The organism is Cupriavidus cauae (genome assembly GCF_026210475.1).
GTDB classification, from domain to species: Bacteria; Pseudomonadota; Gammaproteobacteria; order Burkholderiales; family Burkholderiaceae; genus Cupriavidus; species Cupriavidus cauae.
In genome coordinates this window covers 1,814,354-2,042,704 of the sequence record NZ_CP080293.1, presented here as the reverse complement: position 1 = coordinate 2,042,704, position 228,351 = coordinate 1,814,354, and the positions used below count along the sequence as shown (strand labels likewise).

Sequence of the window (228,351 nt, the reverse complement as noted above, 5' to 3'; positions counted from 1 at the left end):
CACCACCGCCACCACCGCCGCCGCACGCTGCGCCGGACAGCGCAACGGCAGCGGCCTGCGCATCCATCTGGCCAGGCCGAACGAGCGCCGCCACAGTGCCCGCGCCAGCGCGGCGGCCAGGCCGGAAATCATCGTGATGTGCAGTCCCGAGATGCTGACCAGATGGCCGATGCCGGTGCGCGTGAACCAGCGCCACTGCTCGGCGGCAATATTGCTTTGGTCGCCGATCGCCAGCGCCACCAGCACGCCGGCGAACGGCGCATCAGCCGGCATCGCCGCCAGCATTCGCGCCCGCATCCGCGCGCGCCAGCGTGCAATGCGCCAGGCGGGCCGCAGGCCCACCGGCGATGCCGGGTGGGCGGCGAGCACGTAGCCGGTCGCGCCGATGCCTCGCTGCAGCAGCCAGTATTCGTAGTCGAAGCCATGCGGATTGGCGAGGCCGTGCGGCCGCTTCAGCCGCACGGTCAGCGCCAGCCGCGTGCCGGGCAGCAGAGCGGGCGGCGCCTGTTGCCAGCCGAGCGACAGCAGCGCCGGCAAGCCCGCCGGCCGCTTGCCGTCGACGCTCAGGTTGAACCGCAGGCCCTCGCCGTTGCCGGTCGGCAAGCTGGACACCACGCCGGTCAGCGACAGCGTCACGCCTTCGAGCTCGGCGGCGAGCCGTTGGGCCAGCCGGCGCTCGGCGCGCCACGCCGCCCATGCCGCGCCAACGATCAGCGCCGCGAGCACGGTCACCAGTACGGTCGCCAGCCAGCGGGCATGGAAGACAAGGGAGGAAGAACGCGGGCGCGCCGGTACCGCTCGGCGGTGTCGTCCGGCAAGCGGGGACAGCACGAGCACCACGCCGAACGAAGCCAGCCCCGCGGTCATGCTGGTGCTCGCGGAGGGCAGCGCCGGCAGCTGCTGCACCAGCCAGCAACCCGCCACGAAGGCGCACAGGGTCAGGCGCATCGCGGCGCCGGCAACGCAGGAACTACAGGAACAGCAGGGACAGCAACGAACGCCGGGCCCGATACGCCCGCAGCATGTCCATCTGCCGCCGGGCAAATCGTAGAAACCGCAGAAAGCCTAAGGTCCGCAAGTACCGCAGACATGCCCGCCCTCGCTCGAGGATCACGATGCCTGCGTTTATACCGCCGGGCGGCGGCGCGAAACGTGTCAGTCCGTCACGGCGGAGGACGGCGCCATCGTCGCGGCAAAGGCGGCCAGCCGGGGCAGCGCCTCGACCGCATTGCGCCAGGTCGCCTGGGCCAGGGTTGGGGCATCGATGCCGCGCAGTTCGGTCAGCACCCGCGCGACGCCCGCGACCTCGGCCGGCGTGTTGCGCACCTTGCGCTGTTCGCCGAACTGGTCGTCGGTCAGCCATGCCGGCGCGATATCGGGCGCGTCGGTTTCCAGCACCAGCGCGTCCAGCGGCAACTCCACCGCCAGCCGCCGGATCTGCCGCGCGCGGCTGAAGGTCACGTTGCCGCCGAAGCCGAGCTTGAAGCCCTGCTCGACGAAGCGCTGCGCCTGCTGCGCGCTGCCGTTGAAGGCGTGCGCGATCCCGCGCCGCACGCCGACGCGCCGCAGTTGCGCGGCGACCTGGTCCTGCGACTTGCGGACATGCAGCAGCACCGGCAGATCGAACTCGCGCGCGATCTTCAGCTGCTCGACGTAGAGCCAGGTCTGGTGCTGCGCATCGAGCCCCGGCACGAAGAAGTCCAGGCCGATCTCGCCGATGCCGACGAAGCGGGGATCGGGCAGCGCGGCCTCTACCTCGCGCCGCAGCGCGTCGAGGTCCGGCTGCCCCGCTCCGGGCGTGCACAGCGGATGGATGCCGAGCGCGTAGACGCAGGCCGGATGGCGATGCGCCAGCGCGCGCACGGCGGCGAAGTTCGACACCGCCACCGCGGGCAGCACGATGCCGGCGACGCCGGCCGCGGCCGCGGCCGCCACCACCGCGTCGCGGTCGTCATCGAACTCGGCCGCGTCGAGGTGGCAATGGGTGTCGATCCACATCGGGGCAAGCTCCGGCGCGCCGCGGATCAGCGTTCGCGATGCAGATGGCCGTCGCGCAGCCGCAGCACGCGGTCGCAGCGGTTCGCCAGATCGAGATCGTGCGTGACGATCACGAAGCTGGTGCCCAGCGTGCGCGACAGCTCCAGCATCAGGTCGTAGACGCCGCCGGCGGTGTGGTCGTCGAGGTTGCCGGTCGGCTCGTCGGCCAGCACGCACGCCGGCTGCCCCACCAGCGCGCGCGCGATCGCCACGCGCTGCCGCTCGCCGCCGGACAGCTCGCCGGGACGGTGCTTCGCGCGCTCGCCGAGGCCGACGCGCGCCAGCATCGCTTGCGCGGCCTCGCGCGCCTCTCCCTGGCGCAGGCCGCGGATGCGCATCGGCATCGCGACGTTGTCCAGCGCGGTGAACTCCGGCAGCAGATGGTGGAACTGGTAGACGAAGCCGAGCGAGCGGTTGCGCACCAGGTTGCGCTCGGTCTCGCGCAGGTCGGTGAAGGGCTTGCCGAGCAGCGCGACGCTGCCCGAATCGGGATTGTCGAGCCCGCCCAGCACATGCAGCAGCGTGCTTTTGCCCGAGCCGGAGGCGCCGACGACGGCGACCTTCTCGCCGGCATCGATGCGCAGATCGACGCCGCGCAGCACCTCGACGTCGAGCCCGCCCTGGCGGAAACGCTTGCACAGCCCCTGCGCGGTCAGGATCGGTTGCGCGGCGGCGGTAGCGCCCGCCGGCGTGGCCTCGGGCGCGGCGGTGCGGTTCAGCATGGCCTCATTCATAGCGCAGCGCCTCCGCGGGGTTCACGCGGGCGGCACGCCAGCTGGGATAGAGCGTGGCCAGGATGGCCAGCACGAAGGAAATGGTGCCGATGGTGGCGATGTCGTTCACGCGCGGGTCCGAGGGCAATTCGCTGATGAAGTAGATGTCGCGGGGCAGGAACTGGACCTGCAGGATCCGCTCGATGAAGGGCACGATCACGTCGATATTGGTCGCGATCAGCGTGCCGCCGAGCACGCCGAGCACGGTGCCGATAAAGCCGATGGCCACGCCCTGCACGATGAAGATGCGCATGATCGAGCCGGGCTGCGCGCCCATGGTGCGCAGGATCGCGATATCGGCCTGCTTGTCGGTCACCGTCATCACCAGCGTCGACACCAGGTTGAAGGCCGCCACCGCGATGATCAGCGTCAGGATGATGAACATCATCCGTTTCTCGGTCTGCACCGCGGCGAACCAGTTGCGGTTCTGCTTGGACCAGTCGCGCAGATAGAGCTCGCCGGACAGCGTGCCGGCGAGCGCGTCGGCGACCTGCGGGGCGCGCTGCATGTCGGACAGCTTCAGCCGCAGGCCGTTGGGACCGTCGAGCCGGAACAGCGTCTGCGCGTCCTGGATGTCGATCAGCGCCAGCGCGCTGTCGAACTCGTAATGGCCCGACGAGAACACGCCGACCACGGTGAACTGCTTGAGCCGTGGCAGCACGCCCGCCGGCGTGATGGTGCCCTGCGGCGCCACCAGCGTGACCTTGTCGCCCACGCGCACACCCATCGCCGCGGCCAGCTCGCCGCCGAGCACGATGCCGAAGCCGCCGGGCTGCAGCTCGGTCAGGCTGCCGGCCTTGAACTGCTTGCCGATGTCCGAGACCTTGGGCTCCTCGGCCGGATCGACGCCGCGCAGCAGTACGCCGCGCACGGTGTCGTCGCGCGTCAGCATCGCCTGCGCGGCGACATAGGGCGCGGCGCCGACTACCTCCTTGTTGCGCATCGCCTCGGCGGCGGTGCGGCGCCAGTCGGGCAGCGTGGATGGGCCGATCACCTCGATATGCGCCAGCACCGACAGCATGCGGTCGCGTACCTCCTTCTGGAAGCCGTTCATCACCGACAGCACGACGATCAGCGCGGCCACGCCGAGGGCGATGCCGAGCATCGAGATCATCGAGATGAAGGAGATGAAGGTATTGCGGCTGGCGCGTTTGCTGGCGCGGGTATAGCGCCAGCCGATCTGCCACTCGTAGGGAAAGTTCAAGACGGTTCCTGTGTTCGTTGCCAACGCGCGATGGCGCCCGTGAGGCCGGATCGATGGCCCGGCCGGGCCGCAATCGCGCCCCCGGGCGCGTGCTGATCGGGCGTAAATCCGGCGCAAGTCCGGCGCCAGTTCGGCGCAAATCCGGCGCGAATTCATCCGAATCGGGTGAATCGGGACGCGCCGGCCACCCGCGAGTTTACAATCTCGCCAACCATGACGACGCACCTGACCCTGATTGTGCCCTTTTCGGTCCCGCCCGGCGCGGATACCGAGGGCCTGGACGAACCGAACGGCGCCGGCGGCGGCATTGCCGGCGCCCTGCTGCGCCAGTTGGAGTTGCCGGCGCTGGGAAAGTTGCTGACGCGCGCCGGCACGACTGCGCGCGAGCGCCACGGCGCCGGCTACGATCCGATCGCGCTGCGCTCGCTCGCCCATGAGCGCTGGCTGGCCGCGCGCGCCGGCCTGGACACCGCGCGCGTGCCCACCGCGCCCTACATGCGGCTGGCCGACCATGGCGGCGCCGACGCCGCTCACGACCTGCGGTCCGGCATCGACCCGCAGTCCTGGGTCTGCCTGCAGCCGGTCCACATCCATGCCGCGCGCGATCACCTGGTGCTGATGGACCCGGCGCTGCTGACGCTGGACGCCGCCGAATCGGCCGCGCTGCGCGAGGCCATCGCGCCGCTGTTGAGCGATTCGGGCATCGCGCTGGATGCGCCGCACCCCGGCCGCTGGTATCTGCCCGAAGCCGTGTTCGGCCCGCTGGACGCGACCCCGCCGCTGCGCGCGGCCGGCCGCAATATCGACGTCTGGATGCAGTCCGGCCCGCGCGAGCGCGACTGGCGCCGGCTGCAGAACGAGATCCAGATGACCTGGTTCGACCATCCGGTCAACCAGGCGCGCGAGGCCCGCGGCGCGCTGCCCGTCAACTCGGTCTGGCTGCATGGCGGCGGCGCGCTGCGGCCGGTGCCGCGGCTGGCCGATACGGTGCTGGCCGACGATCCGCTGCTGCGTGGGCTCGCGCTGGCCGGCGGCGCGGAATGCCTGCCCTTGCCGCCTTCGCTGGCATCGCTCGAATCGCGCGCATCGCTTAAGGCCGAGGGCAGCGCCATGGCGCTGCTCGATGCCTGCGCCTCGGCCTATCTCGCCGAGGACTGGGGCAGCTGGATCGAACGGCTGCATGCGCTCGAGGCCGACTGGTTCGCGCCGGCGCTGGCCGCGCTCGAGTCGGGCCGGCTGCAGGCGCTGACGCTGGTGCTCGGCGGCGACGACCATCACGCCGAATTCACCGTGCGCCGCGGCGACCTGCGCAAGTTCTGGCGCGGCCTGGGCATGCGCGGCGACTGGCGCGCGCTGCTGTCCGATCTCGCGCTGGCCGCATGAGGGCGACCATGCCAACGCCGCTTCGTCCGCCTCATCCACTTGCCGCGCCGCGCCCGCTTCGTCTGTCGCACCCGCTTCGTCTGTCGCACCCGCTTCGTCTGTCGCACCCGCTTCGTCTGTCGCACCCGCTTGGTCTGTCGCACCCGCTTGGTCTGTCGCATCCGCTTCGTCTGCCGCGTCTGCTTCCCCTGCTGCGGCCGCTGCGTCTGCTTCGTCCGCTGCGGCTGCTTCGCCCGCTTTGCCGCCGCCCCGGCCCCTGCTCCGCTATCGTTCCGACCCCATGACCCGCATTGCGATCCGCCCCCACCAGCCCGACCACGCCAGCGCCCTCGCGGCGCTGGGCCTGCATCCGACGCTGGCGCGCATCCTGTCGGCGCGCGGCGTCACCCATGCGCGCGAGCTGGCCACCGACCTGCCCGAACTGATGGCCCCGCAGGCGATGAAGGGCATCGACCGCGCCGCGGTCTATCTGGCCGACGCGATCGCCGCGCGCCGCCGGCTGCTGATCGTCGCCGATTACGACTGCGACGGCGCCACCGCCTGCGCGGTGGGCGTGCGCGGCCTGCGCATGCTGGGCGCCCAGGTCGACTACATCGTGCCGAACCGTTTCGAATACGGCTACGGCCTGACGCCGGAGATCGTCGCGCTGGCGGCGCAGCGCAACCCGGACGTGATCGTCACCGTCGACAACGGCATCGCGAGCGTCGATGGCGTGGCCGCGGCCAATGCGCGCGGCATCGACGTGGTCGTCACCGACCACCATCTGCCGGGCGACCAGCTGCCCGACGCGGCGGTGATCGTCAATCCGAACCAGCCGGGCTGCGGCTTTCCCAGCAAGAACCTGGCGGGCGTCGGCGTGATGTTCTACGTGCTGCTGGCGCTGCGCGCGGAATTGCGCCAGCGCGGCGTGTTCACGCCGGCCAATCAGCCGCGCCTCGACACACTGCTCGACCTGGTCGCGCTGGGCACCGTGGCCGACGTGGTCAAGCTCGACACCAACAACCGCATCCTGGTCGCGCAGGGGCTCAAGCGCATGCGTGCGGGCCGCATGCATGCGGGCGTCGCCGCGCTGTTCCGCGCGGCCGGACGCGAGGCCAGCCGCGCCACCACCTTCGACCTGGGCTTCGGCCTGGGACCGCGGCTGAACGCCGCCGGACGGCTCGCCGACATGTCGCTCGGCATCGAATGCCTGCTCAGCGACGACGCCGAGCGCGCGTGGGAGATCGCGCAGCAGCTCGACGCGATGAACCGCGAGCGGCGCGATATCGAGGCCGGCATGCAGCAGGAGGCGCTGCAGATCCTCGAGCGTCCGCTCGACGGGCTCGACCCGTCGTCGCGCTTTACCGTCAGCGTGTTCAACGACACGTGGCACCAGGGCGTGATCGGCATCGTCGCGTCGCGGCTCAAGGAGAAGTTCCATCGCCCGACCATCACCTTCGCGCCGGGCGACGAGGCCACCATCAAGGGCTCGGGCCGCTCGATTCCGGGCTTTCATCTGCGCGACGCGCTCGATCTGGTGTCCAAGCGCCATCCCGGCCTGCTGGTCAAGTTCGGCGGCCATGCGATGGCGGCCGGCCTGACGCTGCGCGCTGGCGATTTCGAGCGCTTCATGGATGCGTTCGAGGGCATCGGCCGCGAATGGCTGACCGACGACCACCTCGCCCGCGTGATCGAGACCGACGGCGAGATCGAGGACCACTGCTTCGATCCGGCCTTCGTCTCGCTGCTGGAGCAGCAGGTATGGGGCCAGGGCTTTCCGCCGCCGACCTTCTGCGGGGAGTTCGACGTGCTGCGCCAGACCGTGCTCAAGGGCAAGCACCTGAAGCTGCAGCTCGGACGCGGCAAGCGCCAGTTCGACGCGATCTGGTTCAACCACGCCGACACGCTGGGCGCCAGCGCGATGGTGGCCTACCGGCTCGACAACAACACGTTCAACGGCGTCACGCGCGTGCAGATGGTGATCGAGCACGCGCAGTAGGGACAGGCTCTGCCAGCCGATAGTTCGCCCCGTGAAAGCAGGGGCAAATCGGCTGCCGAAGGACGCTGGGTCCCGCATGCGCGGAGACGACGCCGATGCGAAGGCAGGACCCGGCCTTACCCCCGCGCCGGCAGCATCGTGGCCGGATCGACCGGCTTGCCGTTGCCGCGCACCTCGAAGTGCAGCTCGCTGGCCGCAGCCCCCATGCGGCCCACCACCTGGCCCGCGTCGACGTGGGCGCCTTCCTTGACCATCGGCTGATCGAGATTGCCGTAGACGGTCAGCCAGTCGTCGTTGTGCTTGACGATCACCAGCGTGCCGTAGCCGCGCAGCGCGCCGACGTGGATCGCCCAGCCGGCCGCGGCGGCACGTACGGTGCCATTGGCCGGCACCGCGATGCGCAGGCCTTTGCTGGACGGTGGCGAATAGCCGTGCGTGACCGTGCCGTCGGCCGGCCATTGCAGCGCGATGCGGCTGGACGGCGGCCGGCTCGACGGCGTGGCCGCGCGCGGGGTGTCCTCGACCGTGGCCGGGCCGCTGGGGTTGCTGGCGGCGGCGGCCGCGGCGCCGGCCGGTGGCCGCACCCGGATCAGCTGGCCGACCTCGATGCGATCGGCGCTCGGCAACGCGTTCCAGCGCACCAGGTCGCGCACCGAGCGGCGGTGGCGGCGCGCGATCGAATACAGCGTGTCGCCGGAGCGCACCCGGTAGAAGCCGTCCGGCGCGGGGCCGCCCTCGCCCACCGTGCCGCAGCCGGCCAGCGTCGCCAGCATCGTGGCGGCCAGCGCGGCAATGGCGCGCCGGCGGCCGATGGCCGGGGCGGTCGGTGCGGTCGCGGTCGGGAGGGTCGAAATGGCTGGCATCGTCATGGCTGCGTCGGGAATCTGGGCCCGCCGCCATGTCGCCCTGGCGGGCCGGAGCGGCGGAATGAACGGCGGACGGTACGGCGGAATGGAAACGGAGGCGGCGCCAGCGATGTAACGGTTGACGCACCCGCAACTGTAGACCATCGGTCACGGCCACAGTTCGACGCGCCGCCCGGAATCGCCCGGCGGTGACCCGTGCAGAACCCGAGCCGCCGCGGCCCCGGCATCGCCAAAGCGTGGCCGTCCGCGCGGCGCATTATCCGTCATTACCCGGGGAATGCCGTCCCGTTCCGCTATAATTCACGGTTTTCAAAGCGCAAGAACACCATGGAAGCAGAACGCCTCAACGCCATCTCCGGCGCCATCTCCGATCTCCGTTCCCGGACGGAAGATCTACGGGGGTATCTTTGACTACGACGTCAAGGTAGGACGTCTGGCCGAAGTCAACGGCGAACTGGAGGACCCCGAGGTCTGGAACAACCCGAAGCGGGCCCAGGACCTCGGCAAGGAAAAGAAGATGCTCGAAGGCGTGGTCCAGGTACTGGGCAAGCTGACCGAGGATCTGGAAAGCGCGCAGGAGCTGTTCGAGCTCGCGCGTGAAGAGGGCGACGACGACACGCTGGTGTCGATCGAAGAGGACGTCAAGGGCTTCGAGGCGGCGGTCGCCGACATGGAGTTCCGCCGCATGTTCTCCGGCCAGCTCGATCAGGCCAATGCCTTCATCGACATCCAGGCCGGCGCCGGCGGTACCGAGGCGTGCGACTGGGCCTCGATGCTGCTGCGCCAGTACCTGAAGTACTGCGAGCGCAAGGGCTTCAAGGCCGAGGTGCTGGAAGAATCCGAGGGCGATGTCGCCGGCATCAAGAGCGCCACGATCAAGGTCGAGGGCGAATACGCGTTCGGCTATCTGCGCACCGAGACCGGCGTGCACCGCCTGGTGCGCAAGTCGCCGTTCGACTCGTCGGGCGGCCGGCATACGTCGTTCTCGTCGGTGTTCGTCTATCCGGAGGTCGACGACTCGTTCGAGGTCGAGATCAATCCGGCGGACCTGCGCGTCGATACCTATCGCGCCTCGGGCGCGGGCGGCCAGCACATCAACAAGACCGATTCGGCCGTGCGGATCACGCATATCCCGACCGGCATCGTCGTGCAGTGCCAGAACGACCGCTCGCAGCACCGCAACCGTGCCGAGGCGATGTCGATGCTGAAGTCGCGCCTGTACGAGCACGAGATGCGCAAGCGCCAGGCCGAGGCCGACAAGCTCGAATCGACCAAGACCGATGTGGGCTGGGGCCACCAGATCCGCTCGTATGTGCTGGACCAGAGCCGCATCAAGGACCTGCGCACCAACGTCGAAATGTCCAACACGCAGAAGGTGCTGGACGGCGACCTGGACACCTTCATCGAGGCGAGCCTGAAACAGGGCCTGTAAGCGCAGGCCGAGCGTTGCAGCACCAGCAGGACCGGCGCCCGCTCGCGCCACCCATCCCGCGGCGCGGCCGTGCCGCGGGGTCCGACCTCTCTCCGCCAGGGCGATATCCATGACCACAGCCGCATCGACTGACGCATCGACCGCCGCATCGACCGACGCATCCCATCTGATCATCGTCACCGGCGCCTCGCGCGGGCTGGGCGCGGCGCTGGTGCGCGCGCTGATGGTCCCGGGCAACCGGCTGGTGTGCGTGGCGCGCAGCCGCAATACGGACCTGGAGCAGGCCGCGCAGGCCAGCGGCGTGCCCATCGCCTGGCACCTGCAGGACCTGTCGAAGCCCGCGCAGGCGGCGAGCTGGCTGGCGAGCGTGCTCGACAGCGTCGACGCCCCCGCCAGCGCGACGCTGGTGCTGAACGCAGGCGTGATCGAGCCGATCGCGCCGATTGCCGAGCTGCAGGAGGCCACGCTGGTGCCGCACCTGATGACCAACCTCGTGTCCCCGATGACGCTGACCGCGGCCTTCCTGGCGCGCAGCGAGCGCTTCGGCTGCCCGCGCAAGGTGCTGGCGATCTCGTCCGGCGCCGCGCGCCGGCCGGTCGAGGGCTGGAGCGCCTACTGCGCCGGCAAGGCCGCGCTCGACATGTTCGTGCGCTCGGTCAATGCCGAGTACGCGTCGGTGCCGGCCGAGCGCGGCGTGCGCGCAGTGGCGCTGGCCCCGGGCGTGGTCGATACCGGCATGCAGGCCGCGATCCGCGAGGCCGACTTCGCGCAGGTCGAACGCTTCCGCTCGCTGAAGGCCAACGCGCAGCTGACCAGCCCCGACGAGGCCGCCGCCCGCATCGCCACCTATCTGCAGCGCGCCGACTTCGGCAGCACCGAACTCGACGATATCCGCAATACCTGACTTTCCCGCGCGGCCCCGTGCCCCGCCCTTTGACGACATCATGACCGAACCCACCCGCGCGCCTGCCGAGCAGGCCCCCGCCGTCGACGAAAACAAGATCATTGCCGAGCGGCGCGAGAAGCTGCAGGCGCTGCGTCAGCAAGGCGTCGCCTTCCCCAACGACTTCCGTCCGACCCATCAGGCCGCCAGCCTGCACGCGCAATACGGCGACGCCGACCAGGCCGCGCTCGAGGCCAATCCGGTCGAGGTCGCGGTAGCCGGCCGCATGATGCTCAAGCGGGTAATGGGCAAGGCCAGTTTCGCCACGGTGCAGGACGGCAGCGGCCAGATCCAGTTCTACATCACGCGCGACAAGGTCGGCGAAGAGGTCTACGCCAACTTCAAGCACTGGGACCTGGGCGACATCGTCAGCGCGCGCGGGCTGCTGTTCCGCACCAACAAGGGCGAACTGTCGGTGCAGGTGCAGGAGCTGCGCCTGCTGTCGAAGTCGCTGCGGCCGCTGCCGGACAAGTTCCACGGCCTGGCCGACCAGGAGATGAAGTACCGCCAGCGCTATGTCGACCTGATCGTCTCGCCGGAGACGCGCGCGACCTTCCGCGCCCGCACGGAAGCGATCTCGTCGCTGCGCCGTCATATGGCCGAGGCCGGCTTCATGGAAGTCGAGACGCCGATGCTGCATCCGATTCCCGGCGGCGCCGCGGCCAAGCCCTTCATCACGCACCACAACGCGCTGGACATGCAGATGTTCCTGCGCATCGCGCCCGAGCTCTATCTGAAGCGGCTGATCGTCGGCGGCTTCGAGCGCGTGTTCGAGATCAACCGCAACTTCCGCAACGAGGGGGTCAGCCCGCGCCACAACCCCGAGTTCACGATGATGGAGTTCTACGCGGCCTATACCGATTACCGGTGGCTGATGGACTTCACCGAGGACCTGATCCGCAAGGCGGCGATCGACGCGCGCGGCAGCGCGACGCTGACCTATCAGGGACGCGAGCTGGATCTGTCGAAGCCCTTCCACCGGCTGACCATCACGCAGGCGATCCAGAAGTACGCGCCGCAATACACCGATGCGCAGCTGGCCGATGCCGACTTCCTGCGCGCGGAGCTGAAGAAGTTCGGCGTCAACACCGGCGCGCCGCAATTCCTCAACGCGGGCCTGGGCACGCTGCAACTGGTGCTGTTCGAGGAGACCGCCGAGAGCCAGCTGTGGGAGCCGACCTTCATCGTCGACTATCCGGTCGAGGTGTCGCCGCTGGCGCGCGCCTCCGATACGGTGCCCGGCATCACCGAGCGCTTCGAGCTGTTCATCACCGGCCGCGAGATCGCCAACGGCTTCTCCGAGCTCAACGACGCCGAGGACCAGGCCGAGCGCTTCCGCAAGCAGGTCGAGCAGAAGGACGCGGGCGACGAGGAGGCGATGTATTTCGACGCGGACTACATCCGCGCGCTGGAATACGGCATGCCCCCGACGGGCGGCTGCGGCATCGGCATCGACCGGCTGGTGATGCTGCTGACCGACAGCCCGAACATCCGCGACGTCATCCTGTTCCCGCACCTGCGGCGGGAAGACTGAGCCGTGCCGCGCCGATGGGCGCGGGCTCGAGCCATGAAAAAGCGCGCTCCAGGAGCGCGCTTTTTTTGTCCGCACCGCCGGCCGATGGCACAGACCATGATCCGGCCGGGCCGGCCCGACGTTCGTACCGCTGCTGCACTACTGCATGACCGCCCTGCCGCCCTACTGGGCTTCCTCGATCCACGCGGCCTGGATGGCCTCGAGGATCTTTTCGCCGGACCGCTCGGGCAGGTCGTCGAAGCCGTCCAGCTCCAGCACCCAGCGGCGCAGGTCGGTGAAGCGCACCGTCAGCGGATCGACATCGGGGTACTTGTCGTACAGCGCTGCCGCGATGTCAAAGGTATCCGTCCATTTCATCAGGGGTTCTCCAAGGTCTTCGTTCGCCATGGAATCGCCATGCCGCCGGGGCAGGCAACACGGGCCTCAGTGGCCTTCCTTGGCGTGGTTGATGGTGTATTTGGGAATCTCGATGGTCAGGTCTTCGTCGGCGACGATGGCCTGGCAGGACAGCCGGGAATTCGGCTCGAGGCCCCAGGCCTTGTCGAGCAGGTCTTCCTCTTTCTCTTCGGCTTCGTTCAGCGAATCGAAGCCCTCGCGCACCACCACGTGGCAGGTGGTGCAGGCGCAGGACTTCTCGCAGGCATGCTCGATCTCGATGTCATGCTCGAGCAGCACGTCGCAGATGCTGGTGCCCTTCCTGGCTTCGATCACGGCGCCCTCGGGGCAGTATTCGGCGTGGGGCAGTACGACAATCTGTGGCATATGGGGTCCTGATATTGGGGATGGCGGGCGACGCGGCAGGTGAAATGGAGCGCCTCAGCCGAGCTCCTGCACCTTGCGGCCGGCCAGCGCTTGCTTGATCGAGCGGTCCATGCGGCGGGCCGCGAACTCGTCGGTGCCCCGCGACAGCGCTTCGATGGCCGCCTTGATCGCCAGATGGTCGTCGCCGGCGGCGGTCTCGCGCACGCTCGTCATCAGGGCTTCGACCTCGGCGCGCTCGTCGTCCGACAGCAGGTCGCCGTCGGCCTGCAGCGCGCTGCGCGTGGCCTCGAGCAGCCGCTCGGCCTCGACACGCTCCTCGGCGAGCGCGCGGCTCTTCATGTCGTGCTCGGCCTCGCGGAAGCTGTCCTGCAGCATCCGCGCGATATCGTCGTCGCCGAGGCCGTACGAGGGCTTGACGGCGATCGAGGCCTCCACGCCCGACTGCGTCTCGCGCGCCGACACCGACAGCAGACCGTCGGCGTCGACCTGGTAGGTCACGCGGATACGGGCCGCGCCGGCCACCATCGGCGGAATGCCGCGCAGCTCGAAGCGCGCCAGCGAACGGCAGTCGCTGGCCAGTTCGCGCTCGCCCTGCAGCACGTGGATCGCCATCGCGGTCTGGCCGTCCTTGAAGGTGGTGAACTCCTGCGCGCGCGCGACCGGGATCGTACTGTTGCGCGGAATGATCTTCTCGACCAGGCCGCCCATCGTTTCGACGCCCAGCGACAGCGGAATCACGTCGAGCAGCAGCCAGTCATCGCCCGGCGCGTTGTTGCCCGCGAGCAGATTGGCCTGCATCGCCGCGCCCAGCGCGACCACCTTGTCCGGATCGAGATTGGTCAGCGGCGGCTGGCCGAAGAAATCGGCGACCGCCTTGCGGATCGACGGCATGCGCGTGGCGCCGCCGACCAGCACCACGCCCTTGACCTCGTCGGGCGCCACGCCGGCATCGCGCAGCGCCTTGCGCACCGGCGCCAGCGTCTTCTGCACCAGATGCGCGGTCATCTCGCGGAACTGCTCGGCGGTGAGCGGCAGATGGACGATCTCGCCGGTGGTCAGCACCGCGTCGATCACCGTGCTGTCGGCTTCCGACAGCGCTTCCTTGGCGGCGCGCGCGCGCACCATCAGCAGGCGGGTGTCCTCGGCCGACAGCGGCTGCAGGCCGGCCTGCTCGACGATCCAGCAGACCAGCCGCTGGTCGAAGTCGTCGCCGCCCAGCGCGGAATCGCCGCCGGTCGCCATCACCTCGAAGACGCCCTTGGTCAGCTTCAGCACCGAGATGTCGAAGGTGCCGCCGCCGAGGTCGTAGACCGCGTAGATGCCTTCCGAGGCGTTGTCGAGCCCGTAGGCGATCGCCGCCGCGGTCGGCTCGTTCAGCAGGCGCAGCACTTCGAGGCCGGCCAGGCGCGCCGCGTCCTTGGTCGCCTGGCGCTGCGCGTCGTCGAAATAGGCGGGCACGGTGATCACCGCGCCGACCAGGTCGTCGCCCAGCGCATCCTCGGCGCGCTGGCGCAGCGTGGCCAGGATCTCGGCCGAGACCTCGACCGGGCTCTTGATGCCGGCGACGGTCTTGATCTGCAGCATGCCGGGCGCGTCGACGAAGTCGTACGGGCTGTGCTCGATATGCGCGACGTCGTGCAGGCCACGGCCCATGAAGCGCTTGACCGAGACGATGGTGTTCTTGGGATCGCGCACCGCCTCTTCCTGGGCGCGGAAGCCGATCTGCGCGGTCTGGTTCGGCAGATAGCGCACCACCGACGGCAGCAGCGTACGGCCGCTCTCGTCGGCTAGCACCTCGGGAATGCTGTTGCGAACGGCCGCCACCAGCGAGTTGGTGGTGCCGAGGTCGATACCGACCGCAAGCCGTCGCTGGTGGGGTGCCGGCGACATGCCGGGTTCGGAAATCTGAAGCAGTGCCATGTCAATCTTCTGTTGTCGGGGCGAGCGGCGCGATGGCCGGGCGAAGGTCCTGGGCGCGCGCCGCCGGATTACCCGCTTTTGCCGGGGCGCCATTGTGTCATGGCCCCCGCGATGGTGCCTGCCGCGCTAGCTTTCGAGGCGGTCGATCGCCTCGCTCGCGTCGTGCTCGATCTTCTCGACGAACATCAGCTGGCGCGCCGCGGCGGCCGCGGCCTCGTCGTCGCCGGCATCGAGCAGGCCGCCGAGCGCGCTCTGGCGTTCGCGCTTCTCCTGGCGCAGCGAGCGCAGCAGCGCGTCCAGCGCCGCGGCGTCGCGCTGCTGTACCGCGTCCTGCAGCGCCTCGCGCCACTCCATCTGCTGCATCAGGAAGTCGGGCGCCATGGCCGTATTGTTCTCGGCCTGGATATCGATGCCGCGCAGCGACAGCAGATAGATCGCGCGCTTGAGCGGCTGGCGCAAGGTCCGGTAGGCCTCGTTCGCATGCGCGGCCCATTGCATCGCGACGCGCCGCTCGGCGTCGCCGGCATGGGCGAAGCGGTCCGGATGGGCCTGCGATTGCACCGTGCGGTAGGCGGCGTCGAGCGCGGCCTCGTCGACGGTGAAGCGGGCCGGCAGCCCGAACAGGGCGAAGTAATCGTCTTTCAAGGTAGTCCTGCTGGAAGGCTATGGCGGAGGCGGCGGTGCCTCGTCCGTGAGGCGCCACCGCCGTGCCCGGCCCTCTCCCGCCAGCGGGAGAGGCACACGCTCAGGCCGCCGGCCTTAAACGCGGAACGATTCGCCGCACCCGCACTCGTCCTTGACGTTCGGGTTGTTGAAGCGGAAGCCTTCGTTCAACCCTTCGCGGGCGAAGTCGAGCTCGGTGCCGTCGATGTACGGCAGGCTCTTGGGATCGACCACCACCTTGACGCCGTGCGACTCGAACACCTGGTCCTCCGGCTGCAGCTCGTCGACATACTCGAGCTTGTACGCCAGGCCGGAACAGCCGGTCGTCTTGACGCCGAGCCGCAGGCCGATGCCCTTGCCCCGGCGGTCCAGATAGCGCGAAACGTGCTTCGCGGCTTTTTCGGTCAATGTGATCATCGCTACCACTTCCCTTCGATCGCTCAGGCGGCCTGTTGCGTCGGGGCGCCCGCGTGCTTCTTCTTGTAGTCCTCGACCGCGGCCTTGATCGCGTCCTCGGCCAGGATCGAGCAGTGGATCTTGACCGGCGGCAGCGCCAGTTCCTCCGCGATCTGGGTGTTCTTGATCTCCAGCGCCTGGTCCACGGTCTTGCCCTTGACCCACTCGGTCACCAGCGACGACGAGGCGATCGCCGAGCCGCAACCGTAGGTCTTGAACTTCGCGTCTTCGATCACGCCCTGCTCGTTGACCTTGATCTGCAGCTTCATCACGTCGCCGCAAGCGGGCGCACCCACCATGCCGGTGCCGACGGCGTCGTCGTTCTTGTCGAACGAACCGACGTTACGGGGGTTTTCGTAGTGGTCGAGTACCTTGTTGGAGTAAGACATGTTGGCTACCTCTGTGACGTATCTTTTATGGGGTCGGTTGGACAGCGTTCAATGCGCCGCCCATTGAATCGAATTCAGGTCCACGCCGTCCTTGTACATCTCCCACAGCGGGGACAGGTCGCGCAGCTTGCCGATCTTGCTCTTCAACAGTTCGACCGTGTAATCGATCTCCTGTTCGGTGGTGAAGCGACCGACGGTGAAGCGGATCGAGCTGTGCGCCAGTTCGTCGTTGCGGCCCAGCGCGCGCAGCACGTAGGACGGCTCCAGCGAGGCCGAGGTGCAGGCGGAGCCCGACGACACCGCGACATCCTTGATCGCCATGATCAGCGACTCGCCTTCGACGAAGTTGAAGCTGACGTTCAGGTTGTGCGGCACGCGGCGCTCGAAATCGCCGTTCAGATAGACCTCTTCCATGCCCGACAGGCCGTTCCACAGGCGGTCGCGCAGCATGCGGATGCGCTCGTTCTCGGTCGCCATTTCCTCGCGGGCGATGCGGAAGGCCTCGCCCATGCCGACGATCTGGTGCGTCGCCAGCGTGCCCGAACGCATGCCGCGCTCGTGGCCGCCGCCGTGCATCTGCGCCTCGATGCGCACGCGCGGCTTGCGGCGGACGTACAGCGCGCCGATGCCCTTCGGGCCATAGGTCTTGTGCGCCGAGAACGACATCAGGTCGACCTTCAGCTTCGACAGGTCGATCGCGACCTTGCCGGTGGCCTGCGCGGCGTCGCAATGGAAGATGATGCCCTTCTCGCGGCAGATCTCGCCGATCTGCTCGATGTCCTGGATCACGCCGATCTCGTTGTTGACCAGCATCACCGAGACCAGGATGGTGTCCGGGCGCAGCGCCTGCTTGAACACCTCGATGTCGATCAGGCCGTTTTCCTGCACGTCCAGGTAGGTGACCTCGAAACCCTGGCGCTCCAGTTCGCGCGTGGTGTCGAGCACGGCCTTGTGCTCGGTCTTGACCGTGATGATGTGCTTGCCCTTGCCCGAGTAGAATTTGGCCGCGCCCTTGATGGCGAGGTTGTCGGACTCGGTCGCGCCGGAAGTCCAGACGATCTCGCGCGGATCGGCGCCGACCAGCGCGGCCACCTGCTCGCGCGCTTCCTCGACGGCCTTCTCGGCTTCCCAGCCGTAGGCGTGACTGCGCGACGCGGGATTGCCGAACTGCTCGCGCAGATACGGAATCATCTTGTCCGCCACGCGCGGGTCCACCGGCGTGGTGGCCGAATAATCCATGTAGATCGGGAAATGTGGGGTGCTCATCGTTGTCACTGCCTTGTTTTGACTGCCTGGTGGGACACTGTGCGTCGCCTGGCTGGAGTCCCGCTCAGGACTGCGCCAGGCTGAAAACCGAATTCACCATCTTGGGCCGGGCGGGCTTGTCCGCCTTTTCCGCCGCGCCGGGCTGCGCCGTCCGCGCCGCCGGGGCGCTCTGGCGGACACCGCCCTCCTCGCGCATGTCGCGCAGCACGCCGGGCTGGCGGGCGCGCTGCTGTTCGACCAGATCCTTCAGCGAGACCGAGTCCAGATACTCGACCATCTTCTGGTTCAGGGTCGCCCACAGTTCGTGGGTCATGCAGCGGCCGGTATTCTCGTCGCCATTGCAATTGCCCTTGCCGCCGCACTGGGTGGCATCGAGCGGCTCGTCCACCGCGATGATGATGTCGGCCACCGTCACGTCCTCGGACTTGCGCGCCAGGCTGTATCCGCCGCCCGGGCCGCGCACGCTCTCGACGATCTGATGCCGGCGCAGCTTGGCGAACAGCTGTTCCAGATAGGACAGGGAGATCTTCTGGCGCTGGCTGATGCCGGCCAGCGTCACCGGACCCTGGTCCTGGCGCATGGCCAGGTCGATCATGGCGGTGACCGCGAAGCGGCCTTTGGTCGTCAATCTCATGATTGCGGGGGTAATACCTGATGAATTTCGTCAAGTATAAATTTCCCGACTAAATCGGTCAACTACCCCATGTCACTTCTTCGGCAGATCCCCTGGTGATGGCAAGGGCATTGCCGCAGTCGGGGACGGTTAGGCTCGGCCTGCCTCCGCGTCAGCCGGCGCCTGCCGCGGCGGCACGATCAGCGACAGCGGATGGCGCAGGATGCGCCCCCGCACCGCGGCGCTCAGCGCACGCCGGTCGACCCGGCGCAGATTGCGCGAGCGCAGTGCCATGTAAAAGGCCAGCGCGAAGCTGACGGCGACGTTCAACAGGCCCATCAGCGCGATGCCGGCCACCGCGAGCCACAGCGCCGGCATCCGCAGCGCATCGAGGCCCAGCACGCCGATCGCGGTACCGACCGAGCCTGTCGACAGCGTTACGTGGCGCACCTCCATATGCGGACCGAAGAAGCTCAGGATCTCGGGCCCCAGCCCGAGCAGAAAGCCCAGCGACACATTTCCCGCGATGCCGGACAGGTTGCGCTTCCAGAAGTCGGCCAGCCGCATGGCGCCCCGCTCGCCCAGCACATAGCGCAGCCGTCGATGGTAGGCGAGCACGTCGTGCACGCGGTGCAGCGCGAACCAGTTGTCCGCCCACCCGGCAATCAGGCTCGACAGCCACAGCAGCACGCCGGTGAAGATCGCGTACAGCGGCGTCGGACCCAGGATCGAGAACGATTCGATGGTGGCGATCGCCTTGGCCGGGGTGATCAGGTTGACCGACAGCAGCTTGCCGGCCAGCCACTGGATCGCCAGCGCCACCGGAAACACCACCGCCAGATTGCCCACGATGGCCGCCGCGTTCGAGCGGATCATCGCGACGGTATCGTCGACGAACGCCTCCCTGCCCTCCGGCCGCCCCACCGCATCGAGCCGATGCGCCAGGGCCGGACCGGTCATCGCCGGCTGCTTGGTTGCCAGCGTGAAATGCGCGAAATGGATCGCCAGGAAGCTGCCGGCATAGTTCAGCGACGCCAGCAGCCCCTCGATGAACTTGTCCAGGTGCAGGCCATAGATCAGGAACTTCAAATAGACCGTGGCCACGGTGATCAGCCCACCGCCGGCCGCGGCCCGCACCAGTTCGCCGTACTCCTTGCGGTCGCGCGTGATGTAGTGCTCGCCGGTCTCGGCCGAGCGCTCGACCACCTTGCGCGCCAGATGCGAGAACGATTCCGCGGCCAGATGCTTGACGCTGCGGCGCGCCTGCGTCGAACGGATCAGTTCGCCGGCCAGCTGCGCGACCTTGCCGCGGCGCGCGGGGTCGGCCCAGGCGGCGAGCAGCATGTCGATACGGGCCAGCCGCACCTTCATCCGCTCGATCTGGAACACCACTTCGACGGAGACGCCGTTCTCCTCGAGATCCGCGTAGACATGGCGCGCGGCGTCGTGGCAGCCGTCGAGCAGCGCACGGCAGTAGTTCAGGCGGTGCAGGAAGACATCGCTGTCGCGCACCAGCCCTTCCTCGCACAGCGCCGCCACGGCAGGGCCGAGCCGGAAGAACGGCGTGTCGTCGACCCGGCTCGGCAGCCGCGCGCGGATCGCCTGGCTGAGCCCGGTGGCGCGCACCTGGCTGGCCAGCACCTGGATGCTGCTGGCCAGCGTGCGCTCGAGATGGTCCCAGTAGCGGGCGGGCAGGGTCTGGCGTGCGGCGGCGGCTTGGCCATCGCGCGTGCCTTCGACCGGGCCTTCGCCTGCGCCTGTGCCTGCAATCCCCACTGCGTCTGCGCCTTCAGCCGCCGCTTCACCCGCGCCTTCACCCGCGCCTTCACCCGCGCCTTCACCCGCGCCGTCAGCCGCCCCTTCATCCACCCCTTCACCCGCGCCGTCAGCCGGGCCTTCGCCGGCGGCCTCGTCCGGCGCAAACATCAGCAGCGCGCCGAGCCGTTCGAGCAGCTCCGCATCGAGCGCCGCCACCCAGTCGGCGTCGCGCTCGCCGACGAACAGCAGCGCGAACAGATCGGCCATGTCGCCGCGGTTCGGCGGCGGCGACAGGAAGCGCGCCTGCAGGCGGTCCATCATCTCGCCCCAGAAGCCCGGATGCGAGGCCACGCCGGTGTCGCAGAAGAGACCGGTGGGATCGTTGTCACGCAGGATCGTGCGGACGGTGCGGGCAAAGCGGGCCGCGAGCTCCGGATTGCGCTCGAGCACCTGCAGCAGATAGCGCAGCCGGACGTGCTCGGGCCAGACGTCGTCGCCCGAGGTCGGCCCGGCGGCCGGGGCAGCGCCCGCGGCCGGCCAGCCATCGCGGCGCAGCCAATAGCCCAATTCGATGAGCCAGCCGTTGCGCTCGGCCAGCGTGCCGTCGGGATTGGCCGCGGACAGGATGGCGTCCAGCTGCAGGCTGGCATTGCGCGACTCGCGCCATTTGCGAAGCAGGGTTCGGAACATCGGGAAGTAACGGAAAGACTGGCGCGAATCGGGTCGGACGCACGCCGGTGATCAGGCAGGCAGACGGGCCGCGGCGCGGCCCCCGCGGTCATTGTCGCTGGCGCAGCATTGCGACGATGCCCTCGCAGGCGTCCTCGACGTAATCGAGCACGCGCTCGAAGCCGTCGCCTTCGCCGTAGTAGGGATCGGGCACCTCGTCGGCATCGTGCCGGGTGGCGAAGTGCATCAGCAGCTTGACCTTGTGGCGATGCTCGGGCGGGCACAGGGCCTGCAGCCGCGCGAGATTGTCGCGGTCCATCGCCAGCACCAGGTCGAAGCGGGCGAAGTCCTCGACCGCGGCCAGCCGCGCCCGCTGCCCGGCGAGGTCATAGCCGCGCGCCAGCGCATGCTGCTGCGCGCGGCGGTCGGGCGCATGGCCCAGGTGATAGCTGTGGGTGCCGGCCGAATCGACCTCGACGGCGTCGGCCAGGCCGGCCTGGGCGAGTTTGGCGCGCAGCACGCCTTCCGCGGTCGGCGACCGGCAAATATTGCCCATGCAGCACATCAGAATGGCAAAGCGTTTCATCGTTTCAAAGTCTCAGGCCGGCAGCGCCCCGCCCTCGCCCGCCGCGCCGAACACCTGCTGCTTGAGCTTGCTCAGTTGGTCGCGGACCTGCGCGGCTTGCTCGAACTCCAGGTTCTTGGCATGGTCGAGCATCTTCTTCTCGAGGCGCTTGATTTCCTTGGCGACCTGCTTCTCGCTCATGTCCTCGTAGCGGGCGCGCTCCTCGGCGGCCATCAGCTCGGCCTTGACCTCGTTCGGATCGTAGACGCCGTCGATGATGTCCTTGATCCGCTTGACCACGCCCCGCGGCGTGATGCCGTTGGCGGTATTGAAGGCGATCTGCTTGTTGCGGCGGCGCTCCGTCTCGTCGATGGCCTTGCGCATCGAATCGGTGATGCGGTCGGCGTACAGGATCGCGGTGCCGTTGACGTTGCGCGCGGCGCGGCCGATGGTCTGGATCAGCGAGCGCTCGGCACGCAGGAAGCCTTCCTTGTCGGCATCGAGGATCGCCACCAGCGAGACCTCGGGGATATCCAGGCCCTCGCGCAGCAGGTTGATGCCGACCAGCACGTCGAAGGCGCCCAGGCGCAGGTCGCGGATGTTCTCGACCCGTTCCACCGTGTCGATGTCCGAATGCAGGTAGCGGACCTTGATGCCGTTCTCGGACAGGAATTCGGTCAGCTGCTCGGCCATCCGCTTGGTCAGCGTGGTCACCAGCACGCGTTCGCCCGCCTGGATCCGCAAATGGATTTCCGACAGCAGATCGTCGACCTGCGAGACGGCGGGACGCACGGTGATGATCGGATCGACCAGGCCCGTGGGCCGCACAACCTGCTCGACCACCTGGCCCGCATGGGCCCGCTCGTAGTCGGCCGGCGTGGCGGTGACGAATATCGCCTGCCGCATCTTGCGCTCGAACTCCTCGAACTTCAGCGGCCGGTTGTCCATCGCGGACGGCAGCCGGAAGCCGTATTCGACCAGCGTGGTCTTGCGCGAGCGGTCGCCGTTGTACATCGCGTTGAGCTGGCCGATCAGCACGTGCGATTCGTCCAGGAACATCAGCGCGTCGGGCGGCAGATAGTCGACCAGCGTCGGCGGCGGGTCGCCGGGACGGGCGCCCGACAGATGGCGCGAATAGTTCTCGATGCCCTTGCAGAAGCCCAGCTCGGCCAGCATTTCGAGGTCGAAGCGCGTGCGCTGCTCCAGCCGCTGCGCCTCGACCAGCTTGTTTTCCTTGTAGAAGAAATCGAGCCGCTCGCGCAGCTCCGCCTTGATCGCCTCGATGGCGCGCAGCACCGTCTCGCGCGGCGTCACGTAGTGGCTCGACGGATAGACCGTGAAGCGCGGAATCTTCTGCCGCACCTTGCCGGTCAGCGGATCGAAGTACTGCAGCGACTCGATCTCGTCGTCGAACAGCTCCACCCGCACCGCCACCTCGGCGTGTTCGGCCGGGAAGATGTCGACGGTGTCGCCGCGCACGCGGAAGGTGCCGCGCTGGAAATCGGTGTCGTTGCGGGTGTACTGCATCGCGATCAGCCGCCCGATCACGTCGCGCTGGCTGATGCGGTCGCCGGCCCGCAGAGTCAGAATCATCTGATGGTATTCGTTCGGGTTGCCGATACCATAGATCGCTGACACCGTCGCCACGATGATCGTGTCGCGCCGCTCCAGCAGGCTCTTGGTCGCCGACAGCCGCATCTGCTCGATATGCTCGTTGATCGACGAGTCCTTCTCGATGAACAGATCGCGTTGCGGGACGTAGGCTTCCGGCTGGTAGTAGTCGTAGTAGCTGACGAAGTACTCGACCGCGTTGCGCGGAAAGAACTCGCGGAATTCGGAGTAGAGCTGGGCGGCCAGCGTCTTGTTTGGGGCAAAGACGATGGCCGGCCGCCCCATCCGGGCGATCACATTGGCCATCGTGAAGGTCTTGCCCGAGCCCGTCACGCCGAGCAGCGTCTGGTAGGACAGGCCGTCCTCGATGCCTTCGACCAACTGGCGGATCGCCTCGGGCTGGTCGCCAGCCGGCGGATAGGGCTGATACAGCTGAAACGGCGAACCGGGGAAGCTGACGAATTTGTCCTCGTCCAGGGTGTGCGCGGCATCCGCGAGAGGCACGGCGAGATTCGACATAGACAGGCAGAAAACCTTTGGAATACGGGCGGATACGCTAGAATCTCGGGGTTGCGCGGTCCGTTTCAAGGCGGACCCACCGCACGCCCCCAGCGCAGTCCGAGCATTCTACGCCTTCCCGTTTTGTTACATAGCTGACCACGAGAATCCCAAATGAGTTTGTTTTCTGCCGTCGAGATGGCCCCGCGCGATCCCATCCTGGGCCTGAATGAAGCGTTCAACGCCGACACCCGTGCCAACAAGGTCAATCTGGGCGTGGGCGTGTACTTCACCGACGAAGGGAAGATTCCGCTGCTGCGCGCGGTGCAGGAAGCCGAGAAGGCACGCCTGACGACGGCCACCCCGCGTGGCTACCTGCCGATCGAGGGCATCGCGGCCTACGACCAGGCAGTGCAGACGCTGCTGTTCGGCAAGAACTCGCCGCTGATCACGGAAGGCCGTGTGGTGACGGCTCAAGCACTCGGCGGCACCGGCGCGCTGAAGATCGGCGCCGACTTCCTGAAGCGCCTGTATCCGGACGCCAAGGTCGCGATCAGCGATCCGAGCTGGGAAAACCACCGCGCGCTGTTCGAAGCCGCCGGTTTCCAGGTGGTCAACTATGCCTATTACGACGCCCCCAGCCACGGCCTGAATTTCGCCGGCATGGTGGAGTCGCTGAAGTCGTATCCGGCCAACACGATCGTCGTGCTGCACGCCTGCTGCCACAATCCGACCGGCGTCGACCTGTCGGCCGAGCAATGGCAACAGGTGGTCGGCCTGATCAAGGAACGGAACCTGATCCCCTTCCTCGACATGGCCTACCAGGGCTTCGCCGACGGCATCGACCAGGACGGCGCCGCGGTGCGGCTGTTCGCCGAGTCGGGCCTGCCCTTCTTCGTCTCGAGCTCGTTCTCGAAGAGCTTCTCGCTGTATGGCGAGCGTGTCGGCGCGCTGTCGATCGTGACGACCGGCAAGGAAGAGGCGCAGCGCGTGATGTCGCAGGTCAAGCGCGTAATCCGCACCAACTACTCGAACCCGCCGACGCATGGCGGCACCGTGGTCGCGACCGTGCTGAACAGCCCGGAACTGCGCGCGATGTGGGAGGAAGAACTGGCCGAAATGCGCGACCGCATCAAGCAGATGCGCCACGCGCTGGTCGACAAGCTGGCCGCCAAGGGCGTGTCGCGCGACTTCTCCTTCGTCAAGGCGCAGCGCGGCATGTTCTCGTACTCGGGCCTGACCACCGAACAGGTCGAGCGCCTGAAGTCGGAACACGGGATCTATGCGGTCGGCACCGGCCGCATCTGCGTGGCGGCGCTCAATAGCCGCAATATCGACGCCGTGGTCGACGCGATCGCCGCGGTGCTGTAAGCCTCGGGACCACTCCTGACGCCAGCGGGCCCATCGTCGATGGGCCCGCGTGCTTTCTGCTGGCCGTTTCAAACTCTCCCACCCGTTCCAATCGGCCCGGCCGCTCCAGCAGCGCCCGCCTCCGGCCGCTTGCGCCTCCCCGCTTATCGGCGCGCTTTTGTGCGCCGCACAGCACCCACATCGCCCACCCTGTCGGTGTAGTCCAACACCGCGCCAGAATTACAGCCATTGTCCTATTGAGTTCCACTCACGCCGGCATACCTTTAGGTATATGCTGCGTTGCAAGATTGTGCGTACGGTCGTTCGCAAACCAACGAGTTGAGCGCATAATCCGCCACAGCAAAACCCGAAATCGAAAGGCAGGTGTGCGGCAATGCTTTACCAACTGCATGAATTTCAGCGCTCGATCCTGAACCCGCTGACCGCGTGGGCCCAGGCGACGGCCAAGACGTTTACCAACCCCCTGAGCCCGCTGTCGCTGGTGCCGGGGGCCACCCGGCTGGCCGCGGGCTACGAGCTGCTGTACCGGCTCGGCAAGGAATACGAGAAGCCCGCCTTCGACATCAAGTCCGTGCGCTCCAACGGCCGCGATATTCCGATCGTCGAACAGACGATCATGGAAAAGCCGTTCTGCAAGCTGATCCGCTTCAAGCGCTACGCGGACGATCCCGACACGATCAAGCTGCTGAAGGACGAACCGTCGGTGCTGGTCTGCGCGCCGCTGTCCGGCCACCACGCGACGCTGCTGCGCGACACGGTGCGCACGCTGCTGCAGGACCACAAGGTCTATGTGACCGACTGGGTCGACGCGCGCATGGTGCCGGTCGAGGACGGCCCCTTCCACCTGGCCGACTACATCCGCTACATCCAGGAATTCATCCGCCATCTCGGCGCCGAGGACCTGCATGTCGTGTCGGTCTGCCAGCCGACCGTGCCGGTGCTGGCCGCGATCTCGCTGATGGCCTCCGCCGGCGAGAAGACGCCCAAGACGATGACGATGATGGGCGGTCCGATCGACGCGCGCAAAAGCCCGACCGCGGTCAATTCGCTGGCGACCAACAAGTCGTACGAGTGGTTCGAGAACAATGTCATCTACACGGTGCCGGCCAACTATCCCGGCCACGGCCGGCGCGTCTATCCCGGCTTCCTGCAGCATGCCGGCTTCGTCGCGATGAACCCGGACCGCCATCTGTCCTCGCATTACGACTACTACCTCAGCCTGATCGAGGGCGATGCCGACGATGCCGAGGCGCATGTGCGCTTCTACGACGAATACAACGCCGTGCTGGACATGGCGGCCGAGTACTACCTCGACACCATCCGCGAAGTCTTCCAGGAGTTCCGGCTGGCCAACGGCACCTGGGAGATCCAGGGCGAGCCGGTGCGGCCGCAGGACATCAAGCACACCGCGCTGATGACGATCGAAGGCGAGCTCGACGACATCTCGGGCGCGGGCCAGACCGCCGCCGCGCACGACCTGTGCGCGGGCATTCCGAAGACCCGCAAGCAACATCTGACCGCGCCCAGGTGCGGGCACTACGGCATCTTCTCCGGCCGGCGCTGGCGCGAAACGATCTATCCGGAACTGCGCGATTTCATTCGCAAGTACCGCTGAGCCGAACTGAGCCGAACTGAGCCGAACTGAGCCGAACTGAGCCGAACCGAGCTGAGCCGAACTGAGCCGGGCCGAGCCGACCGAGCCCGACCCAGCCGACCGAGCCCGACTCGGCCGACCGAGGCGAAGACAGATCGTCAAGAGCTCACCAGCCGATCGCCAATGAGAAACGGGACCGCAACGCGGTCCCGTTTCTCATTGCCCTTTCCCGGCCCCTAGCGCCGCGCCAGATACGCCAGCAGCATGTCCGTATGCAGCTGCGCGAAGCGCTCGTGCTCGTCCTGCGAGGCCACGTCGCGGCCGATCACCGCGCTGATGGTGTAGCGGTTCGACAGCACGTAATAGCCGAGCGCCGAGATCGTCAGATAGAGCTGCGGCACATCGACGCCGTCGCGGAACACGCCCTGCCGCTGGCCGCGGCGAACGATCTCGGCCAGCACGTCGACCACCGGATTGACGAGGTCGTGCAGCTGCGTGGATTTCTTCAGGTGCCGCGCCTCGTGCAGATTCTCGCTGTTGACCAGGCGGATGAACTCGGGATGCTGGTAGTACCAGTCCCAGACGAAGCGGGCCAGCTTGCGGACCGCGGCGACCGGGTCCTCGTCGCCGATCTGCAGGCGCTCCTCCGCGGCGCGGAACTGCGCATACTGGCGTTCGAGCACCGCGAGAAACAGGCCCTCCTTGCTCCCGTAGTAGTAATACAGCATGCGCTCGTTGGTCTCGGCGCGGCGGGCAATCTGGTCGACGCGTGCGCCGGCCAGGCCGCCCTTGGCGAACTCCTCGGTGGCCGCATCCATGATGCGACGACGGGTTCCTTCGGGATCGCGTTTCGTCTTGGTGGCGTTCGACATGCGTGGTCGGCTCGATTTTGTGGATGATGGCATGGCGCACCTGCCCCACTGGCGCGGGCGCTCCGGGTTGATCAGCTTCGGCGCCATGGCAAAGGGCGCATCTTCATGGTTTCTGCGGCGCGGCGAAATCGGGGATAATCCTTGCCGCGTCAGCCGCACCGTACGGCTGCACCTTGTGTTACCCCGCATCGTTCCCCTGCTTTCGTGACCGCTTCCGCCGCCGATACCGCTTCCGCTTCCCCCGCCGCTGCTTCCCTGGACGTCGGTCTGGCGGCCCGCGCCGACCGCCTGGAAGCCCTGCTGCCCCAGACGCAATGCACCAAGTGCGGCTTTCAGGGATGCCGTCCTTATGCCGAGGCCATGGCGCGCGGGGAGGCCGACTGCAATCGCTGCCCGCCCGGCGGTGCCGAAGGTATCCGGCGGCTGGCGGCCGAGCTCGGTGTCGCGCCGTTGCCGCTCGATCCGAGTCATGGCACCGAACAGCCGCGCGCGGTCGCGCGGATCGACGAGACGCTGTGCATCGGCTGCACGCTGTGCATTCAGGCCTGCCCGGTCGACGCGATCGTCGGCGCCGCCAAGCAGATGCACACCGTGCTGCCGGACTGGTGCACCGGCTGCGACCTGTGCGTGGCGCCCTGCCCGGTCGACTGCATCGCGATGATCCCGGTCACCGGCGAGCGCACCGGCTGGGACGCCTGGTCGCAGCCGCAGGCCGACGCCGCCCGTGCCCGCTACCTGTCGCGCAAGCAGCGGCTGGTGCGCGAGCGCGAGGAGAACGAAGCGCGCCTGGCGGCCAAGGCCGCCGCCAAGCTCGAAGCGCTGCGCCAGGAAGCGGCGTCGTCCGAGGCCGAGCGCCAGGCGCAGGAGCGCAAGAAGGCCATCATCCAGGCGGCGATCGAACGGGCGCGCCAGAAGCGGCAGGCCGCCCAGCCGCTCAACGCCGCACCGGCCGATCCGGTTGACCGCCCCGAGCCGGCGCCGGCCGCCGGGCCCGAGCCTTCCGACCATTCCGGCGATTCCGGCCATTCCGACCATCCCGTCCCCTCCGACACCAAGCGACCACAATGAACGCCGCCAAGTGCCGCGCGCTGTTTGAAACGCTCAGAGAAACCAACCCGTCGCCCACCACCGAACTCGAGTACAGCTCGCCGTTCGAACTGCTGATCGCCGTGCTGCTGTCGGCGCAGGCCACCGATGTCGGCGTCAACAAGGCCACCCGCAGGCTGTTCGCGATCGCCAACACGCCGCAGAAGATCCTGGCCCTGGGCGAGTCGGGGCTGATCGAATACATCAAGACCATCGGCCTGTACAAGACCAAGGCGAAGCACGTGATGGAGACCTGCCGGATCCTCGCGGAGCGCTACGGCGGCAAGGTGCCGGCCGATCGCGAGGCGCTGGAAGCGCTGCCGGGCGTCGGCCGCAAGACCGCCAACGTGGTGCTGAACACCGCCTTCGGCCATCCGACCGTCGCGGTCGACACGCACATCTTCCGCGTCAGCAACCGCACCGGACTGGCGCCCGGCAAGACCGTGCAGGCCGTCGAGATGAAGCTGCTGGAGGTCGTGCCCGACGAGTTCCTGCACGACGCGCACCACTGGCTGATCCTGCACGGCCGCTACGTCTGCAAGGCGCGCAAGCCCGAATGCTGGCATTGCGCGATCGAGACGCTGTGCGAGTACCCGGACAAGACGCTGCCGCCGCGCCTGTGACCACGCGAGCAGCCAGCGCGGTGACCTGATCATCCGTCGACCGGTCACCCGGTCACCCGGTCAACCGGTCCGGTCACCGGTCATCCTTTCACCCGATCAGACGATCCGGCAGGCCTCGTCGAAGCTCAGGCGCGGGTTGCGCGGGAACAGCTTGTCGGCGTCGCCATAGCCGAGGTTGATCAGGAAGTTGACCGACCATTTGCCGTCGGGGAAGAACGCCGCATTGACCTTGGCGGGGTCGAAGCCGCCCATCGGCCCGCAGTCGAGGCCGAGCGCGCGCGCCGCCAGGATCAGATAGGCACCTTGCAGCGAGCTGTTGACCAGCGCGTCGCGGGCGATCTTCTCCGGCTGGCCGACATACCAGGAACGGGCATCGGCGTGCGGGAACAGCCTGGGCAGCTGCTCGTGGAAGGCGGTATCGAAGGCGACGATCGCGGTCACCGGGGCCGAACGGGTCTTGTCGACATTGCCCGGCGACACGCATTCGACCAGCTTCGCCTTCTGCGCCGCGGTCTTGACGAACACGATGCGGGCCGGCGAGCTGTTGGCCGCGGTCGGGCCGAACTTCATCGCCTCGTACAGCTGATGCAGCACGGCATCGTCGATCTGCCGGTCCTGCCAGGCGCTATGCGTACGGGCCTCGGTGAACAGTTGGGCGATGGCGGCCTGGTCGAGCGATTTCATGCGGATTCCTCAGGGAAGTACGGGAAAGGGCGCATTCTACCGACGCGTTCCACCCGTTCCACGCCAAGGATTTCAGCAAGCCGTTCAATTTTGTTGTACAGGCGCGGGCGCCGTGCCCTTGCGGGTCAGCCACAGCACGCCGGCCAGGATCAGGCCGCCGCCGACGGCCTGGGTCAGGCCGATCTGCTCGCCCAGCAGCAGCGCGGCCAGCAGCACCGTGACCACCGGTTCGAGCGTGGACAGCATCGAGGCCTGGGCCGCGCCGAGCCGCTGCAGGCCGGCGAAGAAGGTCAGGATGGCCAGCACCGTCGACAGCAGCGCGATCGCCGCCAACGCCAGCCAGCCGCCGGCATCGGCCGGAAACTGCGGCGGCATGCCGGCCGCGGCCCGGGCCAGCGCGGCGCCGACATAGACGACCGCGGCCGCCGTGCAGACCACCGTGGTGGTCGCCACGGGGTGCACGCCGGGCGTCAGCCGCGCGCCGACGATGATGTAGACCGAATAGATCAGTGCCGACGCCAGGCCCAGGCCGATGCCGAGCGCGCTGCCCTCGCCGCCGCCGACCGTCAGGCCCGCGCCGACCGAGCACAGCACCAGCGCGGTCACCGCCGCGCCCGTCAGCTTCTCCTTCAGGAACAGCGCGGCCATCACGGTGACGAAGACCGGATACAAATAGAGCAGCAGCGCGACCAGGCTGGCCTGCGCATGGTTCAGCGCGCTGAAAAAGCAGAACGACTGGCCGACATAGCCGATGCCGCCCATCGCCGCGAGCGCCAGTACGCGCGGCCACGGCGGCAGCGCGATCCGCTGCCAGCGCATCACCGCCGCCAGCGCGATCGCAGCCAGCACGAAGCGCACCGACAGCAGGCCATAGACGTCGGCGCCGGCGTCATAGGCGAAGCGGGCGAAGATCGCCATCGCGCCGAAGGCGCTGGCCGAGATCGCGATCAGCAGCACACCGGCCAGCTTGTCGCCGGCGTGCCGCAGCAGGGTCGATGGGCGGGGGGTAGCGGTCATGGAGGAGCCGGGCCCTATGGCGAGGTCTACGGAAGGTCCAACTTCAGGTCGAACGGGGCCGACACGGATCGAACTCGGGTCGAACTCGGGTCGAACTCGGGTCGATCACGGGTCGAAGGCAGGACGAACTCGAGTCGAACGCGGGTAAAGCGCCGGGTCGAACGGCACGCCGGACGATCCCGCATTCTAGTCGGCATGCGGCCCCTGCGGCACAGTCTCAGTGGCACCCAACGCGGGGCAGCGCCGGCAAGCCCGCGGGCCGTCGTTTACAATCCGCCCCATCATGTTCAATCCCTCCCGTGAAGAAGTTCGCCGGTTCTTTTGCGAAGCCTGGCGCAAGCAAGGCGCCAACGAAGTGCTGACGCCGCTCGAGGCGATCGCCGTCGACTGGATCCGCGCCCACCCCGAATACCACGACCAGCTCGCCGACGCCGACGCGGCCATCGCCGAGGAATTCACGCCCGAGCGCGGGCAGACCAACCCCTTCCTGCATCTGGCCATGCATCTGTCGATCGCCGAGCAGGTGTCGGTCGACCAGCCGCGCGGCATCCGCCAGGCGTTCGAACAGCTGGCGCGCCGGCTTGATTCGCCGCACGAGGCCCATCATCAGATGATGGAATGCCTCGGCGAGATGCTGTGGCAATCGCAACGCAGCGGGCTGCCGCCGGACGGCGAGCACTACATCGCCTGCGTCCAGCGCCGCGCGCGCGGCTGATTTCCGCCGGACCGCCGGCCGACCGGCCGGTACAAATCGTCACAGCTAGTCCGGCCGGCCACGTGCTAGGCTTTGGCGCGTTGCCATTCCGGGCCGTGCCATGCGTCATATCCGGCACACCCCTCCAATATTTCCCATGATGCCGATGCTCCGAAGCCCGTCCGCGGCTCGTCGTCCGCGCCTGCTCGCGCCCGCCGCCGCCGTTTCCCTTGCCCTCGCCGCCCTGTGCGCGCCGTCCGCCCACGCCGCGATCGCGCTGCTGCAGCCGCCGCGCGTGCTGGACGGCGCGCAGCCGCTGCGGCTGACGCTGCTGGTGACCGCCGACACCGCCAACCGCAGCTATCTGGTGCCCGATACGCTGGAAGTGGTCGCCTCGCCGGAAATGCTGGCGCCGGTGCGGATCACGATGCGCCGGATCACGCCGGGGCCGGCCACGGTGCGCCTGCGCCGCGGGGAAAATCGCACCATTCAGTACCAGGGCGAGATCCCGTCGACGCTGCGCGGCCAGATCCGCCTCGATCCGGTCGGCCTCGACGCCGCGCCGGTGCTGGTGACGCTGAACCAGTCGGGCATCGCGCCCCCGGCCACCGCCGCGGCGCCGTCCGCCGGTACGCCTGCGGCGACGACCGCGGCCGTGCCGGCCGACCACGACGATCAGCAGGCGGATATCGCGGCGACGCCGGTCGAGACGGTGGTCCAGCCGAAGGGACCGGGCCAGCCGGTCTACGACCAGCCGATCCTGTCGGGCGGCAGCCGGCTGACCTTCAACGATCCGATGTACTTCGCCGTCGGCGCGCACGGCGGCGCCAATGCCAAGTTCCAGTTCAGCTTCAAGTACCGGATCTTCGAGGGCCGCGATCCCAACTCGCGCTACTGGCTCGACAATCTGTACGTCGGCTACACGCAGTTCTCGCTGTGGGATCTGTCGGAGGAATCCAAGCCGTTCCACGACACCAACTACCGGCCCAGCATCTTCTATTACCTGTCCGATACCGGCGTGCGCAATCGCTGGATCAGCCGGCTGTCGGTGGCGACCGGCCTCGAACACGAATCGAACGGCCGCGACGGCGACCAGTCGCGCAGCATCAATACGCTGTTCCTGAAGCCGACCTTCCACTTCGGCGAGACGAACGACTGGCACTGGACCGTGACGCCCAAGCTCTACTACTACCTGGAGAAGAGCGACAACAGCGATATCGCGCGCTACCGGGGCTATATGGATCTGCGGGTCGCCTACGGCAAACCCGATTCTTGGGAGCTGGCGGCGACGGTGCGCAAGGGCACCCGCCAGTGGTACGGCAGCGTGGACGCGCAGTTCACCTACCCGATGGGCAGGCTGATCCCGGGCACGGCCGGCTACCTGATGGCCGGCTACTTCGTCGGCTATGGCGAGAGCCTGCTCGACTACAACCGCAAGACGCCGTGGCAGTTCCGCATCGGTTATTCGCTGAACCGCTGAGGGGCCGAGCCCCCGCGCCTGCCGAGTCGCCGGGCGCGCGAGCGTCGAGCCGCCGGGAAAGGCGACCGTCGAGCCTCCAGGCGCGCCCGGCCGCCGAGCCGCGGCGGCGGCTACCGGGCCGTCACCCGGCGAGCGGCTTGCCGCTGGCCTTCAGCCGCGCATTGGCAACCGCCGCGGCGAACTGCCCGATGCCATGCCAGCCGGTGGCGCGGCCGAGCTTCTTGCCGCGGTGGAAGAACATGAACACCGGGATGCCGTACAGCCCGAAGCGCCGTCCCAGCGCCGGATAGGTGTAGACGTCGGCATGCAGCCAGTGCAGATCGAGCTGGCGCAGCGGGTCCGGATTGGCCAGCATGGCCTTCTTGGCCATTTCGCAGTTGTAGCAGTCCTCGCCCCAGAAGAACACGCAGACCAGCTTGTCGCCGGCGGCGGCGAGCGCGTCGTCGATGGTGTCATGATCGACCGCGCGCATGCCGAAGGCCTCGAACGCGCGGTGATCCGTATGGGGCGCCGGCGCTGCGCCGAACGGGTAAGGCATCGCATTTCTCCACAAACGAGAACGCCCGGTGCCGAAACGGCGCCGGGCGTGGCTGCGCATCGGAGGCAGGCCGGTCTGCCCGCCGACCCTTACTTCGGCGCAGCCACCGTCACCAATGCGGGCCGCAGGACCCGGTCCGCGATCAGATAGCCGCGTTGCAGCACGGCCACCACCGTATTCGGTTCCTGCTCCGAAGGCACCATCGAAATCGCCTGGTGCCGATGCGGGTCGAACTTCTCGCCGACCGGATTCAGTTCGACCATGCGGCCCTTCTCGAAGGCGCTGGCCAGCTGCTTGGCGGTCAGTTCGACCCCCTCGCGCAGCTTGGCGATATCGCCCGACCCATCGGCCAGCGCGGCCTGCAGGCTGTCCATCACCGGCAGCAGATGCTCGGCGAAGCTCTCGATGGCGAACTTGTGGGCCTTTGCCACGTCCTCCTGCGCCCGGCGCCGGATGTTTTCGGCCTCGGCGACGGCACGCAGATACAGATCGTAGTTCTCGCGTGCCTTGGCTTCCTGCTCGGCCAGCTGTGCGGCGAGCTGGGTGGCCACGTCATCCGCGGCTGCGGCGGGCTCGGTCGTCTGGTTCGGCGTTGCCGGTTGCGCGGCTTGCGCTTCGGCGGCCTGGTCGGCGGGCGAGGTCGGCGGCGTGTTGGATGGCGTTTGCTTCTGGTCTTCCATGTCGATCCGTTTCAGAACAAGTTGCGGCCGCACCGGCGGTCCGCCTGGGGTCAATCGGAATTCAGCTGGCAACTGGTGGCGCCAAGCCGATATTTCAAGAGCGGATGGACATCTGCAGGAAACATCAGCTTACAAACTTAAACCAGTGCTGCGGGGAGTGAAATTGCTTTGCTGCAGTGCAGCTTCTAAGATAAATCCAAAAAAACGACAAAACTGCCGGGGTGCCGTCCCATATTGAAGTCTTTCCTGCCGGGGTAAGGCCATGCGCAAGCTGCCGAAGCCGTCGAACAAAACGCCGAAGTTTTCGCTCTTCACCCTGCTGGTACTTCTTTCGCTGGCGGCCCTGACCGTCTTCATCTGGCTCTCCGACGGACTGACCCCGCGCGACAGCGTGGCCGGCGGCGCCGATCCGGCGCTGCGCCAATACATCATCCAGTATTCCCGCTGACACACGGCCCGCCCGCGCGGGCCGTGTCGCTTCGGTTCACCCTTTCAGATCCTCGATGCGGCGGCGGTCCCGCTTCGTCGGGCGCCCCTGCAATTGCGACGCCGGCTCGACATGCAGACGCCGCCGTTCGGCCTCGGCGGCGCGCCGCGTCCGGCTTTCCTCGGTTTCCTCGTAGAGCGTCTGGGCGACGGAGGCCGGCCCGCGGGCCGGGGCGACGCCCTTGACGACCAGCTCCCAGCGCTGCTGATGGGCGTCGATGCGTATCCTGTCGCCGGGCTTGACCTCGCGCGAATTCTTGCATGGCTGGCCGTTGACCTCCACCCGGCCCCGCTCGACGGCCTCCGCCGCCAGCGAGCGGGTCTTGAAGAAGCGCGCGCACCACAGCCACTTGTCGATGCGCTGGCGCGCATCGTCCTCGTATGACGGATTCATGCCGCCGCCCCCCTTGCCTGCGCCAGCGAGCGCCTGGCCTCCAGTTCGTGCGCGTGCGGCAGCCGCAGGGGCCAGCCCTGCATATGCTGCAGCGCAATCTCCGACAGCGCGGTGATCCAGAACGGCGCGTCATTCAGGCACGGAATGAAGTGGAACTCCTTGCCGCCGGCGACCTTGAATTCGGACTGCCCCTCCATCGCGATCTCTTCCAGCGTCTCGATGCAGTCGGCCGGAAAGCCCGGGCAGAACACGTCGACCCGCGCGGTACCGACCTTGCCAAGCTCGGTCAGCGTCGGCGCGGTATAGGGCTGCAGCCACTCGGCCTTGCCGAAGCGCGACTGGAACGTGACCTGGTACTGGCCGGGCTGCAGACCCAGCGCCTCGCCCAGCATGCGGCCGGTCTTCAGGCATTCGCAGTGATACGGATCGCCCAATTCCAGCGTGCGCCGCGGCACGCCATGGAAGGACAGGATCAGGCGGTCGCCGCGCGCGAAATCGGGCGCGCCGTGCTGGGCCCAATAGGCGCCGACCTGCTGGTGCAGCGCGCCCAGGTAGGCCGGATGATCGTGGAAATGCTTGACCAGCCGAAGCTCGGGCTGGTTGCGCCATTCGCCGAGCACGCGGAACAGCTCGTCGAAGGCGGTCGCGGTGGTGGTGCCGGAATACTGCGGGTACATCGGCAGCGCCAGGATGCGCTCGCAGCCCTGGCGCCGCAGCGCCTCCATCACGGATGGGATCGACGGGTTGCCGTAGCGCATCGCGCAGGCCACCGTCACGTCGTGTCCCTGCTGCGCCAGCAACTGCTGCAGCGCATGCGCCTGCCGTTCGGTGTGGACCAGCAGCGGCGAGCCGGTCCGGTGCGCCTCGCGCAGCCAGATCGATTCGTACTTGAGCGCCGACGCGCGCGAGCGCAGCGGCAGGATCAGCCCGTACAGCACCGGCAGCCAGGCGGCGCGCGGAATCTCCACCACGCGCGGATCGGACAGGAACTGCTTCAGATAGCGGCCGACCGCCTTGGGGGTCGGCTCGTCGGGCGTGCCCAGATTGATCAGCAGGATCGCCGTGCGGGGCGCCTGCCCATGCCGATAGGCCGGTTCTGCGGTAAAGGTCATAGGGATTCCGGTATCGCTGGGGCGCGAAGGCCGCCCTGCGCGTGGCGGCCCGCCCTGGCCGCCATCAGTTCTGGCTGCTCAGCGCGCTCGACAGCAGCCGCGCGGTGATATCGACGATCGGGATCACCCGGTCATAGGCCATCCGCGTCGGGCCGATCACGCCCAGCGTGCCGACGATCTGGCCGTCGACCTCGTACGGCGCGGTGATCACCGCCATGTCCTCGAGCGGCACCAGCCGGCTCTCGCCGCCGATGAAGATCTGCACGCCCTCGGCATGGCTGGACACATCGAGCAGCTGCAGCAGGCTGGTCTTGTGCTCGAACACGTCGAACAGCCGGCGCAGCTTGTCCATGCTCGAGGCCAGGTCCTCGACCTCGAGCAGCTTGCGTTCGCCCGAGATATAGACCTGGTCGTCCTCGTCGGCCATCGCGCTGCTGCCGGCCTCGACCGCGGCCTGCATCAGTTCGGACATGTCGATGCGCAGCGCCTTCAGTTCGTCGCGCAGCCGCTCCCGCACCGTGTCGAAGCGCATGCCGGCGTAATGCGTGTTGATGAAATTGGCCGCCTCGACCAGCTGCGACGCGCTGTAGGGCAGCTCGGTCTGGATGATGCGGTTCTGCACGTCCCCTTCGGGCGTCACGATGATCAGCAGGATGCGCTTGTCGGACAGCCGCATGAATTCGATCTGCCGGAACGCCTGCGCGCGGCGCGGGGTCATCACCACGCCGGCGAACTGCGACAGGTTCGACAGCGTGCGCGCGGCGGTGGTGATCATCCGCTGCGGGCTCTGTTCCTGCGCGCCGAGTTCGCCCTGGATCAGCCCGGCCAGCTTGGTGCGGTCGAACTGGCTGTCGAGCGGCTGGGCCGTCAGCATGGTGTCGACGAACAACCGGTAGCCGCGCGGGGTCGGAATGCGCCCCGCCGACGTGTGCGGGCTGGCAATGAAGCCCATCTCCTCCAGGTCCGACATCACGTTGCGGATTGTCGCCGGCGACAGGTCCAGTCCCGAGTACTTCGACAGCGTACGCGAGCCGACCGGCTGCCCTTCGGCGATGTAGCGCTCGATCAGGGTCTTGAGAAGGGTTTTCGCTCGTTCGTCCATGGTGTCCCGATTTTACGCAAGTTTTGCGCGCCGGGGCTCGCGCTGGCACTCGCCCCCCGCCCCGTGCTGACAATGGTCACGGCGGTATGGTCTAATCCGGGCATGTCTGCACACCCCAAGTCCGGCGCCGCGCACGCGCCCTTTCGCACGGTCGCCCTGGTCGGCAGGTATTCGACCGCGGGCATCGAGGGCCCGCTCGAGGAACTGGCGGCCTGCATCCTGCGCAACGGCCAGGACGTGGTGTTCGAACGCGAGACGGCGCTGGCGACCGGCCTGACCGACTACCCCGCGCTGTCCGCCGAAGAGATCGGCCGGCAGGCCGACGTCGCCGTGGTGCTCGGCGGCGACGGCACGCTGCTCGGCATCGCGCGCCAGCTGGCCGGCTTCTCGGTGCCCCTGATCGGCGTCAACCACGGCCGCCTCGGCTTCATGACGGACATCCCGCTGGAGGATGTGCAATCGGTGCTGCCGGCCATGCTCAGCGGCCACTACGAGCCCGAGAACCGCATGCTGCTCGAATCGCGCGTGATCCGCGACGAGGGCGTGATCTTCTCCGCGCTGGCCCTGAACGACGTGGTGGTCAATCGCTCGGGCATCTCCGGCATGGTCGAGCTGGCGGTCTCGGTGGACGGCTACTTCATGTACAACCAGCGTTCGGACGGCCTGATCGTGTCGACGCCGACCGGCTCGACCGCCTATGCGCTGTCGGCCGGCGGGCCGATCCTGCATCCGACGCTGTCCGGACTGGTGCTGGTGCCGATCGCCCCGCATGCGCTGTCGAACCGGCCGATCGTGCTGCCGCACGACGCCGAGGTGTCGATCGAGGTCGCCACCGCCCGCGATGCCAGCGTCAACTTCGACATGCAGTCGCTGACCTCGCTGCTGCCCGGCGACCGCATCGTCGTGCGCCGCTCGGCCAGGACCATCAACCTGCTTCACCCGGTCGGCTACAACTACTACGCCACGCTGCGCAAGAAGCTGCACTGGCACGAGTACCCGACCGAAGACAACCGGCTCTGAGCGCCAGCGCGCGCCGCCGGTCCCGATCCCTCCCAAGTCACCGCCGCCTTCCGTCTCCCAAGATGCTGCGCAGCCTGTCCATCCGCGATTTCGTCATCGTCGACACGCTCGACCTCGACTTCACCGCCGGCTTTACCGTGTTCACCGGCGAGACCGGTGCCGGCAAGTCGATCCTGATCGATGCGCTCGCGCTGGTGCTCGGCGAGCGCGCCGATGCCGGCGTGGTGCGCGAGGGCGCGGCGCGCGCCAGCGTCAGCGCCACCTTCTCCACGCACCCCGCGCTGGACGCCTGGCTCAACGAGCAGGCGCTGGCCGAGGACGACGGCAACGTGCTGCTGCGCCGGGTCGTCGATGCCAACGGCCGCAGCAAGGCCTTCATCAACGGCAACGCCGCCACGCTCGCGCAGCTGCGCGAGGTCGGCGACCAGCTGGTCGACATCCACGGACAGCACGCCCACCAACTGCTGCTGCGGCCGGACGCGCAGCGGCTGCTGCTCGACGCGCACGCGGGCCTGACCGCGCAAGCCGCCGCGGTGGCCGAGGCCTGGCGCACCTGGCGGGCCTGCGTGCGCCAGCGCGAGGCCGTCGAACAGCAGTCGCGCGAGATGCAGCTCGAACGCGAGCGGCTCGAGTGGCAGGTCGGCGAGCTCGACAAGCTGGCGCCGCAGGCCGGCGAATGGGAAGCGATCCAGGGCGAGCACAAGCGCCTGTCGCATGCGGCCAATCTGCTCGAGGGCGGCCGCGCCGCGCTCGATGCGCTGTCGGAGGCCGACGGCGCGGTGCTGTCGGCGCTCAATGAGATGGCGCACCGGCTGCGCCAGCTGGCCGAGGTCGACCCCGCGCTCGCCGATGTGGTGACCGCGCTCGAAGCGGCCGAGGTGCAGGCCGAGGAAGCGGCCCACTCGCTGACCCGCTACGTCGACCGGCTCGAGCTCGATCCCGAGCGGCTGCAGGTAGTCGAGGAGCGGATGCAGGCCCTGCACACCGCCGCGCGCAAGTTCCGCGTGCCGCCCGAACAGTTGCCCGAGGAACTGCTGGCGCGCCGCCAGCAGCTCGACGACCTGCAGGCCGCGCAGGACCTGAACAAGATCACCGCGCGCGAGGCGGCGGCCCGCGCCGCCTACCTGACCATCGCGCGCCATCTGAGCGACAGCCGCCGCGAGGCCGCCGAGCGGCTGTCGGCGGCGGTCACCGAGGCGATGCAGGGCCTGTCGATGGCCGGTGGCAGCTTCACCGTCGCGCTGCACCCGCTCGAGGAAGGCGCCAGCCACGGGCTCGAACAGGTCGAGTTCCTGGTGGCCGGCCATGCGGGGGTCAGCGCCCGGCCGCTGGCCAAGGTCGCGTCGGGCGGGGAACTGGCGCGGATCAGCCTGGCGATCTCGGTGATCACCAGCGAGGCCGCGCCGACGCCGACGCTGATCTTCGACGAGGTCGATACCGGCATCGGCGGCGCGGTCGCCGAGGTGGTCGGCCGCCGGCTGCAGGAGCTTGGTCGCGCGCGCCAGGTCCTGTGCGTGACCCACCTGCCCCAGGTCGCCGCGCAGGCCGGCACGCACCTGCTGGTCAGCAAGGAGACCGTCGGCGATGGCGGCGAGGCCGTGACGCGCTCGCAGATCCGCGTGCTCGACGCCGCCGGCCGCGTGGTCGAGACCGCGCGCATGCTGGGCGGCGCGACGGTGACCGCCACCACGCTGCAACACGCCGAGGAGATGCTGGCGCAGGGCGCGCGCGGCGTGCCGGCGGCGGCCAGGGAGGGCCGGCGCGCACGCCGGGCGGCGAGCTGAGCCGGTCGCGGCGTCCGGCGCCCCGGACCACCGACGAACACGATCCCATCGCACCACAAACCGCATCAACCACAGGAAACCCCATGTTCTTCGCCAAGCCGCCCTCGCCCCTCGACGACCCGTCCGGCACGACCGGCTCCGCCGACGCGGGCCGCCGCCCGGTGAGCCGCCCTGCGCGCCGCGCCACGCGCCGCCTGACGCTCGCGGTGGCCCTGTGCGGCCTGGCGCTGGCAGCCGCCTGCAGCTCGAAGCCCGCCACCCCGCCGCCGGGCGCCATCACCGACGACCGCGCGGTCGGCGACATCCTGGTCCGCTTCACGCCGCCGGCCGTCGATACCTCGCTGCAGGCCGGCGAACTGCTGGCCCAGGCCAAGGGACCGATCCGCTTCGTGGTCAAGCGCCCGATGTCCGGCGGCACCTGGCTGGTCACCGCGATCTCGCCGTCGCCGGAGGCCACCATCGAGCAGGCGGTCACCACGCTGCGCGCGCTGCCGCGCATCGAGGCGGCCGAGGCGGACCGCCGCCTGACGCCCAGCCGGCCCAAGCCGACCGGGCGCGACATGCCGGCGAACTGAAAACCGGGCGACGGCTGCCGTCAACCGGATCGGGAAAGCGGCCAGGCAGGCGGACCACGCAGGCGGCTCGAGGCAGCCGATCGAGCAAGGCGAAACCGCCCCGGACGTCACCCCGATAGCGTGCGCTGTCGGACGAGCGCCGATTGCCCGCCCGCATTCCCCCAACTATCTTTGAGCCACATGCCCGCGAGCGCCGGCCCCTGCACCCCGGCTTCGCCCCTCCCGGAGGTGTTCATGCCGCGTTCGATTCCGCCCGTCGCCCTGCGTCTGGTCCTGGCCGCCGCCGTCTCGGCGGGCGCCATCCTGCCCCCTTCGGCCGCGATGGCCGCGACGAGTCCGGACGCCCGCCCGGCCCCGGTCTACAGCGGCAACATCATCGTCCGCTGGAAGGACGCCCCCGCCGGCACCGCGCTGATGCCGGCCGAGGCCGCCGCCGAACAGGTGCGCAAGGTCGCCGAGCAGACCGGCATCGGGCTGACCGTCAAGCGGCAGATGGGCGGCAACCTGGCCCTGCTCGGCGTGCCGGCCGGCAAGGGCGCCGATCCGGAGGCGGTGGCCGCGCAGCTGCGCCAGGATCCGCGCGTGGCGGACGCGGTGCCGGACCGCTGGCTGCGGCCGCACGACACGGTGCCGAACGATCCCGAATTCGCCATCAACCAGCCCTACCTCGGCTCGCCGGCGATCATTCCGGGTGCCGCCAATCTGCCCGCTGCCTGGGACCGTTCGCGCGGCAGCGAAGGCCTGGTGATCGCGGTGGTCGATACCGGCGTGCTGCGGCACCCGGACCTGGCCGCGCGGCTGGTGGCGGGCTATGACTTCATCGCCGATCCGCTGTACTCGCAGGACGGCGACGGCCGCGATGGCGACCCGACCGATGCCGGCGACTTCGTGCCGCAGGGCTTCGCCTGCCCCGGCATGCCGGCCGCGCCGAACCAGCGTCCGAGCACCTGGCATGGCACCCGCGTCGCCAGCGTGCTGGGCGCGGTGACCAACAACGGCCAGGACATCGCCGGGGTCGACTGGAGCGCGCGCATCCAGCCGCTGCGCGTTTCGGGCCGCTGCGGCGCCCTGCTGTCCGATACCGTCGACGCGATGCGCTGGGCCGGCGGCCTGCCGGTGCCGAACGTCCCGAACAATCCCACGCCGGCGCGCGTGGTCAATATCAGTCTCGGCGCGGGCACCTGCAGCAGCTTCGAGCAGCAGGCGGTGGATGAGCTCGCCGCGCGCGGCGTCGTCGTGGTGGCCGCCGCCGGCAACAGCGCCGGCGCGGTGGAAGCGCCGGCCGACTGCCGTGGCGTGATCGCGGTGACCGCCCATGTCAACGACGGTGAAAACGCCAGCTATGCCAACGTCGGCCCGCAGATCGCGATCAGCGCGCCCGGTGGCGGCTGTGCCAACAGCAAGGTGTCCAACGGGACCTGCCTGGCTCCGCCGTCGACGATCCGCACGCTGACCAACGACGGCGAAACGACGGCGCGCAATTACACCCTGGTGAACTCGCAGGGCACCAGCTTCGCCGCGCCGATGGTGTCGGGCGTCGCCTCGCTGATGCTGGCGGTCAACGGCAACCTGACCAGCGCCCAGGTCACCGAACTGCTCAAGAGCAGCGCGCGCCCGCATCCGGCCAATACCTATTGCACGACGGGCAATAACGCCGGCAATTGCGGCGCCGGGTTGCTGGACGCGAACCGCGCGCTGGCCGCGGCCGCGGGTGCGCCGGTTCCCCCGGCGCCGCCTCCCGCCAACAACGGCGGCGGTGGCGACGATGGTGGCGGCGGTGCCGTGCCGCTGTGGAGCGGTGCCGCCCTGGCGCTGGCCGGTCTGTTCGCCGTGCTGCTGCCGTCCGGCCGTCGCCGCCAGGCGCGGCGCTGAATCAAGGGCCCTGAATCAAGGGCCCTGAATCAAGGGCCCTGAATCAAGGGCCCTGAACCGAGCGCCCTGAACAGAGCGCCCTGAACAGAGCGCCCTGAACAGAGTGCCCTGAACCGAGCGCCCTGAATCGAGGGCCCTGAATCAAGGGCCCTGATTCCAGGGCCGGCGCGCTAGCCCGCGGCGGCGCGCCGCTGCCCCCACCACTGCTGTGCGAGCCACCAGGCAAAGCCGGCCACCGCGCCGGCCGCATGGGCGGCGCGCACGACGCCAAATCCCCAGGCCGCATCGAAGCGCACCGGCGCGAGCCACGACTGCTCCAGCCACAGCTTGACCAGCACGCCGGCGACCAGCGCGACACCGATCGCGCGCGACCAGCGGTCGGCGGCGAGCAGCCGCAAGGCGCCCCAGACCGCCAGCCCATGCAGCGCGCCCGACAGCCCGCCATACCAGCGAACCGCCGGCTGCCACAGCAGCGCAACCTGCACCGCGATCCCGCACACCAGCAAGGCCAGCAGCATGTGCCGTGCGCCGGCCGCGCGCCCGGCCAGCAACAGCAAACCCGATGCCGCCAGCAGATTGCCGAGCCAGTGGCGTCCATCCAGATGGACCCACATCGCGGTCAGCAGCCGCCACCACTGGCGCTCGCCCCCGGGCAGCATCAGCGCATCGCGAAGGTAGAGACCGTGCGCATGGAGCCATGGCACGAAGGTGAAGGCGGCCGACAACGCGGCGACCGCCGCCGCCGCGGCCAGGGCCGGCAGCGCGCGACGCCACGCGGACGGCGCCGCCGCGACCGGTACGGCGCCGCCGTCGTCGTGCTCGGCAACCACCGCCGCTCAGTCCTGGCCGAACACGGCCTGCCATAGCGCGCGCACATCGCGCGCCTGCGCCTCGATGGTCTGCGGCGGCACGCGGGCCTGATCCTGGCCGTCGAGCCGCAGCTTGTGCTGGCGCGCGCGGAAAGTCCGATAGGCGTCGCCGACCGCTTCGGCCAGCGTGGCGTCGATCAGGCCGAGCTGCCCCGCCATCCGCAGCAGCGCGATATTGCCGGCGTTGCGCGTCAGCTCGGGATGGGCGCGGCTGTGCAGCAGCACCAGGTACTGCACGGTGAATTCGATGTCGACCATGCCGCCGCGGTCGTGCTTCAGGTCGAAGCGGTCGCTGCGGTTCGGATGGCCCTCGGCCACCTTGTGCCGCATCGCGACGATGTCCTGACGCAGCGTGTCGGCATCGCGCGGCTGGCACAGGACCTCCTCGCGCAGCCGCTCGAAGCGCGCGCCCAGCTCGCGGTCGCCGGCGCAGAAGCGCGCGCGCGTCAGCGCCTGGTGCTCCCACACCCAGGCGGTGTTGTCGCCCTGGCGCAGCTGATAGCGGCGGAACGACTCGAAGCTGGTGACCAGCAGGCCGGCGGCGCCGTTCGGACGAAGCCGCGTGTCGACGTCGAACAGCATGCCGGCCGCGGTATGGCTGGTCAGCCAGGTAATCAGGCGGCGCGCATAGGCGGCGTAGATCTCCGCGGCGCCGTCGTCATCGTCGTCGTGCAGGAAGATGATGTCGAGGTCGGACGCATAGCCGAGCTCCTTGCCGCCCAGCCGGCCATAGGCGATCACCGCGAAGCGCGGCGTGTCGCGATGGCGCATCGGCAGTTGCTGCCAGACCGCGGTCAGCGTGACGTCGAGCATCGCGTCGGCCAGGTCGGACAGCCGGTCGGCGATCTGCTCGACCGTCAGCCTGCCGTGCAGGTCCTGCAGCAGCACGCGGAAGGTCTCGGCATGGTGCTCGCGGCGCAGGATGTCCATCTGCGCCTCGACCTGGCCGTGCGCGGCCAGCAGGCGCTCGCCGAGCCGGGCGCGGAAGGCCTCCCAGTCCGGCACGCTCGCGAGCGCCTCGGCATCGAGCAGTTCGTCGAGCAGTTGCGGATGCCGCGTCAGATAGGTGGCGGCCCAGCGCGACGCGTGCAAGGTATGGGCGACGCGCTCCATCGCCTGCGGATACTCCGACAGCAGCGACAGATACGAGGCGCGCCGGCTGATCGCATCGAAGAAGTCGAGAAAGCGCGCAATGGTGGCATCCGCATCGTCCTGCCGTCCGGCCAGGTCGAGCGCGCGGTTGACCAGCAGGTCGAAGCGCGCGCGGCTCTGCTCGGACAGCGCGCGGTAGCGCGGCGAGGCCGCCGTGGCGCGCAGCCGCTCCAGCAACCCGACGCAGTCGGAATAGCCCGCCTGCGCAAGCCGCGCGCACGGCGCCTCTTCGTCCTCGCCGTGCGCCAGCGCCGGCCACAGCGTCTCGGCGGGCGGCTGGCCCTGCTCCGGGTCGGAGAAGGTGACCTCGAACTGCTGTGCCACCGGCTCCTGCAGTTCCGCCAATCGCGCCTGCAGCGCGGGCCAGTCCGCGCAGCCCATCATGCGCGCCACCGCGGACTGCTCCTGCTCGCTGGTCGGCAGATGGTGGGTCTGCGCATCGTCGCGATACTGCAGCCGGTGCTCCAGCTGGCGCAGGAAGCGATAGGCATCCGACAGCTGCAGCGCCTGCCCCGCCGGCAGCAGCCCGCGCTCGACCGCGATCGCCAGCACCTCCAGCGTCGGCCGCGCGCGCAGCGCCAGGTCCTGGCCGCCGCGGATCAGCTGGAACACCTGCGCCATGAATTCGATCTCGCGGATGCCGCCGCGCCCCAGCTTGATATCGGCCGAGCGCTGGTTGACGCCATGGCCGGCCAGACCCCCGCTGCGCTTGGCTGCCTCGGCGCGGATCTGCGCATGCAGCGAGCGGATCGCGGCGATCACGCCGTAGTCCAGATAGCGGCGGAACACGAAGGGCGTGGTCAGCCGCGCCAGCTGATCGGCGGTGCGCTGCGCGTGCGGCGTGGCCAGCGACGACACCACGCGGCCCTTGATCCAGGCGTAGCGCTCCCATTCGCGGCCCTGCACCACCAGGTATTCCTCCAGCATGCCGAGGCTGCAGGCCAGCGGCCCGGCGTCGCCGTTCGGCCGCAGCCGCATGTCGACGCGGAACACATAGCCGTCGGCGGTGGTCTCGGCCAGCACGCTGATCAGGCGCCGGCCCAGCCGCGTGAAGTATTCATGATTCGACAGGCTGCGCTGGCCGCCCGCGGTGTCGCCGTCCTCGTCGTAGAGAAAGATCAGGTCGATATCGGACGAGACGTTCAGCTCGCGGCCGCCGAGCTTCCCCATGCCGACCACGATCAGCTCCTGTACCTCGCCGCTGTGCTCGCCGACGGGTCGGCCGAAGGTCGGCGCCATGTCCTCGGTCAGCGTGGCCAGCGCATGCTGGATCGACAGCTCGGCCAGGTCGGTCATCGCGCCGGTGACCTCGGCCAGCGTGGCCAGCCCGCGCAGATCGCGCTCGATGACGATGCACATCACCTCGGCGCGCAGCCGCCGCAGCGCCTGGCCGATCGCCTGCTCGGCGTCGGCGGCCGGCTGCCGCAGCTCGGCCAGCCGCGCTTCCATCCAGACCCGCGTCAGCGGCTCGGCGCTGGCCTGGGCGACCAGGGCCGGCAGTTCGGGCCGGGCCTGCATCACGCGCCGCACGTAGTGCGAGGCGGCCGCCGAGTACAATGCGTGTCCCCCGCAATCGGCGGGGTCGAGACCGGTCGCCGCGGCCACCGCAAAGGCGCCGCTTGCCATGCCGCCCAGGCCGCTGGCCGCGGTGGCGGCATCGACGGCAACGGCGGCGTCGGCGGCATGCCGACCGGCGCCCGCCTGGGAACTCGCGATATCTGGGGAAGTCATTCCTGTCACTTGGATGGATTGCGGCAGAGGAACGCCGCGCGAGGAATCATGCGCCACCGGTAACGCCGCCCGGGCTGGCTTCGAATTGGAGAGCGGCTAGTATTGTCGGATAATCTGCGCATGTCCAGCCGCGCCACCCCACCCGCCGAACGCCCCACCCCGTCCAGCGGCGCGGCAGCAACCCCAGGGTCCGCGGGCTCCGCCGCCGGTGCCGCGGCGGCCCAGGGTTCCGGTTCCGGTACCGCTTCCTCGACCTCCCCTCCCTCCGGCAAGTCGTTTTCGACCTCGGCCTGGCGCCGCCGGGCCGGCCAGTTGTTTCGCTCCCTGAAGGCCTCGCCGCGCGCCATCGGCCGCGCCGTCGCGGCAGCGGTGCGCCACCGCTGCTGGGGCTGGATCGCGCGCTGGCTGCTGCGCATCGGTGTCACGCTGGCGGCCGTGGCCGCGGTGCTGTTCCTGCTGATGCGTTTCGTGCTGTGGCCCCAGGCCGCGGGCGCACGCGCCTGGCTGGAGCAACGCGGCTCGGAGGCGCTGTCGGCCCACCTGACCATCGCCGCGCTGGAAACCACGTGGGATGGCTGGCATCCGGCCTTCCATGCGCGCGGCGTGCGTCTGGTCGACGACCAGCAGCGCGTGCTGCTGTCGGCCGAGACGCTGCAGGGCGCGCTGTCCTGGCAGTCGCTGAGCACGCTCGAGTTGCGCTTCGCCCGCTTCGACGCCAACCACGCCGACGTGCTGGTGCACCGCTCGGCGCAGGGCCGGCTGGAGGTGGCGGGCATGCCGATGCGCACGCAGGACCGCAGCGGCGGCGACGATCATCGCTTTCTCGACTGGCTGCTGGCGCAGGGCTCGGTCACGCTGACCGGCGGCAAGGTCCGCTGGCTCGACGAGCAGCGCGGCCTGCCGGTGCTGGAGGTCGGCGACATCCTGCTGCGTTCGACCCGCAGCGGCGCCCGCCACGACCTGCGGCTGGAAGCGCGCTCGGCCGCGCTGGCCGCGCGCCCGCTGGTGGTCACCGGCACCTTCCGCCATACCTATCTGCATGCGCAGGGCGACTGGCGCAACTGGCGCGGCCAGGCCAGCTGGGATATCGGCCAGTTGCAGCTGCCCGCGGTGCAGCGCTACCTGAGCCTGTTCGAGCGGGTCGACAGCGGCGTGCTGAGCAGCGACGGCACCATCGAGTTCGCCAATGGCGAGATGCTGCGCAGCCAGGCCCGGCTGCGCGCCAACGCGGTCGATCTGCGCCTGGCCGGCGCGGCCGAGCCCTTGCGGCTGAACCAGTCGCAGGCGCTGCTGCTGCATCGGCGCGAAGGCGCCGACAACCAGCTGACCGTCGACACGCTGCTGTGGGAGCCCGCCGGCGCGCAGGCCCAGGCCACCGGCGGCGCCTGGCGCGAAGGCATGCGCCGCGTCACGCTGCGCTGGGCGCGCGACGACAACGGCGCGCTGCGGCGGCTGGCGCTGAAGGCGCCGACGCTCGACCTCGACGCGCTGCGCGCGCTGTCGACCGCGATGCCGCTCGATACCGCGCTGGCCCGCCAGGTGCGCGCGCTGCGGCCGTCCGGCCGGCTCGACAATCTCGACGTCGACTGGACCCGCGAGCGCGGCGGCCTGCTGCAGCGGCAAGGCGGTCCCGCCCGCTATCGCATCCACGGCACGCTGCGCAACGTGTCGGTGCGCGAGCAGCCGGCCGAACCGGCGTTCGACAAGGAGGGCCATGCGAACCTGGGCATTCCCGGCTTCAGCGGCCTGTCCGGCAACTTTTCCTTTGACCAGCAGGGCGGCAGCGCGCGCTTCGAGGGCACCCAGGCCACGCTGACCTTCCCCGGCGTCTTCGAAGACCCGCGCCTGCCCTTCGACGAACTGGCCGGCGCATTCGAGTGGCGCCGCGAGGGCGGCAAGCTGGTGGTGCGCACCGACGGCATCCGCTTCGCCAACGCCGACACGGCCGGCACCGTGCGCGGCAGCTGGCGCGAAGGCGGCGACGGCCACGCCGGCATTGCGGAACTGGACGGCGAGCTCGGCCGCGCGCAGATCGCACGCGTGCCGCGCTACCTGCCGCTGCACATTCCCGCCAGTACGCGCCACTATCTGGCCGGCGCGCTGGCGGGCGGCGAGTCCGAGGCGGTCCGTTTCCAGGTCAAGGGCGATCTGGCCCACTTCCCTTTCCATGGTGACGCCGCCCGGCATGGCGACTTCCACGTGGACGTGCCGCTGCGGCAGGCGTCCTACCAGATCGACCCGCACGGTCCGGACGGCAAGCCGCTGTGGCCGCTGTTCACCGAGATCGACGGCAGCCTGCGGTTCGAGCGCGGCGCGATGGCGCTGAACGTCGAGCGCGCCTCGGTGCAGGGCCTGGCCGGCGTGGCGCTGCGCGACGTCAAGGGCCGCATCGACGAGCTGGACCACCGCGGACGGCTGACGCTGGACGGCAGCGCCAGCGGCCCGATGCAGGGTTTCCTGCGCTATATCGCCAGCAGCCCGGTGCGCGAGTGGACCGGCAACGTCACCGGCGACGCGCGCGGCCAGGGCAATGGCGAATTGCGGCTCAAGCTGGACCTGCCGCTGGCCGATGCCACCCGCAGCAAGGTCGAGGGCCAGTACCGCCTGACCGGCAACGACGTGGTGCTGGCGCCGGGCCTGCCGATGCTGGGCGGCGCCACCGGCACGGTGACCTTCAACGAGCACGGTTTCCAGCTCGATGCGGTGCGCGCGCGCCTGCTCGGCGGCGAGGTGCGCGCCAGCGGCGGCACGCAGTCCGACGGCACGGTGCGCGTGACCGCGGCCGGCAGCGCCAACTCGCGCGGCATCGCCGAGGCGCTGTCCGGTGCCGGGCTGACGCCGCTGGCGCGCCGCTTCGACGGCAATGCCAGCTACCAGGCGGTGATCGGCGTGCGCGAACGCCAGCCGGTGATCTCGTTCACCGCGGACCTCGCCGGCATGGCGGTCGACCTGCCGGCGCCGCTGACCAAGCCGGCCGGGCAACCGGCGCCACTGCGCCTGGAGGTACGACCGGTGGCCGGACGCGCGGGCCACGAGGAACTCGAACTGCAATACGGCGCGATGCTGAACGCCCGCTATCTGCTGCGCCGTGGCGCCGGCGGCGTCGAGGTCGTCAACGGCGGCATCGGCATCGGCCAGCCGGCGCCCACGCCCGCCACCGGGGTCAGCGCCGCGCTGGCGGTCGAGCGCTTCGATCTGGACGGCTGGCGCACGGCGCTCGCCGGTGCACCCGCCAGCGGCTCCGCCGACGACAAGGGCGGCGGCGCGCGCGAACCGGCCACGGCCTCGTATCTGCCGGAGCGCATCACCGCGCGTTCGCGCACGCTGCTCGCCTTCGGCCGCGAGCTCGACGACGTGACGCTGGACGCCGTGCGCGCCCCGCAGGCCGGCGATCCCGGCTGGCAGTTCCGCCTCGACTCGCGCCAGATCGCCGGCCAGATGCAGTGGCGCGCGGTGCCGTCCAGCCCGGGCGGCGCGCTGACGCTGCGGCTGTCGCGGCTGAACATCCCCGACAGCCAGGACACCAGCAAGGTCGCCGACGCGCTGGCCGGCCAGATCGAGCAACTGCCGTCGATCGACCTGCAGGCCGAGCGCTTCGAACTGCGTGGCCACGACTTCGGCAAGCTGCAGGTCAAGGCACACAGCGCGCTCGACAATGGCGAACCGGTCTGGACGCTGGAATCGCTGACGCTGGAACAGCCCGGCGCGACGTTCACCGGCCAGGGCAGCTGGCGCGTGCCGCGTCGCGTGCGCGACAGCGGCAAGGCCGGCGGCCAGCGCCGCACACTGCTCAGCTTCAACGTCGACGTGCGCAATGCCGGCGATGTACTCGACCGGCTCGGCATGCCGCATACGCTGCGCGACGGCAAGGGCAAGCTCGAGGGCCGCATCCGCTGGATCGGCTCGCCGCTGGCGATCGACTACCCCTCGCTGAACGGCCGCGTGGCGCTCAAGCTCGAGAATGGCCAGATCGTCAGCGTCGAGCCCGGGGCGGCCAAGCTGCTGGGCGTGCTGAGCCTGCAGAGCGTGATGCGGCTGGTGACGCTGGACTTCCGCGGCATCGCCGGCGAGGGCCTGGTGTTCGACGAGATCAGCGCGACCGGCACCATCGAGAACGGCATCGCCAGCACCAGCGACTTCCGCCTGAAGAGCCCGCAGGTCAGCGCGGCGATGACCGGCAGCGCCAATCTTCCGCAGGAAACGCAGGATCTGGAGGTCGCGCTGGTGCCGCGCATCAACGCGACCTCGGCCTCGGTCGCCGCCGCCTTCATCAATCCGGCGCTCGGGATCGGCACGCTGGCGGCGCAATTGCTGTTCGCCGACGAGTTCTCCAAGGCCTTCACGCAGCACTACAAGGTGACAGGAAGCTGGGCCGAGCCGCGGATCGCCAAGGTCGGCGACAATAACGCGGACGGGTCCAGGCGCGCTCCCGATCGCCGCCAGCCCGAGCAGTCCTACATGCCGTAATTGCGCCCACGCGCATCGAGGAAACGCCATGCCAGCCGCCGATCCCGCTACCCGCCCCACCAGCGCGCCAGCCAGCCCTGCCGCTTCCCCCTCCGCCACGCCGAGCGCGACGCGTGCAATGCGTGTTGCCGCGATCCAGACCGTGACCGGCACCGCGCTCGACGCCAACCTGGCGCGCGCCGATGCGCTGATCGCCGAGGCCGCCCGCGGCGGCGCCGAGCTGGTGCTGCTGCCCGAGTATTTCTGCCTGATGGGTCGCCATGAGAGCGACAAGGTCGCGGTGCGGGAGCAGGACGGCGACGGACCGATCCAGCGCTTCCTGGCTGATGCAGCAAGGCGCCACGGCATCTGGCTGGTCGGCGGCACGCTGCCGCTGTGGTGCGAGGACGCCGAGCGCGTCCGCAACAGCTCGCTCGCCTTCGACCCACAGGGCGAACGGGTGGCGCGCTACGACAAGATCCACCTGTTCGGCTTCACCCGCGGGGAGGAGCGCTACGACGAGTCGCGCACGATCCTGGCCGGCCGCGAGCCGGTGACCTTCGATGCGCCGTGCGGCCGGGTCGCGATGTCGGTCTGCTACGACCTGCGCTTTCCCGAGCTGTATCGGCAGATGGCGAGCACCGACAGCGAGAACGGCCTGGCCTTGATCCTGATGCCGGCCGCCTTCACCTACACCACCGGGCAGGCGCATTGGGAAATCCTGCTGCGCGCCCGCGCGATCGAGAACCAATGCTATGTGCTGGCGGCGGCCCAGGGCGGCAAGCACGAGAACGGCCGGCGCACCTGGGGTCACTCGATGCTGGTCGATCCCTGGGGCGAGGTGCTGGCCATGCTGCCCGAGGGCGAGGGCGTGGTCAGCGGCACGCTGGACCCGGCGCGCATCGCCGAAGTGCGGCAGAACCTGCCTGCGCTGCGCCACCGGGTGCTGTAGCATGGACACCCGTAGGACCCGACCGAACCGTGGTACCTGACCGAACCGTAGTACCGAACATTCGGGCGCCGCACCAGCCGGCGCCCCACCCTTGCGGCTGCCGGCCCGATGCCGGGCAGCGCGACACCGAATCCAACAGAGGACATTCATGAACGCCGGCGATCTCGGAATCCGCAATCTCGCCACCGCACAGCAGCTGCTGCTGAACCCGTACGGGCTTGACGAAGCCCGGCTGCAACGCGTGCTGGCCGACATCTTCACGCACAAGGTCGACTACGCCGACCTGTATTTCCAGTACACCCGCAGCGAGGCCTGGAGCCTCGAGGAAGGCATCGTCAAGTCGGGCAGCTTCAATATCGACCAGGGCGTCGGCGTGCGCGCCGTGTCGGGCGACCGCACCGCCTTCGCCTACTCCGACGAGATCAGCCTGGAGGCGTTGCTGCAGGCCAGCGCCGCGACCCGCACCATCGGCAAGGTCGGCAGCGGCCGCACCAAGGTGGCGGGTTCGCTGGCCTCGCAGGGCGGCCGCGACCTGTACGCACCCAACGATCCGCTCGATTCGATGCCGGCGGCCGAGAAGGTCGCGCTGCTCGAGCGCGTCGAGAAGATGGCGCGCGCCAAGGATCCGCGCATCGTGCAGGTGATGGCGGGCCTGGCCGGCGAATACGACGTGGTGCTGATCGCCCGCAGCGACGGCGTGATCGCCGCCGACGTGCGGCCGCTGGTGCGCGTGTCCGTCACGGTGATCGCCGAGCAGAACGGCCGGCGCGAGATGGGCACCTCGGGCGGCGGCGGCCGTTATCACTACGGCTACTTCAGCGACGATCTGCTGCGCACCTATGTCGACGAGGCGGTGTCGTCGGCGCTGGTCAACCTGGAGGCGCGCCCCGCCCCGGCCGGCGCGATGACCGTCGTGCTCGGGCCGGGCTGGCCCGGCGTGCTGCTGCACGAGGCGGTCGGCCACGGGCTGGAAGGCGACTTCAACCGCAAGGGCTCGTCGGCCTTCGCCGGCCGCATGGGCGAGCGCGTGGCGGCCAAGGGCGTTACCGTGGTCGACGACGGCACGCTGGAAGGCCGCCGGGGTTCGCTGAACCTCGACGACGAAGGCAATCCGACCCGGTGCACCACGCTGATCGAGGACGGCATCCTGCGCGGCTATATCCAGGACACGCTGAACGCGCGGCTGATGAAGATGCCGGTGACCGGCAACGCGCGCCGCGAGAGCTTCGCCGCGCTGCCGATGCCGCGCATGACCAATACCTACATGCTGAACGGCGACCGCGACCCGCAGGAGATCATCGCCAGCGTCAAGCGCGGCCTGTACGCGGTCAACTTCGGCGGCGGCCAGGTCGACATCACCAACGGCAAGTTCGTGTTCTCGGCCAGCGAGGCCTACCTGATCGAGGACGGCAAGATCACCGCGCCGGTCAAGGGCGCAACGCTGGTCGGCAACGGTCCCGAATCGCTGAAGGACGTCACCATGATCGGTAACGACATGCGGCTGGACTCGGGCGTCGGCGTCTGCGGCAAGGAAGGCCAGAGCGTGCCGGTTGGCGTCGGCCAGCCGACCCTGCGCATCGAGAACATGACGGTGGGCGGCACCGCCTGACGGCCGCGGGCGTCGGCGCCGCTGCTGCGCCGGCGCCACAGCCGGCCCTCTTCCGCCTTGCCCGGGCGTTTCGGCGCGCTTGCCAAGCGTGCCGAAACGGGCTATAAAGTGGCTTCGTCGCCGGCACTTGCCGCCTCGCCAACACGCGATACCGACGAAAACAGACGCAATACCAATCGCAAGACCGACCGAATACCGCGCTTTCCTCCCACATGTCCGCCAAGTTTTACTTTTACTTTTTTAGCGATCTCGCACCGCTGGCGGAAGGAGAGGATCAGTCGTAAGCGCCTCCCAAGATTGCAAAAAAGCCGCCAGCAGACCTGGCGGCTTTTTTTTGGCCCGACTTTCCCCGCAGCATCGAATACCCCCACTCTCACGACCTGACAAGACCTGGAGCCATCATGTTGAAGAACACCGACGACCTTCGTATTCGCGAACTGAAGGAGCTGCTGCCGCCGGCGCACCTGATCCGCGAGTTCTCCCTGTCGGAGAAGGCGTCGGACGTCATCTACGGCGCGCGCCAGGCGATGCACCGCATCCTGCATGGCATGGACGACCGGCTGATCGTCATCATCGGCCCCTGCTCGATCCACGACACCCGCGCCGCGCTCGAATACGCCAAGCTGCTGAAGGAGCAGCGCGATCGCTTCAGCAACGAGCTCGAGGTCGTGATGCGGGTCTACTTCGAGAAGCCGCGCACCACGGTCGGCTGGAAGGGGCTGATCAACGATCCGCACATGGACGGCAGCTTCAAGATCAACGACGGCCTGCGCACCGCGCGCGAGCTGTTGCTCAATATCAGCGAGATGGGCCTGCCGGCGGGCACCGAATACCTCGACATGATTTCGCCCCAGTACATCGCCGACCTGGTCAGCTGGGGCGCGATCGGCGCGCGCACCACCGAATCGCAGGTGCATCGCGAGCTGGCCTCGGGGCTGTCGTGCCCGGTGGGGTTCAAGAACGGCACCGACGGCAACGTCAAGATCGCGGTCGATGCGATCAAGGCCGCGTCGCAGCCGCACCACTTCCTGTCGGTCACCAAGGGCGGCCATTCGGCGATCGTGTCGACCTCGGGCAACGAGGACTGCCACATCATCCTGCGCGGCGGCAAGAATCCGAACTACGACGCCGAAAGCGTGCAGCAGGCCTGCGACGCGATTTCCAAGGCCGGGCTCGCGGCGCGGCTGATGATCGATGCCTCGCACGCCAACAGCAGCAAGAAGCACGAGAACCAGATCCCGGTCTGCGAGGACATCGGCCGCCAGCTCGCCGCGGGCGACGACCGCATCATCGGCGTGATGGTCGAATCGCACCTGATCGCCGGCCGCCAGGACCATGTCCAGGGCGCGCCGATCGACTCGCTGACCTACGGCCAGTCGGTCACCGATGCCTGCATCGGCTGGGACGATTCGGTGCGGGTGCTGGAGATCCTGGCCAACGCGGTCAAGGCACGGCGGTTGGCGAAGGGCAGCGGGAACTGATGAACGCTGAGTTGGCGGCCACCGCGCCGCCACTCGCCCGACGGGTCCCTACGATCGGATCAACGGGCGCCCCGTCACTTCCTCGTACATCGCATCCGGGGCGATATCGACCCCGTTTGGCCATACCACCGCGCCATCCGCAATGGAGGCCCTGGCGAAATAGGTCTCATCAGCCAACGGGGCAAACACGCCATGGAAATCATCGCGCGACATATCCACGATTCCGCGCGTGCCATCGGCGAATTCAACGTCCAGTCGATGATTTGGCAGGACAGCCAGACGGGTGACGTGCCACGCAACCATTGCATTACTCCAGGGGCGGAATGGGCTTTGGCATTTCGTGATTTCTGCAAAGCCGCCAATCTTCGGCCAATTCGGTTCGATGCGCCGACGCCCATTCCAATACCAGTGCAAGCGCACGCCGAGGGAGCGACCCGGCGATAACCTCAAGCGTATCGATTCGGATGATCGCTTCGGCGTCGCCATAGCGCGCATGGAAATGGGCCGGTTCGTGGTCACGCCAATACATCGTGATCACGATCCCGAAAAATATGCTGAGGGTTGGCACATTGGCTCCCGCTGTTGAGGGAGCACCATCGTATTGCGGGGTCATCATGCCTTCGATCGGTCCATGCCGAAGATATAAAAAAAGCCGCCTCGAAGGAAGCGGCTTTTTGACGGCGGTAGGCTGCCTTACCTCTTCAACACCAGATCGCCCGGCAGCGATTCCAGATAGGCGGCGATGTTCTTCAGCTCCTGCCGCGTGAAGGGGCGGGGCTTGCCGTCCTTGCCGAGCACGCCGGGGTTGGCGTTGACCTGGCCCTGCATGATCGCGTTGGAGCGGCCGACCTGCGGGTTGCCGTGGACCTGGTAGGCGACCAGCGCGTGATACAGGTAGCCGGCGTGCTGGCCGGCCAGCTTCGGATAGTCCGGCGCGATCGGGGAATTCATGTCGGCGCCGTGGCAGGCGGCGCAATTGCCCTTCTGCACCAGGGCCTTGCCGGCTTCGATGTCGGCGGCGGAGGCCGACATCGCCGAGGCACCCAGCACGAGTGCGCCGAGCGCGAACGAGAGCGTCTTGAGCGTCTTCATGTCGAGTCCTCTCACTTCTGCGGATTGTCGCGGGTATCGCGCTTCTGCTGCGCGTAGTACGCAGCCACGTCGGCAATATCCTGGTCGCTCAGCGTCGCCGCGATGCCACGCATGGTCGGATGCTTGCGGCCGCCCTTCTTGTACTCCTGCAGCGCGTTCGCGATGTACTTCGCGCTCTGGCCCCCGATCATCGGCACTTCGTACACCTCGGGAAACGAAGCCCGATATCCCGGAATTCCGTGGCAGCCGATACACATCGCCACCTTGTCCCGGGCTGCCTCCACATTGCCCTTGACTTCCTGGGCCTGCGCTGCCGTCGCGGCGGCGCCCAGCACCACCATCGTGAGGAGCTTTTTCATTGTCGTAGTCGGATTGGAAGGATTGAACCCTGCGTGACCTGCCCGAGCGGCCAGACATGGAACTCCCGCCGAATGCACGGCCGGGGCCGTGCGCATCGACCGTCATGCCGGCCATTCTTTCGTGATCGCCGCTTCCCGACCAGGGCCGCCAGGGTGCGACGTGGGCGGCCGGGGAAGGAGGATGGACGTGGGGGCGCGTCAAACCGGCGCATTGTACCGCACGCGGCACGCGGCAGTCCATAGAGCGGCGCCATGGCCGCACGCGAACGGGAAAGCTCTTTTATACTGGCCCATTCCGACCCGAACGAAGCCTCAGAACGCGACATGACCGATACCGCCCAAGCCGCCGCTGGCGCCTCTGCCGCCCCCTCCGCCCGCTTCGAGGGCAGCGCCCACTACGTGGCCACCGACGACCTGAAGCTCGCCGTCAACGCCGCGCGCACGCTGCAGCGTCCGCTGCTGATCAAGGGCGAGCCTGGCACCGGCAAGACCATGCTGGCCGAGGAAGTCGCCGCCGCGCTGGGCATGCCGCTGCTGCAATGGCATATCAAGTCGACCACCAAGGCGCAGCAGGGCCTGTACGAATACGATGCGGTGTCCCGCCTGCGCGACTCGCAGCTCGGCGACGACCGCGTGCACGACATCCGCAACTACATCGTCAAGGGCGTGCTGTGGCAGGCGTTCGAGTCCGACGAGCCGGTGGTGCTGCTGATCGACGAGATCGACAAGGCGGACATCGAATTCCCCAACGACCTGCTGCGCGAAATCGACCGGATGGAGTTCTACGTCTACGAGACGCGCGAACTGATCCGCGCCAGACATCGTCCGCTGGTCATCATCACGTCGAACAACGAGAAGGAACTGCCGGACGCCTTCCTGCGCCGCTGCTTCTTCCACTACATCAAGTTCCCCGACGCCGACACCATGCAGCGCATCGTCGACGTCCACTATCCGGGCATCAAGCGCGAACTGGTATCGGCCGCGCTCGAGGCGTTCTACGAGATGCGCAACCTGCCGGGCCTGAAGAAGAAGCCGTCGACCTCGGAGCTGATCGACTGGCTCAAGCTGCTGATGGCCGAGGACATTCCGCCCGAGGCGCTGCGCAGCCCGGACAAGAAGGCCGCGATTCCGCCGCTGCACGGCGCGCTGCTGAAGAACGAGCAGGACGTGCATCTGTTCGAGCGCCTGGTCTTCATGAACCGCGCCAACCGCTGAACGCCGCCCTGCCCTTCATCGAACTGCGAACCTCGACCTTCGAACCTCCAACCCTCGCCAGGAACCCCGATGACCCGTCTGATCGCGCCGATCGTGCTGGAAGGCCGGCACGTCATGCTCGAGCCGCTCGACGCCGCGCATGAAACCGAACTGCGCGCGGCTGCGAGCGATGGCGAGCTGTGGAAGCTGTGGTACACCTCGGTGCCGACGCCCGACGGCATGCGCGCGTGGATCGACACCGCGCTGGACCAGCGCGACCGCCTCGGCGCGATGCCCTTCGTGGTGCGGCGCGTGCAGGACGGCGTGGTCGGTCCGGTGGTCGGCTCGACGCGGATGTTCAATGTCGACGAGACCCACCGGCGGCTCGAGATCGGCCACACCTGGTATGCGCAGAGTGTGCAGCGCACGGCGGTCAACACCGAGTGCAAGCTGCTGTTGCTCGCGCATGCCTTCGAGCAGCTGCGCTGCATCGCGGTCGAATTCCGCACGCACTGGATGAACCACCAGAGCCGCGCCGCGATCGCCCGGCTCGGCGCCAAGCAGGACGGCGTGCTGCGCAACCACCAGGTGATGCCCGACGGCTCGCTGCGCGACACCGTGGTCTTCTCGATCATCGCCAGCGAATGGCCGACGGTGAAGCGCCATCTGCATTACCGCCTGGAGATGCCGCGCTGAGCGCCGCGTGCACGATCGCACCGACCGCACGCACACGACACACAGCGCGCACAGAGCGCAACGCACGCACCGCCAGCCCACCGCGACACCGAGACCCGCCATGCTGATCGACTTCTTCTTCTCGCTGCGGCACGCCAAGCTGCCGGTATCCGTCAAGGAATACCTGACCATGCTGGAGGCACTGAAGGCCCAGGTGATCGCGCCGTCGATCGACGAGTTCTACTACCTGTCGCGCATGACGCTGGTCAAGGACGAGAAGCACTTCGACAAGTTCGACCAGACCTTCGCGGCCTACTTCAAGGGCGTCGAGAACCTGATCGACTGGAAGTCCGACATCCCGCTCGACTGGCTGCAGAAGACGCTGGAGCGCGAACTGTCGCCGGAGGAGAAGGCCAGGATCGAAGCGATGGGCGGGCTCGACAAGCTGATGGAGCGCCTGAAGCAGCTGCTCGAAGAGCAGAAGGAAAAGCACGAGGGCGGCAACAAGTGGATCGGCACCGGCGGCACCTCGCCGTTCGGCCACGGCGGCTACAACCCCGAGGGCATCCGCATCGGCGGCCCGTCCAAGGGCAACCGCACCGCGATCAAGGTATGGGAGACGCGCGCCTATCGCGACTACGACGATCAGGTCGAGCTGGGCACGCGCAACATCAAGGTCGCGCTGCGGCGGCTGCGCCGGTTCGCGCGCGAAGGCGCCGACACCGAGCTGGACCTGGACGACACCATCCATTCGACCGCGGCCAACGCGGGCCTGCTCGACATCAAGCTGCGCCCGGAGCGGCACAACAAGGTCAAGGTGCTGATGCTGATGGATGTCGGCGGCTCGATGGACGACCACATCAAGCGCGTCGAGGAACTGTTCTCGGCGGCCAAGACCGAGTTCAAGCACCTGGAGTACTACTACTTCCACAACTGCGTCTACGACTACGTGTGGAAGAACAACCGCCGCCGCCACGCGGAGAAGATCGCCACCTGGGACCTGATCCACAAGTACACGCCCGACTACAAGGTGATCTTCGTCGGCGACGCGACCATGAGCCCGTACGAGATCCTGCAGCCGGGCGGTTCGGTCGAGTACAACAATCCCGAGGCGGGCGCGGTCTGGCTGAATCGGCTGATCGACCAGTTCCCGCGCTTCGTCTGGCTCAATCCCGAGCCGGAAGGCCTGTGGCAGTACCGCCAGTCGATCTCGGTGATCAACCAGATCATGAAGGCGCGGATGTATCCGGTGACCATCGCCGGGCTCGAGCAGGCGATGAAGGTGCTGTCGAAGTAAGCCGGCCGTCGCCCGCTCACGCCACCACGTCCACCCCTTCCATCAGCCACTGCCGGAAGGTCTGCAGCGCCGGCAGGTGCTGCTTCTGCTCCGGGTAGCACAGGTAATAGCCCTTCTTGCTGAGCACCCGCGCGGGGTGCGCCACCACCAGCGCCCCGCTGGCCAGCTCCTGCTCGATCAGGCAGCGCGGGATCAGCGCGATGCCCAGCCCCGACAGCGCCGCCTGGGTCAGCAGCGAGAACTGGTCGAAGCGCGGACCGCTCCAGGCCTCGCGCGTGGTCACGCCCAGTTCGCCCAGCCAGTCGGACCAGGCCTCCGGCACCGTCGTATGGTGCAGCAGCGGATAGTTCAGCAGCGCCTGGGGCGACGCGGCGACGCCGTTGGGCTCGTTGGCCAGCAAACCCGGCCGGCACACCGGCAACACCTCGCGGCCGGTCATGTAGTCGGCCAGGCTGCCAGGCCAGACGCCATCGCCGAAGCGGATCGCCGCGTCCAGGTCCGGCTGCGAGAAGTCATAGCCCTGCGCGTGCGGCACGAACTCCAGCGTGACCTCGGGATGCCGCTCGAAGAACTGCGGCAGCCGCGGAATCAGCCACTTGGCGCCCAGCGTCGGCATGCTGGCGATATGCAGCGTGCCGCCGCGGCCCTGGCTGGCCACCAGCTCGACGGTGGCGGCCTCGATCTCCTGCAGGCTGGGCCGGATCCGCTCCAGATAGCGGCGGCCGGCATCGGTCAGCAGCAGGCGCTGACGGACGCGTTCGAACAGATCCACGCCCAGCGACGACTCGAGCTGGCGGACCTGCTTGCTGACCGCGCCCTGCGTGACATGGAGTTCGCGGGCGGCCAGCGTAAAACTGAGATGACGGGCGGCGGCCTCGAAGGCCTGCAGCCCGGTCAACGACGGGCATAGGCGCCGCATGCGACTTCCTCGATTTCCCAGACTTCACGACCAAATGGAATGACCGTGCGATTTTAATTCGTTTGCACGGTTCTTGCAGATTTGCGCAGAATCGCAAGCAAAGCTCAACGAGGCTTTCTAGCACAGCAACGACGGGCGCGCCCTGCCGACGCCCTTTCTCCCCCATTTCCGTGTTGGACCCCCTTTTCAGGATCATTCATGCAACGCCGTAACATGCTCCGCCTCATCGCTGCCGGCTCGGCCGCCCTGGCCGCCGGCCTGTCGTTCCAGGCTGCCGCGCAGGGTTCGTATCCGACCAAGCCGATCACGCTGGTCGTGCCCTTCCCGGCCGGCGGCACCACCGACATCGTCGCCCGCATCGTCGCCGACAAGCTGGGCCAGCAACTGGGCCAGGCCGTGGTGGTCGACAACCGCGGCGGCGCCGGCGGCAGCATCGGCACCAGCTACCTGGCCAAGGCCACGCCGGACGGCTACACCATCGGCATCGCCACCGCCTCGACCCACGGCATCAACCCGGCGATCTACCCGCGCCTGCAGTACGACGCGACCAAGGACTTCACCACCATCACCAACCTGGCCTCGGTGCCGAACGTGATGAGCGTCCACCCGTCGGTCAAGGCAAACGACATGAAGGCCTTCATCGCGCTGGCGCAGTCGCAGCCGAACAAGCTGGCCTACGGCTCGGCCGGCAACGGCAGCGTGTCGCACATGATGGGCGAGCTGTTCAAGCTGAGCAGCAAGACCGAGCTGCTGCACGTGCCGTACAAGGGCGTCGGCCCGGCGCTGAACGACACGCTGGCCAACCAGGTCCAGATCCTGTTCGACAACCTGCCGTCGTCGCTGCCGTTCATCCAGGGCGGCAAGCTGCGCGCGCTGGCCGTGGCCGCGCCCAAGCGCGTCGCCGCGCTGCCGAACGTGCCGACCTTCGCCGAGCTGGGCCTGGCCGAGGTCAACGATTCGTCGTGGTTCGGCCTGATCGCCCCGGCCAAGCTGCCGGCCGACATCCAGACCAGGCTGCACGACGCCACCGTCAAGGTGCTGGCGATGCCCGAGGTCAAGGAGAAGTTCGAGAAGCTGGGCGCGACCCCGGTCGGCGACACGCCGGCGCACTTCGCCACGCAGATCAAGAACGAAGTGGCCAAGAACAAGCGCATCGCCGCCGCCGCCAAGATCTCGATGGACTAAGCCGCAAGACCGAGCCGCAAGCATCATGACCGAAGCAGACCGAAAGAGCGCGGAGCGCCCTTACTTCCTGCAACTGCCGGAAGGCGAGAGCAGCCCGCTCTTTCTCGATTCGCCGCATAGCGCGACCACCTACCCGGCGGACTTCCGCTACGCCGCCGGGCTGCCCCTGAACCTGCTGCGCCAGGCCGAGGACACCTTCGTCGACGAGCTGTACGCCGACGCGCCGAAGCAGGGCATCGCGCTGCTGTGCGCGGGCTTTCCGCGCAGCTACCTCGATGCCAACCGCGGCATCGAGGAGATCGACCAGGCCCTGCTCGACGCCCCCTGGCCGGGCCCGATGCAGGAAACGCCCAAGACCCGGCTCGGCAAGGGCCTGGTCTGGCGTGTGCTCGACACCGGCGAGGCGATCTACGATCGCAAGCTGAGCGTGGCCGAGGTGCAGGCGCGCATCGAGCGCTACTACCTGCCCTACTACGCCCAGCTGCAGAAGCTGGCCGACCGGGCGATCGCCGAGCACGGCAGCGCGTGGCACATCAACTGCCATTCGATGCCGAGCGAGGCGGCGCAATACGCCACCGAGCATCCGGGCCTGCAGCATCCGGACTTCGTGGTGGGCGACCGCGACGGCAGCACCTGCGACAAGCGCTTCACCGACCTGGTCGAGGGCGTGCTGAAGGAAATGGGCTACGACGTCTGGCGCAACCACCCCTACAAGGGCGTGGAGATCGTGCGCGTGGTCGGCCAGCCCCAGGCCGGCCGCCACAGCCTGCAGCTCGAGATCAATCGCAAGCTGTACATGGACGAGGTGGCGCTGACCCGCAATGCGGGCTTCGACAAGCTCAAGCAGAACCTGAACGCGCTGCTTGCCGAGCTCGACCGCTTCGCCCGTTCGGCCTCGACGCGTTAAGCGCCAAGCGCCGGGCCGGCATCGGCCCGGCGCGATTCGCTGCACCAGGGCGCCGCAATGGCGTCACCAGGGAGCGGACCGGGCTCGCACCGAGGCCGGATCGGGTCCAAATCGGGCCCGGTCCGCGCTCGGGACTGACCCTAGGTTGGCTGCCACGAGGAACTTTGTGCAAAGGGTTTCCTCTATCATGGCAGTCTTTTGCCAACCACTTCGCCCCCGAAGCAAGCAGATCCCGTGATCCGACGAATTTCCATGCGGCTGCGCGCCCTCGCCGCCGCGGCCGCCGCCCTGATGCTGGCCGCCTGCGCCACCGCGCCTTCCGAGTCCGGCGACACCGCCGGCCAGCAGGCCCACGCCCCCGCCGCCAGCCCCGCCCCGCAGGCCCCCGCGCCCGCACCGCGCGGCGCGACTTCCTACTCCGACAAGCAGGCGGTACCGCCGCCGGATAACGACAACTCCCCGACAAAGACCGTGACGCTGCCGCCCACCGGCCGCGTCAGCCTGGCCGAATACCGGGCGCAGATGCGCCAGCAGCTGATGCGCAGCGAGAACGCCAGCGCGGACGTGGCCGACTGCGCCGCGCACGCGAGCTGGGTGGTGCCGCGCTCGGCGACCTACGACGCGCTGCGCATCCCGACCGGCGCGCTGGCGTCGGGACAGGCCTCGGTCGAAAGCTGGGAAGGCCGCTTCTCGCGCGGCAAGCAGGCGGTGCCGGTGACCTCGGTGGTGACCTTCTCGGCCGCCGCGCATCGCCGCAACGGCCAGTCGCGCTGGGACCCGGTCAAGGTCCGTTGCGGCTATGACGACGGCATGATGCTGGCCTACGAACTGCTGGACGACGACGGCGACATCATCGTCGAACCGGCCGCCAAGCCCGCCGTCAGCGTGGCGCCGCGCAACGCCACGGCCAAGGGCCGCAAGGCGAAGGCGACCAGGTCGAGCCGCTCGGGCAAGACCGCGGCATCGGCGAAATCGTCGGGCGGCACCAAGAAGGCCGCGGCGAAGTCCGGCGCTTCCTCCAGCAGCAAATCGACGAAGAAGACCAGCAAGTCGTCGCGCTGACGCTGCCGCGCTGCGTCGTCACGCTTGCCGCTGACTTGCCGCTGTAATGCGGCCGACTTGGCGCTGAACTGGCGCCGACTTGCCGCTGAATCGCCGCCGCATCCCCGCAGCGGCGCTTCTCAATCCAGCTGCGCCAGGATCGCCTGCAGCATCGCCGCGCCCAGCAGCGCGCTGCGGGCGCCGTTCCAGCCCACCTCCGGCTGCGGCAGGTCGGCGTTGTCCTTGAACGGCATCTCCAGCGTCAGCGACAGGCAGCCGAACGCGTGGCCGATGTACTTGGAGGCCAGCTTCAGCGCATCGGCGTTGTACTTGCTCGCCGCATAGCCATGCACGTCCTGGAAGTCCGGCGTGGCGCGCTTGAACGCCTCGACGAAGCGCGCCTGCGCGACGCGCTGGGACTCCGTGAAACTGGGCAGCATCTCGCTGCCGGCGACGAAGTTGTACGGCAGGCCCTCGTCGCCGTGGATGTCGAAGAACAGGTCGCAGCCGGTCGACTCGATCGCGCGGCGCACGTGATAGACCTCGGGGCTGGTATCGAGGCTCGGCGCCATCCACTCGCGGTTCAGGTTCGCGCCGGCGGCGTTGGTGCGCAGGTTGCCCAGCGCCGAGCCGTCCGGATTCATGTTCGGCACGATATGGAAGACGGCCTTCTGCAGCAGCCGCTCGGCCACGCCGTCGCCGGCCCAGATGCCGGTGCCGGTCAGTCGCTGCAGCACGCCCTCGATGAACCATTCGGCCATGGTTTCGCCGGGATGCTGGCGCGCGATCATCCAGATGGTCTTGCGGCCGGCATTGTCACGGTCTGCCGGCGTACCGATCGTCACCGCCGTCATGGCGCGGCCCTGGACCGTGCTGCCCAGGTGCGTCAGCCGCGCGCGCGGCGAACGCTGGCAGGTGCCCAGCAGGGCCAGGTGGCGCTCTTCGGGATACGGCTCGAAATAGGCGAACCAGACGCTGTCATGCGCCGGCGTGAATTCGACCGTCATCACCTGCCCGTCGAAGCGGGTCGGCACGCGGAACCACTGCACGCGGTCGTACGAGGCCACGGCCCGGTAGTCGCGCCAGCCGTCCGGATAGGTGCAATCGCCGGCGTTCAGGAATTGCAGCCGGCAGGCCTGGCCGGCCGCGCCGTGCAGCCCGAAATGGAACCACTGGCGGAAGTCGGCATGCGAATCGGCGCGGATGCGCAGCCGGATATCGTCGGCGCGGTCCAGCGCCTCGACTTCGATCGCGCCGGAATCGAACCGGCTGGAGATATGCAGCGCTGCGGTCTTCATGTCTGAGCCTCGCAAGACGAATTTGTTGTTGGCCGCGTTATTGGCCGCGTTATTGGCCGCGTTGTTGGCCGCGTTGTTGGCCGGCCCGGCGCGTGGCCATCGGCCCGACGCCCGCGCGCGCGGCGTCAGTCTTCCAGCCGGCGGCGGAACACCCAGCGCGCCGCGTCGGACGCCTTGGCGTCGTAGGCATAGCCGTCTTCGGCGAACTTCTTCAGGCCGGCCGCTTCGGTGATGCGCCGGGTCACCGCGAAGCGCGCCATCGTGCCGCGCGCGCGCTTGGCGTGGAACGAGATGATCTTGTAGCGGCCGCCCTTCCAGTCCTCGAACACCGGCGTGATCACGCGCGCGTTCAGCACCTTGGGACGGACGACCTTGAAGTATTCCTCGGAGGCCAGATTGACCAGCGTCGGCGCGCCCTCGCCCTTCAGCGCGGCGAGGTCCTTGTTCAGCAGTTGCGTCACGTCGTCGCCCCAGAACGCGTACAGGTCCTTGCCGGCCTCGTTGGCCAGCCGCGTGCCCATCTCGAGGCGGTACGGCTGCATCCAGTCCAGCGGCCGCAGCACGCCGTACAGGCCCGACAGGATGCGGACATGGCGCTGCGCGAAGGCGAGGTCGTCGTCGGACAGGCTGGGGGCGTCGAGCCCTTCGTAGACATCGCCGTTGAAGGCCAGCGCCGCCGGCTTGCTGTTGCGCGCGGTGAATTTGGGCGACCAGTCGGCGTAGCGGGTCGCGTTCAGCACCGCGAGCTTGTCCGAGATATCCATCAGCGTGCCGATTTCCTGCGGCGACAGCGCGCGCAGGCGTTCGATCAGCTGCGCCGAACGCGGGATCAGCCGCGGCAGGTGGCTGGCATTGAGCGGAGGCCGGACGCGGGGCGGCGTCTCATAGTCCAGCGACTTGGCGGGCGACAGAACGATCAACATGGCAGAATGCGGCAGAAACAAAGTTCCGATTGTAACGAATGCTCAACCCCTCTACCGGACCCGCGATCGGGTCCAACGCCGGGTCCAACGCCGGGTCCAACGCCGGGTCCGCCACAGGACCCAGCGTCGCACCCAACCCCGCGCCCGCGCTTCCGAACGCAGCGCCCGGCGACGCCTCCCCGCCCCGCGTGGTACTGGACTCCAACGTCTGGATCGACCTGCTGGTATTCCGCGATCCGCATGCCGAGCCGATCCGCACGGCCCTGCGGGACGGCGCCATCGCGCCGCTGATCCGCGCCGATTGCCGCGAGGAATTGCGCCGCGTGCTGGCGTACCCGCAGTTCGCGCGCTTCGAGGTCGATATCGACGAGGCGCTGGCGACCGTGGACCGGCTGACCACCGCGGTCGCACCGCCCTGCCCGACGCAGGCCGAAGCGATCCGGCTGCCGCGCTGCCGCGACGGCGACGACCAGAAGTTCATCGAGCTGGCGCACTTCGCCGGCGCCGAATGCCTGGTGTCGAAGGACAAGGCGGTGCTCAAGCTGGCGGGCCGGCTGCGCCGCAGCAGCGGCGTCGCGGTATTGACGCCGCAGGCCTTCGCGCCCTGGCTTGCCGCGCGGCCGGCACGCTAGAATCGCCTCCGATTGCCAGCCTGCCACCCCGCCTCCCCGCCATCCGATTGACGTTCGACCATTTGACGATTTGACGATTGACGCCATGTCCGCCGACGCCCCGCTGAGCCCTCCCCCATCCCGCCTGCCCAACGTGGGCACCACCATCTTCACCGTGATGTCGGCGCTCGCCGCCGAGAAGAATGCGGTCAATCTGGGCCAGGGTTTTCCGGACTTCGATTGCGATCCGAAGATCGTCGACGCGGTCACGCGCGCGATGCGGGGCGGCCTGAACCAGTATCCGCCGATGGCCGGCGTGCCGAGCCTGCGCCAGGCCATCGCGACCAAGATCGGCAGGCTCTACGGCCGCGCCTACGATGCCGACAGCGAGATCACGGTGACCGCGGGCGCGACGCAGGCGCTGCTGACCGCGATCCTGTGCGCGGTGCATCCGGGCGACGAAGTGATCGTGCTGGAGCCGTGCTACGACAGCTATCTGCCGGCGATCGAACTGGCCGGCGGCAAGCCGGTGCCGGTGATGCTGGACGCGCCGCACTTCCGCATTCCGTTCGACCGCCTCGCGGCCGCGATCACGCCGCGCACGCGGATGATCCTGATCAACACGCCGCACAACCCGACAGGCACGATCTGGCGCGAGGACGATATGCGCCAATTGGCCGCGCTGCTGGCGGGCACGGACATCCTGCTGCTGTCGGACGAGGTCTACGAGCACATGGTCTACGACGGCCAGTCGCATCAGTCGGTGGCGCGCCATCCGGAACTGGCGCGGCGCAGCTTCGTCGTGTCGAGCTTCGGCAAGACCTATCACGTGACCGGCTGGAAGGTCGGCTATGTCGCCGCGCCGGCCGCGCTGATGGCGGAATTCCGCAAGGTCCACCAGTTCAATGTGTTCACCGTCAACACGCCGGTGCAGCACGGCCTGGCCGACTACATGGCCGACCCCGGGCCCTATGTCGAATTGCCGGCCTTCTACCAGGCCAAGCGCGATTACTTCCGTGCGGGACTGGCCGATACGCGCTTCAAGCTGCTGCCGTCGGACGGCACCTATTTCCAGTGCGTCGACTATTCGGCGATCTCGGACATGAGCGAAGCGGATTTCGCGATGTGGCTGACGCGCGAGATCGGCGTCGCGGCGATTCCGGTATCGGCGTTCTATTCGCAGCCGCGCGAATCCGGCGTGGTGCGCTTCTGCTTCGCCAAGCGGGAGGAGACGCTGGCGCTGGCCTTGGAGCGGCTGCGCAAGCTGTGAGGCAGGGCGGGCGGTCTGCGCCATGCGACCGCCCGTTGCCCTCTCCCCGGCCCTCTCCCGCAAGCGGGAGAGGGAGTACACCGAGGGTTATGAACACCGGCGCGCTACGAAGGACCGGCAACGAATGCCCGGCCCGGCGGAGTTCTCCCTCTCTCCTCAGGGGGAGAGGGTTGGGGAGAGGGGGGCTCCAAACCGCGATCGCCCTCTTACGGCTTGTTCCGGCTCAGCATCAGCTCGGTGTTGGTCTTGCGGTCCGCGTTGACCTTCTGCACCGTCGGCCGCTCGCTCATGCGCTTCAGATAGTCCTTGACCGGCAGGTCGGCCAGCATGTCGTTGCCGTAAATGATCTTGGTGCAAGCCGACACCAGCGGCAGGTGCACCACCGCGGCACAGTCGGCCAGCGTGAAGGTGTCGCCGGCCATATATGGTGAAAACTTCGCCAGCCTGGCGAAGGCGGGAATGTAGCGGGTCAGCAGCTTGTGCTGGCGCTCCTTGACCCCATCGCTGACCTTGCCGCCGAAAAACGCCTCGGGATAAAGCTCCCGCGCGGTCAGTTCCAGATACAGTTCCATGTAGGTGACCAGTTCGCGCACCTTGCCGGCGGCGAGCGGATCGGCCGGCAGCAGCGGGGTCTGCGGATAGGCGGCCTCCAGGTATTCGGCGATCACCTCCGATTCGCACAGCGTGCCGCCGTCCGCGACGATGTACGGCACCTTGCCCAGCGGCGAGGCGTTCAGGTCGGTCTCGCCGATCCAGGCCAGCACCTCCTCGAACGGCACATTCTTTTCCAGCAGCGCCAGCTTGACCTTGTTGTAGTAGTTGCTGGCGGCAAAGCCGCAGAGCTTCAGCATGGGTATGACTCCTTTGTTGTGCTGCGTTCTCCCGGACGGGATCGGTGGCCGCGCCCCCGGCTTTTTTGGCCGATCAGCGCACGCGCCGGCGCGGCAGTGTTCACGCAACGAGTGCAAAAACCGCACGAGCGTGCTAATTTAACCACAACTTTTTGGAAGCACGATGAGCACTTTGACTATCGACACCCTCGGCATCGTGGGCACCGGCGCGATGGGCCGGGGCATTGCCCAGATCGCGGCGCAGGCCGGCCTGACCGTCCGCCTGTTCGACACCAATCCCCAGGCCGTCGTGGCCGCCCGCCAGTATCTGCAGGACACGCTGGCCAAGCTCGCCGACAAGGGCAAGATCAGCAGCGACGATGCCGCCGCCACGCTGTCGCGCGTGCAGCCGTGCGGCGCGCTCGAGGAAATGGCCGATTGCGACATGGTGCTCGAGGCCATCGTCGAGCGGCTCGAGGTCAAGCGCGAGCTGGTCGCCAAGCTCGAGGCCATCGTGCGTGCGGACGCGGTGATCGCGTCGAACACCTCGTCGCTGTCGATCACCGCGATCGCGGTCGGCGCGAAGCACCCGGGCCGCGTCGTCGGCTATCACTTCTTCAACCCGGTGCCGCTGATGAAGGTGGTCGAGGTGATCGACGGCCTGTCCGGCGATCCGGCGGTCGGCGATGCGCTGATGGCGCTGTCGCGCCGGATGGGCCATACGCCGGTGCGCTGCAAGGACATGCCGGGCTTCATCGTCAACCATGCCGGCCGCGGCATGAACATCGAAGGGCTGAAGGCCGCGCAGGAAGGCGTCGCCGAGTTCGCCGACATCGACGCGATCATGCGCGAGCAGGCGGGCTTCCGCATGGGCCCGTTCGAGCTGATGGACCTGACCGGGCTCGACGTCTCGCACCCGGTGATGGAGTCGATCTACAACCAGTTCTACCAGGAGCCGCGCTACCGCCCGTCGCCGATCACGGCGATCCGCCAGGTCGGCGGGCTGCTGGGCCGCAAGACCGGCGCCGGTTTCTACCGCTATGTCGATGGCCAGAAGCAGCTGCCCGCCGCCGCGCCGGCGCCCAGCGCGCGCCCGGCCAGCGTCTGGGTCAGCCGCGACAGCGAGCGCGGCCATGCGATGGTGGTCAAGCTGCTGACCGCGATGGGCGTCACGCCCGAGGGCGGCAACGCACCGTCGGCCGATGCGCTGATCGTCGTCACGCCGCTCGGGTTGGATGCCACCACCTGCGCGCTGCAGCAGGGCCTGGACGCCAGCCGCGTGGTCGCCATCGACACGCTGCTACCGTTCGAGGCCACCAGGCGCCGCACGCTGATGACGACGCCCGCCACCAGCGCGGCCATGCGCGATTGCGCCCACGGCCTGTTCGCCAGCGACGGCGTGCCGGTCACGGTGATCCGCGATTCGGCCGGCTTCGTCGCCCAGCGCATCGTCTCGTGCATCGTCAATATCGCCTCCGATATCGCGCAGCAGCGCATCGCGACGCCGTCGGACATCGACCTCGCCGTCAACCTGGGCCTGGGCTATCCGAAGGGCCCGCTGGCGCTGGGCGATGCGATCGGCCCGCAACTAGTGCTCGAGGTGCTGCGCAATATGGAGCGGCTGACCGGCGACATGCGCTATCGCCCGAGCCCGTGGCTGTGGCGCCGTGCCAGCCTGGGCCTGTCGCTGCTGACCGAGGAAGCCTGACGCTCCCCGGCCCCTTCCCTTCCATCACACCACCGAGCCGCCATGCCTACCCAACTGCTGTCCGAACGCGTCGATGCGACGCTGGTGCTGACCATCTCCAATCCGGAAATGCGCAATGCGCTCGGCCCGGAGATCTACCTCGCGACCAGGGAAGCGCTGCAGGCGGCCGAGCAGGACAGCGGCATCCGCTCGGTGGTGCTGACCGGCGCCGACGGCATGTTCTGCGCCGGCGGCAACCTGAACCGGCTGCTCGGCAATCGCGCGCAGCCGCCGCAGGTGCAGGCCGACAGCATCACGATGCTGCATGCCTGGATCGAAAGCCTGCATGCCTTTCCGAAGCCGATCATCGCGGCCGTCGAGGGCGCGGCCGCGGGCGCGGGCTTCTCGCTGGTGCTGGCCTGCGACTTCGTGGTGGCGGCCAGCAATGCCAAGTTCGTGATGGCCTACGTCAAGGTCGGCCTGACCCCCGACGGCGGCGGCTCGTATGAGCTGGCACGCGCGCTGCCGCGCCAGCTGGCCTCCGAGCTGCTGATCGAAGGCAAGACCGTCGACGCGCAGCGGCTTGCGCAGTTCGGCCTGGTCAACCGCGTGACGGAGCCGGGCGAGGCGCTGAACGAAGCGCTGCGCCTGGGCCAGTCGCTGGCCGCGCAGTCCTCGCACGCGATGGGCCGCATCAAGGGGCTGATCAACCAGGCCGGCACGCTGTCGCTGAACGCGCATCTGGCGCAGGAGCGCGAGAACTTCGTCGCCGCGCTGCATCACCCCGACGGCGGCGAAGGCATCAGCGCCTTCCTGGAGAAGCGCAAGCCGACCTATCGTTGAAGCCCACGGCCCAGCGCGGCCGACCGCGGTCCCACCCGCACCGATCCCGATAAAAAAGATACCGGAGACAGCATGAGCAGCAATCTTTCCCAGTTCGAGGGCACGCGCCCGGTCGCCGAGCAGCAGCGCTTCGATACCGCCGCGCTCGAAGCCTGGCTGCGCGACCATGTCGAGGATTTCGCCGGGCCGCTGACGGTCGAGCAGTTCAAGGGCGGCCAGTCCAACCCCACCTTCAAGCTGATCACGCCGGGCCGCACCTACGTGATGCGCGCCAAGCCGGGACCGAAGTCGAAGCTGCTGCCGTCGGCGCACGCGATCGAGCGCGAGTACCGCGTGATGGCCGCGCTGGCGAACACCGACGTGCCGGTCGCGCGCATGTACGCGCTGTGCGAGGACGAGGCCGTGATCGGGCGCGCCTTCTACATCATGGAGTACGTCAACGGCCGCGTGCTGTGGGACCAGTCGCTGCCGGGCATGAGCCCAAGCGAACGCGCCGCGATCTACGACGAGATGAACCGCGTCATCGCCGCGATGCATACCGTCGACTACCAGGCCATCGGGCTGGGCGACTACGGCAAGCCGGGCAATTACTTCGCGCGCCAGATCGAGCGCTGGACCAAGCAGTACAAGCTGTCCGAGACCGAGAAGATCGACGCGATGGACGCGCTGATGGACTGGCTGCCGCACCATATCCCGGAAGAAGACCAGGACCTGACCAGCATCGTCCATGGCGACTACCGGCTCGACAACCTGATGTTCCACCCCACCGAGCCGCGCGTGCTGGCGGTGCTGGACTGGGAGCTGTCGACGCTCGGCCATCCGATGGCCGACTTCGGCTACCACTGCATGAGCTGGCATATCGCGCCGGGCCAGTTCCGCGGCATCGCCGGGCTCGACTACGCCGCGCTCGGCATTCCCGACGAGGCGACCTACCGCCGCATGTACGAGCAGCGCACCGGACGCCAGATCACCGGCGACTGGAACTTCTACCTGGCCTTCAGCATGTTCCGCATCGCCGGCATCCTGCAGGGCATCGCCAAGCGCGTGGTCGACGGCACGGCATCGTCGGCGCAAGCGGTCGACGCCGGCCGGCGGGCCCGCCCGATGGCCGAGATGGGCTGGCAGTACGCGCAGAAGGCGAAGCAGCGGATCGCGTGAGCGCGGTACGTACGACCCAGGCTGGGCCCGACAAGGGCTGGCGCGGCGACGAGCCGCGCCAGCCCTTTTTCTTTGTGCGCCATCGGCTCGAAGCATCCGCCACATTGTCCGATGACATATGACCAGAGCCCGCGCCACCACCTTCCCTGAATCGGGCAAAAAATCCGGTCTTAACCGCTAGACGGCCGGGCATTCCGGCTCTTATGATGGCGACCATTGTTGTATGACGACTGACAAATAACTCGTTCCGGAGACATCATGCACGCACGCCGCCGCTTCCTCAGACTGGCCTCCACCGCCGCCCTCGCCGCTGCCGCCGCCCCGCTGGCGGCCCCCGCCCTTGCCGCCGATACCTGGCCGAACCGCCCGATCCGGCTGGTGGTGCCCTATCCCGCTGGCGGCTCGTCGGACATCATCGCGCGGCTGATCAGCAAGCAGCTGGGCGAGGCGCTGGGCCAGCCCGTCGTGGTCGACAACCGTCCGGGCGCCAACGGCAATGTCGGCGCCGCCTTCGTGGCGCAGTCCGGCGGCGACAACCACACGCTGCTGTTGTGCGATGTCGGCGCGCTGGCGATCAGCCCGTCGGTCTACACCAAGCTGACCTTCGATCCGGCCAAGGACCTGAAGGGCGTCGGCATGCTGGCCTATTCGCCGCACATGCTGGTGGTCAACCCGTCGGTGCAGGCCAATACGCTGAAGGACCTGGTCGAGATGTCCAAGCGCGGCGAGCTGAATTTCGCCGTCACCGCGATCGGCAGCGCCCCGCATCTGGCCGGCGTGGCTGTGCAGCAAGCCACCGGCGCCAAATGGCAATACGTGCCGTACAAGGGCGGCGCGCAGGCGATTGCCGATACCGTCGGCGGCACCGCGCAGGTGCTGATGAACGGCATGCTGGCGACGCTGCCGCATGTGCAGAGCGGCAAGCTGAAGGCGATCGCGGTGTCCAAGCGCACCCGCATGCCGCTGGTGGGCAATCTGCCGACCATCGCCGAACAGGGCGTCGCCAATTTCGAATCGGGCACCTGGCAGGGCGTGATGGCGCCGGCCAGGATGCCGGACGCCGCGGTGACGCGCCTGAACGCCGAGCTGGTGCGCATCATCCGTTCGCCGGAGGTGCGCGCGCAGTTGGCCGGCCAGGGCGCCGAGGTGGTGACGATGACGCCCGCCGAGACCAACCGCTTCTTCGCGGCCGAGAAGACGCGCTGGGCCGCGGTGGTCAAGCAGGCGGGCATCAAGCTGGACTGACGGCGGCCAGCCGGGAGGCTTTCGGCACTCCCCTCCCGGCCCGGATGAGCCCGGGCGTGGCCCAGGCGGCAAGCGTATACTGGCCGTTGCTATCGATTTTGACCGGTTCACGCTGTCCGCTACCTTGTCCGCCGCTGTGTCCGCCCCCTCCCCTCACTCTCACGACGATCCCCGCCCGCTGCCGCCCAACCGGCCCGACGACGACGCCTGTTGCGGGAGCGGCTGCAGCCCCTGCATCTTCGATTTCTATTACGAAGAAATGGAGCGCTACCGGCAGGAACTGCGCGCCTGGCTGGCGCGGCATCCCGAGGAGGCGCCCTCGCCGTGACGGCCATGACCACCGCGGCGACGCCGGGCGCTGCCGCGCCGATCGCGGTCGACGGTCCGCCGCATGGCGACGACGACGCGCTGATCGGCCTCGTACGCCGGCACCCGCGCCTGCTGGTGCTGACCGGCGCCGGCATCAGCACCGATTCGGGCATCCCCGGCTATCGCGATGCCGATGGCAACTGGCGTGCGAGCACGCCGATCCAGCATCGCGAATTTCTCGAATCGCACGCGCGCCGCCAGCGCTATTGGGCGCGCAGCATGGTGGGCTGGCCGCTCATGTCGCGCGCCTTGCCCAACGACGCCCACCGCGCGCTGGCCCGCCTGCAACAGGCCGGGCACGTGGAGGCGCTGGTCACGCAGAACGTCGACGGCCTGCACCAGGCGGCGGGCAGCACCGGCGTGATCGAGCTGCATGGCAGCCTGAGTTCGGTCGTCTGCCTGTCCTGCGGCGAACGTCACGCCCGCGCCGACATCCAGCACGAACTCGAAGCGGCCAACCCGGCCATCGCCGGCCTGTCGGCCGTGCCGTCGGCCGATGGCGACGCGCATCTCGAGCCCGACGACCTGCACGGCTTCACCGTGCCGCATTGCCGCCGCTGCGCCGGCATCATCAAACCCGACGTGGTGTTCTTCGGCGATTCGGTGCCGCGCGATCGCGTGGCCGCGGTCCACGAGGCATTGCAGCGCGCCGACGCGCTGCTGGTCGTGGGCTCCTCGCTGATGGTCTTTTCCGGATACCGCTTCTGCGTCGCCGCTGCGCAGGCCGGCAAGCCGGTCGTCGCGATCAATCTCGGCCGCACCCGCGCCGATCCCCTGCTGACCATGAAGATCGCCGCGCCCTGCGGCGCCACGCTGACGCGCCTGGACGCCGCGCTGCGCAACATCGCCGCCTGACTTCGCAGCAATTTCGATACGAATAAGTCGCAAATCAGAAACGGCCGTAAACCACCGACAGTTGAGACACCAATTCGGTAGCAGCATGTGACCCGTCGTTGGTTGTGGCGTCGGCGTGGACTGGGGATGTCCGTCGCGATCGTCGACCACCGCCACGCGCGAAGGGTCCGGTGCACGGTATGTACATGCCGCCCGGACGTGAACCTCCCCTGTCACAGGCGAATACCATGAAAGTCTCCTATCTGAATTCGATGTCGACCGGACACAGCCATGCGGCCAAGGACTTGTTCGCGGCGCCAATCAGTGTCCCCGGGCTGACGGCCGACGAGTTGCCGCAGCTCCTCGATGGTGCCGAGCGGTTGTTCCTCTCGGACCCACGCATGGAGCCACGCGTCAAGTTGGAGATCGCGGGCGAAGCCGTCCCCCTCGAGGACATCGCAAGACACAGCCATGACAGGCAAGGGGCTGCCATCCTGGAGGGTATCGCGGCGAGGCTGCCCCGCACGTTTGCCGGCCAGGCGCCGACTTCCGCCATCGAGGAATCGGCCTACTATGCGGTGGCAGCGTTGATCGCCAGCCCAGCCTTTTGGAATACGGCCGAAACCACGCTTCGGTCGACGCTGAACCACGACACCACTTACGGCGAAATCCGCTTGGCGAGCCCTGCCCAGTTGGGCATGAACGTCGAGATGTCGAAGGACGGCAAATCGATGGAATGCCATTTGAGCGCGGCCTGGCATGAATACCAGTCCGGTGGCCAGTGGCATTGCATGCGCGAGCACGGCGCGGTGCTCACCGCCAATGTCAAGGTCGTGATACCGCTGAAGCGCAGGGCCGGAAATCAGTGGCTGGAGGGCAGCTTTGTTTCGCTGCATGTCAACAGCCCGCTGCCCGAGATCCGCGACAAGCTGATGAAGCATGGCACCCGCGGGTTCGTCACCGCGCTGCTCGATGCGCTGGCCAGTATTCCGCTATTGGGGCGGCTGTTTCGCGGCGTGCAGATCAAGGTGCGGGTCGGAGGCGTGGACTTTCATCGTCACCGCCTCGCGAAGGTCCCCAAGAGCCTGGGCAATTGGTCATGGGCAGGCAGCCAGCATGTCGCGCACGCACCGGATCCCGAAGCAAGCGGCCAGCATATCGTCATCAAGAAGCTCGCGCATCGGCCCAACTGGATCCATCGCATACATGGCCCGGCTGCCGGCGATGCCCCCTCTTCCTTGAGGACACTGCTGGAGCAGCGCGACCCTGCGCTTCGGCAGAGGGTCGCCATCGGCGACTGGAACCAGCAAGGGCCCATCGAGCATCAGGAGCACCGTCAGCCGGACGCCCCGATCGCTCCCCCTGACCTTCCGCTACCGCCGCCGGACTTCGTCCCGCAACCGCCGCTCGGCCCATCCCCGGAGGTCCAGGCGGAACTGGAAGCACTGCGACAAACCGTGGCAAGGGAACGTCGATTGCGGGAGGAGATCGAGGGCGAGCACAACACGGTGCTGGCAGAGCGGAACACGCTTCTCGCGAGCGTTGCGAACCTCGAGCAAAGGTTGACCGCCGCGGAGGGCGAGCGAAACCACCTGCGGCCCCGGCTCGAGCAGGTGACAAGCCAGTACGAGGAAACCCAGGACAAGGTACGGGAACTGCAAGCGAAGGTCGCCAAATACGAGGCGGGCCTCGCCGCTGAAAACCTCGCAAAAATACCGATGGATCTCGTCTACCAGCAGCGAAAGGGAACGGATGAGCGGAAGCCGAACGGCGCGCCGACCCCGGGGAAAAGGGGCCGCGCGATGACGTTTTCGGGGCCGGAGAAGGGCTCTTCGCCTACGGTCCCCAACAACGCCGCAGCCGGCACCGGGTCGCCGACCGGGGCAGACGACAAGCCATAAGACCGGCTCGCAGCACGTCACCGATGCGGTGCGGACGCTCTGCGCCGCATTTGCATCGCCTGTCCAGGTCGCCCGGCCGACGCCGCATCGGATCGAAATCTTTCGGCATCCCGCAGATCATTCGCCCCGGATCGCGGATCGGCCAGCGGCGTATTCCATACCGATCGCTGCTACCCGATATGCCATTCTCCAAACCCTTCATCGATCCCTGTGCCATGCTGCACGCCGTCACGCATGCGCCGATGCCCATCCCGACGGCTCCGTCCGAGCACATTGCGCGTGCCAACTTCGGCATGGCCTTTGCCCAGACCGCATGGCGACTGTTCGAAGATGAGCGGTGCCGCATCGAATTCGCGGGCGCGAGCCATGTCAATTCCGATCATCTCGTCGAACAAGCCAGGCTGAACAATCGCATCCGCGACAGGCGCGCGCGCGAGGCGGAGCCCTACAGCAGAACCCAGGCCGGCCACGAACTGATTGCCGCGATAGCGGGCCAATTGAAGGCGCAGGCGGCGCCCGGACAGAACATCGACAATCTGGCGCACGCCTATACCGCCGCGGCAACCCTTTGCACCGACGAGTTCTGGAAGGCCGAGGCGGTGGCGCTGCAAGCGATTTCCGTGCGCAACGGAATCGATCTGCCGCTGCTGCCCTCGGTGGTCAGCGCACGCATCACGCCGCTGGAAGACGGCACCGGCTGGCGCATCAACAAGCTGATGAAATGGCATTCCTACACCGGCCCGGACGACAACACCTATTACATGTCGAATCTGCGCCCCGTGCTGACGATCGATCATCAGATCGAGATCCATTGCGATGCCAACGACCCGCCATTGCGCAGCTTGTTGAATTGGCTCCAGGGACGAGAGCCCGAGCGATACAAGCTGGGCGAACGCTCCGACGCCATTCACGTGGCATGCCTGGCGCCGGCGCTGGACCAGGCCCTGACGACGATGCAGCCAGGGAGCGGCAATCTGTTGATACGCCTGTTGTCCCGGCTGCTCGACTACCTCTCCGACCTCTTTCACGACATGCTGGACGAATGCCGCCGCCGCGAGGGAGTGGCCTACCGCATCATCGCGGCCGGCGAGGCGGAGTCCTTCCGATGCGAGCGCCCCTGCGGAATCGGACAATATCGCAGCGATGACGCCGCCGAGGATCAGTCGCTGACGCCGATCCAGCTGCATCGGCAACGTGAAGCACGGGACAGGAGTCTCAAACCGATCGAATACAGACGTGCCAATGAACGCCACTATGTCGCCCGCAGGACGGACGGTCAGATGAACGGCTCCGGCTGCTATGTCTTCGAAGCGCTCGACGCCGAGCACCATGTCATGCGGCAATCGACCACCGACGGCGACCTGCGGCCTTGCATGCAATCGGTTCTATACGACTCGCGCGGCATGGAGCCGCCCAAACCGGTGCATGGCGAACCGCCGTCCGACGAAGCGTCGGACCTCAGCGACGATGACGACGGCGAAGAGCGCGCCGGCGGCGAGTCGTCCGCACGCGACATCGCCGAACAGGAATCCGCGCCGGTCGCCGACATCGCAGAGGATCCGGCCCCCATCCCGGACTCGGGCACCGCGGCGGCCGCACGCCGGCGGTTTTCGCTATTCGGTGGCAGCTGGGTCATGGTTTCGCGGATGGCCGACTGAGCGCGGGAAGCGCCGGCGGCACCGCCGCTACCGACGGTGCCGCCGACGCAACGGATCAGGAAGTTGCCGGCGCGCCCTTCTCCAACCCCGTCATCACCGCCATCAGCTGCTCCCGCAGCCACCGGTTCGCGCCATCATTCTCCCCGCCCGCATGCCAATACAAGTGCAGCTCCAATGACGGCACCTTGAACGGCAGCGTCAGCAGGCGATTGCCATAGGCCTCGTTGGCGATGCGCGCATAGCGCAGCGGCAGCGTCGCCAGCAGGTCGGTGCAGCTGACGATGCGGCAGGCCGCCGCGTAGTGCTGGCAGCGCAGCCGTACCCGCCGCGTCATGCCCATCCGATGCAGCGCCTGGTCCTCCAGCCCAGCGCCGCGCCGCCGCGACGACACGTGCACGTGCTCGGCGGCCAGATAGCGCTCCAGCGTCAATTCCTTCTTCACCAGCGGATGGTCGCGCCGGGCCAGCACCACCATCGGATCGGCCATGAACTGCGCGTGGTGGATCGCCGGCGAGACCGGCAGCAGGATGTCGATCGCGGCATCGAGCGTCCCGGCCAGCAGCTCCGACTCCATCTCGCGGCGATCGAAGCGCACCGCGGCGATGTCGACGTGCGGCGCCACCGCGGCGACGCGCGACATCAGCGGCGGCAGCAGCGTCGACTCCAGCGCGTCGCGCATGCCGATGGTGAAGCGCCGCACCGTCGCCGCCGGATCGAAATGCGGCGTGTCCTGCAGCGTGCGGGCGAACGACTGCAGCGCGGTGCGCACTTCCCCGGCCAGCGAGCGCGCCAGCGGGGTCGGCGCCATGCCCTGCCCGCGCCGCTCGAACAGCGGGTCGTCGAACAGCGTGCGCAATCGGCCGAGCGCATGGCTGACCGCCGGCTGCGTCAGGTTCAGCTGCCGGGCGGCCGCCGTGATGCTGCCTTCGGTGTAGATGGCGTCAAACACGACGAACAGGTTCAGGTCGATGCGGGAGAGCTGCATGGCGGCGATTGTGGCATGGAATGCAGCAGATTGATACCGTCGAATCCAGAAAATTCATTTTTCATATTCCAGCGAATCGGATAGAGTGGGCCCCAGTCGGCGTATATCGCGCCCGCCCGCCGCCTGCCGGTCCGCTGCCCTGCGGTGGTCCGGCATCAGCGGCGGGGCCAAATCGCAGGGGTTGTGAGGAGACATCATGGATTTCGAATACTCGCCCAAGGTCAAGGAAATGCGCGCCAGGCTGCTGGCCTTCTTCGACCAGCACATCTATCCGAACGAGAAGCGCTTCCACGCCGAGATCCAGGCCAACCGCAAGGCCGGCAACGCCTGGGTGCCGAGCAAGCTGATCGAGGAGCTGAAGCCGCTGGCGCGCGAGGCCGGCCTGTGGAACCTGTTCCTGCCGCGCTCGCCGCGCGCGCCGGAAGGGCTGTCCAATCTGGAATACGCGCCGATGTGCGAGATCATGGGCCGCGTGCCCTGGTCGCCGGAGGTGTTCAACTGCGCGGCGCCCGACACCGGCAACATGGAAACGCTGGAGCGCTATGCCTCCGAGGAACTGAAGGACAAGTGGCTGGAGCCGCTGCTGCGCGGCGAGATTCGCTCGGCCTTCCTGATGACCGAGCCCGACGTGGCGTCCTCCGACGCGACCAATATCCGCTGCCGCATCGAGCGCGATGGCGACCACTACGTGATCAACGGCACCAAGTGGTGGTCGTCGGGCGCCGGCGACCCGCGCTGCAAGGTCTATATCGTGATGGGCAAGACCAATCCCGATGCGGGCCGCCACGAGCAGCAGTCGATGATCGTGGTGCCGGCCGATACGCCGGGGATCACCGTCAAGCGCCATCTGCCGGTGTTCGGCTATGACGACGCGCCGCACGGCCACATGGAGATCGAACTGAAGAACGTGCGCGTGCCGGCGGACAACATCCTGCTCGGCGAAGGCCGCGGCTTCGAGATCGCGCAGGGCCGCCTCGGCCCGGGCCGCATCCACCACTGCATGCGCAGCATCGGCGTGGCCGAGCGCGCGCTCGAACTGATGTGCAAGCGCAGCCTGGACCGCGTCGCGTTCGGCAAGCAGATCGCCCGCCATGGCGTCACGCAGGAACGCATCGCGGAGGCCCGCTGCGAGATCGAGATGGCGCGCCTGCTGACGCTGAAGGCCGCGTACATGATGGACACGGTCGGCAACAAGGTGGCCAAGGCGGAGATCGCGATGATCAAGGTGGTGGCGCCGAACGTCGCGCTGAAAGTCATCGACTGGGCGATCCAGGTGCATGGCGCCGCCGGCGTGTCGGAAGACTTCCCGCTGGCCTCGTGGTGGGCGCACCAGCGCACGCTGCGCCTGGCCGACGGTCCGGACGAGGTGCACCGCAACGCGATCGCCAAGCTGGAACTGGCCAAGCACATGAGCCTGAATCCGGACGAGATCCAGATGCCGGTCACGCGCGGCGGCTGAGGCCGTCGCCCCGATAAATAACATCGGCGGCCATCCGGCCGCACGACTCCAGGGCAGCTGCGCCGGCAGCGAGCCATCCACGCGCAGCCTGTCTGCGCGTTTTTTTCTTCTGTGATTAAATGCGTCGGTCCATTCAACCGGCGCTCCGCTCCGCTGGCGAGTCGGCGGCGCCCTCTCCCGTCCAGGAGCTTCCTCGATGATCGATGTCTACAGCTGGGCCACGCCCAATGGCCACAAGGTTCATATCATGCTGGAAGAGTGCGGCCTGCCCTACCAGGTGCACCCCATCAATATCGGCGCCGGCGACCAGTTCGGCGAGGAATTCCTGAAAATCAGCCCGAATAACAAGATTCCCGCCATCGTCGACAGCGAAGGGCCGGACGGCAAACCGATCTCGCTGTTCGAATCGGGCGCGATCCTGGTGTATCTGGCCGGCAAGACCGGCAAGTTTCTGCCCGAGGACGTGCGCGGCAAATACGAAACGCTGCAATGGCTGATGTTCCAGATGGGCGGCGTCGGTCCGATGCTGGGCCAGGCGCACCATTTCCGGATCTATGCGCCGGAGAAAATCGAATATGCGGTCAACCGCTATACCAATGAAGCGCGCCGCCTCTATGGCGTGATCGACAAGCAGTTGTCCGGTCGTCCCTGGCTGGCCGGCGACGAATATACGATCGCCGATATCGCAACCTTCCCGTGGCTGCGCAGCTGGCAGAACCAGGGCGTCGAACTCGACGACTATCCCCATCTGAAGCGCTGGTTCAATACGATCGCCGAGCGCCCCGCGGTCAAGCGCGGCGTCGAGGTACTGGCGCGCGAACGCAAGCCGCTGCATACCGAGAAGGAACGCGAGATCCTGTTCGGCGCCACGCAATACGCCCGCCGTTGAGCGGCGCGGCGCCGCGGGCAGGACTCGCGGCGCCTTTTCCGCCGCGGCGCCCGACGACGCCCCCGCAGTCCCTCGCCGGCCATCCCGCGGCCGGCTCCCGCCTCACTCCTCTCTTCGCCTGCGCCGCCACGCTGCGGCAACGGTCTCTCGCCGTTCCGGCCGCCTCAGCGCCCCATCTGCGGCTTCCGATTTCGTCAGATTAACGGGCAACAACAAACCTATCGTTTTCGGAACCGAGGATTCAGGTGAATACCTGTATGACATTCGCTCGCGTCCATGCGAAAACAGTGCACCCCGGTCCTCGTTCCGCTACCGCCCATCCGATTTTCGACAGTAAATGCAACCTATAGGGTGAGTTCACACACTTTATGTTGGCTGACACCGATTGTGCGACGGACTCTAGGATGTCGAGTCGACCGGGCCAATCCCTTAACTTCCTTCGAGTTCACATCTTGTCAAAACCATGGTCGGCGATCCTCTCAAGCAATTTGGCCAACGCCTGACGGCCCTGCGCAAGCAAAGGGGCTGGTCCCAGGAAAAGCTCGCCCTCGAAAGCGGAATGGCGCGTTCCTATCTCAGCGGCATCGAACGCGGACTGCGTAATGTAGCGCTGATCAACATCTGCACTCTGGCCGATACCCTCGGCGTCCCTCCCGGCGAAATGTTGAAGTTCGATGGCGAAAACGCGGTGTTGACAGTCGAGGAATTACGCGTTCCATTTGGCGGCGAGGAAACCACCGCGCAACGCAATGCGCGGCGTTATATGGCAAGGCTCGATAATGACGACCAGGACCTGGTCGCCTCGGTGGCACGAGCCCTCGCCCGCAAGCGCAACAACCACACCTAGCACGCGCCGCCGACGGCGCCGCACATCGCGGCTACATCACCGCTACATCACGGCTACATCGCAGCTACATCGCGGCTATCGCGGCTATCGCGGCTACATCGCCAGCATGCCCTGCCGCTCGATGAAGCGGATCACCGCGTCAAGACCCTGCCCCGACTTGACGCTTCCCATCACGAAAGGCCGTTCCCCGCGCATCTTGCGCGCATCGCTTTCCATCACGTCGAGGTTGGCGCCGACATACGGCGCGAGATCGGTCTTGTTGATCACCAGCAGATCCGACTTGGTGATGCCCGGCCCGCCCTTGCGGGGAATCTTCTCGCCGCCGGCGACATCGATCACGTAGATCGTCAGGTCCGACAGCTCCGGGCTGAATGTCGCCGCCAGATTGTCGCCACCGGATTCGATGAACACCACGTCGGCATCGGGAAAACGCGCCAGCATGCGGTCGACCGCCTCGAGATTGATCGACGCGTCCTCGCGGATTGCCGTATGCGGGCAGCCGCCGGTTTCCACCCCCATGATGCGCTCGGCCGGCAGCGCGCCGGAGATCGTCAGCAGGCGCTGGTCTTCCTTCGTGTAGATGTCGTTGGTGATCGCCACCAGGTCGTAGCGCTCGCGCATGGCCTTGCACAGCATCTCGAGCAAGGTGGTCTTGCCGGAGCCGACCGGGCCGCCGACGCCGACGCGCAGCGGAGGGAGTGTCTTGGTACGGGTCATGATGGCTCGTCCGATTCGATTTGTGGCTGCGGATGTATGGCTGCGAATGTGGCTGCGAATGTGGCCGCCAATGTGGCTGCGAATGTACGGCTGCGAATGTGTCGCTGCGGATGTCTGCCCGTGGAACATGGCTGCGCTCAGGAGCGGAACAGCCGCGAATACTGCGTTTCGTGGCGCGCCGACAGCAGGCCCAGCATCGGCGACAGCGTCGACAGAGCGGGCGGTTCGGCATCGGCGCGGCGCGTTGCCTCGGCCACGGCGTCGAGCACGCAGCCATGCATGCCGCGCAGGATCTGCTGGCCCGCCACCTGTCCCAGCGGCACCGCCTTGATCGCCGCGGCGATCTGGTTCTCGGCCCAGTTGAAACAGTAGGCGGCCAGCCCGTCGCCCTCGTCGACCTGCAGCGCGACGCAGGCGGCGGCGAAGGCCGTCGGCAGGCACACCGGCGACATCGCCGCCAGATCATCGCGCAGCGCCGGCTCGCCCCATGCCATCTGTCCGACCAGCCGCGCCAGCGACCATCCCATCTGCTCGGTCTCCAGCCGCAGCTCGGCGCTCTCACGGCTGCCGTGGAACCAGTCGTTCCAGTAGCGCACGCCCTCGCGGTCGCCGGCACGCCAGGCGCGATACAGCAGCAGCCATAGCGGCGCCTCGGCATGCACCTGCACGTGCAGCAGATTGTCGCGAATCCACTGCCCCGCGCTGTCGGCATCCCGCACGATGCCGCAGTCGATCGCCGCCTCCAGCCCCTGCGAATAGCTGAACCCGCCGATCGGCAGCGCCGGCGAGGCCAGATGCAGCAGCGAGAGCAGTTGGGGGAGCTGGGTCATGGCAGCGCGAGCGAGTCAGTGCCGGTGATCGCAGCCGGCATGGTGCGCGTGGCCGCCATGTGAATGATCATGGTCATGCGGGTGATCGTGGCCGTGCTCGTGATCATGGCCATGCGAGTGCAACTGCGAATGCTGGTGCGAGTGCGAGTGCGAGTGCTGGTGCGAGCGCGAGTGCGATTGCGATTGCGATTGCGATTGCGATTGCGATTGCGATTGCGATTGCGATTGCGATTGCGAGCCCCCATGATGCTCGTGAAACACCGCCTGCGCCGCCGCATAGTCCTCGGCGAAGGTCGCGTCGTGGCCGTGCTTGTGGCCGCCGCCGTAGGCGCCGGCCTCCGGTTCGAACGGCAGCTCGGCGCGCTCGGCCTGCACGCCCAGGCGCATCAGCATGTCGGCCAGCACCGGATCGTATTCGAGCCGCAGATAGTCGCGGCCGATCTCGACCGGCGTGTGGCGGTTGCCGAGATGGTAGGCCGCGCGCATCAGCGCGTGCGGATCCTCGGCCCGTACCTGCAGCACCGATTCCGCGGCCGCCTGCACCTCGACGAACGTGCCGTCGGCGCTCACCAGCAGATCGCCGCCGCGCAGCACCGTGCCGCGCGGCAGGAAGATCGCGGCTTCCTCGCCGTTGTCGAGCACGGCGCGCAGGCGGCTCTTGCTGCGGTCGCCGAAGGGCAGCACCAGCTTGGGCGCGCGGCGCACCAGCACCGGCGCGATGCCGTGCGGCGCGGGAAGATGCTTGTCGATCTTGTGCATGGTCAGAACAGGAAATAGCGCTGCGCCATCGGCAGCGAGGTGGCCGGCTCGCAGGTCAGCAGTTGCCCGTCGGCGACGACCTGATAAGTCTCCGGATCGACGGTGACGGTCGGCTGCCAGTCGTTGTGGACCATGTCCCGCTTGCTGACCGTGCGCGTGCCGCGCACCGCCGACAGCGTCTTCTGCAGCCCGTAGCGCTCGCCCACGTTGGCCGCCAGCGCGGCCTGCGAGACGAAGGTCAGCGACGAGCGGTGCAGCGCCCCGCCGGCGCTGGCGAACATCGGCCGATAGTGCACCGGCTGCGGCGTCGGGATCGACGCGTTCGGATCGCCCATCGCGGCCGCGGCGATCATGCCGCCCTTCAGGATCAGGCTCGGCTTGACGCCGAAGAACGCCGGCTTCCACAGCACCAGGTCCGCCCACTTGCCGACCGCGATCGAGCCGACCTCGTGCGCGACGCCATGCGTCAACGCCGGATTGATCGTGTACTTGGCGACGTAGCGCTTGACGCGGAAGTTGTCGTGCCCGCCGCGCGCATCGTGCGGATCGCCGGGCAGCTTGCCGCGCTGCACCGCCATCTTGTGCGCGGTCTGCCAGGTGCGCAGGATCACCTCGCCGACGCGCCCCATCGCCTGCGAGTCGCTGGAGATCATCGAGAACGCGCCGAGGTCGTGCAGGATGTCCTCGGCGGCGATCGTCTCGCGGCGGATGCGGCTTTCGGCGAAGGCGATGTCCTCGGCGATCGACGGATCGAGGTGATGGCAGACCATCAGCATGTCCAGATGCTCGTCGATCGTATTGATCGTGTAGGGCCGCGTCGGATTGGTCGACGACGGCAGCACGTTGGCCTCGCCGCAGACCTTGATGATGTCCGGCGCGTGCCCGCCGCCCGCCCCTTCGGTGTGATAGGTATGGATGGTGCGGCCCTTGAACGCGGCGATGGTCGCCTCGACGAAGCCCCCCTCGTTCAGCGTGTCGGTATGGATGGCGACCTGCACGTCGGTCGCGTCGGCCACCGACAGGCAGGTATCGATCGCCGCCGGCGTGGTGCCCCAGTCCTCGTGCAGCTTCAGCCCGATCGCGCCGGCCTCGACCTGCTCGACGATCGGCTGCGGCAGGCTGGCATTGCCCTTGCCCAGCAGGCCGATATTCATCGGATAGGCATCCACCGCCTGCAGCATCCGCTCCATATGCCAGGGGCCGGGGGTCACCGTGGTTGCATAGGTGCCGGTAGCCGGGCCGGTGCCGCCGCCGATCATCGTGGTGACGCCGCTCATCAGCGCCTCCTCGATCTGCTGCGGGCAGATGAAGTGGATATGGCTGTCGATGCCGCCGGCGGTCACGATCATGCCTTCGCCGGCGATCACCTCGCTGCCGGGGCCGATCACGATCGTCACGCCCGGCTGGATGTCCGGATTGCCCGCCTTGCCGATGCCGGCGATGCGCCCATCCTTGATGCCGATATCGGCCTTGACGATGCCCCAATGGTCGACGATCAGCGCATTGGTGATCACCGTGTCGACGCAATCGCGCGCCAGCCGCTGGCTCTGCCCCATGCCGTCGCGGATCACCTTGCCGCCGCCGAACTTGACCTCCTCGCCGTAGATCGTGAAATCCTTCTCGACCTCGATCACCAGCGCGGTGTCGGCCAGCCGCACGCGGTCGCCGGTGGTCGGGCCGAACATCTCTGCATAGGCCTGCCTTCCGATTGTCAACGCCATCACAGCGCTCCCATGATCTTGCCGTTGAAGCCGTAGACGATGCGGTCGCCATCGAGCGCGACCAGCTCGACGGTGCGCGACTGCCCCGGCTCGAAACGCACCGCGGTACCGGCGGCGATATTGAGACGGAAGCCGCGCGCGGCATCGCGATCGAAGTCCAGCGCGGCGTTGGTTTCGTGGAAGTGGAAATGCGAGCCGACCTGGATCGGGCGGTCGCCGGTATTGGCGACCGCCAACCGTATCGTCGCGCGGCCCGCGTTCAGTTCGAGCTCGCCGTCGGCGGGCATCAGTTCACCGGGGATCATGGCGTCTCCTGTCGTGCTGTCGTGCTGTCGTGCTGTCGGATGTCGTCCGTCGGATGTCGTCCGTCGGCTATCGGCTGTCGGCTGTCGGCTGTCGGCTGCCAGATCAGGCCACCATCAACCCGACGCCATACAGCGCGACACCGGCGCCGGCCGCGCGCGCGAGCCACGGCGCATGCCGGCGCAGCACCGTGCCGGCGGCGATGCCGGCCAGATGCAGTGCCATGGTCGCGGCCGCAAAGCCACCGACATAGGCCAGCACCGCCGGCAGCGCGCCGGCGCTGGGCGGCAGCTCGGCGCCGTGCGCGTAGCCATGGAACACCGCAAAGCCGCCGACCAGCGCCATCGCCACGCCTGCCGGCAGCCGCGCGCGCAACGCGACCAGCAGGCCGACCACCAGCAACGAGGCGGCGATCATCGGCTCGACCGCGGGCAAGGCAACGCCGGCGAGGCCGAGCGCGGCCCCGACCAGCATCAGCGCGACGAAGGTCAGCGGCACGCGCAGCACGCCGCCGCCCGCGCCGCCCGCGCCGACCGAGCCGACCGAGCCGAACGAGCCGAGCGAACCGACCGAGCCGACCGAGCCGAACGCGCCCGCCGTGCCGACCGCCAGCGCGCTCCAGACGCCGACCGCCACCATCGCCAGCAGATGGTCGGCGCCAGTCAGTGGATGCAGCAGGCCCGAGGCCAGGCTGGCGCCGACACTGGCGACGTCGTGGCCCGGGTGGGCCAGCGCCGGCGCGCTGCCCAGCACCGTGGCCGAAGCCGCGAGATGCGTCGCGGCGCGCGCCAGGCCGCGCGGCATGGCTTGTTGGAAAGAAAGGGAGCGAATGAAACCGGCCATGTTGTCCTCGGTGAAATACGGAAATTCAGTCGGCGGCTGGGATGTCCGTCATGCGTGCGATGCGCGCCTGCGTGCCTGCGTGCCTGCGCACCTGCGTGCCTGCGTGCCTGCGCGCCTGCGTGCCTGCGTGCCTGCGTGCCTGCGTGCCTGCGCGCCTGCGTGCCTGCTTACCGGCGTGCGATGCGTCCGATGCGTCCGATGCGTCCGATGCGCGCATGCGTTGCGATACGCCGGTAGTGCGTCAGACGATCGGCTGATGCACGGTGACCAGCTTGGTGCCGTCGGGAAAGGTCGCCTCGACCTGGATCTCGGGGATCATCTCGGCCACGCCCTCCATCACGTCCTCGCGCGACAGCACCGTGGTGCCGGCATGCATCAGTTCGGCGACGGTGCGCCCGTCGCGCGCGCCCTCCATGATGGCGGCGGTGATCAGCGCCACCGCCTCCGGATAGTTCAGCTTCAGCCCGCGCGCGCGGCGGCGCTCGGCCAGCAGCGCGGCGGTGAAGATCAGCAGCTTGTCCTTCTCTCTTGGCGTCAGTTCCATCGCCTGTCCTCGGTGTTCGGTTCGTTGTCTTTCGGTTGGCGCGGCACGCAGGCCATCGCGTTCACCGGTACGGCCGCCATGACGTTCGCCATGACGTTCGCCATTACGTTCGCCATCAGCTCCGCCGTTACGCCGGCCATCGCTTCGGCCCTCGCTTCGGCCCTCGCGTCGGCCCTCGCGTCGGCCCTCACGTCGGCCCTCACGTCCGCCATCACGTCGACCACAGCCGCAGCGGCTTCGCCTCGACCCCATGGATCGGCATGCGCAACGCGCTCCACGCCGCCACCATCAGCTCGCGCACCGGTTCGATGCGCGCGCCCAGCACGCGCAGCAGCAGCATCGGCTGCTCGGCGTCGGCGAGGCAGGTCACACCGGCACGCAGATCGGCGCGATACGGCAGGCTCTCGGCAAGCCGCTCGGCCAGGTCCTGCGTCGCGCCCGCGCCGACGGCCCACAGCGTGCCGAGCACCGGCAGGCCGTCCAGCCCCACGCGTGCGTGGCGCAGCGGCGAATCGGCATCGAGGCGGGCGTGCTCGCGCCACAGCGTGCGCGTGCCCTGCCCGATGCGCGTGTCCATCCACGCGGTGCCCCGTCGCCATTGCTCGCCGGACGCCTGCCGGCCGAGCACCAGCGCGTCCCAGCCGATCGCGCTGGCGCCGGGCGCCACCTCGACGGTGGTCGCGAGCCGCGCGCGCGCATCGTCGAACACGATGTTTTCCTGCGGCAGCCAGTCGAGGCGCGCGCCCGTGGCGACCACGATGCGCACGCACTGGCTGGCGTCGCGGCCGAGCGACTTGTACCACTTGGTCGCGCCCGGCGTGGCCAGCACCGCGTGCGCGCCGGATTCGATGCCGATATCGATGTCGAGCACGTCGCCGCCCGCGATGCCGGCCGGGGGATGCAGCACCACCGCGTGGCAGATGCCGCCCTCCGGATACAGCGGCTTCTGCACCATCAGCGGCCCGGCATGCCGCCGCTCGACCAGCGCGCTGCGCTCGCCGCGCACCGCGAAGCGCAGGCGCAGGCTGGCGTGCCACGCGGCCGGCATCGCCAGCGTCGCGGCGGGATCGTCGGCGGGGAAATCGGGATGGCGCATGACTCGGCGAAGGAGCGGGAGAAAGCGAGATAAAGACAGGGAAAAGGAGAGAGGCCGCCTAGACCGCGATCATCTCCCGCACGCCCTCTTCTTCCATCCGGCCGCCCTCGCCGCTCGCCACCACCTCGCCGCGGCTCATCACCACGTAGTGATCGGCCAGATGGCGCGCGAATTCGTAGTACTGCTCGACCAGCAGCACCGTCATGCCGAACTCGTCGACCAGCAGCCGCAGCGCGCGGCCAATGTCCTGGATGATCGACGGCTGGATGCCTTCTGTGGGCTCGTCGAGAATCAGCAGCTTCGGCTCGCTCATCAGCGCGCGGCCGATCGCCAGCTGCTGTTGCTGCCCACCGGACAGGTCGCCGCCGCGACGTTGCCGCATCGTGCGCAGCACCGGAAACAGCTGGTAGATGCGGTCGGGCACACCGTCCGGCTTGCCGCGGCTGGCCGCGCCGATCAGCAGGTTCTCCTCGACGGTCAGCCGCGGAAAGATCTCGCGCCCCTGCGGCACATACGCCAGCCCGGCGGCGACGCGCTCGTAGGGCGGCGCCTTGTCCAGCGCCCGGCCATTCCAGCGGATGCTGCCGCTGCGCGTCTGCACCACGCCCATCAGGCATTTCAGCAGCGTGCTCTTGCCCACGCCGTTGCGGCCGAGCAGCGTGGTCAGCCGGCCTTCGGGCACCTCGAAGCTGACGTCGCGCAGGATATGGCTGCCGCCGTAGTACTGGTTCAATCCGCTGACTTGCAGCATCGGTTTTCCTTTCTGCGTTCCAATCCGGCGCCGAATTCAGCGCGGCAGTTCAGCGCCCCAAATACGATTCGATCACGCGCTCGTCGCGCTTGACCGCGTCCAGCGTGCCCTCGGCCAGCACGCTGCCTTCGGCCAGCACCGTGACCTTGCCGGACTCGCCCGCCAGCGCGGCGACGAATTCCATGTCGTGTTCGACCACCATCATCGAGCAGCTGCCGCGCAGGCCATCGAGCAGCTTCGCCAGCTGCATGGTTTCCTCGTCGGTCATGCCGGCCACCGGCTCGTCGAGCAGCAGCAGCTGCGGCCGCTGCATCAGCAGCATGCCGATCTCGAGCCGCTGCTTCTGCCCGTGCGACAGCAGCCCCGCCGGCCGGTAGGCCTCGTCTTCCAGGCCCGTCAGCGCCAGCGTCTGCTCGATGCGGTTGCGGCCGTCCGCGTCGAGCCGCGCGCGCAGCGACGACCACCAGCGCTTGTCGGCCTTCATCGCCAGCTCCAGGTTCTCCCACACCGCGTGCTGCTCGAACACGGTGGGCTTCTGGAACTTGCGGCCGATGCCGGTCTGGGCGATGGTCGGCTCGTTCAACCGCATCAGGTCGATGCTCTGGCCGAGAAACACGCGGCCGCTGACCGAGGCATTGCGCGGCCCGGTCTTGCCGGTGATCACGTCCATCATCGTGGTCTTGCCCGCGCCATTGGGGCCGATCACGCAGCGCAGCTCGCCGTGGTCGATCGCCAGCGTCAGCTTGTTCAGCGCGCGGAAGCCGTCGAACTGCACGGTGACGTCCTCCAGATAGAGGATCGGGCCGTGCGAGACATCGATGGCGCCGCGCTCGAGCACGCGGCCCAGGCCGGTGGCATCGCCGCTTTCCGCCTGCGCGGCGTCGTGGCGTGGCGTCGGATTTCGGTTCGGGTCCGTTGCGGCGATCATGCTTTTGCTCCGCTGCGGGCGGCCGGCGCCGCGATCGGTGTGGCGGGCGTCGTCGGCGACGCGGATGAAGATGGTGACGCGGATGCAGCGGGCGACGCGGATGCAGCGGGCGACGCGGATGCAGCGGGCGACGCGGAGGCCGCTGCCGGCGCGGACGCGCGCACACCGTCGGCACGGCGCAGCCGCGCCAGCAGCCCCACCACGCCATTCGGCAGATACAGCGTCACCAGCACGAACATCGCGCCGAGCAGGAACAGCCAGTACTCGGCGAAGTGCGCGGTGAACAGCGTCTTCGCGCCATTGACCAGGAAGGCGCCGATCACCGGACCGATCAGCGTGCCGCGCCCGCCGACCGCGACCCAGACCGCCATCTCGATCGAATTCGCGGGCGACATCTCGCCCGGATTGATGATGCCGACCTGCGGCACATACAGCGCGCCCGCGATGCCGCACAGCACCGCCGAGAAGGTCCAGACGAACAGCTTGTAGCCGAGCGGGTTGTAGCCGGAGAACATCACGCGCGTCTCGGCATCGCGTACCGCGGTGACGACGCGGCCGAGCTTCGAGGTCACGATATAGCGGCAGGCGATCAGCCCACCCAGCAGCGCGAAGGCCGTCAGCACGAACAGCACGGTGCGCGTCTCGGGCGCGGCGATGGCGAAGCCCGCGATGCGCTTGAAGTCGGTGAAGCCGTTGTTGCCGCCGAAGCCGGTCTCGTTGCGGAAGAACAGCAGCATCGCGGCATACGTCATCGCCTGCGTGATGATCGACAGGTAGACGCCCTTGATGCGCGAGCGGAAGGCGAAGAAGCCGAACAGCCAGGCCAGCACGCCGGGCACCAGCACCACCAGCAGCAGCGCGTAGCCGAAGTGTTCGGTGCCGTGCCAGAACCACGGCAGCTCCTTCCAGTCGAGGAACACCATGAAGTCGGGCAGCTCGCTGCGATAGACGCCGTCGCGGCCGATCGCGCGCATCAAGTACATGCCCATCGCGTAGCCGCCCAGCGCGAAGAACAGTCCGTGACCCAGGCTCAGGATGCCGCAGTAGCCCCACACCAGGTCGAGCGCGATCGCCGCCAGCGCGAAGCACATGATCTTGCCGATCAGCGTCAGCGCATAGGCGGACAGATGCAGCGGATGGGTGTCGGGCAGCACCAGCGCGCACACCGGCACCGCCACGGCCGCGAGCAGCGCGACGACGGCGAGCGCCAGCCAGCCGCGCGCGGAAAACAGCGGCTGGCGCGCGGGCACCGCCAGCGAGAAGGCACGCGTGCCGGGATCGATCGAGCGTTGCATCATGCCTCCGCGCTGCGCCCCTTGAGCGCGAACAGTCCCTGTGGCCGCTTCTGGATGAACAGCACGATCAGCACCAGGACGATGATCTTGGCCAGCACCGCGCCGTAGAACGGCTCGATGAACTTGTTGATGATCCCCAGACCGAAGGCGCCGACGATGGTGCCGGCCAGCTGCCCCACGCCGCCGAGCACGACCACCATGAAGGAATCGATGATGTAGGCCTGCCCCAGGTCCGGGCCGACATTGCCGATCTGCGACAGCGCGCAGCCGCCCAGGCCCGCGATGCCCGCGCCGAAGGCGAAGGCATAGCTGTCGACCTTCCAGGTGCGCACGCCGACGCAGGCCGCCATCGTGCGGTTCTGCGTGGTGGCGCGCACGAACAGGCCCAGCCGGGTGCGGTTCAGCACGGCCCAGGCGATCGCCACCACGGCCAGCGCGAACACCACGATGACGATGCGGTTGTACGGAATGACCAGGCCCGGCATCCACTGCACGCCGCCGCTCATCCAGCTGGGATTGGCGACCTCGACGTTCTGCGCGCCGAACAGCATCCGCACCGCCTGCATCAGCAGCAGGCTGACGCCGAAGGTCGCCAGCAGCGTTTCCAGCGGCCGGCCGTACAGATGGCGCAGCACCAGCCGCTCCAGCACGAAGCCGACCGCGGCGGCGGCAAGGAAGGCTGCGGGCAAGGCCGCCGGCAGATACCAGTCGAAGGCGTCGGGCAGATAGGTGCGGAACAGCGACTGCACCAGCCACGTCGCATAGGCGCCGATCATCAGGAATTCGCCGTGGGCCATGTTGATCACGCCGATCAGGCCATAGGTGATGGCCAGGCCCAGCGCGGCCAGCAGCAGCACGCTGCCCAGGCTCAGGCCGGCGAACAGGTTGCCGATCAGCTCGGCCTGGCGCTCGCTCGCTTGCAGGTTGTCGAGCGCCTGCTGCGCGGCGGCGCGCAGTTGCGCGTCGGGCTCGCGGTATTGGCCGCTCTCGTCCCGTTCGACCAGCGGCTGCAGCCGCTGGCGCGTGGCCGGATCGCTGTCGCGGCCGAGGATGCGGATCGCTTCGAGCCGTTCGTCCCGGCTGCCATCGGCCAGCACGGTATTGGCCCAGATCACGTCGAGCTGGGCGCGCAGCGCGGTGTCGGCCTCCGACTGGCGCGCGGCGGCGACGGCCTCGCGCGGCGCGTCCTCGGGGCGCTCGAGCAGCGCGGCGATCGCCTGCGCGCGCACCGTGGCGTCGGGCGAGGACAGCAGCAGGCTGCCGGCCGCGCCGTCGACCTGCGCGCGCAGGCTGTTGTTCAGCGTCAGCGATTGCAGCGCGGCCGCATCGACCTCGACCGGCTTGCCGGTGATGGCGTCGATCGCGCGCTCGCCCTCCACGCGCACCATGCCGACGCCCGGCGCGAACTGCAGCGTGTCGTCCTGCAGCGCCTGCAGGATCGGTCCGGCCTGCTTGGGGTCGGCCTTGGCCAGCGCGACGATGGCGGCGCGCTTGGCATCGAAATCGTCTTCGGCCAGGGGCTGCAGATCGGCCTGGGTCAGCGCGGCGGCCGCCCACAGCGCGGGCGCCGCCATCAGCAGCAGCACGGCGAGCGTGGCGCGCCACCAGGGCGCGCGGGGCAGCATGGATCGGGACATGGAGATGGGTGGTGGTTGGATCAAGACGATGGCCATCGAACGAACGGCGGCGGAACCGCAGCGGAACAAGGGGCGCCGCTGCCCTCACCCTCTGCGGAATGCGAGAACCGACTGTGCGGTGGTCAAGTTTTATCAGACAGTCGTTAAGGTGGTCTGGTTGAACTTGTCCTCGTAATCCTGCGGCGACTCATACCCCAGTGTCGAATGCAGACGCATGGGGTTATAGAAGCCAACGATGTACTGCATGATGTCGCGCCGGGCTTCGGCCCGGTCGGCGTAGCGGCGCTGCCACACGCGCTCCATTTTCAAGTTCAGGAAGAAGCGTTCGGCCACCGCGTTGTCCCAGCAGTCGCCCAGGCGGCTCATGCTGCAGACCATCCCGTGACGCGCCAGCAAGCTCTGGTACTCGTCGCTGGCGTACTGGCTGCCACGATCCGAATGCACGATCAGACCCGGCCCCGGCTTGCGGTGCGCAATGGCCATCTGCAACGCGCTTACCACCAGGGTGGACGGCATGGCCGCGGCCATGGACCAGCCCACGACCTTGCGGGAGTACAGGTCCAGCACCACCGCCAGGTACAGCCAGCCCTCTAGCGTGCGGATATACGTGATATCCGACACCCACGCCTGGTTGGGCGCCGCGGGTCTGAACTGTCGATCCAGCACGTTGCGCGCGACCGGCCGGTCGTGCCGGCTGTTGGTCGTTGCCACAAATTTGCGTTTCCACACCGGACGCAGATGGGCCTGACGCATCAGCGTGCGAGCGCGATACCGGCCGATCTTGACCCCTTGCCGGCTCACATCCCGCGCCACCCGCCGGCTGCCATAGGTGCGCCCGCTGGCCTCGAATGCGGCGCGCACGTACACCATCTGTCTGGTCCGCTTGGCGTCGCCACCGGGGCGGCGCAAGAACGCATAATAGCCAGCGCGGCTGACACCCAGCGCCAGGCAGGCGCGGCTCAGGGGAATGGCCTCCTTCTGCAAACCACTGACTGCGTGATACATCACTTCAGTTCGCGGGCGAAGAAGGCCGATGCCTTTTTTAGGATCAGGTTGTCCTCCTTCAGGCGCCGGTTCTCTTCCTCCAGCTGACGGATGCGTTGCTGCTCCGGCGTCAGCGGCCTACCAATCCCCTTCTCGCCCTTGAGCTCGGCGTCGTACTGGGCCAGCCAGCGCCGTACGGCCGTCTCGCCAATGGCCATCGAGTGGCACACCTCGGCCACCGACAGGCCTTGATCCCGGATCATCCGGACCACCTCCAGCTTGAAGGCAGGGTCAAATTTGCGGCGTTGCTTCATGGTTCGGTCTTTTTCCTCGTCGATCGTGATTTTCCACTTATCGACCTGTCTGAGGAAATTGAACCACCGCACTGTGTTCCCCCTCTCCCCTCGGGGGGAGAGGGTCTGGGAGAGGGGGTGATTTGCTCCCCCTCGACGACAGCCCTTACATCACCTTGTCCGGCTTGCCCTCGTTGCCCGCGATGAACGGGCTCCACGGCTGCGCGCGCAGCGGCTTCGGCGTCTTCCACACGACCGAGAACTGACCGTCGCCCTTGACTTCGCCGATCATCACCGGCTTGTACAGATGGTGGTTCTCGCCCATCGTCAGCGTGAAGCCGCTCGGCGCCTTGAAGGTCTGGCCGATCATCGCCGCGCGGACCTTGTTCGGATCGGTGGTGCCGGCCTTCTTGACCGCCTGCGCCCACATGTGGATGCCGACGTAGGTCGCTTCCATCGGATCGTTGGTCACGCGCTTGTCGCCGCCCGGCAGGTTGTTCGCCTTGACCCAGGCCGCCCATTGCTTCTTGAAGGCGTCGTTCTCCGGGTTCTTGACGGACATGAAGTAGTTCCACGCGGCCAGATGGCCGACCAGCGGCTTGGTGTCGATGCCGCGCAGCTCTTCCTCGCCGACCGAGAACGCCACCACCGGCACGTCCTTGGCCTTCAGGCCCGCGTTGCCCAGTTCCTTGTAGAAGGGCACGTTGGAATCGCCGTTGATCGTCGAGATCACCGCGGTGCGGCCGCCCTGCGAGAACTTCTTGATGTTGGCGACGATGGTCTGGTAATCGCTGTGGCCGAACGGCGTGTAGACCTCCTCGATGTCCTTGTCGGCCACGCCCTTGCTCTTCAGGAAGGCGCGCAGGATCTTGTTGGTGGTGCGCGGGTACACGTAGTCGGTGCCCAGCAGGAAGAAGCGCTTCGCGCCGCCGCCCTCCTTGCTCATCAGGTACTCGACCGCGGGAATGGCCTGCTGGTTGGGCGCGGCGCCGGTGTAGAAGACGTTCTTCGACATCTCCTCGCCCTCGTACTGCACCGGATAGAACAGCAGCGCGTTCAGTTCCTCGTAGACCGGCAGCACCGACTTGCGCGACACCGAGGTCCAGCAGCCGAAGGTCACCGCGACCTTGTCGTTGCTGATCAGCTGGCGCGCCTTCTCGGCGAACAGCGGCCAGTTCGACGCGGGATCGACGACCACCGGCACCAGCTTGCGGCCCAGCACGCCGCCGCTCTTGTTGATCTCGTCGATGGCCATCAGCGCGACGTCCTTCAGCGACGTCTCCGAGATCGCCATCGTGCCCGACAGCGAATGCAGCACGCCCACCTTGATCGGCTCTTTCGATTGCGCGATCGCCAGCGGGCTGGTACCGATCATCGCCGCGGCGGCCAACGCCGACAGCTTCAACACCTCACGTCGTTTCATTGCAGCTCCCTAGCTCTGTTTGTGTTCGAGGAAGAACGCACCCCGGGAGCACTTCTGCAACTAGCGTGCCACAAAAAAAGAACGCGGCCTGGCGCCGCGCGGGAGACTGCATTGGCATGACGGCACCGTGGCGGTGCGCCGGCGCCTTGCATCACGATGGTGCGATGATGCAAAGCGGTGCGACGCACCGCACCGGGGCGTCAGGAGTAGCGGCGGCTGATCGATTCCGCGACGCAGACCGGACGGTCGCTGCCCTCGCGTTCGATCGTGACCTCCCAGGTCGATTGCGCGCCGACCAGGTCCGGGGCATTGGGCGGCGGCGCGATGCGCTCGACCTTCAGCAGCTTGATGCGGGCGCGCAGCCGGCTGCCGACCGGCACCGGCGCGGTGAAGCGCACGCGGTTCAGGCCGTAGTTGACGCCGATCTTGACGCCCGGCATCTGCATCGCGCTCTGCATCAGCGCGGGCAGCAGCGACAGCGTCAGGAAGCCGTGCGCGACCGGGGCGCCGAACGGCGATTCGCGCCGCGCGCGTTCGGGATCGACGTGGATCCACTGATGGTCGCCGGTCGCCTCGGCGAACAGGTTGACCTGGTGCTGCGTGATCTCGGTCCAGTCGCTGACGGCGACCTCCTGCCCCTGCAGGCCCTCGAGTTCTTCCAGCGAAGCGATGGTGCGCATCTTCTCTCCTTGTCCAATGTCGGGCCGGAACGACGGTTCCGGTTCGATGGGGGATTCAGGCCGGCCGGCGGCCGTACATGCCCATGCCCTTGACGGTGCAGACCAGCTCGCCGCGCTGGTTGACCGCCTCCCACTGCGTGTGCACGACGCCGCGATCGGGCTTGGACTGCGACGGCCGCTTGTCCAGCACCGACACGAACACCGTCAGCGTATCGCCGGCATAGACCGGCTTGAGCCAGCGGATCTCGTCGACGCCGGGCGAGCCCATGCTGGCCGACTTCGACGTCATGTTGTCGACCAGCATGCGCATCATCACCGCGCAGGTCATCCAGCCGCTCGAGATCAGGCCGCCGTAGATGCTGCGCTGGGCGGCCTCCTTGTCGACGTGGAAGGGCTGCGGATCGTATTGCGTCGCGAAGCTGACGATCTCGTCCTCGGTGATCAGCCGCGAGCCGAGCTCGCGCCGGCTGCCGACGACGAAGTCTTCGAAGTACATGGTGTCGGACATGGGGTCTCCAGTCTGCTGGGTTGTTCTGGTCCGCCAAAGCAAAAAGCCGCGCCGGACGTTGACGCCCGAGCGCGGCCTGTGTTGCCTCAACGGCTGGCCATCATGCCGCCTGCTGGAATTCCGGCAGGCTGGCGAAGCGGCCAAGATGATGGTCGACATCGCCGAAGGTCGTGTTGATCAGCGTCAGCCGCTTGAACATGTGCGCGGCCGGCAGTTCGTCGGTCACGCCCATGCCGCCGTGGATCTGCACCGCTTCCTGGCCGACCGTGCGCGCGGCCTGGCCGACGCGGGCCTTGGCCGCCGACACATAGCGGCGGCGCTCCTCGGGGCTGGCCTCGTCGAAGCGGGCCGCGGCCAGCAGCGTGATCGAGCGCGACTGCTCGGCATGGATGAACATCTCGACCATGCGATGCTGCAGCGCCTGGAAGCGCGCGATCGGCACGCCGAACTGCTGGCGCGTCTTGGCGTACTCGATGGTGGCGGCGGTCAGCGTGTCCATCACGCCCACGGCCTCGGCGCACAGCAGCACCGCGGCGTAGTCGGCGGTCTGCTCGAGCAGCGCCCAGCCCTGCCCTTCGGCGCCCAGCAGTTCGCCGGCGGCGTCCTGGAAGGTGATATCGGCCGCGTGCAGATTGTCGATGGTGCGGTAGTCGCGGATCGTGACGCCCGGGGCCCTGGCATCGACCAGATACAGCGAGATGCCGTCCTGGTCGGCATTGCCGCCGCCGGTGCGTGCGGACACCACCAGCTTGTCGGCCTGACCGCCGTGGACCGCCACGACCTTGGTGCCGTTCAGCTTGCCGCCCCTGGCGGTCACGCGCACGTCGTTCAGCGCGTAGCGCGCCTCGCGCTCGTTGAACGCGGTGGCCAGCTTGATCTCGCCGCAGGCAACCTGTTCGAGCACGGCGTCCTGGCCGCCGGCCTGCTTCAGCGCGTAGGCCGCGGTCACCGTCGCCAGATACGGCTCGACCACCAGGCCGCGGCCCAGCTCCTGCATTACCACCATCATGTCGATGGCGGTACCGTTGAAGCCGCCCTGCGCCTCGGGCACCGGCAGCGCGGTCAGGCCGAGCTCGACCAGCGCGTTCCAGGCCGCTTCGCTGTAGCCGGTCTCGCTCTTGTAGGCCTTCTTGCGGGACTCGAAGTCGTAGCTCTTGTCGATGAAGCGGCGTACCGCGTCAGCCAGTTGCTTCTGCTCGTCGCTGAGATTGAAGTTCATGGTTCCTGTCTCCTCACAGCCCCAGGATCATCTGGCTGATGATGTTCTTCTGGATTTCGTTGGATCCGCCGTAGATCGAGGTCTTGCGGAAATTGAAGTAGTACGCGGCCAGCGGCGCGGCATCGTCGTAGCCGGTCACGGCATGCTCGGTCTCGCACTCCAGGTAGTCGCGGTCGAACGGCTGCGCGTACGGGCCGACGGCTTCGACCATCAGCTCGGTCAGCATCTGCTGGATCTCGGTGCCCTTGATCTTCAGCAGCGAGGCCTCGGGGCCGGGGCCCTTGCCGGCGCTCTCGCTCGAGACCACGCGCAGCACGGTGATTTCCAGCGCCATCAGCTCGATCTCCAGCGCGGCGACCTTGGCGCCGAATACCGGATCTTCCAGCAGCGGCTTGCCGTTCTTCTGCTGCTGGCGCGCGATGCGCTTCAGGAAGCCCAGCTCGCGCTTGGAATTGCCGACGCGGGCGATGCCGGTGCGCTCATGGCCGAGCAAGTACTTGGCGTAGGTCCAGCCCTTGTTCTCTTCGCCGACGCGGTTCTCGACCGGCACCTTGACGTTGTCGAAGAAGACCTCGTTCACCTCGTGGTCCTCGTCGAGCATGATGATCGGACGCACGGTGATGCCCGGCGTCTTCATGTCGATCAGCAGGAAGGAGATGCCCTCCTGCTTCTTGGCCTCGGGGTCGGTGCGGACCAGGCAGAAGATCATGTCGGCGTGCTGGCCGAGCGTGGTCCAGGTCTTCTGGCCGTTGACGATGTAGTGCTTGCCGTCCGGCGTCAGTTCGGCGCGGGTCTTCAGCGAGGCCAGGTCCGAGCCCGAGCCCGGCTCCGAATAGCCCTGGCACCACCAGTCGGTGCAGTCGAGGATGCGCGGCAGATAGTAGGACTTCTGCTGCTCGTTGCCGTACTTCATGATCACCGGTGCGACCATCGCCACGCCGAAGGGCAGCACGCCGGGCGCGCCGACGCGGGCATTTTCCTCATCCCAGATATGGCGCTGGGTCGCGTTCCAGCCGGTGCCGCCAAACTCGACCGGCCAGTGCGGCGCCGACCAGCCCTTGCCCGCCAGGATCTTGTGCCAGCGCACCAGATCGTCGCGGTTGGGCCGGCGGTGATTCAGAATCTTGGCGCGAATGTCCGCCGGCAGGTTGGCTTCCAGCCAGCTGCGCACTTCCTCGCGGAAGGCGTTGTCGGCCGCCGTGTAATTGAGATCCATGCCCGTCTCCAGTGATGCCGGCTGCGGCCGGCAAATTGTTCTGGCCAACGCGCCCTCGCACCGGCGCGAAGGCGGGCACGGGACGCGATTCAGTGAGCCGTCTGCTTCAGCGCATCCGGCACCACGAGCGGAAACGTTTCGATGCCCTCTTCGGCGAGCGCCTGCACTTCCTCCGGCGACGCCGTCCCGCGGATGCCGCGTTCCGGTGCCTCGTCGTAATGCATGCGCCTGGCCTCCTCGGCAAAGCGCGGCCCCACGTCCTCGGTCTGCGCCAGCACCTGCCTGACCGCCTTCAGATACAGCGATTGCAGAACCTGCGCCGCCTGCGGGACCGCCTCCTGTGCCTGCTGTGCCGGCGCCCGCGGCGTCGGCGCTCGCTCGGCCGCGCCGGACAGATTCAGGCGCGGGGCGCTCGGCAGCCGCGTCACCGCGTGGTCGCCGCAGACAGGACACTGAACGAGATCGCGCGAAATCTGCGACTGCGCATCGTCCTCCGAAGCAAACCAGCCTTCGAACCGATGGTCATGCGCACAGCGCAGGTCGAGCACCTTCATGATGTTTCCAGCCCGTCAAAGCAATATTAGCCGTGAATCGCAAATTTGTGAACGGTCGTTCTAATTTTTTCCTGACCGGTGCCAGCCCGGAGGCTGGCCTGTCGGGAAGATGGTAGCGCTTCGGCGAATTTAAAGGTGGGTGGCGCTCAGCCCGGCACCTTCTGCTCGCCCGGCTGCCAGGCGCCCGACAGCACCTTTTCCAGCCAGAACGCGCCGATGATGGTCTTGACGTCGGTGATGCGGCCCTGGCGGACCCAGTCGATCACCTGCCCGGCCGGCACGATCAGCGTTTCGAGGAATTCGCCGTCGTCCAGCGCCGCCTCGCCGGCGGTCAGCTCGCGCGCCAGGAACAGGTCGATGAACTCGGTCGAGTACGAGATTACCGGGTGGATGCGGGTCAGGTAGTCCCAGCGCGCGGCGCTGTAGCCGGTTTCCTCGCGCAGCTCGCGCTCGCCGCAGCGCTGCGCCCCTTCCTGGGGGTCGAGCTTGCCGGCCGGGAATTCGAGCATGACCTCGCGCACCGCATAGCGGAACTGGCGCTCCACCAGCACGGTGCCATCGTCGAACAGGGGGATCATCATCACCGCGCCCGGGTGCTCGACATACTCGCGGCCGGCCTGCTTGCCGTCGGGCAGCCGCACGATGTCCTGCTTCAGCGTCAGAAACTTGCCCCGGTGCAGCGTCGCGGACGCCAGGGGGACTTCCTTCAGATGGTCGTCGCCGCCGGCGCCGAGCGCTTCGGGAGAGACCAGGGAGGCGGCTTTCGAATGGGATGACGACATGAACCCTCCAGGATGGCGAGGCCGCCGAAGGTCATGCCGGGTTCGGCGTCAGCTCGCGCGATGTTTGACCAGGTACTGCCAGGTGTAGCCGGGGAAGGCGAACACCAGCATCAGGCAGGCGGTGATCGCGTAGAACTGCCAGCCCTGGGCAAAGCGGTTGCCCAGGCCGGCCTCGACCGCGAACCCGACCGCGCCGACCAGCAGATAGTAGACGATCAGCTCGGCGAGCCGCACCCAGAACGGCTTGCGCGGCTTGCCGAGCGGAATGACCGCAAACAGGCGCTGGTTGACGAACGGCAGATTGGCACAGGCCAATGCCAGCAGGATGACAAACCAGCCGCCCGCGGATGCGCTCATTGCGGTTTGGGTGGTATTCGCTTCGTGTGCGCGTCGGCCGGGCGCTCAGGCGCCCAGCGTGGTGCGCACGACCTGGTAGCACAGGTTCATCAGCGCGGCCGGGAAGATGCCCAGCGCGACGATCACCAGGCCGTTCAGGCTCAGCAGCGAACGCAGGCCGCCGGACGCTTCCAGCGTTTCCTCGCCGGCCGGCACGTCGAAGTACATCAGCTTGACGATGCGCAGGTAGTAGAACGCACCGATCAGCGAGAACAGCACCGCCACCACGGCCAGCCACGACATGCCCGCCGCGACCACCGCCTCGAGCACGGCCAGCTTGGCGTAGAAGCCCACGGTCGGCGGGATGCCGGCCAGCGAGAACATCATCACCAGCATCAGCAGCGCGAACCACGGGTTCTTGCGCGACATGCCCTTCAGGTCTTCCAGCGTCTCGGCCTCGAAGCCCTTGTTGGTGCGCAGCAGGATGATGCCGAAGGTTCCCAGCGTGGTCAGCACGTAGGTGACCGCGTAGAACATCGCCGAACCGTACGCGCTGGCGGCGCCGTCGGTCTGGCCGCCGGCCACGCCCGACAGCATGCCCAGCAGCAGGAAGCCCATGTGCGAGATCGTCGAATACGCCAGCATCCGCTTCAGGTTGCTCTGCACGATCGCGGTCAGGTTGCCGATCGCGAGCGACACCACCGCCAGCACCGACAGCATGACCTGCCAGTCCACCGCCAGCGGCAGCAGGCCTTCGACCAGGATGCGCAGCGTCATCGCGAAGGCGGCCAGCTTCGGCGCACCGGCGATCAGCAGCGTCACCGCGGTCGGCGAGCCCTGGTAGATGTCCGGAATCCACATGTGGAACGGCGCGGCGCCCAGCTTGAAGGCCAGGCCGGCGACCAGGAACACCACGCCGAAGGCCAGCATCGTCGTGTTGACGCGGCCGGATTCGACCACGCGGAACACTTCGCCCAGGTTCAGCGAACCGGTGGCACCGTACATCATCGACATGCCGTACAGCAGGAAGCCCGAGGCCAGCGCGCCCAGCACGAAGTACTTCATCGCCGATTCGGACGTCACGCGCGAATCGCGGCGCAGCGCGACCAGCGCGTACGACGACAGCGACAGCAGTTCCACGCCGAGGTACAGCGTCAGGAAGTTGTTGCCGGTGATCATCACGATCTGGCCGCCCAGCGTGAACAGCGCCAGCATGTAGAACTCGCCGGCGTACAGGTCACGGTCGCCGAGGTAGCGGCGGGTGTAGACCAGCGTCACGAACAGCGCCAGCGCCGAGAACGAGGCCAGCACGTTCGCCATCGGGTCGATCACGGCCAGGTTCGAGAAGGCGTAGTGGGTCTCGCCGTTGGCGGCGTTCAGGCCGAACCAGACGGTCAGTACCAGCGTGATCAGCAGCGACAGCGGATAGGCGACGCTCGGGCGGTTCTTGCCGCGCGCGAGGTCGATCCAGTTGACCGCCGCGATGGCGATCGCCAGGAAGATGATCGGGGCGACGGGCGCCCAAGTCGTGGTCGATTCCATGATTCGTTCTCTCCCTGCTTACAGCTTGGACTGCGCCACGTGCGACAGCAGGTTGACCACCGATGCGTGCATCACATCGGTAAAGGGTTTCGGATGCAGGCCCATGTACAGCGTCATCGCGGCCAGCAGGCCCAGCATGACGAACTCGCGCTTGTTCAGGTCGACCAGCTCGGCGACGTGCTGGTGCTTGATATCGCCGAACACCACGCGCTTGACCATCCACAGCGAATAGGCCGCGCCGAGGATCAGCGAGGTGGCCGCCGCCAGGCCGATCCAGAAGTTGTACTGGACGCCGCCCAGGATCACCATCCACTCGCCGACGAAGCCCGAGGTGGCCGGCAGGCCGCTGTTGGCCATCGCGAAGAACACCGCGAAGGCCGCGAACTTCGGCATCGTGTTGACCACGCCGCCGTAGTCGGCGATCTGGCGCGAGTGCACGCGGTCATAGAGCACGCCGATGCAAAGGAACATCGCGCCCGAGATGAAGCCGTGCGAGATCATCTGCACGATGCCGCCCTCGATGCCGATCTCGCTGAAGATGAAGAAGCCCAGCGTGACGAAGCCCATGTGGGCGATCGACGAGTACGCGACCAGCTTCTTCATGTCGGCCTGCACCATCGCCACCAGGCCGATGTAGATCACGGCCACCAGCGAGATCGCGATGATGAACGCGGCCAGGCTGTGGCTGGCGTCCGGCGCGATCGGCAGCGAGAAGCGCAGGAAGCCGTAGGCGCCCAGCTTCAGCATGATCGCGGCCAGCACCACGGAGCCGCCGGTGGGCGCCTCGACGTGGGCGTCGGGCAGCCAGGTGTGGACCGGCCACATCGGCACCTTGACCGCGAAGGCCAGGAAGAACGCCAGGAACAGCAGCACCTGCTCGTTCATCGACAGCCTGGCCTGATGCCATTGCAGGATCTCGAAGCTGCCGGTCTTGTTGTACAGGTACAGCAGCGCGATCAGCGTCAGCAGCGAGCCGAGCAGCGTGTAGAGGAAGAACTTGAAGGCCGCGTAGACCCGGTTGGGACCGCCCCAGACGCCGATGATGATGTACATCGGGATCAGCGTGGCCTCGAAGAACACGTAGAACAGCATGCCGTCGAGCGAGGCGAACACGCCGACCATGATGCCCGACAGGATCAGGAACGAGGCCATGTAGGCCGCCACGCGCTCGGTGATGACTTCCCAGCCGGCGATCACGACGATCACCGTGATGAAGGCGGTCAGCACCACGAACCACATCGAGATGCCGTCGACGCCGAGGTGGTAGTTGATGTTGAAGCGCTCGATCCACGAATACTTCTCGACGAACTGCATCTGCGCGGTGCCGCGGTCGAAGTTCAGAATCAGCGGCAGCGTGACCAGGAAGCTGACGATCGAGCCGAACAACGCGGTCCAGCGGACGAAGCCCGGGCTGCGATCCGAGCCGAAAGCCAGCACCAGCAAGCCGAAAAAGACAGGCAGCCAGATAGCGAAAGAGAGAACCATTTTCGTTGTATTCCTTACTTGGCGCCCACCGCGCTAGCCGAGCCGAAGATCGTGATCGACAGCAGCACCAGCATGCCCAGGATCATCGCGAATGCGTAGTGATAGATATAGCCGGACTGCACGTAGCGGCTGACCGAGGCGACCCAGCCGACCACGCGCGCGGCGCCGTTGACCAGCAGGCCGTCGATCAGGCCCTGGTCGCCGCCCTTCCACAGGCCCGTGCCGAGCAGGCGCGCGCCGCGGGCGAACACCGCCTCGTTGATGGCGTCCATGTAGTACTTGTTGTCGAGCAATTTGTACACGCCGCTGAAGCGCTGCTGGATGGCCGCCGGGATGTCGGGGCGCTTCATGTAGAAGAACCACGACAGCACCACGCCGGCCAGCGCGAGCCACAGCACCGGGGTCTGCAGCGAGTGGATGCCCATCGCGACCCAGCCGTGGAACATCTCGCCCAGCTCGCGCATCGCGTGATGGTTCTCGCCGACGAAGATCACGTTCTGGAAGGCCACGCCGTTCTTGAAGAAGTCGCCGAACAGCATCGGCTCGATCGCGATCGCACCGATCACCACCGACGGGATCGCCAGCAGCACCAGCGGCAGCGTCACGACCCACGGCGACTCGTGCGGCTTCTCGCCCGGCGCCAGGCCGTGGTGATGATCGTCGCCATGCGCCTCTTCCTCTTCCTCGGCGTGGTCGTGGTGCAGGTGCGGCTTGCCGAAGCGCTCCTCGCCGTGGAATACCAGGAAGTACATCCGGAACGAGTAGAACGCGGTGACGAACACGCCCGCCATCACGGCGAAGTAGGCGAAGCCCGAACCGGCGATGTGCGACTCGGCCACGGCCTCGATGATCGAGTCCTTCGAGTAGAAGCCCGAGAAGAACGGCGTGCCGATCAGCGCCAGCGAACCGACCAGCGAGGTGATCCAGGTGATCGGCATGTACTTGCGCAGGCCGCCCATGTTGCGGATGTCCTGGTCATGGTGCATGCCGATGATCACCGAGCCCGCGGCCAGGAACAGCAGCGCCTTGAAGAAGGCGTGGGTCATCAGGTGGAACACCGCGACCTGGTAGGCCGAGGCGCCCAGCGCGACCGTCATGTAGCCCAGCTGCGACAGCGTCGAGTACGCGACCACGCGCTTGATGTCGTTCTGGATGATGCCCAGGAAACCCATGAACAGCGCGGTGATCGCGCCGATCACCAGCACGAAGGACAGCGCGGCGTCGGACAGCTCGAACAGCGGCGACATGCGGCTGACCATGAAGATGCCCGCGGTCACCATGGTGGCCGCGTGGATCAGCGCCGAGATCGGGGTCGGGCCTTCCATCGAGTCCGGCAGCCACACGTGCAGCGGGAACTGCGCCGACTTGCCCATCGCGCCGATGAACAGGCAGATGCAGGCCACCGTCAGCATCATCCAGTCGGTGCCCGGGAAGGTCACGGTCGCCAGCTGGTCGCGCGCGGCGAACACGTCGGTGTAGTTCAGGCTGCCGCTGTAGGCCAGCAGCAGGCCGATGCCCAGGATGAAGCCGAAGTCGCCGACGCGGTTGACCAGGAAGGCCTTCAGGTTGGCGAAGATCGCGGTCGGACGGGTGTACCAGAAGCCGATCAGCAGATACGAGACGAGGCCCACCGCTTCCCAGCCGAAGAACAGCTGCAGGAAGTTGTTGCTCATCACCAGCATCAGCATCGAGAAGGTGAACAGCGAGATGTAGGCGAAGAAACGGTTGTAGCCGGGGTCGCCCTGCATGTAGCCGACGGTGTAGATGTGCACCATCAGCGAGACGAAGGTCACCACCACCATCATCATCGCGGTCAGCGAGTCGACCAGGAAGCCGACCTCCATCTTCAGCGGATGGCCGTTGAACGGCAGCACCATCCACTCATAGACGGTGGCGTTGAAGCTGGCCCCATCCACCATCACGTCGCGCAGCACGAGCAGCGACAGCAGGCAGGCGATCGCCACGCCGAGAATGGTCACGGTGTGGGCGATGGCGCGGCCGGCGCGCGTCTCCGACGAGAACGATCCGAAGAACTTGGTGCCGAACAATCCCGCGATGGCCGCGCCGGCGAGCGGCGCCAGCGGAATCGCGAGCAGCAGGTTGGGGTTGAGCGTGGTTGCCATAGGACGCTTGTTGGTGTGCGGTCGGGTGCGGTCGGTTGGGTGACGTGTTTCGACAGGATCGGCTCGCGGGCATCAGCCCTTGAGCGCATCCAGGTCGTCGACGTTGATCGTGTCCAGATTGCGGAACAGCACGACCAGGATTGCCAGACCGATCGCCGACTCGGCGGCGGCCACCGTCAGGATGAAGAAAACGAAGACTTGGCCGGCCAGATCGCCCAGATAGTGCGAAAAGGCGACGAAGTTCATATTGACCGCCAGCAGCATCAGCTCGATCGCCATCAGCAGCACGATCACGTTCTTGCGGTTCAGGAAGATGCCGACGATGCTGATCGCAAACAGGATCGCACCGAGCACCAGGAAATGGGCGAGAGAGAGCACGTCGTTCCCCGATCTTCAGTTCTTGTTGGCGGCGTCGGCTTGCTCGCCGGCGGCTTGCGCGGTCTGTGCCGGCATCGAGACCAGCCGCACGCGGTCGGCGCGGCGGGTGCGCAGCTGTTCGGACACGTCCTGCGCCTTGGTGTCCTTGCGGCGGCGCAGCGTCAGCGCGACCGCGGCGATGATGGCCACCAGCAGGATGATGCCGGCCACCTCGAAGGCGTAGATGTAGTCGGTGTAGATGACCTGGCCGAGCGCGCCGGTGTTCGAGTAGTCGGAGCCCTGCGGCATCGGCTTGAGCGGCTGCGTGGTGCCGATGAAGTTGCGCACCAGCACGATCGCCATTTCCGCGATGATCAGCGCGCCCACCACCGAGGCCAGCGGCACATAGGTCCAGAAGTCGCGCCGCAGGTGCTCGATATCGATATCGATCATCATCACGACGAACAGGAACAGCACCATCACGGCGCCGACGTAGACCAGCACCAGCAGGATGGCGAGGAATTCGGCCTGCAGCAGCATCCACAGCGCGGCTGCCGTGAAGAACGACAGCACGAGGTACAGCGCCGAGTGCACCGGGTTCTTGGCGGTGATGACTTTCAGTGCGGAGAGCACCAGCACCACTGCGAAGACGTAGAAGATGGTGGTCGTGAATTCCATGGTTCTCGTCGTGCCGCACGGCACAGGCCACCCCCGGCGGCCTGCCCTTGCGGCATCCTTCTAGTTGCCCCTCGCGGGGCCCGATTCAATATGAAGCCTTGCGGCCCGATGCGCGCGCCCGGCGCGATCAGCGGTACTTCGCGTCCGCCGCCTTGGCCGCCGCGATCTGCGGCTCGTAGCGGTCGCCCACCGCGAGCAGCATGTCCTTGGTGAAATACAGGTCGCCGCGCTTCTCGCCGTGGTACTCGAGAATCTGGGTTTCGACGATCGCGTCGACCGGGCAGGCTTCCTCGCAGAAGCCGCAGAAAATGCATTTGGTCAGATCGATGTCGTAGCGCGTGGTACGGCGGGTGCCGTCGGCGCGCACGTCCGACTCGATCGTGATGGCCAGCGCCGGGCAGACCGCTTCGCACAGCTTGCAGGCGATGCAGCGCTCCTCGCCGTTCGGATAGCGGCGCAGCGCGTGCAGGCCGCGGAAGCGCGGCGAGATCGGCGTCTTCTCCTCGGGGAACTGCACCGTGATCTTGCGAGCGAAGAGATAGCGGCCGGTCAAGGCCATGCCCTTGAAGAGTTCCTTCAGGAGCAGGCTGTTGAAGAAGTCCTTGATGGCGAGCAGCATGACGATTGCTTCCTAGTAATTCCACCGGGCGCGGCGCGTGCGCCGCGGCCCGGTTTGGCCCGTCCCGGCCGGCTTCGTGGCCGGGATCGGCGGCGATTTCAGTGCCAGATGTTCCAGGGCGACTTGATCCAGATCGCCACGATGATCAGCCATGCGACGGTCAGCGGAATGAAGACCTTCCAGCCCAGGCGCATGATCTGGTCGTAGCGGTAGCGCGGGAACGAGGCGCGGATCCAGATGAACACCGACAGCAGCAGGAACACCTTGATCAGCAGCCAGAAGAAGCCCGGGATCGCGTTGGTGACCACGCTGTCGACCGGGGGCGCCCAGCCGCCGAGGAACATCAGCGCGGTCATCGTCGAGATGATGATCATGTTGATGTATTCGGCCAGGAAGAACAGCGCGAAGCCCATGCCCGAGTACTCGATCATGTGGCCCGCCACGATTTCCGATTCGCCTTCCACCACGTCGAACGGGTGGCGGTTGGTTTCGGCCACGCCCGAGATGAAGTAGACGCCGAACATCGGCAGCAGCGGCAGCCAGTTCCACGACAGCACGTTCAGGCCCATGTTGGCGAAGTAGCCGGTGTTCTGGCCGTTGACGATCGCCGACAGGTTCAGGCTGCCCGACACCATCAGCACCGTGACCAGCGCGAAGCCCATCGCGATTTCGTACGACACCATCTGCGCGGCGGCACGCATCGCGCCGATGAAGGCGTACTTCGAGTTCGAGGCCCAGCCCGCCAGGATCACGCCGTAGACGCCGACCGAGCTGATCGCCATCACATACAGCAGGCCGGCGTTGACGTCGGCCATCACCACCTCGGCCTGGAACGGGATCACCGCCCAGATCGCCACGGCCGGCATCAGCACCATCAGCGGCGCGATCAGGTACAGGCCCTTGCTGACCTGCGAGGGCGTCATCACTTCCTTGAGCAGCAGCTTCAGCACGTCGGCGATCGGCTGCAGCAGGCCCAGCGGGCCGACCCGGTTCGGGCCGATCCGCACGTGCATCCAGCCGATCAGCTTGCGCTCCCACAGGATCAGGTAGGCCACGCACAGCAGCAGCGGCACCACGATGACCACGGCGCGAATCAGGATCCACAGCGGCGTCCATGCGCCACCGAAGACGGCCTGTCCCTGCGAGGTAATCCAATCGATCATCTTTCTCTCTCGCCTGTCGTATTCGCTTCTTTAAGCCGCGGCCACCGGGGCCAGTTCCACCGCCTTTTCCACCAGCACGGTGCCGAACATCGGCCCGAGGCCGACGGCGGCCGGCGTGGCCGCCGACACGCGCACCGTATTGGCGGGCAGACCTTCCTCGAGCACGGCCGGCAGCACGACGCTGCCCTGCCCTTGCGTCACGCGCACCGGATCGCCGGCGGCCACGCCGAGCGCGGCGAACAGGTCGGCCGACAGGCCCACCTGCATCGCGCGGCGCGCGGCAGCGGTCAGCTGCAGCGAATCGGCACGACGCACGATCGCGTCCGAGTGGTAGATCGGCACGTCGGCGACGCGCTCGATCGCCGGCACGGCACCGTTGGCCGACGGCGCGGCGACCTGGATCGCGGCGGACGTGCGGTTGTTCAGGCGCGGAGCGATCGCTTCGGCCAGCGCTTCGTCGCGGACCGACTCGGCGGTCTCGTAGTCGAAGCCCGGCACGTCGAGCAGATTGCCCAGCACGCGCAGCACCTTCCACGCCGGACGGGTCTCGCCCAGCGGACGCACCACGCCGTTGAAGCTTTGCGGCACGCCTTCGCAGTTCACGTAGGTACCCGAGGTCTCGCTGAACGGCGCGATCGGCAGGATCACGTCGGCGTATTGCAGCGCGGCGTCGGAGCGGAACGGCGACAGCACGATCACGGTGCCGGCCTGGCTCAGCGCGGCCAGCGCGCGTTGCGGGTCGGCGGTGTCGAACTCGGGTTCGGCGTTCAGCACCACATAGGCCTTGCGCGGCGACTCCAGCACGGCGCGGGCATCGGCCCCGCCCTGGCGCGGCAGCGCGCCGACCAGATGCGCGCCGACGGTGTTGGCCGCTTCGGTCAGGAAGCCCAGCGTGGCGCCGGTGTTGTCCGCGATCCACTGCGCCAGCGCGTGCAGCGCGGCGAATTGCGGATGGCGGACCGCCTCGTTGCCGAGGAACACGGCACGGCGCTCGCCCGACAGCAGGGCCTGCGCGGCCGCCTCGGCCAGCGCGCCACCGTCGAAACCGTCCGTACCGGCCGGAGCGGCGACGCCCTTGGCGGCCGCGACCGCGCGGGCCACGCCGGCCAGCGCGGCGGCCCAGGCCGACGGCGCCACGGCGATGCGCGCCGCCAGCGGCATCAGCAGATCTTCGGGGCTGGCGCCCAGCACGGCGACGCGTGCACCCTTCTTGGCGGCCTGGCGCAGGCGCGAGGCCAGCAGCGGCTGATCCTTGCGCAGCGAGGCGCCGATCACCAGCGCGCCCTGCAGCGTCGAAACGTCCGCGATCGGCATGCCGAGCCACGGTGCGCCCGCTACCGGCGCCGAGAAATCGGCCTGGCGCAGGCGGAAGTCGATATTGTCGCTACCGAGGCCGCGCACCAGCTTGCCGAGCAGATAGAGCTCCTCGACGGTGGCGTGCGGGCTGGCCAGCGCGGCGATCTGGTCGGCGCCATGCTCGCGCTTGATGCCGGCCAGGCCGTTGGCGACGTATTCGAGCGCGGTCTGCCAGTCGGTCTCGAGCCACTGGTTGTCCTGCTTGATCATCGGCCGCGTCAGGCGGTCAGCGCTGTTCAGGCCCTCGTACGAGAAACGGTCGCGGTCCGACAGCCAGCATTCGTTGATGGCCTCGTTGTCCAGCGGCAGCACGCGCATCACGCGGTGGTTCTTGGACTGGACGATCAGGTTCGTGCCCAGGCCGTCGTGCGGCGACACCGACTTGCGGCGCGACAGCTCCCACGTCCGCGCGGTGTAGCGGAACGGCTTGCTGGTCAGCGCGCCGACCGGGCACAGGTCGATCATGTTGCCCGACAGCTCGGAGTCCACCGTCTTGCCGACGAAGGTCGTGATCTCGGAGTGCTCGCCGCGGTTCAGCATGCCCAGCTCCATCACGCCGGCCACTTCCTGGCCGAAGCGCACGCAGCGGGTGCAGTGGATGCAGCGCGTCATCTCTTCCATCGAGATCAGGGGGCCCACGTTCTTGTGGAACACCACGCGCTTCTCTTCCTTGTAGCGCGATTCGGAGGCGCCGTAGCCGACCGCCAGATCCTGCAGCTGGCACTCGCCGCCCTGATCGCAGATCGGGCAATCGAGCGGGTGATTGATCAGCAGGAATTCCATCACCGACTTCTGGGCCTTGACCGCCTTCTCCGAATTGGTGAAGACCTTCATGCCCGCGGTAACCGGCGTGGCGCAGGCCGGCAGCGCCTTCGGCGCCTTTTCGACCTCGACCAGACACATGCGGCAGTTGGCCGCGATGGACAGCTTGCGGTGATAGCAGAAGTGCGGGATGTAGGTGCCCAGCTTGCGGGCCGCTTCCATCACCAGGCTGCCTTCCGCAACCTCAACCTTCTTGCCGTCGATTTCGAGTTCAACCATGTTCTGCCACGCTTAGATGTAGGCCGGAACCATGCACTGCTTGTGTTCGACGTGATATTCGAACTCTTTCCAGTAGTGCTTGAGCATGCCGCGGACCGGCATCGCCGCCGCATCGCCGAGCGCGCAGATGGTGCGGCCCATGATGTTCTCGGCAACGTTGTTGAGCAGGTCCAGGTCTTCCTGGCGGCCTTCACCATGCTCGATGCGGTTCACCATGCGGTAGAGCCAGCCGGTGCCTTCGCGGCACGGCGTGCACTGGCCGCACGATTCTTCGAAGTAGAAATAGGACAGGCGCAGCAGCGAGCGAACCATGCAGCGCGTCTCGTCCATCACGATCACCGCGCCCGAGCCCAGCATCGAGCCGGCCTTGGCGATCGAGTCGTAGTCCATGTCGGACGCCATCATCAGGTCCGCCGGCACCACCGGCGCCGACGAGCCGCCCGGGATCACGGCCTTGAGCTTCTTGCCGCCGCGCATGCCGCCGGCCAGTTCCAGCAGCGTCGCGAACGGCGTGCCGAGCGGAATCTCGTAGTTGCCGGGACGCTCGACGTCGCCCGAGACCGAGAAGATCTTGGTGCCGCCGTTGTTCGGCTTGCCCATCTTCAGGTAATTCTCGGGACCGACGGCCAGCAGGAACGGCACCGCGGCGAAGGTCTCGGTGTTGTTGATCGTGGTCGGCTTGCCGTACAGGCCGAAGCTGGCCGGGAACGGCGGCTTGAAGCGCGGCTGGCCCTTCTTGCCTTCCAGCGATTCGAGCAGCGCGGTTTCCTCGCCGCAGATGTAGGCGCCATAGCCGTGGTGGGCATGCAGCTGGAAGCTGAAGCCCGAGCCCAGGATGTTGTCACCCAGGAAGCCGGCCGCGCGCGCCTCTTCGAGGGCTTCCTCGAAGATCTTGTACTCGTTCCAGATCTCGCCGTGGATGTAGTTGTAGCCCACGGTGATGCCCATCGCGTACGCGCCGATGGCCATGCCCTCGATCAGCGCGTGCGGGTTGTAGCGGATGATGTCGCGATCCTTGAACGTGCCAGGCTCGCCCTCGTCGGTATTGCAGACCAGGTACTTCTGGCCCGGGAACTGACGCGGCATGAAGCTCCACTTCAGGCCGGTGGGGAAGCCCGCGCCGCCGCGGCCGCGCAGGCCCGAGGCCTTGACGTCGGCGATCACCTGCTCGGGCGGCACCTTCTCGGTCAGGATGCGCTTGAGCTGCTGATAGCCGCCGCGCTTGACGTAGTCTTCCAGATGCCAGTTCTTGCCATCCAGCCCGGCCAGGATCAGCGGCTGGATATGGCGGTCGTGCAGACAGGTCATATTACTTGTCCCCCTTGGCAGCGGCTTCGGCCTTGAGCTCGTCGACCAGCGCGTCGAGCTTGGCGTCGCTCATGAAGCTGCACATGCGGGTGTTGTTGACGATCATCACCGGGGCGTCGCCGCAGGCGCCCATGCACTCGCCTTCCTTCAGCGTGAAGGTGCCGCACGGGGTCGTCTCGTTGTAGTCGATGCCCAGCTTGCGCTTCAGGTACTCGCCGGCACGCTCGCCGCCGGACAGTGCGCAAGGCAGGTTGGTACAGACGGTCAGCTTGTAGCGGCCGACCGGCTTGGTGTCGTACATGTTGTAGAAGGTGGCCACTTCCTCCACCCACACCGGCGGCATGTCGAGGTACTTGGCCACGAATTCCATGACTTCCGGGGACACCCAGCCCACTTCGCCCTGCGCCACGGCCAATGCCGCCATCACGGCCGATTGCTTCTGGTCGGCCGGATACTTGGCGATCGCGCGATCGATTTCCTTGAGAGCTTCTGCTGATAGCATGGTCGTTGCCGTGGTGTTGCCTAATGCGCCGATTTACAAGCGAAACGCGCCAGCCGGTGGCGCGGTCCGCATCAGTTGCAGCCGTCGCTGCGTTGTCCTCGCAGGCATGAGCCCCATGCCGGCTTGCCGCGGTCGGTCCGGATCGTCGTCCGGCGGCGGCACGTCGTTAGCGGTCGATCTCGCCGAACACGATGTCCTGCGTACCGATGATCGTCACCGCATCCGCGATCATGTGGCCCTTGGCCATTTCGTCGAGCGCGGCCAGGTGGGCAAAGCCCGGTGCGCGGATCTTCAGACGGTACGGCTTGTTCGCGCCGTCGGAGATCGCGTAGATGCCAAACTCGCCCTTCGGGTGCTCCACCGCCGCGTAGGTCTCGCCCTCCGGCACGCGAATGCCTTCGGTGAAGAGCTTGAAATGGTGGATCAGCTCTTCCATGTTCGACTTCATGTCGACGCGCGACGGCGGCGTGACCTTGTGGTTGTCGCTCATCACCGGGCCGGGATTGCGGCGCAGCCAGTCGACGCATTGCTTGATGATGCGGTTGGACTGGCGCATTTCTTCCACCCGCACCAGGTAGCGCGCATAGCAGTCGCCGCCCACGCCGACCGGCACGTCGAAGTCGAGCTTGTCGTAGACCTCGTAGGGCTGTTTCTTGCGCAGGTCCCACTCGATCCCCGAGCCGCGCAGCATCGGGCCGGTAAAGCCCATCTGCAGCGCGCGTTCCGGGCTGACCACGCCGATGCCGACCAGTCGCTGCTTCCAGATCCGGTTGTCGGTCAGCAGCGTCTCGTACTCGTCGACGTACTTCGGGAACCGGTTGGTGAAATCCTCGATGAAGTCGAGCAGCGAGCCGGAGCGCGCCTCGTTCATCGCCTTGATCGCCCGCTCGTTGTGGACCTTGGACGCCTTGTATTGCGGCATCGTGTCGGGCAGGTCGCGATAGACGCCGCCCGGACGATAGTAGGCCGCGTGCATCCGCGCGCCCGACACCGCCTCGTACATGTCGAACATGTCCTCGCGCTCGCGGAACGCGTACAGGAACACCGCCATCGCGCCGACGTCGAGCGCGTGCGAGCCGATCCACATCAGATGGTTCAGCAGGCGCGTGATCTCGTCGAACATCACGCGGATGTACTGCGCGCGGATCGGCACGTCGATGCCGACCAGCTTCTCGATCGCCATCACGTAGGCGTGTTCGTTGGCCATCATCGACACGTAGTCGAGACGATCCATGTACGGCACGCTCTGGATCCAGGTCTTCTGCTCGGCCAGCTTCTCGGTGGCACGGTGCAGCAGGCCGATGTGCGGGTCGGCGCGCTGGATCACTTCGCCGTCCAGCTCCAGCACCAGGCGCAGCACACCGTGCGCCGCCGGGTGCTGCGGACCGAAGTTCAGGGTGTAATTCTTGATATCTGCCATCGCGGGTTCTCAGTGCCGGTCAGTGCTTCAGGCCGCCGTAGTTTTCCTCGCGGATCACCCGTGGCGTCAGCTCGCGCGGTTCGATCGTGACCGGCTGATAGATGACGCGCTTCTGCTCGGGGTCGTAGCGCATCTCGACATAGCCGGACACCGGGAAGTCCTTGCGGAACGGATGGCCGACGAAACCGTAGTCGGTCAGGATGCGGCGCAGGTCCGGATGGCCTTCGAAGATGATGCCGAAGAAGTCGAACGCCTCGCGCTCGAACCAGTTGACCGAGTTCCACACGTCGATCAGTGACGGGATCACCGGCATGTCGTCGTCCGGCGCGAACACGCGCACGCGCAGGCGCCAGTTATGCGTCAGCGACAGCAGGTGCGAGATCGCGGCGAAACGCGGACCGTCCCAGGCGCCGTCGCCATAGGTGGAATAGTCGACGCCGCACAGGTCGATCAGCTGCTCGAAACGCAGCGACGGATCGTCGCGCAGGATGCGGGCCACTTCGAGGTAGTCGTCGGCCTTGACGATCAGCGTCAGCTGGTCGAACGACTCCACCAGCTTGCCGATGCGATTGCCGAGCGCCTTCTCCAGCGCGGTCTTCAGGGTATCGAGCTTGGCCATGTCAACCCTTGCGCGCGATGGTGTTGGTGCGGCGGATCTTGTTCTGCAGCTGGATGATGCCGTAGATCAGCGCTTCGGCCGTCGGCGGGCAGCCCGGCACGTAGATGTCGACCGGCACGATCCGGTCGCAACCGCGCACCACCGAATACGAGTAGTGATAGTAGCCGCCGCCGTTGGCGCACGAGCCCATCGAGATGACCCAGCGCGGCTCGGCCATCTGGTCGTACACCTTGCGCAGGGCGGGGGCCATCTTGTTGCACAGCGTGCCGGCCACGATCATCACGTCCGACTGGCGCGGCGACGGGCGGAAGATCACGCCGAAGCGGTCCATGTCGTAGCGCGCGGCGCCGGCATGCATCATTTCCACGGCACAGCAGGCCAGGCCGAAGGTCATCGGCCACAGCGACCCGGTGCGGGTCCAGTTGATCAGCTTGTCAGCGGTAGTCGTGACGAAGCCTTCGTTCAGAACGCCTTCGATTGCCATTTCACATCACTCCCAATCGAGCGCGCCCTTTTTCCAGATGTAGACGAAGCCCACGATGAATTCCAGCAGAAACACGCCCATGGCGATGAAACCCGGCCAGCCGATGTCCTGCAGGGCGACGCCCCACGGGAAAAGGAAAGCGGTTTCGAGATCGAACAGAATGAAAAGGATGGCGATGAGGTAATAGCGCACGTCGAACTTCATGCGCGCGTCCTCGAACGCTTCGAAGCCGCACTCGTAGGGCGAGAGCTTGGCGGCGTCGGGCTTGTTCGGACCCAGGATCCGGCCGATCGACATCAGCGCGAGGCCGAGCACCACGCCGAAGATGATGAAGATGAGAACGGGGAAATAGGCTTCGAGATTCAAGGTACGGCCAGCCTTATCTGGAATGTTGTCAACAGCACCAGCTGAAGCGGCGTCCTGTTGCCCACCCCAAGCGCCCAACGCCATTGCGCAGACATCACGGCGCCGCCTTGCGGACTGCCGGAGCCCCTCACCGGGGCATTGCCCGGGAGCAGACTCCGATCAAGTTGTTTGGTGCCGACGGCGAGACTCGAACTCGCACAGCTTTCGCCACTACCCCCTCAAGATAGCGTGTCTACCAATTTCACCACGTCGGCTGGGGGAGAAACAATATTGCCTGGCGCCGGGTTTCAAGCCCTTCGGTATGCTGGTTTTGCGGCCATTTTTGCTATTTGGCTGCACCGCCAGGAACCGTCGCTGGGGAATCGTTTCAAGCCCTGCATTCTAACCCATGATCGCCACTTTGTTCAATGCACAAGTGCAAAATGTTCGGCAATCCCGGGCGCGAATGCCGGATTATTTCGGCACGGCGGGAGCCGCCGGCGCCGATGCTGCAGCGGCCGGGGCCGATGCAGCCGGCACCGAGGCGGCCGGGGCCGGAGCGGTCTGCGGAGCCGCGCCCATCACGCCCAGCGAGGCCGACGGACGGTAGTTGCCCAGCAGCGTCAGCGCCAGCGTGCAGACGAAGAACAGCGTGGCCAGCACGGCCGTGGTGCGCGACAGGAAGTTGGCCGAGCCGGTGGCGCCGAACAGGCTGCCCGAGGCGCCCGAGCCGAACGCCGCGCCGACGTCGGCGCCCTTGCCGTGCTGCAGCAGCACCAAGCCGATCACGCCCAGTGCCGACAGCACCTGCGCGACCATCAATAGAGTTTTCAGAATTGCCATGGATTCGATTCGCTTGCCTGATTCAGACGGTCGGTGCGGCCGGCATCAGGCGTTGCCGATCGCGAGAAAATCTTCGGTTTTGAGCGAGGCGCCGCCGATCAGGCCGCCGTCGATATCGGCCATCGAGAACAGCTCGGCCGCATTGTCCGGCTTGACGCTGCCGCCGTACAGGATCGCCATGCGCTGCGCCACGCCGGCGTCGCGCGCAGCCACCTGGGCCCGCAGGAAGGCGTGCACGGCCTGGGCCTGCTCCTTGCTGGCGGTCTTGCCGGTACCGATGGCCCAGACCGGCTCGTAGGCCAGCACCACGCGACCCAGCTGCTCCACCGACAGCGCGTCCAGCACGGCCTGCAGCTGCCGGCCGACCACGGCCTCGGTTTCGCCCGCCTCGCGCTGCGCCAGCGTCTCGCCGACGCAGATCACCGGCACGATGCCGAATTCGAGGGCCCGCAGCGCCTTGGCGGCGACAGCGGCATCGCTCTCGCCATGATAGGTGCGGCGCTCGGAATGCCCCACCAGCACGTAGCTGACGCCGAACTCGGCCAGCATCGACGCCGCCACCTCGCCGGTGAACGCGCCGCGCGCCTCGGCCGACACGTCCTGGGCGCCCCAGGCGACCTGGCTGCCCGCCAGCAACGCCTGGCACTGCGCCAGATAGGGGAACGGCGCGCACACCGCGAGGCTGGCACCCGCAGGGGCGCCGGCCTTGACACCGTTCAGCAGGGCCTCGTTGGCAGCCAGGCTGCCATGCATCTTCCAGTTGCCGATGACGAGCTTTTGTCTCACGAAAGCGCCTCTCAAAATCAAACCCGCTATTCTACCGTGCGCGGGGACGGGGCGCTACGCCGATCGGCCGGAAAGCGCGCGAATCCGGCGCCCGACCAAGCCAGCCCCGGTCAGCCCCGGTCAGCCCCGGTCAGTCCCGGTCAGCCCCGGCGAGCCCCGGCCAGCCCCGGCCAGCCCCGGCCAGCCCCGGCCAGCCCAGGCCAGCCCAGGCCAGCCCAGGCCAGCCCAACCCCGCCCCAGCCATCGGCCCGGTCCTGCACGGTCCCGCCCAGCGCCGTCCAATCCATCAGCCCGGCCCGATGGCCGCGCCGAGCCGAGCCGGGCCCGGCCCGGCCACCCGTTACCAGGTCAGCACGATCTTGCCGACATGCTCGCTCGACTCCATCAGACGATGGGCGTCGGCGGCCTGCGCGGCCGGGAACACCTGGTGGATCACCGGCTTGATGCTGCCGTCGGCCAGCAGCGGCCACACCTGCTCGTGCAGCGCGCGGGCGATCTCGCCCTTGAACGAGGCCGGGCGCGGCCGCAGCGTGGAGCCGGTGACGGTGATGCGGCGGCGCAGGATGTCGCCGAGCGGAATCTCCGCCTTGGCACCGCCGAGCAGCGCGATGATGACGATGCGGCCATCGTCGGCGATGCACGACAGCTCGCGCGCCAGATACGGGCCGGCCACCATGTCGAGGATCACGTCGACACCGCGGCCGCCGGTCAGCGTCTTGACCTCGGCGGCGAAGTCCTGCGTCTTGTAGTTGATCGCGCGGTCGGCGCCGAGTGCCTCGCAGGCACGGCACTTCTCGTCGCTGCCGGCGGTGACGAAGACCTTGTGGCCGAGCGCCTTGGCGATCTGGATCGCGGTGGTACCGATGCCGCTCGAACCGCCCTGGATCAGCAGCGTCTCGTCCTTGCCGCGCGGGCCGCGTCCAAGATAGCCGCGGTCGAACACATTGCTCCACACCGTGAAGAAGGTCTCGGGCAAGGCCGCGGCCTCGATATCGCTCAGGCCCTGCGGCACGGGCAGGCACTGCGCCAGCGGCGCGGTGCACAGCTGCGCGTAGCCACCGCCCTGCACCAGCGCGCACACGCGGTCGCCGACCTTCAGGCCGAAGCGATTGTCCGGATGCGACAGATCGCCGCCGACGATCTCGCCCGCGACCTCGAGACCGGGCAGATCGGAGGCCCCCGGCGGCACCGGATAGTTGCCGGTACGCTGGAACACGTCGGGCCGGTTGACGCCGGCCGCGGCAACGCGGATCAGGACTTCACCGGGACCGGGCGCCGGATCGGGGCGCTCGGTCGGCTGCAACACGTCGGGGCCGCCGTATTCGCGGATCTCGATGGCTTGCATGCTGGCTCCTTGAAAACTGAAACCGCGCCTGGCGCGCGGTAGGGATGCGGAAAGGGAAAAAAGAAAGCGCGAACGATCGCGCCTGCCCTGAGGGACTGGCGGCAGTGTAAACAAAAAAACGGCCGGGCATCGCCCAGCCGTTTTTCCACACGCATTGCGTCCGACCGAGAAGCCGTCGCCCCGCTTGCGCGGAACGGCGGCCCCGGACCGGCTTACTGCTGCTCGCCGCCCGTCGGTTCGGCCGGCGCTGCCGGCGCTTCGGCGTTGGCCAGCGGGGCGATCGAACCGCCCTCCTCGGCCATCGCCGCCTTCAGCGACAGACGCAGGCGGCCCTTCTCGTCAGCCTGGATCAGCTTGACGCGGACCTGCTGGCCTTCCTTCAGCCAGTCCTTGATGTCCTTGACGCGCTCGTTGACGATCTCCGAGATATGCAGCAGACCGTCCTTGCCCGGCAGGATGTTGACGATGGCGCCGAAGTCCAGCAGCTTCAGCACGGTGCCGTTGTAGATCTTGCCCACTTCGGCTTCCGCGGTGATGCCCTCGATGCGGCGCTTGGCCTCGGCCATGCCCTCGGTCGAGGTCGACGCGATCGTGATCGTGCCGTCTTCCTGGATGTCGATGGTCGTGCCGGTTTCCTTGGTCAGCGCCTGGATGGTCGAGCCGCCCTTGCCGATGACCTCGCGGATCTTGTCCGGATGGATCTTCATCGTGATCATGCGCGGCGCGTGCTCCGACAGTTCGGTGCGCGCATGGCCCATCGCTTCCTGCATCTTCGACAGGATATGCAGGCGGCCTTCCTTGGCCTGCGCCAGCGCGACCTGCATGATCTCCTTGGTGATGCCCTGGACCTTGATGTCCATCTGCAGCGCGGTGATGCCGTTGTCGGTACCCGCCACCTTGAAGTCCATGTCGCCGAGGTGGTCCTCGTCGCCCAGGATGTCTGTCAGCACGGCAAACTTGTTGCCTTCCAGGATCAGGCCCATGGCCACGCCGGCCACGTGCGCCTTGACCGGAACGCCGGCGTCCATCAGCGCCAGGCAGCCGCCGCAGACCGAGGCCATCGACGACGAGCCGTTCGACTCGGTGATTTCCGAGACCAGGCGGATCGTGTAGGCGAACTCGTCCTCGGCCGGCAGCACCGGAATCAGCGCGCGCTTGGCCAGACGGCCGTGGCCGATTTCGCGGCGCTTGGGCGAACCGACGCGGCCCGTTTCGCCGGTGGCGAACGGGGGCATGTTGTAGTGGAGCATGAAGCGGTCGCGGTATTCGCCGGCCAGCGCGTCGATGATCTGCTCATCGCTCTTGGTGCCCAGCGTGGCCACCACCAGCGCCTGCGTCTCGCCGCGGGTGAACAGCGCCGAGCCGTGCGCGCGCGGCAGCACCGACGAGCGGATCTCGATCGGGCGCACGGTGCGCGTGTCGCGGCCGTCGATGCGCGGCTCGCCGGCCAGCACCTGGCCACGGACGATCTTGGCTTCCAGATCGAACAGGATGTTGCCGACCTCGACCTTGTCGAACTCGACGCCGGCTTCGGCCAGGCGGGCCTCGACCGCGGCGTAGGCTTCCTTGACCTTCTGCGAACGCGCCGACTTCTGGCGGATCTGATAGGCCTCCTGCAGCAGCGGCGAACCGACCTCGGCAACCTTGGCGATCAGCGCCTCGTTCTTGGGCGCCGGCGCCCAGTTCCACTCGGGCTTGCCGCCTTCGCGCACCAGCTCGTGGATCGCGTTGATCGCGACCTGCATCTGCTCGTGGCCGTAGACCACGGCGCCCAGCATCACGTCCTCGGACAGCTGGTTGGCTTCCGATTCGACCATCAGCACGGCACGCTCGGTGCCGGCAACGACCAGGTCGAGGTCCGAGCTGGCCAACTGGCTGCGGGTCGGGTTCAGCAGGTACTGGCCGTTCTGGTAGCCGACGCGGGCGGCGCCGACCGGGCCGTTGAACGGAATGCCCGAGACCGCCAGCGCGGCCGAGGCGCCGATCAGCGCCGGGATATCGGCCGGCACTTCGGGGTTCAGCGAGACGACGTGGATCACCACCTGCACGTCGTTATAGAAGCCTTCCGGAAACAGCGGACGCAGCGGACGGTCGATCAGGCGCGAGGTCAGCGTCTCGTTCTCCGACGGACGGCCTTCGCGCTTGAAGAAGCCGCCCGGGATCTTGCCGGCGGCATAGGTCTTCTCGATGTAGTCGACCGTCAGCGGGAAGAAATCCTGGCCCGGCTTGGGCTGCTTGGCGGCCACCACGGTGGCGAGCACCACGGTGTCCTCGACATCGACGAGCACCGCGCCGCCGGCCTGGCGGGCGATTTCGCCGGTTTCCATGCGGACCGTATGCTGGCCCCACTGGAATTGCTTGACGACCTTATTGAACATGGACATGAGCGTTCCCCTGTGTGCTTGCACGGCGACGGGCCATCGGGCCCGCCGGCGTGCCGGCGCCCGCGTGATGCAGCCGCGGGCATTGCTGCCGGATCGCTGTCAGGCGCGGTCGCAGGGAAGTGCTATGCCATTCCAGCGCGTCACCGCGGTCGCCGCCGCGGCATCGATGCACGACGATCGACGCGCAGCGATCAAGGTGAAACGATCGCTGCCGATATTCGATGAGGCGCTGGAATGACACAAGGCCCTGTTTCCTTGCCGGACTCCGGTGTCATGAATGAAAAGAACGAATTAACTTACTCCGTTGCGCATCGTGGCGCAACGGCAACGGCGCCCGGTCAAGCCGGCCGCCCGCGGCGTCATTCGGCTTCGCGGCATTTGCCGCCACGGCCGATTCACCGCCGCAAAAAACAAAATGCCTGCATCAGCAGAGCTGACGCAGGCATCCTGGCGTCACGCCGGGGCGTGCGGTGCGAGGACCGACAGTGCCGACCATGCCGGCATCGGCATCGCCATCCTCTTCCCTTCCCCGATCCGAGCAGCCTGGCGCAATTTACTTGCGCAGGCCCAGCTTCTCGATCAGCGCGCGATAACGATCGGCGTCGTTCGACTTCAGGTAGTCCAGCAGGCGGCGACGGCGGCTCACCATGCGCAGCAGACCGCGGCGGCTGTGGTGATCCTTCATGTTGGCCTTGAAGTGGGGGGTCAGTTCGTTGATGCGCGTGGTCAGCAGAGCGACCTGGACTTCGGGGCTGCCGGTGTCGTTGGCGCCGCGGGCGAACTGCTTGATGACTTCGGACTTGTTGATATCGGCTACGGACATGATGTTTCCTTTCACTTGCGAACGTCGCAGCGCCAGGGCCGCGATCGTCGTGCGGGATAAACGTGCGGCTTGCGCCGCACACTGCATTGCCGCCTGGCGCGCCCGCGTTACCGCGAGTGCCGCCTGAACGACAGCCGCGCATTATAGCGCAACTGGGGTGGCCGGGCAAAACCGCCTGCCCGTGCCCTTCCAATACCGGCGGGCAGATACCTAGGGGCGCTCCATCTTGCAGGTGGTAGCGCGCGTGGTCTGCGCCGACTTCAGCCGCTTGACCGTGCGGAAGCCGAATCCCGACCCCTCGTTGTCGAAGCGCACCTCGCCGCCCTGGCGCTCCATCATCGACACATAGAGCGGCTGCAGCACCTGGTGGTCGTCCGCGCGCACGGTGGCGTCATGGAAGTCGTTGACGTAGCGCATGCCCTCCAGCGCCCGCGCGACCTTGACCGCATCGGTGGACCCGGCCTGCTCGATCGCGCGCGCCAGCATCTCGACCATCATCTGCATGCGCAGATGCACGTAGTCGTCCTTCGGCTCGGGATAGCGGCTGCGGAAGGCCTGATAGAAGGCATCGGAGGCGGCGCCGCCCACGTTCGGATGCCATTCCGCCACTGCCAGCACCCGGCCCACGCCGGCCTCGCCCATCGCCGCGGGGGCGCCCAGGCCATTGCCGTAGAAGGTATAGAACTTGGCGCCGAGGCCGCCCTCGCGCGCCGCCTTGACCATCAGCGTCAGGTCGTTGCCCCAGTTGCCGGTGACCACCGCGTCGGCACCGCTGGCCTTGATCTTGGCAATATACGGCGCGAAGTCCTTGATCTTGCCGATCGGGTGGAACTCGTCGCCGACGATCTTCACATCGGGGCGCTTGGCCGCCAGCATGTCGCGCGCCAGCCGCGAGACCTGGTGGCCGAAGCTGTAGTCCTGCGCGATCAGGTAGACGCGGCGCACGCTGGCGTCGGCACGGATGACCTCGGTCAGCGCCTCCATCCGCATGTCGGCGCCGGCATCGAAGCGGAAATGCCAGAAGCTGCAGTTCTCGTTGGTCAGGGCCGGATCGACTGCCGAATAGTTCATGAACAGCACGCGCGCATCGGGCTGGCGCGCGTTGTGGCGGTTCACCGCGCCGACCAGCGCGGCGGCGACCGCGGAGCTGTTCCCCTGCAGCACGAAGGGGATGCGGCGGTCCACCAGCGCGCGGAACTGGATCAGGCTCTCGTCGACATTGCCCTTGCTGTCGAAGGTGACGAGCTCCAGCGGGCGCTGCCCTTCCGCGGTGCGCACGCCGCCGCGGGCGTTGACCCGGTCGATCGCGAGCCGAAGATTGCGCACCACCGCCTCGCCGGCATTGGCGAACGGGCCGGACAGCCCGTCGATCATGCCGAGCCGGATCGGCTCCTGCGCCGACGCGGCACCCGCCGCCAGGGCCAACAGGCAAGCCCCCAGCCACCCCTTCCCAACCATCGAACGACCTCCGCGAAAGCGCAGCATGGTAAGCCAGCGCTCACCGCCTTGCAATCGCGCCGGCGGTGCGATGCGGCGCCTGCGGCGCTACACTGCCGCTATCCGTTGCAATAAAGGATCGAGGATCGCAATGAAAGCACTGGAAAGCATTGGCCGCTGGCTGGCGCTCGGCACCTGCGGCGCCCTGTTGACGGCGTGCGTTTACCTGCAGCCGGTACAGGAGGCGCAGAAGCTGATCGGCGCGCCCGAGAGCACGGTACGCGCGACCTTCGGCGAGCCCACCGACATCTACCGGCTCGACGACGGCACCGTGCGCTGGATCTATTCGAAGCAGCCGCTCGGGCGCCAGGCCTATGCGGCCGACTTCGATACCGGCGGCAAGCTGACGCGCTTCCGCCAGATGCTGACTACCACGGAGCTGTACAAGGCGCGGATCGGCACCTGGACCAAGCGCGACGTCGCCGAGCATTTCGGCCTGCCGCGCGAGCCGACGCAGTATTTTCCGCTGATGCGCCGCGATGTCTGGTCGTACCGCTTCCTGCACGAGGAGAACTGGCCGTCGCTGTTCCACTTCTACTTCGACGACGCCGGCGTGCTGCGGCAGACCCAGATCACGCCCGATCCGCTGGCCGATCCGCGCGAAACGATCCGCTAGGTAGCGCTCACGGCGCGGACAGCGAAACCTGCGAAAGGGATGGCCGGCGCGGGACCACGCGTTTCAGGCCTGGGCCGGCGCCCATGAAAAAAACGCCGGGCGTCCGCGAGCCATGCTCGCGAACGACCGGCGTTGCGGTCCGGCGCGCCCGCAGGCGACGCGATCAGATCTGCGGATTGATCTTCTGCACCGCCTTGTCGTGCAGCTTGTTCAGCGCGGCCAGATAGGCCTTGGCCGAGGCCGCGACGATGTCCGGATCGGTGCCCACGCCGTTGACGATGCGGCCGGCCTTCGACAGCCGCACCGTGACCTCGCCCTGTGCCTGCGTGCCGGTGGTGATCGCGTTGACCGAATACAGCACCAGCTCGGCGCCGCTGTTCACCTTGCCTTCGATCGCGTGCAGCGTGGCATCGACCGGGCCGTTGCCCTCGCCTTCGCCGGTGTACTCCTGCCCGTCCATGTTGAACACCACGCGTGCATGCGGCCGCTCGCCGGTTTCCGAGCGCTGCGACAGCGAGATGAAGCGATAGTGCTCGTTGGCGTCATGGGCCTCGTCCGAGACGATGGCCATGATGTCCTCGTCGAAGATCTCGGCCTTCTGGTCGGCCAGCTCCTTGAAGCGCGCGAAGGCGGCATTGACCTCGCTCTCGCTGTCGAGCTCGATGCCCAGTTCCTGCAGGCGCTGCTTGAACGCGTTGCGGCCCGACAGCTTGCCCAGCACGATCTTGTTCGCGGTCCAGCCCACCTCTTCGGCCCGCATGATCTCGTAGGTGTCGCGCGCCTTCAGCACGCCGTCCTGGTGGATGCCGGAGGCGTGCGCAAAGGCGTTGGCGCCGACCACGGCCTTGTTCGGCTGCACCACGAAGCCGGTGATCTGCGAGACCAGCTTCGACGCCGGCACGATCTGCGTGGTATCGACGCCCACATCCAGATTGAAGTAGTCGCGCCGCGTCTTGACCGCCATCACCACCTCTTCGAGGCTGGTGTTGCCGGCGCGCTCGCCCAGGCCGTTGATCGTGCATTCGATCTGGCGCGCGCCGCCGAGCTTGACCGCGGCCAGCGAGTTCGCCACCGCCATGCCCAGGTCGTTATGGCAGTGCACCGACCACACCGCCTTGTCCGAATTCGGAATGCGTTCGCGTACCGAGCGGATCAGCGCGGCATAGCCTTCGGGCACCGCATAACCGACCGTGTCCGGCAGGTTGATCGTGGTCGCGCCCTCGTCGATCACGGCCTCGAGCACGCGGCACAGGAAGTCCATGTCGGAGCGGCTGCCGTCTTCCGGCGAGAACTCGATGTCGTCGGTGAACTGGCGCGCGAAACGCACCGCCAGGCGCGCCTGCTCGTAGACCTGGTCCGGCGTCATGCGCAGCTTCTTTTCCATATGCAGCGCCGAGGTGGCGATGAAGGTATGGATGCGGAAGGAGTTGGCGGGCTTGAGCGCCTCGGCGGCGCGGGCGATGTCCTTGTCGTTGGCGCGGGCCAGCGAGCAGATGGTCGAGTCCTTGACGGTCTGCGCGATCGCGCGGATCGCCTCGAAGTCGCCGTTCGAGCTGGCGGCGAAGCCGGCCTCGATCACATCGACCTTCAGGCGCTCGAGCTGGCGCGCGATGCGGATCTTCTCCTCGCGCGTCATCGAGGCGCCGGGCGACTGCTCGCCGTCGCGCAAGGTGGTATCGAAAATGATCAGTTTGTCCGACATGGAAAACGCTCCTGGGGGAAAAGTGCTCGAACGGGTTTCGGCGGTTTCTGTTCCGGGTGCCCCGCTGCCGGCTGTTCGCATCGTCGCCGATCGCTGCGGCACAATGCAAAACGCCCCGGCGTGCAGGGATGCAGGCCGGGGCGTGGATAAATCCTGTGCGACTTCGCGTTAAGGTATCGCTTCCTCAGCGCGCGCGCGTCCCGACCTGGCTGCCTAGTAGGCTACCTAGCAGGGTACGGGCGAGTCGGGCTTGGCGCGAAATCATGGCAGCGAATATAGCCGAGATGGCAACGGCGCGCAACACGCGGGTTTTCCCCAGCGGCCGCGCGCCGGCCTGCCCCGCGCGATGCGGGGCCGCGGCAGGAGCATCAGGCCTGCGGCGGAATGCGCAGCTTCTGGCCCGGATAGATCTTGTCCGGATGCGACAGCATCGGCCGGTTGGCCTCGAAGATCGCGTTGTAGGCGGAGGCCTTGCCGTAGTACTTCTGCGCGATCGCCGACAGCGTGTCGCCCTTGGCCACGGTGTGCCACTGGGCCGATTCGGACTCGACGTTGACCGACATCTTGTCCTCGACCTGCTGGACGCCCTCGACGTTGCCGCAGCACAGGATGATCTTCTCGCGCGTGGCCTGGTCCGGCGCGACGCCAAATACCGTGACCTTGCCTTGGGCGCCGTCGACCTGCACCGACAACCCGGTCGCATCGAGACCCATCTTGCGGATGTAGTTTTCGATCGCTTCGCCGGCGGTGCGGTTGGCCGCCTCGGCCTTCTGCGCGGCATCCGCGGCGGGCGCGGCCTGGGCCGGCTCGGCGGCCTTGGCTTCGCGGCCGAACAGCTTCTCGCCTGCTTCCTTGATGAAATCCAGCACGCTCATGGGATTCTCCTTGTGTCAGTGGCAAGTCGGTAGCCGGGCATGGCTACGCGGCGGGCCGCCATGCCCTCGCGGCATGACGCAACGGCAACATACCGCGAATCGGACGCACATCACAAGCGGGGAATCGCAAGGAAACGCAAAAACGAAAAAGGCGCCGAAGCGCCTTTTCCGTTCATCAAATCGACATCCGCCATGGTTCCGGCGAGGACGGTGTCAGTCCGAGCCGTCCACCCGGGCACGCGCCACGCCGCCCTGCTCGCCGTGCATCGCGCGCCAGCCCCACAGCACGTAGCCCGAGATCGCATAGCCGACGAACAGCCCGAACAGCGCCACCGGCGGATCGCTCGACACCACCACGAACAGCACCATCACCAGGATCATCACGCCGAAGGAGACGCGGTGGCGCACGTCGAGCGCCTTGCCGCTGTAGAACGGCGCGTTGGTGACCATCGACAGCCCGGCGTACAGCGTGATCGTGAACGCCACCCAGGGCATCCACAGCTCGCGCACCGGCAGCTTGTTGTCGATCGCCAGCCAGACGAAGCCGGCCACCAGCGCCGCCGCTGCGGGGCTTGGCAGGCCCTGGAAGAAGCGCTTGTCGACCACTCCGATATTGGCGTTGAAGCGCGCCAGCCGCAGCGCCGCGCAGGTGCAATAGACGAAGGCCGCGATCCAGCCCCACTTGCCGAGGTCCTTCAGGATCCATTCGTACATCACCAGCGCCGGCGCGACGCCGAACGAGGTCATGTCCGACAGCGAGTCGTACTGCTCGCCGAAGGCGCTCTGCGTATTGGTGATGCGCGCCACGCGGCCGTCCATGCCGTCGAGCACCATCGCCGCGAAGATCGCGATCGCGGCGACATCGAAGCGCATGTTCATCGCCTGCACGATGGCGAAGAAACCGGCAAACAGCGCGGCCGTGGTGAAGGCGTTCGGCAGCAGGTAGATGCCGCGCCGGCGCGGGCGCACGTATTCGACCTCGAGCTCGTCGTCGTCCACCGGATCGATCTCCGCGCCCCGCATCTGGTTATGGCGGAACGGCCGCAGATGGGTCACGTTGCCGCCGATCACGCGCTTGTTGCGCCGGTTGAATGCACCCATGCCGAATCTCCTCGATCGCCGTGGCTCAATCCAGCTCGGCGAGGACCGTCGACGAGGCCGACACCTTCTCGCCGATCGTCACGCGCGGCCGGGCGTCCAGCGGCAGATAGACGTCGACGCGCGAGCCGAAGCGGATGAAGCCGTAGCGCTGGCCGCGCGCCACCGTGTCGCCGACGCGCGTGTAGCACAGGATGCGCCGCGCGATCAGGCCGGCGACCTGCACCAGCGTGACGACCTTGCCGTCGCCGGTGCGGCGGATCACCACCGCGTTGCGCTCGTTCTCGGTCGAGGCCTTGTCCAGATCGGCGTTGACGAACTGGCCGGGGAAATAATCGATCTTCTCGACGGTGCCGTCGACCGACACGCGGTTCGAATGCACGTTGAAGACGTTCATGAACACGCTGATCTTCAGCGCCTCGCGGCCGGCGTAGGGGTCCTGGGTCTTCTCGACCGCGACGATGCGTCCGTCGGCCGGCGCCAGCACCGCGTTGGGCTGGGTCGGAATCGGCCGCGGCGGATCGCGGAAGAACTGCAGCACGAACACCGTGACGATCCAGAACGGCAGCGCCCACCAGAATCCCGCGCTGGCATGCACCAGCAGCGAAATGACAAAAGCGCCGGCCAGAAACGGCCAGCCTTCACGGGCGATCAGCGGATGGGGATAGTTCATGCAGGTGGGAAAGAGGTCAATGGAGGTCAGTCAAGTCTGACAAGGATAACAAAAAGCCGCCCAGCCCTCGCCCGTTTTCCCTCGGCGGACCATGGTCTGGCCATGGCCACCGCCTCTGGGGGACGGAAGGCTGAACGGCTGCGGGGCTGAGGCCGCGCCGGCCGGCAAACCCGGCGGCGCGGCGTTCTGCACGCTTAGTTCTTCGACTGGTCGACCAGCTTGTTCTTGGCGATCCAGGGCATCATCGCGCGCAGCTTCGCACCTACTTCCTCGATCTGGTGCTCGGCGGTCAGGCGGCGGCGCGAGATCAGGGTCGGGGCGCCGGCCTTGTTCTCGAGCAGGAAGCTCTTGGCGTATTCGCCGGTCTGGATGTCCTTTAGGCACTGCTTCATGGCCTTCTTGGTCTCCTCGGTGACGACGCGCGGGCCGGTCACGTACTCGCCGTACTCGGCGTTGTTGGAGATCGAGTAGTTCATGTTGGCGATGCCGCCTTCATAGATCAGGTCGACGATCAGCTTCAGTTCGTGCAGGCACTCGAAGTAGGCCATTTCCGGCGCGTAGCCGGCTTCGACCAGCGTCTCGAAACCGGCCTTGATCAGCTCGACGGTACCGCCGCACAGCACGGCCTGCTCGCCGAACAGGTCGGTCTCGGTCTCTTCGCGGAAGTTGGTCTCGATGATGCCGGCACGGCCGCCGCCGTTGGCGGTGGCATACGACAGCGCGATGTCGCGGGCGGCGCCCGACTTGTTCTGGTGCACCGCGATCAGGTGCGGCACGCCGCCGCCCTGGCTGTAGGTCGAACGCACGGTGTGGCCCGGGGCCTTCGGCGCGATCATGATCACGTCGAGGTCGGCGCGCGGGATCACCGCGCCGTAGTGCACGTTGAAGCCGTGGGCGAAGGCCAGCGCGGCGCCTTCCTTGATGTTGTCGTGCACTTCGTTCTTGTAGACGTCGGCGATCTGCTCGTCCGGCAGCAGGATCATCACCACGTCGGCGTCCTTGACCGCCTCGGCGACTTCCTTGACCTGCAGGCCGGCGTTGACGGCCTTGTTCCACGACGCGCCGTTCTTGCGCAGGCCGACCGTCACCTTGACGCCCGAGTCGTTCAGGTTCAGCGCGTGGGCGTGACCCTGCGAGCCGTAGCCGATGATGGTGACGTTCTTGCCCTTGATCAGGGACAGGTCGGCGTCCTTGTCGTAAAACACTTTCATGATGATTCCTTCGCTCTTTTTCCGATGTTGGGAGTCGACGACGCGCCGCGCATGTAGTCGGCGCGTGCGCGCCGCCGTCGATACTGCAATGTGGTGTGGTGGGGTTGCCGCGCGAGAGACCGGCGTCAGACCTTCAGGATGCGCTCGCCGCGGCCGATTCCCGAGCCGCCGGTACGGACGGTCTCCAGGATCGCGCTGCGATCGATCGCATCGAGGAAGGCATCGAGCTTGCTGCCGTTGCCGGTCAGCTCAATCGTGTAGGTCTTCTCGGTGACGTCGATGACCCGGCCGCGGAAGATGTCCGCGGTGCGTTTCATCTCCTCGCGCTCCTTGCCGACCGCGCGCACCTTGACGAGCATCAGCTCGCGCTCGATATGCGCGCCCTCGGTCAGGTCGACCACCTTGACCACCTCGACCAGCCGGTTCAGATGCTTGGTGATCTGTTCGATCACGTCATCCGAGCCGGTCGTCACGATCGTCATCCGCGACAGCGAGGCATCCTCGGTGGGCGCCACGGTCAGCGTCTCGATGTTGTAGCCGCGCGCCGAGAACAGCCCGACCACGCGCGACAGCGCACCCGGTTCGTTCTCCAGCAGGACCGAAATGATGTGTCGCATCACAGGTCCTCCGCGCCGAGCAGCATTTCCGAAATGCCCTTGCCCGCCTGCACCATCGGCCAGACGTTTTCGGTCGGGTCGGTCTGGAAGTCCAGGAACACGGTGCGGTCCTTCAGGCGGAAGGCTTCGCGCAGCGCCGGCTCGACGTCGGCGGTCTTCTCGATGCGCATGCCGATGTGGCCATAGGCCTCGGCCAGCTTGACGAAGTCGGGCAGCGCGTCCATGTAGGAATGCGAGTAGCGGTTGTCGTACTCGATCTCCTGCCACTGGCGCACCATGCCCAGATAGCGGTTGTTCAACGCGCAGATCTTGACCGGGGTGTCGTACTGCAGGCAGGTCGACAGTTCCTGGATGCACATCTGGATCGAGCCCTCACCGGTCACGGTGACGACCTCCTTGTCCGGGAACGCCTTCTTGATGCCCATCGCGTACGGCAGGCCCACGCCCATCGTGCCGAGGCCGCCCGAGTTGATCCAGCGGCGCGGCTGGTCGAACTTGTAGAACTGCGCGGCCCACATCTGGTGCTGGCCGACGTCCGAGCAGATGAAGGCATCGCCGCCGGTCAGTTCCCAGATCTTCTCGATCACGTACTGCGGCTTGATGATCTCGGAGTTGCGGTCGTACTTCAGGCAGTCGACCGAGCGCCATTGCTCGATCTGCTCCCACCAGCGCGACAGCGCCTCGCGGCGGGGCTTGACGTCGCTGGCCTGCAGCTGCGCGATCAGCTCCTGCAGCACGTCCTTGACGTTGCCGACGATGGGGATGTCGACCTTGACCCGCTTCGAGATCGACGAGGGGTCGATGTCGATATGGATGATCTTGCGCGGCTGCGAGGTGAAGTGCGCCGGATTGCCGATCACGCGGTCGTCGAAGCGCGCGCCGATGGCGATCAGCACGTCGCAGTTCTGCATCGCCATGTTGGCTTCGTAGGTGCCGTGCATGCCCAGCATGCCGACGAACTGCTTGCTGGTGCCGGGGAACGCGCCCAGGCCCATCAGCGTGTTGGTGACCGGATGGCCGGTCAGCGCGGCCAGCTGGCGCAGCTCGTCGCTGGCATTGGCCAGCACCACGCCGCCGCCGGAATAGATCAGCGGCCGCTCGGCGCTCTGCAGCAGCGCCAATGCCTTGCGGATCTGGCCCGAATGCCCCTTGTTGACGGGGTTGTACGAGCGCATGTCGATCGCCTTCGGGTACTCGTAGCGGCAGGCATTGCGCGACACGTCCTTCGGGATGTCGACCACCACCGGGCCGGGACGGCCGGTCGCCGCGATATAGAAGGCCTTCTTGATCGTCGCCGCCAGATCGCGCACGTCCTTGACCAGGAAGTTGTGCTTGACCACCGGGCGCGTGATGCCGACGGTGTCGCACTCCTGGAAGGCATCCTGGCCGATCGCGTGGGTCGGCACGTTGCCGGTGATCACGACCATCGGAATCGAGTCCAGATAGGCGGTGGCGATGCCGGTAACGGCGTTGGTCACGCCGGGACCCGAGGTCACCAGCGCGCAGCCCACCTTGCCGGTCGCGCGCGCATAGCCGTCCGCGGCGTGGACCGCGGCCTGCTCGTGGCGCACCAGGATGTGCTCGATTTTCTTTTGCTTGTACAGCTCGTCGTAGATATACAGCACTGCGCCGCCGGGATAACCCCAGACGTATTCGACGCCTTCTTCGGCAAGTGCGTGGACGAGGATTTCCGCCCCGATCATTTCGGGTGCGGCGGATGAATTGCTGTCGGCGTGGGAGAATTCCGCGCTGGGCATGTTCATGTCAGTCCTTTGCAATTTTCGGCAAAAAATTGTTTGGATGCTCTCTGCCGGGCTTGTGGCACGGGTTCAAGCGGTGCGCGTCTGCATGGGAGACCGCCTCATAAGCGGCCAGATGAGACAACCACTGATGTCGTGAACCGTCGATGATACTGCATCGCACCAGCACGGTCTATGGTCTCGTATCGTGTCGCCGGGGCGACACGGCCGCCCGGTTATTTGCTAGCATCGGCGCATTTTGCTGATTTCCGGGCTGCCGGCCGCCCCGCCATGGTGCGGCATGCGCGCCGGCCGCCCTTGCCCGCCGCATGGCAACCGAACAGGAACTATCCGATTTTCTCGCCAGCGCCGAACGCCGCGCCTTCAAGCACGCGGTATTCGCGGTACGGGACGAACAGGCCGCCCTGGACATCGTCCAGGACGCGATGATCAAGCTGGCCGAAAAATACGGCGACCGCGGCCCGGCCGAGTTGCCGCCGCTGTTCCAGCGCATCCTGCAGAACACCATCCACGACTGGTTTCGCCGCCAGAAGGTGCGCAACACCTGGGTCACGCTGTTCTCGAACCTGCGCGACGAGCGCGACGGCGAGGACGCCGACCTGCTCGAGGCGCTGGAGAGCGAGCCGGGTTCGCAGGCCGCCGAGAGCAGCGCAGACCGGTTCGAGCGCGTGCAGACCATGCGCATCATCGAGGAAGAAGTGCAGCGCCTGCCCACCCGTCAACGGGAGGCCTTCCTGCTGCGTTACTGGGAGGATATGGACGTCGCGGAAACGGCCGCTGCCATGGGATGTTCCGAAGGCAGCGTCAAGACCCACTGTTCGCGCGCCACGCATGCCCTGGCGCAGGCGCTGCGCGCCCGGGGACTCCGACTATGAACAGCAGAAACGCATCCGAGATCGAGCAACGCCGCCTGGCCCGGCAGATCACCGCCATGCTGGACGCCTCCGCCAACCAGGTGCCGGCCGACATCGCCGACCGGCTGGCCGCCGCACGCCGCGTGGCGCTGTCGCGCCGCCGCGTCGAAGCGCCTCAAACATCACCCAGCCTTGCCGCGGCCGGCCCGTCGCTGCACGGCGACGCTCGCCGCGCCATGCGGCCGCTGGGCGACTGGGTGCGCCGGCTCGGCCTGGTATGGACGCTGGTCGCGCTGGCCGGCGGACTCGCCGGCATCTACCAATGGCAACAGCAGCAGCGGATCGAGGAACTCGCCGATGTCGACGCCGCCATGCTGCTCGACGAACTGCCGCCCGCCGCCTACGCGGACGAGGGCTTCCATGTCTTCCTCAAGCATGGCGAATAAGCCGGCGAGGATCCGCACGCGCCGCGGCCTGGCGCTGCTGCTGGGCGCCGGCCTTGGCGCCATGGTGCTGTGGTGCCTGACGCCGCCCGCCGCGCATGCCCACGATGCCGTCGAGCCGGGGGCCAGGGCGTCGAGCCCGGCGGCCAGGCCGGGCACCAGCGCGGCCACCAACGCGGCAGTCCGTACGGCCCGCCCCGCCTGGTCCGAGCTGACGGCGGCCCAGCAGCGCGTGCTCGCGCCGCTGGCCGGCCAGTGGAACACGCTGACCGAGGTCCATCGCCGCAAATGGCTGCGCATCGCCGCCCGCTTCCAGGAACTGTCGCCGGCCGAGCAGCAGCGCGTGCATGCGCGCATGACCGAGTGGGCGCAGTTGACGCCGGAGCAGCGCAGGCTGGCGCGCGAGAACTTCCAGATCCATCGCACCGTGCCGGTCGAGCGCAAGACCGAGGCCTGGGACCGCTACCAGCAACTGCCCGAAGCGCAGAAGCGCCAGTTGGCCGAGGCCGCCAAGGTGCCGCCGCGACCCGGCGCGGTCAGCGCGTTGCCCTCCAGCCGCAAGCCGCCGATTTCGACGACGACGCCGGCGCGGGCGGTGCCGCCCCACGCGGCGAGCGCCGCCTCGGTCCCGGCGGCGGCGAACGCTGCCGCGGCGCTCTCCGCCTCCGCGGCGCTGGTGCCGGGCGTCGCCCCGGCCAGCGGTGCCAACGTGGCGGCAGCCAGCGCGAGCCTCCCCGCCGACGCAGCCAGCGGCGCGGCGGCGGCCTCGGTGCCCGTCGCCGAAACCACGCCGCCCGCGACCACCGACACCTTCTCTCGCGGCAACTGATCCGCCCACGTCGTCCGCCGCGGCCACGCGACGGCCCCCCCACCGCTCCCGCTCCATCCCACGCACCGCCGCCGCGCCGCGCAATGCAGCGCACGGCGACGCGTTTGGCATAATGCCGCTGCCCATCTCGCCGGCGCACCGCGTTCGTCCGCGCCTCGCCCCGACTCTGTCCATGCCAGCCCATGTCCGCCAAGCCCGCCACTGACGCCGCCGAACCCCGCACCGAGCCGACCGCCGCGCGGCAGGCTCCCATGCAGGCCGCGGCGCACGCCTCGATGCACGCCTCGAAGCAGCCCACGCCGGCGGCGCCCACCATCCGCCGCCGCGTCGCCTGCATGCTGTACGAAGGCGTGCTGCTGTTCGGGGTGCTGAGCGCCTCCACCGCGCTCTATCTGCTGGCCCGGCCGCTGCTGCGGGAACTGCGCGTCGATGCGCCGCTGACCATGCAGCTGTGGAGCTTCCTGGTGATGGGCTTCTATTTCACCTGGTTCTGGCAGCGCACCGGCCAGACCCTGCCGATGCAGACCTGGCGCATCCGCGTCGAGGGCGCCGACGGCCAGCCGCCGCGCTGGCCGCGCGCGGCGCTGCGCTATCTGCTGGCCTGGCTGTGGCTGCCGCCGTCGGCGGCAGTCGGCCATGCGCTGGGCCTGGTCAAGGGGCCCTTCGTCGGCGTGCTGGCGTGCGGCCTGGCGATCTGGCTATTGCTGGCCTTCCTCGATCGGCGCCGCCAGTTCCTGCACGACCGCCTGGCCGGCACGCGGCTGGTCGACCTGCGGCCGCCGCGCCAGCCATGAAACTGACCGCCACCGCGGTGCGCCGCATCGCCGTGGCGATGCAGCTCGGCGGTGCGTACGGCGTCGCGCTGGCGCTGGTGCGGCTGGCCGGCTGGAGCTGGCCGGCGGCGCTGGCCGGCGGCATCGCCACGGTGCTGGTGCTGTTCGCGCTGTCGGTGGCGATGGCCTTCGCGATCTCGGTGGGCGGCACCGGTGCGTTCGGCGCCGGCATGCCGACGCTGCCGCCCGCGCTGCAGGCGCATCGCGCCGCCGCGCGCCTCGGTCCGGGGCGGGCCCTGCTCTGCTATCTGCGCGAATGCATCGCGGTGTTCCGCATGTTCAACTGGCTGCAGCCCTTCCGCCATCGCCAGCCGCTGGTACCGGCGACGCCGGATGCCGCGGCGGTGCGCCCGCCGGTGCTGCTGGTGCACGGCTACGGCTGCAATCGCGCGGTCTGGCTCGACCTGCAGCCGGCGCTGGCGGCGGCCGGCTATCGCTGCGAGGCGATCGACCTCGAGCCGATGCTGGCCGATATCGACGACTATGGCGACGCGCTGCTGGCGGCGACCGAAGCGCTGAACCGCAGCGCCGGCCGCGCCCCGCTGCTGCTGTGCCACAGCATGGGCGGACTCGCGGCGCGCGCGGCGCTGGCCCGTGCCCGCCGCGAGGGACGCCCGGCCGCCTGCGCGGGCATCGTCACGCTCGGCACGCCGCACCACGGCTGCACGCTGGCCAGCATCGGCAGCGGCGCCAATGCGCGCCAGATGCGCTGCGGCAACGACTGGCTGCATGCGCTCGCGCGCAGCGAAAGCCCGCGCGATCGCGCCGCGATGGTGTCGATCTTCAGCTGGCACGATTCGATCGCCGGCCCGGCCGAAACCAGCTGGCTCGACGGCGCGCACAACGTCGCGCTGGCCGGCATCGGCCATGTGTCGCTGCTGCGCGACCCGCGCGCGTTCGACGCGGTGCTGTCGGCGCTGGACCGGCTCGCGCACGCCGCGACTCCGGCTGCTTCCTGAGCGGTCTCGCCCTGATCGGTCGCCTCCTGAGCGGCCAACTTCTGACCGATCGATTTCCGTGGGCATCGCCGCTCGCCCCCCGTCGACCGCGGACCGCTTACCGCTTACCGCTTACCGCTGATCGCTGATCGCTAACGGCCGACGGCGAACCGCCGACCGCCTTTACGGTTGGTCACATGTCATTCATGTTTCCGTCATGGCGCCGTCATCGATGGCTGGCTCAATGCAGTCATTGCCGTCACCGGGGCCGCCATGGTCAGTCCACTCCGTTCCGCCCGGGCACATCTGGCCCGCGCCGCGCAGCGACTGCGCGGACGCTCCGACCCGATGCTGCCGCTGGCCGCCATTCCCGGCATGCCAGCCGCCTTCATGCCGCCCGGCCTGGACCGTGCGCCGACCACCGCCTTCCCCGCCGATACCGACCGCCTGAACCACCAGGACCGGCGCGACCCGGTTCCGGCCTCCGTCCCCTCCGCAGATCCGCCTGAAGTCGAGCGCTACCGCGCGATCTGGCTGTCAGACATCCATCTGGGCACGCCGGGCTGCCAGGCCGACTACCTGCTCGACTTCCTCAAGCACAACGAGTCCGACACGCTGTACCTGGTCGGCGACATCATCGACGGCTGGCAACTGCGGCGCGGCTGGTACTGGCCGCAGAGCCACAACGACGTCGTGCAGAAGCTGCTGCGCAAGGCGCGCAAGGGCACCGAGGTCATCTACGTGCCCGGCAACCACGACGAGGTCGCGCGCCAGTTCGACGGCCTGGCCTTCGGCGATGTGGTGGTGCGCGAGGAAGCGGTGCACGTGACCGCCACCGGCCGGCGCCTGTGGGTCGTGCATGGCGACCTGTTCGACGGCGTGGTGCAGCACGCGCGCTGGCTCGCCTATCTGGGCGACACGCTCTACACGCTGATCCTCGCGCTGAACCGGCATTTCAACCGCATCCGCGCGCGGCTGGGCTTTCCCTACTGGTCGCTGTCGCAGTACCTGAAGCACCAGGTCAAGAACGCGGTCAACTACATCAGCTCGTTCGAACACGCGATGGTCGAGGAAGCGCGCCGGCGCGGCTGCGACGGCGTGGTCTGCGGCCATATCCACAAGGCCGAGATCCGCGAGGTCGACGGCCAGCTCTACTGCAACGACGGCGACTGGGTCGAAAGCCTGTCGGCGCTGGTCGAGACCATGGAGGGCGAGCTGAAGATCGTCTACTGGACCACGCTGCGCGACCCTGCGCAGCCCGTCGCGCGCCGCATGCGCAAGAGCGCGGCGACGGTGTAGCGCCGCGCCGCATGCCGATCGATCGCTGCTGGGCAACCGATACCGCGGCGCCGCCGCAAGGACACACCATGAAAATCCTGATCGTCACCGATGCCTGGGAACCGCAGGTCAACGGCGTGGTTCGCACGCTGAAGTCGACCCGCCGCGAGCTGCAGGCGATGGGCCATACCGTCGAGCTGCTGACGCCGCTCGAATTCCGCACGGTGCCCTGCCCGACCTACCCCGAGATCCGCCTGTCGCTGCTGCCCGGCGCGGCGGTGCGCCGGCGCATCCGCGAGTTCGCGCCGGACGCGTTGCATATCGCCACCGAGGGCCCGCTCGGCCTCGCTGCGCGCCGTCACGCGGTGCGCCAGAAGCTCCCGTTCACCACCGCGTATCACACCCGCTTTCCGGAATACGTGCAGGCGCGCTTCGGCATTCCGCTGGCCTGGACCTACCGCTTCCTGCGCTGGTTCCACGGTCCCGCGCAGGCGGTGATGGCGCCGACGCCGGTGGTGCTGCAGGACCTGCACCGCTTCGGCATCGAGCATGCGGTGCTGTGGACGCGCGGCGTCGATCTCGATGTGTTCGTGCCGCAGTCGGTCAACGTGCTGAACACCGCCCACCCGATCTTTCTCTACGTCGGCCGCGTCGCGGTCGAGAAGAACGTCGAGGCCTTCCTCGCGCTGGATCTGCCCGGCTCGAAGTGGGTCGTCGGCGACGGCCCCGCGCTGCCGGCGCTGCGGGCGCGCTATCCGAACGCCAATTACCTGGGCGTGCTGAGCCAGCCCGAGCTTGCCAAGGTGTATGCTTCGGCCGATGTCTTCGTGTTCCCGAGCCGCACCGATACCTTTGGCCTGGTGCTGCTCGAAGCGCTGGCCAGCGGCCTGCCGGTCGCGGCCTATCCGGTCACCGGTCCGATCGATGTGCTGGGCGACAGCGACGCCGGCGTGATGCACGAGGATTTGCGCGAGGCCTGCCTCGAAGCGCTGCGCATCGACCGTGCCACCGCACGCGCGCACGCCGAACGCTTTTCGTGGCGCGCCGCGTCCGAACAGTTCCTCGCGCATCTGCGACCGCTGCACGGCATGCCGAACGGCCACGGCCAGACCGCGCGCCCCCGACAAGATCATGGCGAAACCCCCTCTTCCCTCCGACAACTCCGTGCCGAAGCCGACCTTGCCCCGCGAGAACGGCGACTACACGATTGAAGACAACCCCCACAAGGGCAACCGTGGCATCGCCCGCGCCTGGCGAGCCGCGGTCAATTCGCTGTCGGGCCTGCGCTATGCGGTGCTCGAGGAAAGCGCGTTCCGGCAGGAACTGACGCTGGTCGCGGTGCTGACGCCGCTGGCCTTCCTGCTGCCCGTGACCGTGGTCGAACGGATCCTGCTGCTGGGCACGCTGCTGCTGGTGCTGATCGTCGAGCTGCTCAATTCGAGCGTCGAGGCCGCGGTCGACCGCATCTCGCTGGAGCGGCACGGGCTGTCCAAGCGCGCCAAGGATTTCGGCAGCGCGGCGGTGATGCTGGCGCTGGTGCTGTGCGGCGGCACCTGGCTGGCGATCGCCGCCCCGCATGTGGTGGGCTGGCTGCGCGCGCTGATCGGCTGATCGGCTGATCGGCTGATCGGCTGGGCGGCTGGGCGGCTGGGCGGCTGAGTGGACCGCAGCGGCATGGCGCCGCGGGGCCAGCTGCGATGCCATTGCATATAATCGCAGTCCGTCCATTCGCAGCGCGCCGGTCCGTCCGTTTGCGGCCCGCGCCTGTCCTAGCTTGCCCGGCCTCATGGAATCCAAACCCCAGACCGGTCCCCGCCGCACGCGGGACCGCATCCTCGATGTCTCGCTGCGCCTGTTCAACGAGGTCGGCGAGCCCAACGTGACCACCACCACCATCGCCGAGGCGATGGACATCAGCCCCGGCAACCTGTACTACCACTTCCGCAACAAGGACGACATCATCACGTCGATCTTCGCGCGCTTCGAGCAGGAAATGGAGCGCCGGCTGAAGCTGCCGGACGACCACAAGCCGACGCTCGGCGAAAGCTGGGGCTATCTGCAGTACATGTCCGAGTTCCTGTGGAACTATCGCTTCCTGTACCGGGACATCAACGACCTGCTGGCCCGCAACCGGATGCTGGAGACCAACTTCAAGCGCATCGTCGAGCAGAAGAAGCGCTTCGCGCAGGAGATCTGCCGCCAGTTCCTCGACGACGGCGAGATGGAAGCCACGCCCGAGCAGGTCGACGCGATCTGCACCAATATCGTCGTGGTCGCGACCTACTGGCTGTCGTTCCAGTTCGTGCAGCACCCGCGCCAGTACAACGATCCCGAGCAGATCCGCGGCTACCTGCACAGCGCCAGCTACCACATCTTCTCGATCCTCGCGCCCTATCTGCGCGGCAACGCGCGCCAGGCCTTCGATCAGCTCGCGCGCGAGTTCGCCGCCGGCAAGGCGCAGGCGGAACAGTCGGGCAAGGCCGGCCGGGCCGGCGCACAGTCGCCCGCCCACCCCAAACCACGACAGGAAGGAAAGCAGTGAAATCGGTTTGCGTCTATTGCGGTTCGAGCCCCGGCAATCGCCCGGAATACGCGCAGGCGGCGCGCGCGATGGGCCGCGCGCTGGCCGACAAGGGCCTGGCGCTGGTCTACGGCGGTGGCAAGGTGGGCCTGATGGGGATGGTCGCCGATGCGGTGCTCGAACACGGTGGCACCGCGATCGGCATCATTCCCGAGGCGCTGATGCACAAGGAGATCGGCCACGCCGGCCTGACCGAGCTGCACGTCGTGCGCAACATGCACGAGCGCAAGCAGATGATGGCCGACCGCGCCGACGCCTTCGTCGCGATGCCCGGCGGCATCGGCACCTACGAGGAACTGTTCGAGACCTTCACCTGGCTGCAGCTGGGCTATCACGCCAAGCCGGTCGGCGTGCTCAATGTCGCGGGCTTCTATGACGGCATGCTCGGCTTCCTGCGCCATGCGGTCGGCGAAGGCTTCCTGAAGCCGGAACATGCCGGCCTGCTGCGCGTGGCCGACACCCCGGACGGCATCATCGAGTCGCTGGCCAACGTGCCGCAGCTGCGCGTCGACAAGTGGCAGCAGGCGCGCGACAAGACCTGAACGCCGTTTCGGTTTCGCCAGCGGGCGCGTAACGACGCGCGCTGCGTATTAGCGTCAGGACTTCGGAACTTCGAAACTTCAGAACGCCAGAATCGGAACTCAGAACGAGGATCCCGGCTGGCGCAGGAAGGCCACTTCCTCGTCGGTACTGGGCCGGCCCAGCACCGCATTGCGATGCGGGAAGCGGCCGAAGCGTTCGATCACCACGCGGTGCCGCTCGGCCCATTCGACGACATCGACCCGCCCCGCGGTGTCCTCGCGCAGCGCGGTCATCAGCTCGACCGCCGCGTGCTGGGCGTCCAGCGCTTCGGCATGCTCGAACGGCATATAGCAGAACATGCGGTGATACGGCGTCGGCAGGCAGCGATCGTCGCCGCGCTGGACCATCCGCCGGGCCAGCGCCAGCGCCTGCGCATCGGTGGCAAAGCTGCGCGGATCGCCGCGGAACATGTTGCGCGGGAACTGGTCAAGCAGCACGATGCGCGCGCAGACGGTTTCCGGCGCGACGTCGGCGGTGTTCTCGACGAACGACGACCACCCATCGGTGCCCGCATGCGCGGCTTCCCATGCGGGCAAAAATTCTTCCCGCACGCGCGCATCGAAGGCCTCGCTGCGGGTGAACCACATCGCCCGCTCGCGATCCCAGTCGGCCGAGTCGGGCGTGCCGAACCAGAACGCCAGGATGCGGGCGGCGAGGTTGTTGTGATTGATGTGGTCCATCGTTTCTCCTTGCTGCCGTCGTATCACCGCGCCACGTTGCGCATCCAGTCGGCCGTCTGGAACAGCGCCTGCAGCAGCCGCATCTGCAGATCCTCGGACAGGCCGACGTCCTGCATCGCCATCGCCATGCAGCGCATCCATTGATCACGCTCGCTGATGCCGATCTCGAACGGCAGATGGCGGGCGCGCAGGCGCGGATGGCCGAAGCGTTCGATGAAATGGTTGGGACCGCCCAGCCAGCCGCACAGGAACCAGAACAGCTTGTCGCGCGAGCCGTCCAGCGAGGGCGGATGCAGCGCGCGCAGGCCGGCGAACTCCGGCTCCAGGTCCATCAGGTCATAGAAGCGGTCGACCAGCTCGCGCACGCGCGCCTCACCACCGATCAACTCGTAGGCGGTGGGCTGCGGGGTCTGCTCGTCGGCAGCGTTGGGGGTGTCGGCAGTCTGCCGGGATACGTCGGACATTGCGGTTCGAATCAACGGAGTCGGTTTGCCGGCGATGGCGCCGCTTCATGGCACTTCGAGCCCTTCGAGCCCTGTCAGCCCTTCAAGCCTCCCGCAGCGTCGCGAGTGCCGGCTGGCGCAGCACGTCGCGCAGGCCCAGCCAGCCGCCGGCAAAAGCGCACAGCATGCCAGAAACCACGCCGACCGGCACGATCCACGGATTGAGCACATAGGAGAAGTCGAACACGAAGCGCGACAGCGCCCAGCCGACCGCGATCGCGCCGATGCTGGCCAGCAGCCCGGCCAGCCCGCCGACCACCAGGAATTCGGCGTACTGCGTCTGCTTGATGGTCGCCGCCGAGGCGCCCAGCGCCTTCAGCAGCCCGGCGTCGCGACGGCGTTCGTCGCGCGCGCCCGCCAGCGCGGCATACAGCACGGTCACGCCGGCCGCCAGCGTGAAAGCGAACAGGAACTGCACCGCCGCAATGACCTGATCCAGCACGCCCTGCACCTGCCGCAGGATCAGCTCGGTATTGACGATCGTGATGTTGGGAAAGCGCGCGCTCAGCGCATTGCCGAGCGACGCCTGCTCGGGCTTCAGGTGGAAGGCGGTGATATAGGTCTCCGGCAGCCCCTGCATCATCGACGGCGGCAGGATCACGAAGAAATTGACGCGCATCGAGCTCCAGTCCAGCTTGCGCAGCGAAGTCACCGGCGCCTCGATCTGCTGGCCCGCGACGTCGAAGCGCAGCGTATCGCCCAGCTTCACGCCCAGCGTCCTGGCGATGCCCTCCTCCATCGACGCCTCGGGCCGCTTGCCGTCGAACCAGCGGCCAGCCACCACGCGGTTGCCCTCGGGCAGCGCATCGGTATAGGACAGGTTGAATTCGCGCTCGACCAGATTGCGCGCGCGGCCCTCCTCGTAGCGCGAGGCCTGCACCGGCTCGCCGCCGATATGCGTCAGCCGGCCGCGCACCATCGGATAGAGCAGATCGTCGATGCCGTCGCGCGCCAGCATCTGCCGCAGCGGCTCGCGCTGGTCCGGCTGGATATTGATGATGAAGCGGTTCGGCGCGTCGGCCGGGGTGGCGTTGCGCCACGAATCGATCAGGTCGTTGCGGGTCATGCCGAGCAGCAGCAGCGCCATCAGGCCGACCGCCAGCGCCACCGTCTGCAACACCGTGACCGCGCGGCGGCGCTCCAGCACGGCCAGCGCAAAGCGCCAGCCCACCGCGCGCCCGGCCGCCTTGCCGCCGACCAGACGGCCGCGCACCAGCCGCGCCAGCAGCGTCAGCAGGCCGAGCGCCAGCAGCGCGAACACCACGCCGGCGCCGGCGAAGCCGCCCGCGGTCAGCAGGCCGAGCTTGAGGTCGCGCGCGGCCACCAGCAGCAGCGAGACGAAGGCGCCCAGGCCCAGCGCATAGGCGATCCACACCGATATCGGCGGCATGCCGACGTCGCGGCGCAGCACGCGCAGCGGTGCGACCCGAGTCAGCGCCAGCAGCGGCGGCAAGGCAAAGCCGATCAGCAGCACCAGCCCCGACAGCAGACCGATCACCGCCGGCAGCGCGGACGGCTGCGGCAACGACACGGTCAGCAAATTGCCGAGCGACAGCAGCAGCCCGTAATGGCCGAGATAGCCGAGCACGACGCCCAGCGCCGCGCCGAGCACGCCGACCAGCAGGAATTCGAGCCCGAAGGCCAGCAGGATCTCCCGGCGCGACAGCCCCAGGCACTTGTAGATGGCGCAGGCGTCGGTATGGCGCTGCATATAGCGGCGCGCCGACATCGCGATCGCCACCGCGGCGATCATCGACGACAGCACCGCGACCAGCGACAGGAAGCGCTCGGCCCGGTCCAGCGTCGCCCGCATCTGCGGCTGGCCCGAGTCCAGCGACTCGACGCGGGTATTGCGCAGCCCACGCCGTTCGATCTCCCCCTCCGCCCACTGGCGATAGGCCACGCCGGCCGCCTCCGGCCCCGCCACCAGCAGCCGGTAGCTGACGCGGCTGCCCCAGCCGATCAGGCCGGTCGCCTCGAGATCGGACAGCGGCAGCATCACGCGCGGCGCAAAGTTCATGAAGCCGCCGCCCCGGTCGAGCTCCTGCGTGATGATCCGTTCGATGCGGAAGCTGCGGCTGCCCAGCCGCAGCGTGTCGCCGACCTGCACGCCGAGCCCGCCGAGCAGGGCCTCGTCGACCCATACCGTGCCGGGCGCCGGGATGCCGCCGGCCGGCTCGCCGGGAGCGCCGGGCGCGGTGGCGGTCTTCAGCGTGCCGCGCAGGGGGTAGCCGGGGCTGACGGCTTTCAGCGCGGCGAGCTGGCTGGCCGGTGCATCGGCCTCGGCCGGCGCGGCGCCCTCGGCCGTGGCGGCGCCGGGCTGGGCGGCATTTCCGTTGTCCGCGCGCCCGGCACCGTTCGCGCCATTGGCGATCTGCCCGGTGGCGCCGTTGGTGGCGCCGTTGGTGGCGCCGTTGGTGGCGCCGTTGGTGGCGCCCTTGGTGGCGCCGTCGGTGGCACCGGCCGTGGTGCCGCTCGCAGCGCCGCCCGGGCTCGCCACGGTCGCCATGCTCGGAAAGGTCACCGTCTGCGCGACGGTCAGGCCCTGTGCCGCCGCCTGCGCCGCAAAGGCCGGATCGAAGGGCTGGTCGGCGACCAGCAGCACGTCGGCGCCGATCAGTTGGCGGGCGTCGCGCTCCAGCCCCTGCCGCATCCGGTCGGACAGGAAGCCGACGCTGGCCAGCGCGGCCACCGCCAGCACCAGCGCGAACAGCAGCAACGTCAACTCGCCGGCGCGCCAGTCGCGCCGCGCCATCCGCCACGCCTGCGCCCAGGGCGAGAAACGGGTCCCGGCATGGGGAACGGCGACGGGGCGTACTAGCGCAGGGGCGGCGGAGTCCGCGGCGGAATCGGTCGGCATGATGTCGTGGTCGGGTATTCGGTGTTCGGCGTATTCGAGTGTTTCGGCGTATTCGGCGTATTCGGCGTATTCGGCGTATTCGGCGGGTACTCGGGCTATTCGGCGGATATTCCGGATATTCCGGATATTCGCCTTGCTGGCGCGGATGGCGCCGGCGATGGCGCCGATCCCGGTCAGTACGCGGCGGGCGGCCCGCCCTTGCGGGTCAGCGCGCCATGCAGCTTGCGCACGCCGCGCCACAGCTTGGGCAGCAGCCACAGCGCCAGCACCAGGCTGATCGCCAGCAGCACGAAGAACACCACCGGCAGGAAGAACGCCAGCAGCAGGCTGCCGGTGGCGGTCACGTCCTCGGTGAATGAGGCCGCCCAATTCGAAAAGGGTTCCGGCGACACATTGATCAGCGCGCGGGTGCCGGCCTTGGCGGCATGCGCGGTGCCGGCCAGCGTGCCGCCGATCAGGCCGGCGATCACCATCCATTGCGGATCGAGATTGCCGAAGGCGGCGGCGGCCAGGATCGCGCCGGCGGGAATGCGCACGAAGGTATGGAAGCCGTCCCAGACCGAATCGAAGCCCGGCACCTTGTCGGCAATGAATTCGGCCAGCGCCAGCACCGCCGCCACGCCGATCACCCAGTTGGACGCCAGCGGCTGCAGCCCGGCCGGCAGATCGAGCCAGCCCATGCGGGCCAGCACGCCGGCGGCCAGCACGGCCAGATAGAGACGAAAGCCGCTGGCCCAGGACATGCCCGCGGCCAGCGCGGCGGTTTCCAGCATCGGGACGCCCTCGCAGAGTCGCGGCCGGCGGCGCCGGCCATGGGCGCAGTGTAATACGGGCCTGATCCGCGCCCCTCCGGGCCCGTCCTGGCCTGCCCGGCGCGGCTCCCGCCAAGCCTCAACCCTGCTCCCCTCTCCCGCCTAGGGAAAGGGAGAAGACCAATGGTCTCTGAGCTGCCCCTACTCCCGCCCGTCCACCCCGTACCAGGGCAGCACCTGCTCCGGCGCCAGCAGGCCGCGCTGCTCGGCCAGCGCATAGCCCGGCAGCGCGGTGATGCGGGCGCCGATCGCCGGATCGGCCAGCAGCGCCAGCAGCGCGTGGGCCCACGGCGCGAACTGGTCGGCCTTGCGCAGCGCCAGATAGTAGACCTCGCGCGTCAGCGGCACGAAGGCCAGCCCGTGCGCCTCGGCGTTGACGCGCAGGCCGAAGCCGACCTCGGCGCGGCCGGCATGCACGGCCTCGGCGACCTTTTCGTTGCTGAACTCGGGGTGGTCGTAGCCGGCGACCTGGTCGGCATACAGGCCCTGCGCCGCCAGCAGCTGGTCGAACAGCAGCCGCGTGCCCGAGCTGCGCTGCCGGTTGACGAAGCGCGCTTGCGTGCGCACCAGGTCGCGCAGTTCCCGGATCTCGCGCGCCCGCGACGGCGCGACGATCAAGCCCTGCTCGCGCGAGGCCACGGGGATCAGCCGCACCGCGGACGGGCGCAGCCATTTGCGCAGTGTCACGTGCGCGACCGATCCGGCGGTCTGGATCGGCGCGACATAGAAGCCCGCCAGCTCGGCCTGCCGCTCGTGCAGGCAGATCAGGCCCTCGACGCTGCCGCAGAACACGGTATCGAGCTGCAGGCCCTCGGGCTGCTCCTTCAGCGCCGCGGCCAGCACCTCCATCGCCGGGTCGTGGCTGCCGGAGAAATGGATGCGCGTCTGCGGCCGGGCGGCATCGTCCAGCTCCGCGGCGAACTCGGCCAGCGCCTTGCGCACCGCCGGATCGACCGCCTCGCGCAGCTTGACCTCGGCCCGCAGCAGGCGCTCGCCGAAGCGGGTCAGCGAGGCGCCGCGGCCGCGTTCCATATCGAGCATGCTGCGCCCGAGCAGCGCCTCCCAGTCGCGCATCACGCCCCAGGCATGCCGGTACGACAGCCCGACCTTGGCGGCGGCGCGATGCAGCGAACCGGTCTCGCGCACCGCCTGCAGCAGCAGGAACACCTTGCCGTTGGCACGCGGGTTGTCGTCCGTCGATACCACCGGAAACAGTTCGAAATGGAATGTCATATGTTCCGCTGTTCTTATTTACTTTGTTCTTGGAGTGCCGAGACAATCATGGCGCCCGTACAAGCTTGCGCAGATTAGCGGAAGCTTCGGATGTCGCGCATTGTCACCGAAGCGGATGGGCGCATGCAATTATGTTCAGATAAACATAACAAGAGGAATTCCGACATGCCGTTTGCCCGTCCGGGTCGCCACTCCGCCTCATCCGGCCTGACCGCCCCCTCCCACCCATTCCGCCCATTCCGCCCATTCCGCGCCGCCCGCGCTCTGCCGCGCCTGGCCGCCGCCCTGCTGTCCGCCGCCGCGCTGCTCGGCACCGGCGCCGCCTTCGGCGGCGAACTGAAGCTGGCGACCACCACCAGCACCGAAAACTCCGGCCTGCTGAAGACGCTGTTGCCGCGCTTCGAGCGCGACACCGGCGTCACGGTCAAGGTGATCGCGGTCGGTTCGGGCAAGGCAATGAAGATGGGCGAGATGGGCGACGTCGACGTGCTGCTGGTGCACGCGCGCAAGATGGAAGACGCCTTTGTCGCGGCGGGCCACGGCATCGACCGGCGCGACGTGATGTACAACGACTTCATCGTGGTCGGCCCGGCGGCGGACCCGGCCAGAATTGCGGGCAGCAAGGACGTGATTGCCGGCTTCCGCAAGATCGCCGCCAGCGGCGCCAGGTTCATCTCGCGCGGCGACAACTCGGGCACCGACCTGATGGAGAAGTCGTACTGGAAGGCGGCCGGCATCGAGCCCAAGGGCCAGTCCTGGTACGTCAACGCCGGGCTCGGCATGGGCGAGGTGCTGACGATGGCGGCGCAGATGCCGGGCTACACGCTGTCCGATCGCGCCACCTACGGCGCCTATCGCGCCAAGACGGGCCTGGCGATCGCGGTGCAGGGCGATCCGAAGATGTTCAACCCCTACGGCATCATCGCGGTCAATCCGGCCCGGCATCCCGGCATCAACTACGCCGATGCGCGCAAGCTGATCGAGTGGATCACCTCGAAGGCCGGGCAGGACGCCATCGCCAGCTACAAGGTCGACGGCGAGCAGCTGTTCTTCCCGAGCTACAAGACCGGCTCCTGAGCGCCAATCCCCGGCCTGCGCCGGCGGCCGCCGCGTTCCTCGTCAGGGCTCGGCCGCCATCTCCAGCCGCGGCAGCAGCGGCAGGTCGGCCGCGACCTCGGCGATCATCCGGCGCAGCCACAGCACGTCGGGCGCGGCGTGGCAGCGCTCGTGCCATAGCTGGTAGAAGCGCATGCGCGGGAACGACACCGGCGCCGGCACCATCCGGATCGGCAGGTATTGCGCATAGTGCGCGGCGAACTGCCGGCCGGTGGTGAAGACCATGTCGGTCTTCATCAATACATAGGGCACCAACCCGAAATACGGCAGCGTGACCTGGATGCGGCGCTTGTAGCCCTGCTCCGCCAGCGCCTGGTCGATCATGCTCCGCTGCATCGACGCATACGGCGCCGGCGCCAGATGCGGCATCTCCAGGTAGTGCTTCAGCGACAGCCCCTTCTTCGCCAGCGGATGCTGGGCGCCGAGCATGCAGACCACCTCGTCCTCGAACAGCGGCGAGATATGCAGATGCTCGGGCGGCGACAGCCAGTTGCCGATCACGATGTCGAGCTTGCCCTGCTCCAGCTCCTCCAGAAAGTCCGTGGCGCTGGTCAGCGGATGGACGAACAGCTTCGCGCCCGGCGCCAGCCGGCGCACCCGCTCGACGATATTGGGCAGGAAGAAGGCGTCCAGATAATCGGGCGCGCCCAGATGGAAGGTGCGGTCGGTGGTGGCCGGATCGAACTGCTGCGGCGGCCGCGCGATGCGGTCCATCGCCGCCAGGCTCTGTTCGGCCAGCTCCAGCAGCTCGCGGCCGCGTTCGGTCGGCACCATGCCGCTCTTGCCGCGCACCAGGATCGCGTCGCCGGTGATCTCGCGCAGCCGCTTGAGCGTATTGCTGATGGCCGGCTGCGATTGCCCCATCCGCACCGCCGTGCGCGTGACGCTCTGCTCGGTCAGCAGGGTATGCAATACCCGAAGCAGATAGGTGTCCAGATGGTCGCGTCCGTGCATGATGAATTCGTCCGGCCTGATAAGCCTGCGGGCCGGTGGCGTGGGGATAAGGATCGGCGCATAGTGTATGCCAGTCACCCTGGCAGCGGTCAATTCGGCGCAAACCCGCGGAATCCCCGCAAATCTGTGCACTGCAGCGCAATCGGGGGGCGCGGCGGCGGGCCCGCGGGCGGCGTGCGCGTCATGATGGGGCATATCACCTGGGCCGAATATTGCTACTCGGCGCGAGTGCTATGTTTGTCCCCATCGCAAGGAGATAAAACGACCATGGAGACACAACCCATCCGCTTCTACCATCGCGGCCAGGTTCAGCAGGTCACCGATGCCCCGATCACCCGCACCGTGCTGCAATACCTGCGCGAGGATGCGCGTTGCACCGGCACCAAGGAAGGCTGCGCCGAGGGCGACTGCGGCGCCTGCACCGTGGTGATCGGCGAACTGCAGCAGGATGGCGAACTGAGCTTCAAGGCCGTCAACTCCTGCATCCAGTTCCTGCCCACGCTCGACGGCAAGGCGCTGATCACGGTCGAGGACCTGCGCCAGGCCGACGGCTCGCTGCATCCGGTGCAGGAAGCGATGGTCGAATGCCACGGCTCGCAATGCGGCTTCTGCACGCCGGGCTTCGTGATGTCGCTGTGGGCGCTGTACCAGCAGCACCAGCCGGGCGGACCCGCGCCGGACCGCCAGACCATCTGCGACGCGCTGACCGGCAACCTGTGCCGCTGCACCGGCTACCGCCCGATCATCGAGGCGGGCCAGCGCATGATGTCGCTGCCCGCCCCGCACGCCAGCCGGCTCGAGCCGAAGGCGATCGCCACCGCGCTGCGCACGCTGATACGCGAGGACACCTTCCACTATCGCGACCCGTCGGGGGCCGTCTTCCATGCGCCGCGCACCGCCTCGGCCTTCGCCGCGCTGAAGGCCGACGATCCGTCCGCGCGCATCCTGGCCGGCAGCACCGACGTGGGCCTGTGGGTCACCAAGCAGTTCCGCGAGCTGGGCAATCTGCTCTATGTCGGCCAGGTCGAGGACATGCAGCAGGTCGTCGAGCACGATGGCGTCATCGAGATCGGCGCCGCCGTCTCGCTGGAACGCGCCTATGCCGCGCTGACCGAGGCGCATCCCGAGCTGGAAGAACTTTGGAAACGCTTCGCCTCGCTGCCGATCCGCAACGCCGGCACGCTCGGCGGCAATATCGCCAACGGCTCGCCGATCGGCGACTCGATGCCGGCGCTGATCGCGCTCGGCGCCGAGGTCGTGCTGCAGCATCGCGACACGCGCCGCACGCTGCCGCTCGAGGACCTGTACCTGGCCTACCAGAAGACCGCGATGGCCGAAGGCGAGTTCGTCGCGGCGCTGCGCGTGCCGGTGTCCGGGCCCCAGCACTTCCGTACCTACAAGCTGTCCAAACGTTTTGACGAGGACATTTCCGCGGTCTGCGCCGCCTTCGGCATCACCGTCGCCGACGGCGTGGTCCGCCAGGCCCGCATCGCCTTCGGCGGCATGGCGGCCACGCCCAAGCGCGCGGCCCAGGCCGAAGCCGCGCTGCTCGGCCAGCGCTGGGACGAAGCCACCGTCAAGGGCGCGATGGCCGCGCTGTCGCGGGACTACACGCCGCTGACCGACATGCGCGCCACCGCCGAATACCGCGCGCGCGGCGCCGCCAATCTGCTGTACCGCTTCTGGCTGGAGACGCGCGACGATGCGCTGCCGGCCGCGGCCGTCAACGTACGGGCGCCCGGCGCGGGCAGCGTGCCCGCCTCCGCGGCCACCGCGGCCACCGTTTAAGAAGAGGAGCGATCGGCATGAACAAGCAAACCGAGGCCTTCCTGCTCGACACCGGTGCCGCCAACGGCGGTGCCCCCGCGACGGCGGACTTCAGCGGCCGCGACCTCGCCGCGCATATCGCCGCCGAGGCGCCGCCGCAGATCGGCGTGTCGCGCCCGCACGAGTCGGCGCATCTGCACGTGGCCGGCACGGCGACCTATACCGACGACATCCCCGAACTCGCCGGCACGCTGCACGCCGCGCTCGGCATGAGCGCCCGCGCCCATGCCCGCATCCGCTCGATCGCGCTCGACAAGGTGCGCGCCGCGCCCGGCGTCGTCGCGGTGCTGACCGCGAAGGACATCCCCGGCGTCAACGACTGCGGCCCGATCATCCACGACGACCCGATCCTGGCGAGCGACACGGTGCAGTTCGTCGGCCAGCCGATCTTCGTCGTGGTGGCCTCCTCGCACGATGCCGCGCGCCGCGCGGCGCGCCTGGCCGCGATCGATTACGAAGACCTGCCGCCGATCCTGTCGCCGCAAGCTGCGCACGAGGCCGGCAGCTACGTGCTGCCGCCCATGCATCTGGAGCGCGGCCAGCCGCGCGAGCATCTGGGCAAGGCCGCGCATCGCGACAAGGGCCATATCCGCCTCGGCGGCCAGGAGCAGTTCTATCTGGAAGGCCAGATCGCCTATGCGGTGCCGAAGGAAAACGACGGCATGCACGTTTGGTGTTCGACCCAGCATCCGACCGAGATGCAGCACGCGGTCGCCCACGTGCTGGGCTGGCAGGTGCATCAGGTGCTGGTCGAATGCCGGCGCATGGGCGGCGGCTTCGGCGGCAAGGAATCGCAGTCCGCGCTGTTCGCCTGCTGCGCGGCGCTGGCCGCGTGGAAGCTGATGTGCCCGGTCAAGCTGCGTCCGGACCGCGACGACGACATGATGATCACCGGCAAGCGCCACGACTTCGTGTTCGACTACGAGGTCGGCCACGACCCGCAGGGCCGCATCGAGGCGGTCGCGGTGGAAATGGTGTCGCGCGCCGGCTTCTCGGCCGACCTGTCGGGCCCGGTGATGACCCGCGCGATCTGCCATTTCGACAACGCCTACTGGCTGCCGCACGTGCAGATCGACGGCTACTGCGGCAAGACCAACACGCAGAGCAATACCGCCTTCCGCGGCTTCGGCGGACCGCAGGGCGCGTTCGCGATGGAGTACATCCTCGACAATATCGCGCGTACCGTGGGCCGCGATGCCCTCGACGTGCGCCGCGACAACCTGTACGGCAAGACCGAGCGCAACGTGACGCCCTACGGCCAGACCGTCGAGGACAACGTCATCCACGAACTGCTCGACCAGCTCGAGGCCAGCAGCGACTACCGCGCCCGGCGCGAGGCCACGCGCGCGTTCAACGCGGCCAGCCCGGTGCTGAAGAAGGGCATCGCGATCACGCCGGTCAAGTTCGGCATCTCGTTCAACGTCGCCCACTTCAACCAGGCGGGCGCGCTGGTGCACGTCTATAACGACGGTTCGGTGCTGGTCAATCACGGCGGCACCGAGATGGGCCAGGGGCTGAACACCAAGGTGGCGATGGTGGTCGCGCACGAGCTGGGCATCCGGCTCGAACGCGTGCGCGTGACCGCGACCGACACCAGCAAGGTCGCCAACACCTCGGCGACGGCCGCCTCGACCGGCACCGACCTGAACGGCAAGGCCGCGCAGGACGCGGCGCGCCAGATCCGCGAGCGGCTGGCCGCCTTCGCCGCGCGCCAGGCCGGCGTCGATCCGTCGACCGTGCGCTTCGGCGACGACCTGGTGGTGGCGGGCGAGCTGCGCCTGCGCTTCGACGAGCTGGCGCGCCAGGCCTATGTGGCCCGCGTGCAGCTGTGGTCCGACGGTTTCTACGCGACGCCCAAGCTGCATTGGGACCAGAGCAAGCTGCAGGGCCGGCCGTTCTACTACTACGCCTACGGCGCCGCCTGCTCCGAAGTGCTGGTCGACACGCTGACCGGAGAATTCCGGCTGCTGCGCGCCGACGTGCTGCACGACGTCGGCCGCTCGCTGAATCCGGCAATCGATATCGGCCAGGTCGAAGGCGGCTTCATCCAGGGCATGGGCTGGCTGACCACCGAGGAGCTGTGGTGGAACAAGGACGGCAAGCTGATGACGCATGCGCCGTCGACCTACAAGATCCCGACCGTCAACGACTGCCCCGAAGTGTTCAACGTGCGGCTGTTCGAGAACCGCAACGCCGAGGACAGCATCCACCGCTCGAAGGCGGTCGGCGAGCCGCCGCTGCTGCTGCCGTTCTCGGTGTTCTTCGCGATCCGCGATGCCGTTGCCAGCCTGGGCGGCTACCGCATCAACCCGCCGCTCGATGCGCCGGCGACCGCCGAGGCGATCCTGAACGCGGCCGATGCCGTGCGTCAGGCCGCGGCCGCGTGATCGCGGTCCCCGACGGCACGAAAGCGATCATGCAGGACGCTCCGCTCAAGCCCTTCCGCTTCGCCGATGCCGCCGCCCTGGTGCGCGCCGGCGTGCCGGTGGCGATGGTGACCATCGTCGAGGTCAAGGGCTCCGCGCCGCGCGAGCCCGGCATCCGCATGCTGGTGACCGGCGACGACCTGATCGGCACCATCGGCGGCGGGCATCTGGAATGGCGCGGCATGGCGATCGCGCGCGAGATGCTCGATGCGGCCGCGCGCGGCGAGGCCGCTTCTCTCGCGCCCGATGCCACGCGCCGCGTCGTGCGGATTCCGCTCGGGCCCGCGCTGGGCCAGTGCTGCGGCGGCGTGGTGCAGCTCGGCTTCGAGCGGCTTGGCGCGGCCGATCTGGAATGGCTCGACGCGGTGGAAGCGGCCTTTGCCGCGCGCCGCACCGTGACGCGCACGGTGCCGGCCGCCGGCCCGGTGCGCCATGCCGTCGACCGCACGCCCTTGCCGACGCTGCCCGCCGTCACGCTGCACGAGGACGGCAGCTGGACCGACCTGCTGGCCCCGGACGAGATGCACGTGGTGCTGTTCGGCGCCGGCCATGTCGGCCATGCGCTGGTCAAGGTGCTCGGCACGCTGCCGTGCACGGTCCATTGGGTCGACGAGCGCGACACGCTGTTTCCGGCCGGCCTGCCCGGCAACGTGGTGGCCGAGGCCACCGATACGGCCGAGGCGGTGGTCGATCACGCGCCGCCCGGCAGCTACTTCCTGGTGATGACGCACAGCCATGCGCTGGACCAGGCGCTGTGCGAACGGATCCTGCGGCGCACCGACTTCGCGTACTTCGGGCTGATCGGCTCCAAGACCAAGCGCGCCCGCTTCGAACACCGGATGGTCGAGCATGGCATCGACCCGGCCGCCTTTGCGCGGATGACCTGCCCGATCGGCGTCGCGGGCATCACCGACAAGGCTCCGGCTATGATTGCAGTTGCCATCGTCGCCCAGCTGCTGCAAGTGCGCGATCAGCGCCTGGCCGCGCTGCGCTCCGACGCACCGGCAACGCAGCGGGACGGCGGGCAACCGGGCGAAGGCGATAGCGACAGCGGCAGCCCCGCCCACCGGTAACCGCGCCGGCCTTCTGCTCGAACCCGAACAGCATGCCGGCATAGCAAAAAAGGATCCCCCCATGACGCTCGACGCCGCGCTCGCGGAACGCATCCGCCGCACTCCCAAGGCCGAACTGCATGTGCACATCGAAGGGACGCTCGAGCCCGAGCTGATCTTCCGGCTCGCGCAGCGCAACCAGGTCAAGCTGCCCTACCCCAGCGTCGAGGCGCTGCGCGCCGCCTATGCGTTCACCGACCTGCAGTCCTTCCTCGACATCTACTATGCCGGCGCCAGCGTGCTGCTGACCGAGGAAGACTTCTTCGACATGACGATGGCGTACGTCGAGCGCGCCGTCGCCGACAACGTGCGCCACGCGGAAATCTTCTTCGATCCGCAGACGCATACCGCGCGCGGCGTGGACATCGAGATCGTGATCGACGGCATCGCCGACGCCCTGGCGCAGGCGCGCACGCAGTACGATTTCTCCAGCAGCATGATTCTCTGCTTCCTGCGGCATCTGTCGGAGGAAGACGCGTTCGCCACGCTCGAAGCCGCGCTGCCCTATCGCGACCGCTTTATCGGCGTCGGCCTCGATTCGTCGGAGCGCGGCAATCCGCCCGAGAAGTTCGCGCGGGTATTTGCCCGCGCGCGCGAGCTGGGCCTGCATCGCGTGGCCCATGCCGGCGAGGAAGGCCCCGCCGACTATGTCCGCGACGCGCTCGACATCCTGCAGGTCGAGCGGATCGACCACGGCGTGCGCGCCATCGACGATCCGGCGCTGGTCGAGCGGCTGGCGCGCGAACGCATCGCGCTGACGGTCTGCCCGCTGTCGAACCAGAAGCTCAAGGTCTATCCGGACCTGCGCGACCATTCGCTGAAGAAGCTGCTGGATGCCGGCGTCGCGGTGACGATCCATTCGGACGACCCGGCCTATTTCGGCGGCTATATGAACGCCAACTGGGAAGCGACCTTCGATGCGCTGCCCCTCGATGCCGCCGACGCGCACCGGCTCGCACGCAACAGCTTCGAGGCGAGTTTCCTGCGGCCGGCCCTGAAGGCCGAATACCTGACCGAGGTCGACCGCTTCTGGCAATCGGCCAGCCCCACGACGCCGGCAAGCGCCGCGACGGCTTGACGCCGTTGCGGCCTTGACCGGCGCAACATCGGGCCGGCGCCCCGCGCCGGCCTTCTCCAACCCCACGACCATGAACCAGACCACCAGCTCCTCTTCCCCGACCGGTACCACCCGCGCCATCCGCGGCCGCGTGCTGCATTTCCTGCGCGACCCGCAATTCCATGATGACGCGTATCAGTATTGGGAAGACGGTGTGCTGCTGGTCGCCAATGGCCGCATCGCCGCGGCCGGCCCCTACGCCGAACTGGCGCATTCGATTGCCCCGGACACCGAGGTGATCGACCATCGCGGCAAGCTGATCGTGCCGGGCTTTATCGATACGCACGTGCACTACCCGCAGACCGACATCATCGCGTCGCCGTCGCCGGGCCTGCTGCACTGGCTCGACACCTATACCTTCCCCGAGGAGCGCCGCTTCGCCGAGCCCGAATACGCGGCCGCGGTGGCCAGCTTCTTCGCCGACGAGCTGCTGCGCAACGGCACCACCAGCGCGCTGGTCTGGAGCACCGTGCATGCCGCCTCGGCCGACGCGCTGTTCGCCCAGAGCCATCGCCGCAATCTGCGGCTGGCGACCGGCAAGGTACTGATGGACCGCCATTGCCCGGACTTCCTGCGCGATACCGCGGAATCGGGCGCGCGCGAATCGGCCGATCTGCTGTCGCGCTGGCATGGCAAGGGGCGCCTGTCCTATGCGATCACGCCGCGCTTCGCGCCGACCTCGACCGAGGCGCAGCTGGCAGCTTGCGGCGAGCTGGCGCGCGCCTACCCCGATGCGCTGATCCAGACCCACGTGGCCGAGAACCGCGACGAGGTCAAATGGGTCGCGGAGCTGTTCCCGCAGGCGCGCAGCTATCTGGACGTCTACGATCGATACGGCCTGCTGCGCCCGGGCGCGTTCTACGGCCATGCGATCCATCTGGATGACGACGATCGCCGCCGGCTCGCCGATACCGGCGCGGCCGTGGCGCACTGCCCGACCTCGAACCTGTTCCTCGGCAGCGGCCTGTACGACTTCCACCAGTCGGACGCGCATCGGCTCAATCTGACGCTGGCCACCGACGTCGGCGGCGGCACCTCGTTCTCGATGCTGCGCACGATGAACGCCGCGCACAAGGTCGCCCGGATGGGCGGCTACCACCTGACCGCGCTGCGGATGTTCTACCTTGCCACGCGCGCGCCGGCCGATGCGCTGGGCTGGGGCGACCGCGTCGGCAGCTTCGCGCCGGGCAACGAGGCCGACTTCATCGTGCTCGACCCCGACGCCACGCCGCTGCTGGGCCGCCGCAGCGCGCGCTCGGAAACGCTCGAGGAGCAGCTGTTCGCGTTTGCGATGCTGGGCGACGATCGGGTGATCGACAGCGTCTACGTGATGGGCGAGCGGGCGGGCGTCTAAGCGCCTCGCCAGCCCCGAACGGCGCCGGACAGGCCGCGCAGGCGGTCCGGCGCCGTGGCTTGACCGCGGTCAAGGCGGTTGTCATCGATCTGCATTACGCTGGCCCGCGCCATTCGACAATGCCGATGCCAAGATGACCACACCCGCCTCAGCCGTTGCACCCGTCTCGCCCGTCTCGCCCGTCTCGCTCGTTTCCCCCGCCCCAGCCGTTCCCGCGGCCTCGGCCGTTCCGTCCGCCGATGCCGATGGTTCCGGCCATCCGCCCGCGCCGCTGTCTGCCGACGCGCCGCTGCCGCCGCGCAAGATCATCCGCGGCTGGCTGATTCCGCTGTCCGAGCGCAGCACGCCGCGCGCGCTGCTGCTGTTCGCGCTCGACGCGACGCTGTTCATCGCCGCCCTCGCCGCGCTGGTCGTCGCCCCGCACTGGCTCGCCAAGCTCGGGCTCGGCGTGCTGGCCGGCGTGCTGATCGCGCGCCTGTTCATCCTCGGGCACGATGCCTGCCACCAGAGCCTGACGCCGCGCCGCGGCCTGAACAAATGGCTGGGCCGGATCGCCTTCCTGCCGTCGCTGACGCCATACAGCCTGTGGGAGGTCGGGCATAACGTCGTCCATCACGGCTATACCAACCTGAAGGGCTTCGACTTCGTCTGGGCCCCGTGTTCGATGCAGGAATACGCGGCGCTGCCGTGGTGGCGGCGCGCGCTCGAACGGCTGTACCGCAACGGCCTGGGTGCCGGGCTGTATTACCTGATCGAGATCTGGTGGCTGAAACTGTTCTTCCCCAGCCGGCGGCAGATGGCGACGCGCCGCAAGATCTTCCTGTTGGACTGCCTGCTGGTGGCCGGCTTTGCGGCGCTGTGGATCGGCTCGCTGGTCTGGCTGGCGCTGGCGACACAGCAGTCGGTCGCGCTGCTGCTGGTGGCCGGCTTCGCCGTGCCCTTCCTGGTCTGGAACGCGACCGTCGGTTTCGTGCTGTACGTCCACCATACCCATGAGAGCGTGGCCTGGTACGACAGCAAGACGATGTGGGCGCGCGCACAGCCCTTCGTCTCGACCACGGTCCATCTGCGCTTTCGTCATGGTGTCGGCACCCTGCTGCACCACATCATGGAACACACCGCCCATCACGTCGACATGAGCGTGCCGCTGTACCGGCTCAAGCGGGCGCAGGAGCTGCTCGAGCAGGCGCTGCCCGGCCGCATCGTGGTGCAGAACTTCTCGTGGCGCTGGTATTTCGATACCGCGCGCCGCTGCAAGCTGTACGACTTCCAGGCGCGGTGCTGGACCGACTTCCGCGGCCGCCGCACCACCGCGCCGTCGGCGGTGCCGGCGTAGTGGGCGCGGTGTTGGCGCGGCCCGGGCGCGGTGTTGGCGCGGTGTTGGCGCGGTCCGGGCGCGGTCCGGGCGCGATCTGTGCCCAGTCCGAGGCCGGTCTGCGCCAGATCCTGGCGCGATCCGCTGCGTCACAGGCTAGCCGCGGTATGGACGACCGCCTCGCAGACTGGCTATAATCGCGCTTCCTCATTGGGGAGTAGCCGCCCTGCCGCCCGGCACCGAGCCTGGCGACAGGGGCGTACGTCAACAGACTTGACCGCTTGCGGTTATGGCGTGCGCAGCTTCGGAACGGTGCAATGCCTGTTCCAGGGCCTGGCGAGACCGATGACGTCGTTTTTCGGCTGGGCCGGGGAAAACGCACGTCATTGGCATCTCGCGATGCGTCCGGCCCGCTGCTCCGATAACAACGAATGGAATCCCTGCTCGTCTCGACCGGTATCGTCGCCCTCGCGGAAATGGGCGACAAGACCCAGCTGCTCTCGCTCATCCTCGCTGCGCGCTACCGCAAGCCCATCCCCATCATCCTCGGCATCCTGATCGCGACGCTGGTCAATCACGGCCTGGCCGGCGCGCTCGGCGGCTGGATCACGCAAATGGTCGGCCCGGCGCTGCTGCGCTGGATCCTCGGCCTGGGCTTCATCGCGATGGGCGCATGGATGCTGATCCCCGACAAGCTCGACGAGACCGAAAAGCCCAAGGCAGTCAAGGGCGCGTTCGGCGTGCTGTGCGCGACCGTCGTGGTGTTCTTCTTCGCCGAGATGGGCGACAAGACCCAGATCGCCACCGTCGCCCTCGCCGCCCGCTTCAGCACCGATATCCTCGCCGTGGTCGCCGGCACCACGATCGGCATGATGCTGGCCAACGTGCCCGCCGTGCTGCTCGGCGAACGCTTCGCCCACCGGCTGCCGATCCGGCTGGTCCACCGCATCGCCGCGGCGGTGTTCGTCGCGCTGGGCGTGGTGGCGTTGATGGACATCGCGCGCTAGAACGCCCACCAGCCGCACCCAAAAAGCAGCCGCCCATAAAAAAACGGGGCTTTCGCCCCGTTCAAACCCTCGCCGGTCCGGTACTGCGGTCGCCGACTGCGCGGCCACCGGACCGTCGATCACCGATCGGCGGGTTATTGCGTCGTGTTGGCGCCGGACTCGAACCACTGGCCCAGCAGCGCGCGCTCGTCGTCCGTGATCTGCGTGACGTTGCCCAGCGGCATCGCCTTCTGCTGCACGGCCTGCTGATAGATCAGCTGGGCATGCGCCTTGATCTCGTCGGCGGTATCGAGCTTGATGCCCTTGGCCGCGGTGGGCATCATCTTCGGCGCCTCGGCATGGCACTGCACGCAGCGCGCGTTCATGATCTCCTGCACCTTGGCGAAGCTGACCTTGGTCGCGGTGGCGCCGTCCGGTTGCGCGGCCACAGGCTGGCGCGGCTGCGGGGCGATCATCACGGCGACCACGCCGAGCGCGGCAACGCCGGCGGCAGGCCACAGGACATTGATCTTGCCCTTGTGCTTCAGGATGAAGAACTGGCGGATCAGCACGCCGGCCAGCATGATCAGCACCAGCACGACCCAGTTGTACTTGTGCGCGTAGGTCATGCTGTAGTGGTTCGACAGCATCGCGAACAGCACCGGCAGCGTGAAATAGGTGTTATGCACGCTGCGCTGCTTGGCGTTCTTGCCGTGGATCGGATCGACCGGCTTGCCTTCGCGCATCGCCGCGACGGTCTTGCGCTGCCCCGGGATGATCCACACCAGCACGTTGGCGCTCATGATGGTGGCGATCATCGCGCCGGTCAGCAGGAACGCGGCGCGGCCCGAGAACAGGTGGCAGGCCACATAGGCGGCCAGCACCACGTACAGCGCCACCAGGATGCCGACCACGCGATCGTTCTTGCCGAACACGCGGCAGATGCAGTCGTAGACCACCCAGCCCACCAGCAGGTACGCCACCGCCAGGCCGACCGCCGCGCCGGGCGACATGTCGTAGACGTTCTTGTCGATCAGGAACGTGCTGGCGTTGAACAGGTACAGCACCACCAGCAGCGCGAAGCCCGTCATCCAGGTCGAATACGACTCCCAATAGAACCAGTGCAGGTTCTCTGGCAGCTTCTTCGGTGCGGTCAGGTATTTCTGCGGGTTGTAGAAGCCGCCGCCGTGCACGGCCCACAGCTCGCCGCCGACGCCCTTGTCCACCAGATCGGGATCGACCGGCTTTTGCAGGCTGTTGTCCAGCCAGACGAAGTAGAACGACGAGCCGATCCACGCGATCGCGGTAATCACGTGGGCCCAGCGCAGCAGCAGATTGGCCCAGTCGAGAATGTAGCCTTCCATCTCTTGTCTCCTGTTTCCCTCGCTGCGCGAATCAGCTGCCGCGGTAGGTCGAATACGACCACGGCGACACCAGCAGCGGCACGTGGTAATGCGCGTTCGTATCGGCAATGCCGAAACGCAGCGTCACCACGTCGAGAAAGGCGGGCTCGGGCAACTGCACGCCGCGCGCGCGGAAATAATCCCCGGCACCGAATTCGAGCTCGTAGACGCCGACGGCAAAGTCGGCGCCCTCGAGCAGCGGCTGATCGCAACGGCCGTCGTGATTGGTCACAACGGTCTTCAGCGTTTCGCGGCGATTGTCAACAATTTTGGAAAGGGTAATCGACAGGCCTTGGCCGGGAATGCCTGCGGCGGTGTCGAGAACGTGGGTGGTCAAGCGTCCCATGGTCTGGTTCCTTAGCACGTGGGTGGTGAGAGGCGCCGCTGCCTTCACTAGCACCATTTGTGGGTATGGTGCCCGCTCGGTACGTCTTTTCAACGCATCCCGGCGCAGAACTGGTGCATGGCGACAATGCGCTGCACCAATCCGGATGACAACTGCGGGATTACCCGTAGTTGTCGAAAACCTGGTTCGGTTTTGTTGACAATATTGAATGCACAACCAAATAATTGTCAACAATTTTTGGATCGGCGCCCTCGGACGAGGCGCGGCCGAACCCTCTACCAGCGGGTGCCCACGATGTCCAAGACTCTCAAGCTGATTGCCGGCGCCGATGAAGGCGCCGCGCCCAACGAAACGAAGCCGCGCAAGGGTTCGGTCGAGGAGCGCATGTATCACGAGATCTACGACGCGATCATGGAGCATCGGCTGCCGCCGCGCACCAAGCTGACCGAGCATTCGCTTTGCGACATCTATGCCACCGCGCGGCACACCGTGCGCAAGGTGCTGGCCCGTCTCGCGGCCGACGGCATGGTGGACCTCGAACCGAATCGCGGCGCCTTCATCGCCAGCCCTTCCACCGACGAGGCGCACGACATGTTCGAGCTGCGCCAGATGCTCGAGCGCGCGGTGCTGGAAAAGCTCGCGGCGCAGCGCAATGTCCGCAGCGTGATCGCGCCGGTGCGCCAGATGGTCCAGCAGGAACGGCAGGCCTTCCTGAACAACGAACGGCCCAAGTGGATCCGGCTGTCGGCCGAATTCCATACCGCGCTCGCCGAGCTGTCCGGCAACGCGCTGCTGGTCACGATGATGCGCCGCCTGGTGTCGCGCACCACGCTGATGATCGCCAGCGTCGAGGCGCCGGGCAACAACGCCTGCTCCTTCGACGAACACGAGGCCATTCTCGATGCGCTGGAACAGGGCGACGCCGCCCTGGCGCAATCGCGCATGGCGCACCATCTCGGCGCCTGCGCCGACCGCGTACAGCCCGACGATCCGGGCAGCTTCGATCTTCGCAGCGTGCTGGGACGCTCCACCTAGCCCGCTGTTCCACCCTGCCGGCGCCCCGCCCAGCTTTCGCAGCCCGCCCAGCCACGCGCACCCTCGCAGGTGCCGGCAGCGGGCCCAGGCCCGGATCGTTCCGAACGATCTGGCCGGACGCAGCAGAAGGCATGCGGACGCCAAGCAAACGTCCAACCATCGGAGAGGAGACAAACACAATGACAAGCGCAAGCACCACGGTCCCCACGGACCTGACCAACGAGCGCCTGCCCTCGGGGCGGCTGCTCGCGCTCGGGCTGCAGCATGTACTGGTGATGTACGCGGGCACCGTGGCGGTGCCGCTGATCGTCGGCGGCGCGCTGAAGCTGCCGAAGGACCAGCTGGCCTTCCTGATCAACGCCGACCTGTTCGCCGCCGGCATCGCCACGCTGATCCAGGCGTTCGGCTTCTGGAAATTCGGCATCCGGCTGCCGGTGATGATGGGTGTGACGTTCGCCTCGGTGGCGCCGATGATCGCGATCGGCACCGATCCCAATATCGGACTGCTGGGCATCTACGGCGCGGTGATTGCCTCCGGCCTGTTCGGCATCCTGATCGCGCCGATGATGGGCCGCATGCTCGGGCTGTTCCCGCCCGTGGTGACCGGCACGGTGATCACGCTGATCGGCGTGTCGCTGATGCGGGTCGGCATCAACTGGGCCGCCGGCGGCCAGCCCACCACCCGCGCGGTGATCGACGGCGTGGTCAAGGAAGTGCCCAACCTCGCCTACGGCGACCTGACCAACCTCGGCATCGCCGGGGCGGTGCTGGTCATCATCCTGCTGCTGACCAAGTACGGCCGCGGCCTGGTGTCGAACTGCGCGGTGCTGCTCGGCATCATCGCCGGCACGCTGATCGCGATGGCGATGGGCAAGGTGTCGTTCGAAGGCCTGCACGAGGCGAGCTATGTGGCCGTCATCACGCCGCTGCATTTCGGCATGCCGACCTTCCACTTCTCGGCGATCCTGTCGATGTGCATCGTGATGGTGATCACGCTGGTCGAATCGACCGGCATGTTCCTTGCACTGGCGGACATCACCGGCAAGCGGCTGTCCAACGCCGACCTGACGCGCGGCCTGCGCGCCGACGGCCTCGGCACGGTGATCGGTGGCGTGTTCAATACCTTCCCGTACACCTCGTTCTCGCAGAATGTGGGCCTCGTCACCGTGACCGGGGTGCGTTCGCGCTATGTCGCGGCGGCGGGCGGCCTGATCCTGATCGCCTTCGGCCTGTTCCCCAAGATGGCGCACGTGGTTGCCTCGGTGCCCCAGTTCGTGCTGGGCGGCGCCGGGATCGTGATGTTCGGCATGGTGGCCGCGACCGGCATCCGCATCCTGGGCTCGTGCGATTTCAACCGCAACCGCCACAACCTGTTCATCGTCGCGATCTCGATCGGCTTCGGCATGATCCCGACGCTGTCGCCGACCTTCTTCCAGTACCTGCCGAGCTGGACCCATGCGATCACGCACAGCGGCATCGTGCTGGGCACCGTGGTCGCGGTGGCGCTGAACCTGTTCTACAACGGCATGCAGTCGGCCGACGAAGCGATGCGCAACGCGGCCGCCAATACCCACGGCACGGAATAAGGCCAGCCGTGCGATTGCCCGCGTCGCCGCCTCGGTGGCGGCGCGGGCCGGGTCGATGCCGTGCGGCCTGTTTTGACAACCCGAGTGACCCTGATGACAAACCATAACTATCCACGCGATCTGATCGGTTACGGCAGCCAGCCGCCGCATGCCCAATGGCCGGGCGGCGCGCGCGTGGCGCTGCAGTTCGTGCTCAATTACGAGGAAGGCGGCGAGAACTGCGTGCTGCATGGCGACGCGGCGTCCGAGCAGTTCCTCTCCGAGATCGTCGGCGCGGCAGCCTACCCCGACCGCCACATGAGCATGGAGAGCATCTACGAATACGGCTCGCGCGCCGGTGTCTGGCGCATCCTGCGCGAGTTCGAGCAGCGCGGCCTGCCGCTGACCATCTTCGGGGTGTCGATGGCGCTGCAGCGCCATCCCGAGCTGACCCGCGCCTTCGTCGAGCTGGGCCACGAGATCGCCTGCCACGGCTGGCGCTGGATCCATTACCAGAACATCGACGAGGCCACCGAGCGCGAGCACATGCGCATCGCGATGCAGATCATCCGCGAGCTGACCGGCAGCGCGCCGCTGGGCTGGTACACCGGCCGCGACAGCCCCAACACGCGGCGCCTGGTGGTCGAGCACGGCGGCTTCGTCTACGACTCGGACTACTACGGCGACGACCTGCCGTTCTGGACCGAGGTGCAGACGAGCAACGGCGAGACGAAGCCGCATCTGGTGGTGCCCTACACGCTGGACTCGAACGACATGCGCTTTGCCACGCCGCAGGGCTTCAACACCGGCGAGCAGTTCTTCCAGTACCTGAAGGACGCCTTCGACGTGCTGTACGCCGAGGGCGATCCCCAGGGGCTGAACCAGCCGAAGATGCTGTCGATCGGCATGCATTGCCGGCTGCTCGGGCGGCCTGGGCGCTTTCGCGCGCTGCAGCGTTTCCTGGACTACGTGCAGTCGCACGACAAGGTCTGGATCGCGCGCCGCATCGATATCGCGCGGCACTGGATCGAGACGCATCCGTACACGGCCAGTGCGCCGCGGTGATACGCCACGGTGATACGCCGCGGTGATACGCCACGGCGGTGCGACACGGCAATGCCCCACCGCCATGCCCCTCTCCTGCGAACCCGAACCTGATAACCGAGTCCCGACGTGACCTACACCCTCTCCCAACTGAACGCGATGCCGTCCGCCGAATTCGTGCAGGCGCTGGGCGGCATCTATGAACACTCGCCCTGGGTCGCGGCCAGCGCCGCCGAGCAGCGTCCCTTCGCCGATCGCCAGTCGCTGGCCGCGGCGATGCGCGCCGCCGTCGACCAGGCCGGCGAAGCGGCCCAGCTCAAGCTGGTGCGCGCCCACCCGGAACTGGCCGGCAAGGCCGCGGTGCGCGGCGAGCTGACCGAGGAATCGACGCGCGAACAGAGCGGCGCCGGCCTGAATCAATGCACGCCGCAGGAGTTCGAACGGCTGCAGGCATTGAATGCCCGCTACAACGAGAAATTCGGCTTCCCGTTCATTCTGGCGGTACGCGGCTACGATCGCGCCGGCATCATCGACGAGTTCGCAAGACGCATCGACAATTCGCCGGCCGATGAGTTGCAAACATGCATCAACCAGATCCATCGGATTGCCCAGTTCCGCCTCGACGACTTAGTATCCGGCTGAGTCGAAATTCCGCTCGCATGGAACATGCGCATGGAGCAAGACCGCGCATCGGGCAAGGCCCCGGCAAGGGATCGCCGGCGCCCTGCCCGATGACACGATGAACGGCGCCCGAAGCCAGCGCCGTCCGCCGCCGGCACCCCCGCCACCGATGCCGGCGTGCATACCAAAAAGAGAACCCGTCAGGGACCCAGTACACAACGTTCCAACAGGATCAAACCACGGAGGTCTTTCATGCAGAAGCAGTTCAAGTTGGCGGCACTGGCCGCGGCCCTTTTCAGCGGCGCGGCCATGGCGCAATCGAGCGTCACGCTCTACGGCCAGGTCGACATGTTCGTCGGCGCGGTCAAGAACCCGGGCACCGGCGAGCGCGCCTGGGTCGCCAATTCGGGTGGCATGCAAACGTCGTACTGGGGTATCAAGGGTGCCGAGGATCTGGGTGGCGGACTCAAGGCGATCTTCGACCTGAACGGTTTCTATCGCACCGATAACGGCCGCACCGGCCGCTTCGACGGCGATGCGATGTTCAGCCGCAATGCCTATGTCGGGCTGCAGAGCGACCGCGCCGGTACGCTCAAGCTCGGCCGCAACACCACGCCGTATTTCATCTCGACCATCCTGTTCAACCCGCTGGTCGATTCGTACGTGTTCTCGCCGGCGATCTTCCACACCTACTTCACGGCCACCAACGGCACCGTGTTCGATCCGGGCATCATCGGCGATTCGGGCTGGAGCAATTCGCTGGTCTATTCGACGCCGACCTTCGGCGGCCTGACCGCGAACCTGATCTATTCGTTCGGCGAGCAGGCGGGTGCCACCGGCCGCAACAAGTGGGGCGGCAACCTGATGTATTTCAACGGCCCGCTGGCCGCGACGGTGGCCTTCCAGCAGGTCAAGTTCAACAACGTGCCGGGCGATGTCACCTCGCCGGCCACGCTGGCGGGCTTCGACAAGCAGAACGCGGTGCTGGCCGGCCTGTCGTACGACTTCAAGGTGGTCAAGCTGTTCGCCCAGGGTCAGTACATCAAGAGCGACGTGACCAATGCCAGCGGCGACATCAAGCACACCAGCGGCCAGATCGGCGCCTCGGTGCCCATCGGCGCCGGCAGCCTGCTCGCTTCGTATGGCTATGCGAAGGCCGAGAACAATGTCGACGACTTCAAGCGCAACACGTTCGCGATCGCCTACGACTACAACCTGTCGAAGCGCACCGACGTGTATGCCGCCTACTTCTACGACAAGATCACCGGCGCCGAGCACGGCGATTCGTTCGGTGTCGGCATTCGCCACAAGTTCTGATGAGGGGCGGGCCTGAACGGCCCGCGTTTGCCCTCCCGCCTGCCCTCTCTCCGGCGGAGAGGGCGGCCCTGCGGTGGTTCAATTTCCTCAGACAGGTCGATAAGTGGAAAATCACGATCGACGAGGAAAAAGACCGAACCATGAAGCAACGCCGCAAATTTGACCCTGCCTTCAAGCTGGAGGTGGTCCGGATGATCCGGGATCAAGGCCTGTCGGTGGCCGAGGTGTGCCACTCGATGGCCATTGGCGAGACGGCCGTACGGCGCTGGCTGGCCCAGTACGACGCCGAGCTCAAGGGCGAGAAGGGGATTGGTAGGCCGCTGACGCCGGAGCAGCAACGCATCCGTCAGCTGGAGGAAGAGAACCGGCGCCTGAAGGAGGACAACCTGATCCTAAAAAAGGCATCGGCCTTCTTCGCCCGCGAACTGAAGTGATGTATCACGCAGTCAGTGGTTTGCAGAAGGAGGCCATTCCCCTGAGCCGCGCCTGCCTGGCGCTGGGTGTCAGCCGCGCTGGCTATTATGCGTTCTTGCGCCGCCCCGGTGGCGACGCCAAGCGGACCAGACAGATGGTGTACGTGCGCGCCGCATTCGAGGCCAGCGGGCGCACCTATGGCAGCCGGCGGGTGGCGCGGGATGTGAGCCGGCAAGGGGTCAAGATCGGCCGGTATCGCGCTCGCACGCTGATGCGTCAGGCCCATCTGCGTCCGGTGTGGAAACGCAAATTTGTGGCAACGACCAACAGCCGGCACGACCGGCCGGTCGCGCGCAACGTGCTGGATCGACAGTTCAGACCCGCGGCGCCCAACCAGGCGTGGGTGTCGGATATCACGTATATCCGCACGCTAGAGGGCTGGCTGTACCTGGCGGTGGTGCTGGACCTGTACTCCCGCAAGGTCGTGGGCTGGTCCATGGCCGCGGCCATGCCGTCCACCCTGGTGGTAAGCGCGTTGCAGATGGCCATTGCGCACCGCAAGCCGGGGCCGGGTCTGATCGTGCATTCGGATCGTGGCAGCCAGTACGCCAGCGACGAGTACCAGAGCTTGCTGGCGCGTCACGGGATGGTCTGCAGCATGAGCCGCCTGGGCGACTGCTGGGACAACGCGGTGGCCGAACGCTTCTTCCTGAACTTGAAAATGGAGCGCGTGTGGCAGCGCCGCTACGCCGACCGGGCCGAAGCCCGGCGCGACATCATGCAGTACATCGTTGGCTTCTATAACCCCATGCGTCTGCATTCGACACTGGGGTATGAGTCGCCGCAGGATTACGAGGACAAGTTCAACCAGACCACCTTAACGACTGTCTGATAAAACTTGACCACCGCACCCCTTCGCTGCGGCGCAATGCCGCAGCACCGCCCTCCTTCCCCGCACCCTTCCCTTTCTTCCCCGCTGCATCGCAACACCTTTTCCCTGCTGCCGCGGCGGGAATGACCGACTTCACCTCATAGGCTCATTCAATTGGCACGGCCCCGGACGAGTGCGTACATTGAACGTCCAGACCACGATTAGCCAAACGAGAGAGGTGACTCATGCGGCGATACGCAAAGACCCGGTCGGAGTTGATGGCGATCCTCAACCAGTGCCTCGATAACAATCCGGAATGCGGCGAGTGCGAATTGCATGCGGTACGCGTGCACCAGCCCGACCATACGGGATGCAATTGGAGCGCCGAGGTGGACTTTCCCCGTGCGGCCGAAGACAGCGTGTCGATGCAATTGCGCGCGGCGAAGTCGATCATCGTCGACATGCGCCAGCAGTACAACGTCTTGCAATAGCGCTGCCTTCGGCGCGACTTCAGCGATTACGCTGCTCCGCAACAGAGCACCGCGGCACCGAAATATCGAGCACCAGAATATCGAGCACCAGAATATCGAGCACCAAGTCGGCGATCACCAATACGACAGGCACCAATACGGCACCAGAACGACGATTGCAACACGCGACCGAATGTCGCAATGAAAAAAGCCGGGCACGCAGCCCGGCTTTTTGTTTGGATCGGCCACCGGCCGACCGTGCGTCGGATCAGCGCAGCGCGCCTGACTCGGCCACCGCCACCGCCGTCATATTGACGATGCGGCGAGTGGTTGCCTGCGGATTCAGGATGTGCACCGGCTTGGCCGCGCCCAGCAGGATCGGGCCCACCGTCACGCCCTGGCCGCCGGTGATCTTCAGCAGATTGAACGCGATATTGGCCGCGTCCAGCGTCGGCATCACCAGCAGATTGGCGGAGCCGGCCAGCTTGGTGCCGGGCAGGAAATGACGGCGCACGTCCTCGACCAGCGCCGCATCGCCCTGCATCTCGCCCTCGACTTCCAGCTCGGGCGCGATCTGGCTCAGGATCTCCTGCGCCGCGCGCATCTTGCGCGCCGAGGCGCGGTTCGACGAGCCGAACATCGAGTGCGACAGCAGCGCGACCTTCGGCGTCAGGCCGAAGCGGCGGATTTCCTCGGCGGCCAGCTGCGTGATCGCGGCCAGTTCGTCGGCGGTCGGGTCCTCGTTGACGAACGTGTCGGTGATGAACAGCGTGTACTTCTCCAGCATCAGCGCGTTCATCGCCGCCAGCACCTTGGCGCCGGGCTTCAGGCCGATCACGTCGCGCACATGCTCCAGATGCGCCTCGAAGCGGCCCACGGTGCCGCACAGCAGCGCATCGGCATCGCCCATGTGCATCAGCATCGTGCCGATCAGCGTGTTCGAGCGGCGCAGCGCGACCTTGGCCATGTCCGGCGTCACGCCATCGCGTCCGCGCAGCGCGTGGTAGGCCTCGTGATAGGCGCGATAGCGCGGATCGTCCTCGGGATTGACCAGTTCGAAATCGACGCCCGGCTTCAGGCGCAGGCCGGCCTTGTCGATGCGCATCTGGATCACGTGCGGACGGCCGATCAGGATCGGACGCGCCAGGCCTTCGTCGACCACGGTCTGCACCGCGCGCAGCACGCGCTCTTCCTCGCCCTCGGCATAGGCGACGCGCTTGGGCGCGGCCTTGGCGGCGGAGAACACCGGCTTCATGATCAGGCCGGTGTGGTAGACGTATTGCGTCAGCTGCTGGCGATAGGCCTCGAGGTCCTGGATCGGACGCGTGGCCACGCCCGACTCCTGCGCGGCGCGCGCGACCGCCGGCGCGATCTTCTCGATCAGGCGCTGGTCGAACGGCGTCGGGATGATGTAGTCGGGGCCGAACTTCAGTTCCTTGCCGGCGTAGGCGGCGGCCACCGCGTCGTTGGTCTCGGCCTCGGCCAGCTCGGCGATCGCCTTGACGCAGGCCAGCTTCATTTCCTCGGTGATCTTGGTCGCGCCGCAATCGAGCGCGCCGCGGAAGATGTACGGGAAGCAGAGGACGTTATTGACCTGGTTGGGATAGTCCGAACGGCCGGTGGCGATGATGCAGTCGGGGCGCGCGGCCTTGGCCACTTCCGGACGAATCTCGGGCTCGGGATTGGCCAGCGCCAGGATGATCGGCTTGTCGGCCATCGTCTTGACCATTTCGGCGGTCAGCACGCCGGCGGTCGAGCAGCCGAGGAACACGTCGGCGCCTTCGACGATGTCGGCCAGCGTGCGGGCCGAGGTGTCCTGCGCGTAGCGGGCCTTGTTGGCCTCCATGTTGGCGTCGCGGCCGACGAAGATCACGCCCTTCGAATCGACCACGTAGATGTTCTCGCGCTTGACGCCCAGGCTCACCATCGTGTCCAGGCACGCGATCGCCGCGGCGCCCGCGCCCGACACCGCCATCTTGACGCTGCCGATGTCCTTGCCGACCACCTTCAGGCCATTGAGCAGCGCCGCCGCCGAGATGATCGCGGTGCCGTGCTGGTCGTCGTGGAAGACGGGGATGTTCATCCGCTCGCGCAGCTTCTTCTCGATGTAGAAGCACTCGGGCGCCTTGATGTCCTCGAGGTTGACGCCGCCGAGCGTGGGCTCGAGCGCGGCGACGATCTCGACGATCTGGTCCGGGTCGCGCGCATCGAGTTCGATGTCGAACACGTCGATGCCGGCGAACTTCTTGAACAGGCAGCCCTTGCCTTCCATCACCGGCTTGCCGGCCAGCGGGCCGATGTCGCCCAGGCCCAGCACCGCGGTGCCGTTGGTGACCACCGCCACCAGGTTGCCGCGCGAGGTGTACTCCGCCGCGGTGGCGGGGTCCCTGGCGATTTCCTCGCAGGCATAGGCCACGCCCGGCGAATAGGCCAGCGACAGATCGCGCTGGTTCGACAGCGCCTTGGTCGCGGTCACCTGGATCTTGCCCTTGGTCGGGCTGCGGTGATATTCCAGCGCGGCGAGGCGCAGTTGCGCTTCAGGACTGTTGGGGGCGTGTTGCGGTGCGTCACCGCTGGTCTTGCTGCTCATGTCGCTCGTCCGGAAAGAGGCCCAACATGGCGCCGTGCGATGCCGGCAGATGCCGGTCGAACAGCCAGGGCCGAAAAAATCGAGCAGCTATTCTAGCCCAGCCGCAGTGCGCGAGTCGCGCCGATGGCGCCCTGCAGGGCCGCAAATGCGGGGAATTTGCGGTTAAAGAGCTTTTACCGGAATAGCGTCAATGGCGAATGGAGCGGAGCAGGCGGATCGGTGCGAACCGGAGGCGAATGCGCCCTGCGCGATCCACCAGTAAAACAAGACGCCGGCATGCCTCCCTTGGCGAAGGCATGCCGGCGTCCATGCCGGCGCACCGGAACCGCGCCGTTTCGCGCTATCTCGCGTTCTTGTCGACCTCCAGCGTCACGCGCCGCGGCCGGCCGCTTTCCATCGGAAATTCCGCGAAGGCGCTGCGCACCAGATACGGCATCAGCCCCGGCATCGTGCTGCCTTCGCTCAAGTTCTGCGCGGTGACCTGGTAGACCCGCTTGTTGCCCGCGGCTTCGCGGATGAAGACGCGCAGGCTCGCCAGCGTGGCCGGCACGTCGCGGATCACCGTCTGCGGCGGCCAGTAGCCCGGACCCCAGCCCCAAGGCCCCCACGGGCGGTGGTAGCCGTACGGGCCCCAGTAAGGACCCCACGGGTACCAGGGATCGGGATAGTAGGTCTCGTGCACGCGCACCAGGCGCGGATCGGCATCGAAATCGAAGCTGACCAGATAGCGCGCCTGCGAGCGGGCCACCTGCGTGAAGCCGTGGCCGGCCAGCGCGTCGGCGATCCAGTTCTGATAGGTGGCGCGGTCCAGCTGCGCCTGCTGCTCCTGCTGGCCCTGGCCCTTCTCGGCCTCGAAGGCGTAGGTTCGCGGCGGATCGTTCTGCCAGCCGGGCTGGCGGAACGCCGTCACGTCGGTGGTCACGGTGCTGGCGCAGCCGGACAGCAGCAAGGCGCCGAGCATCGCGGCACCGGTCCATCGGGTCCACCATCGCGCCCACGATCGTCCGGACCAGCCTGCCGGCGAGCCGGCGTTGCCGGCCCGCGCAGCGCCCTCACCGCGGCCGCCCACGGTGCCCAGCCATTGGCCCGCCCGTGCACAGGCCTTTCGCCATTGCCACATGATGTTCTTCCTTCTGTTCATGGTCCCGCCGATAGGTGGTGCTGCCGACAGGGTGGCCCTGCCGACAGGGCGCCACCCGAGCGCACGTCGACGGATTGCGCGGGGGCGGTCGGCGGGCCGCCCTCTCGTTGCATCAGACCGGCCGCGTGCGCCGGAATTCCCTTGGCGCCATGCGGCCATGCCGTGCTTGGCTACAATGGATTACCCGGCGCCCGGCGCGCCCGACTCACCGCCTTCCAGGACAGGACCATCCATGCTCCGCACCGATACCCCCGTCACCGTCCACCGCAAGGACTATACCCCGCCCGCCTTCGCGATCGAACACGTCGACCTGGTGTTCGAACTGGATCCGCAGCGCACCGTGGTGACCAGCACGCTGCGCTTTGCCCGCCGCCAGGCCGGCGCGCCGCTGGTGCTGGCGGGCGAGGCGCTCGAACTGCTCGGCGTCAGCGTCGACGGCCAGCCGCTCGCCGACTATCGCCAGGACGACGGCGGCCTGACGCTGAACGGGCTGCCCGAGCAAGGCACGCTGCAGATCGTCAGCGCCTGCCAGCCGGAGGCCAACACCACCCTGTCGGGCCTGTATGTCTCCAATGGCAACTTCTTCACGCAGTGCGAGGCCGAGGGCTTTCGCCGCATCACCTATTTCCTCGATCGTCCCGACGTGATGGCGACCTATCGCGTCACGCTGCGCGCGGACAAGGCCGCCTATCCAGTGCTGCTGTCCAACGGCAATCTGATCGGCGAACAAGAGCTGGACGGCGGCCGCCACGAGGCCGTGTGGGAAGACCCCTTCCCCAAGCCCTCCTATCTGTTCGCGATCGTCGCCGGCAAGCTGCAATGCATCGAGCAGCGCATCACCACCGGCTCGGGCAAGGAGAAGCTGCTGCAGGTCTGGGTCGAACCGCAGGACCTCGACAAGACGCAGCACGCGATGGATTCGCTGATCCATGCGATCCGCTGGGACGAGCAGCGCTTCGGGCTGGAGCTCGATCTGGACCGCTTCATGATCGTCGCCGTCGGCGACTTCAACATGGGCGCGATGGAGAACAAGGGCCTGAACATCTTCAACACCAAGTACGTGCTGGCCAATGCGGCGACCGCGACCGACACCGACTTCTTCAATATCGAATCGGTGGTCGGCCACGAGTACTTCCACAACTGGACCGGCAACCGCGTGACCTGCCGCGACTGGTTCCAGCTGTCGCTGAAGGAAGGGCTGACGGTGTTCCGCGACCAGGAATTCTCCGCCGACATGATGGCGCAGCAGGGCGCGGACGACGGCTCGGCCCGCGCGGTCAAGCGCATCGAGGACGTGCGCGTGCTGCGGCAGGTGCAGTTCCCCGAAGACGCCGGCCCGATGGCGCATCCGGTGCGGCCCGACAGCTACGAGGAGATCAACAACTTCTACACCGTGACGGTGTACGAGAAAGGCGCCGAGGTCGTGCGCATGTACCAGACCCTGCTGGGCCGCGAGGGCTTCCGCAAGGGCATGGACCTGTATTTCCAGCGGCACGACGGCCAGGCGGTGACCTGCGACGACTTCCTCGCGGCGATGGCGGACGCCAACGGCCGCGATCTGACCCAGTTCGGCCGCTGGTACAGCCAGGCGGGCACGCCCGTGGTCGGCGTGCACACCGACTGGGACGCCGACCAGGGCCGGCTCACGCTGACGCTGACGCAGCAATGCCCGAAGGTCGGCATCGAGACCCAGCCCGGCACGCCGGAGAAGCTGCCCTTCCATATCCCCTTCGCGCTCGGGCTGATCGGCGCCGACGGCAAGGACCTGCCGCTGCAGCTCGACGGCGAGGCCGCCGCGGGCGACACCACGCGCGTGCTGAACTTCACCGAGGCGCGGCAGACCTTCCGCTTCGTCAACCTGCCCAAGGGACCGCGCGCGCCGCTGCCCTCGCTGCTGCGCAACTTCTCGGCGCCGGTGATCGTCGATGTCGACTACAGCGATGACGAGCTGACCTTCCTGCTCGCGCACGACAGCGATCCGTTCAACCGTTGGGAAGCCGGCCAGCGGCTGGCCACGCGCGCGCTGCTGAAGCTGGTCGCCGACGTGCAGGCCGGGCGTGAGCTCGAGCTGGACCACGCGCTGATCGGCGCGTTCCGCTCGGTACTGACCGACACCTCGCTGAGCCCCGCGTTCCGCGAGCAGGCGCTGATGCTGCCGGCCGAGGCCTATCTGGCCGAGCGCATGGGCGTGGCCGACCCGGCGGCGATCCATCGCGCGCGGCAGTTCATGCGCGCCGGCCTCGCCCGCACGCTGCAGAGCGACTGGCTCGGGGCCTACGAGACCAGCGCGACCACCGGTCCGTATCGTCCCGACGCGGAGTCGGCTGGCAAGCGCGCGCTGCGCAATCTCGCGCTCGGCTATCTGGTCGAGGTCGGCGACGACGCGATGTATGCGCTGGCCGGCGAGCAGTATCAGCAGGCCGACAACATGACCGACCGCTTCGCCGCGCTGACCGCGCTGGTCAACAGCTTCGCGCCGGGCCGCGAGGCCGCGCTGGCCGACTTCTACCAGCGCTTCGAGCACGATCCGCTGGTGGTCGACAAATGGTTCTCGCTGCAGGGCATGCAACGCGGCGAAGTCGGCCCGCATGCGGGCAAGCGCACCATCGACACGGTGCGGGCGCTGATGCAGCATCCCGCCTTCACGCTGCGCAACCCCAACCGGGCGCGGGCGCTGATCTTCAGCTTCTGCTCGGGCAACCCGGCGCAGTTCCATGCCGAGGACGGTTCCGGCTACGAGTTCTGGGCCGAACAGGTGCTGGCGCTGGACGCCATCAACCCGCAGGTGGCGGCGCGCCTGGCGCGCGCGCTCGACCGCTGGCAGAAGTACACGCTGCCGCTGCGCGACAGGATGCGCGCCGCGCTGGAGCGGGTCGCCGCGGCCGACAGGCTGTCGCGCGACGTGCGCGAGATTGTCGGCAAGGCGCTGTCGGCTTGATGCGGTCCGCCGTGGCCGATGACGGTGCGGTTTGGGGGCGCAGCCGGGTGCCCGGTTTGGGGGCGCGGTTAGGCTCCCCGTTGGGGGCGTGGTTGGCGGCCTGCCAGGGTGCCCGCCGGAGGTCTCGGGCGGGTGCCAGTTGGGTGCGATAGCGAACCGGCCATCGCGGTCCCGGCCCACCGGCATCGGTGGGCCGCCCGCCCCGGCCTGTAGAATGGCGGCCATTCAAGGAGGAAACCCATGACTCGCATCAGCCTGACCCGCTATCTGGTCGAGGAACAACGCAAGCACAACACCATCCAGCCCGAATTGCGGCTGCTGATCGAGGTGGTCGCACGCGCGTGCAAGGCCATCTCCAACGCCGTCAGCAAGGGCGCGCTCGCCGGCGTGCTCGGCTCGGCCGGCACCGGCAACGTGCAGGGCGAAACCCAGCAGAAGCTGGACGTGATCGCCAACGAAGTGCTGCTCGACGCCAACGAATGGGGCGGCCACCTGGCCGCGATGGCGTCGGAGGAAATGGACTCGTTCTACGAGATCCCGAACCGCTATCCGAAGGGCGAATACCTGCTGCTGTTCGATCCGCTCGACGGCTCGTCGAACATCGACGTCAACGTGTCGATCGGCACCATCTTCTCGGTGCTGCATATGCCCAAGCCGGGCCAGACCGTCACCGAGAGCGACTTCCTGCAGCCGGGCACGCATCAGGTCGCGGCCGGCTACGCGGTGTACGGCCCGCAGACCACGCTGGTGCTGACCGTCGGCAACGGCGTCCATATGTTCACGCTGGACCGCGAGGCGGGCAGCTTCGTGCTGACGCAGTCGGACGTGAAGATCCCCGAGGACACCAAGGAATTCGCGATCAACATGTCCAACATGCGGCATTGGGCCCCGCCCGTGCGCCGCTACATCGACGAATGCCTGGCCGGCGAGGAAGGCCCGCGCGGCAAGAACTTCAACATGCGCTGGATCGCCTCGATGGTCGCCGACGTGCACCGCATCCTGACGCGCGGCGGCATCTTCATGTATCCGTGGGACAAGCGCGAGCCGGAGAAGCCGGGCAAGCTGCGCCTGATGTACGAGGCCAACCCGATGGCGATGCTGGTCGAACAGGCCGGCGGCGCGGCCACCAACGGCCATCAGCGCATCCTCGAGGTCCAGCCGGAAAAACTGCACCAGCGCGTGTCGGTGATCCTGGGCTCGAAGAACGAGGTCGAGCGCGTGACCGGCTATCACCGGGAAGCGCAGGCAGGCGGCTGATACGCCTGGCTGCACCGCGGCCGGCCGTTGCGCCTGCCTGGGGACCGGCCTTTGTGCCTGCACGGTGACCGGGCTTCGGGAGAGGCCAGTCTGATCCGGACCGGCTCCGACGTGCCCGTCCTCGCCTTGCCTCGCTGAATGGGAGCCAACCGCAATGCGGTGGCTCCTTTTTCTTTGGGCAGCGCAAATCAGAATCCGCTCATTTCCCCCGCCTCGCCGCGTCCCTACCCTGCTGTTTTCTGCACCACACTTCTCCCCCAACAAGCAGCAAGGAAACCGCGATGGTCCCCCTCTCGGATGCCGGCGCCCGCTACGCCATCACCCCACCGATCAACCCGCCGGCCACCGCCATCACGCCGGCAAACCCGCCCTGCGGCGAGGCCCCGTTCGAACGCGCAGCCGTGCAGGCCCTCGCCATCCGGCTGCACGAGACGCTGGACGTCGCGCTGCATTACGGCCTGAGCGACGGCATCGACCTGCATGTCTGCGACCTGCGCCAGCTGGCCAACTGGGGCGTGCCGATCAGCGCCCAGGAGCGCGAGTTGTACTTCTATCCGTGGACCATCGACGCGTCGGACCCCGTCTTTCCGGTCACGCTGGTCCGCCTGCGCGAATTCGTCGCCGCGATCGACGCCATGCTCGCCACCCTGACACGGCCCGACGAGCCCATGCCCGCCCATCGCGCCGATGCCGCCAATCGCGCCGATCGCGCCAATCCCGCCAATCGCGCCAATCGCGCCGATCCCGCCAATACGGCCTCTCCCGCCGACCGCACCTTCGGCTGACCGGCGCCGACACGGGTGGTGAAAAAAGTGCGCCGAGGGGCTTCACAGCCGCCTGATCCGCTGCTATTATTGCGGGCTCTATCCGGTTCCAAACCGGTAGTGTTGCCGAAGTAGCTCAGTCGGTAGAGCAGCTCATTCGTAATGAGAAGGTCGGGGGTTCGATTCCTCTCTTCGGCACCAATGGATCCAAGCACAAAGCCCAACCCGCGCGGTTGGGCTTTGTCGTTTCTGGGGGCCCGGCGGCCACCATGCTCAACCCGATCCGGCGATCGCGGGTCTGTTGACGAAACCTGTCATGGTTCGCGAGCGCTCGTCGTGGCTGTCCGGATAACGATGATGCCCACCAAGAGCGTGATGACCAGCGCCGCATGGAACGCCTTGTCCTCCCACGTTTGCGGGCCGAAACCGAGTGCAATCGCAAAGGCGCCAACGAGTGTGCCCAGCAACGCGAAGCCTTGCGCACCGAATGCAATCCAACGTGCCCGCGAAGGGAGGATCAAGCAAGCCGCGAGGCCCAGAACCAGCACAGCTCCAATCACGCCTTCCGCGGTCGCGGCACGCGAATGCGCATAACCGGCGAACAGCACACCGGCATGGACCACAGAAGCCAGCGCGAAGAGCACGCACTCGCCGGCAAGGAAAAGAAGCATTGTCGTGCGGCGGTTCATCGGCGGCCGCCGCCTCGACGGTCTGCGCGGTGAAGCCCCATTCGGGCGAGAGCGTCGTTCAGCACGCCCCTGTCATTGGCTTCGCCGCACGGGGATCGCCACAGCACAAAGCCATCGGGACGAACGAGCACAGCACCGCTGCTGTCGAGGCCGTAGGCCGCCGGCCATCGGTCCTCGGGAATGAGCCCGCCGCCGGATGAGGAAAGCAGATGCAGATCGATCGGAATGCCAAATTCCTCCGTGACCGCCTCCGTAACCGCTCGCCACGCTGGTCGACTGCATAACAGGACAAGATTCCGGCCAAACAGGTCGTGCGTCGAAATCCGGTTCCCATCGCATTCGATCACGAGATGGGGCGCGCGCGTGCCGGGTTGGCCCGACAGTCCCGCCACGGGCTCGAACGGCCGATCGGGCGGCGGGCCCTCGAGCGACACGGCCCCGGCATCGTAGCGCTGGCCGAACACAACATCGTAGTCGTCGACCAGGGGAACCGGAGCGGGCAGGCGGCCCGCAGGATCCTGGAACCATTTCTGCAGACGGGAGAGCGCCTGCGCCAACGTGGCGGCGATTACCGGACGACGCTCCTGATCATAGGTACCGAGCAGCCTCTCGTCCGCCTCGCCACGGACGACCATGGCGAGCTTCCATGCAAGGTTATGGGCGTCGTGGATGCCCGAGTTGCCACCGAAAGCGCCAGTCGGCGGCATAAGGTGCGCGGCATCGCCTATCAGGAAGCCGCGGCCTTCACGAAAACGGTCGGCAATGCAAGCGGCCACTTCCCATGACCGCGCGTCGACGAGATCCGCCTTGACGCCGGATCGCCCGGCGGCACGCTCGACCAGTTGGCGGCAGCAATGCGCATCGAACGATTCCGGCCGTTGGCCCTCTTCCGGAAAATATTGCAGTGCCAGCAGCCAACGTCCGCCTTCGCGAGGCGTCATGGTGCCGTTGAGATCGCTGACGAAGCAGGAGGTGAAGCGCTTCCCATTGAGTACCGGCGGCAGGTCGGTATCGAAGATGACGTTCATCCAATGCTGCAGCACACCGGGACCAGTGCGGCCGATACCGAGCTGGTCCCGCAGCGTTCCGTTTGCGCCGTCCGCACCGATCAGGTAGTCGGCGCCCACGGTCTCTTCCGCTCCGCTTGCCCGATGACGAATGCGGGCGTGAACCCGACGCTCGTCCTGCTCAAACGAGACGAACTCGGTGTTGAACCGTATGTCGGCACCAAACTGCTCGGCGCAATGCCGCAGGATCGGTTCGAGGACATGCTGGTCACAAGTCGCGGGCTGCGTGGGGCTGTATGGACTGGCGTCAGGCCAGGCCGGGCCGCTCCAATGGACATCGGGATCCGCGAGGTTCCTGGCTCGCGCAATGCCGCCGCCCTGCTGGTCGCCGGTGCGGCTGGCGCGTATTTCCGTCTCCAGGCCAAGGCCCCGAAAAATCTCCATGCTGCGCGGCGATATCCCGGCAAACTTGTATTGAATCGACGTATCCGGATGACGCTCAATGACCATGCAGCGCACGCCCTGACGGGCAAGAAGCGCGGCGGCCGTCAGGCCGGAGAGCCCGCCGCCGACGACAAGAACCGAAGTTTGCGTGCCCATGGAACCTCTCCTGGTTGACGCGCGCGAAGGCCTCCGCGCAAAACTTTCATTGACAAAAATATTTGACCAATCAAAATATGTCAACCTCCGCCAAACGACAGGGCAGCATGACGAAATCCCCCGACAGCAGCGGCAAACGCGCAGCCGAGGCGTGGCGCTCGATGTTTGAGTTCCTGATGCGCTCCGCGCCGCAGCGCTTGCGGACTCAGCAGGAGCACGGGCTCACGCCGAACGATTCCCGCGCGTTGTTTTCACTGGATGAAGACGGAAGACCCATCGGCGTGCTTGCCCGCGAATGGGGATGCGATCCATCGACCGCCACCTGGCTGGTCGACCGGTTGGAGCGTGCGGAACTGGCCGAGCGCATTCCTTCGCCTGACGACCGTCGCGTAAAACTCGTCCGCGCGACGAAGAAGGGCCTCGAGACCAAGACCGTGTTGATGGCGGCCTACCACCGTCCTCCAGCGGAAATGTCGAGCCTTTCGCCCCGCGAGTTGGACGAGTTGACCCGCATCTGCAGGAAGTTGTGCGGTCGCTGACGGGACGCCGATTCAAAGGGCCCTCCTGATTGCCCCGCCTTTCGGAATCCGCTCAACGCCAACCGCGCTGGCGCCGGATAAGCTCGAACCTCCTCCATCCGCTCAAGCTCGTCATGAATCCGATCACCCCTCACCGTCGGCCACAGGTATTTGCCTTTGCATCCATGCCCGAAGCCCCGCCCTCGCAGAACGTCGCGGCAATGCCCAAACACGGCGCGGACGACAACGGCCCGCCGCATTGCACCGCAGTGCGCGCGATGGCGATGCGATTGGATCAGGCGATAGGCAGCGCCGGCTCGAACGATCCCGATGCCTTCGTCACGCTCCGCGTCGCCGACCTGCGGCAAATGGACAGCTGGGGCGTCACGATCCACGGCGAAACGCTGCGAAATTATTTCGACCTCGGCTCGATCGACGACGTGGAACAGCGCTATCCGGTAACGCTGGACGAAGCGCGATGGTTGCGGCGCGCTCTTGCGGCGTTGGATGATGGTCATTGCGCGTCCATCAATCGGAATCGGCGTTGGCGGCCGATGGCCTAGGAGCCGTGCCCCGGGCACCTGTTTTGTTGGAAGCGCGGCGCCCCTATCCCATCTACCTTTCGCCGGTCAACCCCACTTTGCGGCCCCCACTTTTGGGGAACGCCTTGTTAATATCCCGCGCGGCTTCGGCCGATAAAAACAACGGTGAATAACAAGGAAAAGAGATGAGAAATTGGACGGGATTTACCGCAGCGGTATTCGCGGCAATGGTGCTGAGCGGATGCGGCGGCGGCGGTGGGGATGATGGCGGCAACGACACGGGCTTCCAGCTGTCGGCCAGCCTGGACGGCACGCCGGTCAGTGGTTTTGCGCTGAAGGATGGTGGCACCACGACGCTCAATATCGAGTCGGGCCAGGAAGTGCGTCTGAGCGCCAGCAACGGCGTGACGTGGACGGCCAGCATGGAAAAGACCACGATCCAGCCCAAGAGCCAGAACAGCGCCGTGTGGGATGCCGTGCTGATCAGCCCGGAAGGCGGCACGGTGACGCTGGTGGCGAAGTCCGCTGCAGATGCGACCAGGCTTGCGACGATCCGTATCGAGGTGCCGCCGCACCGCTATGCGCGGGTGGCGGCCAAGGTCGGTGAAACCACCTTCTGGCGCGAGCAGGGAACGACTGTCGACGGATCCCCGATCGACGTCACCTATCGGGATACGACGGACGCGGTCGATGCACAGGGTGGATTCACGATGAACCGCTATCGCATCGACGGCACGCTGACCGACACCTTCCTCAACGACGCCGACCGCAACCGTACGGCCCGCATTCGGGCAAGCAATCCAACCCAGACCTGCACGTTCACGCCGAAGCGCGAACATTTCCAATACCCGATGTTCGTCGGCAAGACCTGGACCTCGGGCTGGCAGTATCAGTGTGGCGCGTATCACGAAACCGCCGCCTTGCAAGCCAATGTGGAAGCCTTCGAGCAAGTCGCCGTCGGCAGCGACACGTTCGATACGCTGCGCATCAAGTATGACGTGGCCTTCACCAATTCGAACGACGGCACCCTGTCCAACGGCATCACCGGCAATGCTGCCTATCGGATGGACTACCGCTGCTGGTGGGCTACCGAACTTGGCCGCGCGGTCAAGTGCGAGTTCAACTACAGCTATGCCGGCATCGAGCCGGCCGGCCATATCCGACACTACGTGCAGACGGCAACGTCGCTGCAATAAGGCAAGCGCGGAAAGCCATCCACTCGATGAAAAACGGCGCCGCGGCGCCGTTTTTTTTATTCCCGCACCACCCCGATCCCCTCGCCGACCAGCCGAAGTTCCACCTTCGGCATGTCCTCCATCACGCGCATGGCCTTCTGGCCGATGGTGACGCTGACCCCGCCGTGCACCTTCTTGCCGACCACCACGGCGGCGTCCGGGCGCGGGTGCAGTTGCTCGGTCAGCCTGGCCAGATGGGCGTCGGTGTCGAGCATGTCGCGCGTGTACTTGAACAGGGTGGCCCGCGCCTTCTCGCGCAGTTCCGGCGTGGCGCGCTCGGGGTTCTTGGCGAAGAAGGCCATCAGTTGCTGGATCTTGGCCTGCTCCTGTTCCTGCCGGCGCTTGTCCGCCTCGAGCGCGGCCTTTTCGGCGTCGGCATAGGGGTTCAGGCCGACGTGGATGGCGGTGGCGGTGCCGGCCGGCGCGCCGAGCGTGCCGGTGCGCACCGCATGCCAGGCGCGGCAGCGGCCGCCGGTGATATTGCCGCTGCCGACGGCTGGATCGCCCGCAGTGATGGTCTCGCCCGCGGCGACATCGCTCTGGCGAATGCCGCTGTCGACGGTGACCGTGGTGCCGGCTTCGACCACGGCGTTTTCGATGAAGCGGGCATGCACCGATCCCTTGCACTGGATCCGCGCGACGGCGCTGGCCGGATCGTGGGGTCCCTCGGACTTGCCGATGATGCCGCCGCTGACGACCACATTGCCGCCTGCCTCGACATGGGCGGCCTCGATGGTGCCGCCGACGATCACGTCGCCGGCCACGCGGACCGACATGCCGGTCTTGATATCGCCGCTGACGCGCAGCGTGCCTTCGAACGCAATGTTGCCGGAGTGCATGTCGACCGCGTCCACCGCGACGACCGGGTTGACGCTGACGCCGCGCGCGCGCACCGACGGCAAGCCCGCCACCGTCGCCACCAGCAGATTGGGGTCGTTTGCGTCCTGGGCCACGCCGTTCAGGCGTTCGGCGAACGGCGTGTCGGCAACCTCGGGAGCCGGCAACACGCGGCCGAACACGTCCTGCCCCGCGGTGCCCGGCACCGCCGGGATACGCCGCATCAGATGCGTGCCGGGCTGCACCAGCAACAGGTTGCCGAGGTCGCGCAAATCGATGCGGGCGCGGTCGTCCTCGGCGCCGCCGCGGCGCGGCTCGAGCAGGTTGATGAAGCGCGCCGGCGTGCCGCGCGTCGGCGCCGTGCCGTGCACGATCGGCAGATCGTCGCAACGCCCCGCGGCGAAGGCCTCGGCCAGCGCCGGCTCGTCGACGGACAGCTTGATGCCGCGCCCCGCCAGCACGATACGGACGTCGTTGGGCTGCACCGCGCGGCCGCCCTCCGGCGGCCATAGCGTCAGCCGCACCGTCAGCGAATCGGCATCGATGTCGATCTCGAAATAGCCGTCGACCAGCTCGCCGATCACCGCCTCGGCCGGCGCGCCATCGCGATGGCAGGTCAGCAGGAAGGCCGCGATAGCCTGCTCATCGAGCTTCGCTTGCGCCCAGCCCTGGGCCTCGAGGGCCGCCATCAAGGCAGCGCGATCGGGCGGCCCCCCGGCCCCATCGGCCCTATCGACCCTATCGGCCCTATCGGCCCTATCGGCCTCCGCCGGCGGCTCGTACCGCGCCCGCACGGACTTGTCCGTGTTCTCCACCCACACCCGTACAACCGAAGCTGCTACGTCGCCCATCGCGTCCTCCAGCCGTCTGCCTTTGATTTATCGTTGTTGTCGGGGCGGCACCCGAGTCGGCATGCCGCCTGTCCGTCACCTACGGCGGATTTCGGCAAAACTTTAGGAAAATTTTTTCGGGACGCCTTCCGGTAAACTGTCGCCCTGCCCGCCCGGGCCCTCGCCGCTCCCCAGACGCGGCGCTTCGGGACCCGGGCCAACCCCGCCGTATCCCATGTCGAACACCCACGAAATCCGTCCCGGCCAGTCGATCGAGCTGCTCAAGGAACTCCATATCCTGACGCGCGACGGCAAGATGAACCAGGACAGCCGCCGCAAGCTGAAGCAGGTCTACCACCTCTATCAGTTCATCGAGCCGCTGCTGCAGGACCTCAAGCGCGACCATGCCGACCTGACGCTGGTCGACCATGGCGCCGGCAAGTCGTATCTCGGCTTCATCCTCTACGATCTGTTTTTCAAGACGCAGCAGGACCGCTCGCATATCTACGGCATCGAAACGCGCGAGGAGCTGGTGCGCTCGTCCACCGCGCTCGCCGAGCGGCTCGGTTTTCCGGGCATGTCGTTCCTGAACCTGTCGGTGGCGGAGTCGATCACCTCGGAGCGGCTACCCGCCACGGTCGACATGGTCACGGCGCTGCATGCCTGCAATACCGCGACCGACGACGCGATCCGCTTCGCGCTGACCAAGCGCGCCAAATACATCGTGGTGGTGCCCTGCTGCCAGGCCGAGGTCGCCGCCGTGCTGCGCAGGAACAAGTCAAAGACGCTGGGCAATCCGCTGACCGAGATCTGGCGCCATCCGCTGCATACGCGCGAATTCGGCAGCCAGGTCACCAACGTGCTGCGCTGCCTGCAGCTGGAAGCGCACGGCTATCAGGTCACGGTGACCGAGCTGGTCGGGTGGGAACACTCGATGAAGAACGAGCTGATCGTCGCCCAGTACAAGGACCTGCCGCGCCGGCGGCCCGCCGAGCGGCTGGCCCACGTCCTCGAAACGCTTGGGCTGGAGGAAATGCGCGAGCGGTTCTTTACGCCCGCCTGAGATTCACCGGGGCGCGCTCACTCGCATCTGGGATCTGGGCATCGCGCCCACTGTGTCGCAGTTGTTGCGTCACACATTGCGTCACACCTGCCGCGCCGCACCCACCGCGTCGCACCTACCGCGGCTCGTCGCCCGCCATCCAGCGCCGCCAGCCTTCGTGGCCGAGCCGGCGCATGGTTTCCTCGTTGCGCTCGTAGATGTCCGCCGCGTCGGGAAAGGCCTCGACCGCGCGCGCGATGCTGTCTTCGCGCAGCAGATGCAGGATCGGATACGGCGCGCGGTTGGTGTAGTTCTCGATATCGTCGGCGTCGGTGCCGGCGAACTGGTATTGCGGGTGGAAGCTGGCGATCTGCAGCACGCCGGCCAGCCCGAGGCTGTCGAGCAGGCGCTCGGCCAGATAGAGGAAATCGTTGTAGTCGGCGAAGTCCGCCAGCATCCGGGGGACGATCAGCAGCGTGGTATCGATGCGCGCGGGATCGGCCTGCGCCAGCCCCTTCAGCTCGGCCTCCAGCGTGTCCAGCAGCGCCTCGGCATCGGCCGCCTCGCAGACCACGTAGCGGATCTGTTCCTTGACGTGGACGCTCTTGGCGAACGGGCACAGATTGAGCCCGATCACCGCGCGCGTCAGCCAGTGGCGCGTGGCGTCGAGGATCGCCTGCTGCTCCGACGGCGACATGGCTCAGGCCGCCTTGCCGACCCGGCTGACGATATCGAGCGCGACCGCCTCGGCGACCTCGATGCCGTCGATCGCCGCGGAATAGATGCCGCCCGCGTAGCCCGCGCCTTCGCCGGCCGGATAAAGGCCTGCGACATTGACACTCTGGTAGTCGTCCTTGCGGCGGATCCGCAGCGGCGACGAGGTCCGCGTTTCGACGCCGGTCAGCACGGCGTCGTCCATCGCGAAGCCGGGCACCTGGCGCTCGAACGCCGGCAGCGCCTCGCGAATCGCCTCGATCACGTAGTCGGGCAGCGCGGTGCTCAGATCGGTCGGCGTCACGCCCGGCTTGTACGACGGCTCGACCGTGCCGAGCGCGGTCGACGGCCGCCGCGCCAGGAAGTCGCCGACCAGCTGGCCCGGCGCGCAGTAGTTGCGCCCGCCCAGTTCGAAGGCGCGTTCCTCCCAATGGCGCTGGAAGTCGATCCCGGCCAGCGGTCCGCCCGGATAGTCGTCGGGCGTGATGCCGACGACGATGCCGGCATTGGCATTGCGCTCGGCGCGCTTGTACTGGCTCATGCCGTTGGTCACCACACGCCCCGGCTCGGAAGCGGCCGCCACCACGGTGCCGCCCGGGCACATGCAGAAGCTGTATACCGAACGGCCGTTGCTGCAGTGGTGGACGATCTTGTAGTCGGCCGCGCCCAGCAGCTTGTTGCCGGCGAATTTGCCGAAGCGGCTGCGGTTGATCATGCCCTGCGGATGTTCGATGCGGAAACCCAGCGAGAACGGCTTGGCCTCCATGAACACGCCGCGGCGGTACAGCATCTCGAAGGTGTCGCGCGCGCTGTGACCCACCGCCAGCACGACCTGCTCGCACGGCAGATAGTCGCCATTGGACAGCTGCAGTCCGCGCACGCGGCCGCCATCGATGTCGATGTCGTCGACGCGCGTGCCGAAGCGGATCTCGCCGCCGAGCGCGAAGATCTCGGCGCGGATGTTCTCCACCATCTTGACCAGCCGGAACGTGCCGATGTGCGGCCGCGCCTTGAACAGGATGTCCTCCGGCGCGCCGGCCTTGACGAACTCGTGCAGCACCTTGCGGCCGTAGTGCTTCGGGTCCTTGATCTGGCTGTAGAGCTTGCCGTCCGAGAAGGTGCCGGCGCCGCCCTCGCCGAACTGCACGTTGGACTCGGGATTGAGCACGCTCTTGCGCCACAGCCCGAAGGTGTCGCGGGTGCGCTCGCGCACTTCCTTGCCGCGCTCCAGGATGATCGGGCGGAAGCCCATCTGCGCGAGGATCAGCCCGGCCAGCAGACCGCACGGGCCCATGCCGATCACCACCGGACGCGGCGTCGTCGCATGCTGCGGCGCCTGCGCGACGAAGCGGTACGTCATGTCCGGCGTCACGCTCCAGTTCGGCTTGCCGGCCATGCGCTTGCGCGCCGCCTCCTCGTCCTTTACCTCGATATCGACGATGTAGGTCAGCTTGATATCGGAACGCTTGCGCGCGTCGTGCGCGCGGCGGAACACGGTGAAGGACACCATGCCGTCGCCCTTGACCCCGATCTCGATCAGCCGCGCACGGACGGCGGCCTCCAGGTCACTTTCTGAATGGTCGAGGGGGAGCTTGAGTTCACTGAGGCGTAGCATGGGGGGCAATGTATTCGGCGGCCGAACGGCGGGTCCGATGGCCGGACCGCAATTCTAAAGCCTTTCGGCCGCGGCGGCCCCTTGCGGCGGCCGCCACGCCCCGCCCCGGAAGATCGTCAGTCCTGCGCCGGCACCTGCCCCAGCAGCGCGGCGTAGCGCGCCATGTCGACATTGCCGCCGGACAGGATGATGCCGACCCGCTTGCCGGCGATCGGCGCCTTGCCCGCGAAGGCCGCGGCGGCGCCGAGGCAGCCGGTGGGCTCGACCACCAGCTTCATGCGGCCGGCAAAGAAGCGCATCGCCTCCACCAGCTGGGCATCGCTGACCGTGACGATGTCGTCGACCAGCTGCTGCAGCACCGGGAAGGTGTAGTGGCCCAGATGCTGGGTCTGCGCGCCGTCCGCGATGGTGTCCGGCGTGCGGATCTCGACGATGCGTCCGGCGCGCAGGCTCTGTTGGCCGTCGTTGCCCGCTTCCGGCTCGACGCCGATGATCTTGCAGCCGGGATGCATGGCCCGCGCGGCCACTGCGCTGCCCGACAGCAGCCCGCCGCCGCCCAGCGGCACCAGCAGCACGTCGAGCGGGCCGGCCTGCTCGAACAGCTCCTTGGCGGCGGTGCCCTGCCCGGCCATCACGTGCGGATGGTCGAACGGCGGGATCAGCGTCAGCCCCTGCTCGCGGGCCAGCCGTTGGCTGATTTCCTGGCGGTCCTCGGTATAGCGGTCGTACAGCACGACTTCGCCGCCATAGCCGCGCGTCGCGGCGATCTTGGCTGCGGGCGCGTCCTTGGGCATCACGATCACCGCGCGGGTGCCGAACAGCCGCGCCGACAGCGCGATCGCCTGCGCGTGGTTGCCCGAAGAAAACGCCGCGACACCGGCGGCGCGCTGCTCGGGGGACAGCTGCGCGATCGCGTTGTAGCCGCCGCGAAACTTGAAGGCGCCCATGCGCTGCAGGTTCTCGCACTTGAAGAACAGCCGCGCGCCGGTCTGCGCGTCGGCGGTGGCCGAAGTCAGCACCGGCGTATGGTGCGCGACGCCACTGATGCGGCGATGCGCCTCCACGACATCGGTGAACGAGATGGCCAATTGCGTCATGGGACAGCACTCCTTGCAGGGAAAGACGTACGAACTTCGAAGGGAAAGGTGTCGGCTCGGCTTCAATGCGCGAGGCGCCGGCGGCGCCAGCCGGAAAGTATGCGCGCGATACGGGTCCGCGAGAATACCCGGGTACGCTGGCGCAGCCGCACCGCGGTATCGCGCCGCGCTCGCAGGGTGAACCAGCCGGAGCGGGACAGCGCGACCACGCTGCCCGGCGGCAGCGGCCGCCGCGGCCAGTGCAGCGTCTCGGCCAGCAGCAGCGGCGGCTCGATCAGTTCCACGTCGCCATCCGTGACATGCAGCTCGGTGCCGGCTTTGGCATGGAAGGCGAACGATTGCCCGGCGCGCAGCGTCAGCGCGCGGTGCAGGTAGATGGGATGGGGCAGCAGGGAGAGGATGGACATGATGGCCTCGGCAGGTTCGGCTGCGTCTGCGTGTCACCGACACAGCGGGAAAGACCGGCCGGTATCGGGAGTACCGCGATCAGTGCCGCGATCAGTACCGCGATCAGTGGCGCGATCAGTGGCGCGGTCAGTGGCGCAAGTCAGCGCAGCAATCGAATGAACGCAGCGTACCGGCCGCCGTCGCGGCGCGGCAGGCACACCGCACCGGAACGGACAGCAGAACAGAGCCCCATCCTTCGCTCTGTTACGATACGGCCGAAACTTTTCTGTATCTGTTGCGCATCGGCCGGATGCGCCACCATGCCGCATGGACTCCGCCCCGCTGTACCGCCAACTCGCCGGCCACTATCGGCAAGCCATCGCCGCGGGCACGCTGCTGCCAGGCGAGCGGATGCCCTCGATACGGGCCCTGATGGAGCGCCACGGCGTCAGCCTGTCGACCGCGCTGCAGGCGTGCCGGGAGATGGAGGCGCAAGGGCTGCTCGAAGCGCGTCCGCGCTCCGGCTACTTCGTGCGGCCGCCGGCGCCGCAGGGCACGCCGATCGCCGAACCCTCGGCCTCGCTGCCCGATCCCGCGCAGTACGTCGGCATCCACGCCCGTATCTCGGCCATCATCGCGCGCGGCCGTCGGTATCCCGACGCGGTCAATCTGGCCGGCGCCTGCGCGCCCCCCGAGCTCTATCCGGTCGAAGCGTTGCGCCAGGCAGCCGGCCGTGCGCTGCGCCGCCATCCCAATCTGCTGGGCAGCGCGGTCGAGCCCGACGGGCATCCGGCACTGCGCGCCGCGCTGGCGCGCCAGGCACTTCAGGCCCGCATGACGCTGGCCCCCGAGCAGATCGCCATCACGCACGGCTGCACCGAGGCGCTGAACCTGGCCTTGCGCGCGGTCGCCGGCCCGGGCGATGTCATTGCGGTCGAATCGCCGACCTATTACGGGCTGCTGCAGATCCTCGAAAGTCTGGGCATGCGCGCGCTCGAAGTCCCGTGCAGTCCGCAGACCGGCCTGTCGCTGGAAGCGCTGGAGCTGGCGGCGCAGACCTACGACAACATTCGGGCGGTGGTGGTGGTGCCGAACCTGCAGAATCCGCAGGGCAGCATCATGCCGGACGCGAACAAGGCCCGGCTGGTGCAATGGTGCGAGGCGCGCGGCATCGCGCTGATCGAGGACGACTGCTTCTCCACGCTGGCCGACGACGATGCGCCGCTGGCCGCCGCCAAGGCGTGGGACCGCGGCGGCAACGTGATCTACTGCGCGTCGCTGCACAAGAATCTGGCGCCCGGCATGCGGCTGGGCTGGATTGCCGCCGGCAAATGGCAGGCTCGGGTCGAGATGCTGAAGTTCAGCCAGTCGCGGCCGAATGAGCTGCTGTCGCAGATCGCCGTGGCCGAACTGATGGCATCGGGCGATGTCGACCGGCACCTGCGGCGCCTGCGCGCGCGGCTGCGCCATCAGCGGCATTGGGCCGCCGAGACGATCGCGGCCCTGTTTCCGGCCGGCACGCGGCTGTCGGCGCCGCAGGGCGGCATGCATCTATGGGTGGAATTGCCGGACCGGCTGTCGTCGGAGGCGGTGTTCGAGCAGGCGCTCGAGGCCGGCGTGCGGGTGATGCCCGGCGTGGTCTTTTCCAACTCGAGCCGCTTCGACCATTGCCTGCGGATCAATATCGGCGCGCCCCGCTCGACTGCACTGGAACAGGCGTATCGGAAGCTGGCCGGCGTGGTGGCCCGGGTGGTGGCGCAGGGGGTGGCGCGACCGGAGCCGCGCTAGCGGGAGGGGTGGAACGCGGTGCCGGGGGCACCGCGTCCGTGCAGTCCGTGCAGTCCGTGCAGTCCGTGCAGTCCGTGCAGTCCTTGCAGCGATTGCTTGCAGACCTGTTGCAGGGCTGTTCCAGGCTTTAAGGCCTGCAAGCCTGCCGGCTTACAGGAACACGATCAGCGCAACACCGGCGGCGATCAGGCCGAACTTGACCACGTAATAGACCTGGCGGTTCCACGCCTTCAGGCGACGGCGATACTGCCCGCCCAGCCAGACGATGCGGAACAGCTTGTTGATCATGCCGGTCTGGTCGTTCTCGTCGTTCGGCGAACTGGCCGCGCTCATGACCTTGCGGCCCAGCCAGCGGTTGACCTTGCCGGCCCAGCCATAGCGCATCGGCCGCTCGATGTCGCAGAACAGGATCAGCCGGTTCTGGTCGCTGCGGTTCTCGGCCCAGTGCAGATAGGTCTCGTCGAACACCACGCCCTGCCCATCGCGCCAGCTGTGCCGCTCGCCGTCGACCTCGATGAAGCAGCGATCGTCGTTCGGCGTCGCCAGCCCAAGGTGGTAGCGCAGCGAACCGGCAAAGGGATCGCGGTGGGGATTGAGCTTGCCGCCCGGCGGCAGCTCGGCGAACATCGCGGCCTTGACGAACGGCAACTCACGCAGCAGCGCGACCGTGCGCGGGCACAGTTGCTCGGCCGACGGGTGATGCGCCTCGTACCACTTCAGGTAGAAGCGCTTCCATCCGTATTTGAAGAAGGAATTGAAGCCGGCGTCGTCGTTCTTCTCGGCGGCCTTGATCTTGCGCATCGCGGCCAGCGCCAGCCCCTCGTCGCGGATCTCGGGCCAGGCGGCGCGCAGCTTCTCCAGCTCCGGGAAGCGCTCCACCGGGATGTACGGGGTGCGCGGGACGCCCGAGAAGGCGTACATGAAGCAATTGACCGGCGCCACCAGCGCCGAATGATCCAGCAGCTGCCGCCAGATACGCAGGCGCACCTTGCCGCGGAAATGCACATACAGAATCGCGCCGAGATAGGCCGCGACAATGATCCACTTGACCACCTCGAACTCTCCCTGAACTGCCTCGTGCGAGCCTGCCGCCGTGCGGGCGAAGGCACACGATGAGGTATGAAGGACCGTAGTTTACCTAAACGGCAGGCCCGGCGCAGGAGAGGCGAAATCAGCGGTTGCCGCGGGACTGCCGGGCGATGCGCTCGATCAGCGCGCGGGCATCGTCGGGCGCGCCCTGCAGGGTCAGCAGGCGCGCGTTCAGCACCATGTTCTCGAGGACCAGCTTGGCGGTCGACGCCCACATCGTGGCCAGCACCGCGTCGACCGGCATGCCGGCCGCTTCCATCGCCTGCGAGCGCTCGGCCACCAGGCGGCAGACCAGGGAGCGCAGCGCGCCGTCGTCGAACGGCAGATTGGCATAGTCGATCGGATCTTCCTTCTCGACCTCCACCATCAGTTGCATCAGCATGTCCTCGGTCATCGGCAGCTCCTTGCGGGATGATGAGAGTCGCCCCTTCGGGGACCCGGCGGCGACGGCCGTGGGCGCGCCGCCCATGCGACCGAAGCTACGGCAAACGGCGCCGGGCTGTCAATTCCGCGGCGGGCCGCAGGGAGAACGGCGCCGTTCGCATCGGGCATCGCCTGGCGCCACGAATCGATCCTGGCCGGCGATAGAAAAGCGCCCGACATTCGGGCTGAACGAAGCGCGAGCGCCACAGTCAGACACGTGGTTCTCATTCTCATTTCCAACGGAGACGCACAGACAATGACAAAGCGTTTGTTGTCCGCCATGCGGCAGTACGCATGGTTCCAGGGAGTCAAGCACCACGTCGTCCAGGGCGTCGAGGCGCTGGCCGAACTGCTGAAGTCGCCGTCGGTCGCCGCGCGCGCGGTGGCCGCGATCATCGCCGAGACCGAGCACGGCGTGCAGGTGTGGGTGTCGTACTTCGGCAAGCCGCTCGACCCGCATACCAATTACGTGCTGTGGCCCACCCGCGCGCTGAAGGCCGCGCGCCCGCGCATCGCGCTGCCGGGTTTTCCGGCGCGCGACCGCCCCGAGGGTTGACGACGCGCAATGACCTCCGGACCGTCCCTCGGACAGGCGCGCTGTAGGCGACGTCCCGACAGCAGCCTGCCGGGGGGCGCCACTAGAATGGACATCACACCGCCAACCCACAGCACGGAGGCCGAGATGGACATGCCCGAACCGGTACACGACGAAGCGCTGGTCAACCTTTACCTCGAGCGCATCTCGGCGCTGTCGGTCAGCGCGTTCGACGGCGCCGATGTCGGTGAGGAACTGCAGCAGTTGATGACCGAGGCGGTCAGCGAATGCGACGCCAGCAAGACCGCGCCGGTCGGCAACAACCTGCAGGTGCTGGTCGCTCGGCTGCGCGAGCGCGCCGAAGCCGCTGAGCGCGAAGATCAGCCGGCGATACGCGAGACCTTCGAGCAGGCGCTGGCGGGCGGTTCCGCGGGGTAGGCGCGGAACACGGGCACGGCAAGGCGCCAGCGGATCGGAAACGGTGATATCCGAGTTTGCCGGGATATCGGAAGACGGGCGCGGAAGGCGGTACTGCGGAGAGGGGATGATTGCGGGAGTACTGGGGGTACTGCGTGAGAGATACTGCGTGCCGCTGAGATGTCCGCACGGTACCTGGTTCAAGGACCGGGGATCGTGCGTTTTGCCGTGAATCACGGCGACATCTCGGGAATTTGGTTGCGGGGGCAGGATTTGAACCTGCGACCTTCGGGTTATGAGCCCGACGAGCTGCCAGACTGCTCCACCCCGCGTCTGGAAGAACAACATTATGCAGCAATCGCGCCGCCATTGCAAGCATTATTGTCGGCGTCAATCTCGGGCGCCAGGCGCCAATCCATCACAACGTGACATGATCGGCGGCATCGCCCGCGCCGCGACTACCACGACCACGGCCACGATCACACTGCGACCGTGACCGTGACCGTGACCGTGACTGCGACTGCGACCGCGACTGCCAGCTTCAGGACTCCGGCCCAAGAATACGATCCACGCGCGCATAGCCCGCGCTGAACGCCGCGACCTCCGCGGCATGGCGGGTCGCAAAGACCTGGTCGCCGCTGGAGATCATCTCGACATCGCCGGCATCGCTCGGGTCGCCTCCTTCCTGGCCGATGCGGACCTCGTAGGCCCAGCCAGGCGACCCCCCGCCCTGTCGCTCGGACACCAGCACATAGACGTCCATGCCGCGATAGTCCTCGACACGCCAGTCGTCGTCATGCATCGCGCCTCCTGCATTGCTCGGGTACACAGGTTCAGGCTAGGCCGGCCATCCGGTGCACGCAATGCGAGGGAGACTGACGTGGCTGTCGGAGAATGGCGGAGCCGAAGCGCCGGGACAAGAAGCCAGAGCGCGAAGGTGCCGAGACGCCCGGCCGAAGGGCCAACGCCCAAATGAAGGGCCAATGCCGAACCGAAGCATCTACGCTGAATCCAAGCACCGACACCGACACCGACACCGACACCGACACCGACACCGACACCGACACCGACACCGACACCGACACCGACACCGACACCGACACCGACACCGACACCCCAAAACAAAAACGGCTTGGAGAGAGAACTCTCCAAGCCGTTCGTACTGCATGTAGGTGGCGCGGCTGGCAGGATTCGAACCCACGACCCCTTGGTTCGTAGCCAAGTACTCTATCCAACTGAGCTACAGCCGCACGCGAGAAAGAGATTATATCGCGTTTTTTGTTTTTGGGAAGCCCCTGCACCATCTTTTTCCGCGTCACCCTCGCCGGCCGCTGTTCCTATAATGTCTGCCCACCTGGAAGTGATCCGTACCATGAGCAAGGCTTTTGTCAAAGAACCGTCGGACGACGAAGACGACGACCTCCCGGAAGGCGCGACGCCGCTGCCGGCCGGCACCAAGAACTACATCACGGCGCAGGGCTACCAGCGGCTGCGCGACGAGCTGATGCACCTGATCGATGTCGAGCGCCCCGAGATCGTGCAGATCGTCTCGTGGGCCGCGTCGAACGGCGATCGTTCCGAGAACGGCGACTATCTCTATGGCAAGAAGCGCCTGCGCGAGATCGATCGCCGCATCCGCTTCCTGACCCGCCGGCTCGACAAGGCCGAGGTGGTCGACCCCTCGCTGCAGGGCGACAACGACCAGATCTTCTTCGGCGCGACGGTGACCTACGCCAACCAGTCCGGCGAGGAAAACACCATCACCATCGTCGGCATGGACGAGGTCGATCTGGACGCGCACCGGGTCAGCTGGATCTCGCCGATCGCCAAGGCGCTGATCAAGGCCCGCGAAGGCGATACCGTGCCGCTGCGCACGCCCAACGGCATCGAACAGATCGATATTCTGGAAGTCCGCTATCCGAAGCGCGGCGAGGCCTGAGGCCTGAGGCCTGAGGCCTGGCGCCTCGCGGCTGCCGGCGGCGCGTCAGCCGTCGTTGCGGTCGCGGAAGATGCGGATGACGTCGGTGTTGCGGCGCAGGGCCCGCATCACGTTGGCCAGGTGCAGGCGGTCGTGGACCTGGATCACGAACTGCATGTAGGTCGCTTCCTGCCGCCCGTTGTCCTGGTGCTCCATCGCGACGTGCGCGACGTTGGCGTCGGCGGCGGTCAGGTCCGCGGCCACCCGCGCGACGATGCCCTTGACGTTGCGCACCAGCACCTTGATCGAGACATCGAAGGCGCGCGTGGTCTTGTTCGCCCACATGACCTCGATCCAGTGCTCCGGATCCTTGCTGTGCAGCCGCTTGGCCACCTTGCAATCCTGCACATGGATCTGCAGCCCTTCGCCCTTGCCGAGATACCCGACGATCGAGTCGCCGGGAATCGGCCGGCAGCACGCCGAGAAGATCATCGACATGCCCTCGTCGCCGGTGATCGGCACCGCGGGCGCGTCCTCGCTGGCGAAGGTCTGCACCGCCGCCATCAGCGCGGTATCGAAGTCGCCCGACAGCTCCTGCAGCAGGATCTCCATGCGCTTGGCGACCACTGCCGGCACGCGCCGTCCCAGCGCCAGGTCGGCGAAGATGTCGTCGCGCTGCTTGTTGCCGGTCCACTGGATCATCCGCTCCCACACCGGCTGCGGCACCGCCTTCAGGTCGATGCCGAGCTGGCGCGCGGCCTGCTCCAGCAGGCGCTCGCCGAGCTGGATCGCCTCGTCGAGCTTGGTGGTCTTCAGATAGTGGCGGATCGCCGCACGCGCCTTGCCGGTACGCACGAACGACAGCCAGGCAGGATTGGGCTTCGAATACGGGGCGGTGATGACCTCGACGATATCGCCGCTCTTGAGCTCCGTGCGCAGCGGCAGCAGCTCGTTGTTGATCTTGACCGCGACGCACTGGTTGCCCAGGTCGCTGTGCACCGCATAGGCGAAGTCGAGCGCCGTGGCGCCGCGCGGCAGCGCGCGGATATGGCCCTTCGGCGTGAACACATAGACCGCGTCCGGGAACAGGTCGATCTTGACGTGCTCGAGGAATTCCTGCGAATCGCCGGTCTGGCTCTGGATATCGAGCAGCGACTGCAGCCACTGGTGCGCCTGCTGCTGGATGTCGTTGATCTGGTCGGCGTGGTGCTTGTACATCCAGTGCGCCGCGACGCCGGCCTCGGCGATCTGGTGCATCTCGCGCGTGCGGATCTGGAATTCGACCGGCGTGCCGAAGGGACCCACCAGCGTCGTATGCAGCGACTGGTAGCCGTTGATCTTCGGGATCGCGATGTAGTCCTTGAACTTGCCCGGCATCGGCTTGTACAGCCCATGCAGCGCGCCGAGCGCCATGTAGCAGTGCATCTGCGTCTCGACCACGACGCGAAAGCCGTACACGTCGAGCACCTGCGAGAACGACAGCTGCTTGTCGTGCATCTTGCGGTAGATGCTGTACAGCGTCTTCTCGCGGCCGGACAGCTCGGCGACGATGCCCGCGTTGGCCAGCGCGCTCTGCGCGGCCTCGAGGATGCGCGAGACCACCTCGCGCCGATTGCCGCGCGCGGCCCTGACAGCCTTCTCCAGCGTGGCGTAGCGGAACGGCGAGCCGACCTTGAACGACAGTTCCTGCAGCTCGCGATAGGTGCTGTTCAGGCCGAGCCGATGCGCGATCGGCGCGTAGATCTCCATCGTTTCCAGCGCGATGCGCCGGCGCTTCTCCGGCGGCACGAAGTCCAGCGTCCGCATGTTGTGCGTGCGGTCCGCCAGCTTGACCAGGATCACGCGCACGTCGCGCGCCATCGCCAGCAGCATCTTGCGGAAGCTCTCCGCCTGCGCCTGCTCGCGGCTCTGGAATTCGAGCTTGTCCAGCTTCGTCAGGCCATCGACCAGTTCGGCAACCTTGGGACCGAACTTCTCGGCCAGCTCGCTCTTGGTGATGCCCTGGTCCTCGATCACGTCGTGCAGCAGCGCCGCCATGATCGATTGCGCATCGAGCTTCCACTCGGCGCACAGCTCGGCGACCGCCACCGGATGCGTGATGTACGGCTCGCCGCTCTGCCGGTACTGCCCGAGGTGGGCTTCGTCGGAAAACTGGAAGGCCTCCCGGACGAGGGCCTGGTCCGCCGGCTTCAGGTAATTGAGCTTCTCCATCAGGGCGGCGATGGAGATCACCTGCTGCCGCGGCGGCACCGCAGGCTGCGAGGTCGGCCCGAAGAAATGCCGGTACGTCTGCGCGAGGACCGCGTCGATGAAGAGGCTGTCGGCAGCCGGTGCGGCCGCCGCGGCCACCGCGACGCCGCTGTCGGCCTCGCGCGGCTGCGTGGCCGGGACGCTGGCGCCCCGGCTCTTGGCGGGTGCCATCGCCGGCGCTACGGCACGCTCGCCCACCACGTCGTCGCCCAGGGGATCGGGCATGTTGGGCGCGCCGGTGCGCGCCGCGGCGCGCGTCTCCCCCGTGCTGCCCGGTTTGGGCGACGATCGCGAGGAAGAGCGCGGCGACGAGGGCATGATGGCGGCCTGTGGTTCAGACGTGGGCAACGAGTGCGATCAGGGCAATCCGGTCGACCAGAGCGACGATCGGGCGGGATTCCAGAGGAGTTCGCAATGCCGTTGAAAGACCGGGCCGCCAGCCGAAAATCAGGTCGGCACCTTCTTCAGCATTTCGATGCCGACCTGGCCCGACGCGATCTCGCGCAGTGCCACCACGGTCGGCTTGTCCTTGGCCTCGACCTTCGGCGTGTGCCCCTGCACCAGCTGGCGCGCGCGGTAGGTCGCCGCGAGCGCGAGCTCGAAGCGGTTCGGGATGTGTTTCAGACAATCTTCGACGGTAATACGCGCCATATCAAATCTACCTTGAGACAGAACCTATGCGATGGCCGCCATTTTACCGCAGGTGGCCCGCGGCCCCGCGGCCTCGCGTTTCAGTGGATGCCGAGTTCGATGAACAGATCGGCGTGCCGGGCCTTCTGCGACGAGAAACGCAGGCGCGTGGCACGCACCACGCAGCGCAGCTTTTCCAGCGCTTCCTCGAACACGTCGTTGATGATCACGTAGTCGGCTTCGGAGGCATGCGCCATCTCGCTGCCGGCCGCCAGCAGGCGCCGCACGATCACGTTGGGCTCGTCCTGCCCGCGCTTGCGCAGGCGCTCCTCGAGCGCGGTCAGCGACGGCGGCAGGATGAAGACCTCGACCGCGTTGGAGAAGCGCTTGTGCACCTGCTGCGCGCCCTGCCAGTCGATCTCCAGCAGCACGTCGTGGCCATGCGCCATCTGCTGCTCGATCCAGACGCGCGAGGTCGCGTAGTAGTTGCCGTGGACCTCGGCCCATTCGAGGAACTCGCCGCGATCGCGCGCCTCGCGGAAGGCCTCGATCGTGGTGAAGTGGTACTCGCGTCCATCCTGCTCGCCCGGACGCGGCGGCCGCGTGGTGTGCGAGATCGACAGGCGGATCGACGGGTCCTGCGCCAGCAGCGCGTTGACCAGCGTGGACTTGCCCGCCCCCGACGGGGCCACCACCATGAAGAGGTTGCCGGGGTAGACGGTGTCGATCGCGGTATGCGCTTGCGCCACCGGTTGCGCGGACGCCTGCGCGGACGATTGCGCCGGCGCGCTGGACTGCGCGTTGGGCGAAGACTGGGACGAAGGATGGGACTGAGTCGGGTCGCTCATGTTGGTCATTCGAGATTTTGAATCTGTTCGCGCATCTGCTCGATCAGCAGCTTGAGCTCCATCGAGGCATCGGCGAGCTCCTTGGCCGCGGCCTTCGAGCCCAGCGTGTTGGCCTCGCGGTTCAGCTCCTGCATCATGAAGTCGAGCCGCTTGCCGACCTGGCCGCCCTTGTCGAGAATATGCCGGGTCTCGTTCAGATGCGCCTCGAGCCGGGACAGCTCCTCGGCGATATCGATGCGGATGCCGTAGACGGTCGCCTCCTGGCGGATGCGCTCGCCGATCTCGTCGCGCGACATCGACGGCATGCCGTTCGGCGCGACCAGGTTGAAGGCCTCCTGCAGGCGCTCGGTCAGTTTTTCCTGATGCTGCGCGATCAGGTCCGGCACCGCGGGCGCCAGGCGCTGCACGATCGCCAGCATCGCGTCGATGCGGTCCACCAGCGTGGCCTTGAGCGCATCGCCCTCGCGGCGGCGCGCTTCGAGCAGCTGCGCCAGCGCGTCCTTGGCGGCGCCGAGCACCGCTTCGCGCAGCGCGTCCTGCGACAGCTCGGGCTCGATCAGCACGCCGGGCCAGCGCAGGATCTCGCCCATGCGCAGCGTGCCGGCCTGGTCGAAGGTCTGCGCGACGGTGGCCTCGAGCTCGCGCAGCTGCGCCAGCAGGCCGGTATTGAGCGCCAGCGCCGCGCCGCCCGCGTCGGTGCGCTGCAGGTTGATGCGGCACTCGAGCTTGCCGCGCGACAACTTGGCCATCAGCATCTCGCGCAGGGCCGGCTCGAAGGCGCGGCATTCTTCCGGCGCGCGGAACAGCAGATCGAGGAAGCGCGAATTGACGGTGCGGAATTCGACCGACACGGCGGCGGTCCTGCCGCTGGGCGCGCCATGCGCGTCGGTCAGCGGTGCCTGGCGCGTCGCCAGGCCATATCCGGTCATGCTATGGATCATGGATTCGTCTCTTGAAGGGGCTGGCGGCGAGGACCGCACGGCGCGGCGATCGCGGCCGGCCCGGCAGGTGGGCTGACCAACACTGTAATGAACACTGTATTGTAAAGAACTTTGCCCCGCGGGCCCCGCGGGGGCGCGGTCCGGCCCATGCGGACCCATGGCGCAGCCACGCGGACCCATGCCAGGCCCATACCCGCCCATCGCGGGCTCCGTGGCCGGCTCCATCGCCGGACCCCATCCTGGCGTCCGACCGCCCGCGCGCCGCCCTCCCCGCCAGCGTCCCGCGCCGCCCGGCGTTAAAATCGCGCCTGTTCCCCGATTTCCCTTCCAAGAGAGCCTCCATGCGACCCAGTGGACGCGCGGCCGATGCGCTGCGCCCGATCACCCTGACCCGCCATTACACCCGGCACGCCGAAGGTGCGGTGCTGACCGCCTTCGGCGACACCAAGGTGCTGTGCACCGCCAGCGTGCTGGCCAAGGTGCCGCCCCACAAGAAGGGCAGCGGCGAAGGCTGGGTGACGGCCGAATACGGCATGCTGCCGCGCGCCACCCATACCCGCTCGGATCGCGAGGCCGCGCGCGGCAAGCAGTCGGGGCGCACGCAGGAGATCCAGCGCCTGATCGGCCGTGCGCTGCGCTCCGTGTTCGATCTGTCCAAGCTCGGCGAATACACGCTGCAGCTCGACTGCGACGTGCTGCAGGCCGATGGCGGCACCCGCACCGCCGCGATCACCGGCGCCTTCGTCGCCGCGCACGACGCCGTCTCGGTGATGCTGCGCGACGGCCTGATTACCGCAAGTCCGATCCGCGACTTCGTCGCCGCGGTATCGGTCGGCATGGTCGACGGCGTGCCGGTGCTCGACCTCGACTACGCCGAGGACAGCGCCTGCGACACCGACATGAACGTGGTGATGACGGGCAGCGGCGGCTTCGTCGAGGTCCAGGGCACCGCCGAGGGCGTACCGTTCTCGCGCGCGCAGCTCGACGCGATGACGCAGCTGGCCGAGCGCGGCATCGCCCAGCTGGTCACGATGCAGCGCCAGGCGCTGGATCTGGCATGACGGCGGACATGAACGCGGGCATGACGACGGGCATCGCGATGCGCGCGCCGCAACGCCTGGTGCTGGCCTCGAACAACGCGGGCAAGCTGCGCGAGTTCGGCGCGCTGCTGGCACCGCTGGGCTTCGACGTGGTGCCGCAGCGAGAGCTGGGCATCCCCGAGGCCGAGGAACCGCACGTGACCTTCGTCGAGAACGCGCTGGCCAAGGCGCGCCATGCCAGCCGCCTGTCGGGCCTGCCGGCGCTGGCCGACGACTCCGGCATCAGCGTCGATGCGCTGGGCGGCGCGCCCGGCGTCTACTCGGCGCGCTACGCGCAGCTGGCCGGCAAGGAGAAGAGCGACGCCGCCAACAACGCGCATCTGATCGCCGAACTGGCGGGCCAGGCCAACCGCCGCGCCCACTACTACTGCGTGCTGGTGCTGGTGCGCCACGCCGACGATCCGTGCCCGATCATCGCGGAAGGCCGCTGGGACGGCGAGGTCGTCGACACCCCGCGCGGCGACGGCGGCTTCGGCTACGACCCGTACTTCCTGCTGCCGGCGCTGGGCAAGACCGCCGCCGAGCTGTCGGCCGAAGAGAAGAACCGCGTCAGCCATCGTGCGCTGGCATTGCAGGCGCTGTGCGAGCGGCTGCGCCGGGATGCGGCCGCCCCAACCGCCCCAATCGCCTCAACCGCCCCAACCGCCCCAACCGCCGCCCACGGCCAGCCATGATTCCGATCGTTCCCGTCCCGGCTTCCGGCGCCGCCGCGCCCGCCCCTGCTGCATCGGGCGGCGACAGCGTCGGCCTGTGGCTCAAGCCGGGGCAGATCTCGCTGCCGGCCTCGCCGCCGCTGTCGCTGTATGTGCATGTGCCCTGGTGCGTGCGCAAATGCCCGTACTGCGACTTCAATTCGCACGCGGCGCCCGACGGCAGCGAGATTCCCGAGGCCGCATACCTGGACGCGCTGCGCGCGGACCTCGAGCAGTCGCTGCCGCTGGTTTGGGGACGCCCCGTGCATACGGTCTTCATCGGCGGCGGCACGCCGAGCCTGCTGTCGGCCGCCGGCATGGACCGTCTGCTGTCCGACATCCGCGCGCTGCTGCCGCTGGACGCCGATGCCGAGATCACGATGGAGGCCAACCCCGGCACCTTCGAAGCCGAACGCTTCGCCAGCTATCGCGCCAGCGGCATCAACCGGCTGTCGATCGGCATCCAGAGCTTCGACGACGAACACCTGCAGGCGCTGGGCCGCATCCACGGCGGCGCCGAGGCCCGCGCCGCGATCGACATCGCGCTGCGCCACTTCGACAACGTCAATCTGGACCTGATGTATGCACTGCCCCAACAGACGCTGGCGCAGTGCCGGCAGGACGTCGAGACGGCGCTGTCGTACCGCACCTCGCACCTGTCGCTGTACCACCTGACGCTGGAGCCGAACACGCTGTTCGCGCGCTTTCCGCCGGCGCTGCCCGACGACGACACCGCCTACGAGATGCAGGACTGGATCGAGGCGCGCACCGCCGAGGCCGGGTATCGCCATTACGAGACCTCGGCCTATGCGCAGCCGCATCGCGAGGCGCGCCACAACCTGAACTACTGGCGCTTCGGCGACTACCTCGGCATCGGCGCGGGCGCGCACGGCAAGCTGTCGTTCCCGCATCGCGTGCTGCGCCAGATGCGCTACAAGCATCCGGCCACCTATATGGCGCAGGCGATGGCCGGCAACGCGGTACAGGAGGCGCGCGACGTCGATGCGACCGAGCTGCCGTTCGAGTTCATGCTGAACGCGCTGCGGCTGACCGACGGCGTGCCGGCGAGCCTGTTCCACGACCACACCGGCCTGCCGCTGCATGCGATCCGGCGCGAGCTGGCGCTGGCGACGGACAAGGGCCTGCTGGACCCGGACCCGACCGTGATCCGCCCGACCGAGCTGGGCCGGCGCTTCCTGAACGACCTGCAGGAGATCTTCCTGAAGTCGTGAGGCGCAGCGACCGAACCCGCCGCACCAAAGAAAAAGGCCGCAATTCAGACTTGCGGCCTTTTTCCATCTCACGCTGCCATCGCAGCGGCGGACATCGCGTCAGCGTCAGATCGGCGACGCCATGTCGTTGGCGACTTGCACGCGCTGGCCGACCTGCAGATTGTTGGCCTGGCGCTGCGTCACGGTGGCCATGCGGCCATCGTCCAGGCGCACGTGCACGCGATAGACGGTTTCCATGCCGCCGGTGGCGCGCTGTTCGATCTGGTTGCCGGCCACGCCGCCCGCCACCGCACCGCCGATGGTCGCGATGGTCTGGCCGCGGCCGCCACCGATCTGGTGGCCGAGCAGGCCGCCGGCGAGGCCGCCGATCACCGTGCCGAGCAGACCCGAGCTGGCGCCGCGCGGTTGCTGGATCGGCTCGATCGCTTCGACGCGGCCGTAGAACACCGAGCCCGCGGGCGCCTGGTAGGCCCCCTGGCCGGTCTGGTAGCCGGCATTGGGGGCACCGTAGCCATAACCGCCACCGGGCGCCGCGCAGCCGGCGGTGCCGATTGCCGCGGCCAGCGCAGCGGTGCCCAACAAAGTCTTGCCATTCATTTAATGTTCTCCTGACTGGGACGAGAAGAGATGGGATGCGGCGCGGCGCCGCTCCCTCCTGCCCTAGGAGATATACATCCAGACAAGGTTCCGCGATGTCGGACGGACGCCGACAGCCCGCGTTTCTTGTCTTCCCGCGGTGCAAGATGTGTAACGAGGCGTTTCCCTGCCCGTTTCCGCGGCCTTTCCGCGGCCTTTCCGCGGCCCGTTTGCCGCCCCGTTTCCCGGGCCCAACCCGCCTTGCTATAATGCGCGGCCGGTCGCAAGGCCGGCCATCAAGGGGACTGGAGACGTGGCCGAGTGGTTTAAGGCAGCAGTCTTGAAAACTGCCGATGGGGTGACCCATCCGTGAGTTCGAATCTCACCGTCTCCGCCATCCGAGGCACAAGGTCCCGGCTTCATCGCGGCCTTCTCTCCGCCCTCACCGCCTTCTCCGCCCTTATTGCCCGACCTTATTGCGGCCCTTGTTCCCGGGCACGTATCCGGGTCCTTATTCCCGGCCCTTCATCCCCCACACATCCCAAGGCCACGTGACTACGGCCATATCCGCGCGACCATAAAAAAGCCCCGCACAGGGCGGGGCAACGACATGTCGTGGAGAGAATCGCCGATCGCCGATCGTCAATCTCAATCGATGGTGATCTTGCCGGTCTCGATCACGTTCTTCCAGCGCTGCAGTTCCTGGTTCTCGAACTGCGCGAACTGCTCCGGCGTATTGGCGACGACCTCGAAGCCCGTCTCGGCCAGCTTGGCGCGCATCTTCGGATCGGTCAGCGAGCTGACCAGCGCGCCGTGCAGGCGCGACTTGACGTTGGCCGGCAGTCCGCGCGGGGCGGCAACCGCCTGCCACGAGTAGACCTCAACATCCTTGACGCCCGCTTCGGCCAGCGTCGGCACATCCGGCAGCAGCGGCGAGCGCTTCTCCGAGGTAATCGCCAGCGCCTTCAGCTTGCCGGCCTTGATGTGCTGGATCACCGCGTTGATGTTCTGGAACGAGACCTCGACCTGGCCGGCCAGCAGATCCTGGATCGCCGGGCCGCCGCCCTTGTACGGCACGTGCAGGCCGGTGGTGCCGGTCTTCTGCCAGAACAGCGCCGCGGTCAGGTGGTCGGACGAACCGGCGCCCGACGAGGCGAAGCTGACCTTGCCCGGGTTCTTCTTCATATGGGCCACCAGGTCCTGCACGCTGCGCGCCGCCACCGACGGATTGGCGACCAGCACGTTGGGGGCGCGCACCGCGACCGTCAGCAGGTCGAAGTCCTTGGCCGGATCGTACGGCAGGTTCTTCTGCAGGAAGGGGTTGACCGCGTAGACGCCGATCGACGCGATCATGATCGTGTAGCCGTCGGGCGGCGCGCGCTTGACCATCGCCGCGCCGATCGCGCCGGTGGCGCCCGGACGGTTCTCGATCACGAAGGGCTGGCCCAGCTTTTCGTTCAGCGGCTGCGCCAGCATGCGCGCGATGGTGTCCGTCGAACCGCCCGGCGGGAACGGCACCACCACGGTCACCGGTTTCTGCGGCCAGTCCTGCGCGGCGGCGGTGCCGGTGGCCAGCAGGCCGGCGGCGAACGCGCCGGCCAGCACGCCCGCCGTCAGCATCAGCCGCGGCAGGCGGCGCACACAGGTTTGCGCGGTCGCGGCGGCGCCGCGCAGGAAGTGGGTCTTGCTCATGTCGTCTCCTGAATCTCTGCTCGTGGTCGAGCTGCGGTCGTTAGATGATGTCGTTTCGATGTCGTCGCTTCGACGATGGTGTTTCGGATACCGGCGGCGATGCCGCCGAATCCCGCTACCGCACCATGCACGGCGCCTTGTTGTCGAATTTCCAGCCCGGGATCAGGAACTGCATCGCCACCGCGTCGTCTCGCGCCCCCAGTCCCATGTTGCGATAGGTCTGGTGGGCCTTCTCCAGCTCGGCCATGTCGATCTCGACGCCGAGGCCGGGGCGCTTGGGCACCTGCACCATGCCGCCTACGATCTTCAGCGGCTCCTTGGTCAGGCGCTGGCCGTCCTGCCAGATCCAGTGCGTGTCGATCGCGGTGACACGCCCCGGCGCGGCCGCGGCCACATGGGTGAACATCGCCAGCGAGATATCGAAGTGGTTGTTCGAATGCGAGCCCCATGTGAGCCCCCACTCCGCGCACATCTGCGCGACGCGCACCGAGCCCTGCATGGTCCAGAAGTGCGGATCGGCCAGCGGAATGTCGACCGACTGCAGCCGCACGGCATGGCCCATCTGCCGCCAGTCGGTGGCGATCATGTTGGTCGCGGTCGGCAGCCCGGTGGCGGTGCGGAATTCGGCCATGATCTCGCGGCCCGAATAGCCGTCCTCGGCGCCGCACGGGTCCTCGGCGTAGGCGAGCACGCCATGCTTGTCGCGGCACAGCCGGACCGCCTCGGCCAGCGACCAGGCGCCGTTCGGATCGAGCGTGATGCGGGCCTTGGGAAAGCGCTCGGCCAGCGCGACGATCGCTTCCATTTCCTCGTCGCCGCGCAGCACGCCGCCCTTGAGCTTGAAGTCGTTGAAACCGTAGCGCTGGTAGGCGGCCTCGGCCAGGCGCACCACCGCCTCGGGCGTCATCGCCTCCTCGTTGCGCAGCCGGAACCAGGCATCGTCGGCATCGGCTTCCTGGCGATACGGCAGCGTGGTGCGCTTGCGGTCGCCGATATAGAACAGATAGCCCAGCATCTCGACGGCGTCGCGCTGCTGCCCTTCACCGAGCAGCGCGGCGACCGGCACGTCCAGGTGCTTGCCCAGCAGGTCGAGCAGCGCCGCTTCCAGCGCGGTGACCGCATGGATCGTGATGCGCAGGTCGAAGGTCTGCAGGCCGCGCCCGCCCGCATCGCGGCTGGCGAAGGCCTGCCGCACGCGATTGAGCACCGCCTGGTAGGCGCCGATCGGCTGGCCGACCACCAGCGGGCGGGCGTCCTCCAGCGTCTGCCGGATACCCTCGCCGCCCGGCACCTCGCCGACGCCGGTACGGCCGGCGCTGTCCTTGAGCAGCACCACATTGCGCGTGAAGAAGGGACCGTGGGCGCCCGACAGGTTCATCAGCATGCTGTCGTGGCCGGCGACCGGGATCACGGTCAGTTCGGTGACGACGGGCGTGGCGCCCGGCGCGGAGATCGGTTGGTCTGTCATGAAGCGTCTCGGAATGCTGTCTCGGATGGCTTTTTGTCGCCCGGCTCCGGGGCACACCCGATGGTGGCACGGAGCGGGACGAGGTAAAATCGGTTATCAGTCGTCGTATAACTTACGACGCAGTATAATGAGCCGTTCCAGAACCGGTCAAGCACCGTACTTACCCTATGAAAGCCTCGACCTTGGCCCCCACTCCGCTTCGCCGCCGCGGCCGCACGCTCGCCGAAGAAGCGGTCGCCAGCCTGACCGACAGCATTCGCCAGGGCACGCTGCGCCCCGGCGACAAGCTGCCCACCGAATCGGAAATCATGGCCACGCTCGGCGTCAGCCGCACCGTGGTGCGCGAGGCGCTGTCGCGCCTGCAGGCGAGCGGCCTGGTCGAGACCCGCCACGGCATCGGTACCTTCGTGCTGACCCCGCCCCCGGCCGAATCGGGCTCTCCCTTCCGCATCGATCCGTCGGCCATGGTCACGGCGATGGACGTGCTGGCGATGCTGGAATTCCGCGTCAGCATCGAAGCCGAAGCCGCCGGGCTGGCGGCCGTGCGGCGCAGTGACGCCGATCTGGCCGAGATGCGGCGCGCGCTGGACGAGCTGAAGCGCACCGCCGCTTCCGGCGGCGATTCGGTCGCCTCCGACTTCGCCTTCCACCTGGCCGTCGCGCGCGCCACCGGCAACCGCTACTTCAGCGAGATGCTGGGCCATCTTGGCGCCTCGGTGATTCCGCGTGGCCGGCTGCACGTCACGCCCGGCGACCGCGAGCAATATCTGGAACGGGTCAACTTCGAGCACGACAGCATCTACGACGCGATCGAGCGCCGCGACCCCGATGGCGCCAAGGCGGCGATGCGCATGCATCTGACCAACAGCCGCGAACGCCTGCGCAAGGCATCGGCGGCGGCCGCCAGCACCCCCGCCTGACCCCGGCACGCCGGCGCCGAGGGTTAACCCCCGGCGCCGGGCTCTTGCGCCTTAGTTGTACGATGTCTTATGATGACGTTCATCGCGCGACGCCTCGGCTTCCTTGTCCCGGCGCCGCCACCGTCCAACGTTGCGCAGTCGGGCACGCCGCCCGGCCTTTTCATCGGAAACCACCATGTCCCTGAACCCCCAAGACCTCAAACAGATCATCAGCGCCGGCCTGCTGTCGTTCCCGGTGACCGATTTCGACGCCAACGGCGACTTCGCCGCGGCGTCCTACGCCAAGCGTCTCGAATGGCTCGCCCCGTACGGCGCCAGCGCGCTGTTCGCCGCCGGCGGCACCGGCGAGTTCTTCTCGCTGGCCCCGAACGAGTACAGCGACATCATCCGCACCGCGGTCGATACCTGCCGCGGCAAGGTGCCGATCATCGCCGGCGCCGGCGGCCCGACCCGCGTCGCGATCGCCTATGCGCAGGAGGCCGAGCGCCTGGGCGCCCACGGCGTGCTGCTGCTGCCCCACTACCTGACCGAAGCCAGCCCGGAAGGCATCGCCAACCACGTCGAGGCGGTCTGCCGCTCGGTGTCCTGCGGCGTGATCGTCTACAACCGCGCGGTGTGTCGCCTGAACGCGGTGCAGCTGGAACGGCTGGCCGAGCGCTGCCCGAACCTGATCGGCTACAAGGACGGCCTGGGCGACATCGAGCTGATGGTGTCGATCCGCCGCCGGCTGGGCGAGCGCTTCGCCTACCTGGGCGGGCTGCCGACGGCCGAGGTCTACGCCGCGGCCTATCGCGCGCTGGGCGTGCCGGTCTACTCGTCGGCGGTGTTCAACTTCATCCCGAAGACCGCGATGGATTTCTATCGCGCCATCGCCGCCGAGGATCACGAGACCGTCGGCCGCCTGATCGATACCTTCTTCCTGCCCTACCTCGACATCCGCAACCGCAAGCAGGGCTACGCGGTCAGCATCATCAAGGCGGGCGCCCGCCTGGTCGGCCACGACGCCGGCCCGGTGCGCGCGCCGCTGACCGATCTGAGCGAAGAGGAATGCGCGATGCTGCAACGGCTGATCGACAAGGTCGGCGGCCAGTAACGCTGTTCGTTCGTGCGCGCGCCGCGGCCGGCCATGCCGGCGCGGCGCGCGCCATGATGCCCCCGGCGCATCGGCCGCCCCCGGTCTGGAACCGCGGCGGCCGCTGCGCCATCGACGTTTTCAGGAGAAGCCAATGAAGATCACCGGAGAGATGCTGATCGGCGCCAGCGCCGTGCGCGGCCAGGACGCCGTGCTGCAGGCGATCGATCCCGCCACCGGCGCGACGCTGGGCCCCGACTTCCACGGCGGCGGCGCGGCCGAGATCGACCGTGCCTGCGTGCTGGCCGAACAGGCCTTCGATCCCTTCCGCAACACGCTGCCGGAACAGCGCGCCGCCTTTCTGGAGCGCATCGCCGACGGCATCGAGGCGCTCGGCGACACGCTGATCGAACGCGCCCATCGCGAGAGCGGCCTGCCGCTGGCGCGTCTGCAGGGCGAACGCGGCCGCACCGCCAATCAGCTGCGTCTGTTCGCCCGCGTACTGCGCGACGGCCGCTGGCAGCAGGCCACCTGGGACAGCGCGCTGCCCGAGCGCACGCCGCCGCGTCCCGACCTGCGCATGCAGAACATCGCGCTGGGCCCGGTGGCGGTATTCGGCGCCAGCAATTTTCCGCTCGCGTTCTCCGTGGCCGGCGGCGATACCGCGTCGGCGCTGGCGGCGGGCTGCCCGGTCGTCGCCAAGTCGCACCCCGCCCATCTGGGTACCTCCGAGCTGGTCGGCCGCGTGATTCAGCAGGCGGTGGCCGACGCCGGCCTGCCGGAAGGCGTGTTCTCGCTGGTGCTGGGCGCCGGCAACGAGATCGGCACCGCGCTGGTCGCGCATCCGGCGATCCAGGCGGTGGGCTTCACCGGCTCGCGCGGCGGCGGCCTGGCGCTGACGCGCGTGGCGCAGCAGCGGCCGCAGCCGATCCCGGTCTATGCCGAGATGAGCAGCATCAATCCGGTGTTCCTGATGCCGGCGGCGCTGGCCGCGCGCGGCGAACGCATCGCCGCCGAGCTGATCGACTCGCTGGTGATGGGGGTCGGCCAGTTCTGCACCAACCCGGGCCTCGTGATCGCCATCGACAGCCCGGCGCTGGCCGCCTTCCGCGCGGCCGCGGTGCAGGCGCTGGGCGGCAAGCCCGCCGGCACGATGCTGACGCCGGGCATCCATCAGGCCTATCAGCAGGGCGTGGCCAGGCTTGGCGAGATCAACGGCCTGCAGCGCATCGGCACGGGCCTGGCCGGCACCGGCCCCAACCAGGCCTGCGCCGCGATGTTCGAGACCAGCGCCGCGCAGTTCATCGCCGACCATCGGATGCAGGCCGAGGTGTTCGGTCCGTCTTCGGTGCTGGTGACCTGCCGGGACATCGACGAGATGACCGCGCTGACGCGCAGCCTGGAGGGCCAGCTGACCGCGACCGTGCACGCCGATGCCGGCGACCACGCGGCGGCGCGGCAACTGCTGCCGGTGCTCGAGCGCAAGGCCGGACGGGTGCTGTTCAACGGCTATCCGACCGGCGTGGAAGTTTCCTACGCGATGGTGCATGGCGGCCCGTTCCCGGCCACCTCCGACGCGCGCACGACCTCGGTCGGCGCCGCGGCGATCGCGCGCTTCCTGCGTCCGGTCTGCTATCAGAACGTGCCTGGCGAACTGCTGCCGCCGGCGCTGCGCGACGACAATCCGCTGGGGCTCTGGCGGCTGCGCGACGGCGAGCTGACGCGCACCTGACACGATCCTGCCGCAAGGGGGCGCCGCCCGGCGCCCTCTGCCGCGCCACGGCTGAATGCGGCCATTCCCAGGCCCGGCGCGGCCCGCTATGCGAGCCATCCCACAGTCGCCGGCGAGAAGCGCAAGTACAGTGACGTCATCACCGTCACGCGTCTTCCGCCACGACCAAGGATGGCCACCATGAATGCTCCGCCGCGCGCCGAACGCATCCCTCCCGCCGCCGCCCATGTGGTGGTGGTCGGACCGGTGCGGAACTGCGGCGCGACCATCGCGGAGGAAGTGGCCCGCTTTCGCAGCATCCTGTCCGGCTTCGCCTCGGTCGGCTTCCTGTTGATCGAAAGCGACTCGGTGGACGATTCGGTGTCGCGGCTGCGGCAGCTCGCCGCGCAGGTGCCGGGCTTTGTCTTCGAGTCGATGGGCACGCTGCGCGATCGCCATCCGATCCGATGCGACCGCATCGCGGTCTGCCGCAATGTCTATGTCGAGCGCGTGGCCAACGACCCGCGCTATCGCCATGTCGACTACGTGATGGCCGCCGACCTGGACAACATCAATCATCAGCTGAGCGCCGAGGCGGTGCTCAGCTGCTGGCGCAGCGACGTCGACTGGAGCGTGATGACGGCCAACCAGCGGCTGGGCTACTACGATATCTGGGCCCTGCGGCATCCGGCCTGGGCGCCGCTCGACTGCTGGGCGGCCTATCGCGAGATGGCCGCGGTGGTCGGCCATCGCCAGGCGGTCGAAATGTGCGTCGCCTCCAAGCAGGTCCGCGTGCCGTCTGACGCCGCGCCGATCGAGGTCGAGTCGGCGTTCGGCGGCTTCGCGGTCTACCGCAGGGACGCCTTTGTGACAGGGCGCTATGTGGGCCTCGATGCAAACGGCGGGGAAGTCAACGAGCACATCAGTTTCCACGCCGATCTGCGCGCGCGGGGCCATCGCATCTATATCAACCCGGCGATGATCAATGCCGATTTCACCGAGCACACCTACTACAAGACCCGCCTGGGGCATCTGCGCAAGGAACTGATGTGGCGGGTGCGCGAGGCCGCCGATTCGCTGCATTGCCGCGAACAGCTCGAAGCGGCCATCGACGCGATCAAGAAGAGGCTGGCCGGGTCGATGGAGCGCCCCGGCAAGCTGCGCTGACGCACGGGGCCGTGCCGCGGGCGCTCAGGCCCCTCCCTTCACCCGGCCCCTCATCCGTGCCCTTCAGGCGGCCGCGCGCAGCGGCGCGGCGGCGCTGGCCGTGGAAGCGGAAGCCGGAGCCTGAGCGGCCGGGGCGATGGACGTGCCGGGCGCGGCAATGCCGCTGCTGCGCGAGCGCCCCGAGCTCAGATAGCCCGCGATCGATTCCTGCGTGACCTCGCCCAGATAGACGCCCTCGGCATCGACCACCGGCAGCCAGCTGGTGTTGTGCTGGTACATGCGCGACAGCACGATGCGCAAATGCTCGTCGAAGGCCGCGGTCGCGGCGAACGGACGCAGCACGTCGCCGCAGGCCTGCTTGCCCGCGGCCGGATTGCGCGCGTCGCGGCGCGCCACATAGCCCAGCGCGCGCTGGCCCGCATCGAGCACCGGCAGGTAGCGCACGTCGGCGTCGTCCATCAGCCCCAGCGCCTGCGCCAGCGGCATGTCGGGCGTCGCGGTCGCGCCCATGGTGGCGGCGTCCCCGGCCCGCACCAGCAGCAGGCGCTTGAGCGTGTTGTCGTGGCCGACGAAGGCCTGCACGAACTCATCGGCCGGATGCGCCAGCAGCGCGTCGGGATGATCGAACTGGACCAGCTTGCCGGCGCGGAACACCGCGACCTTGTCGGCCAGCTTGATCGCCTCGTCGATGTCGTGCGAGACCATGATCACGGTCTTGCCGAGCTGCCGCTGCATCTGCAGGAATTCGTTCTGGATGCTTTCGCGGTTGATCGGATCGACCGCGCCGAACGGCTCGTCCATCAGCAGCACCGGCGCGTCGGCGGCGAGCGCGCGGATCACGCCGATGCGCTGCTGCTGCCCGCCCGACAGCTCGCGCGGATAGCGCGACAGCATCCGGTTCGGATCGAGCTGCACCATCGCCATCAGCTCGCGCGCGCGTTCGCGGCAGCGCTGCTTGTCCCAGCCCAGCAGGCGCGGCACCACGGTGATGTTCTGCTCGATCGTCATGTTGGGGAACAGGCCGATCTGCTGGATCACGTAGCCGATCTTGCGGCGCAGCGCGACCTCGTCGATGCCGGCGGTGTCCTCGCCCTCGATCAGCACGCGGCCCGAAGTCGGCGGGATCAGCCGGTTGATCATCTTCAGCGTGGTGGTCTTGCCGCAGCCCGACGGGCCGAGGAATACGCAGATCTCGCCGCGCGGCACCGTCAGCGACACCGAGTCGACGGCGCGCACCAGCGCGCCATCCTTCTGCGTGAACGATTTGCTCAGTTGGTCCAGTTCGATCATGTGCGGATTCCTTTGGGCGTCAGCACGCGCTGCAACCATTGCAGGCACACGTCCGCCACGATGGCGAGCAGGCTGACCAGGACGGCGCCCACCGCGAGTTTGCTCATATTGCTCTGGCTGATCGCTTGCAGGATCAGCACGCCGAGGCCGCCGGCGCCGATCAGCGCGGCGATGGTGGCCACGCCGATGTTCATCACCACCGCGGTGCGCACACCGCCGAGGATCACCGGCACCGCCAGCGGCAGGTCGACCAGCCGCATGCGCTGCCAGGTGGTCATGCCGATGCCGCGCCCGGCCTCCTGGATGCCGCTGTCGATGCCGGCCAGCGCCACATAGGTGTTGCGCAGGATCGGCAGCAGCGAATACAGGAACACCGCGGTAACGGCCGGCAGATAGCCGAGCGCGTGGCCGAAACGCGCGAACACCGGGATCATCAGGCCGAACAGCGCGATCGACGGGATCGTCAGCACCACCGTGGCCAACGTCATCATCGGCGTGGCCAGCCAGCGCCAGCGCGTGGCCAGGATGCCGAGCGGCACCCCGATCAGGATCGCCAGCCCGACCGCCGCGCCGACCAGCGCGAGATGCTCGCCGGTCATCTTCAGCAGCGTCGGCCAGCTGTGTTGCAGATAGGAAATCAGATCCATGGAGTGTCCGTGGTTGTCCGTGGTTGTCCGTGGTTGTCCGTGGGCGTCCCGGCGCAGGCGTCAGATCAGCCCGTGCTGGCGCAGGAAGTCGGCCGCGACGGCATCGACCGGTTTCTGTTCGATGTCGACGCGGTAGTTCATCTCCGTCATCGACGCGTTGTCGAGCGCCGCGGCCAGCGCGTTCAGCAGCTCGGCCAGCTGCGGATGCGCGTCGAGCACCGCCTTGCGCACCACCGGCACCGCCTGGTAGGCCGGGAAGAAGCCCTTGTCGTCGCGCAGCAGCACCAGGTCGAAGCCCTTGACGCGGCCGTCGGTGGCGTACACCAGGCCGGTCTGGACCTGGTCGTTGCGCAGCGCGGTGTAGACCAGGCCCGGATCGAGCTGGATCACGTCGCGCCGCGTCCATGGCAGCCCGTAGGCGGCCTTCAGCGGCTCCAGGCCGTCGGGGCGCGCGGCGAACTCCATGTCGACCGCGAAGGCGTGGCGCTTGTCCTCGCCGTCGGCGCGGATCTTGTCCGCGAGCTCCGACAGCGAGCTCACGCCGGCGGCTTCGGCGCGGTGGCGCGGCATCGCCAGCGCATAGGTGTTGTTGATCGTCGAGGGCTGCAGCCACACCAGGCCCTTGGCCGCATCCAGTGCCTTGACGCGGGCGTAGCTCTGCTCGGCATCGAGTTTTTCCTCGACGCGGTTGAACACGATCAGCGCGGTACCGGTGTAGTCCCACACCACGTCGAGCTGGCCGCTCTCCATCGCCTGGCGCATCAGCGTGCTGCCCAGTCCGGCGGTCAGCTCGGTGGTCAGGCCCTTGGCGCGCAGGTACTGCGAGGTCATCGACGACAGGATCAGCTGCTCGGTGAAATTCTTGCCGCCCACGCGCACCGGATCGGCGGCCGCCGCGGGGGCGTTCGCCAGCAGCGCGGCGATGCTCAGCAGCGCGGCCATCCACGTGCGCGGACGAAGCGATCGAATCAGCGTCATGGTGTTCTCCTTGAGGTTCCGCTTCATGCCGCCAGCCCTCGCCGGCGCAGGTAGAAGCGTCCGCCCGCGGCGAACAGCGCGTCGAGCGCCAGCGCCAGCAGCGCGGTGGCCGCGGCGCCCAGCAGCAGCAGCGACGGCTTGTTCAGGTAGATGCCGGGGAAGATCAGTTCGCCGAGGCTGTTGGCGCCGATCAGGAACGACAGCGGCACGGTGCCGACGTTGATGACCAGGCTGGTACGCACGCCGGCCAGGATCACCGGCATCGCGTTGGGCAGCTCGACCCGCAGCAGGCGCTGGCGCGGCGTCATGCCGATGCCCTTGGCCGCTTCCAGCAGCGCGGGCGGCAGGCCGCGCAGCCCCTCGCAGGTATTGCGCACGATCGGCAGCAGCGAGGCCAGCCACAGCGCCAGCACCGCCGGCCGCTCGCCGATGCCGAGCACGGCCAGCGACAGCGCCAGCACCGCCAGCGACGGCACGGTATTGCCGATATTGAAGACCTGCATCAGCCGGTCGGCCCAGCGCCGCAGCGCCGGCCGCGACAGCAGGATGCCGGCGGGCACGCCGGTGGCGAGCGCCAGGGCCATCGACCACGCCACCAGGCGCAGGTGATCGGCCACGTCGTAAAGCAGGCGTTCGCGGTGCTCGGCGATCGTGTCGACGCCGACCCAGGCCAGCAGGCCCGCCAGTGCCAACACGATGAAACCGGCCCAGCCGAGTCCACGCCAGATTCGCAGAGACATCTTTCCTCCCGTAAGCCGGCCGGCGTCGCGATCGGCGGATCGACGACGGACGGCGACAAAAGCGCGGCGCGGCAAGGCGCGACGGCCGCGACGGCGGTCCATGAAGGGACGACGGCAACGGACCAGCGCAATGGCGGGACCCGATGGGGCCATGCGCCATGGCGGCGGACCCGGCCGGGTCCAGGCTAGATTGGTGCTGTCCGCCATGACCGGCGGGATGCCGGCGGACGGACGGGGGGCGCCCATTGCCGCAATAGGGGGCGAGGCGATGGGAGCCCGGTGACGGACCGCGGGGCCGCCCGGAACGGGCGGGCGCCAGCGGCCCTGGCGCGGCGCTGCGGGTCGGGGCGACGGTCGGGCGACAGTGGACGCGGCACGCGGCGGTAAGCCGGGCTATGCGTGAACGGTCGCGGACGGTCGGTCAGACCTCGCAGGCCAGTGGCAGCGCAAAATTGAAGGTTCCGACGCGCCGCCGGATCAATCGGCCGTGGTCACGAATCGGCCGCGGCGAGCGCGAAGCTCAAGCGGCTAATTTGCAACAACGGATGGCAAAGAGGTCGCTATTCTAACCAACTTCAGCGATCTTGTCACCCCGGTCGGTATCGGGCGGCTTTCTGCCGTCATGTTGCGCCTTCCCGGCCAGTCAAAAACGGGCCTCGCCACGGCCTTTTCCCGAACTCCTGGCGCCCCGTCCGCGTTCCATCCGTGCTCACAAACGAGCTGCGATCGTCCCACCTACGGAACGCTCTTTTGTCCTTCGCCCGGCTACCGCTTTTCCGCCAAACCCTTACATTGACTGGGTAACGCGGCGCGAGGCGCCGCTCGCCAAGACACAGGAGATCCGACATGGACGACATCCGCAACCCGAACGACGCCACCACCATCCCGGCCACCGCCGGGGAATCGGTGCAGCGCACCCGCACCATCGACCGCGTGGTGCGCGGCATCGCCACCTCCGACGGAGCCGGCGTCAAGCTGACCCGCGTGCTGACGCAGAACCTGCAGCGCCGGCTGGACCCGTTCCTGATGCTCGACGCCTTCGGCACCGACCGGGCCGACGACTACATCGGCGGCTTTCCGGCCCACCCGCATCGCGGCTTCGAAACCATCACCTACATGCTGGCCGGCCGCATGCGCCATCGCGACAGCGCCGGCAACGAGGGCCTGCTGGAGAACGGCGGCGCGCAATGGATGGTGGCCGGCGCCGGCGTCGTGCATTCGGAGATGCCGGAGCAGCAGGACGGCCGCATGGAGGGCTTCCAGCTGTGGCTGAACCTGCCGGCCAGCGACAAGATGACGGCACCGTGGTACCGCGACCTGCCGGCCGCGGCGATCCCGACCGTCGCGCTGGCGGGCGGCGCGGTGGTGCGCGTGCTCGCCGGGGCTTCGCACGGCGTGCAGGGCGCGATGACGCGGCCCGTCACCGAACCGCTGTACCTGGACGTCGCGCTGCCGGCCGGGCAATCGTTCGCGCAGGCTCTGCCTGCCGGGCATAACGCCTTCGTCTACGTCTATCGGGGCGAGGTCAGCATCGGCGAGGGCGACGCGCTCGCCGCGCTCGACGCGCAGCGGATGGGCGTGCTGGCCAACGAGGCCGATGCCGACGGCGTGATCGTCAAGGCCACGCAGGATGCGCGCTTCCTGCTGATCGCCGGCAAGCCGCTGGGCGAGCCCATCGTGCAGTACGGGCCGTTCGTGATGAACAGCGAGGCGCAGATCCACCAGGCGCTGAGCGACTTCCGCGACGGCCGGTTCGAGGGGAAGGTGCAGAGCGCGGGGTAAGGCCGGCCCTCTCCCCGACCCTCTCCCGCAAGCGGGAGAGGGAGAACACCCACCGACCCGTGACATGCCGGGGGTTTGCTCCCCTTTCCTGCTTGCGGGAGAGGGAGAACACCCGCCGACCCCTGACATGCCGCGGTTTTTTGCTCCCCTCTCCCGCTTGCGGGAGAGGGGCCGGGGGAGAGGGCAGACTTACACCGGCTCTTACCCGTTCCCCTCCACCGCCGCCACGCCCTTGCCCTTGCGCAGCCGCGCGCGCAGGTCGCCGATCATCGGCCAGATCAGCACCAGGATGGCCAGCGTCATGATGGTGCCCACCAGCCCGTTGGACCAGAAGATATCGAGCGAGCCGGACGAGACCAGCATGGTCTGCCGGAACGCGTCCTCGGCGCGGTCGCCGAGCACCAGCGCGAGCACCAGCGGCGCCAGCGGATAGTCGAGCTTCTTCAACACATAGCCGATCACCCCGAAGCCCAGCATCAGCCAAACATCGAACAGCGCGTTGTTGACCGTGTAGGCGCCGATCGCGCAGACCACCAGGATCAGCGGCGCGATGATCGAGAACGGGATGCGCAGGATCGCGGCGAACAGCGGCACCGTCGACAGCACCACCAGCAGCCCCACGATATTGCCCAGGTACATGCTGGCGATCAGCCCCCAGACGAACGGTCCCTGCTCCTGGAACAGCAGCGGCCCGGGCTGCAGGCCCCAGATCATCAGCCCGCCCAGCAGCACCGCGGCGGTCGCCGAGCCGGGAATGCCCAGCGCCAGCATCGGCAGCAGCGCGCTGGTGCCGGCCGCGTGCGCGGCGGTCTCGGGCGCGACCACGCCCTCGATATTGCCCTTGCCGAACGAGTCCGGATCGCGCGCCATCCGCTTGGCCACGCCATAGCCCATGAACGACGCCGCGGTGGCGCCGCCCGGCGTGATGCCGAGCCAGCAGCCAATCGCCGACGAGCGCAGCACCGTCATCCAGTAGCGCGGCAGCTCGGCCCAGGTGCGCAGCACCACCTTCAGGTCGATGCGCGCCTGCTTGCCGCGGAACGCCACGCCCTCCTCCATCGTCATCAGGATCTCGCTGATGCCGAACAGCCCGATCACCGCCACCAGGAAGTCGAAGCCGCGCAGCAGCTCGGTGGAGCCGAAGGTCATGCGCAGCGTGCCGGAGACCGTGTCCATGCCGACCGCCGCCAGCAGGAAGCCGACGCACATCGCGATCAGGATCTTGGGCTTGGACTCCTTGCCCATGCCGACGAAGCTGCAGAACGTCAGCAGATAGACGGCGAAATACTCCGGCGGCCCGAAGCGCAGCGCGAACTTCGCCACCAGCGGCGCCAGGCAGGTGATCAACAGCACGCCGGCCATCGCGCCCAGGCACGAGCCGGTGAAGGCCGAGGTCAGCGCCCGGCCCGCCTCGCCGCGCTGCGCCAGCGGGTAGCCATCGAAGGTGGTCGCCACCGACCAGGCCTCGCCCGGGATATTGAACAGGATCGACGTGATCGCGCCGCCGAACAGCGCGCCCCAGTAGATGCAGGACAGCATGATGATGGCCGAGGTCGGATCCATCGAGAACGTCAGCGGCAGCAGGATCGCGACGCCGTTGGGGCCGCCCAGCCCGGGCAGCACGCCGACCACGATGCCGAGCAGGATGCCGACGAACATCAGGCCGACGTTCTGCCACGACAGCGCGACCGAGAAGCCGTGCATCAGCGAATTGAATTCCTCCATGGCGCCCTCCTAGAAGCCGAGCGCCGCTTCCAGCGGGCCCTTCGGCAGCGGCACCCGGAACTGGATCTCGAAGATCCAGAACAGCACCAGATTGATCCCCGCGCCCAGCAGCACCGCGCGCCACCATTCGGCCTTGCCCACCGCCATCATGAAGCCGGCGATGAAGATCGCCGACGCGACATAGATGCCGAGCCAGCCGATCAGCGCGACATAGACCGACAGCGGCAGCAGGATCACGCAGACCTGCCGCAATTGCTGCCAGCTGGCGAAGATCGCGTCGGCCGGCGTGCGCCAGGCCTGCCATGCCACGGCCACGCTGCACACCAGCACGATCGCGCCGACGCGCAGCGGAAAGTAGCCGGCCTCCGGGCCGTCCGCCGCCCAGCCCGCGCCGATGCGGTGGTTGCTCCAGATCACCACCACGGCGCCCGCCAGCAGCAGCGCGGCCACCACCAGCTCGACCGCGCGCAGCGACACGCCGCGTGCGTCGGCGTGCGCGTCCTTGTCGACGCCGGCGGCGGCCGCATGCTCTTGCTGTGTTTCCATCGAAAACTCTCCCAGTCGGTGCGCGCGGCGGCCCGCGTCGAGCCGTCCGCGCGTCATTGGCGGTGCCGGCTCAGCGCGCGGCCATGAAGCCCGCTTCCTTCAGGATGTCGCGGTGCGCGTTCTCGTCCCTGGCGAGGAAGTCCTCGAGCGCCTTGCCGGCGAGAAATTCGCTCTTGAGCGCATTGCGCTCCAGATACTCCTTCCACTCCGGCGTGGCGACGATCTTGCGCATCAGCTCCACGTAGTACTTCTGCTGATCGGGCGTGATGCCGCCGGGCATCATGAACACGCGCAGCATCTGGTACTGGACGTCGAGCCCCTGCTCCTTGCAGGTCGGCACGTCGCGCCAGCTCTGCGACTGGGTGACCTTGGTGGTGTAGCCCATCCGTTCCGGGGCGAACACGCACAGCGCGCGGTGCTCGCCGGCGCGCCACTGGCCGATCGATTCGGACGGGTTGTTGACGTTGGCGTCGATGTGCTTGCCCGACAGCTGCGTGGCCGCCTCGCCGCCGCCCTTGTACGGCACGTAGATGAACTTGGCGCCGGTCTTCTTCTGGATCAGCGTGGTGATGATCTGGTCCTCGCGCTTGGAGCTGGTGCCGCCCATCTTGACCTTGCCCGCGCCGGCCTTGGCGCCCTCGACGAATTCGGCGACGGTCTTGTACGGCGCTTCGGCATTGGTCCACAGCACGAACTCGTCCTGCGCGACCATCGCGATCGGCGTCAGGTCGCGCCAGCTGAACGGCAGGTGGCTGACCATCGGCACCGTGTACAGCGCGGACGAGGTCACCAGCAGCTTGTGCGGATTGCCCTGCGACGCCTTGGTGTCCATCAGGCCCTCGGCACCGCTGGCGCCGGCCTTGTTGACCACGATGACCGGCTGGCTCATCAGCTTGTGCTTGGCGATGATGCTCTGGATCGAGCGCGCCATCTGGTCGGACGCACCGCCCGCGCTGAACGGCACGACGATCTCGACCGGCTTGGTCGGCTCCCATGCCCACGCCGCGGCCGGCGCGCCGCCGATCGCGAGCGCGACGGCGCCGAACGCCAGCATCGAACGCTTGCCCTGCTTGCTGTGCTTGCTTTGCATTGCCTGTCTCCTCGTTGGAATGTCACATCGGTCCGCCGCGTGCCGGCCGTCGAGCGGCCTTGTCGCGGTCTGTGCGGCGGACGGGTCTGGCCCCGGCACGGCAACGGTGCCGGCCTGTCCTCCCTGTGCTGCTACTCTCTCCCTGCTGTCCCGCTCCCTGCTGTCCCGCTCCTTGCTGTGCCATCCGTCTGCACGACCGGTCTGCGCTATCTGTCCTTCCCCGCGCCCGGCGCTGCACCGTCCGTCCGCTGCGCCAGCGCGGCCGCCAGCACCCGCGCCACGTGCCACGCCTGCGCGTGGGCGCCATCGGCGATCTGATGCCGGCAACTGGTGCCGTCGGCGACCACAATGGCGTCCTCCGCGCGCGCCCGCACCGCCGGCAGCAGCGACAGCTCGGCCATCGCCATCGAGGCCTCGTAGTGCTCGGCCTCGTAGCCGAAGCTGCCCGCCATGCCGCAGCACGACGAATTGACCGGCGACACCTTCAGCTCGGGAATCCAGCCCAGCACGGTCTGCACCGGCGTGAAGGCGTCGAAGGCCTTCTGGTGGCAGTGGCCGTGCACCAGCGCCTCGCGCTGCGGCAGCGGCTGCAGTGCCAGTTCCTTCAGGCTCAGGCGCCCCGCCTGGCGCTCGCGCACCAGGAATTCCTCGAACAGGAAGGCGCTCGCCGCCAGGCGCGCCGCCTCGTCGCCATAGCCATAGCCAAGGAATTCGTCGCGCAACGACAGCAGGCACGAGGGCTCGAGCCCGACGATGGGCACGCCGCGCGCAACGAAGGGCTGCACCGCGTCGAGCAGGCGCCGCGCCTCCTGGCGGGCCTGCTCGACCAGTCCCGCGGCCAGGAAGGTGCGGCCGCAGCAGAGCGGACGCTCGCCGGGCCGCATCAGCGGATGCACGGTGTAGCCGGCCGCTTCGAGCACCGCCTGCGCGGCGCGCGCGTTCTCGGGCTCCATGTGGTTGTTAAAGGTGTCGACGAACAGCACCACCTCCCGGTTTCCCCCGGCGGCCGGGTCGTGCAACCGACCGTGCAACGGATCGTGCATCGAAGCGGCCAGGGAAGCGGTGTCCGTCGCAGCGCCGGCGCCGGCAGTGGCCGGGGTGGCATCGCCGCGGCCGGCACGCGCAATCGTCGACAGAAACGAACGCTGCCAGCGCGGCAGACTGCGCTGCGGCGCGAAGCCGAGCGCGCGCCTGGCCCACGCCGACAGCAGCGGAATCCGGTCGGCCAGCGCCATCAGCGCGGGCATCCGGCTCGCCAGCGGCGCATAGCGCGGCATGAAGGCCACCAGCCGATCGCGCAGCGTCAGCCCGTGGCGCTGCGCCCACGCGTGTCGCGCCTCGATCTTGAGACGCGCCATGTCGACGCCGGTCGGGCAGTCGCGCTTGCAGCCCTTGCACGACACGCACAGGTCGAGCACCGCCTTGACGTCCTCGCTCGCCAGTCCTTCGTCGCCGAGCTGGCCCGATACCGCAAGGCGCAGCGTGTTGGCGCGGCCGCGCGTGACATGCTGCTCGTCCCGCGTGACGCGGTAGCTCGGGCACATGGTGCCGGCGTCGAACTTGCGGCAGTGGCCGTTGTTGTTGCACATCTCGACCGCGGCGGCGAGCCCGCCGGTGCGATCGTCGCCGCTGCCCGGCGGCGTTTCCTCGCCGCTCAGCGGATCGCGCCTGACGTTCCAGGCCGACCAGTCGAGCGCCGGCTGCAGCGGCAGCCGCTGGTAGCCCGGCGGAAAGCGGAACAGCTCGCGCGTGTCCATCTTCGGCGGCCGCACGATCTTGTCGGGGTTGAAGCGGTTGTCCGGATCGAACAGCGCCTTGATCTCGCCGAAGGCGGCATGGATGCGCGGGCCGTATTGCCAGGCCACCCACTCGCCGCGGCACAGGCCGTCGCCGTGCTCGCCCGAATAGGCGCCCTTGTACTCGCGCACCAGCGCGGCCGCCTCCTCGGCGATCGCGCGCATCTTCGCGGCGCCGTCGCGGCGCATATCGAGGATCGGCCGCACGTGCAGCGTGCCGACGCTGGCGTGCGCATACCAGGTGCCCTCGGTGCCGTGGCGATGGAACACCTCGGTCAGCCGGCGCGTGTACTCGGCCAGGTGCGGCAGCGGCACCGCGCAGTCCTCGATGAAGGAGACCGGCTTGCCGTCGCCCTTCATGCTCATCATGATGTTCAGGCCGGCCTTGCGCACTTCCCACAGCGCCTTCTGCGCGCCGGCGTCCGGCATCTTGACCACCGAGCCGGGCAGGCCGAGATCGCCCATCAGCTCGCCCAGCGCATCGAGGTCGGCGCGCAGCGCGGCGGCATCCTCGCCGGCGAACTCGACCAGCAGGATCGCCTGCGGCTCGCCCCGCAGCGCCGACGCGATCACCGGGCGGAAGGCCGGGTTGGCCATCGACAGGTCGATCATCGTGCGGTCGACCAGCTCGACCGCGACCGGCGAGAGCCCGACGATATGCTGGGTCATTTCCATTGCCTGGTAGAAGGTCGGGAAATTGACCACGCCCAGCACTTTGTGCGTCGGCAGCGGCGCGAGCTTCAGCGTGATTTGCCGGCTGTAGGCCAGCGTGCCTTCGGAGCCGACCAGCAGGTGCGACAGGTTGGCGTGTCCGTCGTCGGTATAGGCGCGCGGATTCTGGCAGTCGAACAGGTCGATGTTGTAGCCCGCGACGCGTCGCAGCACCTTGGGCATGCGCTCGGCGATCTCGTCGCGCTCGCGCGTGGCGATCGCGCGCAGCTGCGCCAGCATCGCCTGCACGCGCGGATCGGTGGGCGCCTGCGCCAGCGAGCCGAAATGGCATTGCGCGCCGTCGGCCAGCACCGCGTCGATCGCCAGCACGTTGTGCACCATGTTGCCGTAGGCGAGCGAGCGCGAGCCGCAGGAGTTGTTGCCCGCCATGCCGCCGATCGTGCATTGCGCGCCGGTGGAGACGTCGACCGGGAACCACAGCCCGTGCGGCTTGAGCCAGGCGTTCAGGTGGTCGAGCACGATGCCGGGCTCGACCGTGACCGTGGCCGCGACCGGATCGAAGTCGATCACCTGGTTCAGCCACTTGCTGTTGTCGATCACCAGCGCCTCGCCGACGGTCTGGCCGCACTGGCTGGTGCCGGCGCCGCGCGCCAGCACCGGCGCATGCGCGTCGCGTGCGATCTCCAGCGCCAGCAGCAGATCGCGCTGGTCGCGCGGCACCACCACGCCGACCGGCATGATCTGGTAGATCGACGCGTCGGTGGCATAGCGGCCGCGGCTGGCGCGGTCGAACAGCACGTCGCCGCGCAGCTCGCGCTTGAGCCGCGCCGCCAGCGGCGAGCCGGGCCCGCCCTCGGAGCGGACGAAGTGCAGCGGCCTGACGAGCGGCGCCGCGGGCAATGGTGACGCCAACGAAGGGACCGACGTGGAGGCCAGGCGCGTGGACAGATCCGTCATCGCAGCTCCATCCGCTCAGGCGGCGGCCTTCAGCGCCGGCGTATCGGCATGCGACGTCAGGTACTCCATCGCCGCGGCCACGCCGCTGCCCTGCAGCGGCACGCCCGACAGCTTCAGTCCCATCTCGCAGCCCGACAGCGTCGCCATCAGCGTCAGGTCGTTGCAGTCGCCAAGATGGCCGATACGGAACATCTTGCCGCGCATCTTGCCCAGCGCCTGGCCCAGCGACATGTTGAAGCGTTCGTAGATGCGCTTGCGCACCGCGTCGGCGTCGACGCCCTCGGGCATCATCACGCCGGTCAGCACCGGGCTGTAGACCGCCGGATCGGCGCACTGGATCTCCAGGCCCCAGGCGCGCACCGCGCGGCGGGTCGCCTCGCCCAGGCGCTGATGGCGCGCGAACACATTGTCCAGCCCCTCCTCCAGGATCATGTCGAGCGCCTCGGACAGTCCGTACAGCAGGTTGGTGTTCGGCGTGTACGGCCAGTAGCCGTTCTTGTTGGCCTCGATGATCTCGTCCCAGCGCCAGAAGCTGCGCGGCATGCGCGCTGCCTTGCTGGCAGCGATGGCCTTTGGCGACAGCGCGTTGAAGCTGATGCCCGGCGGCAGCATCAGGCCCTTCTGCGAGCCCGACACCGTCACGTCCACGCCCCACTCGTCGTGCCGATAGTCGGCCGAGGCCAGGCCCGAAATCGTATCGACCATCAGCAGCGCCGGATGACCGGCCGCATCGATCGCGCGGCGCACCGCGGCGATGTCGGAGGTCACGCCGGTCGAGGTCTCGTTGTGGACCACGCAGACCGCGCGGATCCGATGGCCGCTGTCCTCGCGCAGCCGCGCCTCGATCATGTCGGGCTGCACGCCCCGCCGCCATCCCTCGATGCCCGGCAGGCCGAGGAATTCCGGCTGCAGGCCCAGCGACTCGGCCATCGACTTCCACAGCGTGGCGAAATGCCCGGTCTCGTACATCAGCACGGTGTCGCCCGGGCTGGTGGTGTTCGACAGCGCGGCCTCCCAGGCCCCGGTGCCCGAGGCGGGATAGATGATCACCGGGTGCTCGGTCTTGAAGATCTTGCGGATGTCGGCCAGCACCTTGCGCCCGAGCGCCCCGAATTCCGGCCCGCGATGGTCGATGGTCGGATAGCTGATTGCACGCAGGATGCGATCCGGTACCGGGCTCGGTCCCGGGATCTGCAGGAAGTGGCGGCCGGCGGGGTGGAAATCGAGCGAGATCATGGGCGGGTGCCTCCTTGTTGAATTTTGAATTCAAAATACTCTAGCAGCCGACCCCGGCGATCCCAAGCGGAAATTGCCCCGCAAGCGCGCTCGTTTACCCGGATTGCCGGCGCCATGCGGGCTGCGGGACAGTTCCACGCGACTGTGCGCTAGAATGGCCGGGACATCACGGATAAGGACTTTGAATGCAAAATTCCGCCGAAGGGGAACCGCTGCCCGACAGCGGCGCCACCCCGCTGCTGCCCCGGCTGGAGCGCCAGCGCCTGCACGACACCGTGGTCGAGCACCTGCGCAAGTTCATCACCGAGGGCGTGCTCAAGCCCGGCATGAAGCTCAACGAGCGCGAGCTGTGCGAGACGCTGGGGATTTCGCGCACGCCGCTGCGCGAGGCGTTCAAGGTGCTGGCCGCCGAGAACCTGATCGAGATCTCGCCGAACCGCGGCGCCAGCGTGTCGCGCATGACCGAGGCCGAGATCTGGGAGACCTTCGAGCTGATGGCCGGACTGGAAGCGTTTGCCGGCGAACTGGCCTGCGAGCGCATCACGCCGGCCGAGCTGGCGCAGATCAAGGCGCTGCATTACGCGATGCTGGCCTGCCGCGCGCAGAACGATCTCTCCGGCTACTACAGCCGCAACCAGGAGATCCACGACCGCATCAACGCGGCCGCGCGCAATGGCGTGCTGCGCCAGACCTATCTGTCGATCAACCGCCGGCTCAAGGCGCTGCGCTTCCGCTCCAACCAGCAGACCCAGAAATGGGACCGCGCGGTGCAGGACCACGAGGCCATGATCCAGGCGCTGGAAGCGCGCGACGGCAAGCGCCTCGCCGCGATCCTGCGCCAGCATCTGCTGGAGAAGCGCGAGGCGGTGATGCAGGGCTCGCTGGCGGCCGCCACGCCCGCCGAGGGCACGAACGCCCCGGCTTCGGCGGCCTGAGCGCCTGCCTGCCATCGCGGCCCGCGCTCGCCGGGCCTTGCCTGGCTCTGCCTTGCGCGCGCGCGGCGCAGCACGCGCCGCCGCTGGCCCCTTCCCTGCGCCCGCACCCGGCATGCGACTTGCAACCGTCCGCCATCCGTTGCGGGGCCTGCATCGGCGGCCAGATCGGCCGTTCCGGGACCCGCGCACTTATATAATCCCGACCTGATAACAGGCATTACGCTTCCGTGATGACGCGGCAAGGCGCGCCGGCCATGCTGGCCCACGCCTTGCCGCTGTTCACTGCTGATCGCTGCCGCCGCGCCGTGGCGCCGCTTCCCTGCGGATTGCCCGGTGCCGCGCAGCGCCGACGGACGAAGCCGCCTCATAACCAGAGCCGCCTCAGTGACATCCAATTTCCCCCCCAGGCTGGCGCTTGCCCATATCGTCAAGCGCTATCCCGGCGTGACCGCCAACGACGACGTCTCGCTGACCGTCGCCCCCGGTGAAATCCATGCCGTGCTCGGCGAGAACGGCGCCGGCAAGTCGACCCTGATGAAGATCATCTTCGGCGCGGTCAAGCCCGACGCCGGCCAGATGCACTTCAACGGCGCGCCGGTGGTCATCGACAGCCCGCACGACGCCCGCGATCTGGGCATTGCGATGGTGTTCCAGCATTTCTCGCTGTTCGACACGCTGACTGTGACCGAGAACATCGCGCTCGGCCTGCCGGCCGCGCAGCGCGGCGGCACCTCGATGAAGGCGCTGGCCGAGCGCATCCGCGAGACGGCCGCGCGCTACGGCCTGCCGCTCGAGCCCGAGCGCCATGTGCATACGCTGTCGGTGGGCGAGCGCCAGCGCGTCGAGATCGTGCGCGCGCTGCTGGCGCGGCCGCAATTGCTGATCCTCGACGAACCCACCTCGGTGCTGACGCCGCAGGCGGTGCAGACGCTGTTCGTCACGCTGCGCCAGCTCGCCGACGAAGGCACCAGCATCCTGTACATCAGCCACAAGCTCGACGAGATCCGCGCGCTGTGCCATCGCGCCACCGTGATGCGGATGGGCCGGGTCACCGGCGTCTGCGATCCGCGCCAGGAAAGCGCGGCCTCGCTGTCGCGCATGATGATCGGCGGCGAGCCGCCGCGCGAGGCGCGCGTGGCCACGCCGCGCGGCGCGCTGCGGCTGGCGGTGCGCGAGCTGTCGCTGCCGCGCGCGCACGCCTTCGCCACCGCGCTCGACGGCATCGCGCTGGACCTGCATGCCGGCGAGATCGTCGGCATCGCCGGCGTGTCCGGCAACGGCCAGCAGGAACTGCTGGCGGCGCTGTCCGGCGAGGACACGCGCGCCGCGCGCGACGCGATCGCGCTCGACGGCAAGCCGGTCGGCCGGCTCGACGCGCGCGCACGGCGGCGCGCGGGCCTGGCCTTCGTGCCCGAGGAGCGCCTGGGCCGCGGCGCGGTGCCGGGCATGAGCCTGGCCGACAATACGCTGCTGTCGCACCAGGACCCGCCCTATGTGCGGCGCGGCCTGGTCTCGCCCAAAGCGGCGGCCGGGCTCGCGGCCGCGATCATCCAGCGCTTTCGCGTCAAGGCAGGCGGCCCGGACGCGCTGGCGCGCAGCCTGTCGGGCGGCAACCTGCAGAAGTTCATCGTGGGCCGCGAGATCGAGAGCGGCCCCGGCGTGCTGATCGTCGCGCAGCCGACCTGGGGCGTCGACGTCGGCGCCGCCGCGCAGATCCACAACGAGCTGCTGGCGCTGAAGGCGACCGGCTGCGCGATCCTGGTCGTCTCGGAGGAGCTCGACGAGCTGTTCGCGATCTGCGACCGGTTGCACGTGATCGCCAAGGGGCGGCTGTCGCCGTCGATTCCGGTGGAAGACGCCACGCGCGAACAGATCGGCCTGTGGATGAGCGGGCTGTGGCAAGGCGGACCGGGCGGCCACGACGAAGGCCGGCATGACGTCGCGGAGGCGCGCGTCCATGGCTAAATCGCTCGGCTTCGTCTTTCCCCTGTCGCTGGCCCCGCGCGGCCTGCCCTCGCGCCCGATGGCCTATGCCTCGCCGGTGATCGCGCTGGCACTGACCCTCGCTTTCGGCGCGCTGCTGTTCGTGCTGCTCGGCAAGGACCCGATGGCCGCGCTGAAGGTCTTCCTCGTCGATCCCGTCAAGGACAAGCGCGCGCTCGGCGAGGTGCTGCTGAAAACCGTGCCGCTGGTGCTGTGTGCGCTCGGGCTGTCGGTCTGCTACCGGGCCAACGTCTGGAACATCGGCGCCGAGGGACAGCTGATCCTCGGGGGCATCTTCGCCGCGGCGACGGTGCTGTGGTTCGATGTGCCGGGCCACCAGGCGAGCGCCACGAGCGGCACGGCCGTGCTGGTGCTGGCCTCGCTCGCCGGCATCGCCGGCGGCATGCTGTGGGCCGGCATCACCGCGCTGCTGCGCGACCGCTTCAACGCCAACGAGATCCTGGTCTCGCTGATGCTGACCTATATCGCGCAGCAGCTGATCCTCTACGTGGTCAACGGCCCGCTGAAGGATCCGCAGGGCATGAATTTCCCGCAGTCCAAGGTGTTCTCGTCCGAGTTCCTGCTGCCCAACCTGATGTCGGGCTCGCGGCTGCATGCCGGCTTCGTCGTGATGCTGGTGCTGGTGGCGGTGATGACGGTGTTCCTGTTCCGCAGCTTCGCCGGCTACCGGCTGCAGGTCGGCGGCACCGCGCCGTCCGCGGCGCGCTACGCCGGCTTCTCGGCGCGCGCCTCGCTGTGGATGGCGCTGCTGATCTCGGGCGGCTTTGCCGGGCTGGCCGGGGCCTTCGAGGTGGTGGGACCGATCGGCCAGCTGCTGCCTTCGATCTCGCCGGGCTATGGCTTCACCGCGATCATCGTCGCCTTCGTCGGCCGGCTGCATCCGGTCGGCGCGGTGTTCGGCGGCATCGTGATGTCGCTGTTCTATATCGGCGGCGAGATGGCGCAATCGCGCCTGGGCCTGCCGTCGGCCATCGGCTGGGTGTTCCAGGGGATGCTGCTGTTCTTCCTGCTCGCCTGCGACAGCCTGATCGACCACCGCCTGCGCTGGCGCGCGGCGGCCGTCCGATAGTCCCCCGGCCCCCCACCGATATCCCCATGGAACAATTCGCTCCCCTTGTCGCCACCGCGATCAATGCCGGCACCCCGCTGCTGCTGGCCGCGCTCGGCCTCTTGATCAACGAACGTGCCGGCGTGCTGAACCTGGGCGCCGAAGGCATGATGCTGGTCGCCGCGGTGTTCGGCTTCATGGTC

General features: G+C 67.9%; 209 protein-coding genes, 5 tRNA genes, 1 pseudogene and 1 riboswitch (2 of these 216 only partly in view). Of the genes and pseudogenes, 92 read left to right on the top strand and 123 right to left on the bottom strand.

The annotated features are described in order from the left end of the window. The 4 genes from KZ686_RS09180 to KZ686_RS09165 form a co-directional block, all read right to left on the bottom strand. A protein-coding gene (locus KZ686_RS09180) for a DNA internalization-related competence protein ComEC/Rec2 (protein WP_265632277.1) crosses the window boundary here: on the bottom strand, positions 1-948 show its 5' end (the start). Its footprint begins 1,758 nt before the window's first position; 948 of the gene's 2,706 nt are visible here — the first part of the coding sequence; the start codon lies at positions 946-948; the stop codon falls past the left edge of the window. A gap of 207 nt (positions 949-1,155) precedes the next feature. Further along, positions 1,156-1,998 (bottom strand): TatD family hydrolase, encoded by an 843-nt coding sequence (locus KZ686_RS09175; protein WP_149319300.1) that lies wholly within the window; start codon positions 1,996-1,998, stop codon positions 1,156-1,158. Between the two features lie 26 nt (positions 1,999-2,024). Continuing rightward, the gene (lolD, locus tag KZ686_RS09170; protein WP_265632276.1) at positions 2,025-2,771 is read right to left on the bottom strand and encodes a lipoprotein-releasing ABC transporter ATP-binding protein LolD; all 747 of its coding nucleotides are present in this window, start codon (positions 2,769-2,771) and stop codon (positions 2,025-2,027) included. Continuing rightward, a complete protein-coding gene (locus KZ686_RS09165) occupies positions 2,764-4,014 on the bottom strand; it encodes a lipoprotein-releasing ABC transporter permease subunit (protein WP_149319302.1) in 1,251 nt (416 codons plus the stop codon). Before KZ686_RS09165 ends, lolD begins: the two co-directional genes overlap by 8 nt. Before the next feature lie 213 nt (positions 4,015-4,227). Between KZ686_RS09165 and KZ686_RS09160 the strand changes: the two genes are divergently transcribed. Both KZ686_RS09160 and recJ read left to right on the top strand, forming a co-directional pair. Beyond that, on the top strand, positions 4,228-5,397 hold the full coding sequence (locus KZ686_RS09160; RefSeq protein ID WP_265632275.1) for a hypothetical protein: 1,170 nt from the start codon (positions 4,228-4,230) through the stop codon (positions 5,395-5,397). Positions 5,398-5,677: 280 nt separating this feature from the next. Then, positions 5,678-7,375 (top strand): single-stranded-DNA-specific exonuclease RecJ, encoded by a 1,698-nt coding sequence (gene recJ, locus KZ686_RS09155; protein ID WP_149319305.1) that lies wholly within the window; start codon positions 5,678-5,680, stop codon positions 7,373-7,375. 116 nt (positions 7,376-7,491) lie between these two features. On the opposite strand, the gene KZ686_RS09150 is transcribed toward recJ, so the two are convergent. Continuing rightward, complete coding sequence (locus tag KZ686_RS09150) at positions 7,492-8,238, bottom strand: M23 family metallopeptidase (protein WP_265632274.1); 747 nt, start codon at positions 8,236-8,238, stop codon at positions 7,492-7,494. A gap of 330 nt (positions 8,239-8,568) precedes the next feature. Between KZ686_RS09150 and prfB the strand changes: the two genes are divergently transcribed. The 3 genes from prfB (at position 8,569) to lysS (ending at position 12,150) form a co-directional block, all read left to right on the top strand. Beyond that, a protein-coding gene (gene prfB, locus KZ686_RS09145) for a peptide chain release factor 2 (RefSeq protein ID WP_149319307.1) occupies positions 8,569-9,673 on the top strand; the annotation gives its coding sequence in 2 pieces (ribosomal slippage) (positions 8,569-8,649 and positions 8,651-9,673; 1,104 coding nt in all). A 109-nt stretch (positions 9,674-9,782) separates the two neighbouring features. Beyond that, positions 9,783-10,577: an SDR family oxidoreductase gene (locus KZ686_RS09140; RefSeq protein WP_265632273.1), complete on the top strand. Its 795-nt coding sequence runs from the start codon at positions 9,783-9,785 to the stop codon at positions 10,575-10,577. 40 nt (positions 10,578-10,617) lie between these two features. Further along, entirely contained in the window at positions 10,618-12,150 is a 1,533-nt protein-coding gene (lysS, locus tag KZ686_RS09135) for a lysine--tRNA ligase (RefSeq protein WP_149319308.1), read from the top strand. Positions 12,151-12,312: 162 nt separating this feature from the next. Here lysS and iscX read toward each other — a convergent pair whose 3' ends face one another. The 11 genes from iscX to uvrB form a co-directional block, all read right to left on the bottom strand. Beyond that, on the bottom strand, positions 12,313-12,507 hold the full coding sequence (gene iscX, locus KZ686_RS09130) for a Fe-S cluster assembly protein IscX (protein ID WP_149319309.1): 195 nt from the start codon (positions 12,505-12,507) through the stop codon (positions 12,313-12,315). 66 nt (positions 12,508-12,573) lie between these two features. Further along, the gene (fdx, locus tag KZ686_RS09125; protein WP_053821506.1) at positions 12,574-12,912 is read right to left on the bottom strand and encodes an ISC system 2Fe-2S type ferredoxin; all 339 of its coding nucleotides are present in this window, start codon (positions 12,910-12,912) and stop codon (positions 12,574-12,576) included. Positions 12,913-12,966: 54 nt separating this feature from the next. After that, positions 12,967-14,832, bottom strand: coding sequence for a Fe-S protein assembly chaperone HscA (hscA, locus tag KZ686_RS09120; protein WP_150081805.1), 1,866 nt, complete (start codon positions 14,830-14,832; stop codon positions 12,967-12,969). 126 nt (positions 14,833-14,958) lie between these two features. Continuing rightward, a complete protein-coding gene (gene hscB, locus KZ686_RS09115; protein ID WP_149319311.1) occupies positions 14,959-15,477 on the bottom strand; it encodes a Fe-S protein assembly co-chaperone HscB in 519 nt (172 codons plus the stop codon). 114 nt (positions 15,478-15,591) lie between these two features. After that, complete coding sequence (gene iscA / locus KZ686_RS09110) at positions 15,592-15,912, bottom strand: iron-sulfur cluster assembly protein IscA (protein WP_023263777.1); 321 nt, start codon at positions 15,910-15,912, stop codon at positions 15,592-15,594. A gap of 23 nt (positions 15,913-15,935) precedes the next feature. After that, on the bottom strand, positions 15,936-16,340 hold the full coding sequence (gene iscU / locus KZ686_RS09105; RefSeq protein WP_053821503.1) for a Fe-S cluster assembly scaffold IscU: 405 nt from the start codon (positions 16,338-16,340) through the stop codon (positions 15,936-15,938). Between the two features lie 48 nt (positions 16,341-16,388). Beyond that, complete coding sequence (locus KZ686_RS09100) at positions 16,389-17,606, bottom strand: IscS subfamily cysteine desulfurase (RefSeq protein WP_265632272.1); 1,218 nt, start codon at positions 17,604-17,606, stop codon at positions 16,389-16,391. A gap of 64 nt (positions 17,607-17,670) precedes the next feature. Then, entirely contained in the window at positions 17,671-18,240 is a 570-nt protein-coding gene (gene iscR / locus KZ686_RS09095; RefSeq protein ID WP_150081799.1) for a Fe-S cluster assembly transcriptional regulator IscR, read from the bottom strand. Positions 18,241-18,369: 129 nt separating this feature from the next. Then, complete coding sequence (locus KZ686_RS09090; RefSeq protein ID WP_265632271.1) at positions 18,370-20,667, bottom strand: site-specific recombinase; 2,298 nt, start codon at positions 20,665-20,667, stop codon at positions 18,370-18,372. Positions 20,668-20,755: 88 nt separating this feature from the next. Continuing rightward, complete coding sequence (locus tag KZ686_RS09085) at positions 20,756-21,232, bottom strand: low molecular weight protein-tyrosine-phosphatase (protein ID WP_149319315.1); 477 nt, start codon at positions 21,230-21,232, stop codon at positions 20,756-20,758. Positions 21,233-21,244: 12 nt separating this feature from the next. Further along, positions 21,245-23,341: an excinuclease ABC subunit UvrB gene (gene uvrB, locus KZ686_RS09080; protein ID WP_265632270.1), complete on the bottom strand. Its 2,097-nt coding sequence runs from the start codon at positions 23,339-23,341 to the stop codon at positions 21,245-21,247. A gap of 153 nt (positions 23,342-23,494) precedes the next feature. On the opposite strand from uvrB, the gene KZ686_RS09075 reads away from it, so the two are divergent. Continuing rightward, on the top strand, positions 23,495-24,691 hold the full coding sequence (locus KZ686_RS09075; protein WP_149319317.1) for an amino acid aminotransferase: 1,197 nt from the start codon (positions 23,495-23,497) through the stop codon (positions 24,689-24,691). Positions 24,692-25,064: 373 nt separating this feature from the next. After that, positions 25,065-26,306: a polyhydroxyalkanoate depolymerase gene (locus KZ686_RS09070; protein WP_149319318.1), complete on the top strand. Its 1,242-nt coding sequence runs from the start codon at positions 25,065-25,067 to the stop codon at positions 26,304-26,306. A gap of 215 nt (positions 26,307-26,521) precedes the next feature. Here the strand turns inward: KZ686_RS09070 and KZ686_RS09065 are convergent, their stop codons facing one another. After that, positions 26,522-27,157 carry a TetR family transcriptional regulator gene (locus KZ686_RS09065; RefSeq protein WP_149319319.1) on the bottom strand — a complete coding sequence of 212 codons (636 nt, stop codon included), beginning with the start codon at positions 27,155-27,157 and terminating at the stop codon, positions 26,522-26,524. Positions 27,158-27,412: 255 nt separating this feature from the next. Between KZ686_RS09065 and rsxB the strand changes: the two genes are divergently transcribed. Then, positions 27,413-28,225, top strand: coding sequence for an electron transport complex subunit RsxB (gene rsxB, locus KZ686_RS09060; protein WP_150081923.1), 813 nt, complete (start codon positions 27,413-27,415; stop codon positions 28,223-28,225). After that, entirely contained in the window at positions 28,222-28,866 is a 645-nt protein-coding gene (gene nth / locus KZ686_RS09055; protein WP_149319321.1) for an endonuclease III, read from the top strand. Before rsxB ends, nth begins: the two co-directional genes overlap by 4 nt. 96 nt (positions 28,867-28,962) lie before the next feature. Here the strand turns inward: nth and KZ686_RS09050 are convergent, their stop codons facing one another. Together KZ686_RS09050 and KZ686_RS09045 are read right to left on the bottom strand one after the other, a co-directional pair. Beyond that, entirely contained in the window at positions 28,963-29,550 is a 588-nt protein-coding gene (locus KZ686_RS09050; RefSeq protein ID WP_150081793.1) for a malonic semialdehyde reductase, read from the bottom strand. Positions 29,551-29,634: 84 nt separating this feature from the next. Next, complete coding sequence (locus tag KZ686_RS09045) at positions 29,635-30,567, bottom strand: DMT family transporter (protein ID WP_149319323.1); 933 nt, start codon at positions 30,565-30,567, stop codon at positions 29,635-29,637. Positions 30,568-30,850: 283 nt separating this feature from the next. On the opposite strand from KZ686_RS09045, the gene KZ686_RS09040 reads away from it, so the two are divergent. Beyond that, positions 30,851-31,282, top strand: a complete 432-nt coding sequence (locus KZ686_RS09040) for a DUF1841 family protein (protein WP_149319324.1) — start codon at positions 30,851-30,853, stop codon at positions 31,280-31,282. Between the two features lie 139 nt (positions 31,283-31,421). Continuing rightward, complete coding sequence (locus KZ686_RS09035) at positions 31,422-32,741, top strand: phospholipase A (protein ID WP_265633446.1); 1,320 nt, start codon at positions 31,422-31,424, stop codon at positions 32,739-32,741. Between the two features lie 121 nt (positions 32,742-32,862). On the opposite strand, the gene KZ686_RS09030 is transcribed toward KZ686_RS09035, so the two are convergent. Next, positions 32,863-33,279 (bottom strand): thioredoxin family protein, encoded by a 417-nt coding sequence (locus KZ686_RS09030; protein ID WP_149319325.1) that lies wholly within the window; start codon positions 33,277-33,279, stop codon positions 32,863-32,865. Between the two features lie 89 nt (positions 33,280-33,368). Beyond that, positions 33,369-33,959 (bottom strand): nucleotide exchange factor GrpE, encoded by a 591-nt coding sequence (gene grpE / locus KZ686_RS09025; protein WP_149319326.1) that lies wholly within the window; start codon positions 33,957-33,959, stop codon positions 33,369-33,371. 262 nt (positions 33,960-34,221) lie between these two features. On the opposite strand from grpE, the gene KZ686_RS09020 reads away from it, so the two are divergent. Next, positions 34,222-34,407, top strand: coding sequence for a hypothetical protein (locus tag KZ686_RS09020; protein ID WP_149319327.1), 186 nt, complete (start codon positions 34,222-34,224; stop codon positions 34,405-34,407). Between the two features lie 36 nt (positions 34,408-34,443). Here the strand turns inward: KZ686_RS09020 and KZ686_RS09015 are convergent, their stop codons facing one another. From KZ686_RS09015 to hrcA, 3 genes are all read right to left on the bottom strand, one after another. Beyond that, positions 34,444-34,839, bottom strand: coding sequence for an RNA-binding S4 domain-containing protein (locus KZ686_RS09015; RefSeq protein WP_265632269.1), 396 nt, complete (start codon positions 34,837-34,839; stop codon positions 34,444-34,446). After that, complete coding sequence (gene hemH / locus KZ686_RS09010) at positions 34,836-35,951, bottom strand: ferrochelatase (protein ID WP_023263767.1); 1,116 nt, start codon at positions 35,949-35,951, stop codon at positions 34,836-34,838. Before hemH ends, KZ686_RS09015 begins: the two co-directional genes overlap by 4 nt. A gap of 64 nt (positions 35,952-36,015) precedes the next feature. Continuing rightward, entirely contained in the window at positions 36,016-37,053 is a 1,038-nt protein-coding gene (gene hrcA, locus KZ686_RS09005) for a heat-inducible transcriptional repressor HrcA (RefSeq protein ID WP_149319329.1), read from the bottom strand. Positions 37,054-37,155: 102 nt separating this feature from the next. Between hrcA and KZ686_RS09000 the strand changes: the two genes are divergently transcribed. The 4 genes from KZ686_RS09000 (at position 37,156) to mprA (ending at position 42,304) form a co-directional block, all read left to right on the top strand. Continuing rightward, positions 37,156-38,073, top strand: coding sequence for an NAD kinase (locus KZ686_RS09000; protein ID WP_149319330.1), 918 nt, complete (start codon positions 37,156-37,158; stop codon positions 38,071-38,073). 62 nt (positions 38,074-38,135) lie between these two features. Then, positions 38,136-39,857 carry a DNA repair protein RecN gene (recN, locus tag KZ686_RS08995; protein WP_265632268.1) on the top strand — a complete coding sequence of 574 codons (1,722 nt, stop codon included), beginning with the start codon at positions 38,136-38,138 and terminating at the stop codon, positions 39,855-39,857. Between the two features lie 83 nt (positions 39,858-39,940). Then, positions 39,941-40,432 (top strand): hypothetical protein, encoded by a 492-nt coding sequence (locus KZ686_RS08990; RefSeq protein WP_226109122.1) that lies wholly within the window; start codon positions 39,941-39,943, stop codon positions 40,430-40,432. Positions 40,433-40,666: 234 nt separating this feature from the next. Further along, positions 40,667-42,304, top strand: coding sequence for an MprA protease, GlyGly-CTERM protein-sorting domain-containing form (gene mprA, locus KZ686_RS08985; RefSeq protein WP_265632267.1), 1,638 nt, complete (start codon positions 40,667-40,669; stop codon positions 42,302-42,304). Positions 42,305-42,474: 170 nt separating this feature from the next. On the opposite strand, the gene rrtA is transcribed toward mprA, so the two are convergent. Together rrtA and glnE are read right to left on the bottom strand one after the other, a co-directional pair. Further along, entirely contained in the window at positions 42,475-43,134 is a 660-nt protein-coding gene (gene rrtA / locus KZ686_RS08980) for a rhombosortase (RefSeq protein WP_407648479.1), read from the bottom strand. A 6-nt stretch (positions 43,135-43,140) separates the two neighbouring features. Further along, complete coding sequence (glnE, locus tag KZ686_RS08975) at positions 43,141-45,951, bottom strand: bifunctional [glutamate--ammonia ligase]-adenylyl-L-tyrosine phosphorylase/[glutamate--ammonia-ligase] adenylyltransferase (protein WP_455423661.1); 2,811 nt, start codon at positions 45,949-45,951, stop codon at positions 43,141-43,143. 225 nt (positions 45,952-46,176) lie between these two features. Between glnE and KZ686_RS08970 the strand changes: the two genes are divergently transcribed. The 4 genes from KZ686_RS08970 to aroG all read left to right on the top strand — a co-directional run bounded on the left by KZ686_RS08970 (position 46,177) and on the right by aroG (position 54,544). Then, positions 46,177-50,523: a YhdP family protein gene (locus KZ686_RS08970; RefSeq protein ID WP_265632266.1), complete on the top strand. Its 4,347-nt coding sequence runs from the start codon at positions 46,177-46,179 to the stop codon at positions 50,521-50,523. A gap of 118 nt (positions 50,524-50,641) precedes the next feature. After that, positions 50,642-51,454 (top strand): carbon-nitrogen hydrolase family protein, encoded by an 813-nt coding sequence (locus tag KZ686_RS08965; protein WP_149319433.1) that lies wholly within the window; start codon positions 50,642-50,644, stop codon positions 51,452-51,454. Between the two features lie 148 nt (positions 51,455-51,602). Beyond that, positions 51,603-53,063, top strand: a complete 1,461-nt coding sequence (gene tldD / locus KZ686_RS08960; protein WP_265632265.1) for a metalloprotease TldD — start codon at positions 51,603-51,605, stop codon at positions 53,061-53,063. A 401-nt stretch (positions 53,064-53,464) separates the two neighbouring features. Continuing rightward, entirely contained in the window at positions 53,465-54,544 is a 1,080-nt protein-coding gene (gene aroG, locus KZ686_RS08955; protein ID WP_174105859.1) for a 3-deoxy-7-phosphoheptulonate synthase AroG, read from the top strand. Between the two features lie 48 nt (positions 54,545-54,592). Here aroG and KZ686_RS08950 read toward each other — a convergent pair whose 3' ends face one another. The 4 genes from KZ686_RS08950 to KZ686_RS08935 all read right to left on the bottom strand — a co-directional run bounded on the left by KZ686_RS08950 (position 54,593) and on the right by KZ686_RS08935 (position 55,995). After that, the gene (locus tag KZ686_RS08950; protein ID WP_150084791.1) at positions 54,593-54,847 is read right to left on the bottom strand and encodes a DUF2442 domain-containing protein; all 255 of its coding nucleotides are present in this window, start codon (positions 54,845-54,847) and stop codon (positions 54,593-54,595) included. Positions 54,848-54,851: 4 nt separating this feature from the next. Next, positions 54,852-55,160 carry a DUF4160 domain-containing protein gene (locus KZ686_RS08945; protein WP_226109126.1) on the bottom strand — a complete coding sequence of 103 codons (309 nt, stop codon included), beginning with the start codon at positions 55,158-55,160 and terminating at the stop codon, positions 54,852-54,854. A 77-nt stretch (positions 55,161-55,237) separates the two neighbouring features. After that, positions 55,238-55,636: a c-type cytochrome gene (locus tag KZ686_RS08940; RefSeq protein ID WP_149319338.1), complete on the bottom strand. Its 399-nt coding sequence runs from the start codon at positions 55,634-55,636 to the stop codon at positions 55,238-55,240. Positions 55,637-55,647: 11 nt separating this feature from the next. Beyond that, a complete protein-coding gene (locus KZ686_RS08935; RefSeq protein WP_006578948.1) occupies positions 55,648-55,995 on the bottom strand; it encodes a c-type cytochrome in 348 nt (115 codons plus the stop codon). A 324-nt stretch (positions 55,996-56,319) separates the two neighbouring features. On the opposite strand from KZ686_RS08935, the gene KZ686_RS08930 reads away from it, so the two are divergent. The 3 genes from KZ686_RS08930 to KZ686_RS08920 all read left to right on the top strand — a co-directional run bounded on the left by KZ686_RS08930 (position 56,320) and on the right by KZ686_RS08920 (position 59,161). After that, positions 56,320-57,210, top strand: a complete 891-nt coding sequence (locus tag KZ686_RS08930; protein ID WP_149319339.1) for an AAA family ATPase — start codon at positions 56,320-56,322, stop codon at positions 57,208-57,210. Positions 57,211-57,279: 69 nt separating this feature from the next. Then, complete coding sequence (locus KZ686_RS08925) at positions 57,280-57,885, top strand: GNAT family N-acetyltransferase (protein WP_149319340.1); 606 nt, start codon at positions 57,280-57,282, stop codon at positions 57,883-57,885. A gap of 100 nt (positions 57,886-57,985) precedes the next feature. Further along, entirely contained in the window at positions 57,986-59,161 is a 1,176-nt protein-coding gene (locus KZ686_RS08920) for a vWA domain-containing protein (protein WP_265632264.1), read from the top strand. Between the two features lie 16 nt (positions 59,162-59,177). Here KZ686_RS08920 and gcvA read toward each other — a convergent pair whose 3' ends face one another. Further along, a complete protein-coding gene (gcvA, locus tag KZ686_RS08915; protein ID WP_064573152.1) occupies positions 59,178-60,080 on the bottom strand; it encodes a transcriptional regulator GcvA in 903 nt (300 codons plus the stop codon). Positions 60,081-60,278: 198 nt separating this feature from the next. Between gcvA and KZ686_RS08910 the strand changes: the two genes are divergently transcribed. The 3 genes from KZ686_RS08910 (at position 60,279) to KZ686_RS08900 (ending at position 63,234) form a co-directional block, all read left to right on the top strand. Beyond that, positions 60,279-61,265 carry a Bug family tripartite tricarboxylate transporter substrate binding protein gene (locus KZ686_RS08910; protein WP_149319342.1) on the top strand — a complete coding sequence of 329 codons (987 nt, stop codon included), beginning with the start codon at positions 60,279-60,281 and terminating at the stop codon, positions 61,263-61,265. A 25-nt stretch (positions 61,266-61,290) separates the two neighbouring features. Further along, complete coding sequence (locus KZ686_RS08905) at positions 61,291-62,172, top strand: N-formylglutamate amidohydrolase (protein ID WP_265632263.1); 882 nt, start codon at positions 61,291-61,293, stop codon at positions 62,170-62,172. Between the two features lie 234 nt (positions 62,173-62,406). Next, a complete protein-coding gene (locus KZ686_RS08900) occupies positions 62,407-63,234 on the top strand; it encodes a BspC domain-containing protein (RefSeq protein ID WP_407648478.1) in 828 nt (275 codons plus the stop codon). A 119-nt stretch (positions 63,235-63,353) separates the two neighbouring features. Here the strand turns inward: KZ686_RS08900 and KZ686_RS08895 are convergent, their stop codons facing one another. Further along, the gene (locus tag KZ686_RS08895; protein WP_265632261.1) at positions 63,354-64,511 is read right to left on the bottom strand and encodes a M14 family metallopeptidase; all 1,158 of its coding nucleotides are present in this window, start codon (positions 64,509-64,511) and stop codon (positions 63,354-63,356) included. 125 nt (positions 64,512-64,636) lie between these two features. Further along, positions 64,637-65,434, bottom strand: coding sequence for a peroxide stress protein YaaA (yaaA, locus tag KZ686_RS08890; RefSeq protein ID WP_150084788.1), 798 nt, complete (start codon positions 65,432-65,434; stop codon positions 64,637-64,639). A 38-nt stretch (positions 65,435-65,472) separates the two neighbouring features. On the opposite strand from yaaA, the gene KZ686_RS08885 reads away from it, so the two are divergent. Both KZ686_RS08885 and KZ686_RS08880 read left to right on the top strand, forming a co-directional pair. After that, complete coding sequence (locus KZ686_RS08885) at positions 65,473-66,066, top strand: putative toxin-antitoxin system toxin component, PIN family (protein ID WP_407648477.1); 594 nt, start codon at positions 65,473-65,475, stop codon at positions 66,064-66,066. An 85-nt stretch (positions 66,067-66,151) separates the two neighbouring features. After that, entirely contained in the window at positions 66,152-67,315 is a 1,164-nt protein-coding gene (locus tag KZ686_RS08880; RefSeq protein WP_265632259.1) for a pyridoxal phosphate-dependent aminotransferase, read from the top strand. Positions 67,316-67,521: 206 nt separating this feature from the next. Here the strand turns inward: KZ686_RS08880 and KZ686_RS08875 are convergent, their stop codons facing one another. Next, positions 67,522-68,166, bottom strand: a complete 645-nt coding sequence (locus tag KZ686_RS08875; RefSeq protein ID WP_226109132.1) for a glutathione S-transferase — start codon at positions 68,164-68,166, stop codon at positions 67,522-67,524. A 163-nt stretch (positions 68,167-68,329) separates the two neighbouring features. Here KZ686_RS08875 and KZ686_RS08870 point away from each other — a divergent pair, with 163 nt between their 5' ends. The 8 genes from KZ686_RS08870 to KZ686_RS08835 all read left to right on the top strand — a co-directional run bounded on the left by KZ686_RS08870 (position 68,330) and on the right by KZ686_RS08835 (position 77,840). Beyond that, positions 68,330-69,853, top strand: a complete 1,524-nt coding sequence (locus KZ686_RS08870; RefSeq protein ID WP_265632258.1) for a 3-hydroxyacyl-CoA dehydrogenase — start codon at positions 68,330-68,332, stop codon at positions 69,851-69,853. 42 nt (positions 69,854-69,895) lie between these two features. Then, positions 69,896-70,675 carry an oxepin-CoA hydrolase, alternative type gene (locus KZ686_RS08865; protein ID WP_265632257.1) on the top strand — a complete coding sequence of 260 codons (780 nt, stop codon included), beginning with the start codon at positions 69,896-69,898 and terminating at the stop codon, positions 70,673-70,675. Positions 70,676-70,747: 72 nt separating this feature from the next. Further along, positions 70,748-71,833, top strand: coding sequence for a phosphotransferase (locus tag KZ686_RS08860; protein ID WP_149319352.1), 1,086 nt, complete (start codon positions 70,748-70,750; stop codon positions 71,831-71,833). A gap of 258 nt (positions 71,834-72,091) precedes the next feature. Continuing rightward, entirely contained in the window at positions 72,092-73,078 is a 987-nt protein-coding gene (locus KZ686_RS08855; protein ID WP_255650876.1) for a Bug family tripartite tricarboxylate transporter substrate binding protein, read from the top strand. 136 nt (positions 73,079-73,214) lie between these two features. Beyond that, positions 73,215-73,406 carry an oxidoreductase-like domain-containing protein gene (locus tag KZ686_RS08850; RefSeq protein ID WP_226109137.1) on the top strand — a complete coding sequence of 64 codons (192 nt, stop codon included), beginning with the start codon at positions 73,215-73,217 and terminating at the stop codon, positions 73,404-73,406. 5 nt (positions 73,407-73,411) lie between these two features. After that, entirely contained in the window at positions 73,412-74,302 is an 891-nt protein-coding gene (locus KZ686_RS08845) for an NAD-dependent protein deacetylase (protein WP_223819864.1), read from the top strand. 227 nt (positions 74,303-74,529) lie between these two features. After that, positions 74,530-76,182: a coiled-coil domain-containing protein gene (locus KZ686_RS08840; protein ID WP_265632256.1), complete on the top strand. Its 1,653-nt coding sequence runs from the start codon at positions 74,530-74,532 to the stop codon at positions 76,180-76,182. A 215-nt stretch (positions 76,183-76,397) separates the two neighbouring features. Continuing rightward, on the top strand, positions 76,398-77,840 hold the full coding sequence (locus tag KZ686_RS08835; RefSeq protein ID WP_265632255.1) for a hypothetical protein: 1,443 nt from the start codon (positions 76,398-76,400) through the stop codon (positions 77,838-77,840). Between the two features lie 55 nt (positions 77,841-77,895). Here the strand turns inward: KZ686_RS08835 and KZ686_RS08830 are convergent, their stop codons facing one another. After that, positions 77,896-78,825, bottom strand: a complete 930-nt coding sequence (locus KZ686_RS08830; protein WP_149319356.1) for a LysR family transcriptional regulator — start codon at positions 78,823-78,825, stop codon at positions 77,896-77,898. A gap of 196 nt (positions 78,826-79,021) precedes the next feature. Between KZ686_RS08830 and KZ686_RS08825 the strand changes: the two genes are divergently transcribed. The 3 genes from KZ686_RS08825 to KZ686_RS08815 all read left to right on the top strand — a co-directional run bounded on the left by KZ686_RS08825 (position 79,022) and on the right by KZ686_RS08815 (position 82,020). Then, the gene (locus tag KZ686_RS08825) at positions 79,022-80,284 is read left to right on the top strand and encodes an acyl-CoA dehydrogenase family protein (RefSeq protein ID WP_149319357.1); all 1,263 of its coding nucleotides are present in this window, start codon (positions 79,022-79,024) and stop codon (positions 80,282-80,284) included. A gap of 196 nt (positions 80,285-80,480) precedes the next feature. After that, complete coding sequence (locus KZ686_RS08820; RefSeq protein ID WP_149319358.1) at positions 80,481-81,173, top strand: glutathione binding-like protein; 693 nt, start codon at positions 80,481-80,483, stop codon at positions 81,171-81,173. A 463-nt stretch (positions 81,174-81,636) separates the two neighbouring features. After that, positions 81,637-82,020, top strand: a complete 384-nt coding sequence (locus tag KZ686_RS08815) for a helix-turn-helix domain-containing protein (protein ID WP_149319359.1) — start codon at positions 81,637-81,639, stop codon at positions 82,018-82,020. A 93-nt stretch (positions 82,021-82,113) separates the two neighbouring features. Here the strand turns inward: KZ686_RS08815 and ureG are convergent, their stop codons facing one another. The 41 genes and pseudogenes from ureG to pnp all read right to left on the bottom strand — a co-directional run bounded on the left by ureG (position 82,114) and on the right by pnp (position 121,839). Continuing rightward, positions 82,114-82,737, bottom strand: coding sequence for an urease accessory protein UreG (ureG, locus tag KZ686_RS08810; RefSeq protein WP_006578011.1), 624 nt, complete (start codon positions 82,735-82,737; stop codon positions 82,114-82,116). A gap of 137 nt (positions 82,738-82,874) precedes the next feature. Then, entirely contained in the window at positions 82,875-83,567 is a 693-nt protein-coding gene (locus KZ686_RS08805; RefSeq protein WP_150084783.1) for an urease accessory protein UreF, read from the bottom strand. A 15-nt stretch (positions 83,568-83,582) separates the two neighbouring features. Beyond that, entirely contained in the window at positions 83,583-84,326 is a 744-nt protein-coding gene (ureE, locus tag KZ686_RS08800) for an urease accessory protein UreE (protein WP_265632254.1), read from the bottom strand. Positions 84,327-84,328: 2 nt separating this feature from the next. Then, positions 84,329-86,047, bottom strand: a complete 1,719-nt coding sequence (gene ureC / locus KZ686_RS08795) for an urease subunit alpha (RefSeq protein ID WP_265632253.1) — start codon at positions 86,045-86,047, stop codon at positions 84,329-84,331. Continuing rightward, the gene (locus tag KZ686_RS08790) at positions 86,047-86,352 is read right to left on the bottom strand and encodes an urease subunit beta (protein ID WP_149319363.1); all 306 of its coding nucleotides are present in this window, start codon (positions 86,350-86,352) and stop codon (positions 86,047-86,049) included. The genes ureC and KZ686_RS08790 overlap by 1 nt, the downstream gene beginning before the upstream one ends. Positions 86,353-86,455: 103 nt before the next feature. Continuing rightward, positions 86,456-87,154 (bottom strand): HupE/UreJ family protein, encoded by a 699-nt coding sequence (locus KZ686_RS08785; protein ID WP_265632252.1) that lies wholly within the window; start codon positions 87,152-87,154, stop codon positions 86,456-86,458. Between the two features lie 280 nt (positions 87,155-87,434). Then, positions 87,435-87,737 carry an urease subunit gamma gene (locus tag KZ686_RS08780; protein ID WP_149319365.1) on the bottom strand — a complete coding sequence of 101 codons (303 nt, stop codon included), beginning with the start codon at positions 87,735-87,737 and terminating at the stop codon, positions 87,435-87,437. Beyond that, a complete protein-coding gene (locus KZ686_RS08775) occupies positions 87,728-87,961 on the bottom strand; it encodes a hypothetical protein (RefSeq protein ID WP_226109149.1) in 234 nt (77 codons plus the stop codon). Before KZ686_RS08775 ends, KZ686_RS08780 begins: the two co-directional genes overlap by 10 nt. Next, a complete protein-coding gene (locus KZ686_RS08770; RefSeq protein WP_226109150.1) occupies positions 87,949-88,833 on the bottom strand; it encodes an urease accessory protein UreD in 885 nt (294 codons plus the stop codon). Before KZ686_RS08770 ends, KZ686_RS08775 begins: the two co-directional genes overlap by 13 nt. A gap of 58 nt (positions 88,834-88,891) precedes the next feature. Then, positions 88,892-89,584 (bottom strand): urea ABC transporter ATP-binding subunit UrtE, encoded by a 693-nt coding sequence (gene urtE / locus KZ686_RS08765; RefSeq protein WP_149319367.1) that lies wholly within the window; start codon positions 89,582-89,584, stop codon positions 88,892-88,894. A gap of 49 nt (positions 89,585-89,633) precedes the next feature. Next, positions 89,634-90,512: an urea ABC transporter ATP-binding protein UrtD gene (gene urtD, locus KZ686_RS08760; protein WP_265632251.1), complete on the bottom strand. Its 879-nt coding sequence runs from the start codon at positions 90,510-90,512 to the stop codon at positions 89,634-89,636. Between the two features lie 172 nt (positions 90,513-90,684). Continuing rightward, positions 90,685-91,810 (bottom strand): annotated as a pseudogene (urtC, locus tag KZ686_RS08755) (urea ABC transporter permease subunit UrtC); the annotation flags it as partial. Further along, positions 91,807-93,444 (bottom strand): urea ABC transporter permease subunit UrtB, encoded by a 1,638-nt coding sequence (urtB, locus tag KZ686_RS08750; RefSeq protein ID WP_265632250.1) that lies wholly within the window; start codon positions 93,442-93,444, stop codon positions 91,807-91,809. The gene urtB and the pseudogene urtC, both read right to left, overlap by 4 nt. A gap of 132 nt (positions 93,445-93,576) precedes the next feature. After that, a protein-coding gene (locus KZ686_RS08745) for an IS3 family transposase (RefSeq protein WP_390885778.1) occupies positions 93,577-94,766 on the bottom strand; the annotation gives its coding sequence in 2 pieces (ribosomal slippage) (positions 93,577-94,478 and positions 94,478-94,766; 1,191 coding nt in all). A gap of 121 nt (positions 94,767-94,887) precedes the next feature. Then, the gene (gene urtA, locus KZ686_RS08740) at positions 94,888-96,144 is read right to left on the bottom strand and encodes an urea ABC transporter substrate-binding protein (RefSeq protein WP_149319370.1); all 1,257 of its coding nucleotides are present in this window, start codon (positions 96,142-96,144) and stop codon (positions 94,888-94,890) included. Between the two features lie 200 nt (positions 96,145-96,344). Next, entirely contained in the window at positions 96,345-96,824 is a 480-nt protein-coding gene (locus tag KZ686_RS08735; RefSeq protein ID WP_006576677.1) for a MaoC family dehydratase, read from the bottom strand. Between the two features lie 55 nt (positions 96,825-96,879). After that, positions 96,880-97,332 (bottom strand): MaoC family dehydratase, encoded by a 453-nt coding sequence (locus KZ686_RS08730; protein WP_149319371.1) that lies wholly within the window; start codon positions 97,330-97,332, stop codon positions 96,880-96,882. Between the two features lie 100 nt (positions 97,333-97,432). After that, positions 97,433-98,551, bottom strand: coding sequence for an acyl-CoA dehydrogenase family protein (locus KZ686_RS08725; protein ID WP_226109158.1), 1,119 nt, complete (start codon positions 98,549-98,551; stop codon positions 97,433-97,435). Between the two features lie 13 nt (positions 98,552-98,564). Then, complete coding sequence (locus tag KZ686_RS08720; protein ID WP_265632249.1) at positions 98,565-99,767, bottom strand: acyl-CoA dehydrogenase family protein; 1,203 nt, start codon at positions 99,765-99,767, stop codon at positions 98,565-98,567. 89 nt (positions 99,768-99,856) lie between these two features. Continuing rightward, positions 99,857-100,321 (bottom strand): DUF1178 family protein, encoded by a 465-nt coding sequence (locus KZ686_RS08715; RefSeq protein WP_265632248.1) that lies wholly within the window; start codon positions 100,319-100,321, stop codon positions 99,857-99,859. Positions 100,322-100,467: 146 nt separating this feature from the next. After that, positions 100,468-101,103, bottom strand: coding sequence for an NUDIX domain-containing protein (locus KZ686_RS08710; protein WP_265632247.1), 636 nt, complete (start codon positions 101,101-101,103; stop codon positions 100,468-100,470). Positions 101,104-101,151: 48 nt separating this feature from the next. Beyond that, entirely contained in the window at positions 101,152-101,460 is a 309-nt protein-coding gene (locus KZ686_RS08705) for a DUF2818 family protein (protein ID WP_053821445.1), read from the bottom strand. 45 nt (positions 101,461-101,505) lie between these two features. Further along, a complete protein-coding gene (gene nuoN / locus KZ686_RS08700; RefSeq protein ID WP_149319375.1) occupies positions 101,506-102,981 on the bottom strand; it encodes an NADH-quinone oxidoreductase subunit NuoN in 1,476 nt (491 codons plus the stop codon). 18 nt (positions 102,982-102,999) lie between these two features. Beyond that, entirely contained in the window at positions 103,000-104,466 is a 1,467-nt protein-coding gene (locus KZ686_RS08695) for an NADH-quinone oxidoreductase subunit M (RefSeq protein WP_149319376.1), read from the bottom strand. Positions 104,467-104,480: 14 nt separating this feature from the next. Then, complete coding sequence (nuoL, locus tag KZ686_RS08690) at positions 104,481-106,589, bottom strand: NADH-quinone oxidoreductase subunit L (RefSeq protein WP_150084777.1); 2,109 nt, start codon at positions 106,587-106,589, stop codon at positions 104,481-104,483. Between the two features lie 72 nt (positions 106,590-106,661). Then, positions 106,662-106,967, bottom strand: coding sequence for an NADH-quinone oxidoreductase subunit NuoK (gene nuoK / locus KZ686_RS08685; RefSeq protein WP_006576687.1), 306 nt, complete (start codon positions 106,965-106,967; stop codon positions 106,662-106,664). A 15-nt stretch (positions 106,968-106,982) separates the two neighbouring features. After that, positions 106,983-107,624, bottom strand: coding sequence for an NADH-quinone oxidoreductase subunit J (locus tag KZ686_RS08680; protein ID WP_149319378.1), 642 nt, complete (start codon positions 107,622-107,624; stop codon positions 106,983-106,985). Between the two features lie 127 nt (positions 107,625-107,751). Continuing rightward, positions 107,752-108,243: an NADH-quinone oxidoreductase subunit NuoI gene (nuoI, locus tag KZ686_RS08675; RefSeq protein WP_149319379.1), complete on the bottom strand. Its 492-nt coding sequence runs from the start codon at positions 108,241-108,243 to the stop codon at positions 107,752-107,754. A 98-nt stretch (positions 108,244-108,341) separates the two neighbouring features. Then, a complete protein-coding gene (gene nuoH / locus KZ686_RS08670) occupies positions 108,342-109,406 on the bottom strand; it encodes an NADH-quinone oxidoreductase subunit NuoH (protein WP_150084776.1) in 1,065 nt (354 codons plus the stop codon). Positions 109,407-109,436: 30 nt separating this feature from the next. Then, positions 109,437-111,803: an NADH-quinone oxidoreductase subunit NuoG gene (gene nuoG, locus KZ686_RS08665; RefSeq protein ID WP_265632246.1), complete on the bottom strand. Its 2,367-nt coding sequence runs from the start codon at positions 111,801-111,803 to the stop codon at positions 109,437-109,439. Positions 111,804-111,815: 12 nt separating this feature from the next. Beyond that, positions 111,816-113,111 (bottom strand): NADH-quinone oxidoreductase subunit NuoF, encoded by a 1,296-nt coding sequence (gene nuoF / locus KZ686_RS08660; protein ID WP_053821438.1) that lies wholly within the window; start codon positions 113,109-113,111, stop codon positions 111,816-111,818. A gap of 1 nt (position 113,112) precedes the next feature. Then, positions 113,113-113,613, bottom strand: coding sequence for an NADH-quinone oxidoreductase subunit NuoE (gene nuoE, locus KZ686_RS08655; RefSeq protein WP_149319382.1), 501 nt, complete (start codon positions 113,611-113,613; stop codon positions 113,113-113,115). Positions 113,614-113,779: 166 nt separating this feature from the next. Next, positions 113,780-115,033 (bottom strand): NADH-quinone oxidoreductase subunit D, encoded by a 1,254-nt coding sequence (locus KZ686_RS08650; RefSeq protein ID WP_149319383.1) that lies wholly within the window; start codon positions 115,031-115,033, stop codon positions 113,780-113,782. Between the two features lie 19 nt (positions 115,034-115,052). Further along, positions 115,053-115,652, bottom strand: a complete 600-nt coding sequence (locus tag KZ686_RS08645) for an NADH-quinone oxidoreductase subunit C (protein ID WP_265632245.1) — start codon at positions 115,650-115,652, stop codon at positions 115,053-115,055. A gap of 1 nt (position 115,653) precedes the next feature. Further along, entirely contained in the window at positions 115,654-116,136 is a 483-nt protein-coding gene (locus KZ686_RS08640) for a NuoB/complex I 20 kDa subunit family protein (RefSeq protein ID WP_006156837.1), read from the bottom strand. A gap of 6 nt (positions 116,137-116,142) precedes the next feature. After that, positions 116,143-116,502 carry an NADH-quinone oxidoreductase subunit A gene (locus KZ686_RS08635; RefSeq protein WP_144828915.1) on the bottom strand — a complete coding sequence of 120 codons (360 nt, stop codon included), beginning with the start codon at positions 116,500-116,502 and terminating at the stop codon, positions 116,143-116,145. A gap of 169 nt (positions 116,503-116,671) precedes the next feature. Then, a tRNA-Leu gene (locus tag KZ686_RS08630) sits at positions 116,672-116,756 on the bottom strand. A gap of 199 nt (positions 116,757-116,955) precedes the next feature. Continuing rightward, a complete protein-coding gene (gene secG, locus KZ686_RS08625; RefSeq protein WP_149319385.1) occupies positions 116,956-117,324 on the bottom strand; it encodes a preprotein translocase subunit SecG in 369 nt (122 codons plus the stop codon). A gap of 45 nt (positions 117,325-117,369) precedes the next feature. Further along, entirely contained in the window at positions 117,370-118,110 is a 741-nt protein-coding gene (gene tpiA, locus KZ686_RS08620; protein WP_149319386.1) for a triose-phosphate isomerase, read from the bottom strand. Positions 118,111-118,450: 340 nt separating this feature from the next. After that, positions 118,451-119,455 carry an NAD(P)H-quinone oxidoreductase gene (locus KZ686_RS08615; protein ID WP_149319387.1) on the bottom strand — a complete coding sequence of 335 codons (1,005 nt, stop codon included), beginning with the start codon at positions 119,453-119,455 and terminating at the stop codon, positions 118,451-118,453. Positions 119,456-119,667: 212 nt separating this feature from the next. Further along, the gene (pnp, locus tag KZ686_RS08610; protein WP_149319388.1) at positions 119,668-121,839 is read right to left on the bottom strand and encodes a polyribonucleotide nucleotidyltransferase; all 2,172 of its coding nucleotides are present in this window, start codon (positions 121,837-121,839) and stop codon (positions 119,668-119,670) included. On the opposite strand from pnp, the gene KZ686_RS08605 reads away from it, so the two are divergent. Then, the gene (locus KZ686_RS08605; RefSeq protein WP_149319389.1) at positions 121,838-122,077 is read left to right on the top strand and encodes a hypothetical protein; all 240 of its coding nucleotides are present in this window, start codon (positions 121,838-121,840) and stop codon (positions 122,075-122,077) included. The two genes, pnp and KZ686_RS08605, sit on opposite strands and share 2 nt — an antisense overlap. 315 nt (positions 122,078-122,392) lie before the next feature. On the opposite strand, the gene rpsO is transcribed toward KZ686_RS08605, so the two are convergent. Together rpsO and KZ686_RS08595 are read right to left on the bottom strand one after the other, a co-directional pair. After that, positions 122,393-122,662 carry a 30S ribosomal protein S15 gene (gene rpsO, locus KZ686_RS08600; RefSeq protein WP_149319390.1) on the bottom strand — a complete coding sequence of 90 codons (270 nt, stop codon included), beginning with the start codon at positions 122,660-122,662 and terminating at the stop codon, positions 122,393-122,395. 210 nt (positions 122,663-122,872) lie between these two features. Then, on the bottom strand, positions 122,873-124,120 hold the full coding sequence (locus KZ686_RS08595) for a branched-chain amino acid ABC transporter substrate-binding protein (RefSeq protein WP_265632242.1): 1,248 nt from the start codon (positions 124,118-124,120) through the stop codon (positions 122,873-122,875). A 130-nt stretch (positions 124,121-124,250) separates the two neighbouring features. On the opposite strand from KZ686_RS08595, the gene KZ686_RS08590 reads away from it, so the two are divergent. Further along, on the top strand, positions 124,251-124,775 hold the full coding sequence (locus KZ686_RS08590; protein WP_149319392.1) for a hypothetical protein: 525 nt from the start codon (positions 124,251-124,253) through the stop codon (positions 124,773-124,775). Positions 124,776-124,938: 163 nt separating this feature from the next. On the opposite strand, the gene KZ686_RS08585 is transcribed toward KZ686_RS08590, so the two are convergent. The 7 genes from KZ686_RS08585 to KZ686_RS08555 form a co-directional block, all read right to left on the bottom strand. Next, the gene (locus tag KZ686_RS08585; protein ID WP_265632237.1) at positions 124,939-126,477 is read right to left on the bottom strand and encodes a 2-isopropylmalate synthase; all 1,539 of its coding nucleotides are present in this window, start codon (positions 126,475-126,477) and stop codon (positions 124,939-124,941) included. 368 nt (positions 126,478-126,845) lie between these two features. Continuing rightward, on the bottom strand, positions 126,846-127,352 hold the full coding sequence (lysM, locus tag KZ686_RS08580; protein WP_149319393.1) for a peptidoglycan-binding protein LysM: 507 nt from the start codon (positions 127,350-127,352) through the stop codon (positions 126,846-126,848). A gap of 213 nt (positions 127,353-127,565) precedes the next feature. Next, positions 127,566-128,453, bottom strand: a complete 888-nt coding sequence (gene pssA / locus KZ686_RS08575; protein ID WP_149319394.1) for a CDP-diacylglycerol--serine O-phosphatidyltransferase — start codon at positions 128,451-128,453, stop codon at positions 127,566-127,568. A 25-nt stretch (positions 128,454-128,478) separates the two neighbouring features. Next, entirely contained in the window at positions 128,479-129,123 is a 645-nt protein-coding gene (locus KZ686_RS08570; protein ID WP_149319395.1) for a phosphatidylserine decarboxylase, read from the bottom strand. Between the two features lie 194 nt (positions 129,124-129,317). Then, complete coding sequence (ilvC, locus tag KZ686_RS08565) at positions 129,318-130,424, bottom strand: ketol-acid reductoisomerase (RefSeq protein ID WP_223819863.1); 1,107 nt, start codon at positions 130,422-130,424, stop codon at positions 129,318-129,320. 35 nt (positions 130,425-130,459) lie between these two features. Then, complete coding sequence (gene ilvN, locus KZ686_RS08560) at positions 130,460-130,951, bottom strand: acetolactate synthase small subunit (RefSeq protein WP_006577027.1); 492 nt, start codon at positions 130,949-130,951, stop codon at positions 130,460-130,462. Beyond that, complete coding sequence (locus KZ686_RS08555) at positions 130,951-132,714, bottom strand: acetolactate synthase 3 catalytic subunit (protein ID WP_149319396.1); 1,764 nt, start codon at positions 132,712-132,714, stop codon at positions 130,951-130,953. The genes ilvN and KZ686_RS08555 overlap by 1 nt, the downstream gene beginning before the upstream one ends. 305 nt (positions 132,715-133,019) lie before the next feature. Here KZ686_RS08555 and KZ686_RS08550 point away from each other — a divergent pair, with 305 nt between their 5' ends. The 10 genes from KZ686_RS08550 (at position 133,020) to KZ686_RS08505 (ending at position 141,009) form a co-directional block, all read left to right on the top strand. Further along, a complete protein-coding gene (locus KZ686_RS08550; RefSeq protein ID WP_006577025.1) occupies positions 133,020-133,586 on the top strand; it encodes an RNA polymerase sigma factor in 567 nt (188 codons plus the stop codon). Continuing rightward, positions 133,583-134,011 (top strand): DUF3619 family protein, encoded by a 429-nt coding sequence (locus KZ686_RS08545; protein WP_265632232.1) that lies wholly within the window; start codon positions 133,583-133,585, stop codon positions 134,009-134,011. The genes KZ686_RS08550 and KZ686_RS08545 overlap by 4 nt, the downstream gene beginning before the upstream one ends. Beyond that, positions 133,986-134,837, top strand: a complete 852-nt coding sequence (locus tag KZ686_RS08540; protein ID WP_265632231.1) for a DUF3106 domain-containing protein — start codon at positions 133,986-133,988, stop codon at positions 134,835-134,837. Before KZ686_RS08545 ends, KZ686_RS08540 begins: the two co-directional genes overlap by 26 nt. A gap of 251 nt (positions 134,838-135,088) precedes the next feature. Further along, on the top strand, positions 135,089-135,631 hold the full coding sequence (locus KZ686_RS08535; protein ID WP_407648542.1) for an RDD family protein: 543 nt from the start codon (positions 135,089-135,091) through the stop codon (positions 135,629-135,631). Continuing rightward, complete coding sequence (locus KZ686_RS08530) at positions 135,628-136,629, top strand: esterase/lipase family protein (RefSeq protein WP_265632229.1); 1,002 nt, start codon at positions 135,628-135,630, stop codon at positions 136,627-136,629. The genes KZ686_RS08535 and KZ686_RS08530 overlap by 4 nt, the downstream gene beginning before the upstream one ends. 252 nt (positions 136,630-136,881) lie before the next feature. Then, positions 136,882-137,907, top strand: a complete 1,026-nt coding sequence (locus KZ686_RS08525; RefSeq protein WP_149319399.1) for a UDP-2,3-diacylglucosamine diphosphatase — start codon at positions 136,882-136,884, stop codon at positions 137,905-137,907. Positions 137,908-137,975: 68 nt separating this feature from the next. After that, a complete protein-coding gene (locus KZ686_RS08520) occupies positions 137,976-139,097 on the top strand; it encodes a glycosyltransferase family 4 protein (RefSeq protein ID WP_149319400.1) in 1,122 nt (373 codons plus the stop codon). After that, a complete protein-coding gene (locus KZ686_RS08515; RefSeq protein ID WP_149319401.1) occupies positions 139,018-139,497 on the top strand; it encodes a diacylglycerol kinase in 480 nt (159 codons plus the stop codon). The genes KZ686_RS08520 and KZ686_RS08515 overlap by 80 nt, the downstream gene beginning before the upstream one ends. A gap of 175 nt (positions 139,498-139,672) precedes the next feature. Continuing rightward, positions 139,673-140,428 carry a TetR/AcrR family transcriptional regulator gene (locus tag KZ686_RS08510; RefSeq protein ID WP_265632227.1) on the top strand — a complete coding sequence of 252 codons (756 nt, stop codon included), beginning with the start codon at positions 139,673-139,675 and terminating at the stop codon, positions 140,426-140,428. Beyond that, the gene (locus KZ686_RS08505) at positions 140,425-141,009 is read left to right on the top strand and encodes an LOG family protein (protein ID WP_149319403.1); all 585 of its coding nucleotides are present in this window, start codon (positions 140,425-140,427) and stop codon (positions 141,007-141,009) included. The genes KZ686_RS08510 and KZ686_RS08505 overlap by 4 nt, the downstream gene beginning before the upstream one ends. A 99-nt stretch (positions 141,010-141,108) precedes the next feature. On the opposite strand, the gene KZ686_RS08500 is transcribed toward KZ686_RS08505, so the two are convergent. From KZ686_RS08500 to KZ686_RS08480, 5 genes are all read right to left on the bottom strand, one after another. Continuing rightward, positions 141,109-141,729, bottom strand: coding sequence for a DUF924 family protein (locus KZ686_RS08500; RefSeq protein ID WP_226109180.1), 621 nt, complete (start codon positions 141,727-141,729; stop codon positions 141,109-141,111). A gap of 23 nt (positions 141,730-141,752) precedes the next feature. Next, complete coding sequence (locus KZ686_RS08495) at positions 141,753-142,193, bottom strand: group II truncated hemoglobin (protein ID WP_226109181.1); 441 nt, start codon at positions 142,191-142,193, stop codon at positions 141,753-141,755. A gap of 82 nt (positions 142,194-142,275) precedes the next feature. Continuing rightward, positions 142,276-144,987 (bottom strand): ABC transporter permease, encoded by a 2,712-nt coding sequence (locus KZ686_RS08490; RefSeq protein WP_407648541.1) that lies wholly within the window; start codon positions 144,985-144,987, stop codon positions 142,276-142,278. Between the two features lie 278 nt (positions 144,988-145,265). After that, the gene (locus tag KZ686_RS08485; protein ID WP_265632222.1) at positions 145,266-145,865 is read right to left on the bottom strand and encodes a DUF4126 domain-containing protein; all 600 of its coding nucleotides are present in this window, start codon (positions 145,863-145,865) and stop codon (positions 145,266-145,268) included. A 180-nt stretch (positions 145,866-146,045) separates the two neighbouring features. Continuing rightward, on the bottom strand, positions 146,046-147,137 hold the full coding sequence (locus tag KZ686_RS08480) for a substrate-binding domain-containing protein (protein ID WP_265632220.1): 1,092 nt from the start codon (positions 147,135-147,137) through the stop codon (positions 146,046-146,048). Between the two features lie 165 nt (positions 147,138-147,302). Between KZ686_RS08480 and KZ686_RS08475 the strand changes: the two genes are divergently transcribed. Beyond that, positions 147,303-148,214, top strand: a complete 912-nt coding sequence (locus tag KZ686_RS08475) for a substrate-binding domain-containing protein (protein WP_265632219.1) — start codon at positions 147,303-147,305, stop codon at positions 148,212-148,214. A gap of 42 nt (positions 148,215-148,256) precedes the next feature. Here KZ686_RS08475 and KZ686_RS08470 read toward each other — a convergent pair whose 3' ends face one another. Continuing rightward, on the bottom strand, positions 148,257-149,207 hold the full coding sequence (locus KZ686_RS08470; RefSeq protein ID WP_149319408.1) for a LysR substrate-binding domain-containing protein: 951 nt from the start codon (positions 149,205-149,207) through the stop codon (positions 148,257-148,259). Between the two features lie 267 nt (positions 149,208-149,474). Between KZ686_RS08470 and xdhA the strand changes: the two genes are divergently transcribed. The 7 genes from xdhA to KZ686_RS08435 all read left to right on the top strand — a co-directional run bounded on the left by xdhA (position 149,475) and on the right by KZ686_RS08435 (position 159,365). Beyond that, the gene (xdhA, locus tag KZ686_RS08465; protein WP_265632217.1) at positions 149,475-150,995 is read left to right on the top strand and encodes a xanthine dehydrogenase small subunit; all 1,521 of its coding nucleotides are present in this window, start codon (positions 149,475-149,477) and stop codon (positions 150,993-150,995) included. A 17-nt stretch (positions 150,996-151,012) separates the two neighbouring features. Next, a complete protein-coding gene (xdhB, locus tag KZ686_RS08460; RefSeq protein WP_265632215.1) occupies positions 151,013-153,421 on the top strand; it encodes a xanthine dehydrogenase molybdopterin binding subunit in 2,409 nt (802 codons plus the stop codon). Between the two features lie 29 nt (positions 153,422-153,450). Next, positions 153,451-154,533, top strand: a complete 1,083-nt coding sequence (xdhC, locus tag KZ686_RS08455) for a xanthine dehydrogenase accessory protein XdhC (RefSeq protein ID WP_226109189.1) — start codon at positions 153,451-153,453, stop codon at positions 154,531-154,533. A 61-nt stretch (positions 154,534-154,594) separates the two neighbouring features. Next, positions 154,595-155,650, top strand: a complete 1,056-nt coding sequence (locus KZ686_RS08450) for an adenosine deaminase (RefSeq protein WP_226109191.1) — start codon at positions 154,595-154,597, stop codon at positions 155,648-155,650. Positions 155,651-155,720: 70 nt separating this feature from the next. Then, complete coding sequence (guaD, locus tag KZ686_RS08445) at positions 155,721-157,043, top strand: guanine deaminase (RefSeq protein ID WP_226109192.1); 1,323 nt, start codon at positions 155,721-155,723, stop codon at positions 157,041-157,043. Positions 157,044-157,176: 133 nt separating this feature from the next. Beyond that, complete coding sequence (locus KZ686_RS08440; protein WP_265632213.1) at positions 157,177-158,379, top strand: fatty acid desaturase; 1,203 nt, start codon at positions 157,177-157,179, stop codon at positions 158,377-158,379. 179 nt (positions 158,380-158,558) lie between these two features. Then, a riboswitch (yybP-ykoY riboswitch) is annotated at positions 158,559-158,740 on the top strand. A 49-nt stretch (positions 158,741-158,789) separates the two neighbouring features. Further along, positions 158,790-159,365 carry a TMEM165/GDT1 family protein gene (locus KZ686_RS08435; protein ID WP_150083629.1) on the top strand — a complete coding sequence of 192 codons (576 nt, stop codon included), beginning with the start codon at positions 158,790-158,792 and terminating at the stop codon, positions 159,363-159,365. A 134-nt stretch (positions 159,366-159,499) separates the two neighbouring features. Here the strand turns inward: KZ686_RS08435 and KZ686_RS08430 are convergent, their stop codons facing one another. After that, on the bottom strand, positions 159,500-160,708 hold the full coding sequence (locus KZ686_RS08430) for a urate hydroxylase PuuD (RefSeq protein ID WP_149319415.1): 1,209 nt from the start codon (positions 160,706-160,708) through the stop codon (positions 159,500-159,502). Positions 160,709-160,739: 31 nt separating this feature from the next. Next, positions 160,740-161,093: a hydroxyisourate hydrolase gene (gene uraH / locus KZ686_RS08425; RefSeq protein ID WP_149319441.1), complete on the bottom strand. Its 354-nt coding sequence runs from the start codon at positions 161,091-161,093 to the stop codon at positions 160,740-160,742. 294 nt (positions 161,094-161,387) lie between these two features. On the opposite strand from uraH, the gene KZ686_RS08420 reads away from it, so the two are divergent. From KZ686_RS08420 to KZ686_RS08390, 7 genes are all read left to right on the top strand, one after another. Continuing rightward, positions 161,388-162,128 carry a GntR family transcriptional regulator gene (locus KZ686_RS08420; protein WP_238510539.1) on the top strand — a complete coding sequence of 247 codons (741 nt, stop codon included), beginning with the start codon at positions 161,388-161,390 and terminating at the stop codon, positions 162,126-162,128. A 179-nt stretch (positions 162,129-162,307) separates the two neighbouring features. Beyond that, positions 162,308-163,714, top strand: coding sequence for a nucleobase:cation symporter-2 family protein (locus tag KZ686_RS08415; protein WP_149319416.1), 1,407 nt, complete (start codon positions 162,308-162,310; stop codon positions 163,712-163,714). A gap of 93 nt (positions 163,715-163,807) precedes the next feature. Beyond that, positions 163,808-164,758 carry an allantoinase PuuE gene (puuE, locus tag KZ686_RS08410; protein ID WP_265632210.1) on the top strand — a complete coding sequence of 317 codons (951 nt, stop codon included), beginning with the start codon at positions 163,808-163,810 and terminating at the stop codon, positions 164,756-164,758. 138 nt (positions 164,759-164,896) lie between these two features. Then, the gene (gene uraD / locus KZ686_RS08405) at positions 164,897-165,379 is read left to right on the top strand and encodes a 2-oxo-4-hydroxy-4-carboxy-5-ureidoimidazoline decarboxylase (protein ID WP_265633441.1); all 483 of its coding nucleotides are present in this window, start codon (positions 164,897-164,899) and stop codon (positions 165,377-165,379) included. A 231-nt stretch (positions 165,380-165,610) separates the two neighbouring features. Then, on the top strand, positions 165,611-166,675 hold the full coding sequence (locus KZ686_RS08400; RefSeq protein WP_265632208.1) for a porin: 1,065 nt from the start codon (positions 165,611-165,613) through the stop codon (positions 166,673-166,675). 116 nt (positions 166,676-166,791) lie between these two features. Next, positions 166,792-167,981, top strand: a protein-coding gene (locus tag KZ686_RS08395) for an IS3 family transposase (RefSeq protein ID WP_390885778.1) whose coding sequence is annotated in 2 segments (ribosomal slippage) — positions 166,792-167,080 and positions 167,080-167,981 — 1,191 coding nt in all. Because the reading frame shifts where the segments join, the coding sequence is not laid out codon by codon here. Between the two features lie 224 nt (positions 167,982-168,205). Beyond that, positions 168,206-168,451 carry a hypothetical protein gene (locus KZ686_RS08390; protein ID WP_006576013.1) on the top strand — a complete coding sequence of 82 codons (246 nt, stop codon included), beginning with the start codon at positions 168,206-168,208 and terminating at the stop codon, positions 168,449-168,451. Positions 168,452-168,698: 247 nt separating this feature from the next. Here KZ686_RS08390 and KZ686_RS08385 read toward each other — a convergent pair whose 3' ends face one another. Together KZ686_RS08385 and KZ686_RS08380 are read right to left on the bottom strand one after the other, a co-directional pair. Next, positions 168,699-171,020 carry an NADP-dependent malic enzyme gene (locus tag KZ686_RS08385; protein WP_150084585.1) on the bottom strand — a complete coding sequence of 774 codons (2,322 nt, stop codon included), beginning with the start codon at positions 171,018-171,020 and terminating at the stop codon, positions 168,699-168,701. Positions 171,021-171,360: 340 nt separating this feature from the next. Then, a complete protein-coding gene (locus KZ686_RS08380) occupies positions 171,361-171,981 on the bottom strand; it encodes a DUF4136 domain-containing protein (RefSeq protein WP_265633440.1) in 621 nt (206 codons plus the stop codon). Positions 171,982-172,393: 412 nt separating this feature from the next. On the opposite strand from KZ686_RS08380, the gene pepN reads away from it, so the two are divergent. From pepN to KZ686_RS08360, 4 genes are all read left to right on the top strand, one after another. Beyond that, positions 172,394-175,099, top strand: a complete 2,706-nt coding sequence (pepN, locus tag KZ686_RS08375; RefSeq protein WP_265632204.1) for an aminopeptidase N — start codon at positions 172,394-172,396, stop codon at positions 175,097-175,099. A 240-nt stretch (positions 175,100-175,339) separates the two neighbouring features. Beyond that, positions 175,340-176,356, top strand: coding sequence for a class 1 fructose-bisphosphatase (locus KZ686_RS08370; RefSeq protein ID WP_149317977.1), 1,017 nt, complete (start codon positions 175,340-175,342; stop codon positions 176,354-176,356). Between the two features lie 281 nt (positions 176,357-176,637). After that, positions 176,638-177,141, top strand: a complete 504-nt coding sequence (locus tag KZ686_RS08365; RefSeq protein WP_265632202.1) for a hypothetical protein — start codon at positions 176,638-176,640, stop codon at positions 177,139-177,141. 104 nt (positions 177,142-177,245) lie between these two features. After that, positions 177,246-177,321, top strand: a tRNA-Thr gene (locus KZ686_RS08360). A 113-nt stretch (positions 177,322-177,434) separates the two neighbouring features. Here KZ686_RS08360 and KZ686_RS08355 read toward each other — a convergent pair. Together KZ686_RS08355 and KZ686_RS08350 are read right to left on the bottom strand one after the other, a co-directional pair. Beyond that, entirely contained in the window at positions 177,435-177,809 is a 375-nt protein-coding gene (locus KZ686_RS08355; RefSeq protein WP_226108201.1) for a hypothetical protein, read from the bottom strand. Then, positions 177,806-179,416 (bottom strand): FAD-dependent monooxygenase, encoded by a 1,611-nt coding sequence (locus KZ686_RS08350; RefSeq protein ID WP_265632201.1) that lies wholly within the window; start codon positions 179,414-179,416, stop codon positions 177,806-177,808. The genes KZ686_RS08355 and KZ686_RS08350 overlap by 4 nt, the downstream gene beginning before the upstream one ends. A gap of 107 nt (positions 179,417-179,523) precedes the next feature. On the opposite strand from KZ686_RS08350, the gene KZ686_RS08345 reads away from it, so the two are divergent. The 3 genes from KZ686_RS08345 to KZ686_RS08335 all read left to right on the top strand — a co-directional run bounded on the left by KZ686_RS08345 (position 179,524) and on the right by KZ686_RS08335 (position 181,672). Then, positions 179,524-179,955, top strand: coding sequence for a MarR family winged helix-turn-helix transcriptional regulator (locus KZ686_RS08345; RefSeq protein WP_265632200.1), 432 nt, complete (start codon positions 179,524-179,526; stop codon positions 179,953-179,955). 113 nt (positions 179,956-180,068) lie between these two features. Next, positions 180,069-180,497: a hypothetical protein gene (locus tag KZ686_RS08340; RefSeq protein ID WP_265632199.1), complete on the top strand. Its 429-nt coding sequence runs from the start codon at positions 180,069-180,071 to the stop codon at positions 180,495-180,497. A 164-nt stretch (positions 180,498-180,661) separates the two neighbouring features. Then, positions 180,662-181,672 carry a hypothetical protein gene (locus tag KZ686_RS08335; RefSeq protein WP_265632197.1) on the top strand — a complete coding sequence of 337 codons (1,011 nt, stop codon included), beginning with the start codon at positions 180,662-180,664 and terminating at the stop codon, positions 181,670-181,672. A 56-nt stretch (positions 181,673-181,728) separates the two neighbouring features. Here the strand turns inward: KZ686_RS08335 and KZ686_RS08330 are convergent, their stop codons facing one another. Next, positions 181,729-183,237, bottom strand: coding sequence for a DUF342 domain-containing protein (locus tag KZ686_RS08330; protein ID WP_265632195.1), 1,509 nt, complete (start codon positions 183,235-183,237; stop codon positions 181,729-181,731). Positions 183,238-183,613: 376 nt separating this feature from the next. On the opposite strand from KZ686_RS08330, the gene KZ686_RS08325 reads away from it, so the two are divergent. Continuing rightward, complete coding sequence (locus tag KZ686_RS08325) at positions 183,614-184,441, top strand: class I SAM-dependent methyltransferase (RefSeq protein WP_149317971.1); 828 nt, start codon at positions 183,614-183,616, stop codon at positions 184,439-184,441. 115 nt (positions 184,442-184,556) lie between these two features. On the opposite strand, the gene KZ686_RS08320 is transcribed toward KZ686_RS08325, so the two are convergent. The 4 genes from KZ686_RS08320 to KZ686_RS08305 form a co-directional block, all read right to left on the bottom strand. After that, a complete protein-coding gene (locus tag KZ686_RS08320; protein WP_265632194.1) occupies positions 184,557-185,117 on the bottom strand; it encodes a DUF1415 domain-containing protein in 561 nt (186 codons plus the stop codon). A 3-nt stretch (positions 185,118-185,120) separates the two neighbouring features. Further along, positions 185,121-186,749 carry an NAD(P)/FAD-dependent oxidoreductase gene (locus KZ686_RS08315; RefSeq protein WP_265632193.1) on the bottom strand — a complete coding sequence of 543 codons (1,629 nt, stop codon included), beginning with the start codon at positions 186,747-186,749 and terminating at the stop codon, positions 185,121-185,123. A gap of 116 nt (positions 186,750-186,865) precedes the next feature. Next, positions 186,866-187,846, bottom strand: coding sequence for a threo-3-hydroxy-L-aspartate ammonia-lyase (locus KZ686_RS08310; RefSeq protein ID WP_149317968.1), 981 nt, complete (start codon positions 187,844-187,846; stop codon positions 186,866-186,868). A gap of 62 nt (positions 187,847-187,908) precedes the next feature. Beyond that, a complete protein-coding gene (locus KZ686_RS08305; RefSeq protein WP_187829165.1) occupies positions 187,909-188,253 on the bottom strand; it encodes a hypothetical protein in 345 nt (114 codons plus the stop codon). Between the two features lie 307 nt (positions 188,254-188,560). Here KZ686_RS08305 and KZ686_RS08300 point away from each other — a divergent pair, with 307 nt between their 5' ends. Further along, a complete protein-coding gene (locus KZ686_RS08300; protein ID WP_265632192.1) occupies positions 188,561-190,021 on the top strand; it encodes an aminotransferase-like domain-containing protein in 1,461 nt (486 codons plus the stop codon). A gap of 150 nt (positions 190,022-190,171) precedes the next feature. Here KZ686_RS08300 and lpxO read toward each other — a convergent pair whose 3' ends face one another. Then, the gene (gene lpxO, locus KZ686_RS08295; protein WP_149317965.1) at positions 190,172-191,074 is read right to left on the bottom strand and encodes a lipid A hydroxylase LpxO; all 903 of its coding nucleotides are present in this window, start codon (positions 191,072-191,074) and stop codon (positions 190,172-190,174) included. A gap of 118 nt (positions 191,075-191,192) precedes the next feature. After that, on the bottom strand, positions 191,193-191,504 hold the full coding sequence (locus tag KZ686_RS08290; protein WP_149317964.1) for a hypothetical protein: 312 nt from the start codon (positions 191,502-191,504) through the stop codon (positions 191,193-191,195). Positions 191,505-191,789: 285 nt separating this feature from the next. Between KZ686_RS08290 and KZ686_RS08285 the strand changes: the two genes are divergently transcribed. Then, complete coding sequence (locus KZ686_RS08285; protein ID WP_149317963.1) at positions 191,790-192,089, top strand: hypothetical protein; 300 nt, start codon at positions 191,790-191,792, stop codon at positions 192,087-192,089. A gap of 132 nt (positions 192,090-192,221) precedes the next feature. Then, a complete protein-coding gene (locus KZ686_RS08280; RefSeq protein WP_265632191.1) occupies positions 192,222-192,506 on the top strand; it encodes a hypothetical protein in 285 nt (94 codons plus the stop codon). A 234-nt stretch (positions 192,507-192,740) separates the two neighbouring features. Here the strand turns inward: KZ686_RS08280 and KZ686_RS08275 are convergent. The 3 genes from KZ686_RS08275 to KZ686_RS08265 all read right to left on the bottom strand — a co-directional run bounded on the left by KZ686_RS08275 (position 192,741) and on the right by KZ686_RS08265 (position 193,735). Beyond that, positions 192,741-192,817: transfer RNA gene (locus tag KZ686_RS08275), tRNA-Met, on the bottom strand. A 209-nt stretch (positions 192,818-193,026) separates the two neighbouring features. Continuing rightward, positions 193,027-193,287, bottom strand: a complete 261-nt coding sequence (locus tag KZ686_RS08270; RefSeq protein ID WP_149317961.1) for a hypothetical protein — start codon at positions 193,285-193,287, stop codon at positions 193,027-193,029. 371 nt (positions 193,288-193,658) lie between these two features. Then, positions 193,659-193,735: transfer RNA gene (locus KZ686_RS08265), tRNA-Arg, on the bottom strand. Positions 193,736-193,857: 122 nt separating this feature from the next. Here KZ686_RS08265 and greB point away from each other — a divergent pair. Continuing rightward, positions 193,858-194,424 (top strand): transcription elongation factor GreB, encoded by a 567-nt coding sequence (gene greB, locus KZ686_RS08260; RefSeq protein WP_187829164.1) that lies wholly within the window; start codon positions 193,858-193,860, stop codon positions 194,422-194,424. 45 nt (positions 194,425-194,469) lie between these two features. On the opposite strand, the gene KZ686_RS08255 is transcribed toward greB, so the two are convergent. Next, positions 194,470-196,878 (bottom strand): RelA/SpoT family protein, encoded by a 2,409-nt coding sequence (locus KZ686_RS08255; protein ID WP_149317959.1) that lies wholly within the window; start codon positions 196,876-196,878, stop codon positions 194,470-194,472. Between KZ686_RS08255 and KZ686_RS08250 the strand changes: the two genes are divergently transcribed. After that, complete coding sequence (locus KZ686_RS08250) at positions 196,877-197,077, top strand: hypothetical protein (RefSeq protein ID WP_149317958.1); 201 nt, start codon at positions 196,877-196,879, stop codon at positions 197,075-197,077. The two genes, KZ686_RS08255 and KZ686_RS08250, sit on opposite strands and share 2 nt — an antisense overlap. A gap of 23 nt (positions 197,078-197,100) precedes the next feature. On the opposite strand, the gene rpoZ is transcribed toward KZ686_RS08250, so the two are convergent. From rpoZ to KZ686_RS08235, 3 genes are all read right to left on the bottom strand, one after another. Beyond that, the gene (gene rpoZ / locus KZ686_RS08245; RefSeq protein ID WP_006578656.1) at positions 197,101-197,304 is read right to left on the bottom strand and encodes a DNA-directed RNA polymerase subunit omega; all 204 of its coding nucleotides are present in this window, start codon (positions 197,302-197,304) and stop codon (positions 197,101-197,103) included. 80 nt (positions 197,305-197,384) lie between these two features. Further along, on the bottom strand, positions 197,385-197,981 hold the full coding sequence (gene gmk / locus KZ686_RS08240) for a guanylate kinase (protein ID WP_187829170.1): 597 nt from the start codon (positions 197,979-197,981) through the stop codon (positions 197,385-197,387). 155 nt (positions 197,982-198,136) lie between these two features. Continuing rightward, on the bottom strand, positions 198,137-199,072 hold the full coding sequence (locus KZ686_RS08235) for a YicC/YloC family endoribonuclease (RefSeq protein ID WP_149317957.1): 936 nt from the start codon (positions 199,070-199,072) through the stop codon (positions 198,137-198,139). Positions 199,073-199,413: 341 nt separating this feature from the next. Here KZ686_RS08235 and rph point away from each other — a divergent pair, with 341 nt between their 5' ends. Genes rph through hemW form a run of 3 tightly spaced genes read left to right on the top strand, consistent with a single transcriptional unit; the run spans position 199,414 to position 202,096 of the window. Continuing rightward, on the top strand, positions 199,414-200,133 hold the full coding sequence (gene rph, locus KZ686_RS08230; protein WP_149317956.1) for a ribonuclease PH: 720 nt from the start codon (positions 199,414-199,416) through the stop codon (positions 200,131-200,133). Next, the gene (gene rdgB / locus KZ686_RS08225; RefSeq protein ID WP_265632177.1) at positions 200,130-200,846 is read left to right on the top strand and encodes an RdgB/HAM1 family non-canonical purine NTP pyrophosphatase; all 717 of its coding nucleotides are present in this window, start codon (positions 200,130-200,132) and stop codon (positions 200,844-200,846) included. The genes rph and rdgB overlap by 4 nt, the downstream gene beginning before the upstream one ends. Next, positions 200,843-202,096 carry a radical SAM family heme chaperone HemW gene (hemW, locus tag KZ686_RS08220; protein WP_150084566.1) on the top strand — a complete coding sequence of 418 codons (1,254 nt, stop codon included), beginning with the start codon at positions 200,843-200,845 and terminating at the stop codon, positions 202,094-202,096. The genes rdgB and hemW overlap by 4 nt, the downstream gene beginning before the upstream one ends. A 105-nt stretch (positions 202,097-202,201) precedes the next feature. Here hemW and KZ686_RS08215 read toward each other — a convergent pair whose 3' ends face one another. Continuing rightward, on the bottom strand, positions 202,202-202,693 hold the full coding sequence (locus tag KZ686_RS08215; protein ID WP_149317954.1) for a glycine zipper 2TM domain-containing protein: 492 nt from the start codon (positions 202,691-202,693) through the stop codon (positions 202,202-202,204). A 286-nt stretch (positions 202,694-202,979) separates the two neighbouring features. Between KZ686_RS08215 and KZ686_RS08210 the strand changes: the two genes are divergently transcribed. Continuing rightward, positions 202,980-203,069: transfer RNA gene (locus tag KZ686_RS08210), tRNA-Ser, on the top strand. A gap of 251 nt (positions 203,070-203,320) precedes the next feature. On the opposite strand, the gene KZ686_RS08205 is transcribed toward KZ686_RS08210, so the two are convergent. Beyond that, a complete protein-coding gene (locus KZ686_RS08205; RefSeq protein WP_265633439.1) occupies positions 203,321-204,292 on the bottom strand; it encodes a Bug family tripartite tricarboxylate transporter substrate binding protein in 972 nt (323 codons plus the stop codon). Positions 204,293-204,479: 187 nt separating this feature from the next. After that, complete coding sequence (gene gudD / locus KZ686_RS08200) at positions 204,480-205,832, bottom strand: glucarate dehydratase (RefSeq protein ID WP_149317953.1); 1,353 nt, start codon at positions 205,830-205,832, stop codon at positions 204,480-204,482. A 167-nt stretch (positions 205,833-205,999) separates the two neighbouring features. Between gudD and KZ686_RS08195 the strand changes: the two genes are divergently transcribed. From KZ686_RS08195 to KZ686_RS08180, 4 genes are all read left to right on the top strand, one after another. Continuing rightward, positions 206,000-206,752 carry a FadR/GntR family transcriptional regulator gene (locus tag KZ686_RS08195; protein WP_149317952.1) on the top strand — a complete coding sequence of 251 codons (753 nt, stop codon included), beginning with the start codon at positions 206,000-206,002 and terminating at the stop codon, positions 206,750-206,752. Positions 206,753-206,927: 175 nt separating this feature from the next. Further along, the gene (kdgD, locus tag KZ686_RS08190; RefSeq protein WP_223129683.1) at positions 206,928-207,845 is read left to right on the top strand and encodes a 5-dehydro-4-deoxyglucarate dehydratase; all 918 of its coding nucleotides are present in this window, start codon (positions 206,928-206,930) and stop codon (positions 207,843-207,845) included. A gap of 133 nt (positions 207,846-207,978) precedes the next feature. Next, positions 207,979-209,556: an aldehyde dehydrogenase (NADP(+)) gene (locus KZ686_RS08185; RefSeq protein WP_265632174.1), complete on the top strand. Its 1,578-nt coding sequence runs from the start codon at positions 207,979-207,981 to the stop codon at positions 209,554-209,556. Between the two features lie 180 nt (positions 209,557-209,736). Next, a complete protein-coding gene (locus KZ686_RS08180) occupies positions 209,737-210,702 on the top strand; it encodes a hypothetical protein (RefSeq protein WP_149317950.1) in 966 nt (321 codons plus the stop codon). Between the two features lie 63 nt (positions 210,703-210,765). Here the strand turns inward: KZ686_RS08180 and KZ686_RS08175 are convergent, their stop codons facing one another. Genes KZ686_RS08175 through KZ686_RS08160 form a run of 4 tightly spaced genes read right to left on the bottom strand, consistent with a single transcriptional unit; the run spans position 210,766 to position 214,357 of the window. After that, complete coding sequence (locus KZ686_RS08175) at positions 210,766-211,992, bottom strand: osmoprotectant ABC transporter ATP-binding protein OsmV (RefSeq protein WP_150084559.1); 1,227 nt, start codon at positions 211,990-211,992, stop codon at positions 210,766-210,768. Further along, positions 211,989-212,639 (bottom strand): ABC transporter permease, encoded by a 651-nt coding sequence (locus tag KZ686_RS08170; protein WP_149317948.1) that lies wholly within the window; start codon positions 212,637-212,639, stop codon positions 211,989-211,991. The genes KZ686_RS08175 and KZ686_RS08170 overlap by 4 nt, the downstream gene beginning before the upstream one ends. Before the next feature lie 60 nt (positions 212,640-212,699). Beyond that, positions 212,700-213,617, bottom strand: coding sequence for a glycine betaine ABC transporter substrate-binding protein (locus KZ686_RS08165; protein ID WP_150084558.1), 918 nt, complete (start codon positions 213,615-213,617; stop codon positions 212,700-212,702). A 23-nt stretch (positions 213,618-213,640) separates the two neighbouring features. Further along, positions 213,641-214,357 (bottom strand): ABC transporter permease, encoded by a 717-nt coding sequence (locus KZ686_RS08160; RefSeq protein WP_149317946.1) that lies wholly within the window; start codon positions 214,355-214,357, stop codon positions 213,641-213,643. Between the two features lie 846 nt (positions 214,358-215,203). On the opposite strand from KZ686_RS08160, the gene KZ686_RS08155 reads away from it, so the two are divergent. Beyond that, complete coding sequence (locus tag KZ686_RS08155; protein ID WP_265632173.1) at positions 215,204-216,139, top strand: pirin family protein; 936 nt, start codon at positions 215,204-215,206, stop codon at positions 216,137-216,139. A gap of 201 nt (positions 216,140-216,340) precedes the next feature. Here KZ686_RS08155 and KZ686_RS08150 read toward each other — a convergent pair whose 3' ends face one another. The 5 genes from KZ686_RS08150 to KZ686_RS08130 form a co-directional block, all read right to left on the bottom strand. Further along, positions 216,341-217,864 (bottom strand): tripartite tricarboxylate transporter permease, encoded by a 1,524-nt coding sequence (locus KZ686_RS08150; protein WP_149317944.1) that lies wholly within the window; start codon positions 217,862-217,864, stop codon positions 216,341-216,343. A gap of 9 nt (positions 217,865-217,873) precedes the next feature. Further along, positions 217,874-218,410: a tripartite tricarboxylate transporter TctB family protein gene (locus tag KZ686_RS08145; protein WP_150084556.1), complete on the bottom strand. Its 537-nt coding sequence runs from the start codon at positions 218,408-218,410 to the stop codon at positions 217,874-217,876. Between the two features lie 70 nt (positions 218,411-218,480). Beyond that, positions 218,481-219,464, bottom strand: coding sequence for a tripartite tricarboxylate transporter substrate binding protein (locus tag KZ686_RS08140; protein WP_149318033.1), 984 nt, complete (start codon positions 219,462-219,464; stop codon positions 218,481-218,483). 242 nt (positions 219,465-219,706) lie between these two features. Beyond that, positions 219,707-222,925: an FAD-binding and (Fe-S)-binding domain-containing protein gene (locus KZ686_RS08135; protein ID WP_407648476.1), complete on the bottom strand. Its 3,219-nt coding sequence runs from the start codon at positions 222,923-222,925 to the stop codon at positions 219,707-219,709. 15 nt (positions 222,926-222,940) lie between these two features. Next, complete coding sequence (locus KZ686_RS08130; RefSeq protein ID WP_150084553.1) at positions 222,941-224,161, bottom strand: pyridoxal-phosphate-dependent aminotransferase family protein; 1,221 nt, start codon at positions 224,159-224,161, stop codon at positions 222,941-222,943. Between the two features lie 185 nt (positions 224,162-224,346). Between KZ686_RS08130 and KZ686_RS08125 the strand changes: the two genes are divergently transcribed. The 4 genes from KZ686_RS08125 to KZ686_RS08110 all read left to right on the top strand — a co-directional run. After that, on the top strand, positions 224,347-225,096 hold the full coding sequence (locus KZ686_RS08125) for a GntR family transcriptional regulator (RefSeq protein WP_149317940.1): 750 nt from the start codon (positions 224,347-224,349) through the stop codon (positions 225,094-225,096). A 384-nt stretch (positions 225,097-225,480) separates the two neighbouring features. Next, complete coding sequence (locus KZ686_RS08120; RefSeq protein WP_265632170.1) at positions 225,481-227,061, top strand: ABC transporter ATP-binding protein; 1,581 nt, start codon at positions 225,481-225,483, stop codon at positions 227,059-227,061. Next, positions 227,054-228,169: an ABC transporter permease gene (locus KZ686_RS08115; protein ID WP_149317938.1), complete on the top strand. Its 1,116-nt coding sequence runs from the start codon at positions 227,054-227,056 to the stop codon at positions 228,167-228,169. Before KZ686_RS08120 ends, KZ686_RS08115 begins: the two co-directional genes overlap by 8 nt. Before the next feature lie 26 nt (positions 228,170-228,195). Further along, on the top strand, positions 228,196-228,351 hold the beginning of the coding sequence (locus tag KZ686_RS08110; protein WP_265632168.1) for an ABC transporter permease. 765 nt of this gene lie beyond the right edge of the window; only the first 156 of its 921 coding nucleotides appear in the window; its start codon is at positions 228,196-228,198; its stop codon lies beyond the right edge, outside the window.

Coding starts and splice junctions, on each gene's coding strand:
- KZ686_RS08965 (WP_149319433.1), top strand. CDS start 50,642: ATGCGTGTTGCCGCGATCCAGACCGTGACCGGCACCGCGCTCGACGCC.
- pepN (WP_265632204.1), top strand. CDS start 172,394: ATGCTCCGCACCGATACCCCCGTCACCGTCCACCGCAAGGACTATACC.
- hscA (WP_150081805.1), bottom strand. CDS start 14,832: ATGGCACTGCTTCAGATTTCCGAACCCGGCATGTCGCCGGCACCCCAC.
- rph (WP_149317956.1), top strand. CDS start 199,414: ATGCGACCCAGTGGACGCGCGGCCGATGCGCTGCGCCCGATCACCCTG.
- KZ686_RS08330 (WP_265632195.1), bottom strand. CDS start 183,237: ATGGCGGCCCTCGAGGCCCAGGGCTGGGCGCAAGCGAAGCTCGATGAG.
- KZ686_RS08350 (WP_265632201.1), bottom strand. CDS start 179,416: ATGGGCACGCAAACTTCGGTTCTTGTCGTCGGCGGCGGGCTCTCCGGC.
- KZ686_RS08145 (WP_150084556.1), bottom strand. CDS start 218,410: ATGGAAACACAGCAAGAGCATGCGGCCGCCGCCGGCGTCGACAAGGAC.
- KZ686_RS08715 (WP_265632248.1), bottom strand. CDS start 100,321: ATGAAGGTGCTCGACCTGCGCTGTGCGCATGACCATCGGTTCGAAGGC.
- KZ686_RS08645 (WP_265632245.1), bottom strand. CDS start 115,652: ATGGCCAAGCTCGATACCCTGAAGACCGCGCTGGAGAAGGCGCTCGGC.
- ilvN (WP_006577027.1), bottom strand. CDS start 130,951: ATGCGACACATCATTTCGGTCCTGCTGGAGAACGAACCGGGTGCGCTG.
- KZ686_RS08290 (WP_149317964.1), bottom strand. CDS start 191,504: ATGACCGAGGACATGCTGATGCAACTGATGGTGGAGGTCGAGAAGGAA.
- KZ686_RS08510 (WP_265632227.1), top strand. CDS start 139,673: ATGGAATCCAAACCCCAGACCGGTCCCCGCCGCACGCGGGACCGCATC.
- KZ686_RS08170 (WP_149317948.1), bottom strand. CDS start 212,639: ATGGATCTGATTTCCTATCTGCAACACAGCTGGCCGACGCTGCTGAAG.
- KZ686_RS08805 (WP_150084783.1), bottom strand. CDS start 83,567: ATGACCCAGCTCCCCCAACTGCTCTCGCTGCTGCATCTGGCCTCGCCG.
- KZ686_RS08930 (WP_149319339.1), top strand. CDS start 56,320: ATGACCGATACCGCCCAAGCCGCCGCTGGCGCCTCTGCCGCCCCCTCC.
- recN (WP_265632268.1), top strand. CDS start 38,136: ATGCTGCGCAGCCTGTCCATCCGCGATTTCGTCATCGTCGACACGCTC.
- KZ686_RS08150 (WP_149317944.1), bottom strand. CDS start 217,864: ATGGAGGAATTCAATTCGCTGATGCACGGCTTCTCGGTCGCGCTGTCG.
- KZ686_RS08910 (WP_149319342.1), top strand. CDS start 60,279: ATGCAACGCCGTAACATGCTCCGCCTCATCGCTGCCGGCTCGGCCGCC.
- KZ686_RS09020 (WP_149319327.1), top strand. CDS start 34,222: ATGCGCAAGCTGCCGAAGCCGTCGAACAAAACGCCGAAGTTTTCGCTC.
- nuoI (WP_149319379.1), bottom strand. CDS start 108,243: ATGCTGCTCGCCATCAAGGACTTCTTCAACAGCCTGCTCCTGAAGGAA.
- KZ686_RS08300 (WP_265632192.1), top strand. CDS start 188,561: ATGGACTCCGCCCCGCTGTACCGCCAACTCGCCGGCCACTATCGGCAA.
- ureC (WP_265632253.1), bottom strand. CDS start 86,047: ATGGCGTTGACAATCGGAAGGCAGGCCTATGCAGAGATGTTCGGCCCG.
- KZ686_RS08725 (WP_226109158.1), bottom strand. CDS start 98,551: ATGAACTTCAATCTCAGCGACGAGCAGAAGCAACTGGCTGACGCGGTA.
- ureG (WP_006578011.1), bottom strand. CDS start 82,737: ATGACCCGTACCAAGACACTCCCTCCGCTGCGCGTCGGCGTCGGCGGC.
- KZ686_RS08905 (WP_265632263.1), top strand. CDS start 61,291: ATGACCGAAGCAGACCGAAAGAGCGCGGAGCGCCCTTACTTCCTGCAA.
- KZ686_RS08215 (WP_149317954.1), bottom strand. CDS start 202,693: ATGAATGGCAAGACTTTGTTGGGCACCGCTGCGCTGGCCGCGGCAATC.
- KZ686_RS08945 (WP_226109126.1), bottom strand. CDS start 55,160: ATGATGACCCCGCAATACGATGGTGCTCCCTCAACAGCGGGAGCCAAT.
- KZ686_RS08130 (WP_150084553.1), bottom strand. CDS start 224,161: ATGATCTCGCTCGATTTCCACCCCGCCGGCCGCCACTTCCTGCAGATC.
- KZ686_RS08380 (WP_265633440.1), bottom strand. CDS start 171,981: ATGCTCGGCGCCTTGCTGCTGTCCGGCTGCGCCAGCACCGTGACCACC.
- KZ686_RS08305 (WP_187829165.1), bottom strand. CDS start 188,253: ATGTCCATCCTCTCCCTGCTGCCCCATCCCATCTACCTGCACCGCGCG.
- KZ686_RS08310 (WP_149317968.1), bottom strand. CDS start 187,846: ATGACGCAATTGGCCATCTCGTTCACCGATGTCGTGGAGGCGCATCGC.
- KZ686_RS08730 (WP_149319371.1), bottom strand. CDS start 97,332: ATGTCCGACACCATGTACTTCGAAGACTTCGTCGTCGGCAGCCGGCGC.
- KZ686_RS09040 (WP_149319324.1), top strand. CDS start 30,851: ATGTTCAATCCCTCCCGTGAAGAAGTTCGCCGGTTCTTTTGCGAAGCC.
- mprA (WP_265632267.1), top strand. CDS start 40,667: ATGCCGCGTTCGATTCCGCCCGTCGCCCTGCGTCTGGTCCTGGCCGCC.
- kdgD (WP_223129683.1), top strand. CDS start 206,928: ATGTCCCTGAACCCCCAAGACCTCAAACAGATCATCAGCGCCGGCCTG.
- KZ686_RS08185 (WP_265632174.1), top strand. CDS start 207,979: ATGAAGATCACCGGAGAGATGCTGATCGGCGCCAGCGCCGTGCGCGGC.
- KZ686_RS08280 (WP_265632191.1), top strand. CDS start 192,222: ATGCCCGAACCGGTACACGACGAAGCGCTGGTCAACCTTTACCTCGAG.
- KZ686_RS08650 (WP_149319383.1), bottom strand. CDS start 115,033: ATGGCAGATATCAAGAATTACACCCTGAACTTCGGTCCGCAGCACCCG.
- xdhC (WP_226109189.1), top strand. CDS start 153,451: ATGCAGGACGCTCCGCTCAAGCCCTTCCGCTTCGCCGATGCCGCCGCC.
- KZ686_RS08990 (WP_226109122.1), top strand. CDS start 39,941: ATGTTCTTCGCCAAGCCGCCCTCGCCCCTCGACGACCCGTCCGGCACG.
- KZ686_RS08920 (WP_265632264.1), top strand. CDS start 57,986: ATGCTGATCGACTTCTTCTTCTCGCTGCGGCACGCCAAGCTGCCGGTA.
- KZ686_RS08855 (WP_255650876.1), top strand. CDS start 72,092: ATGCACGCACGCCGCCGCTTCCTCAGACTGGCCTCCACCGCCGCCCTC.
- KZ686_RS08695 (WP_149319376.1), bottom strand. CDS start 104,466: ATGGTTCTCTCTTTCGCTATCTGGCTGCCTGTCTTTTTCGGCTTGCTG.
- KZ686_RS08970 (WP_265632266.1), top strand. CDS start 46,177: ATGTCCAGCCGCGCCACCCCACCCGCCGAACGCCCCACCCCGTCCAGC.
- rdgB (WP_265632177.1), top strand. CDS start 200,130: ATGACGGCGGACATGAACGCGGGCATGACGACGGGCATCGCGATGCGC.
- recJ (WP_149319305.1), top strand. CDS start 5,678: ATGACCCGCATTGCGATCCGCCCCCACCAGCCCGACCACGCCAGCGCC.
- KZ686_RS08540 (WP_265632231.1), top strand. CDS start 133,986: ATGTCTTCCTCAAGCATGGCGAATAAGCCGGCGAGGATCCGCACGCGC.
- KZ686_RS08705 (WP_053821445.1), bottom strand. CDS start 101,460: ATGAGCGCATCCGCGGGCGGCTGGTTTGTCATCCTGCTGGCATTGGCC.
- KZ686_RS08605 (WP_149319389.1), top strand. CDS start 121,838: ATGAGCGTTCCCCTGTGTGCTTGCACGGCGACGGGCCATCGGGCCCGC.
- KZ686_RS08155 (WP_265632173.1), top strand. CDS start 215,204: ATGGACGACATCCGCAACCCGAACGACGCCACCACCATCCCGGCCACC.
- KZ686_RS08355 (WP_226108201.1), bottom strand. CDS start 177,809: ATGAACCGCCGCACGACAATGCTTCTTTTCCTTGCCGGCGAGTGCGTG.
- KZ686_RS08845 (WP_223819864.1), top strand. CDS start 73,412: ATGACCACCGCGGCGACGCCGGGCGCTGCCGCGCCGATCGCGGTCGAC.
- KZ686_RS08420 (WP_238510539.1), top strand. CDS start 161,388: ATGTCCAAGACTCTCAAGCTGATTGCCGGCGCCGATGAAGGCGCCGCG.
- KZ686_RS08950 (WP_150084791.1), bottom strand. CDS start 54,847: ATGGTTGCGTGGCACGTCACCCGTCTGGCTGTCCTGCCAAATCATCGA.
- rpoZ (WP_006578656.1), bottom strand. CDS start 197,304: ATGGCGCGTATTACCGTCGAAGATTGTCTGAAACACATCCCGAACCGC.
- KZ686_RS09140 (WP_265632273.1), top strand. CDS start 9,783: ATGACCACAGCCGCATCGACTGACGCATCGACCGCCGCATCGACCGAC.
- KZ686_RS08340 (WP_265632199.1), top strand. CDS start 180,069: ATGAATCCGATCACCCCTCACCGTCGGCCACAGGTATTTGCCTTTGCA.
- KZ686_RS08160 (WP_149317946.1), bottom strand. CDS start 214,357: ATGTCTCTGCGAATCTGGCGTGGACTCGGCTGGGCCGGTTTCATCGTG.
- KZ686_RS08790 (WP_149319363.1), bottom strand. CDS start 86,352: ATGATCCCCGGTGAACTGATGCCCGCCGACGGCGAGCTCGAACTGAAC.
- KZ686_RS08370 (WP_149317977.1), top strand. CDS start 175,340: ATGACTCGCATCAGCCTGACCCGCTATCTGGTCGAGGAACAACGCAAG.
- uraH (WP_149319441.1), bottom strand. CDS start 161,093: ATGGGACGCTTGACCACCCACGTTCTCGACACCGCCGCAGGCATTCCC.
- KZ686_RS09035 (WP_265633446.1), top strand. CDS start 31,422: ATGCCGATGCTCCGAAGCCCGTCCGCGGCTCGTCGTCCGCGCCTGCTC.
- KZ686_RS08315 (WP_265632193.1), bottom strand. CDS start 186,749: ATGCTACGCCTCAGTGAACTCAAGCTCCCCCTCGACCATTCAGAAAGT.
- gmk (WP_187829170.1), bottom strand. CDS start 197,981: ATGGTGGTGGCCCCGTCGGGGGCGGGCAAGTCCACGCTGGTCAACGCG.
- urtD (WP_265632251.1), bottom strand. CDS start 90,512: ATGATCGCCGCAACGGACCCGAACCGAAATCCGACGCCACGCCACGAC.
- KZ686_RS09030 (WP_149319325.1), bottom strand. CDS start 33,279: ATGCCTTACCCGTTCGGCGCAGCGCCGGCGCCCCATACGGATCACCGC.
- aroG (WP_174105859.1), top strand. CDS start 53,465: ATGTTGAAGAACACCGACGACCTTCGTATTCGCGAACTGAAGGAGCTG.
- lysM (WP_149319393.1), bottom strand. CDS start 127,352: ATGAGCGTGCTGGATTTCATCAAGGAAGCAGGCGAGAAGCTGTTCGGC.
- guaD (WP_226109192.1), top strand. CDS start 155,721: ATGAACCAGACCACCAGCTCCTCTTCCCCGACCGGTACCACCCGCGCC.
- KZ686_RS09045 (WP_149319323.1), bottom strand. CDS start 30,567: ATGACCGCTACCCCCCGCCCATCGACCCTGCTGCGGCACGCCGGCGAC.
- KZ686_RS08490 (WP_407648541.1), bottom strand. CDS start 144,987: ATGGCGCGGCGCGACTGGCGCGCCGGCGAGTTGACGTTGCTGCTGTTC.
- KZ686_RS08495 (WP_226109181.1), bottom strand. CDS start 142,193: ATGTCCGACGTATCCCGGCAGACTGCCGACACCCCCAACGCTGCCGAC.
- KZ686_RS08485 (WP_265632222.1), bottom strand. CDS start 145,865: ATGCTGGAAACCGCCGCGCTGGCCGCGGGCATGTCCTGGGCCAGCGGC.
- KZ686_RS09160 (WP_265632275.1), top strand. CDS start 4,228: ATGACGACGCACCTGACCCTGATTGTGCCCTTTTCGGTCCCGCCCGGC.
- KZ686_RS08885 (WP_407648477.1), top strand. CDS start 65,473: ATGCTCAACCCCTCTACCGGACCCGCGATCGGGTCCAACGCCGGGTCC.
- KZ686_RS09100 (WP_265632272.1), bottom strand. CDS start 17,606: ATGAGCACCCCACATTTCCCGATCTACATGGATTATTCGGCCACCACG.
- nuoF (WP_053821438.1), bottom strand. CDS start 113,111: ATGACCTGTCTGCACGACCGCCATATCCAGCCGCTGATCCTGGCCGGG.
- nuoL (WP_150084777.1), bottom strand. CDS start 106,589: ATGGCAACCACGCTCAACCCCAACCTGCTGCTCGCGATTCCGCTGGCG.
- KZ686_RS08390 (WP_006576013.1), top strand. CDS start 168,206: ATGCGGCGATACGCAAAGACCCGGTCGGAGTTGATGGCGATCCTCAAC.
- KZ686_RS08835 (WP_265632255.1), top strand. CDS start 76,398: ATGCTGCACGCCGTCACGCATGCGCCGATGCCCATCCCGACGGCTCCG.
- grpE (WP_149319326.1), bottom strand. CDS start 33,959: ATGGAAGACCAGAAGCAAACGCCATCCAACACGCCGCCGACCTCGCCC.
- KZ686_RS08895 (WP_265632261.1), bottom strand. CDS start 64,511: ATGAAGACCGCAGCGCTGCATATCTCCAGCCGGTTCGATTCCGGCGCG.
- uvrB (WP_265632270.1), bottom strand. CDS start 23,341: ATGTCGAATCTCGCCGTGCCTCTCGCGGATGCCGCGCACACCCTGGAC.
- hrcA (WP_149319329.1), bottom strand. CDS start 37,053: ATGGACGAACGAGCGAAAACCCTTCTCAAGACCCTGATCGAGCGCTAC.
- KZ686_RS08515 (WP_149319401.1), top strand. CDS start 139,018: ATGGCGAAACCCCCTCTTCCCTCCGACAACTCCGTGCCGAAGCCGACC.
- KZ686_RS08780 (WP_149319365.1), bottom strand. CDS start 87,737: ATGGAACTGACGCCAAGAGAGAAGGACAAGCTGCTGATCTTCACCGCC.
- KZ686_RS08335 (WP_265632197.1), top strand. CDS start 180,662: ATGAGAAATTGGACGGGATTTACCGCAGCGGTATTCGCGGCAATGGTG.
- yaaA (WP_150084788.1), bottom strand. CDS start 65,434: ATGTTGATCGTTCTGTCGCCCGCCAAGTCGCTGGACTATGAGACGCCG.
- KZ686_RS08535 (WP_407648542.1), top strand. CDS start 135,089: ATGCAGGCCGCGGCGCACGCCTCGATGCACGCCTCGAAGCAGCCCACG.
- tldD (WP_265632265.1), top strand. CDS start 51,603: ATGAACGCCGGCGATCTCGGAATCCGCAATCTCGCCACCGCACAGCAG.
- lolD (WP_265632276.1), bottom strand. CDS start 2,771: ATGAATGAGGCCATGCTGAACCGCACCGCCGCGCCCGAGGCCACGCCG.
- KZ686_RS08430 (WP_149319415.1), bottom strand. CDS start 160,708: ATGGAAGGCTACATTCTCGACTGGGCCAATCTGCTGCTGCGCTGGGCC.
- KZ686_RS08585 (WP_265632237.1), bottom strand. CDS start 126,477: ATGTCGGACAAACTGATCATTTTCGATACCACCTTGCGCGACGGCGAG.
- KZ686_RS08595 (WP_265632242.1), bottom strand. CDS start 124,120: ATGGTTGGGAAGGGGTGGCTGGGGGCTTGCCTGTTGGCCCTGGCGGCG.
- KZ686_RS08385 (WP_150084585.1), bottom strand. CDS start 171,020: ATGAGCAGCAAGACCAGCGGTGACGCACCGCAACACGCCCCCAACAGT.
- KZ686_RS08860 (WP_149319352.1), top strand. CDS start 70,748: ATGAGCAGCAATCTTTCCCAGTTCGAGGGCACGCGCCCGGTCGCCGAG.
- KZ686_RS08470 (WP_149319408.1), bottom strand. CDS start 149,207: ATGCACGGACGCGACCATCTGGACACCTATCTGCTTCGGGTATTGCAT.
- nuoE (WP_149319382.1), bottom strand. CDS start 113,613: ATGCTATCAGCAGAAGCTCTCAAGGAAATCGATCGCGCGATCGCCAAG.
- uraD (WP_265633441.1), top strand. CDS start 164,897: ATGCCGTCCGCCGAATTCGTGCAGGCGCTGGGCGGCATCTATGAACAC.
- KZ686_RS08365 (WP_265632202.1), top strand. CDS start 176,638: ATGGTCCCCCTCTCGGATGCCGGCGCCCGCTACGCCATCACCCCACCG.
- KZ686_RS08435 (WP_150083629.1), top strand. CDS start 158,790: ATGGAATCCCTGCTCGTCTCGACCGGTATCGTCGCCCTCGCGGAAATG.
- KZ686_RS09075 (WP_149319317.1), top strand. CDS start 23,495: ATGAGTTTGTTTTCTGCCGTCGAGATGGCCCCGCGCGATCCCATCCTG.
- KZ686_RS08820 (WP_149319358.1), top strand. CDS start 80,481: ATGATCGATGTCTACAGCTGGGCCACGCCCAATGGCCACAAGGTTCAT.
- KZ686_RS08525 (WP_149319399.1), top strand. CDS start 136,882: ATGGTCAGTCCACTCCGTTCCGCCCGGGCACATCTGGCCCGCGCCGCG.
- KZ686_RS08825 (WP_149319357.1), top strand. CDS start 79,022: ATGGATTTCGAATACTCGCCCAAGGTCAAGGAAATGCGCGCCAGGCTG.
- KZ686_RS08125 (WP_149317940.1), top strand. CDS start 224,347: ATGCAAAATTCCGCCGAAGGGGAACCGCTGCCCGACAGCGGCGCCACC.
- KZ686_RS08205 (WP_265633439.1), bottom strand. CDS start 204,292: ATGCTGACGGCGGGCGTGCTGGCCGGCGCGTTCGCCGCCGGCCTGCTG.
- xdhB (WP_265632215.1), top strand. CDS start 151,013: ATGAACAAGCAAACCGAGGCCTTCCTGCTCGACACCGGTGCCGCCAAC.
- KZ686_RS08500 (WP_226109180.1), bottom strand. CDS start 141,729: ATGGACCACATCAATCACAACAACCTCGCCGCCCGCATCCTGGCGTTC.
- KZ686_RS08250 (WP_149317958.1), top strand. CDS start 196,877: ATGTTGGGCGCGCCGGTGCGCGCCGCGGCGCGCGTCTCCCCCGTGCTG.
- KZ686_RS08320 (WP_265632194.1), bottom strand. CDS start 185,117: ATGTCGCCGTCGGAGCAGCAGGCGATCCTCGACGCCACGCGCCACTGG.
- KZ686_RS08570 (WP_149319395.1), bottom strand. CDS start 129,123: ATGAACTATCCCCATCCGCTGATCGCCCGTGAAGGCTGGCCGTTTCTG.
- gudD (WP_149317953.1), bottom strand. CDS start 205,832: ATGACAGACCAACCGATCTCCGCGCCGGGCGCCACGCCCGTCGTCACC.
- KZ686_RS08450 (WP_226109191.1), top strand. CDS start 154,595: ATGACGCTCGACGCCGCGCTCGCGGAACGCATCCGCCGCACTCCCAAG.
- KZ686_RS09000 (WP_149319330.1), top strand. CDS start 37,156: ATGTCTGCACACCCCAAGTCCGGCGCCGCGCACGCGCCCTTTCGCACG.
- urtA (WP_149319370.1), bottom strand. CDS start 96,144: ATGAAACGACGTGAGGTGTTGAAGCTGTCGGCGTTGGCCGCCGCGGCG.
- KZ686_RS08285 (WP_149317963.1), top strand. CDS start 191,790: ATGACAAAGCGTTTGTTGTCCGCCATGCGGCAGTACGCATGGTTCCAG.
- KZ686_RS08590 (WP_149319392.1), top strand. CDS start 124,251: ATGAAAGCACTGGAAAGCATTGGCCGCTGGCTGGCGCTCGGCACCTGC.
- KZ686_RS08785 (WP_265632252.1), bottom strand. CDS start 87,154: ATGCCGCGCGGCCTGGCGCGCGCCGCGACGCATCTCGCGGCTTCGGCC.
- secG (WP_149319385.1), bottom strand. CDS start 117,324: ATGGCAATTCTGAAAACTCTATTGATGGTCGCGCAGGTGCTGTCGGCA.
- KZ686_RS08925 (WP_149319340.1), top strand. CDS start 57,280: ATGACCCGTCTGATCGCGCCGATCGTGCTGGAAGGCCGGCACGTCATG.
- KZ686_RS08815 (WP_149319359.1), top strand. CDS start 81,637: ATGGTCGGCGATCCTCTCAAGCAATTTGGCCAACGCCTGACGGCCCTG.
- hemH (WP_023263767.1), bottom strand. CDS start 35,951: ATGACCTTTACCGCAGAACCGGCCTATCGGCATGGGCAGGCGCCCCGC.
- KZ686_RS08440 (WP_265632213.1), top strand. CDS start 157,177: ATGACCACACCCGCCTCAGCCGTTGCACCCGTCTCGCCCGTCTCGCCC.
- hemW (WP_150084566.1), top strand. CDS start 200,843: ATGATTCCGATCGTTCCCGTCCCGGCTTCCGGCGCCGCCGCGCCCGCC.
- iscU (WP_053821503.1), bottom strand. CDS start 16,340: ATGTCTTACTCCAACAAGGTACTCGACCACTACGAAAACCCCCGTAAC.
- KZ686_RS08175 (WP_150084559.1), bottom strand. CDS start 211,992: ATGATCGAACTGGACCAACTGAGCAAATCGTTCACGCAGAAGGATGGC.
- KZ686_RS08830 (WP_149319356.1), bottom strand. CDS start 78,825: ATGCAGCTCTCCCGCATCGACCTGAACCTGTTCGTCGTGTTTGACGCC.
- KZ686_RS08135 (WP_407648476.1), bottom strand. CDS start 222,925: ATGACGGATCTGTCCACGCGCCTGGCCTCCACGTCGGTCCCTTCGTTG.
- KZ686_RS09070 (WP_149319318.1), top strand. CDS start 25,065: ATGCTTTACCAACTGCATGAATTTCAGCGCTCGATCCTGAACCCGCTG.
- KZ686_RS08940 (WP_149319338.1), bottom strand. CDS start 55,636: ATGAAGACGCTCAAGACGCTCTCGTTCGCGCTCGGCGCACTCGTGCTG.
- KZ686_RS08530 (WP_265632229.1), top strand. CDS start 135,628: ATGAAACTGACCGCCACCGCGGTGCGCCGCATCGCCGTGGCGATGCAG.
- urtE (WP_149319367.1), bottom strand. CDS start 89,584: ATGCTGCAAGTCAGCGGATTGAACCAGTACTACGGCGGCAGCCATATC.
- KZ686_RS08680 (WP_149319378.1), bottom strand. CDS start 107,624: ATGGAATTCACGACCACCATCTTCTACGTCTTCGCAGTGGTGCTGGTG.
- nuoN (WP_149319375.1), bottom strand. CDS start 102,981: ATGGAATCGACCACGACTTGGGCGCCCGTCGCCCCGATCATCTTCCTG.
- KZ686_RS09065 (WP_149319319.1), bottom strand. CDS start 27,157: ATGTCGAACGCCACCAAGACGAAACGCGATCCCGAAGGAACCCGTCGT.
- KZ686_RS08840 (WP_265632256.1), top strand. CDS start 74,530: ATGAAAGTCTCCTATCTGAATTCGATGTCGACCGGACACAGCCATGCG.
- nth (WP_149319321.1), top strand. CDS start 28,222: ATGAACGCCGCCAAGTGCCGCGCGCTGTTTGAAACGCTCAGAGAAACC.
- iscR (WP_150081799.1), bottom strand. CDS start 18,240: ATGAGATTGACGACCAAAGGCCGCTTCGCGGTCACCGCCATGATCGAC.
- KZ686_RS08720 (WP_265632249.1), bottom strand. CDS start 99,767: ATGGATCTCAATTACACGGCGGCCGACAACGCCTTCCGCGAGGAAGTG.
- KZ686_RS08935 (WP_006578948.1), bottom strand. CDS start 55,995: ATGAAAAAGCTCCTCACGATGGTGGTGCTGGGCGCCGCCGCGACGGCA.
- pnp (WP_149319388.1), bottom strand. CDS start 121,839: ATGTCCATGTTCAATAAGGTCGTCAAGCAATTCCAGTGGGGCCAGCAT.
- iscX (WP_149319309.1), bottom strand. CDS start 12,507: ATGAAATGGACGGATACCTTTGACATCGCGGCAGCGCTGTACGACAAG.
- KZ686_RS08870 (WP_265632258.1), top strand. CDS start 68,330: ATGAGCACTTTGACTATCGACACCCTCGGCATCGTGGGCACCGGCGCG.
- iscA (WP_023263777.1), bottom strand. CDS start 15,912: ATGATCACATTGACCGAAAAAGCCGCGAAGCACGTTTCGCGCTATCTG.
- KZ686_RS08880 (WP_265632259.1), top strand. CDS start 66,152: ATGTCCGCCGACGCCCCGCTGAGCCCTCCCCCATCCCGCCTGCCCAAC.
- KZ686_RS08550 (WP_006577025.1), top strand. CDS start 133,020: ATGGCAACCGAACAGGAACTATCCGATTTTCTCGCCAGCGCCGAACGC.
- KZ686_RS08770 (WP_226109150.1), bottom strand. CDS start 88,833: ATGCGCCATCCCGATTTCCCCGCCGACGATCCCGCCGCGACGCTGGCG.
- KZ686_RS08400 (WP_265632208.1), top strand. CDS start 165,611: ATGCAGAAGCAGTTCAAGTTGGCGGCACTGGCCGCGGCCCTTTTCAGC.
- greB (WP_187829164.1), top strand. CDS start 193,858: ATGAGCAAGGCTTTTGTCAAAGAACCGTCGGACGACGAAGACGACGAC.
- urtB (WP_265632250.1), bottom strand. CDS start 93,444: ATGTCCCGATCCATGCTGCCCCGCGCGCCCTGGTGGCGCGCCACGCTC.
- KZ686_RS08415 (WP_149319416.1), top strand. CDS start 162,308: ATGACAAGCGCAAGCACCACGGTCCCCACGGACCTGACCAACGAGCGC.
- KZ686_RS09050 (WP_150081793.1), bottom strand. CDS start 29,550: ATGAAATCGCTCGACCAGGCCGCCATCGCCCAACTGTTCACCGAGGCC.
- glnE (WP_455423661.1), bottom strand. CDS start 45,951: ATGGCAAGCGGCGCCTTTGCGGTGGCCGCGGCGACCGGTCTCGACCCC.
- ureE (WP_265632254.1), bottom strand. CDS start 84,326: ATGCACAAGATCGACAAGCATCTTCCCGCGCCGCACGGCATCGCGCCG.
- KZ686_RS08180 (WP_149317950.1), top strand. CDS start 209,737: ATGAATGCTCCGCCGCGCGCCGAACGCATCCCTCCCGCCGCCGCCCAT.
- KZ686_RS08235 (WP_149317957.1), bottom strand. CDS start 199,072: ATGATCCATAGCATGACCGGATATGGCCTGGCGACGCGCCAGGCACCG.
- lysS (WP_149319308.1), top strand. CDS start 10,618: ATGACCGAACCCACCCGCGCGCCTGCCGAGCAGGCCCCCGCCGTCGAC.
- KZ686_RS08140 (WP_149318033.1), bottom strand. CDS start 219,464: ATGCTGGCGTTCGGCGCCGTCGCGCTCGCGATCGGCGGCGCGCCGGCC.
- pssA (WP_149319394.1), bottom strand. CDS start 128,453: ATGGGTGCATTCAACCGGCGCAACAAGCGCGTGATCGGCGGCAACGTG.
- KZ686_RS09150 (WP_265632274.1), bottom strand. CDS start 8,238: ATGCCAGCCATTTCGACCCTCCCGACCGCGACCGCACCGACCGCCCCG.
- KZ686_RS08545 (WP_265632232.1), top strand. CDS start 133,583: ATGAACAGCAGAAACGCATCCGAGATCGAGCAACGCCGCCTGGCCCGG.
- KZ686_RS08475 (WP_265632219.1), top strand. CDS start 147,303: ATGCCGTTTGCCCGTCCGGGTCGCCACTCCGCCTCATCCGGCCTGACC.
- KZ686_RS08345 (WP_265632200.1), top strand. CDS start 179,524: ATGACGAAATCCCCCGACAGCAGCGGCAAACGCGCAGCCGAGGCGTGG.
- KZ686_RS08115 (WP_149317938.1), top strand. CDS start 227,054: ATGGCTAAATCGCTCGGCTTCGTCTTTCCCCTGTCGCTGGCCCCGCGC.
- gcvA (WP_064573152.1), bottom strand. CDS start 60,080: ATGCGGCGCCTATGCCCGTCGTTGACCGGGCTGCAGGCCTTCGAGGCC.
- nuoH (WP_150084776.1), bottom strand. CDS start 109,406: ATGATCGATTGGATTACCTCGCAGGGACAGGCCGTCTTCGGTGGCGCA.
- KZ686_RS08520 (WP_149319400.1), top strand. CDS start 137,976: ATGAAAATCCTGATCGTCACCGATGCCTGGGAACCGCAGGTCAACGGC.
- xdhA (WP_265632217.1), top strand. CDS start 149,475: ATGGAGACACAACCCATCCGCTTCTACCATCGCGGCCAGGTTCAGCAG.
- KZ686_RS08735 (WP_006576677.1), bottom strand. CDS start 96,824: ATGCGCACCATCGCTTCGCTGGAAGAACTCGAGGGCCTGCAGGGGCAG.
- KZ686_RS09085 (WP_149319315.1), bottom strand. CDS start 21,232: ATGAAACGCTTTGCCATTCTGATGTGCTGCATGGGCAATATTTGCCGG.
- KZ686_RS09175 (WP_149319300.1), bottom strand. CDS start 1,998: ATGTGGATCGACACCCATTGCCACCTCGACGCGGCCGAGTTCGATGAC.
- KZ686_RS08255 (WP_149317959.1), bottom strand. CDS start 196,878: ATGCCCGATCCCCTGGGCGACGACGTGGTGGGCGAGCGTGCCGTAGCG.
- KZ686_RS08615 (WP_149319387.1), bottom strand. CDS start 119,455: ATGCAAGCCATCGAGATCCGCGAATACGGCGGCCCCGACGTGTTGCAG.
- KZ686_RS08555 (WP_149319396.1), bottom strand. CDS start 132,714: ATGAACATGCCCAGCGCGGAATTCTCCCACGCCGACAGCAATTCATCC.
- KZ686_RS08640 (WP_006156837.1), bottom strand. CDS start 116,136: ATGGCAATCGAAGGCGTTCTGAACGAAGGCTTCGTCACGACTACCGCT.
- KZ686_RS08480 (WP_265632220.1), bottom strand. CDS start 147,137: ATGACATTCCATTTCGAACTGTTTCCGGTGGTATCGACGGACGACAAC.
- KZ686_RS08875 (WP_226109132.1), bottom strand. CDS start 68,166: ATGCTGAAGCTCTGCGGCTTTGCCGCCAGCAACTACTACAACAAGGTC.
- nuoG (WP_265632246.1), bottom strand. CDS start 111,803: ATGGTTGAACTCGAAATCGACGGCAAGAAGGTTGAGGTTGCGGAAGGC.
- KZ686_RS09015 (WP_265632269.1), bottom strand. CDS start 34,839: ATGAATCCGTCATACGAGGACGATGCGCGCCAGCGCATCGACAAGTGG.
- KZ686_RS08195 (WP_149317952.1), top strand. CDS start 206,000: ATGAAAGCCTCGACCTTGGCCCCCACTCCGCTTCGCCGCCGCGGCCGC.
- KZ686_RS08165 (WP_150084558.1), bottom strand. CDS start 213,617: ATGACGCTGATTCGATCGCTTCGTCCGCGCACGTGGATGGCCGCGCTG.
- KZ686_RS09090 (WP_265632271.1), bottom strand. CDS start 20,667: ATGTTCCGAACCCTGCTTCGCAAATGGCGCGAGTCGCGCAATGCCAGC.
- KZ686_RS08270 (WP_149317961.1), bottom strand. CDS start 193,287: ATGCATGACGACGACTGGCGTGTCGAGGACTATCGCGGCATGGACGTC.
- rpsO (WP_149319390.1), bottom strand. CDS start 122,662: ATGTCCGTAGCCGATATCAACAAGTCCGAAGTCATCAAGCAGTTCGCC.
- KZ686_RS08710 (WP_265632247.1), bottom strand. CDS start 101,103: ATGTCGTCATCCCATTCGAAAGCCGCCTCCCTGGTCTCTCCCGAAGCG.
- fdx (WP_053821506.1), bottom strand. CDS start 12,912: ATGCCACAGATTGTCGTACTGCCCCACGCCGAATACTGCCCCGAGGGC.
- puuE (WP_265632210.1), top strand. CDS start 163,808: ATGACAAACCATAACTATCCACGCGATCTGATCGGTTACGGCAGCCAG.
- KZ686_RS08325 (WP_149317971.1), top strand. CDS start 183,614: ATGTCGAACACCCACGAAATCCGTCCCGGCCAGTCGATCGAGCTGCTC.
- KZ686_RS08865 (WP_265632257.1), top strand. CDS start 69,896: ATGCCTACCCAACTGCTGTCCGAACGCGTCGATGCGACGCTGGTGCTG.